Source organism: Flagellimonas sp. 2504JD1-5 (genome assembly GCF_053618295.1).
The window spans coordinates 1,323,923-1,554,608 of sequence record NZ_JBSIOU010000002.1 but is presented as its reverse complement, the minus strand read 5'-3'; the positions used below and the strand labels follow the sequence as shown (position 1 = coordinate 1,554,608).

Sequence of the window (230,686 nt, the reverse complement as noted above, 5' to 3'; positions counted from 1 at the left end):
GCCTCAATGAACTGTGCTATAGCTATATGGTGAGTTAGGTCAGAGTCCATGGCCAAAGGCTCCATGGTACGGATGTTGGCCAATATCCTATAGGCATTGGACCATTCATCCGACATGTCACTTCCCTGGTAGGTGCTCACATAGTTTCTACCACTCATGTTCACGATACGGGTAAGCTCCATCCCAAGCTCGTTGAAACCGTCACCGGTAGTGTTACCTCCGGATGCCCAGTTATCGTTGGGATCGTTGTCTGCATCCCCTTCAAATTGTCTTACGAAATCCTCCTGGATCGAGTTCAAAAGGAAGTCTGCACTAGCTAAATCGGGAGTCAGCGCATTGGGGTTCGCTGTAAGGTCCAACTCGGTTGTCTCACAAGAAACCAACACTAGCGCCATTCCGCAAAATGCTGTAAATATGTTTTTACTTATTCTTTTCATTATCTTTTAATTTTTTGTTCTTAGAATGTTGCCTTTACACTAAGACCGTATCTTCTAGCACTAGGTCCGTTGATGAAATCGAAACCGGCTCCGTTGGATACACCCAGACCAGCCGTATTGGGGTCGAAGTTTGCACCTTTCGGGGTGTTGATGGCCCTGAAGTACAGGTTGTTACCGGAAACGGTAAAGGTCAAGTTTCCAAATGGGGTCTTGTCCAAGAACTTCTTTGGAAGCGAATAGCTCAACGAGGCCTCCTGCAATCTTACAGTGGTGGCATCGTATACCTGTAGTTCGCTTGGTCCGAAAAGGATGTTGCTGAACCAGAAGGTGGAGTTGTTGATCTGTAGGTTGTTGGTGTTCCCGTTGGCATCGACACCTGGAAGTACATAAGTGTCCTCCCTGTCAATGGTCTCCGTGATCAGTCCCCTACCCATCAATGTAGATATAGTACTGGAGTAGACGTCCCCTCCCTGGGTATAGTTCCACTGGAAGCCCAAGGTGAAGTTCTTATAGGAAATGCTGTTCCTTACGTTCGCCACCCAGTCCGGGTTTGGATCACCGATGATGCCATCGTTCGGATCCTGTACGTAGTTACCGTCGGCACCCACAACAAAGTCACCATTGGCATCCCTTAGGATACGGCTACCGAAGAACACGCCCAAAGGCTCACCCTCAAGTGCTGCGTTACCAAGGTTTGAGAAACCGGAGTATACCACCTGATCGGTGTCAAGACCGAGATCAAGTACGGTTGTCTCGTATGCGGTGAAGTTAAGGTTTGTCCTCCAGCTGAAACCGCCCTCATCTTTGGCCCTGAACCAGTTGATGCCAAGGTCTGCTTCCACACCTTCAGATTCAATCTCACCAATGTTAACGGCAACTACCCTTGTTCCAAGGTCAGCAGCAGGATCCAAAGGTCTGTCCAAGATCAGGTCATTGGTGTTCCTCTTGTACACGGATGCATCCAAGGTGATGCGTCCGTCCCACCAGCGGGACTCGATTCCTATCTCGATTTCCTTCAAGGTCTCAGGCTTCAATGCCGGGTTACCCGTTCTCACACCTACTTCGTTGGTCACGATATTGGCTCCTGAACCATCCTGTACATCCTGTGTGTCAAGGATAAGTGTACTTGCTATCGGATAGGCAGACGACTCAAAGTTCGCCGATACCCCGATACCCCCACGGATCTTAAGGTAGTTCAATATGTTTTCCGATTTAAGGCCATCGATGGCGGCCGTCGGGATAAAGGATACACTCGCGGATGGGTAGAACTGGCTCCTGTTCTCCTGAGAGAAGTTGGATACCCAGTCGTTACGTCCAGCCAGGGTTACATATACCCAGCTGTCATAGTCAAAATCAACCTGTCCATAAAGACCTACAAGGTTTCTTTCAACAAATGTCTGGATCTCATTTTGGTTCAAGAAGTTGAAGTGTCTCAACACGTTGAACACCTGCTGGCCGTCACTGGCCACACCGTTCTGGTCAAAGATCTCACGTCTTGAGGTGGCACCCACGTTGAAAGTGGTCCCGATCTTGTCGGTGATGTCAAAGTCACCGTTCAAGAGCACGTTGTGATCCCAGATGGTATTGGTGTTGTTCCAGGTCTCATAGAAACCGCTCACCGTTCTGGCACCGCCACCGATACCTCCCTTGTTCTGGAAGTTGGTGTTGTTCTCGCTATAGATATCGATACCTGCCCTGTACACAAGGTTAAGGTTATCGTTGATGTCATATTGGATGGAGGCCTGACCGAAAATTCTGTTGGTCTCCTGTAGTGAGGCAGCGTTGTTCACTGTCCACAAAGGATGTTGGATAGAGTTGTTCTGTCTGTAATAGACGCTACTTCCATCAATGGGGTTCTGGAAAGGAAGTCCCTGCACATCGATACTCCTTGGTGTGAACCAAAGGTGGCCGAATACGGACGATCCTGTACCTGTGGATCCGTTACCCTGGCTGAGTGCAACTGGTGGCGATGTGAACTTGGTCCTTGCAAAGTTCAATGTTCCCGTTGCGGTGAACTTGTTGCTCAATTGTGCCCTACCACCTACTGAAAGGGTGTTACGCGTAACACTGTTGTTCGGTGTAAAGCCGTTGTCCTTAAGGTAACCGTAGTTCACGTTGTACCCTATCTTGCCATCGTCAGAGGCTCCACGTACGTTCACGGAGGTGTTTGCAACCGTACCTGTCTTGAAGAATCTTCCGACACTGTCATATGGTCTCCAATCATAACGAGCTCCCTGGAACTCAGGGAAGGCTGCTTGAATACCTGCTGTAGATGTTGAGTATGGATGAGCCAATGTACCATTGTCATCAATGGCTGCCTGACCTCCCCATCCTGCTGCTCCCTCTCTTCTGAAGCTTGGGCCCCAGTTGGAGAAGAACCATCCGAACGCTTGGTCAAATCCGTTACCGTACTCGTTCTGGTAATCCGGAAGTGACGCGATCTCGTTGAAGAAGATGGATGAATTGACGGTCACCTCGGTCTTCTTTGGACCGGCGGCTCCCGTTGACCCACCCTTGGTGGTGATCAGGATAACACCGTTACGACCCTGTGAACCATAAAGTGTGGCGGCCGCAAGGCCCCTAAGCACGTTCACGCTCTCGATACTGTTCGGGTCAAGGTCCAAAAATCTACTGGATCCGTTGTTACCGTTTACGAAATCCTGACGGTCACCCTGTCTACCCTGAGAGTTGGTGTCCGTGCTGAAAGGTACACCATCGACGATGAAAAGCGCCTGGTTGCTCGAGCTGAAGGTTGAAAGTCCACGGATAATGATATTTGTACCAGATCCCGAAAGTCCACTTTGGTTTGTTATCTGTACCCCGGCAGCTTTCCCCTGCAGTACCCTGGCAACATCGCCATCGGGTCTCTGTTCAAGGTCCTCGCTACCTACCTCGGTAACCGCATAACCCAATGCTTGTTTCTCTCTTTTGATACCAAGGGCCGTTACCACGACTTCCTCCAGGGCCTGGGTATCATCCTGCATCTGAACGTTGATAACGCTCTCCGCGCCAATTACCCTACTTGCGGCCCGCTGCCCTATATAGGTAAAGAGTAGTGTTTGACCTTGAGCGGCACTGATCGAATAGTTTCCGTCAAAATCTGTTTGGGTACCGTTGGTGGTGCCTTCGACGACAATGTTGACCCCAGGCAACGGAAGTCCGGAGGAATCCGTAACTGTACCTGAAATCGTCTTGTCTTGTGCAAACGAAATTTGCACAACAAACGCCAATAACAGCGTTAACAATCCATTAAGTTTTGTTCTCATTTTAAAATTATTTGAATTAGCTAGGCGCTAAAATCATAATTTCATGTTAATAATCCAAACTAATTTTACTAAAATTTTAAGATGATCTTTGCAATTAAACAGGTCTCAACATAGATTATCAAAATTTAGTGCCACTTCCACTGTGACTTTATTAAATGATTAGGGTTGTAAATTTTAACTAGTCAAAGTTGTTAAAAATCATCAAAACGGAGGTGTGGGTTGTGGGTTTTGTAACTATTTGTGGTTTTCACCCCGCTTCCCTAACTAATTCATATTAAGTACATTTTGTGGAACTAAGGAAAATTTTGTGGAGTAGTTTACGGGAGTGGCATTTTTTGGACTATCCAAAGGCACTTTATTGATTCCCGATGTAGAAGTACTTCCGAAAGTTTCAATAATAGTAGATTGGGAATAAATAAGGAGTAATGAAAACCAACTATTTTCTTTCTTTCGTTCTGTTGTTCAACGGATTTATTTTTCTTAACCAGAGCTTTTCACAAGTAGAAGGTTATTCCAGCACTTTAGCTTCCGTTGGTCCAATTTGGAACAATACTACGATGACTGCACATATGAATGAATTGACGAACAGGTTTCGGAATTGGAACGGAAAACCGATTGCGCTGTCCGATATTAGGGGGTCTATGTATTTTGAGGAAGAATTTAAAATGGGTAAAGTGTATTTGGGGAGCCAATACTACGGAAGCTACCTGATGAGATACAATGCCTATGCTGATGAGATAGAGGCCAAAAGAAGTGAAGCCCACGAGCCCGAGGCAATTTCTAAGAGTACCCGGTTGACTTTTGAGATTGGAAATGAAAAATATGTGTTAAAGCGTTTCTTGGATAATGAAAAGAATTTGGTAGAAGGATATCTGTCTGAATTAGTGGTGGGTGATAAATACAGTTTATATCATAAAAAAACTAAAAACTATAAAGAGGGTAAAAAGCCGGAAACTTCATTTCATGAGCCGGTGCCTCCCCAGTTTTTGGAATCCAATACCTATTATATAGTTGTTGCAAATAAGAATCCGCAGAGAATCAAGAATTCAAAAAAATCTTTGATAGAGCTCTTTGCCAAAGAGGTCCAGGGTGATGTTAAAAAGTATATCAAAGCTAATGACATTGGTCTTAGGGAAAAAGAAGATTTGGTGAAGTTGTTCAACTATGTCAATACGCGAGGTTGACTCCTAGGTAGGTCAACCATCATTTTTATACCTTAAATATATATAGCAGAAAATATTTGGGTCGAACAGGAGGTTTTTGGGTGCTTTTGTATCAGGATTTCTTATTGCAAAAAGAGGATTTTCTGTTCATTCTTCAAGACTTCATGAATTCTCAGGCGCTGTGGATAAATTAACCCATTTGAATATTCTTGTAAAAAAAGAGTAAGGCATTTGAATTTTTCCGAAATATCACTACATTTGCAGCCCTCAAAAAGAGGGTTATTTTTATTTAATAGAAATTTTAATGCCAACAATTTCACAATTAGTACGAAAAGGAAGAGTCACAATTACCAAGAAGAGTAAATCGGCTGCTTTGGATTCGTGTCCTCAACGAAGAGGGGTTTGTACGCGTGTATACACGACTACGCCTAAAAAACCAAACTCTGCAATGCGTAAAGTTGCAAGGGTTAGGCTAACAAATGGTAAGGAAGTCAACGCATACATCCCTGGAGAAGGACATAATCTCCAAGAACACTCGATAGTATTGGTAAGAGGTGGAAGAGTAAAGGATTTGCCAGGGGTTAGATACCACATTGTACGTGGTGCTTTGGATACTGCCGGAGTTGCCGGAAGAACACAGCGAAGATCTAAATACGGAGCAAAACGTCCTAAAAAGTAATTAACACTTTTAAGAAGAAGAAATGAGAAAAAGACAGGCAAAGAAAAGGCCGTTGTTGCCAGATCCAAGATTTAACGATCAGCTGGTAACGCGTTTCGTGAACATGATGATGTGGGATGGGAAAAAATCAGTTGCATTCAAAATCTTTTATGATGCAATTGATGTTGTTGATGAAAAAAATACGGACGAGGAAAAAACTGGGTTGGAGCTTTGGAAAGATGCACTTTCCAATGTAATGCCACACGTAGAGGTGAGAAGTAGAAGAGTCGGTGGGGCTACCTTCCAGATTCCTATGCAAATTCGACCAGATAGAAAGATTTCAACCGCAATGAAATGGTTGATCAGTTACGCAAGAAAGCGTAATGAAAAATCTATGGCGCAAAAATTGGCTGCCGAAATCTTGGCCGCTGCAAAAGAAGAAGGCGCTGCTGTTAAGAAAAGAGTAGATACTCACAAAATGGCCGAGGCCAATAAAGCATTCTCACACTTTAGATTCTAGTCAAAACAATGTCAAGAGATTTAAAATATACAAGGAATATAGGTATTGCGGCACATATTGATGCTGGAAAAACCACTACTACAGAACGTATTCTTTTTTATACTGGTGTAAGTCATAAAATTGGTGAGGTGCATGATGGTGCTGCCACTATGGACTGGATGGAGCAAGAGCAAGAGCGTGGTATTACCATTACCTCTGCGGCTACAACTTGTACATGGCAGTTTCCTACGGAAAACGGTCAGCCTACTGCTGATGCAAAAGGATATCACTTTAATATTATTGACACTCCCGGACACGTGGATTTTACCGTAGAGGTAAACCGCTCATTGCGTGTTTTGGATGGATTGGTCTTCTTGTTCAGTGCAGTTGATGGTGTTGAGCCACAATCTGAAACGAACTGGAGATTGGCCGATAACTATAAAGTGCCTAGAATTGGTTTCGTTAACAAAATGGACCGTCAAGGATCTAATTTCCTAATGGTTTGTAATCAGGTTAAAACGATGTTGGGCTCCAATGCAGTTCCTATTGTTTTGCCGATTGGTGATGAAGCAGATTTCAAAGGAATCGTGGATTTGGCAAAGAACAGAGCTATTGTATGGCATGATGAGAACTTCGGTTCTACATTTGATGTTATCGATATCCCTGAAGAAATGAAAGCTGAAGTTAAGGAGTATAGAGCTGCTTTAATCGAGGCAGTGGCCGAATATGATGAGGAGTTGATGGAAAAATTCTTCGAAGATGAAGATTCCATTACTGAAGAAGAAGTCCACGCAGCCCTAAGAGCAGCGGTTATGGATAGGGCTATCATTCCTATGATTTGTGGTTCATCGTTCAAAAATAAAGGAGTTCAATTCTTGTTGGATGCTGTTTGTCGCTACTTACCATCACCAATCGATAAGGATGATATTGTAGGTACTGATCCAAACACTGGAAACGAGATTACAAGAAAACCAGACCCAAAAGAGCCTTTTTCAGCTTTGGCATTTAAGATTGCTACTGACCCATTTGTTGGTCGCTTGGCATTCTTCAGAGCGTATTCCGGTCGTTTAGATGCTGGTTCATATATTTTGAACAACCGTTCAGGTAAAAAAGAACGTATTTCACGTATTTACCAGATGCACTCCAATAAGCAAAACGCTATTGATTATATCGAGGCGGGTGATATTGGTGCTGCAGTTGGATTTAAGGATATCAAAACAGGAGATACTATGTCTTCTGAAAAGCACCCGATTGTGCTTGAAAGTATGGATTTTCCTGATCCTGTAATTGGTATTGCAGTTGAGCCTAAAACCAAGGCAGATGTTGATAAATTGGGTATGTCTTTGGCAAAATTGGCTGAAGAAGACCCTACATTCCAGGTAAAAACTGACGAAGCTTCAGGTCAGACCATTATTTCAGGTATGGGTGAGCTTCATTTGGATATTATTGTTGACCGTTTACGTCGCGAGTTCAAGGTTGAAGTTAACCAAGGGCAACCGCAAGTGGAGTACAAAGAAGCCATTACACAATCTGCTGACCATAGAGAAGTCTATAAGAAGCAGTCTGGTGGTCGTGGTAAATTTGCAGACATTGTCTTTACAATGGAGCCAGCAGGCGATGAAGTTGTAGGATTGGAGTTTGTAAACTTGATCAAAGGAGGTAATATTCCTAAAGAATATATCCCATCTGTTGAAAAAGGATTCAAAGAGGCTATGAAAAATGGTCCTTTGGCTGGATTCGAGATGGACAGCATGAAGATTACCTTGAAGGATGGTTCTTTCCACCCTGTGGATTCAGATTCATTGTCCTTTGAGTTGGCTGCAAAAATGGGATACAAAGCTGCTGCTAAGTCTGCAAGGTCAGTATTGATGGAGCCTATCATGAAGATTGAGGTGTTGACACCTGAAGAAAATATGGGTGATATTGTTGGCGACCTTAACAGACGTAGAGGAACTATTAGCGATATGAGTGATAGAGCTGGTTCCAAAGTAGTAAAAGGAGAAGTGCCTTTATCGGAAATGTTCGGTTATGTTACTTCATTAAGAACATTGTCATCAGGTAGAGCTACTTCAACAATGGAATTTTCGCACTACGCGGAAACTCCAACCAATATTGCAGAAGAAGTTATTAAATCAGTTAAAGGAGTAACCGCTTAATTTTTCAGCAAGATGAGTCAAAAAATTAGAATAAAGCTTAAATCTTATGATCACAATTTAGTGGATAAATCTGCTGAGAAAATTGTGAAAACAGTTAAGACAACAGGTGCTGTGGTTACCGGACCAATTCCGTTGCCAACACACAAAAAAATATTTACAGTTTTGCGTTCACCGCACGTGAACAAAAAATCGAGAGAGCAATTCCAATTGAGTTCGTATAAGAGATTATTGGATATTTACAGCTCTTCTTCAAAAACTATCGATGCTTTAATGAAATTAGAGCTTCCAAGTGGTGTTGAAGTCGAAATAAAAGTGTAAATTTGCACGCCTTTTGAAGGAAAGGTGGACATGTCCTGAGCTGCGTGCGAGGGAAAAACGGGAAAAAGAAAACATATCTGGGTCACAGAATTTTTCTTTGACCCAATTTTTTTGCCAAGATATTGGCGTTTTAAAAAGTAAACAATTAATTAATATATATGTCTGGGTTAATAGGAAGAAAAATCGGCATGACCAGCATCTTCGACGAGAATGGAAAGAACATTCCATGTACCGTTATTGAGGCTGGACCATGTGTGGTTACCCAAGTCAGAACCGAAGAGGTGGACGGGTACAGTGCCCTTCAGCTCGGTTTCGATGACAAGGCAGAAAAGCGTGCAAACAAGGCTGAATTAGGCCACGTTAAAAAAGCAGGTGCTTCTCCAAAGAAGAAAGTCGTTGAATTCCGTGATTTTGAAGGTGAATACAAATTGGGAGACACCGTAGGTGCCGATCTTTTTGTAGAAGGAGAATTTGTTGATGTAATTGGTACATCAAAAGGAAAAGGCTTTCAGGGAGTTGTAAAACGACATGGTTTCGGTGGAGTTGGACAGGCAACGCACGGTCAGCATAACAGATTAAGAGCTCCTGGTTCCATTGGTGCGGCTTCATATCCTGCAAGAGTATTTAAGGGAATGAAGATGGCCGGTAGAATGGGCGGTGATCGAGTTACAGTTCAAAACTTGAGAGTATTGAAAGTGGTTCCAGAGAAAAACCTTATTGTAGTAAAAGGTGCTGTTCCTGGTCACAAAAATGCTTACGTAACAATCGAGAAGTAATGAAGGTAGCAGTTTTAGATATCAAAGGAAAAGATACAGGTAGAAAGGTTGACCTTTCTAAAGATGTATTCGGGATTGAGCCTAATGAGCACGCCATCTATTTGGATGTTAAGCAATACTTGGCCCACCAAAGACAAGGTACCCACAAAGCTAAAGAAAGAGCTGAGATTGCAGGTAGTACCCGTAAGATTAAGAAGCAAAAGGGAACTGGTACCGCTAGAGCAGGTAGCATCAAATCTCCTATTTTCAGGGGTGGTGGTAGAATCTTTGGTCCAAGACCAAAAAATTACTCCCAAAAATTGAACAAGAATGTTAAACGTTTGGCCCGTAAATCGGCCTTGACGTTGAAGTCAAATGAGAAGGCGATCACTGTTGTTGAGGACTTCAATTTTGAAGCGCCAAAAACAAAAGATTTCAAGGCATTTTTGAGCTCTTTGGGCATAGAAAACAAAAAGTCTCTTATAGTATTGGGTGGCTCGAATAATAATGTATATTTGTCGTCGCGCAATTTAGAGCGTTCTGAAGTTGTAACTAACTCAGAATTAAGTACTTATAAAATTGTTAATGCAAACAATATCGTATTGACAGAGAGTGCTTTGGAAGGAATAGAATCGAACCTTAAGAAATAAGAATATCATGAGTGTGTTGATTAAACCAATCATTACGGAAAAAATGACCGCGGATAGCGAGCTTTTCAATCGTTATGGTTTCTACGTTGACCCAACGGCCAATAAGCTTCAAATTAAAGAAGCGGTTGAGGCTACTTATGGTGTTTCTGTGGAAAAGGTGAGAACCATGAATTATGGTCCTAACCGTAAGAGTCGTTATACAAAAACAGGAATCCAACACGGAAAAACAAATGCTTTGAAAAAGGCAATTGTTGATGTGGCGGAAGGCGATATTATTGATTTTTACAGTAATCTATAAAGACAAGAAATGTCAGTTAGAAAATTAAAACCGATAACCCCTGGACAGCGTTTTAGAGTAGTAAACGGATTTGACGCGATTACTACTGATAAGCCGGAAAAAAGCTTGCTTGCTCCGTTAAAAAAGTCAGGTGGTAGGAACAGTCAAGGAAAAATGACCATTCGCCATAGAGGTGGGGGTCATAAAAGAAGATATCGAATCATCGATTTCAAAAGGGATAAACAAGGTATGGATGCCAAAGTGGTTTCTATCCAGTATGATCCCAACAGAACTGCATTTATTGCACTTGTTGAATACAAAGACGGTGAAAAAAGATATGTAGTTGCCCAAAATGGATTGCAGGTTGGTCAGAAGATTTCTTCTGGTGCCAAGTCTGCTCCAGAAATTGGAAATGCACTTCCATTAAGTGAAATTCCTTTGGGGACCATTATTTCTTGTATTGAACTGAGACCAGGACAAGGTGCTGTTATGGCCCGTAGTGCTGGTACATTTGCACAGTTGATGGCGAAAGATGGAAAGTTTGTTACCATTAAATTGCCATCAGGAGAAACACGTATGATATTGGCCAACTGTTTGGCCACTGTTGGAGCTGTTTCCAACTCTGACCACCAATTGTTGGTATCTGGTAAAGCAGGTAGAAGCAGATGGTTGGGTAGAAGACCAAGAACTAGACCAGTAGCTATGAACCCTGTCGATCATCCAATGGGTGGTGGTGAAGGAAGAGCTTCCGGAGGTCATCCAAGATCTAAGAACGGTATTCCTGCTAAAGGATTTAGAACACGTTCCAAGACCAAGGACACCAATAGATATATCATAGAACGTAGAAAGAAATAAAAGAAAAAGTAAATGGCACGTTCATTAAAAAAAGGACCTTACGTTCATCATAGTCTGGAGAAGAAAGTCCAGAATAATATAGATTCAGGTAAGAAAACGGTTATCAAAACATGGTCTAGAGCCTCAATGATAACTCCGGATTTCGTAGGACAGACCATCGCGGTGCATAACGGGAGACAATTTGTTCCTGTTTATGTTACTGAAAACATGGTTGGTCACAAACTTGGAGAATTTTCACCTACACGATCTTTTAGAGGTCATGCGGGAGCTAAAAACAAAGGTAAAAAGTAAGTAAGCTATGGGAGTTCGTAAAAGACAAATGGCCGAAAGGTTAAAAGAAGAGAAAAAGCAGCTTGCCATCGCAAAGTTGAACAACTGCCCAACCTCACCAAGAAAAATGCGTTTGGTCGCTGATTTGGTAAGAGGAAAGCAAATTGAAATGGCCTTGGCTATTTTAAGGTTCAACCCAAAAGAAGCTTCTAGAAAATTGGAAAAATTATTGCTTTCAGCAATTGCCAACTGGGAAGCTAAAAATGAAGATGCAAGCATTGAAGATGCTGACCTTTTTATCAAGGAAATCCGTGTGGATGGTGGAACAATGTTGAAAAGACTTCGTCCTGCGCCACAAGGTAGAGCACACAGAATTAGAAAACGTTCCAACCATGTTACCATGATCTTGGAATCTAACAACAACGTTCAAAGCTAGAGTATAATATGGGACAGAAGACCAATCCGATAGGAAATCGCTTAGGAATTATCAGAGGATGGGAATCCAACTGGTATGGAGGAAATGATTATGGCGATAAACTTGCTGAGGACGATAAAATCAGAAAATATGTCCATGCGCGTTTGGCAAAAGCCAGTGTGTCAAGGGTAATTATAGAAAGAACCTTAAAATTGATAACCATCACCATTACTACGGCCAGGCCTGGTATTATCATTGGTAAAGGTGGGCAAGAGGTGGATAAGCTTAAAGAAGAGCTTAAGAAAATCACCAACAAAGAGGTTCAGATCAATATTCATGAAATCAAAAGACCTGAGTTGGATGCCAATTTGGTTGCGGCTAGTGTTGCAAGACAGATTGAAAGCAGAATTTCATACCGTCGTGCCATTAAAATGGCCATTGCTGCTGCAATACGTATGAATGCAGAAGGTATCAAAATTCAGATTTCTGGGCGTTTGAACGGTGCTGAAATGGCGCGGTCAGAATCTTATAAAGAAGGAAGAATTCCTTTGTCAACTTTCCGTGCAGATGTCGATTATGCTTTGCATGAAGCACACACCACTTACGGAAGATTGGGAATCAAAGTTTGGATCATGAAGGGTGAGGTTTATGGAAAAAGAGAACTTTCCCCACTAGTAGGATTGTCCAAAGGTCAAGGTAAAGGCGACAAACGTGATGGTAAAAAACCACAACGTCGTAGAAAGTAATAAGATAAAGAAAAGGTAAGATGTTACAGCCAAAAAGAACAAAATTTCGTAAAGCCCAGAAGGGACGTATGAAAGGAAATTCGCAAAGAGGACACCAGCTTTCCAATGGAATGTTCGGTATCAAGTCTTTGGACTCCCACTTCATCACTTCCCGTCAGATAGAGGCTGCACGTATTGCTGCGACAAGGTATATGAAAAGGCAAGGTCAATTGTGGATTAAAATTTTCCCGGACAAGCCTATCACTAAGAAACCTCTTGAAGTACGTATGGGTAAAGGTAAGGGTGCACCAGAATATTGGGTGGCCGTTGTTAAGCCAGGAAGAATTATGTTCGAAGTAGCAGGGGTTCCTATGGATATTGCAAAGGAAGCTCTAAGGCTTGCGGCGCAAAAATTGCCGGTAAAAACCAAGTTTATTGTAGCTAGGGATTATTCCGCTTAATTTTTAATTGAAAAGAAGATGAAACAAGCAGAAATAAAAGAACTTTCAATTGAAGAGCTAAAGGAGAAGTTGGCCGATTTGAAAAAGCAACATGCAGATTTAAAAATGGCGCATTCAGTTACTCCTTTGGAAAATCCTTTACAGATCAAGAAAACGAGAAGGACGGTGGCAAGACTTGCAACAGAATTAACTAAAAGGGAATTACAATAGTTCTGCCTTATGGAAAAAAGAAACTTAAGAAAAGAAAGAATAGGCGTTGTTACCAGCAACAAAATGGAGAAATCAATTGTGGTTTCCGAGGTAAAAAGAGTGAAGCACCCAATGTATGGTAAGTTCGTTCTGAAGACCAAAAAGTATGTTGCCCACGACGAAAAGAACGATTGCAAGGAAGGTGATACCGTTAAAATAATGGAAACCCGACCATTGAGCAAGACGAAGTGCTGGAGATTGGTTGAAATCCTTGAAAGAGCTAAATAATTATGGTACAGCAAGAATCACGATTAAAAGTTGCGGACAACACTGGTGCAAAAGAAGTTTTGACCATCCGTGTACTTGGAGGAACAAAAAGAAGATATGCTTCTTTGGGAGATAAGATTGTAGTTACCGTTAAGGAAGCTGCCCCTAACGGAACGGTAAAAAAAGGTTCAGTTTCAACTGCGGTTGTAGTTAGAACCAAAAAAGAAGTAAGAAGACCTGATGGTTCTTACATCCGTTTCGATGACAATGCTTGTGTGTTGTTGAATCCTACAGGTGAAATGAGGGGAACCAGGGTTTTTGGACCTGTGGCCAGAGAACTTAGGGACAAACAGTTCATGAAGATTGTTTCACTAGCTCCAGAGGTACTTTAAAAGAAATATCAGCAAGATGAAGTTGAAAATAAAAACAGGAGATACAGTTAGAGTTATCACAGGAGACCACAAGGGATCTGAGGGTAAAGTGCTAAAGGTTGACGGCGATAAGAACAAAGCTATCGTTGAAGGTGTCAACACTGTATCCAAACATGAAAAGCCTAGCGCAAAGAATCCTCAGGGAGGAATTGTAAAAAAAGAGGCTCCCATACATATCTCCAATCTTTCGTTGATTGACCCAAAATCTGGTGATGCTACACGAGTTGGATACGAAGTAAGGGATGGAAAGAAAGTAAGGTTCGCCAAAAAATCCAATGAAGTAATTTAGTTATGAGTTACATTCCAAGATTAAAGCAAGAATACAAGGAGCGTGTTGTAAAAGCACTTTCCGAAGAATTTGGTTACAAAAATGTAATGCAAGTTCCAAAATTGGAAAAAATTGTGGTAAGCCGCGGTGTAGGTGCTGCTGTTTCCGACAAAAAACTCATCGACCATGCTGTTGACGAGTTGACCAACATTACAGGTCAAAAAGCAGTAGCCACAATTTCTAAAAAAGACGTTGCTTCCTTTAAATTGAGAAAGGGAATGCCAATTGGAGCTAAAGTAACGCTTAGAGGTGAACGCATGTATGAATTTTTGGATAGATTGATAACTTCTGCCCTTCCAAGGGTAAGGGATTTCCAAGGGGTGAAGGCCAATGGTTTTGACGGAAGAGGAAATTACAACCTTGGTGTGACCGAGCAGATCATTTTTCCAGAGATCAATATCGACAGGATCAACAGAATTAACGGAATGGATATCACATTTGTTACATCTGCAGAAACTGATAAAGAAGCAAAATCATTGTTAACCGAACTGGGAGTACCCTTTAAAAAGAACTAATATGGCTAAGGAATCAATGAAGGCCCGAGAAAGAAAAAGGGCTAAAATGGTTGCAAAATATGCTGAGAAAAGAAAGGCCCTAAAAGAGGCCGGAGATTACGAAGCGTTGCAAAAGCTTCCTAAAAATGCATCTCCTGTGCGTATGCGCAATCGTTGCAAATTGACTGGAAGACCAAGAGGATACATGAGAACATTTGGTATCTCAAGGGTTACTTTCAGGGAAATGGCCAATCAGGGCTTGATTCCAGGAGTTAAAAAAGCAAGTTGGTAAACCGATAAAGAAGAAAAATGCTAACAGATCCAATTTCAGATTATCTGACCAGAGTTAGAAATGCCAGTAGGGCAGGTCACAGGGTGGTTAACGTACCAGCTTCAAACCTTAAAAAGCAGATTACCAAAATATTGTTCGACCAAGGATATATTTTGAGCTACAAGTTTGAAGACGATACCGTTCAAGGAAACATAAAAATTGCCCTGAAGTATGACAAGTTTACCAAGGAGCCAGTCATTAAAAAATTGCAAAGGGTTAGTAAGCCCGGTTTGCGTAAATATGCTGGATCAGAGGAATTGCCAAGAGTTCTTAACGGCTTGGGTATTGCAATAGTTTCAACATCCCACGGGGTAATGACCAGCAAGCAGGCCAAACAAGAAAACGTAGGTGGCGAAGTATTGTGCTACGTTTATTAATATAGAAAGAGTAGAAAAATGTCTAGAATAGGTAACAATCCAATTACAATTCCCGAAGGAGTCACTGTTGAAGTGAACGAGAATGTAGTTACCGTAAAAGGTAAATTGGGCGAATTGACCCAAGAATTTTCAGGAGTTGCAGTAAAGGTTGAAGACGGTGGCGTTCATGTGGCAAGACCATCTGATTCCAAAGAACATAAGGCAAAACACGGACTATACCGTTCCCTTATCAACAATATGGTTGCAGGCGTATCCAAAGGATGGACCAAAGAGTTGGAATTGGTTGGAGTAGGATATAGAGCAAGTAACCAAGGACAGAAATTGGATTTGGCCTTAGGATTTTCACACAATATTGTGTTGAGCATTGCTCCAGAAGTGAAGATTGAGACCATTTCCGAAAAAGGAAAAAATCCAATCGTAAAACTAACATCTCACGACAAGCAATTGGTAGGTCAAGTAGCTGCCAAGATCAGAGCTTTCCGTAAGCCAGAACCTTACAAAGGAAAAGGAATCAAGTTTGTTGGTGAACAACTAAGAAGAAAAGCAGGTAAATCAGCATAATTAGTAGTACTATGGGATTATCTAAGACTGAAAGAAGATTACGAATCAGAAGAAGAATACGAAAAATTTCTTCTGGTACTGAAGCAAGACCAAGATTGTCTGTTTTCAGAAGTAACAAAGAGATATATGCTCAATTGATCGACGATGACAAGGGAGTTACTCTAGCAGCTGCATCCTCTAGAGATAAGGATGTGAATGCAAAAGGCACCAAAAGTGAGGTTGCTACGCAAGTTGGTAAAACAATTGCCGAAAAAGCACTGAAACTAGGTGTTGAAACAGTAGCTTTTGATAGAGGTGGAAACCTTTATCACGGAAGAGTTAAATCATTGGCCGAAGCAGCACGCGAAGCAGGACTAAAATTCTAAATAAACTATGTACCAGAAATACAAGAACGTAGAGATAGTTAAGCCAGGTGGACTGGAGTTGAAAGATCGTTTGGTAGGTGTCCAAAGGGTTACAAAAGTTACCAAAGGTGGTAGAGCATTCGGTTTTTCAGCAATTGTTGTTGTTGGTGACGAGAATGGTGTTGTGGGACATGGTTTAGGAAAATCCAAAGAGGTAGCAACTGCAATCGCAAAGGCAATAGAGGATGCCAAAAAGAACTTGGTTCGCATTCCTTTGAATAAAGGTACGCTTCCGCACGAGCAAAAAGGAAAGTACGGAGGAGCAAGAGTTTTCATTAAGCCTGCTTCACATGGTACAGGGGTTATTGCTGGTGGTGCTGTAAGAGCGGTATTGGAAGCAGTTGGTGTACACGACGTATTGTCAAAATCGCAAGGATCTTCAAATCCTCACAATGTTGTAAAAGCCACTTTTGATGCTTTATTGCAATTGAGGGATGCAAGCACGGTAGCGAAGCAAAGAGGAATTTCTTTGGAAAAAGTCTTTAAGGGATAAATAAAGGATATTATGTCAAAGATTAAAGTTAAACAAGTAAAGAGCGCCATCAAGAGGACTCAAAACCAAAAAAGGACTTTGGAAGCCCTTGGTTTGCGCAAGATTGGGCACGTTGTTGAACATGATGCAACTCCTAATATCCTTGGAATGATAAATAAGGTAAAACACTTGGTTTCCACTGAGGAAGCTTAAAATATAACGGTACATGGATTTACATAATCTTAAACCAGCAGAAGGCGCTGTAAACAGAGACGGAAAACGCTTAGGAAGAGGTCAAGCCTCTGGTAAGGGTGGAACCGCCGCAAGAGGACACAAAGGTGCCAAGTCCAGATCTGGATACTCTAAAAAGATTGGTTTCGAAGGAGGTCAAATGCCTTTGCAACGAAGAGTTCCAAAATTTGGATTCAAGAATATCAACAGAAAAGAATACCAAGGTATCAATTTGGGCAAATTGCAAGAATTGGTTGATAATGGTGTCGTGAAGAAGGAAGTTACACTGGATATTCTTGTTGAAAACAGGTTGGCTCATAAAAACGACTTGGTAAAGATTTTAGGAGATGGTGAATTAAAAGCTGCTCTAAAAATATCTGTACATAAATTTACTGCCTCTGCAAAAGCAGCAATCGAAGCAGCTGGAGGTGAAGCAATAAGCTTATAAGGAAAAATAGAGCATGAAGAAATTTATTGAGACCATATCAAATATTTGGAAGATTGAAGAACTAAGGCAACGAATCATCATTACTTTAGGTCTACTTGTGGTATACCGTTTTGGTGCACAAGTTGTTCTTCCTGGTATTGATACTTCCCAATTGGCACAGTTAAATAGTGCTGCTGGAGAAGGAATTCTTGGATTACTTAATGCTTTTACAGGAGGTGCGTTTGCTAACGCATCTGTTTTTGCTTTGGGTATTATGCCCTATATCTCTGCTTCTATTGTGGTGCAGTTGATGGGAATAGCGATTCCGTATTTGCAAAAACTACAAAAAGAAGGAGAGAGTGGTAGAAAGACCATTAACCAAATCACACGTTGGTTGACCATTGCAATCTGTATTGTTCAGGCACCAGCCTATTTATTTGGTTTGGGAGCGCTTGGGGTTCCAGATAGTGCCTTTATACTAGGTAAAGGTGTGGATTTCATTGTTCCTGCTGTGATTATCTTGGTTACCGGTTGTGTCTTTGCCATGTGGTTGGGTGAAAAAATTACGGACAAAGGTATCGGAAATGGTATTTCATTGTTGATTATGATCGGTATCATTGCAACCATGCCACAGTCATTTGTTCAAGAATTCATTTCTAGAACAACGAACAATACCGGTGGTATCATGTTCATTTTGATCGAGGTGATCATTTGGTTCTTGGTTATCCTGGCCAGTGTACTATTGGTAATGGCGGTACGTCAGATTCCAGTGCAATATGCTAGAAGAACGGCTTCTGGAGGATATGAAAAGAATGTTATGGGGTCGCGTCAGTATATCCCGTTAAAGTTGAATGCCTCTGGGGTAATGCCTATCATCTTTGCACAAGCTATTATGTTTGCGCCAAGTTTGTTGGGTAGGACTTTCAATAATACTGCTGTTGGACAATGGATGGAAGTTCAGTTTGCCGATATTTTCGGACTGGCCTACAATATATTGTTTGCAGTACTGATAATAATATTTACGTACTTCTATACGGCGATTACCGTTCCTACGAACAAAATGGCCGATGATTTGAAAAGAAGTGGTGGTTTCATTCCAGGAATAAGACCTGGTAAAGAAACCGGAGATTATTTAGATAAGATAATGTCGTTGATCACATTGCCAGGATCAGTTTTCTTGGCGCTATTGGCAGTTTTACCGGCAGTAGTGGTTAAGTTGATGGATGTACAGGCAGGTTGGGCATTGTTTTATGGAGGAACGTCACTATTGATTATGGTGGGCGTAGCTATTGATACCGTACAACAAGTAAATTCTTATTTGTTGAACAGACATTATGATGGTTTGATGAAGACGGGTAAAAACAGAAAAGTAGCATAATTTATGGCAAAGCAGCCAGCAATAGAACAAGACGGAACTATAATCGAAGCATTGTCTAACGCAATGTTTAGAGTTGAATTAGAGAACGGTCATGTTGTAACGGCACACATCTCTGGAAAAATGCGCATGCATTACATCAAATTGCTTCCGGGCGATAAGGTAAAATTGGAGATGAGTCCATATGATTTAACAAAAGCAAGAATTACTTACAGATACTAATACGATGAAAGTTAGAGCATCAGTTAAGAAAAGAAGTGCCGAATGCAAGATAGTACGCAGAAAAGGCAGATTATACGTAATCAACAAAAAGAATCCTAGATTTAAACAAAGACAAGGGTAATTATGGCAAGAATTGCAGGTGTAGATATACCTAAACAAAAGCGTGGAGTTATTTCACTTACCTACATTTTCGGAATCGGTAAAAGTAGGGCCCAAGAGATTTTGGAGAGAGCCCAAGTAAGTGAGGATACTAAAGTTTCAGATTGGAATGACGATGAAATAGGAAGAATCCGTGAAGCGGTTTCCTCTTACACCATTGAAGGTGAACTTCGTTCAGAAACGCAATTGAACATCAAGCGTTTGATGGATATCGGTTGTTACCGCGGAATTCGTCATAGATCAGGATTACCATTGAGAGGTCAACGTACCAAAAACAACTCTAGGACGAGAAAAGGAAAGAGAAAAACTGTTGCTAACAAGAAAAAAGCAACTAAATAATAATTAATAGTCATTAGTATTTAGACGTTAGAAGAATCTGTTTGAAATGTAAAAGTCTAGGATTCCAATAACTAAGAACTAACACCGCGTGCCGCTGAAGCTTTAGCGGAGGCGCACTAAAAACTAAAAAATATGGCAAAGGCAAGTACTAAAACAACAAAGAAGCGCAAGGTAGTTGTAGAATCAGTGGGTGAAGCCCACGTTACTGCATCGTTCAACAATATCATTATTTCCTTGACCAATAAAAAAGGAGATGTGATTTCTTGGTCTTCTGCAGGTAAACTAGGTTTCAGAGGTTCTAAAAAGAACACTCCTTACGCTGCCCAGGTTGCTGCCGAAGATTGTGCAAAAGTAGCACACGAAGCTGGCCTTAGAAAAGTAAAGGTTTACGTAAAGGGACCTGGAAATGGTAGAGAATCTGCAATTCGTTCCATCCATAATTCAGGTATAGAAGTTACTGAGATCATCGATGTAACCCCACTTCCGCACAACGGTTGTAGACCTCCAAAAAGAAGAAGAGTTTAATTAATAATCATAATGGGCCCACAAGGGTCTTCACGAAGGTGCAATATAGATTATCGAAGGATAAGCCTTAATTCATAATCGCACTTTCAAAACTAAAGAAGATGGCAAGATACACAGGACCAACATCAAAAATCGCTAGAAAGTTTGGAGAAGCGATATTCGGAGACGATAAAGCCTTCGAAAAGAAAAGTTACCCTCCAGGACAACACGGAAACAACAGACGCCGTGGTAAAAAGTCTGAATATGCAATCCAGTTGATGGAGAAGCAAAAGGCCAAGTATACCTACGGTATCCTGGAAAAACAATTTAGAAACCTTTTTGACAAGGCCAACCGTAGCAAAGGAGTTACAGGTGAGGTATTGCTTCAATTGTGTGAGTCACGTTTAGACAATGTGGTTTATAGAATGGGAGTTTCCCCTTCAAGAAGAGGTGCTCGTCAGTTGGTTTCCCACAGACATATTACCGTAAATGGTGAGATTGTAAATATTCCTTCTTACTCTTTAAAACCTGGAGATGTAGTTGCTATTAGGGAAAAATCAAAATCCGTTCAAGCCATTAATGATTCATTGGCCAACAACAGTAGCGTTTACGAATGGATTACCTGGAATTCCGAAAAGAAAGAAGGTACTTATGTAGCTATTCCTGAAAGAATGCAGATTCCAGAAAATATCAAGGAACAATTAATCGTCGAGTTATACTCTAAATAAAATCTAACATTAATCCAATATGGCATTACTTAATTTTCAGAAGCCCGATAAAGTTATAATGATAGATTCAACAGATTTCGAAGGGAAATTTGAATTTCGCCCTTTGGAACCTGGTTATGGATTAACAGTTGGAAATGCGTTGAGAAGAGTGCTTCTTTCCTCTTTGGAAGGTTTCGCGATCACTTCGGTACGTATCGATGGAGTTGAACATGAATTCTCTGTTATTCCTGGCGTTGTTGAAGACGTTACAGAAATGATATTGAACCTTAAGCAGGTTCGTTTCAAAAGACAGATTGATGATGTGGAAAGCGAGACAGTTTCTGTTTCCGTTAGCGGAAAAGAGCAATTGACTGCTGGAGACTTCCAAAAGTTCATTTCAGGATACCAAGTGTTGAATCCTGATTTGGTTATCTGTAACATGGACCCCAAAGTAAGTATTAACCTTGAGGTTATTATTGAAAAAGGTCGTGGATACGTTCCAGCAGAGGAAAACAAAAAATCCAATGCTCCTTTGGGAAGCATTGCGGTTGATTCCGTTTACACTCCGGTAAAGAATGTAAAATACAGCATCGAAAACTTTAGGGTAGAGCAAAAGACCGATTACGAAAAATTGGTTTTTGAAATCATCACAGATGGTTCAATCCACCCAAAAGATGCATTGACAGAAGCCGCTAAGGTTTTGATTCACCACTTTATGTTGTTCTCTGATGAGCGTATTACATTGGAAGCCGATGAAATTGCACAAACTGAGACCTATGATGAAGAATCATTGCACATGCGTCAGTTGTTGAAGACCAAATTGGTAGACATGGACTTGTCCGTAAGAGCGTTGAACTGTCTTAAAGCTGCTGAAGTTGACACTTTGGGAGATTTGGTTTCCTTCAACAAAAACGATTTGATGAAGTTCAGAAACTTTGGTAAAAAATCATTGACCGAATTAGAAGAGTTGGTAATCAACAAGGGACTTCAGTTTGGAATGGATTTATCAAAATATAAACTGGACAAAGATTAAGTAATCATATTTTGCTCCTCGTTTTTTTCGAGTTTGGTAGCAAGATGATAAAACAATAAAATGAGACACGGAAAGAAATTTAACCACTTAGGAAGAACAGCAGCCCACAGAAAGGCAATGTTGGCCAATATGGCCAGTTCCCTAATAGAACATAAAAGGATCAATACTACCGTTGCCAAGGCAAAAGCTTTAAAGCAATTTGTAGAGCCTTTGATCACCAAGGCTAAAACGGAGAACAATCAAACTACCGAAAAAGGTACGCATAATAGAAGGATTGTTTTCAGTAGCCTTAGAAGTAAGGATGCGGTTACCGAACTTTTCAGCACTGTAGCAGAAAAAGTAGGGGACAGGCCTGGAGGATATACCCGAATTATAAAATTAGGGAATCGTCTAGGAGATAACGCTGACATGGCAATGATCGAATTGGTCGATTTCAACGAATTGTACAACGCTGGTAAAAAGCCTGCCAAGAAAACTACTAGAAGAAGTAGAAGAGGGGGCGGTAAAAAAGTAGAAGCTGCTGCTCCAGTAGCTGAAACTAAAGTAGCAGACGATTCAGAAGAATAAAAGATGTTAATTACTATTTAATTACTGAAAAAAGGATAAGTGAAAACTTATCCTTTTTTTATGTTTTTTTGTCAAACCGAAATTAAAAAAGCGCAATGAAATATCAATCAAAGAAAAGGGCACTGGTTCTTTTGGCAGATGGCACTATTTTTTATGGAAAGGCAGTGGGTGATAAAGAAGGAACCGCTGTAGGCGAAGTATGTTTCAATACCGGTATGACCGGTTACCAGGAAATTTTCACCGACCCATCATATTTTGGACAAATCATGGTGGCCACAAATGCCCATATAGGCAACTACGGCACCAATGAAGATGAAGTTGAATCCGATTCGGTCAAAATTGCCGGACTTATTGTTAAAAACTTCAGCTATGAATACTCTCGACCAAGTGCCGATATGAGTTTACAGGAGTTCCTTGACAAAAACAATCTTTTTGCCATATCAGATGTGGATACAAGGGCTTTGGTAAGTTATATACGTGACAATGGGGCCATGAATGCTTTGATATCAACCCGAGTTGATGAAATTGACGCATTGAAGGAAGAACTCAAGAAAGTACCCAGTATGGAAGGTTTGGAATTGGCCTCCAAGGTTTCCACCAAAGAACCCTATTACTTTGGAGAGGAAAACGCTGAAATTAAAATTTCTGCCTTAGATATTGGTATAAAAAAGAACATCCTAAGAAACTTGGCCAAAAGAGGAGCCTATATCAAAGTGTTTCCATACAACAGCTCATTTGAAGAGATGCAAAAATGGAATCCAGATGGATACTTTGTTTCTAACGGCCCTGGTGATCCAGAACCTCTGACCGATGCAATTGCCACAACGAAGCAAATGATATCTTCAGATAAACCTCTGTTCGGCATTTGCCTGGGTCATCAAGTATTGGCTTTGGCCAACGGCGTTTCTACCTATAAAATGCACAACGGGCATAGGGGAATCAATCACCCCATCCTCAATTTGGTGACGGGAAAAGGTGAGATAACCTCTCAAAACCATGGTTTTGCTGTAAATAGAGAAGAAACTGAAGCGAACCCTGAACTGGAAATTACCCACACCCACTTGAACGATAATACCGTAGCTGGTATTAAAATGAAAGACAAGGAAGTATTTTCTGTGCAATACCATCCAGAGGCTAGCCCTGGACCACATGATGCAGAATATCTTTTTGACCAGTTTTTTGAGGCAATCAAAACTAGCAAGAACTAAATCGTTGTAGGTTATTTTTATGTTATTGATAATGTTTCATGACTATTTTCATGAAATTCGAAACCACTCCTTTCGTATCTTTGCCGAATTGATTTTCAACCATAAATAGAAGCAGATGAGCATCATTATCAACATTCATGCAAGACAAATTTTAGACTCAAGAGGTAATCCTACCGTGGAGGTAGATGTAATTACCGAAAATGGGGTTTTAGGTAGAGCCGCGGTTCCTTCTGGAGCTTCAACAGGAGAGCATGAAGCCGTTGAGTTAAGGGATGGCGGAGATTCTTTTATGGGTAAGGGAGTCAGTCAGGCAGTTAATAATGTCAATACCATAATTGCGGATGAATTGGTGGGAACATCGGTATTTGAGCAAAATCAAATCGATGAGACCATGATAGCCTTGGACGGCACACCAAATAAATCAAAATTGGGGGCCAATGCTATTCTGGGAGTTTCCCTTGCAGCGGCAAAGGCAGCAGCCAACGAATTGGGAATGCCATTGTACCGTTATGTGGGTGGAGTAAGTGCAAATACACTTCCAGTGCCCATGATGAACATCATCAACGGAGGTTCCCACTCTGATGCTCCGATTGCATTTCAAGAGTTTATGGTTATGCCAGTTAAGGCAAAGGATTTTAGCCACTCCATGCAAATGGGTACGGAAATCTTCCATAACCTTAAAAAAGTATTGCACGACAGAGGCTTGAGTACGGCTGTTGGCGATGAAGGTGGTTTTGCACCAACTTTGGAAGGTGGTACCGAAGATGCATTGGACACAATTGCTAAAGCGGTTGACAAAGCAGGATATACTTTGGGTGACGACGTAATGATCGCATTGGACTGTGCTTCGGCTGAGTTTTATGTAGATGGAAAATACGATTACACCAAGTTTGAAGGTGATAAAGGGAAAGTAAGAACTTCCGAAGAACAAGCTCAATATTTAGCTGACCTTTGTGCAAAGTATCCGATTATTTCCATCGAAGATGGCATGGATGAGAACGACTGGGACGGTTGGAAAATGCTTACCGATAAAGTTGGAGACAAAGTACAATTGGTAGGAGACGATTTGTTTGTGACCAATGTAGAAAGATTGTCCAGAGGAATTGAAAATGGAATCGCAAATTCAATTCTTATTAAAGTAAATCAGATAGGAACACTTACTGAAACCATTGCCGCTGTAAACATGGCCAAAAATGCCGGGTACACTTCTGTAATGTCGCACAGATCAGGTGAAACAGAAGATAATACTATAGCCGATTTGGCAGTGGCCTTGAACACTGGACAAATTAAAACAGGTTCAGCATCACGGAGTGATAGAATGGCAAAATACAATCAATTATTGCGAATTGAAGAAGAATTGGGAAGTACAGCCTACTATCCCCAAGAAAAAGCATTCAAAGTAAATTAATTGATAATGATTTGATAGCATACAAAAAGCCTTTCCAAATTGAGAAAGGCTTTTTTTTGCTTCAGCAATAAACTTTGGTTAAATTGATTGTCAAACCAAATAGAACCACATAAACCAACCTATGAACAATTTTCTTTTCGTTGCCGCAGAGAACGATGCATTGGCCAATTGCAAGGCTGGTGGAATGGGTGATGTAGTGCGGGATGTTCCCCGCCAAATTTCAGAACACGGTGATAAAGCCCATGTGGTTGTGCCCTCCTACGGTCGTCTGCATCAAGAAGGACTTTTTAAGACCAAACTTAATTTTATGCTTAGAGGTCTTAAATACACTGCTGAACTTTATGAGGTAAAACCCAAGAAAGAATTTCCAAATATTATCCACTATGTGCTGCACCATCCCGAAATAGAGGCCGGAGATATAGCGCATATTTATCACAATGATCCGGAAGAGCCCTTTTTTACCGATGCGGTAAAATATTTTATTTTTTGTGCGGCAGTGGCCGAGGCCATTAAAAAAGGTTCCTTTGGTAATATTGATATTATTCACCTGCACGACTGGCACTCAAGCTTATTGCTGTTTTTGAGGGAATATCATGAAGAATATAAAAACTTGAAGGATATTCGAGTTGTTTATAGCATCCATAATTTGGCCATTCAAGGCATTAGGCCATTTGATGACAATTATTCCTCTCTAAAAAACTGGTTCCCGGATGTGGTTTTCGACTACAAAGCCCTGATGGACTATCGTTATCAAGATTGCATTAACCTGATGGCTGTAGGAATCCGTTTTGCAGATGCTGTGCATACTGTTTCCCCTTCTTACAAAGAAGATGTGATGTTGCCCAGCTCTCCACCAGAATTTATTGGAGGAGAAGGGCTGGAAAAAGACCTTATAAAAGCCAATAAAGAAGGCAGACTAGTGGGTATATTAAACGGGTGCAATTATAAGAACATCAACGTTGAAGAGAAAGGCTTTATATATCGAAATACGGTGAAGGCCATCTTTAGATGGCTACAGGAAGAGTCCAAAAAATATAAGGCCGACTTTTTGGCGCACACGGGTGAAAAGATCATGGAGTTTGTGGACAATAGACCCAAATTCATTGTTTCTAGCGTGGCACGATTAACAGAGCAAAAATTTTACTTTTTCAAACGGTCCCCAGAAGCCTTCGTTGAAATATTGAAGAAGTTGGAAAAAGTAGATGGCATTTTTATGCTGTTGGGAACGGGCGCTCCCGAGTATGAAGAACTCTTTAGAAAACTGAGTTACGAACACAAAAACTTTGTGTTTACCAATGGACAATCGGAAAACCTAATCGATTCCATCTATCTGGAATCCGATTTATATTTCATGCCTAGTCTTTTTGAACCCTGCGGAATAAGCCAAATGCTGTCTATGCGTAACGGAAACCCATGTTTGGTGCACCATACGGGAGGGCTTAAAGATACGGTGGAACATATGAAAACAGGCTTCAGTTTTGATGGAGCAACATATGACGAAAAAATAAAGAGCATGCTCGATGCTTTCGACTTGGCACTGGATGTGTATAAAAATGATAAGCCCACTTGGAAGAAAATTCAATCCGCAGCTAAGAAAAAGCGGTTTACTTGGAAAAAATCAGTGGATAATTATTACAAATATTTATACAATTTGCAGTAAACTGCCCTGGAAATTTTCGACCTACCAAAAGTATAGTTAACAATACTATAAATGAAGCCTGGAAATTGTTAATGCCTATGCTTTTTCGTAAATTTCGGATTCTATTTTATTAATCTTTTAAACCATAAAATGTCTGACAAAGCAATACTTGAATATGACGGAGAGAAATACGAGTTCCCAGTAATAAAAGGTACTGAGGATGAATTGGCTATCGATATTAAAACCTTAAGGTCTGCCAGTGGTATGGTGACCATAGATCCGGGTTATAAAAATACGGGCTCGTGTGAAAGTGCTATTACTTTTTTGGACGGTGAAAAAGGAATTTTAAGATATAGGGGATATTCCATAGAAGATTTGGCCGAGAAGGCCGACTTTTTGGAGGTGGCATACCTTCTAATTTTTGGGGAGCTGCCAAATAAAGAACAGCTTGAGCAATTTCATAGTGACATTAAGGAGGAATCCCATGTAGATGAAGAAATGAAAAAGATTTTGGACGGATTTCCAAAATCGGCTCACCCAATGGGAGTACTTTCCTCTTTGACAAGTGCATTGGTGGCGTTCAACCCAACTTCAGTTGATGTTTCATCTGAGGCGGCCATGTACCATTCAATCGTGCGAATACTTGCCAAATTTCCAGTGTTAGTGGCTTGGGCGCAACGTAAGAAAAAGGGCCTTCCTTTGGATTATGGAGATGATACACTTGGTTATGTGGAGAACATCCATAAAATGATGTTCAAAAAACCGAACCAAGAATATAAAAAAGATGACATCGTAATTGATGCTTTGGATAAATTACTGATTCTACATGCCGATCACGAGCAAAACTGTTCCACTTCAACGGTGCGTATTGTAGGGTCATCACATGCAGGACTATTTGCATCTCTCTCAGCAGGAATCTCAGCATTATGGGGACCACTTCATGGAGGTGCCAATCAAGCAGTTTTGGAAATGTTGGAAGCCATTCAAGCTGATGGAGGTGACACCAAAAAATATATGGCCAAAGCGAAAGATAAAAATGACCCGTTTCGATTAATGGGCTTTGGACACCGCGTATATAAAAACTTTGATCCAAGAGCTAGGATCATTAAAAAGTCCGCTGATGAGGTATTGGGAAGTTTAGGAATAGATGATCCCATATTGGATATAGCCAAAGGATTGGAAAAAGAAGCCTTGGAGGACGAATACTTCGTAAAAAGAAAACTTTATCCTAATGTGGATTTCTATTCTGGCATAATCTATCGGGCATTAGGAATACCTACCGAGATGTTCACCGTAATGTTCGCTTTGGGAAGATTGCCAGGTTGGATTGCCCAGTGGCGCGAGATGAGACTCAGAGGGGAACCCATAGGAAGACCAAGACAGATATATGTGGGGGAAAACTATAGGCCCTTTGTCGGTGTAAATAAAAGATAGTTTAAAAGCTATAAATTAAAAAGGCGGTCATTTATGATCGCCTTTTTAATTTATCATCTCTTGACAACATTTTCCGTAGAAATGGAGTTTAGCCTCTTATCACGGTCATAACATATTTCCATAATGCCCTTATGATAAAATACTTTGATTGCCGACAGGGAATCCGAATCTATCTGATTTTTGCATCGTTCAAATTCATTGTGCAAAAACTCATGGGCATCAATCGTACTTAAATTTTTTATCGTCGAATCCAATGAGCGTTGATACTTTTTCAAACATTGATTGATTTCGTCATAAAGGCCATTTTGTTGAATCAATTGCATATCAGGACCTTCAGAATCAAACATGGAAATGGCTACCATATCAATACAATCAGAATACTTTATTTGGCGCTCTGGATTTTCACTTTTTTCAGCGTCGGTTGCCCCTGAAAAGTTGATTTTTGGAGAAAATTTATTCATGGACAAAAGGGCGATACTGATTAGAGCAATTAAACAGAATGGAAGGATAATTTTTTTCATCCCAAAAACCTTTTATCGTATTTAAATGTAAGAATTATAAGCTAATTTAGCATGATTTTTAGTAAGGTTTTTTCGAATTTATTGATTTTTAACTAGTTAAAAATCAATTACATACAAGCTTTAATCCAATATTGATAGTGTTTGCTGAAAAGCCCTAAAAGGAGTAAGTTTTTTTTTGTTTTGGCCAATGGAAAATCGATAACAAAACCCTAGTTTTGCCACAGTGTTTTTAGGGTTTTTCTGTTTTTGAGAACCTTAAATGGATAATAAAGGACGGTTATATGATGCAATTGCATGTAGAAAACGAAACAAGCCCGCTTAAAGCGGTAATATTGGGAACCGCAGAAAGTTGTGGCCCTACCCCAACACCTGAAGAAGCATATGATCCCAAATCTTTGGAGCATATTTTGGCGGGCACATATCCGAAAGAGGAAGACATGATCCTGGAAATGGATGCATTTGCCCAAGTATTTGCAAAGTATGGCGTTGAGGTGTACAGACCATCCATTCTAAAAGATTGCAATCAGATTTTTTCCAGGGATATCGCCTTCGTAATTGAGGACAAACTATTTCATTCCAATATTTTACCCGATCGCGAAAGAGAGTTTGAGGCCATTCAACATGTTTTGGATAAAATTGATCCCAACAAAATTATCCGTCCCCCTGAAGAAGTGCATATTGAAGGGGGTGATGTTATGCCTTGGAACGATTATGTTTTTATAGGAACTTATACCGGCGAAGACTACCCGGATTACATTACCGCAAGAACCAACAAAGAGGCCGTAGAATTCATTAAAGAGCAGTTTCCACATAAAAAGATAAAATCATTTGAACTACGGAAATCAAATACAAATGCCAAGGACAATGCTTTACATTTAGATTGTTGTTTTCAACCCGTAGGCAAGGACAAGGCCATTCTGCATAAAAATGGCTTTTTGGTAGAAGAGGAATACCAGTGGTTGGTGGATTATTTCGGAAAGGAAAACATTTTTGAAATCACCAAGGACGAAATGTATCAAATGTTCAGCAATGTCTTCTCCATTTCACCGGAAGTCGTGGTTTCAGAAAAAAACTTCACACGCTTGAACAATTGGCTCAGAGAACAAGGCTTTACCGTTGAAGAGATTCCCTATGCCGAAATTGCAAAGCAAGAAGGATTGTTGCGTTGTAGCACCATGCCTTTGATTCGCGGTTGATTTTCCTTTTTTGGACTGGTAGCCCCGACTACCTTACTTATCTGACCCTAAGACTACATGAAAAGAGAAATTCTGTAGTTTTGAAATATGACCACAGCTAAAAGGACAATCTGTTTTGTGATTTGTAGCCTGTTCTCGGCAATGACTTATGCCCAAGAAAATGTGGATATTGTGATTGTAGGAGGAGGTGCTGGTGGCACTTCCGCAGCAATTCAGGCAGCGCGAATGGGTGCAAGCGTTCAAATTATTGAAAAAACCACTTGGTTGGGCGGAATGCTCACTTCAGCTGGAGTGTCAGCGATTGATGGCAACCACAAAATGCCTTCAGGTATTTGGGGTGAGTTCCGTCAGAAATTATACGATCATTATGGCGGTTCAAAGGCAGTGGCAACCGGATGGGTGAGCCATACACTTTTTGAACCTTCCGTAGGCAAGTCAATTTTGACCGAAATGGTAAACTACCCCAATCTTAATATTATATATAAAGCTCATTATGGTAAAATAGAAAAGGAAGGTAATAAATGGGTCGTTCACTATAAAAAGAGAGATAAAACATATTCAACCAAAGCTTCTGTTCTTATTGATGCAACTGAAACTGGAGAGTTGCTGCCCTTGGTCGGGGCCGATTTTCGATTGGGAATGGACTCCAAACAAGATACTGGAGAGAAAGAAGCCCCTGGAAATTCGAATTCCATAGTTCAGGACTTGACCTATGTGGCTATCCTAACGGATGTAGGGGCAGCTAAAAACCGAAAAGGATTGGTGAAAAAACCAAAAAACTATGATCCCGAAGAATATGCCTGTGCCTGCAAAAGGGAGCAGGGGGGAATGTTCGGTTCGGTGGCCGATTGTGACCAAATGCTGAACTATGGAAAATTGCCAAATAAAAAATACATGATCAACTGGCCCAATTGCGGAAACGACTTTTTTGTGAACTGGCCGGAAATGACCAAAAAGGAGCAAGAAGAAACCTTAAAAAAGGCTAAAACCTTCACCCAAGGGTTTGTTTATTATATCCAAAACGAGTTGGGATATAAAAACTTGAGGTTGGCCGATGAATTTCCTACCCAGGATAATTTTCCTATGATTCCCTATCATCGGGAAGGGAGAAGAGTCAAAGGGAAAACTTTTTTGGTGGTAAACCACTTGGAAAGACCCTACGATTTCAATCTATACAAAACTGGAGTAGCCGTTGGGGATTATCCCATTGATCACCATCATGATAAAAATCCGGAAACACCCGAAATTGAATTTATCAATATCAAAGTGCCCAGTTATTCCATTCCAATAGGAAGTTTGGTTCCAGAAAAAGTAGATAATTTTTTGGTCTCGGATAAAAATATCAGCGTAAGCAATATCGTGAACGGTACTACGCGGCTGCAACCTGTGGTCTTAGGTATTGGTCAAGCATCAGGTGCCATAGCTGCTATGGCGGTAAAAGAACAAATAAACACGTCTGAAGTATCCATTAGAGAGGTGCAACAAACTCTTTTGGAAAGTAAGGCTTACATTATGCCGTATATTGACGTTGCTCCAGATGATGCAGCTTTTGGTGCTATCCAGCGTATCGGCGCTTCCGGGGTGCTTAAAGGATATGGCATTCCCTATAAGTGGGCTAATGAAACTTGGTTCTATCCTAAAAGGATAGTACCCGAATACGAATTGAAAAGCGGATTACTTCCATTGTATCCTGATTTGAAAGATGAACACGCTTCTGGTCAGGGTGTGACGCCAAAATTTTTGGCGGACTTGCTAAGCAAGATTAAGAAGGAAATCACCTTGGAAAGTATCGAAGAGGCATGGAATTCTACCAAAATTGAATCCCCATTTTCTGCGTCAACCCAACTCGATAGAAGAACAGTCAGTATTTTGGTGGACAAATTGCTCAACCCTTTTGGAGTTGAGTTGGATTTCGACGGAAGTTTCAAATAAAAAATCTGTTTTCTTGGTGCATTTTCTTGCATAAAATTGTTGCATTTGCACGTATATTTATCCTCTCAAATAAACAGTAAAAGATAAGCATGCGATGCAGGTAACCAATACCATCTTAATGGTTCGGCCAATCAGTTTTAGAATGAACGAACAAACGGCCGTAAACAACTATTTTCAAGAGGAAATAGCCGTGGAGCCTAATGAAATTAATGCCCAGGCACAACAAGAGTTTGATGAGTTTGTCGGTAAGTTAAGAAATCATGGAGTTAATGTGGTCGTGGTACAGGATACCAAGGACCCAGATACCCCGGATTCTATTTTTCCGAATAACTGGATATCGTTCCATGCTGATGGAACCGTTGCGGTCTATCCCATGTTTGCCGAAAATCGAAGAAATGAACGCCGAGAAGACGTCTTTGAAATTTTGGAAAAAGATGGTTTCCGAATCGACAACGTGGTGGACTACACTTCCGCAGAGGAAGAAGGTGTGTTTTTGGAAGGAACGGGCAGTCTGTTGTTGGATCGTGTAAACAAAAAAGCGTATTGCGCTTTGTCCGATCGGGCGGAAGAAGAACTCGTCATTGAATTCTGCGAGGATTTTGATTATCTACCTGTGATTTTCACTGCAAACCAAACGGTGGAAGGGCAACGATTGCCCATCTACCATACCAATGTGATGATGGCCCTGGCTGAGACCTTTGCCATTATCTGCTTGGCCACCATTGACGATAAAAAAGAACGCAAGAACGTGGTGGAGCATCTTAAGGCAGATGGAAAAGAGGTCATCAACATTACCGAAGAGCAGATGTACAATTTTGCAGGAAATATGCTTCAAGTGGTTGGAAAGGACGACCAACGCTATATGGTCATGAGTTCTGCCGCATACAACAGTTTGGACAAGTCCCGAAGGGAGGCCATCGAAAAACATTGCCCCATTATCCATAGCTCGTTGAGTACCATTGAAACCTGTGGAGGTGGAAGTGCCCGTTGTATGATGGCGGAGGTATTTTTGCCCAAAGCTTAAAGGCTGAAAATCAAGAAGTTTTTGGCAATATTTCTGTGCCAGATTGCGTTTTGTTAATCATGGCTCGGCTAAATCACATTGCCCATATAATTCTTTTGATTTTGATGGTTTTCTCTTGTTCAAAGGACAAGGAAAATGATCAGGAGGCAGAGGAACCCAATGCAAGGTCCTTTTTTATGGGATTTACCGCTTTTCCATACGATTATAGCCTCAATGCACTTAATGAAACATACCAAAACGTTATAGCTGATGGGGACATATTTTTGAGCCATTTAGATTTTGGAGTTCCATGGGATGAGACTATGAACGATCTACCATTTCCCATGGAAGTACAGAATACGATAAATGTTGCCAAAAACTCGAAATCCCCAAGCACTAAGATCGTCCTTACCACGACACCCACGGACCAAAGCAGGAACAATTTGGCCAAATATTGGAATGATGATGGCAGTCATCAGCCCTTACCATCCTTCTGGGATGGAAAAAGCTTTGATGATCCTATCGTGGTTTCCACTTTCATTAAATACTGTAAACGGTTGATAGATGAGGTGAATCCAGACTATTTCGGTTATGGAATTGAAACAAATGCAACCTTTAGAAAAGACGATGCCGAATTTGCACAATTTTTAAGTTTAACGGAAGCGGTGTATACGGCCCTCAAGACCGATTATCCAAATTTGCCTATATTTCTTAGCCTGCAGGACCAGGCCTTTGATACTCCTAAAACTGAATTGATGGAGATTTCAGAAATGCTTGTTGCCAACTCGGATTATGTGGCCATGAGCACCTATCCATTTTTGTACTACGAGAATTTAACGCGCGATGCAAATCCCGATCTGTTTGCCGATAATTGGTTGGAAGATTTCAGGAATTTGGATGTTTCCAAACCTTTTGCCGTTTCGGAGACAGGATTTTCTGCCGATGACTTGATCATAGAAAATTTGGGAGTCAATGCAAAAAGCACCGAAGACTGGCAACGTACTTATGTTGAAAAACTGATGAACCATTTAAATGATCTGAATGCGGAATTTGCCATATGGTTTGTGTATCGCGACTATGACCTTTTGTATCAAAACACCCCATCACCACCAGATATCTTAAAAGTGTGGCGAGATAACGGCCTGTTGGATGGTAATGGAGCCCAAAGGCCGGCTTATGAGCTCTGGAAGCAATGGCTTCAACTTCCCAAGAACTGAGGATTGAACCACTCTTTACAATTTGACGTTGAAATTTGTCAGATAATCATTACTTTTATAGTCCTCCGCTAGTTTATTTGCTGCGCATTTTGATTCCCCCTTTTTTATAAAACGTATTTCTCTATGGGAAACTCAAAATTTGGAAATTGGATACCACTTTGTTGTGTGGTATTAATTTGGTTTGGATGTGGGAAACAAAAAGATATTGTCAAGTTTGAGCCCGGAAACATTTCTACACCGGCGGTGGAATATTCCTGTACCTTTTCGGCGGATGGCAACGAACTCTACTTTGCCAAAAGCTACCAAGAATGGGGGAGTGTCGATATGAAAAGTGCCATTTACCACGCCGTTAAAAAAGATGGCGAATGGTCCTCTCCTAAAATGGTTCCGTTTTCTGGTATTTTTGATGATAGCGACCCACATTTGTCCCAAGATGGAAATACCTTGTACTTTATTTCCGACAGGCCAACATCAATTACCAAAACTTCCGCAGATATTTGGATGGTAACAAAGAATGATGACGGAGTATGGGAAGAACCTGTTGTTTTATCCTATCCTATAAATTCAGAAAACACGGAATATAGCCCACGTACCGATGGGGCAGGCAACCTATATTTTGCGTCCGACAGATTGGGAGGTTACGGACAGGGTGATCTTTATATGTCCAAATTTAAATACGGGGAGTTTGGAGTGCCGGTAAATATGGGAAATACTTTGAATTCCCCAAAAGGCGAATGGAATTTGGAGATAAACAACAAGGGTGATCTCATCATTTTTGAGGCTTCACAACGAGAAGCCAATGTATCACCTTATGGGGACCTTTATATCAGCTTTAAACAAGACGATAATTGGACCGTGCCCCAAAATATAAAAGAATTGAACACCTCGGGGAGTGACCTTTACCCTTATTTGACCAAAAATGGCAAGCATCTATATTATACCAGCAGTGATAGCCTAAAAGGGAAAAGCACTAATATCTATATTACCAAGTTTGGTGGACTAAGTCGTAAATACCAACAACAGGCCAAAACCCAGTTACAGCAATAAATTATGAACTCCTTCCCTTGGTCAAGGGAAGGTATCCGAATGATGGAAGGGATTGTTTTTAGGTTTACCCTTTCCGCTGTTACTCCGTAACACCACCTTTCCCTAAAAGGGAAAGGAGCCTTTACCTGTCATATCGATTTGTCATCCTGAGCAATGTCACACTGAGCTTGTCGAAGTACTGTCGAAGGATGGAAAAACTAAAAAAAGCTCCTCCCCTATGTAAGAGGGAGGTGTCCACCATTGGTGGACGGAGGGGGTAAATATCCCTTCCGCCTTGATGCAAAGTATCAAACCACCCTCCTTGTCATCTAGAGACTTGCGTCATGCCGAACTGGCTTCGGCATCTCAATGGAGTGGGACCCTGAAACAGGTTCAGGGTGACGGCGTGCCCAAACCCAATACTTTAGTATTCTCATCTTATAGCGTCAATAATCCCCCTTAAAGCAGCAACCACTCCCTGAATTTCTCTTTTAGTAAAAACATCATCCTCAATATAAAAGAGCATTTCAATACCTTGGTCTAAGATTTTGGCAAACTCTTCTGATGAGCCGTAACCTTCTTTAACCCACTCGCGAAATTGTTTTAGTTGTGATTTTTTCATGCCTTAACTTTTACAAAGGCAAGAAAAGGAGAATCTTTGGCTCGGTGAATGCCATTTATGGCAAGTTAGATAAGAGACTGGTTTGTAAGGTGTTGTTGATCTTAATTTTGATGAAATTATATTAGAATAAAAGGGTAAATTGATTGTTTTTAAGGTTTAACCATTAAATGATATGAATTATAATGAAACACGTCGTAGTTCTTGATACCAATATTCTTAGAGCTGATTTTCTTTTTAAGTCAAATCACTTTAGGATTCTTAAAGAATACTTGAAAATTACAAACTCAACTTTGATAATCCCAACAATTGTCATTCAAGAATTGGTACACTTATACAGATTAGAACTGCAAACTAAGTTTGAAGATTTAAATAGTTTAAAAGATAGGATTAATCGTAATTTATTATTAGATAGCGTTTTGGACTTTAATCCTGATGCAAATATCAACCTAGAGGAACAGGTTTTTAAGTATCAGGAGTACATCGAAAATCAATTGAAACCTTTTTTACGTCAAATTGATCATGAGGATGCCTTCTTGCCAGAATTGGTAAGAAGGTCGATAGAAAAAATAAAACCAATTTCTCGAAAAGGACAGGAATTTAGGGATGCACTACTATGGTTGACATTAATGAATTATATCAAAAAACAGAAATTCGAGCTTAAAGTTTCTTTTATTACAAATAACGTTAAAGATTTTGCTGATGAAACTAAAATGGCGTTGCATCCGGACTTAATGAAAGAAATAATGGAAACAGGAATATCCTTTTACTTTTATAGGTCTCTGACAGATTTTACTCAAAATACCGCTATTACAATTACTGATATTTCAAAAGAATGGTTAGTTGAAAGTTTGGATTGGGAAGGAATTCAGGTAACGGCTGAATCGACTGTTGAAAATATAGACCCATCTTACTTTTATGAATATTATTATGGGAATAAAATTGATAAATCGGATTTGGAGGGGTGGGATGTCGTGTACGCAAGTTATTATAGAGATATTGAAGGTTTCTATATCTATGAAACAACTGAAAAGAACAATTACACTGTGGAGGTCGATTTATATGGCAACGCGGTATTGGAGTTTGAAAGTAAAGAAGGCAAATTTTTCCAAAAAGATGTGGATTTTGGCACTAAAGCATATCTAATCATAAAACAAATGAAAATTATAGAAGTCAAATTGAATCCTTACGGAGAGGAAGCTGGATTGGACTTCGGGCCTAGCTATGAAGCTCCAAAGATATAGATTACCCCAAATTGTACTATGCTTTGTACAACATTGGAGCATTTATTCCCCCTCAACCACAAACTCGCGAATGGCCTGGTTGGGCTCCATAATGGTATGGCCTTTCCAAAACTCGGGGTCGTAGGCCGATAAATAGGTAGCCTCAACGGTTTCGTCCTCTTCCAAAGCTTCAAAATTGGTTTTGGAAACCACGTCCGAGTCGTAGACCACCAGTTCGTATTTTTCGGTGTTATAATTGACAATGTCCAAAGCTAGGGAGAGTTCGTTCTGTTTTCTTCGGCCCTTAACATGTTTGTTCTTTTCGATTACTTTTAAAGGTCGGTCAACACCCATTTTGCGCCCAAAAGTGAAGTTTATAAACTTCAATTGGTACTTGTCCCCATCAAACTTGGAAAAAATAGTGCTACCATAATATTTCAATTCTTGATAACTAAAGCCAAGTAACTTAATGCTTTTTATGGTTTTCACATTTTCATAGTCCATGCGCATTATGGCAAAATCCTCGATGTTCACAAAGAGCTTGCCCTGAAAATCGGCACCACGCTTGGGGGCAAAACCTACAACATACACACCTTGGTTATCCAACTCTGAATAGCCCAAAAGTTCATACTCGTAGCGGTGCAGCTTTTTGGCCACATCCAATTTGGACTTTCCAAAAAACTGGTCGGTAATCTCGCTCATTATGTATTTTCGGTTGCCCAAAAAGTAGTTTTTCTCAGGTTTTTCTAATTCGGCTTCCAGTTCATCCGTGTCTTCTTCATTCTCAAAAATGGAATCTAGCTGCACTTTTTCGCCAAAAATTCCTGATTTTATCTTTAGGTAAGAATCTGGTTTTACGTTGGCCCTAAAAATGGCCTCCATTTTGTCGGACAGGGCTTCCATAGAACCTTCATTGCTCTTGTCGTACAGTTCGGCCGCTTTTATGATCTCCAACTTGTTTTCCTCCCCGTTTTGGTAATAATCGCCCAAAGTTTCGGTGTAGTAGGCCGAATTTTTGGGAAGAATGGAAACGATACTGTCCATCAAGTGCTCGTCCAGCTCGACAATGGTGGATTTTTTAAATTCAATATCCATTTTCTGAAGCGTATTAAAACTGGATTGCCGCAGAAAGAAACGCTGTTTTAGTGGTGCCTTGTTATAGTTGGTAGGCATGCGTTCCTCTACCCGTTCCATGATTTCATCCACATCCAATTCCTTATCAAATAAATACACCCCTGTAAGTTCAATGGCCTTGGGAGTGATCGTGATGATACTATCCTGTAATTGCTCTAATGTAAACCCCGTTTTTTGATATCCCATTGAGGAAATATAAATGGAATCCTGTATTGAGGTTGCGTCCAGAATAAAGCTGAAACGACCTTCTTCGTTAGTAATCACGCCTTGGTGCTCACCGTATTGCACCGTTGCATAGGGAATTCCCTTTTGGGTCTTGGCATCGACCAATTTAGAGGTGATGGTCTGGGCAGATAGGCTGCTAAATGCCAGAAAAAAGCAAAGAAATAAGGCTGTATTGAATTTGGACATCGGTTCGTTTTTTTGATTGCTTATTTGATTCCCATTTTCATGGGAATGACAGTTTTATTGGTTGTCGCACAGCATGCTGTGCGGAGCTATTTTTCATTAAAGACGCACTAAATAACAAAAGGGTTGCATTCAGGCAGACGATTTTAACAGGAATTTGTAACAAGGATCGTTCCAAAAATGAGAAGGGAACAGTATTATTCGTGCACTGTGGCCATTTTATAGAAATAGATAAAGGGGAGTAGGGCCACAATGATCCAAGAGCCCACCAAAAGTTGCACATCAATGGTGTCAACGATTTCTTTGATATGAAATAGAAGTATTATAGTGGTCAATAAAAAGGCCACCACCGAAGCCAAGTTCATAACTGCGATCATCCGAATGCCCAATGCATAGAGTTCAGGTGCATTTTTTTCGGTAACCTTTACGGGAAAGTTCATGTGGTAAGGCTTCATTTTGGTGACAAAAAAACTCAATCCAAAGTACAGTGTGGCACTAAGGATGGGGATGATCCAAAGTGTTGACTTATGTCCATAGCCATCGGCTTCGCCCTTTAGATTGAAATGGGTTGGAATGGTTTCAGGTAGGTCAAAATAAAAAACAAGTACCAACAACACGTTCAAAGCCACTATGGCCCATCCCAATTTGACCAATTTTATATCTGTTCCGTTGGGTTTTACTTCTATTTTTGGCTTTTTACTGAATATGCTCATAAATCTTCAATTGAGGGTTGAGCGTTGTCGGCCTTATAATCCAACACCTTCTTAAAATACTTTTGAATGGCTTTGGTATCGGATCTTACTTTAATAAAATAATGATCTTTATAAATAGAATAAACTGCGAAATCTCCCTTGTATAGGTTGAGTTTATAATATGGGATGACCAAACCATAGGTTTCCAGCAAGGACCTGAACCGTATAATAATACCTTTTGGACGCATTTCTACATTACAAGTGTTCAAATTGTTGTCTAAAATCAACAGATTCTGAATTTCAATGTTGGTTTCGGTAATGTGTAGTTTTGGAGAACCGATTCCACCCATAGCAAACCGATCTTTTAAGGGAAAAGGCTTACCCACAGCCGCATCAATTTTTTTGGTGGTGGTTTTATCGGTGTAGGAGACGTTCAAAAGCATCTCTAAAATTAACCAAAATCAGCGGGTTTATTATGCGCAAAGCCCATTTATATTGATGGAAACGGGCAAAAAATATGTAGTTTTGCAGGCTGAAAAGGCCAGATACATGAGTTTGCAAAAAGTTATTTCACAAAGTGTGATCAAAGCGGTAGGGGAGTTGTACCAGGTAGAACTTCCAACCGTGGAATTTCAACCCACCCGAAAGGATTTTGAAGGGGATATTACTGTGGTTGTCTTTCCGATGCTTCGCTTTGTAAAAGGAAACCCTGTTGAAATAGGAACCAAAATTGGTGAATATTTGCAGGATAATGTAGCCGAGGTGTCCAAATTTAATGTGGTCAAAGGTTTTTTGAATGTAGTGGTAGAAGATGGTTTCTATCTTAATTTTTTCAACTCGATATATAGCGAAACGGATTTTGGATATGTAAAAACACCAACCAAAGACGCCGTGATGGTGGAATATTCTTCTCCGAATACTAATAAACCACTGCATTTGGGGCATATTCGAAACAATTTATTAGGGTATTCAGTTTCAGAAATTTTAAAAGCAGCTGGAAAAAAGGTATACAAAACCCAGATTATTAACGACCGGGGCATCCATATCTGCAAGAGCATGCTGGCCTGGCAAAAGTTTGGAAAGGACGAGACTCCGGAATCATCCGGATTGAAAGGGGACCACCTGGTAGGGAAGTATTATGTGGCTTTTGATAAAGCTTACAAAGAACAGATAGCTGATTTGGTTTCCAAAGGAACGGAAAAAGAAAAGGCTGAAAAAGAAGCTCCTATTCTACTTCAAGCCCAAGAAATGCTGCGAAAATGGGAAGGTGGTGATACTGAAACCGTTGCGCTGTGGAAAAAAATGAACGGATGGGTATATGAAGGTTTTGATGTCACTTACAAAAACTTGGGTGTCGATTTTGACGTGCTCTATTATGAAAGTGACACCTACCTTTTAGGTAGGGATGTGGTAAAAGATGGCCTGGAACGTGGTGTTTTCTTTAAAAAAGAGGATGGAAGCGTTTGGATTGACCTAACTGATGAAGGTTTGGACGAGAAAATCGTACTGCGTTCAGATGGAACTGCGGTTTATATGACCCAGGACATCGGGACTGCGATTCAGCGTGTAACTGATCATCCGGATATTAATGGAATGGTATACACCGTAGGAAACGAGCAGGATTACCATTTTAAGGTACTTTTTTTGATTCTTAAAAAACTCGGCTATGATTGGGCCAAACAATTGTACCATTTAAGCTATGGTATGGTGGACCTCCCTAGTGGAAAAATGAAAAGCCGGGAAGGTACGGTTGTGGATGCGGATGACCTGATTGAAAGTATGGAAAGTACTGCAGCATCCATTTCTGAAGAACTTGGGAAACTGGAGGGCTATTCTGAAGAAGAAAAGAAACAGCTCTACAGAACCATCGGCTTGGGGGCCTTAAAATATTATATTTTAAAGGTAGATCCTAAAAAACGGATTTTGTTCAACCCTGAAGAATCGGTGGATTTCCAAGGAAACACGGGACCGTTTATCCAATATACCTACGCAAGAATTCAATCGATTCTAAGAAAAGCAGAGGATGTCGGATCGAGCGCAGTCGAGACCGCATTGGATTTACATGAAAAAGAAAAGGAGTTGTTAAAGCAAATCCAGCTTTTTCCGGAGACGGTTCAACTAGCGGCAGAAAATTACAGTCCTGCACTGATTGCAAACTACACTTATGATCTGGTGAAGGAATTCAACTCGTTTTATCAGCAGGTATCTATTTTGGGGGAAGCGGATGAACAAAAAAAGCGGTTTCGCGTACAACTCTCCAAAAAAGTAGGAGAGATAATCGAGTCTGCCTTCAGACTTTTAGGCATCGATGTTCCTGAACGGATGTAGGTTTGGAGATCGACGGGATTGACATATTTGGGTTTGGATGCCTTATATTCATTTTTGCCTATTTCTCTTATATTGTATACTACGCGATAGGTCTATATGAATTGAATCCGTTTTTATGGCCAACTCCCTTGACTCAAAGAGAGAAACACCTTCTAAAAAAACGGATTGGTGTTATTCCACTTTTAACCAATTCTGAGAAAGAAAAATTTTATAAAAGGGTGGCTTGGTTCAGAGCAAAAAAGCCCTATTCATTCAAAGGCCCTGTGCAGAATCGAGAAGAAATAAAGCTTTTGGTTAGTGCCGCTGGTGTTTTGGTCACTTTGGGGATGAAGCATTATAAATTTATTCGGTCTGTGCACCGCATTGTGATTTATCCTTCGGACTATTATTCCATTTTAAATAAGCGCCATCATGTTGGAGAATATAATGTTGGCTTGAAAACCCTTGTTTTTGCAGCCGATACTTTGGAAGATGGTTTTGTGGACGAAAGTGATAACCTAAATCTGGCAGTGCATGAATTTGCCCATGCCTTGTATTTTGAAAAAAGTGGAAAAAATACATGGGAAGCCCTTAGGTTTCAGTGGGGTTTCAAAAAAATACGACAAATTCATTCAGATACCCCAAAAATGGAACGTATTGTAGCGCTTGATTATTTTAGGGAATATGGACAGGCAAATGTCCACGAATTTTTTTCCATTCTTTGCGAAACCTATATGGAAACTCCGGAGTTGTTCAAGGAGAAATCCTCGGAATTGTATGAACTGATTCGAAAAATGCTCAACTTTGGATTTGGTAATTAAAAATGTACCCTAAAACTCACATTTGGGGTAATGCCCAATGAAATACTTTCTACCGCCTCTATTTCATTGTCTTCGTTGACCCGATAATATTTATTTAAACTATTCTTTCTATTGGTAAGGTTAAGAATGGAAACGCCGGCGTTGGCCTTTACATTTCTACTAAGGTCAAATTTGTAAATGGCCGAGGCGTCCACCCTTAGATACTCAGGTAATCGGCTGCTGTTGGGTGATTTATAATTGATTTGTGCAGGAAAAACGGTAGTGTCCAAGCCCAAATTCCCATCCTGCGGCTCGGTGATGGGTCTGCCCGATCTAAAATTGGCCCCCAATCCCATCTGTAGGTTTTTGTATGAATACGTACCCGCAAAGGTCAATGTGTGCCGAATATCCAGATTATTGGGAAAACTATTGGGAATTATGGTCTCAAACGTATAGTCGTTTTTGTTATAAGTATAACTTAACCAAGAACTGTAGTTGTCGCCCTTTTTATTGATCAAGAATTCGAAACCTTTTACATCATAACTGCCAATTTCGCCATTAAATTGGTTCTGGTTTTGGAATCCCTGGGTGCTGGTACTGATACCGTCCACTTTTTTATAGAAACCTTCGAGACCTAGATAGAAATTGTTTTTTTCGTAATTGATGCCAATAGAGCCCTGTTTGCTTTGTGTTATGGGAAGTGTATCATCATCAGACAAGATCCACCTACGTTTTTCTATGCCCAAAAAGTTTTGCTCCAGATCTATGATTTGGTTGGTAGTCTGACTTTTAAATTCACCCAAAACCTCACCTCTTAGATAGTTGGCAAGCCTAAAGCTCATGTTTAATCTTGGTTCAACCAAAAATTTGGTGAAAGTGCCAAGATTTTCAATGTAATTGAAACGAACCCCTGCTTTACCAATAAATGTGTTGCCATCCGATGTATATCCAATTTCGGTATGTGGGGCATGAATCCGGATAACTCCTTTTATTTCACTTTCAAAAAAAGGCTGGGTAAGTATCGTTGTGTTTTCGATACCCGTTTCAATATATTGATATCCACTGTGCAAGTGAAGTTTATCGGATAACTCATAATCTGTATCCAATTTAACGGCATTCTCCAACACTTGATTGTTTTGAAATAGCAATTGTATTTGATTTCCAAACAAACTTTCCGCGTCCAGATTGTAGCGGGAATAGTAGATGTTTAGGTTGGAAGAAAACCTATCGGTCCATCTGCTTTGCAATTGCCCCCCAACGGACAGGTTATTTTGATCTAGTAGACTATTGGTCGTCTCAAGGTCGGTGAGATTGTTTTCGGTGTAATCCAGATTGTTGGTTATACTGATGAAATTTAATCTCAATTGATGTTGATCATTGATGTCATAAAGCAATTTTCCGGTAAAGTCATAAAAAAAGAAGTTTTCGCTTCGCAAGATTTCATCATCTACGGCAATATTGTTTTGATTGGTAACCTTGCTATCCTGAAAAGCCCGATCAAAGAATTTATTGTAGGTTGGTGTATTCAAAAAATCGGTTGTGGAGCGTCTAGCAGAAAACTGCAACCCAATTTGGTCTGAAATAGGAATTTGCCCATAAACATCGCCACTAATAAAGTTAAATCCGGCTCCACCCGTAAAATAATCGGAGAGCTTATTATCTGTTTCCATTTGGATAACGCTGCTCACCCCATCTCCAAAAGCTGCAGGGGTACCATTTTTGATTACTGTGATTTTATCCGTCAAATAGGGGTTGAAGGCGGAAATCAACCCAAAAAAGTGTCCAGATTGGTACATTTTGATCCCGTTCCATAAAATCAGGTTTTGATCGTTGGTACCACCACGCACGTTGATGTCCGATACCGTTTCGTCTATACTTTTAATCCCGGGGAGTGCTTGTACAGTTTGAAGGATGTCCGGTTCAATAAGACCCGGCAAGATTCCAAATTCACTGGTATTTAGGGTAATACTTGCATCGGATTCTTTAATTATTCCTGTGGTGAGAAATTTGTAAACGATGACCTCTTTTAATTGCTCGTAGTACTGCGCCATTAAAATTTGGGGGCAGCCACCTCTTTTAATTAAATTATCAACCCCGACGTATTGGGTATTGTATCCCAGATACCTGATTTTTAATGTCCCGTTTCTCGGAATATTTTCAACAGTGAAAGTTCCATCCGGATTTGTGGTCAACGCTATTTCAGTCCCAAACACCTCAACGGTCGCCCCTGGAATGGTATTTTCGGCAAAATTGTCAAGTACTTTAGCACATACGGTAACCAAGGTTCGTTTTGTAAGGGTGTAATATCGATCACTAAGTTTTTGGGCTTTTATCTGAAATTGATTCTGGATAAACTCCAGAATATCATCAAGGGCGACGAGGTTGCTTGGAACTGAAACACTGATATCTTCCAAGTCTTCATTGATAAATGAAAATTTGATATCAAACTTGCTCTCAATCGCTTTGATGTATGAAATGAGGGGAACATGAGTTTCCTGTTGCTCCTGGCCCTGTACGTTGACAGAAAGGAGAACCAAAAAACCTAAGAAGAGACCAAAAAGGTAACTACGGAGTTTTTTCAGCATAGAAAAGCACATTATCACCCTTAATTTTGTAATTCATTCGAGACGGGGTGCTTATACTTTTTAACGCCATTTTCAAGTCTGTGTTGCTAAAAGTTCCGGTAAATAATAGATTTTTATCAACATTCTCTGTATTTACCTCAATATTGTATTGTCTTTCAAGTTCATTAAGGACATATCCCAATGGAATACGCTCAAATGAACTTTCGTTATTGATCCAACTAGGCTGATCTGTTTCAGGTGCAGAAGCGTCCATTGTTTTACCATTTAAGGCTATAAATGAGGTGCCGGCAGGCAACTTGGTTTCGATGCCATTGAAAGTTACACTGACCAGTCCTTCAAAGCAGGTTACTTCAAAAAAACCGTTCCTGTTTTCAACATTAAATTGGGTTCCCAAGACCGTTACGGTACCTTGATCCGTTGATACGGTAAATTTCTTGCCTTTGGCAACCTTAAAGAAAGCTTCTCCTTTTAGGTTGACATTTCGTTCTTGATCCCAATTTTTTTCATCATAGGAGATTTGGGAGCCAGCATTTAAAATAATTTCGGAATTATCGGGAAGAACCACCTCTGAACGCTCTGCAAATTGCGTAGTGACAGATGTATCCAATGTACTAACATAGAAATAGGAACCAGCAAGCATTACGGCAACAACCGCAGCAACACGTAAGAATTTCTTGAACGGATTCAAGGCAATCACCTTTGGTGCAGTGCCGATGCGCTCTTCCTTAAGCTGTGTCAAGGCTTGATCAACGTCAAATTCAGGGGCTTTCAAATTGCTTGAAACCTCCTTTAGTTTCTGATAAGAAGCATATTCGGCAGACTTTTTAAATTCCGCCAGCTCCTGTTCAGAAAGCGCTCCGCTAAGCCATTTTGCCAAGTAATTTTCTTGCATGATTTCTATGCTTTACGTTTTAATAACAACCCAGTTTCAAAAAACCCTACTTTTTATCAATTTGCAATTTTACAATTATCAATGGCTTCTTAATCAGAAAAATAACCTATTGTTCATTGATAATTGAACATTGACCACTGTCAAATACCGTCAATTTGCTCTCTCAGGGCCTTTAGCGCCAAATGCATTCGTTTTTCAATAGCTTTTACGCTTACTCCTTCCATTTCCGCAATTTCCGCATATTTTTTTCCATCAATCCGATTCAATAAAAAAGTGGTCCGCTGATTTTCTGGAAGACTGTTCAATGCATTATCCAATTTTTCCTGGTATTCTTTTTCTTCCAACAAGAATTCGGGCGACTCGTTTGAAATTTCCAAAGTGGGCTTTGCATACTTTAACCGAACTTTTTCAGCCTTGATCACATTCAAATACAGATTGTTGGCCACCGTATATAAATAGGATTTTGCTTTTTCGGGCATAACCTTGGCACAGTTCTCCCATAACTTAACAAAAGCCTCTTGCACAGCATCATGCGCCTTTTCCTCATTCCCAAACTTATAATATATATAGTTGAAAACCGTTTTGGAATTAGCTTTGAATATGGAGCTAAAGACCTGCTCTTCGCAAACGTTGTTCATTTAGGAGGGTTTGTCTTGCCCTCAAAGATATTTGAAAAAAATTAAGATCAGGTAGGGTTTTTTTTATTCGAGTTGTTTAAAGGGCAAAGCATAACCCAAAAAATCCAAATCGTTATGAAAAAGTTGATAAATAACTTAATGTACGTCACGCTGTTTGCTGTGGCACTTAGTTTTACTTCTTGTCAAGAAGAATTTGAAGAAGTAAACGGGGGCAATAACCAAGAAACCATTGAGGCGAATTCATCTACCGCCTTGTTGATCGAGAAAACATCTTCCCATGATGGTTCTTATGATAATATAGTGGACAGTGCTAGCTGTTTTGCGTTAAAATTCCCGTATACCGTAAATGTAAATGGTATTGATGTGACCATCGATTCCAAAGAAGATCTTCAAACTATTGAAGATATTTTTGATGAGGTGGATGTAGATGATGATATTTTGGAAATTCTTTTCCCCATTACCATCACTTATGCCGATTTTTCTGAGCTTGTTATTGAAAATAAGGAGCAATTAAGGGAATTGGCCGCCGAATGTGTTGAAGGAGGAGGAGATGATGATATTGAGTGTATCGACTTTGTATACCCGATTACCTTATTTACGTTTAATGCTGACAGCCAGCAAACAGGTGAGGTTATGGTTGAAAGTGATGAGCAATTGAGAAAGTTCTTTGACGGACTGGAAGATGGCGATCTTGTGAGTATCCAATATCCTGTTACCTTGAAAAAGTTTGACGGAACGGAAATAGTTGTTGATAGCAATGCCGAATTGGCGCAAGCTTTGGAAATGGCCAAAGACGAATGTGACGAAGATGACGATGATGATTTTAACGATGATGACTTTGACGAAGAAAGATTTGATTTCTGTTTGACCCAATGTCCATGGCAAGTACGTGAAGTGATCAGAGATGAGGTTAATCATACAGATCAGTACTTGGAATACCTAATGATATTCACAGAAGATGGAGGAGTTACTGTTAAAGACAGAGAAGGAAACATACTTAACGGTACCTGGAGCTCTAGCTTTACTGATCGTGGACCGCTTTTAACCCTTGAGTTTGATACTTTGGTGGACTTTACCCTAGAGTGGTTGGTATATGAAATAGGAGATCATACCATTAAACTTTATGCCGAAGGTGGTAACAAAATCATCATGAAGCAACTTTGTGAAGATGACATTCCAAACCCAGATACCTTAAGAGATATCTTGAAAGAGTGTGAGTGGATCATCAAAAAAGTGAAGAACCAAGGTGAAGAGATTGATAGATTGCTAGGATTTGAATTCAAGTTCTTACCCGAAGGTGTAGTTACTTTGAGCAATGGTGAAACAACTTCCGAAGGTACTTGGGAAATAGGCCCGAACAGTGAAGGAATCCCATCATTGTTGATTACCATGGGTGACGAGCCTGGAGTAAGTTTCGATTGGCCGTTGAGAGATCTTGATGATACAAGACTAAGGTTTGAGGTCGATGATATAGGTTATGAACTTATCCTATTGCGTGTCTGTGATGATAACAATGCCGATGCCGATGTTGTGGAAATCAGAACAGCCTTGAGGGCTGGAGCCTGGAAGATTGCTCAATATCTTGAAGGCGATGTTGATATGACTGCTGAATTTGATGGTTTGGATTTTTATTTCAATGAAATGCACCATGTGCAAGTAGATGAAAACGATAACCCCATTATTGAAGGCTTATGGAGAGTTATCAGAAACCATGATAATAGGTTGAAATTCTATTTGAATTTCGCAAATGATGCCAAGTTTGGTGAAATTACCGACGATTGGGACTTTGTTTCAGTGACCGCTGAAAGAATCGAAGTCAAAAGCGAAAGCGGTGATGGAACTATAGAAACCTTGGTCTTCGAAAGAATTTAAACATTTTTCCCCTATCTTTTTTGAAAAGGACGGCTCTCCCCAAAGCCGTCCTTTTCTTTTTATTCTTAAATTTGTCCCTCTTTTAAAATGACACAAAAAGATGTTTGATAATTTAAGTGAAAAGCTCGATAAAGCAATGCACGTCCTTAAAGGACATGGGCAAATAACCGAGATCAATGTTGCGGAGACCCTGAAGGAAATTAGAAGGGCATTGTTGGATGCGGATGTCAATTTTAAAATAGCCAAGGAATTTACCAATAAGGTGAAGGAAAAAGCATTGGGGCAAAACGTTTTGACCTCTTTGCAACCTGGCCAATTAATGGTCAAGATCGTAAAAGATGAACTGACCCAACTTATGGGAGGAGATGCGGAAGGAATTGACCTTTCAGGTAATCCATCCGTAATTCTAATGTCCGGTCTACAAGGTTCCGGTAAGACCACTTTTTCCGGAAAATTGGCCAATTTTCTTAAAAACAAGAAAACCAAGAAACCATTATTGGTAGCCTGTGATGTGTATCGTCCGGCGGCCATTGATCAGCTGCATGTGGTGGGTGAGCAAATTGGGGTTGAAGTATATTCCGACAGGGATAACAACGACCCGGTCAAAATTGCAAAAGCAGGCGTGGCCCATGCAAAGACGAACGGATGCAATGTGGTGATTATAGATACTGCTGGTCGTTTAGCCGTAGATGAGCAAATGATGACCGAGATTGCCAACATTCATAAGGCGGTTACACCACAAGAAACCCTATTTGTGGTAGATTCCATGACTGGTCAAGATGCGGTGAATACGGCCAAGGCTTTTAACGATGTACTGAATTTTGATGGTGTTATCCTAACAAAATTGGATGGTGATACCCGTGGGGGTGCAGCTATTTCAATCAAATCTGTGGTTGATAAACCAATAAAGTTCATCGGTACCGGTGAAAAAATGGAAGCTATTGATGTCTTCTATCCTGCACGAATGGCCGACAGGATTTTGGGAATGGGAGATGTGGTTTCCCTTGTAGAGCGTGCCCAAGAGCAATTCGACGAAGAACAAGCACGAAAAATCCAGAAAAAAATTGCCAAAAACCGCTTTGGTTTTGACGATTTCTTGAGTCAGATTCAGCAAATAAAGAAAATGGGGAATATGAAAGACCTCATGGGCATGATTCCCGGTGCTGGAAAAGCTTTGAAAGGATTGGACATAGATGACGATGCCTTCAAGCATATTGAGGCGATAATCCATTCCATGACGCCCGATGAACGTTCTACCCCTTCCAAATTAAATGCAAGTCGAAAAAAGCGTATTGCAGCGGGCAGCGGTCGTACCATTCAAGAGGTCAATCAATTGCTGAAACAATTTGAGCAAATGAGCAAGATGATGAAGATGATGCAAGGCGGAGGCGGCAAAAAAATGATGCAGATGATGCAAAATATGAGATGATTGTGAACCGTAACCAATAAACTTTCACCCTTTACCAATCACCCAAAAACCGACCAAAAATGGAAATTCTCGACGGGAAGAAGATATCAAACCAAATTAAAGATGAAATTGCCGTTGAAGTGGCCCAAATGAAAGAAAGGGGAGAGAAAGTCCCCCACTTGGCTGCGGTATTGGTGGGTAATGACGGTGCCAGCCTCACCTATGTGGGCAGCAAGGTACGTTCTTGCAAAAAAATTGGTTTCGAATCAACCCTGATTCATTTACCCGAAGAGACTACAGAAGATGAATTATTGGAGCAGGTAGCTGCCCTGAATGCTAACCAGGATATTGATGGATATATAGTACAACTTCCATTACCTAAGCACATTGATGAACAAAAAGTGCTAATGGCCGTTAATCCCGATAAAGATGTGGATGGATTTCACCCGACCAATTTTGGTAAAATGGCATTGGATATGAAATCTTTTATTCCGGCCACGCCTTTCGGTATTATGGAACTGTTGCGGAGATATGATGTTGAGACGGAGGGAAAGCACACGGTGGTTATTGGAAGAAGTCATATTGTGGGTAGGCCTATTAGCATCTTAATGAGTCAAAAGGGAAAAGCAGCTAATTCTACCGTAACCCTTACCCATAGCAGAACAAAAAATTTGACCTCATATACCAAAAATGCAGACATTATTGTTTCTGCATTGGGTGTTCCAGATTTTTTAAAAGGCGATATGGTCAAAGAAGGAGTTGTGATAATTGATGTGGGAATCACTCGCGTACCAGATGAGACCAAAGAAAAAGGATATTACATCACCGGCGATGTTGACTTTGCAGAAGTAAGCCACAAAGCATCATTTATTACCCCAGTACCTGGTGGTGTGGGTCCGATGACCATAGCCATGTTGTTAAAAAATACCCTTTTGGCCCGGGAGAGGCATAAAAACCAAGAATAGTTAATCTTTCTTTTCGTTTTCACTTGCAACCAGAATGCTTTCCTCCTCCTCGTTTGGGGAGATAAAATCCAAGTCGTTTTCCCCTTCTTCGTTGGTACAACTATAGAAAACTAGGGAAGAAAAGATTACCGTTACCAATAAAAGAACAGTTTTCATCACTAAAAAGATTTGGGGCCGATATTGCCTGTTCAACTTATTTTATAACGATTTAGAATTTTGAATCTTGTTTTTTAAGCCAATTATTCGATAACTTGTTCGTGAACCAAAGGAGATTTTAACATGATCGGAAATAAAGTAGCGTGGATTGTTTTTGCAATTTTAGCAATAGGGATTGGGCTTTACCCCCTAATGTATTTGTTTGTGGGAACGGATTTTGGGTTGTTGCAGAGCAAAACACCGGAACTGTTGGCCAGTCAAACATGGAATATCGCTTTTTATGGCCATATCAGCTTTGGAGGCCTCGCTTTGTTAACTGGTTGGTCGCAATTCAGTAAAAAAATAAGAGCTAAAAACCTTGGGCTTCACAGAAATTTGGGTAAAATCTATGTTATAGCTGCATTGATTAGTGGTATTTGTTCAATATATATTGGTTTTTTTGCTACTGGTGGAATAGTGTCAGCTGCTGGATTCATCAGTTTAGGCATCATTTGGCTATATACAACCTTAAAGGCGTATGGAGCCATTCGCTCTAAAGATTTACAGTTGCATCAAGGTATGATGATCTATAGTTATGCTGCTTGCTTTGCAGCGGTGACGTTAAGAATTTGGTTGCCCTTGCTGACGATGGCTTTTGGAGAGTTTTTAATAGCCTACAAAATTGTTGCCTGGTTATGCTGGATGCCCAATATGGTTTTCGCTTATTTCTGGGTGAGAAAGAAAGGAATTTTACTCGCTTGAAATTTAATCCTTGAGGATTTTCAGTTCAACTCTTCTAAAATCTATGGGTTGACCTTCACTTTGTAATGCGATAAAGCCTTCTTTTAGTGGCTTTCCGTTAATTTTCATCCGTTCATCATATCGGTTGGCGACACCCCCACCTATTTGAGGTTTACTGTATTCCAAAACCTTTTTTCCATTGATGATATGGGTGATCAGTGAATCTCCACGTACAATAAGCTCGGCCGTAACCCATTCTTCTGGGGGATAGGTCTCACTTGTTGATGAAATACAATGTCTGGGGTCTATTTTTCCTTCAAAAACTACATCGGTTCCCGGTGAGCACATATTGCCGGTAGGTCTTGACTTCCCTTTTTCAACTTCCGCTAAAAATTGCATTTCCACAGATATGGGCCAATCTTGTTCTTTGGGCATCGTTTTTGGGTCCTGTGAATGAAACATAACCCCACTATTCATTACCGTATAACTGGGAGCAGAGTCATACCACGGACGAGCAAAACGGTACTCAACAACCAAATGGTAGTTGGAATAAGGGGTGTTATAATACAAATGGCCATAACGTTCATTGTAATCTCCCTTGTACCGGTCGTACCGCACCTTCAAAATCCCATCTTCAACCCTAAAAGTATCGCCAAAATTATCGCCTACTTCGTAATGATGTATTTTAACTGTCCAATCGTCGATATCCTTCCCGTTAAACAATTTTATCCATTCGCTTTTTGGGGTGCAACCTCCAAAGCATACACAAAAAAGAACTAGGAACAAAGTTAACCTTGATAGATTCCGTACCATAAAGTTTTATTTGGCAAATAACTGTTGCATATCCTTGAAGGCCTTAAATTCCAAAGCATTTCCTGCGGGGTCTAGAAAAAACATGGTGGCCTGTTCACCAACCTCACCCTCAAATCGAATATAAGGTTCAATGATGAATTCGATTCCCTTGGCCTTTAAATCTTTTGAAAACGATTGGAAAACGTCCCAGGGCAATACCACACCGTAATGCGGAACCGGAACGTTCTTGCCGTCGACCGGGTTGGTATGCAGTTCTTCTTCGGTTTTTGGTTTATAATGAATCACCAATTGATGCCCAAAAAGATTAAAATCGACCCAATGGTCACTGCTTCGACCTTCTTCACAATTCAAAATATCCCTATAAAAATTTCGACATTCAGCTAAATTATGGACGGGAATGGCAATATGAAAAGGAGTAATGTTCTGCATAATGAATAAAGGTAAATTGTGATTGCTAACCTTGCAAAGGTAGTTGGGAATTTTTGTGAAAACTACAGATTATTCCTTATAAAATAACATTCATGGTTTATGTTGTGTTGATGGTATAAAAAAATTCAGACAACAAACAAATGTGATTACCTTTAGTAACTATCAGTATAACCAATTGAATAGCAACTAAAATGAAGAAAATAGCGATTCTGATATCGTTGGTAATTATCGGTTCTTGCAAAAAAGCACAAAAGACCGAAAACGAGAAAGTAAGTGTAGAAGAAACAAAACCTACACCCGAAGAGTGGGTATATCTCTTTGATGGGACCAGTACCGAAGGTTGGAGGGCTTATGGTGGAGAAAGCTTACCTCCAGGATGGACCATAAAAGATAGCACACTGACCTTTGATACGGAGTTGGGATTGGAACAAGATTACAAAGGAGGAACAGATATAATCTATGGAGCTGAGGAGTTCGATAATTTTGAGCTTTATTTGGAATGGAAACTTCCCGAAGGCGGCAATAGCGGTATTTTTTACCATGTTAAGGAAGGATATAAGGGACCTCCTGTTGTCTCACCGGAATATCAACTTATTGATGATGAAAACTATGCCAAAATCCATGATTTAACGGAATATAACTCCCAGTTTGGGGCAGAACATCCCGAATTGTTGCAGGACTGGCAGAAAACGGGCGCTGATTATGCCATGCATGTTGCCGATGAATCCCAAAAAGTATTAAACCCAGTAGGGGAATGGAATTCTTCAAAGATTGTTTTCACCCCGGAAAAAGTAGAACATTGGCTCAATGGTAAAAAATTGTTGGAGTTTCAACCCTGGTCCGAGGATTGGAACAAAAAGAAAAATTCTGGAAAATGGGATGACGCCCCAGATTACGGAAAATTCAAAAAGGGATTCATTGCATTGCAAGACCATTCTAGCCCAATTTGGTTTAAAAACATAAAAATTAAAAAACTATAAACCGGATTGTGGGAAATATGAAGCTGTTTTTCATTTTTTTCTGCTTTGCAGTTTTTGCAACTCCTTGTCTGGGCCAAGATGACATTACTGGAGATGCCGATTTTGTGACGCTTTTCAATGGTGAAAATCTAGATGGATGGATTGGCAATAAGAAGTCATATCGTGCCGAAAATGGAAATATTATAGTTGACCCCAATGGAGGTGGAAGTGGTGGCAATCTATTTACAGAAGGTCAGTACAGTAATTTTGTTTTTAAGTTTGAATTTCAATTGACGCCAGGAGCCAACAACGGATTGGGTATTCATGCCCCATTGGAAGGTGATGTGGCTTACGTTGGTAAGGAATTGCAGATTTTGGACAATAGCGCCGAAAAATACGCTAAATTAAAACCATACCAATACCATGGCTCGGTTTATGGGGTCATTTCAGCTAAACGTGGTTTTCTGAAACCTGTTGGAGAATGGAATGAACAAGTAGTCACAGTGAATGGCTCCAAAATCCAAATTGTTCTTAATGATAACATCATTTTGGATGGGGATTTTCAAGAAGCGTCCAAAAATGGAACATTGGATAAAAATGAGCATCCTGGATTGCAAAGAACAAGAGGTCATATTGGTTTTTTAGGGCACGGAGATGTTGTTCGTTTTAGAAATGTTAAAATCAAAGAATTGCCATCAGAATAATAATTTATAACGTAGTAGTATGAGTAAAAAGAAATCAAATCAAGATAGGAGGAATTTTTTGAAGAAAAGTGGTGTGGGCGCCCTCGGGCTGTTGGCAGCACCTTCCGTGCTTAGTGCCAATGAAAAGTTAAGAGCAATAAAGCCGGAGGGCAGGATACGCACAGCGCATATTGGAGTGGCCAATATGGGGGCTGCTGACCTTAATGATATTTCATCACATCCTCAGGTTGATGTTGTGGCACTCTGCGATGTGGATGCCATCAACTTATCCACTGCCCGAAAAAAACATCGTAAGGCCCGCGTATTTTTTGATTACCGTGTGATGTTGGACGAAATGGCCGATGAAATTGATGCCGTAATCGTATCCACGCCAGACCATACCCACGCCCCAGCATCATTACTGGCAATGGAAATGAACAAGAATGTGTACTGCCAAAAACCTCTGACCCATTATGTGTCTGAATCAAGAGCCATGAAAAAAATGGCCCAAGAGAAAGGCTTGGTAACCCAAATGGGCATACAGGTACACTCATTCTACGATTATAAATTGGCTACGTTGCTTATACAGGACGGTATTATTGGAAAAGTCCACACCGTGCATGCTTGGAGCCCAAAATCTTGGGGATACAATGGTGCCGAACCGGAAGGGGAAGACCCTGTACCGGCACAGTTGGATTGGAATCTTTGGCTGGGCACTTCGGCTGAGCGACCTTATAAGGAAGGATATTACCATCCAGGGAACTGGCGAAAGCTTATGGATTATGGATGTGGCACTTTGGGCGATATGGGCGTTCATATTTTTGACACGCCTTACAATGCATTGAACCTTGATGTTCCAAGGACCATTAAAAATGAATGCCGCGAACCTAACGGTTTTGGATATCCGGAAAATAATACGGTTACCTACGAATTTCCAGGAACGGAATACACCGGTAAATCATTAAAATGGATTTGGTACGATGGCCCGGGTATGCCCCCAGCACATGAAGATTTGGTGCTGCCAGGTGCTAAAAGCACGTCAAAGACCAAAAAGACCACCAAAACCGATATTTCTTTGGATGCCGGCGTTGCCGGAGAGGGCCAACTACCGGATCAGGGAGCTATGTTCGTAGGGACAAAGGGGCGCTTGCTTTTACCTCATTTCATGCAGTTGCCCAGAAAAATTGTACGGGGCAAATACGTGGACATTTCCAAAGAAATTGCTAAACAGAATTTGGGAGAGCCCATAAGAAATTATGAAAGTGAAGGACCCAAGCACTATCACCAATTTATTGATGCCTGTTTGGGCAAGGACAAATGTACTGCACCTTTTGAATATGCGGCACGTTTGACAGAAACTATTCTGTTGGGCGTTATAGCAGGACGTTTTCCAAATCAAACCCTACATTGGGACAGTGAAAAGGCAAGATTTGCCGAAGAGGAAGCCAATCAATATTTGGAAGGGGAATATAGAAAGTTCTAGTTCATCCCTTTTAATGGAGAATTTAAAGGTCCCAAATACAGAAAAAAGTGTTTGGGATTTTTTATTGGACGGACGATGTCACAAGAAATTCAATGATTTCATTGTTTACTTCCTCTTGATGCATTGAGTGCCCCAAACCCTCAGTGCTGATCAGTTTGCTGTTTTTCCAATTTGAATGCACCTGTTCCGATGCATGATAGGGAGCTACGGCATCCAATCGATCATGAAACAATAAGCCCTTTTTGGTATTGGATTGCGCAAATTTTGAAGTGGAAAATTCCTCAATTTGAAACCCAAACCGATTCAGGATATAATCGTCAAGGATTCCCATAAACCGATCGCTGAACTTTAAAAGATCTTGATAGTGGCTCATAAGCTCATGAAATTCTGATGGAGCTCCAATAACCACAATTTTCTCCACATCTGCATTCGGATTTTTGTATTCGTTGTACATCAATGTCATTCCACCAACAGAATGGCCTATCAGATGCTTCGGATTATATTTTTTTACCATATGGTGCACAGCTTGCTCATACAATGGAACGTACAAAAGCTTGCCAGAAGAATGTCCATGTGATGGTGCATCAAAAGCAATAACATTGAAATCAGCCTCCTGTAGCTTTTGGATAAGATTTCTCCAACGAAATGTGTTACTCTCCCAGCCATGGACCAACAGAACCGTTTCTTTTTTTCCTGGCCAATGATACGACTGTAAGGTATGGTCTGCTACGGTTTCTAAACCATTTTTAGCTTTTTCCAGATAATCCTTCTGCTGTGGTTGCACCTTTCCGCGTCTTACCGTACAAAAAAGATTGAATGCTTTATGGGCTGCTTTTTTTGGAGCAAAAAGAGAATAAAAATTAAAATATTGCCCGTAGACAAGGGGAAGTATTTTGATGAGCAGTTTTTTCATATGGTTACTTTTTGTAACTTACTCTTTATTAGAAACTAAAATTACACATTCATTTTAGAAGAAAAAAGAAGTCACCTCGACAAAACCAAGTATGGAAATGGAAACTATTACTGAAAATCAACAAGTTAGAATGGCAAAAAAATTGCAAAAAATGTTTGGCCATATTGATTACAAGAACCCACCAGAACTTTGCCCAGTTCGTGATGTAATGTCAGTCGCTTCTGATCAATGGAGTACGCTAATTATTTTGTGGTTGGGCTACTTTCCGGTTTTACGGTTCAACAAGCTTAAAAAATTCGTCTACGGGATTTCGAGTAAGGTACTGAGTCAACGATTAAAAGTGTTGGAGGCTGATGGGTATATCTCAAGAAAGGTTTATGCCGAAGTGCCCATTCGTGTTGAGTACAGCCTCACCGATTTTGGGCAATCTTATGTGGAACGTCTTTTGGAATTAACGGAGTGGATGCAAATGAACAGTCCTAAAGTATTGGCCAATCGGGAAAAATACGGTTTGCTTTAGTCTTTTAATCGATTCCAGATATCAATATACATTTTCCAGGAACCAGCTACTTTTTTCCAAACCACTACGTATTTGCCTTTCCATTTTGAAATGGGCTCACTTGCTTTTTGACTAGTACCACTATAATAACCATAATCGTAGGCATAATCACCAATAATGTTGATTTCCGAGGCATCCATGCTATGTGAAAGTATTTTGGTCGCTTTTCCCATTTCCCATCGGGCTTTGATGGCTTCGCGTCCTTCCACAATAGGTATTCCTAAAGGAATAAGTTTCGCATCATGGGTGTAAATGTTGGCCATGGCACCGAAATCTTGTTCGATATAAGCTTTTGAAAAGCTTTTCGAAGCAGCCATTATTTTATACTTTTCCTCGGGATTTGATGAAGAAATTTTACCATTGGAACAATCAATTTTCCAAGTGGGAAACACGACTGATTCTGTCTTGTCCACCCATTCCCCAATCCATTTGAACCCTTTTTCATCAATATCATAAAAGGACAATCTGTAAAAGCCATCCGTGCCATTGGGCGCTTTTTGTTCGCGATAGAGCACAATTTTGCCTTCCTCAGTTTTGTTGCCCTCCCAAGTACTCAATCTTGTCGAGACTGTTCGCGAGGTATAATAATGCACATACCATCGTGTACTATCTTGACTGAATTGACGAATACTTCCTGAGTGTGTCCCATCCTCTTTTAACGTTTCATCTTGAACCCCCATTCCGTTCATAATGTACTTGAAACGCCAAATCATATCCACCGGTTTCGCCCATGTTTGGTCCGCATTGCGACTATATGATTTACAATTGCATTCTCCTATCAACGGAGCAAAATCCAATAGTTCCTTTGGGGCATTAGGGTTCGGAAGTCCAAATGGATGTTCCGAGGAGGTGTCGAAATCATATTGGGCCAAAATCAGAGCAGGCACCAAAAATAAAAATGGGAGAAAAGCGGTTTTCATGTGGATGGTTTTGCCCATCAAATTACCGAAATGAAGGCACGAAGAGACCTTCTTTAGCAATTAATTAACAGCTGCTATTCCCACGCTAGCATCAGGTATTTTATTTTGGCGGTAGGCGGTATTTGAACTGCTTCGATTTTGGACGAAGTATACCTAAGATTGGAGGGCAATTCTTCCTTGTCTATGGTAAAATACAGGTTGCTTTCCTTTGGAAAGATGACAATGCTATTGATTGTGGTCACAATTTTTTTGATTTGGTAATTGTCTTGGATATCCTTAAAAGTACTATGTAACCCAATGCCTTTGCCCGTTTTATAGCGGGTATCGAAAATACGAATGTTCTCTACTGTAGGGATACTATCCGAGCTCGAAGTAAGTGTTAATAGATGTTTACCGTTCTTTTGATAAATTTTAATCTTACCAGATTCAGGCTTTATGGTATCCTTTGCAATGGAATCCTTTATAAAAACCTGTTCCAAATTGACCACCGCGGTTTCACTTAAAAGTGGACCTACGGAATGCTCAGTAATTAAAAACGAGGTATCCTTTTCACCGCAACTTATAAAAAGCAACAAAACACAAATTCCAAATACCAAAACTATTTTTCTCATATAACTGACTACTGACTAACGAATAACCTTTTTTAATACACCGAGAACCCCACGAATAAAAGTTGCACTGGTAAGCACTTTTACTACTGGATTCATACGGGTGCTTCGTCTCGATGAAGAACTTCTTCTTGAAGAAGATTTTCGCTTGTCCTCCCTTTCCTTTTCTTTTTCAGCCTCTCTTTCGGCTTTTTCAATTTTTTCATTAAGGATTTCATAGGCGCTTTCGCGGTCTATTTCCTCGTTGTATTTTTTAATAAGCTTGGATTTGCCTAATGCTTCTTTGAGTTCTGCATCCGTTAATACATCCATTCTGCTCATTGGTGCACGCAAAAGTGTAGCGGCCAAAGGGGTTGGTCTACCTTTTTCATCCAAAGCGGAGATCAATGCCTCTCCGATTCCAAGGGAAGTGAGGACTTCTTTGGTATCATAAAATTCCGAATCAGGATAATTTTCAGCGGTCAATTTTATGGCTTTTCTATCTTTTGCGGTGAAGGCGCGAAGGGCATGTTGCACTTTTAAACCCAGTTGCGCCAAAACATCATCTGGTACATCGGTTGGGTTTTGGGTAACAAAATACAGCCCAATTCCTTTGGAACGAATCAATTTGACGATGCTTTCAATTTGGTCTAAAAGCGCTTTGGACGCTTCTTTGAAAATTAAATGGGCCTCATCAATGAAAAGAATCAATTCTGGCCTGTCACTATCGCCTTGTTCCGGAAAAGTGGCATATATTTCGGCTAAAAGACTCAACATAAAAGTGGAAAACAGTTTGGGTCTATCTTGAATATCGGTCAATCGGATAATGTTGATATAACCTCTTCCATTTTCATCAATTCGGACCAAGTCGTCAACGTCGAAGGACTTTTCTCCAAAAAAGAGATCAGCACCTTGTTGTTCCAACTCAATTATTTTTCTAAGAATGGTTCCGGTTGAACTGGTTGAAATACGGCCATAGGCATCTTGAAATTCCTTTTTTCCCTCGCCAGTGGCGTATTGAAGTACTTTTTTAAAGTCTTTTAAATCCAATAAAGGCAGTTTATTGTCATCACAATACTTAAAGACCACCGCGACAATACCTTCTTGAGTGACGGAGAGGTCTAAAATTCTTGATAACAAAACGGGACCAAATTCGGAAACTGTTGCCCGGAGGCGAACCCCGTCTTGTTCTGAAAGGGATAATATTTCAACAGGAAACCCCTTTGCTTCAAACGGGAGTCCAATTTTTTCATGACGTTCATCAATCTTGGGATGTCCAGGACTGGGCTGCGCAATACCGCTCAAATCTCCTTTTAGGTCCATGAGCAATACAGGAATGCCTTTTTCGGAAAGGTTTTCGGAAATAACTTGAAGTGTCTTTGTTTTTCCAGTTCCTGTTGCTCCGGCAATCAGCCCATGTCGGTTGAGTGTTTTAAGCGGAACTTTCACAAACGCGTTGGTTACGGCCTCTCCATTGAACATCCCGGCACCCATGGTAATGTAATCACCTTTGGTGGTATATCCCTTTTCAATATGTTCAAAGAATTTTTCGGTAGTGCTCATGGAATTCAATTTGAGATAAAAATAGGGTAATTTTAAGCAATTCTGAAACGGGAAATATAAACATTTCATTGGGGTTGTGAAGTAATCCAACCCTGCAACGTATCTTTGTGCCATGGTTTCAGAACAGCTTGATGATTTGGTGGAAAAGGGGCTAATGCTTCCCTTGATGGAGGAATTTTATACGATTCAGGGTGAAGGGTATCACAAAGGAACTGCCGCATATTTTGTACGAATAGGGGGATGCGATGTGGGTTGTCATTGGTGCGACGTAAAGGAAAGTTGGGATGCGAAAACCCATCCACCGACAGCAATCGAAGAAATTATAGGGAATGCTGCAAAATATTCAAATACGATCGTCATTACCGGGGGAGAGCCATTAACTTGGGATATGGGCCCACTTACTGCCGGTTTGAAAGCTAAAAATCTAAAAACCCATATTGAAACTTCTGGAGCTTACCCTTTAACCGGGACATGGGACTGGATTTGCCTTTCTCCAAAGAAAAATAAGCTTCCTCAAAATGAGATTTATGAGGTTGCTGATGAGTTAAAGGTAATCGTATACAACAAGCACGATTTTGCCTTTGCCGAAGAACAAGCAGCAAAAGTCAATGAAAATTGCATTTTATACCTGCAACCTGAATGGAGTGTTCGGGAAAAAATGATTCCCCTTATTGTGGAATATGTAATGCAGAATCCTACATGGATCGTATCTTTACAAACCCATAAATATTTGAATATACCCTAGAGTTGTTAGATGTTGGAAGCGGGTATTTTTATCATTACTAAATCCTAAACACTCTAAAAATTATCGACCTCCGTTACTTTGGAGATCTAAAATACATTCTGCATCCAATGCTGGAACGGCAGCAGCTCCTTTAGAGGCTCTGCTTTCCAACATTTTCATGGTGGGTCCGCCAAACTGAAGTTCTGCTCTCATCAAGCAGCCTTGTACATTACAGTGATTTTCTGCATCGGGGTCTTCGTGATCATTGACAGGAGGAGTGCCCAGATTTACAAGCCCGAACAAATGCCCAAACTCATGGTTAAGGGTGGCGCTTTCAACATCGGTTACACTGATCAAATTGCTCTGGCCTGCCAATTGTCTAACGGTAGCTTCATAAATGATCATTGAAGTATTCCTGTAAACCGCTCCCAATGTCACCAATCCCTCGCTTTCATCATCACCATCGGAAGGTGCATCGGCAAAATAGATATAGATGGCCAAGGTTGAACCGCTGTTATATTCGGTTCTATTGTCACCTTCCAAATCGGCAATTTCCTGTAAGGTCAAGGTTTCCTCATTGGGTGACGACAACGGAGTGAAGGTGAATTCTATATCTGTTTTGAATGTTCTCTCCCTAAGAAAAGTCTCAAAATTGTCCATGGTGGCATTTGTTGGACGAAATCCGTTCACATAAGCGATCTCAATCAATAACTTATCAAAATTGGTATTGGAAAGAATATCGTTTGCCGAAGCTCCAGTGGCCAACAGATTGGCAGATTTATCCACGGTTACCGGATCAGGGGTAACATCAGAATCTTTGGAACAGGCCAAAATAATACCCAGGCAAAAAAGGGAATAAACTAAAATTTTCTTTTTCATGGTAAATACTATTTAAATAGAACGCTCCAACAACGGGTTCTATTATTTTTTAATAGACAATTTGGCTAAATAGTCGAAATGCTCGCCAGATATTACAATTTCACAGTTTAAATTATTGCCTTCACAGGCATTCTTTAAGGTGTTGATATCGATATAAAGCCAGGGAAAAGGTAAGCTTTTTTGACCTTTATATTCCATTTGAAAGCTTACGTCACCATAATACTTGGTATTGTCAGGAATCCAATAGCCACCATCTTCATCCTGATCGAACATATAGATAATATCGCTAGAATCTAGGAGAATTTGACCTTTTGGATTTAATAAAGACTTCAAATGCTTTAAAAACTTGTCAATATCGCTCAATTTTCCGGCCAAACCAATGCCATTCATTAAAAGAAGTATGGTATCAAATTTTACTCCTTTAAAATCCAAAAAATCCGATTGTACCACTGATTTGACCCCTCTTTTTCTGCAAACTGCGATGGCGCCATTAGATTGGTCCAAAGCAGTTACTTCAAAACCTTTATTTTGCAAGTATAACGCATGGTTTCCTGCTCCGCAGCCGACATCCAAAACCTTTCCGTTTGCCATTTTCAATGCCTTTTGTTCCAAAAGGGGCATATCATCAAAATTTCGAAACAAATAGGGCAGGGGCAAGTGGTCCTCTTCATCCAAAGAAGAATACGTTTTAATATCCTCGGTATAGTTTCCGGAATGATAATCCAACAGCGCTTGTCCTAAAATATCGTCCATATATATTGAAATGGTGATGCAAAAATGGGACTTTAATCATAGATAAAGGTTTAAATGGATGCAGTTTTTTATGTTTGTGTATTATGAAGGAAGAATTGGAGGAACTGCCCAAAAAAGCAAAGGAAAAGCATACGGAAAACAAGAAGTTTTTTGCAAGATTGAAGAAAAAGCCACCAAAAAAACTGGATTATATCATGCAAGAGCTGCATGAAGAGGAGTTTGAGCGTACTGATTGCCTAAGCTGCGCCAACTGCTGCAAAACTACTGGGCCCTTATTCACAAACACAGATATTGAACGTATAGCGAAGCATTTTAGGTTGAAACCGTCGCAACTTATTCAACAATACCTCAGAATTGATGAGGAAAACGATTATGTATTGCAGCAAGTGCCCTGCGCTTTTTTGGGAAGTGATAATTATTGTTCCATTTACGATGTAAGGCCGAAGGCCTGCAGAGAGTTTCCGCATACGGACCGTAAAAAGTTCCATCAAATCAATAACCTTACGTTAAAGAATGTGGCTATTTGTCCGGCGGCTTTCAATATCGTTGAGGAAATGAAGAAGAAAATTAAACTTTGACGATTTCTTATATTTGGAAGTATGGAACAAATCATGACCTACTTTGAAAGCATCCCCGCATTGCACCGAAGCCTTATTTTGGTTGGGGGAATCACTTTTTTCTGGATTTTGGAAGGCATTGTGCCTCTCTTTAATATTCCATATAAGAAATGGCGGCATTCGGTTCCCAATTTCTTTTTTACGTTGACTACAATCCTTGTCAATTTTCCGCTGGCATTTTTGTTTGTAAAAACCTCTGATTGGGCGATTGCGAACGAATTTGGAATCATCAATTGGTTACCGGAGATGCCCCTTTGGCTTTATGTGGTGTTGGGAGTGATGCTGCTGGATTTGATCGGGGCATATACGGCCCATTGGGTTGAGCACAAGGTAAAACCACTTTGGATGGTGCACTTGGTACATCATTCAGATCATAATGTGGATACAACAACTGCTAATCGTCATCATCCGCTAGAAAGTCTGATACGATATGTGTTTACGCTAATTGGTATTTTCATCGTTGGCGCACCGGTGGGAATTATTATGCTGTACCAAAGTATGTCCGTAGTGCTATCGCAGTTCAATCACGCTAATGTTAAGCTGCCAAAAAGAGTCGATAATGCAATAAGTTGGGTAATTGTTAGCCCAAATATGCACAAAGTGCATCACCATTACAAGCTACCTTATACGGATTCCAATTATGGAAACATTTTTTCCATTTGGGATAGAATATTTGGCACTTTTATGACTTTGAGTCCAGATAAGATTGTCTATGGTGTGGATACTTTTCCAGATGAAAAAGAGAACTCTAGCATTGTTGGTTTATTAAAACAGCCTTTCCATAAATATCGCAGGCCAACAACAGAGACTGATGGATAGATTCAGTTAATTGGGGATAGTTTTTGCAATGTCAGGTCGAGCACAGTCGAGACCTATTTCAGTATTTGAAATCAATCATAAATCAAATACTTTCCCCGAATCTTTTTAAAGGCTTCCAATGGTGCTTGCCAAGTTTTTTTGATTTCTTCCTCGGTCATTCCAGCTTCAATTTGCTTTTGCAGTTCTTCGGTTCCAGCATGTTTGGTGAATCCAGAAGTATTGAAGAATCTTTCTTTTTTGTTAGAATTTTTATAGGCATCAATCAGCCATTGAAGAGATGCCGAGTTCATCCGCTGGTGATTGGACAAGTCTTTTCCAAAACATTTTTTATTTTCTTCTTTAGGGTATTTTGACCCGAAGTTGGGTTCGGGAACGTAGCTGAAATTATATTTTGTGCTATCCAAAAAAGAAGCTCCATAGCGTTGAAATTGAAATTCTGTTCCACGGCCGGCGTTGATGTTTGTGCCCTCAAAAAGCCCCAAGCTTGGGTAAAGCGTGATGGAGACATCATTGGGCAGGTTGGGCGAAGGCCTAATGGGCAAATGATATGTGGAGTTATGCGTGTAGTTTTGAAGGGGAATAACGGTCAAGTCAGCTTTTTTACCGCCTTCAAGCCATCCTTCCTCGTTGACCATATGGGCATATTCACCAATGGTCATCCCGTACACCAAAGGAATTTCGGTCATACCTAAAAATCCTGTATGCTCTTTTTTCATCGTCGGGCCGTCCACATAATGCCCATTGGGATTAGGCCTATCCAAAACCAAAATCGGAAGGTTGTTTTCTGCACAAGCCTCCATGACCAACTGTAGCGTGGCAATGTAAGTATAGAATCGTACCCCAACATCTTGGATGTCAAAAACAATGATATCCAATTCCTTGAGCTGTTCGGAAGAGGGCTTTCGGTTTTTTCCATAAAGAGAAATTATCGGCAATCCTGTTTTGGCATCCAATCCATCCTTAACATGTTCGCCCGCATCAGCTTTCCCACGAAAACCGTGCTCTGGCGCAAAAACTTTGTCCACGTTTACGTTTAGCGCCAGTAACGAATCCACCAGATGGGTATGTCTTTCATTTTTAAAAATGACACTGGTCTGATTGGCGACAATCCCAACTTTTTTTCCTTGGAGATGTGGAAGGTAAACCAAGGTTCTATTGGCACTGACTATAACTGGTACTGGGGTATTCGTTTTTATGTTTTCCACGATGGATTTATTTGATTTTTCCTGTCCTCTACAAGATGAAAACAGCAAAACCAACAATAAAACTGTACTTTTGAAAAGAGATAAAATGGGCATTCGTTGAATTTAGAATTGTTTATTGCCAAGCGCCTGATTACAGGGAAGGAGCATAAAATTAGTATTTCCGCACCTATAATAAAAATTGCCATTGCAGCCATTGCCATTGGCATTGTTATGATGCTTATTGCTATGGCTACAGGTGTTGGGCTCAAACATAAGATTCGAGAAAAAGTAGCTGCCTTCAACGGCCATATCCAAATCTCTAATTACGACAACAATACTTCTGAGGTTTCGGTTGCCCCGGTTGCCCTTGAACAAGATTTTTATCCTGATTTTAAAGATGTTGAGGGTATTTCACATGTTCAGGCGGTTACTACAAAAGGAGGAATAATCAGAACTACTGACACCTTTGAAGGAATGCTCGCCAAAGGAGTGGGGAAAGATTATAATTGGACTTACTTTGACGAATATCTGGTTGATGGAAGGCTGCCCGATTATTCTGAAAAACTAAATAGTGAAGTATTGATTTCAAGAATCAAAGCCAACCTATTGAACCTAAAAGTGGGCGATTCGTTTTTTGCCATCTTCCTTAAAGAAAATGACCCATCCAAACCGCCTAACAACCGAAAGTTTGAGGTTGTTGGCATTTATGATAGCGGATTTGAAGAATTTGACCGCGACATTGTTTTTGTGGACATTCGTCATATTCAGCGAATGAACAAGTGGAAAGCTGATGAAATTGGAAATTTTGAGGTCTTTGTCCAGGATTTTGACCAAATGGAGGCAAAAAGTAATGAGATTTACGGCAAAACACTTTCCAGTTTAGATACCCAAAACATCAAAAGTAAATATTTCAGAATATTTGAGTGGATTGGCCTGTTCGATTTTAACATTGGACTTATCATTGGAATTATGATCATTGTTGGTGGCATAAACATGATCACTGCCCTATTGGTGCTTATTTTGGAACGGACCCAAATGATAGGTGTTCTAAAAGCCCTGGGGTCGGATAATTGGAGCATTAGAAAAGTGTTTTTATATAATGCGACCTATCTTATTTCCATAGGATTGCTTTGGGGCAATGGCATCGGCCTAACGCTGTTATACCTTCAAAATAAATTTCGGTTCCTCAAGTTCCCAAATCCTGAGGAATATTATATCGAATACATTCCCGTGCATATGGATGTGTCCACCGTACTTCTACTCAACATAGGTGTTATGCTCTTATGCCTATTAATGTTATTGGTGCCTTCGTACATCATCACCAAAATCACACCCGTTAAGGCCATTAAGTTTGAATGATTAGGTATAATTGTTGAATGCAAAGTTTTGAAGGTTCATTCCTTAACCATTCGTTTTTTGCAACTTAACGGCCGTTCTTTCTTAGCTTTTTTAATGTTTTACCCTTTTAGTGAGAAGATATCCAAAAATGTAAGGGTCAAAAAATCAAACTGTCCAAAAGAGTACCTTTGCAACGATTATGAAGTACGCTAACAATATTCTTGAGACCATTGGGGATACACCTTTGGTGAAACTTAATAAGCTTACGGCCGAGTTGCCCTGTTTGGTACTGGCCAAATACGAAACTTTCAATCCAGGAAACTCGGTCAAGGACCGTATGGCCCTTCAAATGGTGGAAGATGCGGAGGCTGCCGGACTCTTAAAACCGGGAGGAACCATCATTGAGGGAACTTCTGGAAATACAGGAATGGGACTTGCCTTGGCCGCCGTTGTCAAAGGCTACAGGATGATCTGCGTTATCAGTGACAAGCAATCCAAAGAGAAGGTAGATATTTTGAAGGCCGTAGGAAGTGAAGTTCACGTGTGTCCAACCGATGTGGCTCCTGACGACCCAAGAAGTTATTATTCAACAGCGCGTAGACTGTCTAACGAAATTCCAAATTCCTGGTATGTAAACCAATATGATAATCCAAGCAATACCAAAGCCCATTATTTAAGTACGGGTCCTGAAATTTGGAAGCAGACCGATGGCAAGGTTACCCACTTTGTGGTGGGAGTCGGCACAGGAGGGACCATTTCGGGGGTGGGGACCTATCTTAAAGAACAAAATCCGGATATTAAAGTCTGGGGAATTGACACCTATGGCTCAGTGTTCAAAAAATACCATGAAACCGGTATTTTTGATGAAAATGAAATCTATCCGTATGTTACCGAAGGTATCGGTGAGGATATCCTTCCAAAAAATGTAAACTTTGATATTATTGACGGTTTTACCAAGGTAACCGATAAAGATGCGGCCGTTTACACCCAACGATTGGCTAAGGAAGAAGGAATGTTTCTGGGAAATTCTGCCGGAGCTGCCATTAAGGGACTTCTACAGTTAAAAGAACATTTCGCAAAGGACGATGTGGTCGTTGTCCTTTTTCACGATCATGGCAGTCGTTATGTGGGCAAAATGTTCAATGATGACTGGATGCGGGAAAAAGGGTATATAGATTAAAATATCCCTAAATTAGGACGGTAAAAACCGCTAGTATGCTATTCAGAACCTTCCAAGTAGGCTTTTGCCTTTTATTGTCCATTACCATGTCTGCCCAAAAGCTTTCCCGAGCAGAAAAGAAAATCGTGGCATCCATTGAAAAAAATAACTCCGAGGCCATATCCTTTTTGGAAAAAGTGGTGAATATCAACAGTGGGACATTAAATTCCGAAGGGGTACGAGAGGTGGGAATGGTTTTTAAGGATGCCTTTGAAAAAATCAATTTTGAAACAAAGTGGATTGAAATGCCCCAAGAAATGGACAGGGCGGGCCACTTTTTTGCAGAAACAACAGGGAGTAAAGGAAAAAAGCTACTGTTGATTGGTCACTTGGATACCGTTTTTGAAGAGGACAGCCCTTTTCAAAAATTTGAAATGGTCAACGATAGTATTGCCCATGCTCCAGGAGGAAACGACATGAAAGGTGGCGATGTCATTGTCCTTTACGCTCTAAAAGCTTTGCACGAGAATGGCTTTTTGAAAAATGCCCAAATAATTGTGGCATTTACCGGAGATGAGGAAAGTACGGGAAAACCGTTGGATATAAGTCGAAAAGACCTGATTGAAGCTGCTAAACGAAGTGATATTGCATTGGGTTTTGAAAATTCAACAGGGTTCAATTATGCCACAGTGGCTAGGAGGGGTGCTTCAGGTTGGGAGTTGGAGGTGGAAGGCAAAAGGGCCCATTCATCTGGAATTTTCAATGAGACCGTTGGGGCAGGTGCCATTTTTGAAATTTCTAGGATTCTACACGAGTTTTATACTGAGGTAAAAGGAGAGGAGTTATTGACATTCAATCCAGGGACATTGTTAGGTGGGACTTTTGTCAATTTTGATAAATCCACTAGCAAGGGAGATGTATTTGGAAAAGGAAACGTAGTTGCCCAAAAAGCCATCGCCCGAGGGGGTCTGCGTTTTATTTCCGAAGAACAAAAGGAAAGTGCTAGGGCAAAAATGAGAGAAATAACGAACAATAACCTTCCGCAAACCTCGGCTAGCATTAGCTTTACCGATAGTTATCCAGCCATGGGCCCTACACAAGGAAATACTGAATTGTTAAATATCCTGAACAAAGTAAGCTTGGATTTGAATCAAGGTGAAGTTTTGGCCTATGATCCTGGAAAAAGAGGAGCTGCCGACGTATCTTTTGTCGCCGAATATGTAGACTGCCTTGATGGCCTTGGTACTATGGGGACAGGTGCACATACCCCTAAAGAGACGGTGAACCTTAATACGATTGAGGCATTGACCAAACGAACCGCTGTCTTGATTTATAGATTAATTAATTCTAAAAAATGACAGAATTAAAGTGTGGAAGCTACACCACAAGAATTGACAAAGGAGAATTAGTTGGTTTTACTCAGGATGAACATGAGTTCATTCATCAAAAAGGAAGTCCAGGATGGCGAAGTGCAGATACCGAGATGTTTCCCATAATTGGACCGGTGGATAAAGCCGGTTTTCAAGTTCAGGTACCACGAAGCAATGCTATCCAAGACCAACATGGATTGCTGCGTGAACTCGAATATGATTTGATTTCCAAAACTGATACCTCCGCAATCTTCAAAAAGAAATACAAAGCCGGAACCCCGGTAAAAAACTCAAAATTTCCTGAAAAGTCAACAAGACAATGGCTGCTATGGCCTTATAGTTTTGAATTTGAAAAATCCTTTGAGTTAAAGGAAACTCAACTTGAAATTGCGTTCAAAGTGACTGGTGAGCGTGACATGCCATTTATGTTGGGCTATCACCCTGCTTTTAAACTTTATACCGAGAAACCCATAATTATCGCCAATGGACAAGAAATAAGTTTGGATGAGATTCTAGAGGTGGGCAGCAGGGCGTACCAAGTGGAGAATTGTGAATCCATTACATTAAGGGATAAACGTAACATCACTATTCAAACCGAAGGTTTTGGTCATTTTATGTGCTGGACCGAGGTTAGAAACATGGTGTGCATTGAGCCTATTTCGTTTTACCCATACTCCGTGCAACAAATTGAATTACATGAAGGTTTTCAATTTTTGGGTGATTCGCCGGCCATTTTTAAGGTTAATTTGATTTTGGATTAATCTATAGGACAAACGATTCCGATTTTGGCAATAGCGCTTCAACAATGCGTTGGGTCTCCAAAGTATTTTTTTGGGGTATGATATGTGCCTCAATATCTTCAAAAGAAGTAATGCTCTGTTGATGATCTATAAATCCATAGCCTTTATACATACCTTCATCAATAAGCACAAAAGCATTTTCATTAAGGTCGCGTCCTTTTTCCTTAATGATTCTTATCCCTGATTTTTCCGTTTTAATGTCGAGAACAGCGGCCTTCACTTTTTGGTTATAATCTTCAACGGATTCGGTAGAGGTGCAAATACCTTCACAAGAGCTTATTTCATGATGTGAACAAGAAGTATTCACCTGTTGCAGATGACAATACTTGGGACAAAGTGCAAAGTTCTTGCAGATTTCTTCCAAAAAAGCCCTGCAATCGGTTTGATTATAGAACACTTTTATGGGATTGGGAGCGCCTTTCAATGCATTGTAGGCCAAATGGATAATTCCCTTTCTATCCTCATATTCAAAAATGGCATATTGTTTTACAATCCTTTTTTGTGCACTATTATAAGGAGGAAACAGTCTCTTTATCTCGGCTGATTCCATGAGCAGAGCCACCAATTCACTGCCTGAAAGTTTGTAATCTATGGATGCCGTTTCGCTGCACATACGTAGTTCTTTGGTGCTTTTATCATAAAAATGGCCCAAAACCCTTTTTTTAAGGTTGATAGCCTTTCCAACATAGATAATTTTTCCCTGTTGATTTTTAAAATAATAAATACCCGGTTTTTGCGGAATTTCATCAAACACGGATTTTGGCAGATGGGGAGGGAGCGTAGCTTCTTGACTCCTTGCGTTTAAGAATTTTTTGATGGTAGTTTCCGAATCTGGCGTGTTCAGCAACTTTTGAAACAATAATACAGTGGCATGTGCGTCACCTCGGGCACGATGGCGGTCTGTTAATGGTATTTGGACTGCTGTACAGAGTTTGCCCAAACTGTATGATTGCAGCCCGGGAATCAGCCTTCTTGACAATCGCACCGTACAAAGTTTTTTTCGAACAAAATCAATTCCGATCTGTCTAAATTCCTCTTTAATAACACCATAGTCAAAATTCACTGAATGGGCCACAAAAATGCTGTTTTGTGTCATTTCAAGAACGGTAGGAGCGATTTGGTCAAAAGTTGGGGCGTTTTGCACCATTTGGGCATCAATTCCTGTGAGACCTGTAATATAAAATGGGATGGGACACTGCGGATTGACCAAGGAAGTGTACTCATCCACAATTTGATGCCCATCATACTTGAAAATGGCAATTTCGGTGATTTTATTGCCTCTAATTCCGTTGCCGGAGGTCTCTATGTCGATGATGGTATACAAATCGGGAAAATTGAACCTTGAAATTAGGCATATTGTGAAAAGTTGGCAAATGGAATTCCCTTTTTAAATCTATGGATTATTGATTGACAATCAATCTTAGCGAATCATTGTTTGATGCAACTAAAACACCTTTCTTTTTATTTGTTAAAGTGATAGACCGCATTTTCTTGACATCAGCATTCAAAAAAACACCACTTTTTGAATAAGGTAGTGGCTCAAAAGAAGAACTGCCATTTCCTTTTAGCAGTAACCCGAGACTGGCATCATTTCTTGGGGTTTCCACTTCAGATTGATAGAGGTTGCCGGCCACAAGAATATCTTGGAATCCGTCATTGTCAAAATCATCTATTTGAATATCATTTATTGAAGAAAACTGAGCTTCATTTGGTAATGGATGTGTTTTGAAGTTTCCCTGACCTAAATTTTCAAGATAAACCGAAGCGAACGTTTTAGATTGTAGATGCAATGATTGCTCCAATTTTTCCTTTCCATAGACTTCAACGAGCTTTGCGGAGCCAAAACTGTGATATGAAGGAAATTTTTCTTTGATAAATGGCATTTGCTGTGAGGAACATTCTCTTCCACGCAGTGGAAAAAGACTTCCTTGGTTATAATAACCCAATACAATATCATTGGTGCCATTGTCATCAAAATCTGTGGAATAAACTTCAAAAGGAGCTTCAGAAGAGGCAGTATACTTGTAATTGAGCCCGAGATTGCCTACCACATAATCGATATCACCATCATCATCGAAATCTGCACCCGCTAGGCTGTTCCACCAACCTTCGGTATTTGGAAGAATGGATTCGTTTTGTTCCAGAATACCATTGTTGTTTTGATACAAAGCAATTTTTGTCCATTCGCCTACCAGGATCAAATCCGTTTGTCCATCCAAATCAAAATCGGTCCATAAAGCATCAGTGACCATTCCGGCATTGATTAAACCTGGCGCTTTTTCCTTAGTCACATCTTTGAATACACCATCATTATTTTCCAACAGGAGACTAGTTTCAGAATAGGGATACTTTTGGGGTTGCTGCCTGGTTCCGATAAATAAATCTAGATCTCCGTCTTTATCAAAATCAAAAGGTTTTGCACAACTTCCACTGTATGGATTATTTGGTAATCTATTGGACTCTTTTTTGAATTTTCCAGAGTCGTTTATATATAAACGATCTTGATATTGCTTGTTTCCTGATTTCCATTCATTGCTTCCACTTACAACATACAAATCGTTGTCACCATCATTATCTGCATCAAAAAATACAGCATCCACATCTTCATATTCTTTATCCAAAAGCCATGTCTGACTATCATTTGTAAAAAAGGTTCCATCTGGATTTTGGATGTAAAGTGAACCAGGTGACCCACTAGCACCACCGACAAAAAAATCATCCAAACCGTCTCCATTTACATCTGCAACGGCCAATGCAGGGCCAAATTGTGACATTTTATGGGGTAACAGACTTTCCTTGGCAAAGTCATCATGTTGGTTTTCATGATGTTTATAATCTATGCTGGTCACTTTGGTAATATCACTGAAAATTTGGTTTGGAAAAGTGTTTAAATCCTTTGAAGGATTTGCATGCTGATAGTCAACCGTTAAACGTTGATTTGTTGGAATGTTGGATATTATTTGGGTATGACCATCGGGCCATGCAATTACAATTTCCTCAATTTTTTCCGAATCCAGTAACCCAAAATGAACCATGGGCTCAACAGCGGATTGATAACCACGGGTTGGATAGTTCTCAACAACTTGCTTTCCTTTTGCCGTTTCAATTACAACCTTAGCACCAACCCCATTTGGATTTTTTGTGCTGCCTTTGAACTTAATCTGGATGAAATTGTGATGACTGTTGTTTTGCAAAATTGTGGCCTTTTCATCGATATTGTTGATAACTAGGTCCAAATCACCATCATTGTCCAAATCGGCATAAGCTGCACCGTTGGAAAATGAATTTTTGCTTAATCCCCAAGCTGCCGATGTTTTGGAGTAGGTTAAATCTCCATTGTTCTTGAAAAAAAAATTCTGCGTTTTTCGTTGCGGGGTTTTTTGAACCAATTCTTCAATGACTCGGGGCATTTCTTCACCATTTTCCTGGGCTTGTTTTAACCGTTCGAGCTTATACTTTTTAAAATCGTTGTTTCTAAAATCACGTTTAAGCCCATTGGTGACAAATAAATCTTTTAGGCCATCATTGTCAAAATCGGCAAGTAACGGAGCCCAACTCCAATCTGTGCTGGAAATATTGGCCATTTGCCCTATCTCACTAAAGTGACCGTTACCAGTATTGAGTTGCAGAGCATTGTACATGTATTGGTAATGAAATCCATGATCTACCGCATGATTAAATGCCTTAGGGTTCATGCCGCTCATACTAGTTTTTATGCCATAATTATCTTCGGCAACCATATCCAATGACATAATATCTGGAAATCCATCGTTGTTGATGTCCGCAATATCGGTTCCCATGGAAAAATTTGAGATATGTCCAGTTGTGGATTTCAGTTTTTCCGTAAAAGTTCCATCACCGTTGTTGAAATAGAGATAATCCTGTTCGATATAATCATTGCCTACATAAATATCAGGCCATCCATTTTGGTCCAAATCGCCTATGGAAACACCTAACCCAAAACCAAGTGAATTCTGAATGATACCGGCCTCATCCGATACATTGACGAACTTACCATTGTCATTTCTGAACAAACAATCCCCGACCAACTCACTCTTTTCGGTTTTAAAATTTTCTGGGTTGTTGGTGTTGACTGGATTTACATTATGATTGAGGAGAAACATGTCCAAGTCCCCATCTTTATCGTAATCAAAAAAGGAGCCTTGGGTACTATAACCTGAAAAATCGAGTCCGTATTCAGCGCCCTTTTCTATAAAGGTGCCATTTTGATTATTAATATAGAGCAGGTTTTTTCTGTTTGCGGTTTTACCCTTTCCTGATTTACAGACATAAATATCCAACCAACCATCGGCATTGACATCGGCCATGGTAACCCCTGTTGTCCAGCCGAATGTGCTTCCCACATTTGCTTTTGTGGTAATATCCTGGAATTTAAAGTTTCCAAGGTTTTTATAGAGCTTGTTTCCTTTAAGATTGGCGGTTAGGTAGATGTCCGGTAAACCATCATTATCAATATCACCGATTGCCACCCCTCCGCCGTTATAGAAATATTCATACACCATACTGTTCATGGCACTGTTTTCCGGTATTTCATTGATAAAATGAATCCTGGTTTCGGATGGTGGGAGTTCTGTAAAAAGATATGTTGCCTCCACTTTGGGTCGTTTGATGGATTTGGTGCAAGAGAAAAGAATCAATAACAAGGTTATTGGGAGGTAAAAGAACGGCTTGAGTAGTTTTTTTTGCTTCAAAACACCTTGAATTTCTTATTGAAATCTAATTTCTATTTTTTTATCCAAGGCCGCTACCAGTGTCACTTCTTTAAACTGACCATCATTTGCGAGCTTGGTCTTATCAATTGTGGAAGGAGTTTCAAAATTTATAACGTTTCCTTCTGAAATTGCCGATTGATAGCTGTTTTCCGTATCAAGAACCCTAATTTTCCATGTTCTTGAGGTTAATTTATTTTTAAAGTTACCTGCTGACTTACCAATTTCGATGGTAAGCACCCCTGTATTTTGATCAATTTCCCAATGAATTTCGGTTTTTGCAAATTCACCTTGCTGATATGCTATTGATTGTCCGTCGTCTTCGTAAATGATGGTTTCCCCTTTTTGGCCCGGATATATTTCGAGCCAAAGCGTTTCATCCTGTTCTCCAGGAACAATCCAATTTCGTTCTTTTCCGTAACAAAGGGTTGCACCTTCAGGAACAAGTAATGGAAGTTTGTCTGGATCGCTCGAGTCATATTCGATGGCCTGTCCGCCTTCATACTTCTTCTTGGACCAGTAATCGTACCATGACTTCCCTTCGGGAAGATAAATAGTGTGGTGTGCTTCAGGGTGGTAAACGGGTGCTACCAACAAAGATGTACCAAACATGTATTGATACGGCCATTGATTGGCATTGCATTTATCATCCTCTGGATATTGCAGAACCATTGGTCTGCACATGGGCATTGCATCCAAGTAATTTTGATATGCCAAAGAATAGATATAGGGCAAAAGCCTGTACCGCAGTTTTCTGTGCCTACGGATGCTTTTTTCGGCCGTGTATTCATCAGCTCTTGCCACTCGTTCGGCATTTTCTTGGTTGGATGATTTAACCAAAGATCGTTCTATGACAATACGTTCTTTCCATTGATTGATGTCAGCGCTAACCGACCAGGGTTTTAGATTATGCGATCGCGAGACTCCTAAAAAATCAACAAATTGATTCATTCTGGCCTGTATTAAGGGAGTTTTACCATAAACATCCCATGTAAGATGAGACATCCCTTTCATTGATCCATGGGTATTGGTAATGGAGTTTATCTGCCATTTCATCTCCGACCAGGTAAAATCTGAATCGCCAACCCATCTAAAAGGATACCGTCTTTGACCAATCATGGCATTTACGGGTAACTGGGTCGGACCATCGTCCCAAGGATTGGTTTCTTGCATTCTTCTGCACCCTAAGAACAACACTCTTTTGTGCTCGCCAATATATTCTTGGGTACCATTCCAAATTTCGGCATCTGTAATATTGTTTCGTCGGGTATCTTGCCATGTTCCGGCTATTCCCATATCCAGTTTTTCCTTATAGCGTTTCCACCAAATGTCTTCATCAAACAAAGTTTCTGTCCACCCATGGTTTATTCTATTGGGATGTGCAGGTGCGTTGTGATGGATTAGCATTAGATCGAGATCCATATGTTTTAACGAATCTATCATTTGCATTGCGGAAAGGGGATTGACATAATTATCCGACCAGTCCAAACTACTGCCCCATATAATTTCTTTATCACCGATACAGGCATCTCCCCAACCAAAATCCAGGATCAAATTGTCGCAGGGAATGTCTTTTTCGCGAAATAAATGGGCCACCTGCATAAAATCTTCTTGATTTCCGGAACAACTCAGATGTTGGGTTTGAAAAAAGCCATATCCCTTCCTGGGAAGCAAGGGTTCAGGGCCGACCAAGTCATTGAATTGTTTGAAAATACTTTGGTAATCCGGACCATAGATAAAGTAGTCATCCTTGATCAGGCTATCTTTTATAAAAGTATCGGTATAACTTTTTGTGTTCTTATTGTAGAACCAGTGGGAGTATCTGCTGTTTAAATTGAATTCGTTGAATGCACTGGCATTGTCAAATTTTGAGTAGCCATCCTTGAACATTCCAAAAATGGGTCCGTCTGAGGGATGAATCTTTTTTCCTTTAATGTTGTTAATTTGCCATTCCAAGGTTTTTTTATCTACAATCAGTTGAATTGCCGATGTCAATATTTCGTAATTGTCATGTGTTTCTTTTAGACTACACTCAACCTTGTTCCATGGGTCAAAATGTCCGTTTAAAAAAGGGATTTCATATTGGGAGGGAAACTTTTCATTTTCCAATCCAGAAATTCGAAAACGGAACATTTTAGGGGAGTAAAACGATATTTCGACCGAATCGGACAAATAGACTTTGGTGGCATAACCATCATAATGAACGTTGGTGTTCATATTTGGTGAGCAGCCCATTAGCGCAGCAAAAAGGGCAAATAAGAAGACAAAGATTATCCTCATGTAAAATATGATTGATTTTGTGTTTGTTGTGGATTGATAAAAAAACACCCAAGGACCGCCGCGGCCCTTGGGTGGTGAAAGCTACTTAATTACTAAACTAACTGAACTCTCTCAACTAAACTTAATCGTATTACCACCCGGGATTTTGGTTAAGATTTTCATTGATATTTATTTCCTGTAGCGGAATTGGGAAAAGAATATCTCTTTCTTGAAAATTCTCCGAGAATGGCTTGTTGTGATTTTCCAAAGTAGTTTTAACCGATTCCGTGGCAGTACTTCCACGTTGCCATCGGTATAGATCAAACCAACGAATTCCGAATTCCATGGAAAGCTCAACGGGACGTTCGTGGTGACGAATCTGTTGTCTCAACTCACTTTGATTCATACTTCCCAAAGCAATTGGAACCGCTCCGCCTCTTTCTCTAACCTTGTTGATTTCGGTAATGGCTTCGTCTGTTTTACCATTTTCATTTAACGCTTCGGCATACATTAATAACACATCCGCAAACCGGATTAGGGCAATATTGGTGCCGTTATAAAAATTGGTATCTACGTTGAATGCATACTTTTTGAAATATCTAGGATGGTTCAAATCCCCTGCTACGTCTGTATAGGCAATATCTGTATCACTGCTTCTACTGTACATTTCCGAACCTGGGTCATCAAAGAAAATACTCGCATAAACCCTGTCGCTGGGCTCTCCACCAGCGTTAAGGTCAGTTTTCATTTCCTCGACCAACCATTCTGAAGGATAGAAAAGCTCCCAACCACCAAAGGCGTACGGAGATACTTCAAAATTGAAAACCTGTCTTTCATCATTTCCGTTGGATCTGTCGCCTGTAAATTGGATTTCAAAAACACTTTCACTTCCATTTTCAGCATTTCCATTGAAATTATCCTCATAATTTGGCAATAGCGCATAGTTCATACCAACTACTTGGGCCAATTTAGATTCGGCATCGGCCCATTTTTCTTGGAACAGATATGCTTTTCCCAATAATGCTCTTGCTGCACCTTTGGTCGCACGTCCTCTCCATTCGGATGAATGCTCATCCAATAGGGCTGGTTCGGCCTCATTGAGGTCATTTTCTATCTGCGCCCATATTTCGGCAGGTGTGGCTTGACTTGGAAAAAGATTGTCCGGGTCGGTTTCGTATGAAGTTACCAAAGGTACATTCTCAAAACCTGTCACCAACCAGAAATAGAAGTATGCCCGTAGAAACTTCGCCTCCGCAATCACTACATCTTTGGATTGCTGAGAAAGCGCCTCCATTTCGGGTACACGCAATAAAATCTGGTTTGCTCTTCCAATACCGGCATAAGCCGTTCTCCAAATATTGAAAGGTCCGCTCTCTTCTGTGGTATTGGTAAAACTAGCCAAAGCCCTGCTGTAGGTTTCCGCCGTATTGTTGGTCATGTCGTCACCTTTGTACGCCATGGCCGTATAAATTTCTTCAAAGAAGGCCCACTTACTTCCGCTAGAGCTGTGCAGGGCAGCATAAGTTGCCGTGAGTGCTTGCAAAGCATGTGCTTCGGTCTGCCAAAAACTGGAATCGGTCAGCACTTCTTTGTTTTCAACGTCTATAAAATCATCGCTGCACGAGTGAAGCCCAATTACGGCTAAAATCGCGATTATGATATACTTGTTCCTTTTCATGATCTTACGAATTATGTTGTTCAATTTTTTTAATTAAAGTGAAATGTTCAAACCAAGGATAAAAGATTTGGACAATGGGTAAAAACCTCTATCCACACCTCTTGTAAAAGTTCCTCCATTACCCAATGCTGGATCAAAACCAGAATAATCGGTAATAGTAAATAAATTGGTTGCCGTCAAATACAAACGTAAGTTATCAATTGGAAGGTTGTCCATGACTTTGTCGGTAAAAGTGTAGCCCACTTGAAGGTTTCTCAATCTGAAATAAGACCCATCTTCAAGAAAATAGCTCGAAGGACGAATGTTGTTATTGGGGTCGCCAAAAACATTCCTTGGAATACTACTTCCTGTATTTTGTGGAGACCATGCATTGACCAAATCTGCGGACATGTTCTGTCTATCGGTCCGATAAAGCCACATTCTAACACCATTATAAATGTTATTACCATGGGTTCCTTGGAAGAATAGGCTTAGGTCAAAATTCTTATACGAAGCATTAAAGTTGATCCCGTATTCTAAATCGGGAAGTCCACTGCCCATAAACTGCTTGTCGTCATCGTCAAGGGTTCCATCTCCATTAGTATCCACAAAACGCAAATCACCAGGGGCCGCATTGGGTTGAACACCATGCGAATCGATTTCGGCTTGTGTTTGGAAAATACCGTCAGCTTTAAACAAATAGAATCGTCCTATTTCCCCTCCTACCTCAGTACGTGTGGTTGGGAAATTGTTAAACTCGATAAATCCATCAGTAAATGCCTCTCCGGCAACACCCAATTTGGTGACTTCATTTGTAGAGCCACTAATGTTTGCACTTACGCTATATGTAAAGTCATTTCCAATGCCATTGTTGTACGATGCGGAAAACTCCCAACCCTTATTTTCCAAATTACCGCCGTTTGTCAATGGAAATGCTGTAATACCAGAAGTAGCTGGAATAGGCACGTTCACCAACATGTCGGTAGTTTTGGAGGTAAAGTAGTCGAATGAGAATTTAAGTTGATTTTGCAACAGACCTAAATCGACACCTATATTGGTTGTTGATGTCTCTTCCCACTGGATATCTGGAGTAGGTAAGGAGGTACTAATGGCACCCACCACAACTGATTGACTTTGTCCTTCTCCAAAAGGATAGTTCAACTGCTGTCCGCCAGAACCGATTCTTGCCAAGAACAGGTGATCACCGATTAATTGGTTCCCCAATGTTCCATAACTAAACCTTGGCTTAAGTTGCGAAATAACATCGGAATTGAAAAAATCCTCGTTATGAACTGCCCAACCAAGAGAAAGTGAATAAAAATTTCCGTACTTGTTGGTATCGGCAAAACGGGAAGAACCATCTCGTCTAATACTTCCTTGTACGTAGTACTTATCATCGTAGTCGTAGCTCAATCTACCAAAGTAGGATTGTAAGGTGCTTGTTGAATTGAAGCCAAATGACGATTCGTCACCAATACCAGAACTAAGTCCCCTTAATTGGTCAGAAGCCAATTCGTTGTTTGAGCCTCCAACAGATCTAAACTCGCTTTTTTCTCGAGAGATACCTAATAGCACCTCAACATCATGTTGTCCGAAGGACTTGCGATAGTTTAGCGTATTGTTCAAGGTCCACTCATTGGTTCGTGTCCTATTCTCTGTTAAAAATGGATTTTCATTGATGGCTTGCGGGCCAAAATTATAGGTTGGAAGAAAGTTTGAAAAATGAGTGTTCTCAATGTTTGCACCATATTGGAATTGATAATTCAACCCATCGAACAGCTTGAGCGTAGCGGATACGTTAAATTGCAGATAATCATCCTGATCCGCCCTATCATCAAGTTCAGACTCACCAACCGGATTTCCTGATCCAAGTTCTGATGGTGGAACAGCAAAACCATTAAGGGTGCTCGAGTCAAAAATCTCCTTATGTGGTAATTGCTGATAAATCTGTAGGAATGGAGAGAAACTGGCATTTCCTCCACCAATGGGCTCAAAAATCCCTCCGGTATTTTCTCTTGTATAACTTATACCAGGAGCAACTTTTAGACGCCCTTCCAATAGATTGAAATCTACATTAAGACGTGTGCTCAATCGGTTAAAATCCGTATTTACAACAGTTCCTGTATTCTCAAAATAACCAGCAGAAAAGTTGTACTTCATGTTTTCCGTTCCACCAGAAATACCGATATCATGTTTTTGCTCAAAAGCATTGTCAATATAAGCTCCAACCCAATCAGAATCGGCATACTGGGTGCCATTTGTCAAATAAGGTGCGGGCGTATCGCCGGCATTATTGAAGGCATCCAATTTAATTTGATTGTGCTGATCTCTATTGGCCACATCTACATTATTGCTAAACCATTGGGTGCTTACATATGAACCTATGGTAACTTTTGGTTCCCCGGTTCTACCTCTTTTGGTAGTCACAATTACAACACCATTTGATGCTCTAGACCCATAGATGGTTGCCGCAGATGCATCACGTAGAATACTTATATCTTCAATATCCGATGGATTGATGTAAGATAGGTCACCTGGAATACCGTCAATAACCACCAAGGGATTGTTGTTTCCAATAGTACCCAACCCACGAATTCTTATTATTGGCTCGCTGCCAGGAGCACCGGTTGCGATTGCCACGTTCAAACCTGCAACTTGACCTTGTAATGATGTTGCAACATCGGCTGTAGGTATTTTTTGGATTTCTTCGATATCAACAGAAGAAATAGCAGCGGTTACCTCTGCTTTTCTTTGTGTACCGAAACCAACAAGGATAACTTCTTCCAAACCTTGCGCGTCTTCATCAAGAGTTACATTGACCGTGGTTTGACCACCGATTGCAACTTCTTTGGTAATAAAACCTAAATAGCGAAAAACAAGGGTTGCATCCCCTGAATCGACTTCGAGAGAATAATTTCCATCAAAATCGGTCTGTGTTCCCACCGTTGGGTTTTCCTTGACATTGACCGTGGCTCCGGGTAGTGGAGCACCGTCTTTGTCTGTGACCGTTCCCGTTATGGTTTGCTGAACCTCAACTGCTTTGGGAACCACTGGTTCTGGTAATTTGGTTAAAAGAATTGACCCGTCTTGCGATAGTTGATAATCAAAATCAGCAAAAGACAAGGTTTTCTGAAGTAGGTTGTTTATTCTGGTTTTGCCTTTTTTTACCTTGACTTTGGGTGCGTCGGTAAATAAATCGGATCTGTAGATAAACGAATAATCCGTTTGTTCCCGGATGAGGTCAAAAACCTCTTCCACAGTAAGCTCTTCAGTAGCTTTGATTACAATTTTTTTGTCTTGTGAGAATCCTATTTTGGTCGTAAAACCAAAGGTTGTCATGCAAAATAAAAAAATGAATGTCCTCATAATGACAAGTAATAGCCTATTCCTATTTAAAATAGGTAGCCTAACAAATTTTGTTTTCATAAATTTGATTGCGTTAGTTAGTTAATATTTAATTAATTGATCGACTCGGGGATGGAAGTTTAAATTGTCCAGGTCTAAGCTCCATCCTCTTTTTTTTATTCTACCATAATCGTTTTTCCTTTTGTTGTTAATTTCGCCTCGTTCGTATTTTGTATGATGGAAAGTATATTTTCCAAATCTTGATTTCGATTAAAAACCCCATTGAAGGTAACCGTTGAAACTTCCTCATTCACAATATCTACTTCAACGTCATACCATCTTGATAAAACGGTCATGATGTCCTTAAGGGACATATTCTTAAAGCTAAATAGCCCATCTTTCCATGAAATGGTGTTGTACACATCAGCTTTAGCGATATTCATTTCATTGGTTCCTTTATCTAAAATGGATTGATATCCTGGAGTTAGATTGTTGATGTTGTCCCCTGTTTTAATTGCTACTTTACCGTTGACCAAGGTGGTTTCTATAAAGGAATCTTCCTTGAAGGCTTTAATATTGAATTCTGTCCCCAGTACATCAACTTCCTGGTTTTGGGTAGCAACCAAAAAGTGGGTGCCATTATTTTGCGTACTAGGTGATACTTCAAAATAGGCTTCGCCATAGAGTAACTCCACCTTTCGTGGAGAACTCTCAGCAAATGTTACAGGATACCTTAACTCGGAATCTGAATTCAACCAAACCTTGGTCCCATCAGAAAGCACCAAATAAAATTGGCCACCTCTTGGAATGGTCAGCGTATTGTATTTAATAGCTTTTGCATGGTCGGCTTTGGTCTTATACACCAATTCCTTGCCATTACTGGTCAGTGTTTGGGTGTTGAATGCCTTTCCTTTTTCCAATGGTACCTTAGTGCCGTCTTCAAGAGTAAGGGTCGCTTTGTCTGATCCAATTTCGATAACATTGTCCACTATAGTGATCGGTTGTTCAGTGATATCTTTCTCCGACATTAAGAAAGGTAGGCTTACCAAAGCTAAAATAACCGCGGCAGCGGCATACTTCCAATACCTACGCACCCCCTTTGGGGTATCCATGTTTTCATTGATACGTTCCCATCCTTTTTGGATATCGACAAAGTTTTGAGATTTTTGAAGGTAACTTTCTTGTACTTTTTTAAAGTATGATTTGTGGACCTCCGACTCTGAAATCCACTCATCGAAAATCTGCTCTTCCTCTACGGTAAGTTTGTTGTTTAGTTTCTTGAGAATTAACTTAAACTCCATTGTAATTTTCGCTTGCTTTATATGAAGACAATTAAAATCACAAAAAGGGTGACAAAAAAATAACAAAAATTTAAAAATAGGGTAAAGAATAAGAGAATGCCCTAATAAATCAGGGTTTAATGTGAAACCAGCAAAGCAATAATCAAGGCCATTTGTTGGGCTATTTTTAGTTTGGCTCTCTTTAATTGTGTTTTTACCGTGTTAACAGAGACCCCAAGTTCTTCAGCTATGTCAACATACTTGTAATTTTCGATAAAGCGCATTTTTACGATCTGCTGCATTTTGGAAGGAAGACCTTCCACCACTTTCAATAATTGATGATGGATGATTTTTAGATCTTCATTGGAGAAGAACTCCAAATTATAGTCTGAACTGATCATGGATTGCATATCCAGTACCTTTGCGTCATCCGTAATTTTTATGGTCTTTAAAAAGTTGAGGCATCGATTTCGAACCATAGCATATAAATACCCTTTTAGCGAAGTTTTAATTTGAAGGGTATCGGCCTTTTCCCAGATATGGATAAATACTTCCTGAACAATATCCTCACTCCAATTTTGATCAAAAAGATAACTGTTGGCATAATGGACCAGTTCTTCATAGGTGTCCTCAAAAAACTTTTTGTAGACAAACTGATTTTGATTTTTTATCTCTTGTAAAATTGAATTTGAATCCAAACTGGTTTAGGCTAAAAGGCTGATTTTTTAATGAATATTGGTTCCTGCAATCGTACTCTAAAATCTGTCCGGCTTTTTATGGTTTTTGAATAATAACAAGATTAAAAGTATGAATTAACAATGATTTTACTTACTAGCTCTTGTTAAAATGGTTTTTTTTGTACTTTGGCCATGTCCAAATAGAGCAACGCTGTTCTTTTCGTTGTGTTTTATCATATCGTTCGTATAGTAATTGAAGGAATTTTCATCTTATACAGATGGAGTCATTTATATGATAAATAGCCATGGATAAACAAATATTCTCTTATATCTTTTTGATTATTTTCCTCTATAGTTGTGGACAAAGAGGGACTGAACAACAACATCATCCGCGTCACACCGCAATCGCCGAAAACCTACTGAATTACGTTGGAACTCCTACGGAACCCGGCGACAGGGAGATGTTAATGTTCTCCGATCAAGGTGCTTGGTTTGCCTACAGCATGCCAAAGACTATAGATAAAGCCGGTTTTTCAGGCCCCTTTTTAATGACACAGGAAAATGGGGTATGGGCTGGCCCCAACCTTTTGCAATTCCAATTGACCACTAATAATGGGGTAGAACCAATGGATTGGAAAAATACACTGGTTACCCAAAAGAGTTATCCAAGCCATTTAGAACAAGTTTTTGCAGATTCGGCTTTGGGTGTCTGGCAACAATTGGTGTTTTGTTCTGGACATTCAGCTGTTCAACGCACTGTTGTAACCAATAAATCTGAAGACGCCATAACCCTGAAAGCACTTTATCATGGGGAGCTTTTCGACATAGGGATAACAGTTTCAAAAGAAGGCAACCTTCTTAAATTGGTTTCGGATAAGAGTGATGCACTGGGATATATTCAGTTTTTGGATGAGGATGCAAATATTTCCATCGAGAATGGAAATTCCTATAGGTCCAATACAGCGTATTTTGTTTTAGAACCAGGTGATTCCAAATCCTTTTTGGTTTCCCAAACTTTCATTTTTCCGGAGTATTCTTGGGAAAAAGAAAAAGAGGCGATTTTAAAGATTGATTTTGATGCGCTGTTAAAAGCGCGTCAAACGGAAAAAGAAAAAGAGCTTACTAGTCTGTGTTCAATTCGAAGAGATAATTTTAAGGACAGTATCTCTCATCGATTGTTGGCCAAAGCGCATCTCACTTTGCAGAATAACTGGAGGATTCCAGCCGGAGAGCTTAAACACCAAGGACTTTTTCCGAGTTATCATTATGAATGGTTCCATGGATTTTGGTCCTGGGATTCTTGGAAACATGCAGTTGGATTATCCCTTTACAAACCAGAATTGGCCAAAGATCAAATGAGGGCCATGTACGATTTTCAAAGTGAAAATGGTTTTATTGTGGATTGCGTTTACCGTGATACCACTATTGAGGCTCATAACTATCGAGATACCAAACCACCACTGTCGGCATGGGCGGTTGTTAAAATAATGCATCAAGATTCGGATACCAGTTTTGTCAAAGAAATGTATCCAAAGTTAAAAAACTACCACAATTGGTGGTACAAAGATCGTGACCATGACCAAGATGGGCTATGTGAATATGGCTCTACCGACGGAACTATAATCGCCGCCAAATGGGAAAGTGGAATGGACAATGCAATTCGTTTTGATGATTCCAAAATCTTGAAGAATTCTGAAAATGCGTACTCTCTTGACCAAGAGAGTGTAGATCTTAATGCCTATCTCTATGCGGAAAAGCTTTATATGGCTACTCTGGCCAATTTCTTGGGTAAAAGTGAAGAGGCTCAAAAGTGGAAAAGTTATGCCGTTGTTTTAAAAGAACGCATCCAAAAACAGTTCTTTGATGAGGAAGATGGATGGTTTTATGATACCAATTTAAAAGGTGATATTTTTATAAAAGGAGCCGGAAGCGAAGGTTGGATTCCTCTTTGGGCCCAAGCAGCAACAAAAATTCAAGCCGAAGCAGTGAAGGCGAAAATGATGGACCCTAAGAAATTTCTTGTGAAGGTGCCTTTTCAAACCATGTCGGCCGATCATCCCAAGTTCAACCCATTAAAAGGATATTGGAGAGGTCCGAATTGGTTGGACCAGGCTTACTTTGGAATCAAAGGGTTACGAAACTATGGATTCGATAAGGAGGCCGATGAGGTCACTATCAAATTGCTGAATGGTGCAGAAGGGTTATTGGACAAAGGTTCACCGATTTATGAAAATTATCATCCCCTAACAGGTGAGGGGCTCAATGCACCAAATTTTAGCTGGAGTGCTGCCCATATACTCATGTTATTGACAAGCGAAGAATAACCAATGGAATATTTGACACTAAAAATTACCCCGAGACAAGCGGAAAATATATTGCTACAACAATTTAATATTGAAGGCAAAGCATCTTCGTTACCGGGTGAGGTAGATTTCAATTTTAGAATACAGACAACAAAAGGTGATGGCTATATTCTTAAAATTTCCCGTTCCGATGAAGATGTGGCTTACTTGGATTATCAGCAACAGTTGCTGCAATATGTTGAAGAAAAAGGAGATGAACTGATTTCCCCGATAGTTGTTAAAGACAAAAATGGAAAAACCATATCAGAATATAAAGATGACCAAGGGAATATCAGAAAAGTTCGTCTACTCAGTTGGATTCCCGGACGTATTTGGAGTGAGGTCAATCCTCAGCTGGAAGAACTTTGTTTTACTTTGGGTGAACAGTGCGGATTATTAACAAAAGCGTTACATGGATTTCACCATCCCCAAGCACACAGGGATTTTGAATGGGATGTCGCCCAAGCTTTATGGATTAAAGAGCACCTTCACCTATTCAAAAAAGACGAAAAGGAAATACTTTCCCATTTTATAGGGCTATTTGAGGATTGTCAAGATTCTTATGGCAAACTCAGAAAATCGGTGGTGCATAATGATGCAAATGACAACAATATTATTGTTACGGATGATCTAATCCAACCCAAGGTCAATGCATTTATCGATTATGGTGATGCGATCCATACCCAAATCATAAATGATGTGGCCATTGCCTGCGCCTATGCCATCATGAACCATAATGATGTTTTGGATGCTGCCTTGCCCATTGTAAAAGGATACCATTCCACTTTTCCCCTACTGGAGGAGGAATTGGAACATTTATATGTAGCCATCGCCATGCGATTGGCAATTTCTGTAACCAAATCGGCATTGAATAAAATCAAAGAGCCGGACAATTCGTATTTGTTGGTTAGTGAAAAACCAGCTTGGGATGTACTTAAAAAATGGTTTGGGGTCAACGCTGATTTTGCTCATTACAGTTTCCGAAAAGCTTGCGGGTTTGATGCACATCCAAAAAAAGGAGAATTCAACCAATGGGTCGGAAAAAATAAATTTACACTGCAATCCATATTTCCAACCACGTCGGGAAATGATGTGTTTCAGGTTGATTTAAGTGTTTCCAGTCTGTGGGTTGGTCATCAAGAGGAGTTCAATGATTTGGATTTGTTCCAGTTCAAATTTGACAGACTTCAAAAAGAACACCCTAATAAAGTCATTGCCGGTGGGTATTTGGAACCCAGGGCACTTTATACCTCATCGTCCTATAATAAGAGGGGAAATAGTGGGATGGAGAGTAGAACAATACATCTTGGGGTCGATTTTTGGCTACAAAGCTCCACTCCAGTTCATGCCCTGTTTGATGGAGAGGTGATTACCGTAACGAATGATGCTGGAGATAAAGAATATGGAGGCCTGATCATTTTAAAACATAGCTTTGATACGTTTGAGTTTTATACGCTTTATGGTCATCTATCTCCAGAAAGTGCATTAAAAAACCAAGTAGGGGATCAGATCAAGAGGGGAACTTGTATCGGTGTTTTAGGTGATTTTCCAGAGAATGGAAATTGGGTGCCCCATTTACACTTTCAAATTATGTTGTCGCTTTTGGGATATAAAGATGATTTTCCTGGTGTGGCTTATCCCAATCAATTGGCCGTTTGGAAGGATTTATGCCCTGACCCCAATAAACTTTTTAAGTTAGAAAACCTTAAACCGCCTGTATGGACTGATAACAAGTCTGTAATAGATTATAGAAAAAAACACCTAGGAAAAAGCCTTAGTCTTCAATATAAAGTACCTATAAAAATAGTGCGAGGCTCTGGCCAATACTTGCTTGACGAACAGGGACGAAAATACTTGGATACCGTGAACAATGTAGCCCATGTTGGACATGAAAACTATAGGGTGGTGAAGGCTGGGCAAGAACAGATGGCTCTGCTCAATACCAATTCGCGCTATTTACATGAAAACATTAACGCTTTGGCAGAAGAGTTGTTGGAAACCCTTCCGAAGGAACTTTCGGTACTCCATTTTGTAAACTCAGGAAGCGAGGCCAACGAATTGGCCATTCGTATGGTCAAGGCTGCAACGGGCGAAAAAGATATTATCGCTTCAGAAGTGGGTTATCACGGTAATTCGAACATATGTATTAATATCAGTTCCTATAAGTTTGATGGAAAAGGAGGCTCCGGCGCTCCAGAACACACCCATATTTTTCCTTTGCCAGATGCGTTCCGTGGAAAGTATCGCGGAAAAGACGCTGGAAAGTTATATGCCCAAGAGGTTCAGCATCAAATTGAAGCCGTTCATGCCAAAGGTCGAAGGGTCGGTGCATTTATCATCGAACCTATAATCAGTTGCGGTGGTCAGATTGAGCTTCCTGAGGCATTTTTATCCTTGGCTTACGATTATGTTAGAAAAGCTGGCGGACTTTGTATTTCTGATGAGGTTCAAGTAGGCTGTGGCCGTATGGGCAAAACGTTTTGGGGCTTCCAGTTGTACAACGTTGTACCCGATATTGTTACCATAGGTAAACCGTTGGGTAATGGACACCCTTTGGCTGCGGTTGCATGCACTCAAGAAGTGGCGGAAAAGTTTGCCAATGGAATGGAGTACTTCAATACATTTGGAGGGAATCCGGTCTCTTGTGCCATTGGAGCGGAAGTGCTCCGAACCGTAAAACGGGAAAAATTACAGGGAAATGCGCTTACCGTGGGTGAATTTCTAAAGAGTGAATTGAAAAAACTAAGTACAGAATTTTCAATTATTGGTGATGTAAGGGGTCAAGGACTCTTTTTAGGATTTGAACTGGTGGACACCAATTTGAATCCACAAGGTGAAAAGGCCAATTACTTGGCCAACCGAATGAAAGACCATGGCATTTTAATGAGTACCGACGGTCCAGACCACAATGTCCTGAAAATTAAACCTCCCATTATCTTTACCATTGAAAATGCCAAAGAGTTGATTTTCTACCTAAGAAAAATCTTTGCAGAAGATTTTATGCAGACATCAATATAAAACCAATCCAATGAGATATATTTTTTTAGGCCTTTTTCTAAGTTTCTTGTTTAGTTGTAAAAAAGGGCAATTAATTGAGGTAGCCGAACAAACCTATCATTATAACCATCAAGTTTTCGAGGAGAACAAACTTCCTCCACGAGCCAGTTTTTTTGGTTTGGAATCTCGGGAAAAAGGGCGTAAGGAAGATTCACAACGATTTATTAGCCTGAACGGGGATTGGAAGTTTCACTTTGTGAAAGACCCTAAAAAAAGACCAAGAACTTTTCAAAATGTTGAATATGACGAAAGCGATTGGAATACAATACCTGTGCCCGCCAATTGGGAGGTAGAAGGCTATGATCACCCTATTTATTTGGATGAACGTTATCCGTTTGATTCAAAATGGCCCAATATCCCTCAAGATTACAATCCAGTAGGAACCTATCGAAAAATAATAGAGATTTCGGAGCAATTTTTAAAAGAGGATACGATTCTTCATTTCGCAGGAGCAAAATCGGCCATGTACGTTTATGTCAATGGAAACTATGTTGGCTATTCCCAAGGCAGTAAAACTCCAGCTGAATTTAATATTTCCGAATACCTGAAGCCTGGTAAAAATCTATTTGCTTTGCAAATGTTCCGCTGGAGCGATGCCAGTTATTTGGAAAGTCAAGATATGTTGCGGATGAGCGGCATTGAGCGTGATGTGTATTTGTATACGCGTCCGAAAGTTTTTGTTTCAGATTATTATGCCTATACCAATCTGGATGACAACTATGTTGATGGCATTTTTAAAGGGAGTGTTTATGTTGATAACCAATCTGAACAAATCGCTAAACGAAACATTGCTTTGGAGCTTTTCGACGGAAATGAATCTGTTTACAAACAAACTTCCCCGGTCGAAGTGGAAGCTAAAGATTCTAAAGAAATCAAATTTGAACACCTTTTTGAAAGTGTAAAACAATGGTCCGCGGAAGTTCCAAACCTCTATCAGTTACATATAGTATTGGAAGATTCCATTCAACCAGAAAATAACATCCACATCAAAAACCATATTGGCTTTAAACGGGTTGAAATCAAAAACGCACAGGTGTTGATCAACGGACAGCCGATTTACATTAGGGGAGTGGATCGCCATGAAACAGACCCTTACACGGGTCATGTGGTGTCTAAAGAGTCCATGGAGAAGGATATAGCATTGATGAAGCAAAACAACATCAATGCGGTTCGCAGTTCACACTATCCAAATGATCCTTATTGGTTGGATCTATGTGATAAATATGGCCTTTATGTGGTTGATGAGGCCAATATTGAAAGTCATCCTCTGGCAATAGACGAAAAAACACAGATTGGAAATGAGATGAGCTGGTTACCCGCACATATGATGCGTACGAAAAGAATGTATTATCGCGATAGAAATCACCCTTCAATCTATTCCTGGTCTTTGGGAAATGAAGCAGGCGAAGGGGAAATTTTCAGGACCACCTATAAATGGCTTAAGGAACAAGATAATAACCGCATTGTGCAGTATGAACCTGCCGGAAAGGAAGATTACACGGATTTGTACTGTCCCATGTACCCAAAACCCGAATATTTGGTGAATCACGGTGAGTCTGATTCTGACAAACCTTCCATAATGATTGAATATGCCCACGCCATGGGTAACTCAGTTGGAAATTTACAAGACTACTGGGATATCATTGAAAATTATCCTAATCTGCAAGGTGGGTTTATTTGGGATTGGGTGGATCAAAGTTTGGAATATAAAGATGAAAATGGCAAACCTTATCTGGCTTATGGCCATGACTATCATGCCGACTTACCTACAGACGGCAATTTTTTAAACAATGGGCTTGTGGATCCTTACCGAAATCCTCATCCACACCTATCTGAGGTAAAAAAAGTATATGAACCTGTACAGTTTTATTTTACCCCCGCTAATGGTTATGGACTGCTTCAAATTGAGAATAAGAACTTTTTTGATGACTTATCGCATACAAAGGTGGAATGGATTGTCTTGAAAGACGGAAAAGAAGTGGAAAAGGGGGAGCTTGGACACCATTTGAAGATACCTCCACAGGCAACTTTTGATTTTTCCCTAAAAGGACTACCTAGAGATTTGGATGTTAAGGGTGAATATATTCTACAGGTCGGTTTGGTTCAGAAAAAGGAAACAGCCATGATTCCTGCAGGGTATGAAATCGCATGGGACCAATTTGTTCTCAATGAACCAAATAAAATTGATGATGTTAGACTTCTGCAAAATGATCTAGAAGTCATTCATGGAGAGGTCATCGAAATAAAAAATGGCACCGTTTCCCTAAAAATTGATTCTAAATCAGGAGAGATTATCTCATGGCACTATAAAGGGAAGGAAATTACAAGCAATCCTATGAAACCCAATTTCTGGCGTCCACCCACTGATAATGATTTAGGCAATGGTATGCCAAAATGGGCAAAAATATGGCAGAATGCCACTTATGGTTATGTTTCTAACCTTGTAGAAAAGCCTCAAAAAACAGCTACAGGATACAGTTACAAAGTTGGCTATACGTTACCCAATGATGAAGCAAATGTTGCAGTTCAATTTATCTTAAACGCCGATGGAATCCTAAAGGTCAATTACGCTTTTGGGCCTAATAGCGAAGATTTGCCAAAAATCCCTCGATTGGGCATGTACCTTACACTTCCCAAAAAGTTTGATAAGGTTTCATGGTATGGTAATGGTCCGGAAGAAAGTTATTGGGACAGAAAGACAGGGGTAAAAACAGGATTATATTCAGGAAAGGTGGAGGATCAATTCCGCCGATATTCCCGCCCGCAGGAAACTGGGAATAAATCTGACGTAAGATGGATGGAAGTTACTTCGCCAGAGTTGTCCATTAAGGTTATTGGAGATGCCCTGCTGAATTCAAGTGTATGGCCCTTTGCCATGTCTGAGTTGGACTTTAATTCGGAAAAAGATGGTGCCGCATCGGCCTCCGGACTGGTGCCAGTTACTAAAAAACATGGTGCTGACATTACGCTAGGTGAAACCGTTCAATGGAATATCGATTTGCAACAAATGGGAGTTGGTGGCGATACGTCATGGGGTAGACTGGTTCATGATGAATATACCATCAAACCTGATACGTATTCCTATTCCTTTGTTTTAGAACCAATGATAAGGGATTAAAAATTATAGCTCTTTTCTTATTGGTATCAGTTGCATTGATAAGGACCATGTTCATCCTTAATGCCCATGGTGGTTTCATCCAAGATGTAGATCATAAAAGTTTTTCCATTAGGAGCAACTCGCACTACAATATGACCTTTCAGACTTTTGTAATTATCCCTGAACCATGGCCCATAGGTCACCAATGTTTCTGGATGCATATTGGTAGAGAAAATATCCCTTTCCACAGTTTCACCATCTTTATGAATAAGGCGTTGATATACTTCTTGCCCAGGATGGTCCGAACACCATAATTGTTGTATGGCTACTTTGGGATTAAGCGTTTTTACAAAAAAATCATTGGTCGCATCCCGGTTTCCATGATGATTCAATGTGGTTACCTCCACTTGGCCAACAACTTTTGCAATCGGCGTTTCCACATCGAACCATTCAGGTAGGCCATAACCCTGAAGACCTGTGTTGTCACCACCGGTGAAATAGTCGAAATCCCCATAGGAGAATTTTAAGGCCAAACTCAGTGGGTTTTCGTTATAACCACCATTGTAAAAGGAGGTCATTTCCTCTGCAGTAAAATATTCAAAGGTATTGGTATTGACCCCCGTCCAAATGGTTCCGTTGGATTTGATATTGCGAATGGAAAAATGCGGGTACTTGTTTTGATTTTTCAACAACTTCAATTGCGTTGCACTTCCAACGTCCAACGCTTCGACAGGTATCTTCTTTTTGGCTATAAACGAAAGAAAATCCTGAAAAATCTTATCTTCTTTTAAAAACGTTTTAAGATTCAATGGAAAGTCCAAATCCGGGGAGTTCCTGTCGATGATTTTACCCAAAGGAAATTCTTTTCCAAGGCCCATCAGACTCCCATAATGGTCAGAATGGAAATGAGAAATGAGCGCATAATCGATTCTATGTCCATGCGCCTTCGGGGTTACATTTTTGATATATGCTGCCAACCATTCCACGGTTGATTTGCTATTATCGGGAACAGGAGCGGTAGCCTTTAAGGGGGCATATTTTTTTTCAAACCCTTCTTTGTCTATACTTCCGGCATCAAAAAGCATGGTGGTGCCATCAGGAAGAATGAAGTAAGTTGCGTCGCCACTGCCAGTGTTAATGTGGTGGATGTCCAAATACCCTTCTTGCCAATCGCTTAATTTATTTTGGAATTCCGGTGCTGCGGCTTTTGTCTTGTCAATGTTGGCATTTTCAATTTTGGAGTTGCAACCCATTTGAAATACAAGGATTACAGCTAATAGAATATGGAGGTTTATGTTATGCATGGCTGGTTATTTTTTTTAGAACATAAGCTATTAGCGCCTTCATTTGTACCTGATAATTTTCGTTGGCCGTTTTATGAAGTCTGTTGGCTATGATCAAACATATCGTGATTGCTTCGTGCCCCAACATTTTAGCCAAACCATACATAGCAGAGCTCTCCATTTCATAGTTTGTGATTTTATGGCCATGGTACTCAAAATCGGATAATTTTTGATTGACATCTTTCATTTTCTTTGAAAGACGTAGCTCCCTGCCCTGCGGAACATAAAAACCTGGAGATGTAATGGTGATACCAGTAAAGGTCTCTTCGCCGTTCAACTGGTCCAATAGTTTTTCCGATGCATCTACCACATACGGATTTAAGAATATGGAATGTTCTCCTATCAAAATTCGGAGTAGTCTGCGGAATTCTTCGTTGACCACTGTTCCTTCATCTTTGTAAAAATAAAGTAGATTGTCAAATCCAGCTGACTTTTCGGAAATCACATAGGAATTGACGGGAATATTTTTTTGAAGACTTCCAGAAGTGCCAATTCGTATGAACTTCAACTTTCTTTTCTCCTTTTTTACTTCCCTTGTTTTAAAATCGATATTGACCAAAGCATCCAGCTCGTTCATTACGATATCGATATTGCCAATACCAACGCCGGTTGACGCCACGGTGATTCTTTTTCCATTGAATTTTCCTGTAATGGTAACATATTCCCTATTGGCCATTTTATATTCAATATCGGTAAGAAAAGAGCCGATTACATCTACCCGTCCAGGATCACCTACCAGAATCACAATGTCCGCGACTTGACCAGGTTTTAGATGAAGATGGAAAATACTGCCATCTGGGTTTAGGATTAATTCAGAATCTGAAATCATATTTCAACTTAATTATGGTATCCATTATGTCTTAAAAACTCCAATAAAAGTTCAGGACGGTCTGTTTGAATAATATCAATATTATTATCTAAATACCATTGGTAGGTATTAATGTCCATTGCAGCTTTTTCATCGTCATGCCCACCGCTTAGCCTGGGCCATAAGGAATTGACCCATACTCCAGCTCCTTTTTTTCTAATTTCATTAAAATAGGTATTTAATCCGGTAGTGTCGTTTGGTACAATAAATTCAAATGCAACAGGTTTTCGGTTTTTTAAGTAATCATCCACGACAGAGTTGCTTTCAGGGCCAATACGAACTATGGGCATAAAGTAAACTTTGTCCAAATAAGTACCAAACTCCTCTTCAACCTGTTCCCTTGTCTTTGTCCCTTTAATAATGACTTGATCTAAGGTTTCTGTTAGTTTTACAATTTGAAAACATTTGTCAAAAATGTTATAGCTTTTATCCAGATTCACCAGAATCTTGTCCTTGGTGGTCATAAGTGCTTCTTGGAGTGTTGGTATTTTGTGTGGGGTTGGTACGCCCAATCCATCTTTTAACTGCAATGTACGCAGAGAATCCAAAGTCCAGTCTTTTACAAAACCTTTTCCGTTGGTGGTTCTGTCAATGGTTTCGTCGTGCATAAGTACCAAATATCCATCTTTGGTTTCCCTAACATCAATTTCAACCATATCAACTCCCATATCAATACAGTTTTGAATGGCCTGGATTGAGTTTTCAGGGGCATTTCGCCAATCCCCACGGTGGGCTACAACAATTATTTCTTTGTTGGTTGAATTTTTGAGGTTGGCAATTTTATCCTGTATGGATGCTATCGCTATTGCTGATCCAGCAGGTACTTTTTCAGTTGAGGGTTTGTTTTTGCAACTTCCATAGATTAGAAGTAAGGCAAAAAAGAAAATTCGTTTCATACTATGATTTTTGTGGTTAGCTCTATTATCAAAATAATCAAAAAGGGGGGATTGCGTCCCCCCAATTGAATTAAAATAAACCAACTCAAACTAACTATCGCTATTTAATGAATAAGAACTGATGCTTATTCGACACTTAGTTTATTTTTAATATCCTGGATTCTGCGTTATGGATGCATCAGTATCCAATTGACTTTGGGGTATAGGTAGTACCAGTTTATTGGCATCTATGGTGACGTTGGACCCGGTGCTACTGAAGAATGCATTCATTACGGCAACCGCGGTACCGTAACGTTTTAGGTCGAACCATCGGTGACCTTCACCAATAAACTCAAAACGACGTTCTTGTCTAATGGCATCCCTTACTTCAGCTTGTGTGGTAGCAGTGGTTGCCGCCAAACCTGCTCTGGAGCGTATGGTATTCAATTGTATAATGGCATCAGCAGTTTGACTATTTTCATTTAGAGCTTCTGCATATTTAAGCACTATATCGGCATATCGAATAATCAAATGGTCACTTCCGCCGTCATCGGCTCCCGTGGGCGAAATCTCGTACTTGGTGGAAAAGTAGAAGGGATTTGCTCCTGGGTCTACCGCGACATAATCGTTAAGTCTGGTATCTCCGGCCTCAAAAGAGTCTATAAAAGCTTGTGTGGGCAAGTTGTGCCCTTTTGCACTTGCGGTTGTCCCGGAGGGACGAAATTGTGAGCCTGCCCGGCTACCTTCGTTGTTTCCATCAACCAAAAAACCACTGGTAAATTGTACCTCAAACAAGATCTCGGAATTGCCTTCATTCGCCACTCCAAAGATTTCTGAAGTTGTGGATGCCAAAGAATATTCATTTGAATTGACCACGGCTTCAAAATTTGTTTGTGCTCCGCTGAAATTACCTTGGGTGAGCAATACATCGCCCAAAAGTGCCTGAGCCGCTCCTCTTGCTGGTTTGCCGGAGGTTTTGGCGACAGGAAGGTCTTGAATGGCCTCATTCAGGTCGGTTTCAATTTGTGTGTAGACCTCCGCAGATGGTGTACGACCTTGTCCAAAGAAATCGAATGGACTTTCGGTTTCTATGGTAACCAAGGGTACATCGCCATACAATCGTACCAAATTGAAATACAACAAGGCTCGAATAAATTTCATTTCACCTATTCGATTTGTTTTTTCCGATGGGCTTGTATACTCAATATCCGTTATTCTGTTCAAAACGGTGTTTGCACGTTGAATGCCTTTATAGGATTCGCGCCAAATATCACCGACCAAGTCATTTCCGGCATTGGTGGAGAAGTCGTCCAATTGTCCAAAGCGGCCTCCGTCGTTTGCTGCAATTTCCTCGAAGGAATCTTCCCCTGAAATTTCACCTACGCCAATCAAATCCAGTTCGTAAAGGCCACCATTTTGCAATTGGGCATAAACTCCGGCGATGGCACTTTCCAACTCCTGCTCGTTGGAATAAAAGTTGTTGGATGCTTTTTCGGTTATAGGTACTATATCCAACTCGTCCTCGCATGAAAACAGTCCAAGGAAGACAGCGATTATTAAAAATATATATTTATTAAAGTTCATTTTGTTCAGTTTTTGGTTTAAAATTTAACGTTTAATCCAAGCGCAACAAAGCGGGTCAATGGGCTTGCTGACTGAATCCAACCTCTTGTCAACGTCTGTTGATTATTGGAATCCCTTGTATCTAAAGCATCAGGATTGAACCCTCTAAATTTGGTACTATTGAAGATGTTGTTTCCTGTTAGATAAAGCCTAAGGAAATCGATTCCCAAATAGTCGGTAATACTTTCATCGAAGTTATACCCTAATTGGAGACTTCTTAAACGGAAGTAATCCGCGTCATAAACTGAAAGACTCGATGATCTTGTAAGTCTTCCTGCGGAGGAAAAACTTGAAAAATCAGGTCTTCTGAAAACCCCATTTGGGTTACGATCAGAGTAATAATTATCGAAATAATGTTGGGTGGGCACAAAGAATCCTTCTCCACTTTCGGCAAAGTAGACCATTCGGTCTGAGACCTTTCTACCTTCAATTCCGGTAAATTGGGCGCTAAAATCGAAACCTTTATAGTTTAGGTTAAAACCGAAACCATAGGTGAAATCTGGATTGTAATCGCCTAGAGTCACTCTATCGTCAGGAGTTATCTGACCATCGCCATTGGCATCTCGTACGATATAATCTCCGACTTCGGTACCTGCCAACGGGGTAACGGTTGCAGCATCTATATCTGCTTGTGTTCTAAAAACCCCTTGAATATCATAGGCATAGAACTCGGCAATGCTTCCACCAACTTTGGTAAGGAAACCCATACCGCCGTTACTCTGAATTATCTGTTCTTGACCTTCGCCCAAGGCCAAAACCTCGTTTTTGCTGCTTGTGATATTGGCATTAAAGCCCAATCGTACATCGCCAATTTCAAAATTGTTTCCACGGACTTCAAGTTCGAATCCTTTGTTTTCAAGTTCTCCAATATTCTGAAGTGACTCTGAGAATCCGGATTGCTGAGGTACGGGAACTTCCAATAACAGGTCGGTAGTCTTGGATTTGTAGTACTCGGCGGTAAACAAAAGCTTGTTGTCCAAAAATCCTAAATCCAATCCCACATTCAGGGCAGAGTTGGTTTCCCATGACAAATCCGGATTGGGTGAGGTATTGGTATATGCCCCAGGAATTAATTGTCCGTCGATAACATAATTGTCCGATTCGATCAAGGCAATGGAACCGAAATCTCCGATTTGATTGTTTCCGGTTTGTCCCCAGCTACCTCTTAGTTTGGCAAAACTTACCAACCCATCTTCTGGAAAGAAAGTTTCGTTGCTCAATGTCCAACCTGCGGATACGGAGGCGAAGTTTCCATACTTGGTATTGGCTCCAAAACGAGATGAACCATCCCTTCTAAAGGAACCTGATAGTGAATACCTTCCGTCAAAATCGTATTGCAAACGCGTAAAATAGGACTCAAGTGCCCATTTGCTTCTTCCTGCTATTGCTGAAGGATTAGTAGCTCCGGCAATGCTTCGCAGGTTGTCATCTGCAAAATTGTTGCTTTCCAATCTGGTGTTGAAACGACTTTCTTCTTGATAACTGAAACCTAACAGCACATCAAAGGTATGATTGTCCAAGGTCTTGGTATAGGTCAAGAGATTCTCCGTGATAAAGTTTTCCCTTCTAGCATTGTTTTCTAAAGCTTGTGTGCGATTATTAGCTACTGGAGTTCTGTAGTTTCCAATGTTTGAAGGGGCAAAGAACTCGGTAAAAATGGTATTGTAATCCCCTCCTAAAGAGGTTTTAAACTTTAATCCATCCCAAGGTTCAATCTCGATATAAGCGTTTCCAAAAACTCGTAAACGACGCTCAAAAAAGTCGGTGAGTTCAGTTTGTGCTACCGTGTTTTCAGAGATGGGTCCATCCCAATTGTCGTTATTGTCATCTATTTGATTGGCAATGGCAAAACTTCCATCCGAGTTGCGGATTGGATAGTAGGGTTGCATCAAAATAATGGAAAAACTGGGGTCGGGTTGAGCTTTTACACCCAAACCGTAATTGGACCACCCTGCTTCTCCTGTTGGATTGGAGTTCACCAAGGAAACATTGGAGGTAATCCCAAAACGGATACGATCACTTACCTTAGAATTTAATTGCATATTGGCGGTATAGCGCTTATAATCCGAATCCATGATGATGTTTTCCTGGTCCAAATACCCAAAGGAAATGGAGTAATCCGTCTTTTCGCTTCCCCCGCTAAGGTTTAGATAGTGGTTTTGTTGAGAAGCAGTTCTAAACACTGCATCCGTCCAATTGGTGTTGGTCAAACCTGCCTGTCCATCCAGATATCCTTGCAAATAACCAGGAACCCTGCTACGTTTACCTCCACCGTTAGCATCACGGGTGGCATTGTCATCGGAGATGCTTCTTCCAGGTCCACCAGATACATAACCGAAATTTCTGGAATCAGAATCAAATAGTGCAGCATCATATGCATCAACCAATTCAAAATTGTCAATTCGGTCTTGAAAACCATAATAGGTATCATAGGTGACTTTTAAACTTCCATGTCTCCCTTTTTTTGTGGTAATGAGAATGACCCCGTTGGAAGCTCTTGATCCATAAATTGCCGCAGAGGCTGCATCTTTTAAAATATTGACAGATTCTATGTCTTGTGTGTTGATGGAACTAAAAGAAGAACCTTCTGATAGTGGGTTGCCATCGATGACGATCAAAGGATTGGTACCTGCGGTCAATGTATTGAGCCCGCGAATCTGAATCACCGAATTTTCACCTGGATTTTTACCATTACCAAGCACCTGAATTCCCGAAACATTTCCGGAAAGGGCTTGTTCAAAGTTGGCAGAGGAGTAATTGTTCAGTTCTTCACTGTCTACCTTGGAAACAGCACCGTTGAACTTTTCCTTGGTGGTGGAACCGTATCCGATGATGACCACTTCTTCCAATTTTCCGGCATCTGGAAGTAGTTGGACGTTTACGACCGTTTGTCCACTAACGCCAATTTCTTGAGTGGAATATCCCAAATAGGAAACCTCTAGTATAGCATTGCCAGACGAAACCTCAATGGTGTAGTTTCCATCAAAATCTGAACTCACCCCATTGGTGGTCCCTTGCTCAATGATGCTGGCACCTGGAAGTGGCTGTCCATCTTCATCGGTAACCGTTCCATTTACAGAAAACTGGACTTTGGTCCCCAAGTTGGATTCCTCTGGTTGGGAAGTACTTTCAGGCTCTGTCCGTTTCACCAAATAAATTCGGCGATCATTGAGGTTGAATGTGGTCTCGGTGTTTTGAAAAACTCGGTTTAGTATATTGGCTATCCGTTCTCGGTTCACTTTTATGGAAACGATCCGGTTGAGGTCAACATCCTTGATTTTGTAAACAAATTCAAATTCCGTTTTGCTTTCAATTTCATCGATCAACTGTCCTACGGTGACATTGTTGAGTTCCAAAGTGACCTTTGCCCGCTGTCCGTAGGCATCATTGGCCTTCATGGAAAAGAGGGCGGCCAGGATGAACAACGTACTGAGTTTCATTTTTAGGTCATATTTAAATATTGGAAATGGGCTTCTTGTATGCTTAAGAAGTTTTTTCATACTTTTATAGTGTTAAATGTGGTTAATCTTTTTAGTTTGATCACTTCGACCAATCGGAGGATGTTCGTAGCATTTTCCGATTTTTTTATGGCCTTTTTTGACCCATATAAGAAGTAATCATTTTAGCGTTTGGTTACATCTTGTTGGATTTATTTCATAGGCGATACTGTTTTAAAGTTTAGTTGTTAGGTAGTTATTCAATAATTATTTGATTATTTAAAATAGTATATTCAATTCCATAGTTGGCCTTTAATTCCATTAGCACGTCTTCTATAGGTTCATTACCAAAATTGGCGTTGAACACTTCATGGGTCAAGTCAGTATTATTGTTAATGATGGTTACATCGTAATGTCGTTCCAATTTCTTCATGATGTTTTTGAAAGTCATGTTTCTGAAAACAAGCTTACCATCGATCCAAGAGGTGTACAAACTAGTAATTACCTCGGCAGTGTCAATATTGCTATTGGATTTGTCAAAACTTCCCTTAAATCCAGGTTTTAGGTATACGTTTTTGTCCGAACCATATTCCTCTTCTGTGGTATACAAACTGACCGACCCTTCAACCAAAACAACTTCTGTGGTTTCATCCTCGGGATAGGCCGAAACATTGAATTGGGTTCCCAGCACGCGGACATTCAATCCATTGGTGTTTACAATAAATGGATGTGCAGGGTCCTTGGCAACATCCAAATAGGCTTCACCGGTGACCGATATCTTTCTATTTGAACCTTCAATAAATTGAATCGGATATTTAATGGAAGACCCGGCGTTCAAATGAGCAATTGTTCCATCCGATAATTGAAGTTGAAAAGTTTTTCCATGCGGTACGCTCAAAATGTTATAGGCAAGCTCTTTTTTGGCATTGTTATCCAAATATTTTAAGCTTTTCCCATTTTGTTTTCCGACTATTTTTCCATCACTGTCCATTACCTCTACCTGACCATCTTCATTGATGACTTTAATGTCGCCATTTTCAAGTTGTAGGGTAATTGCATTTTCAGGGACTGCAAAATTGGTGTTGGTCGAGGAGTTCTGTAAATAGAAATATCCAGTGGTCAAAAGACCCAAAAAGACTGCCGCCGCAGCTGAAGTTTTCCAAATTTTGGACCTTTTCTTCTTGTAATCCCAGGTTTGTGTACTGATGGACGCCCACAAAGACTCTTTAACAACAGTTTTATGTGCTTTGTTCTTAAAATGGGGTTCCGTATTGGCTTTGTTGAGTTCTTCCTTGAACTTTTCCAATAGTTCCAACTCTTGGTCTGAGATGGATCCGTTCAAGTACTTGTCCAACAATTTTTTGAATTCTTGCTCTTGCATATTTCGGCGCTATATAGGTATGAACCGAAAAGAAGGGGTAACGCACACAAGTTTTAAGACATTAACATTTCTTTAACAATTTTAACAACGAACGGAAGGCCTAACATTTCGTTTTTGCTAGCTTAATTAAAGAAGAATGAGAAAGATGATAAAGGAGGTCAGTGAAGATTGGGCAAGTCTTAAATTTTGCCGAATTGACTTTAGGGCGATGGACATCTGGTTTTCCACAGAACGCTTAGAAATGCCCAAACGCTTCGCAATTTCTTCGTTACTGGCAGCCTCCATTCTGCTGAGTCTAAAAATCTGCTGACATCTTGGAGGTAATTCAGTTAAAGATTTTTCGATGATAAACTGGGTCTGATCCAGATTATGTTGATTTTCAACACCAGATTCTGTAGGAAGTTCCAGGCCGTTCAAGGCTTGCAGATGTGTTGTTTTAAGTTTGTTGTCCCGCAAATGTTTAAAACAACCATAGCTCACCGATCTAAAAATGTACCCTTCGAAATTTTTAATGGTATTATATTCTCTTTTTTGCCATAAATTCAACCAAATATCCTGCACAATATCCTTGGCAATATCCTCGTCAAGCACTATGGATTTGGCATTGGTGAACATGGGTTCCCAAAAAAGTTCAAATAGCTTTTTAAAAGCTTTTTTATTGCCCTTTTTGAATTCCGTTAAGAGTAGTTTGTTAGTTTTTGGTTTTGTGACTGACATTTCAATCCAATGCTTGATCAAATGAAATTTGAATATGATAAATGTATAAAAAATGTCATTATCATCGAAAAATGGCAAAAAACCTAACTGATTAATAAGGATAAATTAATGTTGGGATACGAACGCGTTTAGGTTTAGAAAACCTAGTGCAAGTATTATGAAATGGGTAGACAGCAATTACAAAAGAACCTCCCTATTGATGACTCCCATAATAAAGAAAATGGAAACAGAAAGAATTAAGCAGATGATGGCTGCTGTCAAATTTGCAGGTATTGAAAACTCTTTTTTGATATTAAGTATAATTGTTTTCATGGGGAATTATTTTGACACAAAGTTTTGAAAACGGGGAGCTTTGGCATAAATCAATCGATTAATGTAAAAAAGGAGGGATGAATCGCAGGAGACGTTGTTTTTATCGAGAAATGGGGTGTTTTAACCAATATTTTTATCGGTAATAGGTGTCTTTTAATACCAATTTTTCCAATTTCTTAACAAGGGTGCATACAATCAATTCCTATCTTTCTATTCATCTAAGGTCTTTAATACGGCAAAGAATGATTCGATTCCTAGGCATTTTGATTTTCTTTCACATGTTGACCAGTTGTGGGCAAGAAAAGACCAAATCATCTAATGATTTAAACGGAATATTGGAGATGGCACAAAACTCACCCAACATCCATAGTTTTTTGGCCAGCCATAAGGGCGAACTTTTGGTGGAGGAATATTATATCACCTACCCACAAGATTCGTTGGATGATATAAGGTCGGGAACTAAGAGCATTATGACCACGCTTATTGGAATAGCGGTAGACAAAGGATACATTGAAAACATCCATGACCCCATTCCCAAGTATTTGGAAGTTCCCGAAGATAAATCCAAAATTACTATTGCGCATTTAATGTCCATGCAAAGCGGTATTCAATGGAATGAGAATTCAAGCCCAGATGACCGGACTTTGATGATTCGCTCCGGAAATCCCAAGGAATATATCCTATCTAAACCGGTAACTTCAAAACCAGGTACTTTTTGGACCTATAATTCTGGGGACATCCATTTACTTTCGGTCGTGCTCACTGAAGCCGCTGGCATGAGTACCCTGGATTTTGCTCGTAAACATTTGTTTGGTCCTTTAGGAATTGAAAAAGTGGGGTGGAAAAAATTTGGTGATGGATATCATCCTGGTGACTCCAGATTGGAACTAAGCCCTCGAGATTTGTTGAAATTTGGGGAAATGATTGCTAACCAAGGCGAGTATAATGGAAGTCAAATAGTTTCCAAACACTTTTTGGACGAAGCATCTAAGTTCCACTACGAACATAAAAATGCAAGCGAAAAATCAGGATATGGTTATGGTTGGTGGGTTGTAGATGATAACAATAAAAGGGTAATGATGGCCTCTGGCTATGGGGGTCAAATGATTGGGATAGTTCCCGATGAGGACTTAGTCGTTGTTGTCACACACTTTTGGAACGTTAATGGAAACAATGCAACCAAACAACAAAAAAATGCACAGCAATTGGCTGTTGCGCTTTGGAATTGGATTAGAAATGCCAAATAATCGGATAAGACGTTGTGATTTCGGAGGGACCAAAACCTATCTCTCAAAATCCGGATAAATAAGGATTTTCCAAACTTTTCGAAAATTATGCTCCTGGAATAGGTGATTTCTCAAATTCGTTTCAAAATTGCGGAAAAACCCCAGTTTTTTTAAGGAAAATCTGCAATGGTATTAGAGTTTGATTTGTTAATTTCAAGTGCTTCAGATTTACTTCCAATAACTACTTCACCTGTTTGGTAGAAATCAATGTGTTTGTTGGGATGTATACAATAGTATTCTTTGTGTAATCCCTTGCAAACTGGAAAGGCTTACGCCCAATGTTTAAATCAAAGTTGTTGCTGACTATATAAGTGACAAGGGTTTAATGCAAAAAATAAAAATTTATTGATTAAAAAATTAACAAGATTTTGAAAAAAAAATACTGCGTCTATACATTCCTGTTGGTCTCTGTTTTTGTTTTTGCTCAGGAGGGAATTCAGACAATCGAAATTGATATGGAAGAAAAAACAATAGACCCTTCCGTATTACCTTTTGATAGACCATTTCTTCTGGAAATCAAGAGTAAAAGTTACAAGCTTGAGGACAAAATGGACATTTATGAGGTCAAAATCAGAAGAGGAAGAAAATATTTGGGTAAATCCTACAAAAGGAATTCTGAAAATATAATAATTGAACCTTTCCACCAAGAAAACATTAATGTGATTAAGGTTAAGGATGGGGAATATAGAGCTACAATACCTTATTTGTTGCCCAATAAATCGTATGACTTGGTTTTTTCGAAAAAATTATCCCTTAAAGAATTGAACTTATTTTTTAAGTATTACGATAATGAAAAGAAAGGAACTCCAGATAAAGATTTGGAAGATTTCTATTATAACCAGATACAAGGATTGGAAGCTATAGGAGAAGATAGTCCATATGAACGATTTTATTTTGATGACAAACCAATAGCATTTGGAAATATTGAAACAACCTTCGATGAGTTTAAATCGCAGCAATATCCGCAGTTAAAAAAGATTCTTGATGGACTACTAAAAAATTTACATGATTATGATAAATCGACACCATCGATTGACGATATTCAAATGTTGGGCAAGTATGTCCGCGAATATAAAGCAGATGTTGCCACACATGCACTGCTATTCGATTTAATCGATGGCAAAAAAGTTAAAGACTATGTCCTAGGATTTAAGGCTATAGGCGAGAAAAATATAAAGGCTATAGATGAAAATGACTTTATAAAGCGTAAAACCAACATTGACAAAAATCAAAGAATCTTAGATTCCATAGATAAACAAGTAATCAAATTAATTACTCTCGAAGAGACCACTAATATTGCTGAAAAATTTAGGGAAAGCTATTTAGATGAATTGAAGAAAACGATGAATTGGAACAAAAAACAATTTGACGACTCCTTTGAAAAAATCGAAAAATTATTGAATCCTGATTTCTCTTTTGTCGAGTTGGTGAGCGCCTCTTCTATTAATTCAGAAATGAAAACCAACAACGGCCAAATCATTGTTCCTGATTTTGGTCTTATCAATATTCTGGGTTTCCAGAACGACGGAACAACCCAGTACATTCCCAGACCTTCGGCTGGAATCAATTTTCATTTTGGAGGAGGTATCGATAGAAACAAAAGAATACGAAATATTCCGGTAGAAAGTCGAAAGCGATTTTGGCTCAAATCTTCTGTGGCTTTGGGCGTTACATTGGGTAAAATAGATGAGGGAGGGTTTACAGATTTTTATAACGGATTTTCTCCTTATGTAGGATACAATTTCAGGCTCGAAGATCAAATACGGATTGGAGCAGGGATGATTTTATTAAGAGAAGCCGATACTAATCCTGTTGTAAATAAAAATAGGGTGGAACCGGCAATTTATATGAATTTGACATTTGATTTCAATTTGTTTTCAACTTTAGGAAACGCTGCATCAAAAATTATTGGTTTATGAAAAGAATTTTCTATGTATTTCTATTCATGGTTTCATGTGAAGCAGACCCTGTCAATTTTGAGGGTGATATCATTTCTTCCATAGATATAGACAAATCCAGTTTGGTCGCTGATGGCACCGATAATACCAATATCAAGGTAAATTTTAACAAAGAAGTTGATGTGTCAAGAATTAAATTGCAAGTAAAGGTTAATAATGGTGTGTTTTCGGAATCTGATTCTCAAACCATAGAATTAACCCCAATAGCGGATTTGGAAAAAGCTATATCTGCTGAGTTCACTCTTAAAAGCACTACATCAAATGTCGATCATGAACTTGAATTTAAAATAGACCCCTATATAACCAACAGAAAGATTACTTCTGTAAAATCTGAACCACATTCGATTAAGCTTGTGGCAGATTCATTTAAAGTGGGAACCAATTTTTCATCTGAAATTAAATTGGAGGCCACAATTCTCAATGAGAGTAGAAAAAATGTTTCCAGTGGTGCAAAAGTTAAGATTACAGATTTATTTGAAAACGGGAACCCAGCTAATGGGTTGTTTCGAGAGGAAAATTTGAGCACAAAAAGTGATAGCAAGATCAGTGCTATATACTCTCCGGGATTTATTTCTGCAAATCAAAAAATAATATTGACGGTTGATGTCATTGACGAGAACGAGAATGAATTGGGTATAAGTGATACCATTGAGGTTACAGTAATTGATGAAAATTAAAAACAAGCACTATGAATGAGCAGGAAGAGAAAAAGTTAAGCAGTTTAATGGAAAAAATTGACAAGCTTCTTGAAGAAGGAGGTTTTGGAGATTTAAGGGTTCAAAACCTTAGGGCAAAGAATACTCCTTCAAGAACATGTATTCAATATAAGTGGGTTCGAAGGAGTGATGGTACGGTTTACAAGAAATGCGTGAGATATAGTGATTAAAAATAGAATTTATTTGTATTCAGACCTCTAAAAAACCAAGATTAATATTTCCACATAAGTTGAGACTTTTTGCTGGAATTTGGATAATGCCCCCAAATCATACAAACCAATACCAATATTCTCTATAAAGGAAATTTGATATCTGGTTCAATGCTACGGAAGATTTGACATTATTCACGTTTCAACTGGGTTTTTACCCAAGTAAACAAGATGCTTTTAGCATTGCATATGAGTACAAGAACGGATATGAACCTGATAGTAAATTCAATTTGGCAAAGACCTCGTCTATAAAAATTAACCTTAAAATTTAAGTAGAGCACTAATTAAAAAATAGTCTAATGGCAAGAGTAAAAGTACGATGTAAGGAATCTGATAAAGGTGGTGTGCAAGAACATTATTTCTATTACGAAAAAGAAACGGTACCTGGTACAGATGCTTTTATAGAAGCATTTAGGACTGCAATAGATTCAAGTGACCTAAAAATTAATTTGAAAAAATACTTAAAAGGTCATAGCTCTGATTATGAGTATCTTACTTGTGATCAAGACCATACCCATAAGTACTACATGGATGAAATTTTAGAAAAGACGTTAAACGATTAGGTTATGGAAATAAAAATAAATGATCAGTATTGGCTGGATATGGGTTTTGATTTCATAGATGGTTCCATAAAAAGGCTAAAAGATGAAATCGCCAAACTGAAAACATATGTTGAAACGATAAAAATTCCATATACAATTGCGGCAATTGCGGAATCTCTTTTTCTAAATTTCAAGGACAATTGGATTGCTCATTTGATACTTTTGTCGATACCGATTCTTATTCTTGAAGGAAGCAAATGGTATCTGAACATTGCAACCATGGGAGAATCATTGGATATTAATTACCGTAATCCTCCTCAAATAAAAAGACAATACAAATCATTGTTTGCCAAAACCTTCAAAAAGCTTCAAAATGCGAAAAAAATCAGTTTGATCGCTACCATAGCCATGTTTCTATCTTTAGTGGGTAATGCGATTTATTCTACGGTTGCAAAAGACAAAGAAGAGCAACGCAAAGTGTTGGCAGAAGAAAGCAAAATCTATTTTGATGCTGATTTATCAGAAGATAAAAAAAAGGTTTTGTTCAATGGTAGGTTTCCTGAAACCGAAACCATGGTTTTGGTCTCAAATATGGTGTTTGAAGGAGATTCCGTAAGTCGATTGGACAAGGAGTTTAAAATTGGTGAACAAGGCTTGTTTTTTTATGAAATAGAAGTGCCTAAAGGCTTAAAAGAAGTAGAATTTCTTGCAAAATATAAGATTAGTGAGAAAAAAGTTGCAATTATTGAAACTTTGGAATTCAACTAGCTCATGGTATCGGATATTTGTTAAACTATTCTTGAGAATGGACAGATTCTTGTCAATTCAGGGTAGAATACCTTCTTTTCTTCTAAGTGTTTTCCCCACACAACCCCCGCTCCCAAACCCCATCCAAAAATTCGGCCTCTTCATGTGGAATCAGTTGCGCGGCCATCTCCAAAACGGATAAAATGTTCACATCCGGTTCCACAATGTCCCTATGATTGCCAGAATTTTCATTATCCAGGGCCAAAATACAGACGTTGAGCAACGACTCCAACTTAAAAAGCAGGTCATTATAGTCTTTAAACTTTAGGTGAGTGGCACTAAAATCCCTTTTCTGGGGCGTTAACGAACCAAAATAAGCTTGCAAGGGGAGTTCTAGGTTTTTTATCAATTCTTTGCGGAGATTTTGCTTTTCATCACACATTATCAACTTTTTATACGACAAATATATTTAAAAGAAATAGTTTGTCAAACTTTTGTATGACAAAAATGTCACACTATAAGTTGACATTTGTTTTGTGACTAAAGAAGAGCTTAAAGAAAAGGTAGGTGAGCGTATTGTTGAAATACGCACCCGTAAGGGTTGGAGTCAATCGGATTTGGCTAGGGCATGTGGAAAAGACCGTCAAGCTATGGAAAAACTTGAAAATGGTAAGGTAAACCCAACCTTGTTCACACTGCTTGAAGTTGCCAAAGCCTTGGAAGTATCTTTGTCGAAGCTTATAAATTTTTAGAAACTTCTATGCTTACCTGGTGCGAGATTCAACTTAACATGCACTTTGGTTAATCGTCATAACTAATTCGCTCCCGAATACCTCCACTAGCTCTATGAATTATAACGTCTGCCTTATACTTTTTGGCCAGACTTTTGGCTTTGCGAATCGCCGTACTCTGCTTGCGATGTTTGCTGGTGACCCGTTTGTTGCCTTCACGGCGTACGGCCCAACCTTCTTCAAAAGGAACCACGTGTTGGTGCCAAGTTCGGCCTCGTTTGTTGCTCTCCTTGCTGTTAATAAAAGTCTCAATGAGCTCGATAAGAATTCGTAACCAAGATTTTCCTGCGGACATGGGAATAATTGATAATCTCGAAGATAATGGTAATCCACGAAAGAGCAGTGTTGAATTTTAAATCAAACGTTTGTTTCTAAATGCAATGCCAGAACCCGATTTTAGATAGCGCTCATAATCATACGCTTTTTGTTTATGGATAAAGTAGGAAACATGTACCAGTTCAATGGGCAGTTTATCCATAGTAAAGTGAACTTGACCTTTGGAATGGGCACTGATGCGTTGACTCAGATTTCCAGAAAAACCGGTATAATATTGTCCGTTGGAACATTTTAAAATGTAGACTGCGTAGGGAAGTTTCATAAGATTTGGGTATAAAGTGGATAGCGTCCACCGGAGCTTCCCGGATAGGGACACAAAATTTATAAACCAGAAAGATATAAGATTTAATGAAAAAGCTCCCCTTCGCACAAGGCTTCGGGGAGCGTAGGTGGAGCCGGAGGGATTCGAACCCTCGTCCAAACAAGCAATCGCATCGCTTTCTACATGCTTAGTCCCTGTTCAATTTTCGATGCACAACCGACCAAAGACCGCCTATTGTACACTTAGCTTCTTAAGATTTTGGTGATGCCATCAAAGCCATGGCACCCTTATGTTGACTTTTTTGGTGCTCCTAAACAGATCGCCGTCAACAAGGGCTATCCAGGAACATCTCGCTTCCCTACCTAGTAGGGACGAGGCTAATCTTACTATAATTCAGATTAAGCGGCAAGAGCGTAATTATTATCGCCAATTAAAAGTGTGGAAAATGATATTAACGAGCTATATCCCAGCGCTCGGCATGCTTACAATCCAATTGGTCTCGCTGTCAAAACCAGTCGGCCCCATAATGAGTTAGGTAAGCTTTGCTTACCGTAAACGAATTATGCCCTGAGCGTAGCCGAAGGGCCTATAATCCAAACCTCATTTTTTTATCAAAGAACAATGTTATTTTTGTGGGCGTTTGCTCCTTCACCAGTCTTTTTCACCAAATGGTTTCAAAGACCCTGGGTTTCGGAGCACCGGGCTATCGGCTATACAAGGTATTTGCCTCTATCCCTAACGCAAATTTTAGTTTGCAAACCGCATTTGTCACATCGAGCTGTCATCCTGAGCTTGCCTGCACTGAGCAGAGTCGAAGTGTCGAAGGAGCAGTCGAGATGCCTAACGCAGCTTGCAAAGGTATTCCAAAAACTATTCCAAAAAAAAGTTTTGAAGACCAAACCTTAAAAGTTATGTTTGTAACAATAACTAACCAAAAAGTTATATAATTAATGAAATTCGGAATTATAAGAGAACGAAAGAACCCACCAGATCGCAGAGTTGTACTGTCCCCAACAGAGTGTCAAAATGTCCTTTCCAACTTTCCAGAGGCACAAATAGCCGTAGAATCATCACCTATTAGGGTATTCGCAGACCAAGAATATGGGGATATGGAAATTTCCGTGGCACAAAATATAGAAGACTGTGATGTTATGTTGGGCGTAAAAGAAGTACCTATCAATGCTTTGATTCCGAACAAAAAGTATTTCTTCTTTTCCCATACCATAAAAAAACAGCCTTATAACCGTAAACTGCTTAAGGCTATTTTGGACAAAAACATTGAGTTGTACGATCATGAGGTCATTACCAATACCAAGGGGCAACGTTTGGTGGCCTTCGGGCGTTATGCCGGAATTGTTGGGGCTTATAATGGTGTTCGAGCATACGGATTAAAATTTGATCTTTTCAATCTTCCCAAGGCTGAAACGCTTCGCGACCAACAAGAGCTGATTTCTGAATTACGAAAAATCAAATTGCCCAATATCAAAATCTTGCTTACCGGTAGGGGTAGGGTAGGTAATGGTGCCCGCGAAATGTTGGATGCCATGGAGCTCAAAAGAGTTAATGTGGCCGAATTTCTAAATGAATCGTTCGATGAGCCAGTATATTGTCAAATTGATGCTTCCGAATACAACAAACGCAAAGACGGAGTACGTGGCAACAAAGCAGACTTCTTTGCCAATCCGGAGGAATACAGATCCAATTTCTTTCGTTTTGCCATGGTGACCGATTTTTATATCGCAGGTCACTTTTATGGAGACGGCGCTCCCTATTTGTACACCCGTGAAGATGCCAAACATCCTGATTTTAAAATCAAGGTGGTGGCAGATGTCAGCTGCGATATCGATGGTCCGGTGGCCACTACCATAAAACCCAGTACCATTGCCGACCCCATTTATGGCTACGACCCCCAATCTGAAAAGGAGGTGGACTTTAAGAATCCAAACGCGGTTGCAGTAATGGCCGTGGATAATTTACCATGCGAACTGCCCAGGGATGCCAGTAATGGTTTTGGTGGAGCATTTTCAAAATATGTGATTCCTGCATTTTTCAATAATGACGAAGATGGTATTTTGGAACGCGCCCGAATGACGCACAATGGAAAACTCACAGAACGGTACAGCTATCTTCAAAATTACGTTGATGGGCTAGAATAAAAGCTCTTTGTCGAGGGGTAAAGGCCAATTTTGTTACTGGAGCACTATTTTTTCCTATATTGGATGTCCTTACAGCTAATATTTTGACATTCAATTGGATAATATCTGGCGATGACAATCCTTCACAAAAGAAGGAACGTATCGATTTAGAATATCGGCTTAGGCCAAGAATCACCAAATTCCTGTTGTCACAACTCGATGGCGACCACCCTATTGATTTTTCAAATTTTTACTTTGATGTAGACCTAAAGAATCAGTGGATTTGGATATCTGAACGCACTCCAAGGGATGTCATTGAAAAAATAAAAGTCAGTTTTGACCAAGAAATTAATGGCTCCCATCTTTTCTCCGTAGCCTAGTTTTCTACAGTAATTTTTCTACTTAGTACAGCATGCGTTTTTGGCGCAATATAGGTTCTAATGGCTGTTAACTTTAGTTCAATTCCTTCCAATTGTTCCAAAGTTTTTATTTGAAGGGTTTTGGTGCCTTTCGCCGGTACCGTAAAAACCGCCGGATTTGAGTAAAACGTATAGGGCATGGAATTTTCGAACAACAGATCGGTGCTCGACACATTTTCAAGGGTTACCCTTAAAACGGAGGTTTTACCAATATACTTTACTTCTTTCACCTGAATGCAGGCATTGAGCAAGGGCAATAGATTTTCTTTCTTTCCTACGATTAGATCATCAAAAACAGCGACCGTTCTCCCTACGAACAGGGCATCTTTTAAACTTTCTTTAGTCCGTTCCTTGGCAAAAACCAGGGTGATCGGCCGCGCATGTCCTTTTTCCTTAAAATGCCAATCAATAAGTCCGTGAATGTCACTGGTTCCCATAATGGTCAAGTTCTGCTCCAAGGCCAGGGCCAGGGATTCTTCAGCATAGTCCCCATCGTTGATGACCTCGATGCCGTGCAACTCCCCATTTTTTATCCGCGCCTTTTGAAAATCACTTAAATTGGGATTTCCTGTCGGATTTTGCGGATGCCATGCCGGATGGTTCCAAAACACAAAGGCACCTTGTTTTTTGGCTGCGGCAAAGGCATCTTCCGCCTTATCTTCAATTAGTTCATTGGCATCGGTAATAAAAATGGCGTTGCTATGCCCAACGGGAGCGCCTCTTGTAATTTCGGAACCGGCAATGACCAACAGATCATGGTTTTTCGCTTCGTGCATAGCAATTTCATAGGCACGGTTACGGTCCGGATGTGGAATATCCTTGGAATGCGGTTGATATTCCAAATGTTCTGTAAGGGAAACGGCATCCAAATTATCACGGAGTGCTTCCATAATTCGAATATTGGGCCAAACACTACCATCTGAAAAAACGGTGTGTTGGTGAAAATCGGTTTTCAAGGTTTTATAACCTGGCACATCTGGAAACGAAAGCGCTTTTGTGCTGTGATGAGAATGTTCTTGGGCGCTAATGGAAATGCAAAAAAGAAGGGCAAAAAGGATGGTTGGAGTTTTCATGATTGTGGTTTTATCAAAAATAGGAAACAAACCGCTTGATTGTTAACGAAAACATTTTTTTAATGTTTAAAAACCGAATCGTTAAAAACCAACAAACCACCCTCAATATGAGGGTGATTGTACTAAATGTGATTTTATTCTTGCCCACCGGACCAATCTATTTTTCGAGAAGTAAACATGATGATGGCCAGGATTATAAATAGTCCTATACTACCTACTAATAAAGCATAGTCTTCGAGCTGGATGATGACAAAAATAAATGCATACAAACTGAACATGGAACCCAGAATCAAAAAAGTGAATTTTGAATTCTTCAATATGGAACGTGAGTAAACGGTAATCAATCCAACAACCGATACGCCCGAAATCAAATAGGCAATCAAGTAGTTCTGGTGCTCTGAAATGGAAATCAACAGTGTATAGAACATGACCAAGGCCAACCCGATCATCAAATACTGAAAAGAATGGATTGCAATCTTACTACTGATTTGAATCAATAGAAAAACTAAAAGTGTTAGTCCAATGATCATTAACCCATATTTGCTGGTACGTTCGGTTTTTTGGTAATCGTCAATAGGTACCAAAAATTCCGTTCCAAAAGAAAAATCTGATAAATCTGGGAGGCTGTCAAAAAAGTATTGCCCAAACCTGCGGTTAGTTTCCAAGACCTTCCATTGTGCTTCAAAACCGGAATCTGTGATCTTTTTTCCCTCTGTGTCAGGCAAGAAATTACCATTAAAACTTGGGGAGTGCCAGTTCGATTTCATGGAGACCCTTGTTTCCTTGCCAATGGGGATAAATTGCAAAGTATTACTCCCATTTATGGAAATATTGGATTGAAAAGCAAGGGGAGTTTTTAAAATTTCCTCTAGACCCGAGAGGTAACCAGATTCCAAGGTATTCATGTATGCATTGTCGAACTTGGGTTTAAGGTCATATTCCTTTTCTCCAAAGGTCACTTTTACAGTATTTCGAATCCCTTTAAGATTGCTGGTTTTGAAAAGGAGTGTGGCTTTATCCCAAAGAATGTCCTCTTCCTTTATCTCTCTTATCGAGAAATTGAGTTTGGTGAACTTTCCTGTTAAATGATTTTCTGAAGAAAAAACTACCGATTCATAAATACCTCGTTCCAAAGGTTTTGTCTGCACTTGGGATTTTATGTTAAGTTCCCAAGGGAAAAAATACGCGTGATGCCTTTCTGGTTTTTGAGAGGTTAAAAAAGTCTTTGTTTTTTCATCGAATACCTTTTCCTCGATATAAACGGTATAGGGAACTTTTAAGATGGGCCCATTAAGAATTACCTGGTTTCCCCATTTTGTGTTGATTTCCTCAATGACCTCAGTCTGCCTGAACCCTCTTTCCCTGATCAGGTCTTTTACAAAACCAAGAGGGATAAGCAGTATAAGTATCAAGAATCCAACGGTTAGCATTTTGGCCGAGATTGAATTTTTAAACCAGTTTCCGATTTTTGTCTTTTTTGATGTCATTACTTAATATTTAAAGTACTTTGAATTTCAAAGTGAATTAATAAAAAAATTTATGTTTGATTTTTAATAATCTGTTCTAAAGCTTCAATATGTTTTTTGAAGGATAGTTTGCCCAGTTTGGTGGCCGAATAACGGGTATTGGGTTTTTTGCCTATAAATGACTTTTCAATGTTTATATATTCCGCCTTTTCCAAGGTTTTGGTGTGGCTTGCCAGATTCCCATCAGTAACGTCGAGCAATTCCTTCAATCTATTAAAATCTACCTCTTCATTGACCATAAGAATGGACATGATGCCCAAGCGAATACGGTGATCAAAAAGTTTGTTGATATTATCTATGAGCCCCATGTTACCCTTTTTGCTCCTTAAAATAGATTAGGCTACCATAAATGATATGTAAAAACCCAAAACCTATGATCCAAAACCAAAAGCCATATCCTGGAAAAGCAGCACAGACCAATCCAATGATAATTTCTGCATACCCCAAGTATTTAATATTTCCTATGGTGTATTTTGATGCATTTACCAAGGCCAATCCATAAAAAATAAGCATCAATGAACCTGTCAACCCATAATGTTGACTGTTTAGTTTAATAAGGATATAAATACCACCCGTGACCAAGGGAATCAAGAAATTGATAAGCAATCTTTTGGTGGTTTCGTCCCACACCTTTTCATTATTTATTTTGGCTTTTCTTGTGGTCAATAAATAGGCGGTCACAAAGCTTAAAACGGCCACGGCAATTAAAATACCCACGATTAGTTTAAAATTCCAGCTATGAAGGGTAACGTATTGGTCGTCTTTGGGCAGCAGGTACAGATAAGCTATCAATGCCCCCGTAATGGCATAGATTCCTGCTAGAATGCCAGAAAGTCCACTTAAGGATATAAACCTTGAAGATCGGTTCATCAAATCCTTGATTTGGGTGATATCGTCCAGATATTTTTTTGATTCCATTTTAAAGTACTTTGAAATTCAAAGTTAATATTTTTTTGATATCAACCATGGTTTTTACAAAAGATTGTGAGTTGACCACTTATTTTTGAGTTATGAATCCTGCTGAAGAATATATTTTAAGTCAAAAGGAACCCTTCAAAAGTATTTTATTTCAGTTACAGGTACTTATCGAAACCACTATCCCCAATCTGGAGTTGAAATACAAATACAAGATTCCATTCTACTATTTAGATGGTAAACCTTTTTGCTATTTAAACGTTCCCAGAAAAAAGGACTACGTGGATTTAGGTTTCTGGAGTTCCGCCCATTTAACCGTCCATTTAGACAAGATGGTGACCGAAGGTCGGAAAGTGATGAAATCACTTCGATACACTTCATTGGAAGAAATTGATGCAGCGGTGCTAACGGCAATTTTGAAGGATGCCCAAAGTATTAATCACAAAGGCTTTTGGAAAAGCTAAATTCACTGTTTTTCCAGCTTGATTATCGAATTTTGCTCAATATCCACAGCGATTTCGAAAAACTTTTTTAAATAAGGATACAATTCGGAATCGAAATGGGTACGATTGATGTTTAACAAATATCTGGAAGTCAAAAAATTACCTTGAGCAGCGCAAGAAAACCGTATTGAGCCTGTTTTGTTGGGCAAAGCAATGATTTTTTCTTCTGGAAGTGCCTCGACTTTATAACCATCTGGTAAGGCATAGGTCATGTTGTACTCATACTGTCTTGGGTAGCCAAAATCCACGGGAAAATGGCGAACGTCTTTCAAAAAAGGGTTTCGCTTAAAAAATCTAATGAGAACAGGGTTAAAATAAATGTTGTCATTATTATTGGTTCCCTCCGCAGTAAATTCGAAAATTTCAGTGGTCAACTTTTCATTGCTTTTATCTTTTTGAAAAATGTAGTCTTCAATGTAGAAATCAGGCGAAGAATTTTCTTCCATTCCATCTAAATAATCTTCCCTGGAATTGGAGTTGATCTTGTCATATTTCAAAATAGCATTGTATCCCTGATTGGTTTCCCTGAACTTTCCTTTCATTGTTCCCTCTTCAAGATCAAAAGTAGCCGTACCCATAACCCGAACCCTATTGGTCTTTTCAGGTTCAATATTTAACCAATAACTTTCCTTGTCAAAATCCATTACTCTTCCAAAAATATTTAAGCACCGAAAGGGCAACATCCCGAAGGGATTGTTTTTGGGAGTTGCATCTAAAAGGTAGTCTTTGCCATTTATGTTGGCTTTGGCGATGATGTAGTTGAAATCGGAAATAATTGGATAGACCTTTTTTGGAAGGCCATTATCCCTTGTGGAAAGTAGCATAAGGTTGGTTTTTATACCACCTGCATTTAAAAGATTTATTAACGAAATATTGATTTCTGCAATATTTCCTGACCTATTTTGAAAAGCTTCTTTCATCTTGACATTCCCATAAATCCCATATTTTTCATTCCAAGTGAAGTGGTTTTTCACAAAATCATAGATGGTTTTCGCTCTTTTAAGTGGATCCTGTTCTTCAAAAATCCCAGGTGGGACATTCTTTTCAAAGAAATCTTTTTTCCGAAGTTGTCTGCCCACAGTCTTATTTGACTTGAATTCTCGATCAACATCTTTCCAGGTTTTGGTAAATTTCTTTCGTGTCCCATCCAAACGGTACATTTCGGAGAGTTCAAACTCAAGTCGGGAAATATAGTTTGATTCCGCAAGCATGTATTGCTCATCTTTTTCTATAGCCGGAATGTCTTTCATGGCGTAGGTAACAACTTCACAAGAGGCCGCTTCGGCGTATCCCTGCACATGAAAACAGTTCTTTTCCACCTTGGCCTCTTGTTCATCCAACTTTAAAGAACCGTAGAGGGAACGGTTGTAGATATAATTACCAGGGATTTTGGCCTTGAATTCACTGGAAAGTTTGGGTATGTCAGATTGAAATGTCCATCCATCAAGATTGTAGAGGAAGGGCGAGACCAAACGGTATTTGTACTCAATAATGGACTGCTCTTTTACATTGGAAAAAGTGAACCTTTTTTCAATACGTCTTTCGTTGAGGTCCACAGTGAAGAACTTTTCCTTTTGTAAAACTGTTTGTTTCAATCCATTATGGGTAATTGCTTCAATTTTATCAATAACTTCCGATACTTGGTCGTTGCGATATAACGGAATTGTAATATTGGCTTCATCAAAACCTTTTGAGTTGAAGATTTTAATACGAACATGATGTTCCTTTACGAGCTGAATCCTTTCACGAATAACTTCAAAATAATAATTCCCTTTTTCAAAAAGTACAACCGCATTGGCCGTTGAATCTTTTTCATAAGTTTCGAGGTCAAAATCGGCTTGACTGATTCTTCCAAATTCAGTTTGGGCTTTTAGAAAAAACGATAGTAAAATGAATGTAAGCGTAAAAAGGTATCTCATTATTGTGCGGAAAGGAATTTGATATTTAAAGGTTAATGATTACCTTTCTGATTGCAGTTAAATCCGTTAGCAACTTTTCCAACAAACTTAGATCAAGCATATTTGCCCCATCACTTTTTGCATTTGAGGGATCAAAATGGGTCTCCATGAAAAGGCCGTCCACTCCAGCGGCTATCCCTGCCCTGGCCATGGTTCCAATAAGTGCGGGTCTGCCTCCGGTTACCCCAGAAGATTGATTGGGCTGTTGCAGTGAGTGGGTTACGTCTAGCACCACAGGGGCATATTGCTTCATGGTTGGAACTCCTCTGAAATCCACAACCATATCCTGATAGCCAAACATGGTTCCACGATCAGTGATCCATGCTTGTTCATTCCCAGAATCTGTAACTTTTTTTACGGCATGCTGCATGCTTTCAGGGCTCATAAACTGCCCTTTTTTTAGATTTACCACCTTTCCCGTCTTGGCCGCTGCCACAACCAAATCGGTTTGGCGCACTAAAAAAGCCGGTATTTGCAGTACATCCACATATTCGGCGGCTTTTTCTGCATCAGAGACTTCATGGATATCGGTCACCGTAGGTACATCAAAAGTTTCCGAGACTTTTCTTAGGATTTTCAACGCTTTTTCGTCCCCAATTCCGGTAAAGGAATCTATTCTGCTTCGGTTGGCCTTTTTAAAACTCCCTTTAAAGACATAGGGAATCCGCAATTTATCCGTAATTGCAACTGCTTTTTCAGCAATTCTCAGCGCCATTTCCTCACCTTCGATGGCACAGGGACCTGCCAGTAAAAAGAAATTATCACTATTGGCGTGTCTTAGTTGGGGAATCAAGCTCAAATCCATGGTCAAACTATTAGAGGTGCAAAGATAATGCTTTTCATTACTGGGAAAAGCTTGGTGAAGCGTCTCAAAATCAGTTAGATAAAAATAACAGGGCATTGTGTCGACAACCAAAAAATAGCAGTATCTTTGCGGGCTTAAAAATCAGGATATGTCCAAAATCAAGAATATTGCCATCATAGCACACGTTGACCACGGGAAAACTACCTTGGTGGATAAAATCATGTACCATTGTCGCTTGTTCCGTGATAATGAGAATAAAGGAGATCTTATTTTGGACAATAACGATTTGGAGCGGGAACGTGGGATAACGATTGTTTCCAAGAACGTTTCCGTGGTATACAAAGACACAAAAATTAATATAATCGATACTCCTGGTCACGCTGATTTCGGTGGAGAGGTGGAACGGGTCCTAAATATGGCCGACGGAGTGTTGTTGTTGGTCGATGCTTTTGAAGGCCCCATGCCCCAAACCCGATTCGTATTGCAAAAAGCAATCGATTTGGGATTAAAGCCGTGCGTGGTCATCAACAAGGTTGACAAAGAAAATTGTACACCCGAAGAAGTGCACGAAAAAGTGTTCGATTTAATGTTCGAACTGGGCGCCGAGGAATGGCAGCTGGATTTCCCAACTGTTTATGGCTCCGCCAAGCACAATTGGATGAGCGAAGATTGGCAAAAACCAACAGACAATATTGAACCTTTGTTGGATATGGTCATTGATCATGTTCCTGAATTTAAACCGGAACAGGGTACAACCCAAATGCTTATCACTTCTTTGGATTTTTCTTCGTTCACTGGCCGTATAGCTATAGGTAGATTGCAAAGGGGAACGTTAAAAGAAGGACAACAAATTTCCTTGGTGAAAAGGGATGGTAGCATTGTAAAATCGAAAGTGAAAGAACTTTTTACGTTTGACGGATTGGGACGCAAAAAGGTCAGTGAGGTTGTTGCCGGAGATATTTGTGCCATTATTGGTGTAGAAGGTTTTGAAATAGGGGATACTGTTGCGGATTTTGAAAACCCCGAAAAACTAAAAACCATTGCCATTGACGAACCCACGATGAGCATGCTCTTTACCATTAACGATAGTCCGTTTTTCGGTAAAGATGGAAAGTTTGTGACCTCCAGGCACATCAAAGAACGTTTGGAGAAGGAATTGGAGAAAAACTTGGCCCTTCGTGTTGAGGAAACTGATAGTGCCGACAAGTTTATGGTATTTGGCCGTGGAGTTCTACATCTTTCCGTATTAATTGAAACCATGCGAAGGGAAGGATATGAACTTCAAATTGGACAGCCGCAGGTAATTATTAAAGAAGTAGATGGGGTTAAATGTGAGCCCGTTGAGCATTTGACCATTGATTTGCCGGAGGAAGTTTCTGGAAAAGCTGTGGAAATGGTATCTATTCGTAAAGGGGAGATGACCAGTATGGAAGCCAAAGGTTCCCGTATGCTATGTGAGTTTTTGATTCCTTCCCGGGGAATTATCGGTTTGCGAAATCAGTTGTTGACCGCCACTGCAGGTGAGGCCATTATGGCACACAGATTCTTGGAGTATCAGCCTTTAAAGGGTGATATTGCACAACGTATTAATGGATCATTGGTTTCGATGGAAAACGGCACCGCAATTCCATATTCTATCGATAAGCTTCAAGAACGCGGGAAATTCTTTATTGACCCGGGAGAAGATATTTATGAAGGTCAGGTTATTGGTGAAAACTCACGTGGTGATGATATGACTGTGAATGTGACCAAGACCAAAAAATTGTCAAATGTACGTTCTGCAGGTGCTGATGATAAGGCCAAAATTGTTCCTGCAATCAAGTTTTCTTTGGAAGAAGCGTTGGAATACATCCAAAAGGATGAGTATGTTGAAGTAACTCCAAATCATTTGAGACTTCGTAAAATCTTCCTAAAGGAAGTGGATAGAAAACGAAATAAAATAGATTAACTTTTCTTGGTCAAATGGCCATGATGTTGTTCACGTAGGCAGGCAACGGCAGGACCTATAATTCCTGCGTTGTTCATGAGCTCTGCCTTTACAACTCTGGTGTCAATGGTAATCAAATGGCTAAATTCCTTCCATTTTTTGGAAGTACCACCTCCCACTATGATTAAATCTGGTGAGATGATCAATTCTACATATTTTAAGAACTTGTTGAAGCGTTTACCCCATTTTTCATAGGACAGATTCTCTCTTTCCTTTGCGGAGGCAGCCGCCCATTGTTCTATTTTACTGTATTTTTTGTAGGGAATTTGACCCAATTCAAAATTGGGTAAAAGTATTCCATTGTAGAATGCACCGCTACCAAGTCCAGTTCCAATAGTGATCATGATCACCAATCCTTGTTTTCCTTTTCCAACTCCATAATTCATGGATGCATAGCCGGCAGCATCTGCATCGTTCAAAACAGTGAACTCACGACCTGTTACTTCGGTAAAAAATTCATCGATATTGACACCGACCCAGCTGGGATGAAGGTTTCCTGCGGATTGACAAACACCATTTTTAACGATTGTGGGGAATCCACAGCCCACAGGCCCATCATATTTAAAATGATCAACAATCTGCCCTACCACTTCAGCCATGTCCTCTGGCTTTCTTGAGTTCGGGGTGGGTATCCGATGCCGTTCTGTCAACATCTCTCCGGTTTCGGCGTTTACCAAGGCACCCTTAATGCCCGATCCACCGATATCTATACCGAGAATTTCCATAAAAGGGACAATTTAATTTTGGCAAAGAAACAAAAAACTTTTGGCGGTCGAAAAATGGACAAGCTAGGGATATCCAATAGTTTTCAACTACTTTCCTGAGTGGGCTGAATAAAATAATCTATGGAATTGAGTGTATGATTGGGGTCAATGGCGTCCAGAATTTTATCAATCAATTTGCCAAAAGGGGTAAGTGTGTCCAATTGTTTGTTCTTGCCCAAGGCGCTAGATATGGTCTCATCCCTGTTTCCGAAGAGGTAACCTCCCTTCTTTACCCAAAGCAAGTTAAAGAGATGTTGCATGATCACATTTCCCAATTGGTCTATTGAAACCGCCATTTTCAATGCAAATTCGCCCACACCCCTAAAACCTTTGGTAAAAAGTTGATGAAGAATTCCAAAGACAAGACCCAAAGGTCCGGTAACTGCCATTAAAAAAATGGAAATAATAAATAAGAATATCCCAATAATGGGATTGGATTTCTTTTCCTTACCGCAATCTTGTCTTTTTAGAATCATGCTATATTGCTTTTTGAATCACTTCGAACACTTTGCTTCCGTCACATTTTAAAGTTTTGTGTGGATATTTCAAGATAAGGGCGTAATCATGGGTGGCCATAATGATGGTACGTCCACTTTGATTGATGTCCTGTAACACCTTCATTACTTCCACACTGGTTTGTGGATCAAGGTTTCCTGTAGGTTCGTCGGCAAGAATCAACTCGGGGTCGTTCAATAGGGCACGAGCAATGGCAATACGTTGTTGTTCTCCTCCCGAAAGCTCATGTGGGAATTTAAAACCTTTGGTTTTCATCCCAACTTTGTCCAGAACTTCCTCAATTTTGGTATTCATTTTACCGGTGTCAGTCCAACCAGTGGCCTTTAGCACAAACTGAAGATTATTGTTTATGTTTCGATCGGGGAGCAATTTAAAATCTTGAAAAACAATACCCAATTTTCTGCGGAGAAACGGAATATCTTTTTCTTGTAATTTTTTCAAATCAAAATCAACGATGCTCCCGGTACCCTGTCTCATTGGGATATCGGCATAGAGTGTTTTCATGAAACTACTCTTTCCACTTCCGGTCTTGCCAATCACATATACAAATTCCCCTTTTTTGACTTCAAGGGAAATATCTTTTAAAATGAGATTCTCTTTTTGAAAAACGGCAACATCTTGTAATTTTAATATCGTTTCAGACATATTTTTGTAATGAAAAAAATAAAGGTACTAAGTTCTAAAATATAAACTTTGGTGCCGTCTGAAAATCCACAAAATATACTTTGGCTTGAATTTTGACGTTATGGTAACAGTCAATCGAGAACAGCGTAGAACACTATGAGTCGAAAAAACCTCCTTCTTTTCCCAATTGTATTGGGAGCTTTTTACATCTGTACAGCCCAGGAAACTAGGATTTATTCCCACCAAAACAAAGAATTTCAAGATGCTTTGGCGTTGTATAACAATCAACAATATCAAGCGGCCCAGGCCATTTTTGAAAAAGTAAAGGCATCCACTAAAGATTATGAGACCGAAGCCAATAGTGCATATTATTCGGCCAACGCAGCAATCCGGTTGAATCAACGCGGAGCAGATAAAATGATGGAAGAATTCGTGGAGCGCTATCCAACCTCTACCAAACGAAATTCTGCTTTTTTAGACGTTGCCGACTACTATTTTGAAACTGGAAAGTATCCATATTCCCTAAAATGGTATAAAAAAGTGGATCAATCCGCAATGTCCAACAGTGACAAAGAACGTTTTGATTTTAACAATGGATATGCTTTTTATGCCTCTAAAAGACCAAAAGAGGCCGAACGCTACTTAAGTAGAGTAAGTAATTCGCAAAAATATGGCTCCCAAGCCAAATACTATTTGGGATATATCGCCTACGAACAAGATGATTATGACGAGGCAAGCGCAAGGTTCGACCAAATTACGGACCCTGAATTGTTAAATGAGAAATTATCGTATTATCAAGCAGACCTCAATTTTAAATTGGGCAATTTTGAAGAAGCCATTGCTATGGCCAAAAAACAACTTCCCAAATCGGACCGAAAGGAAGTATCCGAACTGAATAAGATCATTGGGGAGAGTTATTTCAACCTAGAGCAGTACGATGAAGCCATCCCATATTTGAAAAAATATAGGGGCAAAAGGGGGAAACTCAGCAACACCGATTACTACCTTACCGGATATAGTCATTACAAACAAGGAGATTACGAAGGCGCAATCCAATATTTCAATAAAATTATCGGAGGAACAAACAGCGTTTCCCAAAATGCGTATTACCACCTGGCCGAATGCTATTTGAAACAGGATAAAAAGCCGGAGGCATTGAATGCATTTCGAAATGCATCCCAAATGGATTTCAGTGATGAAATTCAAAAAGATGCCCTGTTGAACTACGCCCGTTTGAGTTATGAAATAGGAAATGCCTACGAACCTGTTCCGCAGGTGATGACCACCTATTTGGAAAAATATCCGAAGGATGAACATCAGCAAGAAATTCAGGAATTGTTGGTGGATTCTTATATCACTTCCAGGAATTTTGAGGGAGCTATGGAACTTTTGGAGAAAAACAAGGGCTATGCCAGTAAGGAAACCTATCAAAAAGTGGCTTTTTACAGAGGTGTGGAACTTTTTATTGAAGGGGAATATGAACCTGCACTGGAACGTTTTTCCAAATCCCTGAAAAGTGCTGAAAATCCATCTTTTGAAGCAAGGGCTTTGTACTGGAGGGCCGAATCGGCCTATCGATTGAATCGGTTTGAGGAAGCCTTGGAAGATTTTGAAAAATTTCAACGCAATCCATCAGCAAAAAATCTTCCAGTATATCAAAATCTCAATTATAATATAGGTTACTGTTATTTCAAACAGAAAGATTATTCCAATGCAACCGCCCACTTTAAAAAGGTAATTGATGCAGGTACTGATGACCAAGAACGATTGAACGATAGTTATGTTCGCATGGGAGATGGGTATTTTGTGACCAGCAAATATAATCAAGCTAAAAAGGCGTATCATGAATCTTCTAAAATGAATGGCCCGGAAAGAGATTATGCGGCATTTCAAAAAACACTTTGTGATGGATTTTTGGGGAAACGATCTGCCAAAATTGATGGATTAAACCAATTTCTGACACGATACCCAAAATCTTCACTTCGTGACGATGCGCTTTTCGAATTGGGCAATTCGTATATCAAAGGAGATAATGAAAGTTTGGGCTTGCAGACCTATGATCGACTTATAGAGCAATTCAGCAGAAGCAAATATGCTCCACGTGCGATGTTAAGGCAAGGGTTGGTACACTACAATGCCAATCGAAATGGGCAAGCTCTGTCCAGATTAAAAGAGGTTGTAAATAAATACCCAAACACCCAAGAGGCCAAACAAGCTGTGGCCACGGCCAAATTGGTATATGTTGACGAAGGTAGAGTAAGTGAATATGCTGCCTGGGCACGTAATCTTGATTTTGTTGAGGTCACCGATTCCGAGTTGGAAAACGCCAGTTTTGAGGCAGCGGACAGAAAATATATTGAAGGAAAAACAGATGCTGCAATTCGTGGATATGAAGATTATCTGAAAGAATTTCCCAATGGCGTGCATGCCCTCAACGTCAATTTCAACTTGGCGCAAATCTATTTTGGTCAAAACCAAAAAGATAAAGCGCTTGCCAAATACCAAGTTGTAGCAGATAGCGGCGGAGAGTTTGGGGAACAGGCTTTGACCCGCGTTTGTGAAATTTATGTAGGTCGACAAGATTATCAAAGTGCCATTCCGTATTTGGAAAGATTAGAGAATATTGCTGAGATTTCCCAAAACCGAACCTTTGCACAATCCAATCTGATGAAGGGCTACTATGGGCAAGACAATTATCGAAAGACCATCATTTATGCCGAAAAAGTGTTGAAGGCCCCAAAAATTGATAATCGAATCAAGAGCGATGCCCAAATTATGATTGCCCGTTCGGCCATTGCAACAAATGATGAAGCTTTGGCAAAAACTGCATATTCGGAGGTGAAGAAAATAGCAAGCGGAGAATTAGCGGCCGAAGCTTGGTATTACGATGCATATTTTAAAAATCAAGGTCAAGATTTTGAAGCTTCGAACGTGGCGGTTCAGAAATTAGCGAAGGACTATTCCGGTTACAAGGAATGGGGGGGTAAAGGATTGATTATTATGGCCAAGAATTTCTATGCCTTGGGAGATGCCTTTCAGGCTACCTATATTTTGGAAAGTGTGATTTCCAATTTTGCGGAGTTCGATGAAATTGTGGCGGAAGCCCAAGGCGAACTTTCCATTATCAAATCTAGGGAAGCACAGAGCAATTCATCAGTAGACCCTAATGGCAATTAAAACGAGACACAGCATGCACAATATCAAATATATATTTTCAATACTTTTTTTGAGCCTTTGGGGAGTTGGTTTTGCTCAGGAAACCGACGATATCGGCACTGAAACGGTTACTGTGGTAAAACCGTATTCCCCCACCGTTTCAGATGCCTTTAAGATAAAGTCGACTCCCACGCTTAACGACTCTATTGTACTTCAAAAGAAAAAAGTAGACTATAGTATTTTTTCAGTACCCGTGGCATCCACTTTTACCCCTGCAAAAGGAAAAGCTTCCCGGGTAAAGAAAACTCCCCCTCCAACATTATATAACTCCTCTGCTTCCATTGGATTGGGGAATTATAACAACGCCTTGGTGGATTTATATACAAGCAGAGAGTTTCGAAGAGGCGAAAGTCTGCTTGATTTCGGTTTAAGTCATCATTCATCGCGCGGCGCCATTGAGACCACCCCATTGGACGCTGATTTTTATAATACCAAATTGGATGCTTCCTATGCCAAAAAGGACCGATACATGAATTGGGGTGCCAGTGTTGGATTACAGCATCAGTTGTACAATTGGTATGGAATAGAAATTGGAGCATTTGACGATGCCACTATCGCTGGTATAGATGGGCAACAGAATTATTTTAATGCAGAAGCCAAAGCACATTTGAATTTGGAAGACTCATTCTTTAAGAGCGGAAATATATTATTGCGAAGATTTTGGGACGCCACAGATTCCGGTGAAAACCGAGTTGTAATTACTCCTACTATTGAGCTGCCAATTACGGAGGAGTTGGTTACCATTAATACAAAATTGGATTATGTAAGTGGCAATTTTGCAAATGCTTCACTCAACAATACCACAAATACAGGTGAAATCAATTACAGCCAATTTCAGGTTGGAATCAACCCCAGCCTTTTAATATTGAGAGATGACCTTACCCTGAATTTGGGTGCCAATTTTGTTTATGGATTGGATACGGAGAGAAGCGACAGCAATTTTTATATCTATCCAGCTGTGACCGCATCGTATAGATTGTTGGATGAAAATGTAATTGCCTATGGTGGAATTGAAGGGGAGCTCAAACAAAACTCCTATCATAACTTTGTTGATGAGAATCCCTATGTTTCCCCAACTTTGGATATTCAACCTACAGATCAGCAATATGAGGGCTATTTAGGGTTGAAGGGCCAGTTATTTTCCAATGTAGGATACAATATCAAGGGTTCATACACCGCTGAGAATAGAAAACCTTTATTTTTCCTAAACCCTCAAAACCTTTTCCGAACAGATGAAAAAGGTTATAATTATGGCAATTCGTTCCAAGTTTTTTATGATGATGTAAAGACCCTGGGGATTTTTGGAGAATTGAACATTGATGTAAACCGAAACTTCACCTTGGGCATCAATGCAGAGTTCTACGATTATGATACGGAAACCGATAACCCCGCTTGGAACTTACCTTCAATAAAAGGGTCCTTGTTCATGGATTATCAAATTGACAAACAATGGTATTTAGGCGCAAATTTATTCTACGTAGGAGAACGTGACGATTTAGTTGCCCAAGCTGTCCAAAATGCTTTGCCTTCGGAATTTCCGGCAACCATTATTACCTTGGATGGTTTTTTTGATGCAAACGCACATGTGGGATATCGCTTCAATGACCAGCTCTCAATTTTTGTGAAAGCTTCCAACATTGCTAATAACGATTATCAGCGTTGGGCCAATTTTAGGGTGCAGGGCTTTCAGGCACTCGCCGGGGTGGCGTACAAGTTTGATTTTTAAAGCGGGCATAACTTAAAGTTTTCCTAAATCCCTATCTAGGCAATGGGATAATCTATATCTTTTCCAAGGTGAAATCAAGCTTGCAATGAAACCCGAAATAATTGTGCAAGAAGGGAATATCAATAAATTCCTTGGAAAAAAGATTGATGGCAAAGTCTACTGCTCCGACCTTCACAAATTTAAATCCCTTAGTGTTACCCAAGAGTATTCTTTTAAAATTGTAACCCAGGGAACCGAACAATATGTTATTGATGGCGTTAAAAAAACTGTGGAACAAGGACAGTTTTTGTTAATTCCACCGGGAAAGGAACTGAAAACCCTTGTTAATGCGGAAGCTATCGCCAAGGGAGTATGCGTTTATTTTTCAAAAGACACCTTTGAAGAAAGATTCGCCTCAGAACAGATGGAATTGTCACTTGTACCCAGTTTTCCGATGTCGTTTCGGGACCTATTTTCAACCAACTCCATAAGTTGTCCAAAAGGTAAAATGCTGTCCAATTCTCCCGATTCATATTTGAAGGCCGTGCTCGATGCTGCAACACCTTTCTTCGTTGAGAATTCAAAAAGATTGAATGGCATCAAAGTAAAAAAGATGGGCACCAAACTTCAGTTATGGGAAAAAGTTGAAAAAGGAAGGTCCTATATTGAGAATAATTTGGACCAAAAACTAAACCTGACCCATATTGCAGCTCAATCTTGCCTGTCCCCATTTCATTTTCAGAAAAAATTCAAGACTTTCTACGGGAAATCCCCAAATCAATATGTAATTGAGCTTCGTGTTCAAAAAGCAAAAAAAATGGTCAGCGCTGGGTACACCTTTTCGGAAATTGCCGGTCATTGTGGATTTGAAGATGTTCGGTATCTCAAAAAATGTTTAAAAAAGTAGGATAAAAAGGAAATTCGCAAGATTTTCTCATAGCCAAAATGATTCTAGGACTATTTTGGCGGTATGTTTTCTTCAAGTAAAAGTTGTAATGCAATTATGAGACGGTATTTCAGGTTAAGCATGGGAATTTCCATTCTAACTATGCTTAGTGTATCCATTGGTTATGCAGGTTTTCAGGAGCAGCAGAAGGTTTTGACCAAGGAGTATTTTGATATACCATACTATTTTGACAACGACGCTGATGCTGTAAAACATAAACTTAATTTATTCATTCCTGAAGGAATAGAGAATCCACCAATGCTATTATGGATTCATGGTGGGGCTTGGGCTTTTGGAGGAAGAAAATTTGAAACCGATTTAGCTCGAAAATTTGCAAGTGAAGGTGTTGCCGTGGCCGCAATTAGTTACCGTTTAAGCCCGGGTACCTGGAGAGACCCTGATTTTAAAGATGGAATTCAACATCCTGAGCATATAAAGGATGTGGCCAGGGCCTTTGCTTGGCTCTATGATCATGCAGAGGAATATTGTTACGATCAAAATTCCATTTTTGTAAGTGGATACTCGGCAGGAGGTCATTTAGCTGCACTTCTGTCCATGGACCCTTCCTATCTCTCCGAGGTTGGCAGGTCGGTAAGGGAGGTTAGAGGTGCCATTCCAATTGCCGGAGCATATGATATTGCCGCCTATCATGAAAGTCATTTGAGATACAATGGAAAAGAAATGGCCGAAAAGCACGTGCAAGCCGTTTTTGGAAAAACTGAAGCCCATTTTAAAAAAGCTTCCCCAACGACGTATATTGAAAATCAGTGGGTGCCTATGTTGGTCATTTCTGAAAGTGATACCTATGGATACACTAGATTATTGGAAGAGGCTGCGCTAAAATCAAAATATGATCGGATGAAATTTCATCATGTTCGCAATATGGACCACGCCGAACTATTGGATGATCTCTCAAAATCCCAAAAAAGTGATCATCGGAAAATGATCGTAGATTATATCAACAAAAATAAAGTTGACCATGCCTTTCTAAAGAAACAGGATGTGACACTGGCCTACCAACTTTTTGGAGAAGGAGAGCCATTGTTTATATTGAATGGCGGCCCAGGATTTTCCAGCCACAATTTTAAAAGTTTGGCCGAACGATTTTCCAAGAACCATCAAACGGTGCTATTTGACCAACGCGGCACCGGATTTTCCAAAATGCCGGAAATCAATAGCGAAACCATGACTTTGGATTTGATGGTGGAAGACATGGAAGATTTACGAAAACATTTGGGATGCGGCCAAATAAGCCTGTTTGGACAATCGTTTGGAGGAATGTACGCTATGGCTTATGCCGCCAAATACCCCGAAAATGTAAAATGCATGATTTTATCCCATTCCGGAGGAATGACTTTGGAATTTTTGGAAGATGTAAACCAAAGACTCAATGCTGGATTAAGCGATGCTGATCAAGATTTGTTGTCGGATGCATCCAATATCAAAAATGTGGATTTACGGACCAAACAACGTCACAAAGCATTGGCCCCGGGTTATCTTTTTAATAAAGAAAACAGGAATACAGTCTTTAAAGGTCTTGCTTTTAGATCACGGTTTTATTCCAATGTCAATGGTTTGCTATGGACCGATTTAAGGAAAATGTCCTATGATTTAAGGGATAAAATGAAACTTTTCACAAAACCTGTATTGATACTTCATGGGGACAATGACATTGTCCATCCCAAATACGCCGAATATGCAAATTCAGTTTTTTCCAATTCTACCTTAAAGATTTTAAAGGATTGCGTGCATTATGGCTGGCTGGATGCTGAAGAGGATTATTTTGCCGCCATTGACACCTTTCTTTCCGTAAAACCGTAAATACATTTTCTTTTATGACCACAATACAAAAACGGATTCCCTTATTTCTTCTGGTAATAACATTTCATATTGTATATGGTCAAGAATTGCCTCGAAAAGCCTCTTTGGGAATCGGGGTGATTACCTTAAACGATTCCATTGCAAAAAGCAATAAGCTGTCAGTAAATGAAGGGGTGTTGATTTCACGTGTAATTCCTAATTCAACCTGTCATGGTCTAAAATTGGTGGAAGGGGATGTAATCACAACGATTAACGAAACAAAAATATCCGATAGGTCACAGGTATTCTCAATTGCAAGGGAATTGAGGGAAGGAACTCCCATAAAAATCAATTTTGTAAGAAATGGAAGGTCAAAAAAAGTAAATGGAAAGGCGTTGGGTAAACCCAAAGAGTTGGCGTCTAACGGAGTCGAGGTGCTGTACCAAAGCGTGGAAACCGATTTTGGTTTGTTAAGGACAATCATTCACAAGCCCAAAAATGCGGAAAAATCCCCGGCCATATTTTTTCTCCAAGGAATCTATTGTGGCTCACAAGATTTTTGGGCCGTACCGAAAGAACCATTAAAACTGCTTATTGATGATCTAGCAAAGGCCGGCTATACCGTTTACAGGGTTGAAAGACCCGGTTTAGGAGATAGCGAGGGAGAAAAACACTGTAGGGATTTAAATTACGAGGAAGAGCTTGCCATACATAGAGTGGCCTACGAAGATTTTATCTCATTACCATTTGTGGATAAATCGGAACTTTTTCTATTTGGTCATTCCATGGGAAGCGTAACAGCTCCGCTTTTGGCCAATGACCACAGACCGAAAGGGGTCATTGTTTATGCTCCCGTCTATAAGACTTGGTTTGAATATTTCTTGGATAATTTTAGGGAAGTGCCAGTTCATTTTGGTGTGGAAACCAAGGAGCAGATTGATGCCATGGTGCGCAATTCGGTACCATTGCTGTACCAATGGCTTATTCAAGAAAGGTCACCAGAAGAAATACGGAATGATCCTGCCAACAAGATCCTTTTAGATCAGGAGTTAAACGCCTTCAATTATAATGATGGAAACTATTTTTTTGGAAGGCACTACAGTTTTTTTAGTGGCATAAATAAGATTAATAATGCCAAATCATGGGCTAATGTTCAAACGAATGTTTTAGCCATGTATGGGTCATCTGATCATCAAGGAATAAGTGCCGAACCAGCTATGGATATTGCAAAAACGGTAAACCAGACAAAAGAAGGGACGGGAACATTTATAGAGATATCCGAAGCGGACCATGTTTTTGCAAGGGTTGAATCAAAACGGGAGGGGGCGCGTTTAAGACTCGATAATGAATATACAAGATATATAAGGGAGAACTACCATCCTGAAATTGCAAAAGCTACCATTGAGTGGCTGCAAAGATTGAAGGGTTAAAAGCCGAACCACAATAAAAATTCGCAAGATTTTCCCAGACATTCATATGATTACCTTTTTACTTTGAGGTAAAAAATTGTCATAGGAGGATTGAAAATCTATTTGTGTACGAAAAAGAAATACTATGTCTTAATTACTATGCTACACATCAATTTGTAAGACTTCTCATGGTTACTAAACTGTAAAGTATGGTACAAATCTTCAATATTGCACTCTTGTGCATGAGTTTTCAAGGTATTTTTCTGGGTTTTCTGCTTTTTTTTAAAAATAGGGACCGAAAAAGTAGATCTAGGGCGCTTTTGATTGTGTCCATGACAACCATTATTTGTTGCTGGAATATCTTCTACTGGGAGAATTACCTGCCGGATACCGTTAAATTTTTGCATTTGCAAAGACCAATATTGTTGGTTGTGGGCGTTTTTTTATTATTCTCCATGACAGATAGAATACGAAAAGTGCCCCATATTCTAATTCCCGGAATGGCGATAATTCTTTTTATAGCTATTTATGTTGAGCGTTACGTTGGGTCGGAAACCTGGAATGGATGGTTACACTTTTTCAAAACCTTCAAGCTGGTTGATGGTATCTCATATCAATTGTTGATACCTTATTATTTAGTGCTGTCTATAAAATTTATGAAAACCAAAATGGATAAATTTCTGTTTTGGGCACTGTTGATTCTATTCATTACGGATTTGGTATATAGGTTTCCTAATGTATTGGATCAAATACCTTTCGATATTGACTATGTACCTGTTGGTTTTTTGATTATTACATTTTATATCGTTGGTCTTAACTATTTTGGATATCGATTTTCCAAGTACAAGAATTCAACATTTACAAAAAATGATGTTTCCGTTTACAAAAGGAAATTGTTGAACAAATTGGAGAATGAGCAGGTATATTTGGATCCGGAACTCCGGCTGGATACTTTGGCCAGTGAAATGGGCCTACATGGTAAAAAGCTCTCGGAAATTATAAGTAGAGGATTCAATAAAACTTTTTTTGAGCTCATCAACCATTATCGTATCGAACATGCCAAAAAAATGCTTCAAGAGGTTGAACAGGCCAATTTGACTGTGTTGGAAGTGATGTATTCCAGCGGATTTAATTCTAAATCGGCATTCTACGAACTGTTTAAAAAAGAAACCGGCCTTACTCCTAAAAAGTATATTAGCAGTTTGAGTCCTTTGACCACTTATTAAACATCTCATTGGGTAGAGAAATGGTTTTCACTTAGTTTTTATCTCCTGTTTGAAACGGTTACCTAACCAAAGAATCCAACGTTAGATTTGGAGCACTTATGCATGAACAAAGCGCAAAAGGTGCATGTTATGGAATGTTTTTGGAAATGCAATATCAGTTGTGATCCTACTAATTAAATTTTCCAAAAAAAAGGGGTTATCCTAAGGTAAATATTGAAGTTAGTACCCTGTCAATAATTATAAAATATCCTTTTACACAGATTAAAAGTCATTCCAAATCTTCCATTGTTACGACTTTTGGCTTTTCATTCGCAAAAAAATAGTCCGGACTCGGAAATCAGGACATTTCAACAAGCATTAATCGGTTTTTTTACCCTGCAATTGTAAAGGCAGGACGGTGAGAGGTCTTGCCAAAAAAGAGAATACCGTTAAGTTTTGTTCTCGTTTTGGATTATTTGAATTAGCCTTCGATTCTTTCCCGTCCTCCTTTCTCAGTTGCACTAACTCATTATTTACTAACAAAACTTTTTATCTATGAAAGTAAAAAAAATGTTTGGTGCATTGGTGCTGGTGCTGTTTTGTTTTGCATCTGTCCGGTCCCAAGAAAAAACAATTACTGGTACTGTTACAGATCAAACCGGTCTTCCTTTGCCTGGGGTCAATATTGTGGTCGATGGGACTTCAACAGGGACCCAAACCGATTTTGAAGGTAACTATGCCATAAACGCCGGCATTGGGGAGGTATTGGTATTTAGCTATATCGGGCAAAAAGAGGCACGAAGAACTGTGGGTGCCGAAGATGTTATCAACCTTCAAATGGAAGAGGATACCCAAGCCCTTGAGGAGGTGGTAGTAACAGCACTAGGAATAAAGCGAGAAAAACAAGCTCTTGGGTACGCCATTACCGAAGTGGGTAGTGAAGACATTGAACAAAGACCCGAGGGAGATGTCGCAAGGGTTTTACAGGGCAAAGCCTCAGGGGTTCAAATCACTAACCAAAGCGGTTTGTCTGGTTCGGGCACCAATGTGATTATTCGTGGACAGACCACGTTTAGCTCTAGTAATCAGGCCTTATTTATTGTTGATGGTGTTCCTTTCAGTACCGATACCAATTCACAAGGAAGGGGCGGGGACAGACAGGATTTTGTAAATGGAAACAATGGATCTAGCAGGTTTTTAGATCTGGACCCCAACAACATTGAGAGTGTTAACGTTTTGAAAGGACTTGCCGCTGCCACTTTGTATGGTTCTCAGGGCAGGAACGGTGTTGTTCTGATTACCACAAAAGCTGGGGCATCCGGAAGTACGGGGCCAAAGAAAATGGAGATAACCATCAATTCTTCCATTTTCTTCAATGAGATAGCATCTTTGCCTGACTATCAGAACGAATACGGAAATGGATTTGACCAATCCTTCGGATGGTTCTTTAGTAACTGGGGACCCAGTTTTGCAAGAGAAGGAGCTGCCGGATGGGGCAACCAAGCGGCGATTGATGATCAAGGAACCTTGGCACATCCATACTCAACTGCTAACCCGGCAACTGGAATTCCACAGGCTTTTCCCGAATTTCAAGGGGCACGCTACGATTGGAGACCGTATGATAGCGTAAAAAATTTCTTCAGAACGGGAACTGTCAGCAATACCTCAGTGAACATTAGGGGGGCATCTGAAGATGGTAAGATTACCTATAATGCCAACTATGGACATTTAAAAGACAGTGGATTTACGCCCAACAATAGTGTTACTCGTAACACACTGTCTGTTGGTGGACGTGCGCAATTGAGCAACAGGTTCACTGCCAGCGCAACATTGAATTTTGCACGAACCAAATTTGTGTCCCCACCAGTGGCCTTAAGTCAAGGTAATGGCGCCACTGGAACAGGCTCATCCGTCTTTGGGGATTTATGGTTCACGCCACGAAGTATCAATATTCAAGGATTGCCTTTTGAAAACCCGATTACCGGAGGTAGTGTTTATTACAGACAGGATAACACCATTCAACATCCACTTTGGACAGTTAACAATGCAGAATCTCAACAAGAGACCAATCGTGTATTTGGACAGGCATCTTTGCAATACGATATCAACAATAACCTGAACCTGATTTATAGGGCAGGACTGGACATATATAGCGAAAATAATGTCAACTTCCAGAATAAAGGAGGAATAAACAGTAATAGTGGTGACATTAGATTGGCCAGCGGTGTTTACGAAACATGGAACAATACAAATACCATCTGGGACCATAACATTGTACTGAATGGAGACTATGATATTACAGAAAAAATAGGCTCGACCTTTAACATTGGTGCAACTTCGCGAAGAGAAATTTTTGATCAAAATGGAGTTGCAAGTGATGGGCAGCAAGTATTTGGTATTTTGAGGCATTTCAATTTCTTGAACCAAAACGAGATTCAGCTGTTTGCCGAGAGGAATTTGGTTGGATTTTACGCCCAGGCCGATTTTGATTATAACAACATTATATATGTCACTTTGGCTGGACGAAACGATTGGGTCTCGAACTTTGCCAAAGACAATCGTTCACAATTCTATCCCAGCGCAAGTGTTTCCTTTATTCCAACTGCTGCGTTTGATGGCTTAAAATCAGAGAATGTTCTTAATTATTTGAAATTAAGGGGTGGTATAGGAGTATCTGCGAATTTCGAATCTTCAGCATTCCCGATTGCAAGCACCTTGTTTTTAGATACACAAGATGCCCAGGATGCAACGGGCACCAATCTTGTGACCAACACTACAGGTGTGCGATTGGGAAACCCTAATTTAAAACCCGAGACATTGGAGGAAATTGAACTTGGAATAGAATCCAGGTGGTGGAACAGTCGAATTACACTGGACGCATCCATATATAAGAGAAATACCAACGACCTCATATTGGATAGACCATTGGATCCAACAAGCGGATTTACCATTACTGCCACCAATATTGGAGAGATAGAGTCTGAGGGAATTGAAGCCGATCTAGGAGTGCAGTGGTTTAGGGCAAAAGAAGAAGGTGGGTTTAGTTGGAATACCAATTTAAATTTCACAGCCTATGAGACCACGGTGACCGATCTAGGCTTGGATACGGATCAGGTGGTTTATTCGGGTTTCTCAAATCTTGGTAATGCTGCGATTCAAGACCAACCGTTAGGGGTATTTTTTGGGACAAGAATCTTACGCGACGATAACGACAATTTCGTTGTTGGTGCGGACGGACTTCATGTGACCGATCCTAACAACGGTATTATTGGTGATCCAAATCCAGACTGGGTAGCCAACCTTAGAAATAGTGTCTCTTACAAAAATTTCACCCTTGGTTTCCAGTGGAACTATACCCAAGGTGGGGATATTTATTCATCCACGATTTCCACCCTGGTGGGAAGGGGGTTGATTCCGGAAACCAATAATAGGGAAGACACTTATATTCTCCCTGGTGTTGACAACAACGGAAACCCTAACAATTTGCAGATAAACAATTCAACTTTTTGGTTTAGCAATCAATTGGGAGGGCCTAGTGAATTACAGGTGTATGATGCAACCACTATTAGGCTTCAAGAAGCATCCTTGTCTTATGCAGTACCAAAAAAGGTTTTGGACAAAACTCCATTCGGCGCTTTAAGCTTTACCGTATCAGGTCAGAACCTTTGGTTTAGGGCGGTTAACACACCTAAAGGAGCCAATTTCGACCCGAACACTTCCGGAACCGGGGTTGGAAACGGTTTTGGTTTTGATTTTATCAATGGACCAAGCTCTAGAAGATATGGATTCAGTTTAAAAGCATCTTTCTAAGCAAATAACTATGAAAAAAATGAAAACAATAAATAGATATTTTATCGGTGTTATTATGGCAATGGCCCTGTTCGCCCTTCACTCATGTGAAACAACAGAACTGGATATTACCGCTAACCCAAACTTTTTGACTCCTGACCAGGCTAGTGTAGATTTTTTCTTGAGCTCTATTCAGGAAGATTTTGTAAGACAATATGAAGGATCCGCTGATTTTGATGTGAACGACAATTTCGCCGGAGGCGGAAATACCACAGGTGATGGTTTCAATGAATTAGGGATGGAACTTACCCGTATAGTGAATATGGCTGGCAGAAATTATGCAAGTGTGTACCAGGATAGTGACATGACCGATGAATGGGACAATGCCTACCGAGGTATTATGGCTGATATTAGAACCACGACTCCAATCGCCCAAGAAGCAGGTCAAACCCATCATATTGCCATTGCACAGTTCATAGAAGCTTATTTGATGGTTAGTATGGTGGATTTTTTTGGTGATGTTCCCTATTCCGAAATATTTCAAGGAGCCGAAGGCAATTTCAATGCAAAATTGGACGCAGGAGCCGAAATATACGATGCTATGCTTTTATTATTGGACAGTGCAATCACCAACTTCAACTCCGATGCAACAAGTGAGCCTGTAGATTTCTTTTACAATAATGATTATGACAAATGGGTCAGGGCATGCAATACGCTAAAGATGAAAATTTATTTACAACGAAGATTGGTTGATTCCGGGGCAATTGCAAGTTTTAATGCAATTGTATCTGGAGGTAACTATATTCAGGATACCGTAGATGATTTTCAGTACAATTGGCCAGGGGTTAGTGCTTCGCAGCCTGATACCCGTCATCCCAGATATGGATTGAATTACACCGCAGGTGGAGGAGGGGAATACATGTCCAATTGGTTGATGAACCTTATGGACACAACAGGAGATCCTCGGATAAGATATTACTTCTATAGACAAACGGAGTTTGTCCCCGGAGCTGAAATTGATCCTGATGAGGAGTTATTGAACTGTTCATTGGAAGCACCGCCCCAGCATTATGTTGACGGTGGCTTTACGTTCTGCTATTTGAACAATGGATATTGGGGGAGGGACCATGGCGATGCCGATGGTATTCCGCCAGATGGACTACTTCGAACTATTTATGGAACATATCCGGTAGGAGGTAAGTTTGATGATGATGCCTTCTCCGGTATAAACGCCACAGCTGGATCTGGAGGAAATGGAATCACCAATTTATTGTCCGCCTTTGGGGTGGATTTCATGAGGGCAGAAGTGGCAATGCTTGAAGGAAATGCAACTTTGGCAAGGGATTTCATTTTAGCAGGATTGGACAAATCCGTTTCAAAAGTGCAGAATTTCTTAGTTGGTAGGGAAGCCGGCTCAGATACCTCATTTGCTCCAACACCTGTTGAGGTTAGCGCTTATAGGGCTACCATTTCCAATAATTTTGATGCTGCGGACGCAGATGGACAATGGAATGTTCTCGCTGAGCAATATTGGGTTGCACATTTTGGCAACGGAGTTGAACCTTATAACTTTTATAGAAGAACAGGTTACCCTACTACCTTAAAACCAAATTTGGAACCAAACCCGGGAACTTTCGTAAGATCCATGTACTACCCATCCAATGCGGTAAACAACAATTCCAATATTTCGCAGAAACCCGATCAAACACAGCCTGTTTTTTGGGATAATAATGGAAGTGCTCCAATGGCGAATTAACAAACATCAAAAAAGTAAAATTGAAGTTTATGAAAAATATTAATAAATATATGATGTTCCTGTTTGGTGCGTTTTTGATCAGCTCGTGCAGTGAGGATGATAAGATTTCCGACCAAGTTGTAGCGGAGACCACCCGAGGAGCAGTACTAAGAACTGTTTCCAGCGCAGGAACCGCTTGGGATGTTTTAAACGAATCAGAATCCTTGACTATTGAAATTGAAGAGCAAGACATTGAGGATGGTGACCTTCTTCAAGAAGTGCGTGTTTTTGTCAATTTGATTGACAATACCGAAGACGCTATGACAAACACAACGGAGACGCTTTTGACCACCATTCCCGCTTCCTCCTTTTCAAGTGGGCCCAACGGCCTTCCTCGAACCACGTTCCAAACATCGCAAAACGAAGTAGCTTCGGCATTGGGGGTTACATTAGGTGATTATAACTGCGGTGATCAATGGAACATTCGAATGGAACTGGCCTTAACAGATGGAAGAACTTTTACCGCTGTTGATGCAACCGGTAATGTTTCGGGGGGATCATTCTTCTCGTCTCCATATGTATATAGGATTTCGTTAATTGCGCCGCTTTCAGAGGATGATCTTTTTACCGGTCAATATCAGTTGACGACCGTTACACCTGGAATATTTGGAGTTTCAGATTATGAAGATGGTGTATATATGATCGAATCTGTGAATAATACGACCAAGGTAATAAGAAATGTAAGCACGTTTCCAGCATTTGGTCCTTTTGGCCCTGTAGATGTTGAGTTTCAATTGGTCTGCGGGCAAATAATAATGAATCCGGAGCAAAGTGTTGGAGCGGGATGCAATGCACTCATTCTTAGCGGCCCGGCAAGAGTGAATACGACGTATGATTTGGTCAATCCCGACGATAGTGAATTTATTATCAATTTCACATCGGATGAAGCTTCAGATTGCACTGATGCGGTACAGGCTGCTATTAGACTAACAAAGGTTTAATGGTTGTTAAGTTGAATACTGAGATTTTAATTGTTGAATCGTTACGAGGCAGTTAAGACAATTTGCGAACCCCTTTTTTGAATAATGAAAAGAGTCACCATTGTGGTGGCTCTTTTTTTTGACCTGATGCAATTTAAATAAGGTAGGAACAAGACAGAAATCCCTAAGCATTCGTTATTGTAAGTAAATACGCAATAAAACAGCAAAAAAATCGTTAAATATTGCATGTCACTCCGGTATTTTATGTTGGAATGACTGTCCCAATTGGATTGGAAATCATGCGATTGCCATTCATTTACATATCAACCTCACTTTTTATTGCGCTCGCTCTGCATCCTGCGAATGCACAAAATCTTATTCAAAATGGTGGCTTTGAAGATTATGCGGATTGCCCTGTTAAAATGAGCAATTTGAATAGGGATGTAGAATACTGGAATGCACCAACTTTGGGTACCACAGACTACTTTAATCGTTGCAGCAAAACAAAACTGGGCATTCCTCTTAATTTTAAGGGAAAGCAAGAAGCATATGAAGGGCAAGCTTACGCCGGACTATATCTTTTTGCACCCAAAGATTATCGCGAATATATTCAAGCACAGCTTTCAGAAACTTTGCAAAAGGGCCATAGGTATCGTCTAAGCTTGGTATTGAGCCTATCTGAAAAGTCCGATGGTGCAGTTATGGATTTCGGTGCTGTTTTTTCTGAAAAGCATTTGTCCGTTCATACCAAAAGACAACTCTCAAGTGCCATTTTAGCATCCCAAACCATGAAAGTTTCACATGCTAAACAGTTTTCAGCTCCCGGATTTTACGATGATAAAAAAGAATGGATGCAGCTTAGTTTGGATTTTGTGGCCCGAGGATTTGAAAAAAACTTGATTCTAGGGAATTTCAAGAGCAATGGAGGTACCGAATACCTGAATTTTGGAAAGGGTAAATCCAAAGAGCAAGGGTACTCCTACTACTATATAGATGATATTTTTGTCATGTATTTGGGGCCGGAATATAAGCCTAATCAAAGTTATGTGCTTAATCATGTCAATTTTGATTTTGACCGTTTCGAGCTGCAGCCAAAAGCAAAACAGAGTCTTAAGGATGTATACAAGTACTTGAGAAAAAATCCGCACTTAAAAGTTGATATTAGCGGGCATACCGATGATTTGGGTTCAGAAGAATATAATGATGTTCTTTCCAAACAACGGGCCAAGACCGTTGCTAATTATCTTATTGGATTAGGACTTAAAAGGGATAGAATAACATCCAATGGGTATGGAAACAAGATTCCTTTGGATAGCACTTTAACAGACAAGGCTAGAAGAAAAAATCGTCGAGTGGAATTTGTAATGACCGAATTTGTAGATGATGAATAGCTGTATCTTTTCAAAAAGACTACTGTCCTTCCAATAGTTTTCTCATTTCGGCATTGTATTCCAGCACAATCTCACCAGTACTGCCTCCGCTTAAAACAAAAAAAGATTCAGTTTTATATCCTTTGGATTTAATATCTATTTTCCAATGAAAGCCTTTTTTGCTCTCTAGGGTGAAGGAACCATCAAAATCTGTAAAAGTGATATCCTCTGTATCGTGTATTTCAACAACAGCCATATAAACTGGAAGGCCAAGTTCATCGACAATTTTTCCCGTAATGGCATTTTGGCCGAAACCAAAATAGGGAACAAAGGATAATATGAGCATAATGGTTACTATGCGCATTAGAGCAAGATTTGGACTATTGTAACGGTTTTTATCCAAATTTAGTATGGAAAAATGGTAATCCACAAGCTCGGTCTATAGAACTGCCAAACATAGAATCTTGCAATATAAATTAAAAACATGCGTTAATATCCATGTACGGGAACCTACAAACAAAGTTAGAAATGGGTTTCCGTATTTTATTTTTATTCAGCTTCAGTTTATTGGTGTGTACAGCACTACCTGCTCAAAACTTGATTGTGAACGCAGGGTTTGAAAACTACAATTCCTGTCCTTCCAATATCGTTGGGTTGGATGTTTTACTCGAAAATGTGTCGTTGCCCACATCAAGCTCTGGTGATTACTACAATCAATGTGGTTCAGAAGATTTTGGTGTCCCAACTAATTTTAAGGGAGAGCAAAAAGCTACAGAAGGTTCTGGTTATACCGGCCTATATTTTTATGCTTTGAACAATTATCGGGAATATGTTCAATTAAATACAACAAAGACACTTAGAGAAAAGCATCCCTATAAGATTTCACTTCAGGTAAGTCTTGCGGAGACTTCTAAATTGGCGTTGAAAAACATGTCCATTATTCTTGCCAATAAAAAGGTCAAGGTTCCCAATAGTTCTGTGCTGACCAGTGCCAGATTGGATTTACAAGAGAATTTCAAGTTCCATGAAGTCGAGCTGAAAGCAAACAATTCCATGGCCGAAACAGAAGATTGGGTCACGCTAACCGCAGAATTTGATGCCAAAGGATTTGAAAGTCATATTATCTTGGGGAACTTTAAATCTAACGGTGATACGCAATTGCTGAAAAGTGGGGAACCGGCTTTGTCCAGTGATTTCTCATACTATTATGTTGATAATTTTATGCTGGAAGAGCTACCAAGGATAAACTACGACAAGGATAAAATCTATGTACTGGAACGCAATCCATTTGAACCAAAAGGTTACGAGTTGGACGCGAAAGCAATGGCCAGCGTCAATAAAATATTCAAATTCCTTAAGGAAAATGCAGAAGTGCAGATGAAAATTACCGGACATGCCGATGCTGAAAGTCCAGAATACAGCAAGTTCATATCATCGCTACGAGCTAGGGCCGTTGCCCTCCATTTAAAGAAACTTGGTATTTCGGACGACCGTATTGTTTGGGAGGGTGTTGGAGATACCAAACCACTTCGTAATGGGAAAAAGACAGCTGGTAATTTTGAAGATGGAAGAATTGAATTTGTAATGACAGGAAACAACCAATAAACAACCTAAATATCTAAAGGCTTTTTCTATTTTTGAGGAAACTCAGAAAAATGAAAAAGCTTTTTTTGTATCTCTCACTTACAAGCATCATATTGGCTTGTCAATCCAAAGAACAAGCCGATATAATCGTATATAATGCCAACGTTTATACTGTTGATGCTAATTTTTCAAAAGCGGATGCCTTTGCCATCAAAGATGGAAAATTTGTTGCGGTCGGTGAAAAAGAGGCGATAACCAAAAGCTTCACTTCAGAAAATGAAATTGATGCTGAAGGAAAGACCATTGTTCCAGGATTGATCGATGCCCATTGTCATTTCTATGGATTGGGATTGAATCAACAAGTAGTGGATTTGGTGGGTACCAAAAGTTATGACGAAGTGCTGGAGCGTGTGGCTGCCTTTCAAAAAGAAAACCCTTCAAATTTTATCCAAGGTAGGGGCTGGGACCAAAACGATTGGGAAGTCAAAGAATTTCCAACAAAGGAAAAATTGGATGCACTTTTCCCTGATACTCCGGTTGCTTTAAGACGAATTGATGGTCATGCCCTTTTGGTCAACCAAAAAGCGTTGGATTTAGCTGGAATTACCACTGTAACTCAAGTTACGGGTGGAGAAATCATTACAAATGATGGACAAATCTCCGGAGTTTTAATTGATAATGCAATGGGAATGGTAGTTAATATCATGCCCGAACCAGATAAAAATACTGTGATAAGAGCGCTTAAAGAAGCCGAAAACTTATGCTTTCAATATGGATTGACCACGGTAAATGATGCCGGATTGAATAGAACTACCATTGAACTGATAGATAGTCTTCAACAAAGTGGGGATTTATCAATTCGAGTTTACGCCATGATAAGCAACAATGAAGCAAATCTGGATTATTTCTTGGAAAAAGGCATCATAAAAACACGGAAGCTCAATGTCCGTTCGGTTAAAGTTTATGGTGATGGGGCGCTTGGGTCAAGAGGAGCGGCCTTAAAAGCACCATATTCGGATAAGGAAAATCATTTTGGAGCTATGGTAACCCCTGTTGATAAGATTGAGCAGCTGGCAGAGCGCATAGCAGCATCGGAGTATCAAATGAATACACATGCAATAGGAGATTCGGCAAATATTGTGGTGCTAAGGGCATATCAAAAAGCATTGAAGGACAAAAAAGATAGAAGATGGAAGGTTGAACATGCCCAAGTGGTATCTGAACAGGATTTTGATTATTTTAAAAATGGTATTATCCCCTCCATACAACCTACCCATGCCACCAGTGACATGTATTGGGCAGGAGATAGATTGGGTTCCGAGCGTGTGAAAGGCGCCTATGCCTACAAAATACTATTGGACAGGGCCGGGTTAGTAGCTTTGGGAACCGATTTTCCAGTGGAGCAGGTAAGTCCCTTTTTAACGTTTTACGCGGCGGTGGCCAGACAAGATTTGGAAAAATTCCCAGAGGGTGGTTTTCAAATGCAAGATGCCCTTTCCCGTGAAGAAACCTTAAAGGGTATGACAATTTGGGCGGCCTATTCCAACTTTGAAGAAAATGAAAAAGGAAGCATAGAAGTTGGAAAACTAGCTGACTTCACCATTTTAAGCGACGATATTATGACCATTCCAGTTGATGGGATTCCCAATGTGCAAGCAGAACAGGTATATGTTGATGGGAAACAAGTAAAATAAAAAAGGGCCTTAAAGGCCCTTTCAAAATTTTTAAAACTTCTCTTCACTAAAAAGCGATAGGTAAAGAAACTCTTGCCGTTCCCCAGCCCATAACCAAGTCTCCATTATCGGAGAAAGTAATCGAAAAAGCTTCCAAAGACTCACCATCGGTACTGGCTTTGGCAGAAACCCTCGCTACGTCGGCAGCACTATCATAAGAATAGGCACCCCATTGGTTCAAGTTGCTGTTCAATATTACCGTCCATTCACTATCACCAGGAATTGTGAAAAGCGCATAAGTACCAGCTTTGATAGATTTTCCACCCACTGTGGCATCTTTGTAAAATGTGATTTCTGCAGCTTCATTGGCACCAGTTCTCCACACCTTGCCGGCTGGAGCTAGCTCTGAAAGACTACGGCCTTTTAATTGCGGCCTGCTGTAGATCACACGGGCCGACTTGTCTGAAACCCTATAGCTTGCAGGATATGTGGCAATATCAGCAGGACTTTTGTCCAAACCACTAAATTTTTGTGCGGTGACCTCAGTTGAAAATACCAATCCCAAAGTTAAAAAAGTAAGTAAGAATATTTTTTTCATGATGATGATTTTAGTTGATCCCAAAACTAGGATGTATTTAAATGATCTATTAATAAAGAGACGTTAAAATTTAACAAAACTTTCAAAGTGTTCGATTATTTGGTGAAAAGCTTTTATTTAATTACAATAATTTTATATTATTCATTATAAAATTTCATATTGTTATTATTAGTGAGTAATATATTTATAAATTGAAATTATAAATTAATATTTGCATAGAAATTGTTATAAAACTAAAGATATGTGCGGAATTGTATGTGCATTTGATATAAAGGAAAGTGCAGAGAAGCTGAGACCCCAGCTTTTGGAAATGTCCAAAAAAGTTAGACATCGTGGACCAGATTGGAGTGGGATATTTTCTGATGATAAGGCCATAATGGCCCATGAACGTTTAGCGATTGTTGATCCGGCTTCAGGAAAACAACCCTTGCTCAGTGAAGATGGAAAAATTGTGCTGGCAGCAAACGGCGAAATTTATAACCACAGAAAGTTGCGAGAGCAATTTGACGGGAAATATACTTTTAAGACTCAATCTGACTGTGAAGTTATATTGGCTTTATACCAGGAAAAGGGTGTCAACTTTGTTGATGACCTCAATGGAATATTCGGTTTTGCGATTTACGATAGCGAAAAAGATGAATATTTCATCGCCAGGGACCATATGGGAATTATTCCTCTTTATATAGGGTGGGACAAGAACGGAACCTTTTACGTGGCTTCAGAACTTAAAGCTTTGGAAGGAACATGTTCCAAAATAGAATTGTTCCCTCCAGGACATTATTTGCACAGTTCGGACGGTGAATTCAAAAAGTGGTACAAAAGAGATTGGATGGAGTACGAAGCGGTAAAGGAAAACGCAACCAGTATCCAAGAAATTAAAGATGCTTTAGAAGCTGCGGTGCATCGTCAGTTAATGTCCGATGTGCCATACGGGGTATTGTTGTCTGGTGGTTTGGATTCGTCGGTCACCTCTGCAATAGCCAAAAAATATTCCCAAATGCGAATTGAATCGGGAGACACCAAAGAAGCTTGGTGGCCACAATTACATTCCTTTTCCGTTGGCTTGGATGGATCTCCGGATTTGATTGCGGCTCAAAAAGTTGCTGATCACATTGGAACCATTCATCATGAGATAAAATTTACCATCCAAGAAGGTTTGGATGCCATCAAAGATGTTATCTACAACTTGGAAACCTATGATATCACAACGATCAGAGCTTCCACGCCCATGTATTTAATGGCAAGGGTGATTAAATCTATGGGCATTAAAATGGTATTGTCTGGTGAAGGTGCTGATGAATTATTTGGAGGATACCTGTATTTCCACAAGGCCCCAAGCCCAAAGGATTTTCATGAAGAAACCGTGAGAAAACTGGATAAATTGCATATGTATGATTGCCTTCGTGCCAACAAATCCTTGGCAGCGTGGGGCATTGAAGGACGTGTGCCATTTTTGGATAAAGAATTTATGGATGTTGCAATGCGCATCAACCCAAAAGATAAAATGATCAATGGGGAACGTATGGAAAAGTGGGTGGTACGCAAAGCGTTTGAAGACTATTTGCCAGAAAGTGTTGCATGGAGACAAAAAGAACAGTTTTCAGACGGTGTTGGCTACAGTTGGATAGATACCTTAAAGGCTTTGGTGGAAAGTGAAGTAAGCGATAAGCAATTGGCCAACGCACATTTTAAATTTCCAATTCAAACACCAAATACCAAAGAAGAATATTATTACCGTTCCATTTTCGAAGGACATTTTCCTTCAGATGCAGCCGCTTTGAGTGTGCCACAAGAGCCTTCGGTGGCCTGTAGCACTAAAATTGCATTGGAGTGGGACGAAGCATTCAAAAACATGAATGACCCTTCAGGACGGGCTGTGGCCAACGTCCATGAAGACGCATATGTGAAATAACCAACCGTTATATACCGCATGCAGTAGTGATACTTGCAGTTTTGTTTTATTTGAGTTAGTCGGAAAAGCCTCTTACCATAGAGGCTTTTTCTATTCAAAAACATGGTTTTTATAGGCCAATAAACCGAAGGTATTTTTCCACATGTATTTGTTGATAACTTAAGGTCTTCAAATGGCCTCAAGTACCTAATTTCATAGGGTATTCCTTATATTTGTAAGATTTGAAAATTTCAAGGCAAATAAAGAGAATATATGAGCGAAGAGGCTAAAAAAAATCAGTATTCAGCAGATAGTATCCAGGCCCTCGAGGGAATGGAGCACGTGCGTATGCGACCATCGATGTATATCGGTGATGTTGGCACCCGTGGACTCCATCATTTGGTGTATGAAGTGGTGGATAATTCCATTGATGAAGCAATGGGAGGTCACTGTGATACTATTGAAGTTATCATTAATGAGGATAATTCCGTAACCACAAGAGATAATGGTCGGGGAATACCTGTTGGCCTACATAAAAAAGAAGGAGTTTCCGCCTTGGAAGTGGTAATGACCAAGATTGGGGCTGGTGGTAAGTTCGATAAGGATTCCTATAAAGTTTCAGGTGGTCTGCACGGTGTTGGGGTTTCTTGTGTAAATGCACTATCAAGCCATTTAAAGGCTACGGTATATAGAGAAGGTAAGATTTGGGAACAGGAGTACGAACGTGGTAAAACCCTTTATCCCGTAAAAAGTACCGGAGAGAGTAAGGAAACAGGTACAGAGGTCACTTTTATGCCCGACGATACCATTTTTACCCAATCCATAGAATATAGCTATGACACTTTGGCCAATAGGATGCGAGAATTGTCCTATTTGAACAAAGGAGTGACTATTTCACTTACTGACCGTAGGAATAAGGATGAAAAAGGAGAATTTATTTCAGAAACCTTCTTTTCCGAAGAAGGGCTGAAGGAATTTATCAAGTTTTTAGACGAAACACGTGTGCCGTTGATTCAACATGTTATCTCCATGGAAGGTGAGAAAAACGGAATTCCTGTTGAAGTGGCCATGATTTATAACACCGGTTTTTCAGAAAATCTGCATTCTTATGTGAATAACATCAACACTCACGAAGGAGGAACACATTTATCAGGTTTTAGAAGAGGATTAACATCTACTCTAAAAAAATATGCTGATAGTTCAGGTTTGTTGGACAAGTTAAAATTCGAAATCGCTGGGGATGATTTCCGAGAAGGGTTGACCGCAATTGTTTCGGTAAAAGTAGCAGAGCCGCAATTTGAAGGACAGACCAAAACAAAATTGGGTAACCGAGAAGTGACCAGCGCCGTTAGTCAGGCCGTTTCCGAAATGTTGACCAATTATTTGGAGGAGAATCCAGATGATGCCAAACAAATCGTTGAAAAGGTGAAATTGGCGGCCCAGGCAAGACATGCCGCAGCCAAGGCCCGTGAAATGGTCCAACGTAAAAACCCGATGAGTGTTGGGGGATTACCTGGGAAACTATCCGATTGTTCAGAACAGGATCCTACCAAATGTGAAGTGTTCTTGGTTGAGGGTGATTCGGCAGGTGGAACGGCCAAACAAGGACGTGATAGAAACTTTCAGGCCATTTTACCACTTCGTGGTAAGATATTGAATGTGGAAAAAGCCATGCAGCACAAGGTTTTTGAAAATGAGGAAATCAAGAACATATACACCGCTCTTGGAGTTACTATCGGAACAGAAGAAGATAGTAAGGCCTTGAACCTTGAAAAATTGCGATACCATAAGGTAGTGATCATGTGTGATGCCGATGTCGATGGTAGCCACATTGAAACCTTGATTCTTACCTTTTTCTTTAGATATATGCGCGAACTTATTGAAGGAGGACACGTGTATATCGCTACGCCACCATTGTATTTGGTGAAGAAAGGGTCCAAGAAGAGGTATGCTTGGAATGATGAAGAACGAGATGAAATTGTAGAATCCATGAAAGGCGGCGCTGGAATCCAGCGTTACAAAGGTCTTGGTGAAATGAACGCGGAGCAGTTATGGGATACCACCATGAACCCTGAATTTAGGACTTTGAGACAGGTCACCATAGATAATGCAACAGAATCCGATCGTATTTTCTCTATGCTTATGGGCGATGAAGTGCCCCCGAGAAGAGAATTTATTGAAAAGAATGCCGTTTATGCCAATATTGATGCATAAGTTGTAAATATTTAGAATGAAAAATCCCGGACTTGTCCGGGATTTTTTGTGTTTTATGATTTTGACGTCATCGTGAACTTGTCAAAAGGTGGTTTTTTGTCAGGTCTAGCGCAGTCGGGACCTATTTGGGTTTACCATTTCTATACTTCTCGACTACGCTCGAAGTAACAGTTTTTGTCCTCACCCACACAATTCATATGGTACGATTTTAAAATCAAACTACTATACCAAAATCACTTCCATTGGAAATCCCCCTTTTCGAAGGACCAATCGTTGCCGAAGAATCCGGCGCATTTAACTGCATCCGTTCCATATTCCATAATGTCATCGCTAAAAAGCAGCAAATCTGGATAGGAAGTACCGTTCAGCAGATAATGATTACTGTAGATGGCTTTCATGCCTTGAAGCCCCGTAGCGGTTATCACTCCAATGCTGGCCTTATCACTATCCTCCCGTGGAGCAATAAAATATAATCCCCATTGGCTGCCTCTTATTTCTTTGCCATCGACCATGGCTCGGTTGTCTTCCACTTGCACTGGAAAATTCTTTAATAGTTTTTTCCAGGCAGCATTGTTGGTTTTATTTCCGTAGATAACCACATTTCTATCCTTGTAGTTTTTGAGATTGAACTCCACATCCGGAATGAGTTCAACCGATCCGTTGGCCCGATAGTAAAATGTTTCTGCATCCAAGCGGGCTTTATTGTAATACCAATCGTTTTCAATATTGTTTCCCTGTGTAGCATACACAAAGACCATTTGGTTGCGGAACGCATCCTTAAACCCACCATTTCGGTGTGGTCCTTTCTCTTTTAATGATGGTTTAGCTGTTCGTTGCCATTCATTTCCGGTTTTTTTATAATATGCAACTCCTTTGGATGGCACTTGAAAACGGATTCCGTCTATATGTAAAGTGTCAGATTTTAGACTCATGGCTTCCAAATCCAATCCAATTACCGCTACATTGTCCGTGGTTAATACCGCTCCATTTTCTTTGGAAAAATCAACAGAGCTGATTTCAAATGGCTTTTCTTGTTGATGTATTGTGATAAAATGCGATTTGGCCGATACCCCAGGAGATGCGGTATAGAATTCCATGTTGTTGATTACTGAATCTTTTGGGATGGTTCTGTTTTTGAAAAGCTCAAAAATTGGGGGCCAATCCATGCTATGGTCACCATACCAATGCGTACCACCTGGATATTCATAATACGTAAAATCCGGATGAAATTTGCCCAAAACCTCACGCATTTCCCGGGCAATAAACGTAGGCACGACATTATCTTTTTCGCCATGGAGGACATAAATGCCATGTTGCAGATAATTTCGTTTTAATTTTAAGGTACGACTGGGATTTCCAGCACGTAGGATCATATGATCCATATCCGTAAGCTGAGGTTTTTTCTGCATTTCCTTCAATCGCTCAGGAGTAATTCCCCAGCGTTTAAGCTCTGCTTCGCTTGCTTGGAGCGCCCGTTTAACAAAACTATCGCGATACCCCAAAAGATCAGGATAACCGGCACAGGGTGCGATTGCTGCAAATTTGTCGGGATATGTGGCTCCAAGATACCAAGTGCCATGTCCGCCCATTGAGTGTCCTGTAAGGTATATTTTTTGAGCATCGGGTTGGTATATTCGTTTTCCCTCGGAAAGAACCTCCAAAGCATCCAATCGACCCCAATCTTCCCACGCAAAACCGAAAGGTCTTCGATTGGTAGGTGCAACAATATGGCCCCAATCCTTTTGCTTATACGCATTGGCTTGATTTACGGCTTCTACCGATGCGCCATGAACGGATAAAAACAGCGCTCCGTTTTCCAAATCATGGGTAGACGAAGGAGCAACACTGAAATACTGGACACTGTTATCAATCTGACTAATAAAGGTGCGTTTGTGCTTATTGTATTTGGATTTTATCTGGATGGCAACGTCCTGGGTATCAAGAGCAGTATTTGACGCGTTTTGCAAGGTCAAACTCAGTTTTGAATCTGAAATTTCAGAATTTGACGGGATTGCAGGAATATTAAAACCTACTTTTCTAACACTCATCGGAGGAATGGAAGGAACAATTGTGCTCGATTCTTTTCCTTTATGTGTTAATTGGATTTTATGATCTTTTACCCAATTATTGGAACTATTTACTATCCGAATAGCGCCATTGTAAGTGATGTTTTCCCCAACCAATAAGTCGGGCAGTGTCATATCCCTTGTGGTAAAGATAACCGGAGATTTAGATTGAATTAGACGTGCTCGCACTCTAGAGAATCTTCCAGCCTTAAGCACAAAAACATTGTTTCCTTTTTTCAGTTTTACCGGGATTAGGCTGTATCCAAAATCATAATAATCACCTTCATGTGGATATCCATTGATAATGGCTTGGGTGTGGCCCGAGGCTTCAAAAAGTACAGTTTTAGCATTAGGCGACCTATAACTAAGGTAAACATAAGAACCTCTTAGTACTGGGTTGTTGAAAGTACTTGTTCCATCAACTTCAATTTTGGTCCAACGATGTGCCTCACCCGAATCGTCAATACTTCCTATTTCTCCTTCGACAACAGTTTTATCGTTCATTAGAAAGTCTTTAAAAACCTTATCTGTTGGAAATGAGATGGAGTTCAATGCGCTTCTTTTGGAAGTGAGATAAAGCGCATCTTTGAATACATGGATTGTTTTTCCTTCACTTACCTTCTCTACCTTTTCCTTGCCAAAGTATTCAACAATGTTTCCCTGGCGTTTTTGTGCCCATGTATTAAAAAAACCAATAAATAAGATGACTATGAATAGGGATTGATGAATATGGGGTTTTTGCATGGTTCTATGATTTCTGATGAAAGTAAATATTCCCACTTTTAACCGCAAAAAGAATAGCTTACCCCAAACGCTTGTTCGACGGATAACAAAACTATGCAAATGAAGCGTACCAAATAATACATTAAATAGGGGAAATGAGAGGCCAATTGTCCACAAAGAGTAGCTGTTAAATATATAGATAACAGCGTTTCACAACAAAAACTGGTTGCAGCATGGGGAGTTTGTTAGTTTTAGGAAAAATTTTACAAAATGAAGAGAATAAGCCTTTTACTAGCAATATGCAGTTTTTCATTTGGAATGGCACAATCCAATTTAAATGAACTTTTGGCTGCTGGTCTAAATGATGCGGAACAGTTCACCACTTCTTGGTTGGCACCGGTTACCGAAGCGGGTGTTTACAGTATTTCAAATGGATGGTATAATTCTGCCGACGCCAAACCCTTGGCTGGATTTGAAATATCAATTGTCGGAAATATTACTGGTTTTAAAAACAAATCGGATAAGAAGTCCTTTACCTTGAACACGGCAGACTACGAAAATTTGACTTTTGTGGATGGGAGTAGCTCTAGAGAGGTAGCAACAGCACTAGGGGATATTGAAGGTGTGGATGTTGCAATTAATGCCACCATTGAAGGTCAGCAGGTGAGTACCTCGTTTGAACTTCCTTCCGGCTTATCTTCTGAAGATTTGAACTTTATCCCTTCGGGATATATCCAAGCCAGTGTTGGCTTGATCAAGGGCACAGAGTTGAAAGCTAGATTTTTGCCAAAAATTAATACTGATGATGTTTCCATAGGACTTTATGGGGTAGGAATACAGCATGACTTTACAAAGCATCTTCCAGCAGACAAATTACTTCCGGTGGCGATATCTGCGGTAATCGGATACACCAATCTTAGCGGAGAATATGATTTTACTAATACTGGGGTTATTTCAGGAGAAAACCAGCGCATAGACGCTAAGTTCAGTTCTTGGAATTTTGCCGCCGTGGTATCGACTCGATTGCCGGTGATTAATTTTTATGGTGGTTTAAATTATATTACAGGAAAGGCTGACACCAACATTCTGGGCACTTATGACGTTGCAGCAGTTGGCGGAAATACCATAACCTATGTCGACCCATTTTTGATCAGTAATAAGGTAAGTGGAGCTTCCGCAAACATTGGAACGAAACTGAAGCTTGGTTTCTTCCGTATTAATGCAGACTACAACATAGCAGAATTCAGCACCTTAACCTTTGGTATAAATTTCGGATTTAGATAAAATTGTCAGGTCGAGCTGTCATCCTGAGCTTGTCGAAGGAGCAGTCGAGACCTAGAAAAATAAAGTAGGCCTCAACAATCGTTGGGGCCTACTATTTTCATAAGTGTGTCTTCCACTATTATTCCCTGGTGGCGAAGACAGAACCATTATCCAGGGCTAGGATCTCAGGGTCATTGCTTTCTTGTAAACTTACAATTACATCCGAAACTTGTTCGTCTCCGAAAGTAATGGAATATTTTCCATTTTCTTCAGACCATCTAAAATCGGTGTAATATGTAAGATCGGAATTGGTGTAGGATTGATATCTTCCTAAATATACGTCGTTGAATATCCATTCTTCTCGAGTGGTTGAGCTTTTGTTGGAGCTCGCATCAGAACTAGAAGAATTTTTGACCCAAGTGCCTAAAATGGGGTCATTGTTTTCAGGAATGCTGCTACAGTTGCTTACCGCAATGATGCAAATAATGGACAGCAATGAAAAAAGCTTTTTCATGTCTAAGTAGGTTAATCATAAATTTGGGACTAATAGAACGCCAATGGATGAAGATGTATTGTGGCTAATTCGACGTATGACACATTCTCAGTTGATTTCTTCGTTGAACTGCATGCTTTGTTAACATAACAACTATTTTACCGATAGTTGTGTCAGAAAAAGCCTATAGGCTAAAATGGACAAAAGTCAGGTTTTTTCTAACCTAAATGCCTTATTTTTGACGGATTAAAATAAAAACAGATAAAAATGAAAGTTACCGTAGTTGGAGCAGGTGCAGTAGGGGCAAGCTGTGCCGAGTATATTGCAATGAAAAATTTTGCGTCCGAAGTTGTTTTGTTGGATATTAAAGAAGGATATGCCGAAGGAAAGGCAATGGATTTGATGCAAACCGCTTCCTTGAATGGTTTTGATACCAAAATCACCGGAAGCACAAGCGATTACTCCAAAACTGCCGGTAGCGACATTGCTGTGATCACATCTGGTATTCCACGTAAACCGGGTATGACCCGTGAGGAACTTATTGGAATCAACGCTGGAATTGTAAAAACTGTTTCTGCAAGTCTTTTGGAACACTCCCCCAATGCAATTTTAATTGTGGTGAGCAACCCCATGGACACCATGACCTATTTAGTGCACAAGACCACAGGTTTGCCAAAACACAGAATTATTGGGATGGGTGGAGCTTTGGATAGTGCCCGTTTTAAATACCGATTGGCGGAAGCCCTTGAAGCTCCAATTTCCGATGTTGATGGAATGGTAATCGGTGGACATAGTGACAAAGGGATGGTGCCATTGATTGGCCATGCTACAAGAAATAGCGTTAAAGTCTCTGAATTTCTTTCCGAAAATAAAATGGACTGGGTGGTTCAAGAGACCAAAGTTGGTGGTGCTACCTTGACCAAATTGTTGGGCACAAGTGCTTGGTACGCTCCTGGAGCTGCGGTGTCTGGATTGGTTCAGGCCATCGCATGTGACCAGAAGAAAATGTTCCCATGTTCTACCTTGTTGGAAGGAGAATATGGACTAGATGACATCTGCATCGGAGTTCCTGTTCTTTTGGGAAGAAATGGTATTGAAAAGATTGTTGAAATCGATTTGAGCGATGCCGAAAAAGCCAAAATGCAAGAAAGCGCCGAAGGCGTTAAAAAGACCAATGGATTACTTCAATTGTAAGGTCTAAAAAATAGATAATCAAATGTCATTTCGAATCCGTAGGATGAGAAATCTCTTCTGTGGATTTCTCGCTGTGCTCGAAATGACATTTTTGTTTAAATCGAGGCGGAGCTACATTCCATTTGCAATTCCATCAATTTCTATTGGCAAATCTTGTCGGAAATGATATATTTGCACGCTGTTTATAAAAACTTCTAAAAATTTAATAATCAATGCAAAATAAAGGACTTATAAAGCTTTTTGCGCTTCTTTTTGGTCTGGTGAGCATCTATCAACTTTCCTACACTTTCATTGCAAGCAAGTTGGAAACAGACGCTGAAACCTATGCAGTTAACCAAATTTCGGAAGCTGAAGAGGATTATGTAGCAAAGCGTGAGGCTTTAGAAGCATCATATTTGGACTCCATCGGCGCCAATCCAGTTTTGGGATATACCAGCTATGATGACGCAAAGAAAAAAGAACTGAACAAGGGATTGGACCTTAAAGGAGGTATCAATGTTACTCTTCAGATTTCTGTAAAAGATATCTTGAAAGGTCTCGCAAACAATACCAAGAACCCGATTTTCAATAAAGCTTTAGCGGATGCGGACAATGCCTCCAAAAATAGCGACAATACCTATTTAGAGTTGTTCCTTGAGGCGTTTGACAATATTAAGGGAGATGCCAAATTGGCTTCACCCGATATATTCGCCAACAAAGGTTTGAGCGATGTGGTCAACTTTCAAATGACCGATGATGAGGTAAAACCTGTTATCCGAAGAAAGATTGACGAGTCTATTGTCTCAGCATTTGAGGTACTTCGAGAACGTATCGATGGTTTTGGGGTCACGCAGCCCAACATCCAAAGAGAAGGAAATTCAGGACGTATTTTGGTAGAGTTACCAGGAGCAAGGGATATTGCAAGAGCTCAAGAGCTGTTGTCAAGTACTGCCCAGTTGGAGTTTTGGGAAACATATTCCCAAAATAACCAAAGCTTGGGAGCTTTCTTTGTAAGCGCCAATGAAAGATTAAAAGATATATTGGAACCTGTAGAGGAAGAAGAGGAAGTATCAAAGCCAGAATCTGAAATTGACTCCTTGCTTTCCGATGTTGCCCAAGATTCATTGGATTTGACCCCTCAAGTAAATCCATTATTAAGCAAATTGATTCCTGCCAATCCTGGCAGCCATGCTATTGCTAGAGTATTGGTTTCCGATACTGCTGAAATAGGTGGCTATTTAAGGATGAGGGAGATCAAAAGATTGTTGCCTAACGATATTCAGTTTACCAAATTCTTATGGGAGAGACCAGCTAAAGATTCTGAGATTGCTGAACTTTTTGCATTAAAATCAAATCGGGACAATACCCCTAGAATCAGTGGAGATGTTGTTTCCGACGCCCAAGATACCTTTGACCAATACAACAAGCCAGCGGTAAGCATGACAATGAATACCCGAGGGGCAAAGGAATGGGAAAAGTTGACAGGTGATGCCTTCAACAACCAAACCGGTATCGCCATTGTGTTGGATAACAAAGTGTATACTGCACCTGGAGTTTCTTCTGGACCTATTTCGGGTGGACGTTCCGAAATCACGGGAACATTTACTGTAAATGAAACAAAGGATATTGCCAACGTATTAAGAGCTGGTAAACTTCCTGCTTCAGCGGAGATTATTCAATCTGAGGTTGTAGGTCCCTCTTTAGGGCAAGAAGCTATTGATAGTGGTTTTATGTCCTTCTTGATCGCCATGGCCTTTGTTTTGGTTTGGATGGTTTTCTACTATGGAAAGGCGGGAATCTTTGCCGATATCGCTTTGGTATTGAATATCCTTTTGATTTTTGGAGTGCTTACAAGCTTAGGGGCAGTATTGACACTGCCTGGTATCGCAGGTATTGTATTAACAATTGGTATGTCAGTAGATGCCAATGTGTTGATATTTGAACGTATTAAAGAAGAGCTTGCCCGTGGTAAAGGAAAGGCGCAAGCTGTGGCCGACGGTTTCAGCAATGCACTATCTTCCATTTTAGATGCGAATATTACCACTGGACTTACCGCGATTATCCTTTTTATTTTTGGTTCAGGTCCGATCAAAGGATTTGCGACAACTCTTTTAATTGGTATTGTTACTTCTTTGTTCACTGCAATCTTTATCACCCGTTTGTTGGTGGATTGGTATGTGGCCAAGAAAGGAAGAAGTTTGGATTTCTCAACAGGACTCACGAAGAATTTGTTCACCAATATGAGCATCAACTTCTTGGGCAAACGTAAAATAGCTTACATAGTTTCCCTTATTTTAGTTGGAGTTGGTATTTTCTCATTGGCTACTACTGGTTTGCAACAAGGTGTCGACTTTGTTGGGGGTAGATCATATCAAATCCGTTTTGAGAAAGCGGTAAATCCATCAGAAATAGCTTCTGAATTGAATACTGTATTTGGCAGTGGAACCAATGTGAAAACATTTGGTGAGGCCAATCAAATAAAAGTAACTACTCCATACAAAGTGGATGTTGAAGGTATTGAAGTAGATAACGAAATTCAGGATAAACTATATACTTCACTTCAGAAATACTTGCCAGATGGCACTTCTTTTGAAGATTTTACCGTTGGTGCTTCCGAAAAATCAATCGGAATATTACAATCGGTAAAAGTCGGACCAACGATAGCAGATGATATTAAGAACAATGCGTTTTTAGCCATTATTGGGTCGTTGGCGGTTGTTTTCCTATACATTTTATTACGATTTAGAAGATGGCAATTCTCCTTGGGTGCAGTAATAGCTGTATTCCATGATGTGATGATTGTATTGGGAATCTTCTCATTGACAGGAAGTATTATGCCATTTAATATGGAAATTGACCAAGCATTTATTGCTGCGATATTGACCGTAATTGGTTACTCTTTGAACGATACTGTGGTAGTTTTTGACCGAATTCGTGAAATTGTAAACCTAAAAGGGTGGAAAAATGGGGAGAACATTAACCAGGCGTTGAATAGTACTTTAAGTCGTACCTTAAATACTTCATTAACTACCTTGATTGTACTTTTGGCCATCTTTGTTTTTGGTGGTGAAAGTTTACGTGGATTTATGTTTGCTATGATAGTGGGGGTAATGGTAGGTACCTATTCCTCCGTGTTTATTGCAACACCTATAATGTTTGATGCTTTGAGAAAGAAGATTTCTTCTTCCAAAGAATAGTATCAACAAGATTTGGATATTAAAAAGCCACTCGAGAGAGTGGCTTTTTTTATTTTGGAGGCAGTGACATTACATATTCAAATCCTTTTTGCAGATAAACCCCTAGTGTTTCAGAATCGGTCAGTAAAGATTCAGGAATCAAAACGTATTCCCGCACGGTGGCCCCATGTGATCTAAAAGGTTTTGCCCCGATAACTTTGTCAAACTCTAAAGTAGCTTCCTTTGAAAGTCGAATGCCCAACTCATTATCCTTGTTGATCAAGGAAAACATATATCCATTTGCCGAAGTATAGGGCATGGTTTTTCCCTTGCGTTCAAAGTTTGGGTTTTGTGCGACTAATTCGTCGTAGATATTTAAAATTAAATCCCTATCCATTAGTGTTTCATTTCGTATGATTTTGTTTCAACTTTCTTTGCAACATCACGAATTACATCCAATAAATAATCAATGGTTTTGGTTGTCTTTCTATGATTGATCAAGCAAGCCCTGATGGCGTAATCTCCTTTAAGTTTCGTACCCATGATAAATACTCTTCCATCTTTTTCCAATTCGGGCATTAATTTCTGGTTGAACTCCAAAATTTCCTCCTTTGATTTCATATTTCCAATATATCGAAAACAAGAAACGGCCAGTTTTGAATCTGCCACCAATTCAAAATCCTCTGAAGCAAGGACTTGCCCATTAAGATATTGGGTAAGATCAATGTCTTTTTGAATCATGGCCCTAAATCGTTTCATACCATACGCTTTTATACTCATCCAAACTTTGAATGCCTTGGCATTTCGTGATAACTGAAAATAATGTTCATTAAACTCCAATCGGTTGCCGTCATCAGCAAGTTCTGTATCCAAATAGGCAGCTTTTTTGTAATATGTTCTTCTAAGGTTATCCCAATTTCTTACCAGGGTACAACCAGCTTCAAAGGGCTGGTATAGCCATTTATGAAAATCAAGGGCGATGGAATCTGCCCGTTCCATTCCCTTGTACTCTGGTTTCAAAGTATCCAGTACTGCCGCCAGGGCACCGTAGGCCCCGTCCACATGATACCATAACCCATACTTTTCTGCGAGGTTGGCCAGAGCATCAAGATCATCAATGGCGCCGGTATTTACTGTACCTGCATTTCCAATAATGCAAAATGGTTTTAGCCCATTGGCGATATCTTGTTTTATTTCCTTTTCCAAAGAACCCAAAGCAATCTGAAATGTGTCATTGGTCTTTATTTTTCTTAAATGATTGCTCCCAATACCTAACAATTCTACACTTTTGTCAACACAGTTATGTACTTCTTCGGAAGCATAAACTACGAAGGGCGCCTGACCAAAAAGCCCTTTTTCACGAATGCCTTCTTTCTCAAAGAAAATATTTCTGCCTACGGTGAGTCCAGTGAGATTGGCCGCAGACCCTCCACTAACCAGAACACCGCCAGCATCAGGTGTGAATCCCAACATTTTTGCTGTCCACTTTAGGACGCGTTTCTCAATTTCGTTCATGGCTGGCCCCAAATGCCATTTGGTTTGATTTTGATTTATGGTAGTGGCCAATTTTTCCGCAATAATAGAAATCTGGTTGCCTCCTGACATAACATAAGCGTACATGTTAGGGCCAAGATTACCGGTTGCCGTGTTCAATACCTTCTTTTCAACTTCGTCCAATAATTTGAAGGTGTCCATTCCATCCTCGGGCAGTTCTTCATTAAACCAATGTTCCACTTCGGCCTGTGGATGATCGTGATACCCTTTTTGTTGATTGATGTTTTCAAATTGTCTTAAGACAAGCTCACTGCTCCTGTTCAATAGGGCTTCGTAGTCTTTTTGCGAAAAATCCAAGGTGGTTTTGGCCATAGTTTTGTCTTTGATTTTCCTTTTAGGGAAGGAATTATAAAGATAAGCGTATTTGAAGTTTTATGCTACAGTAGGGATTTGGTCATGGCTTGAAACTTAAAATGTTCATTGCCTATTTGGAAATCGTGATCTCCCACCTTTTTAAATCCGTTTTTCTCATAAAATCGAACCGCGCGTTCATTTTCCTTGAGAACAGAGAGCCAAATTTTTGAAGCTTCCCTTTTAGCTTCTTCCAGAAGCGCATCTTGAAGCGCTAACCCAACTCTCTTGGACAGAAAATCTTTAAGTACATAGATCTTTTGGAGTTGGCAGACATCTGGCCCTATTACAAATGGCGAAGGGGAATTCAGTTTCAGTTTGGCATAACCTACGGGTAGACCGTCAATTTTTGCCAACCAATATGCATTGTTGGGCTTGGCAAGGCTGCTTTGTAATTTATGCACGTTAAAGGTTTTGTTCAGATAATTTTCCAAATCAAGTTTGTCTCGGAAATAATGTCCAAAAGTTTCCGTGAAAGTTATTCTTGCCAAAAGGGCAATAATGGTTGTATCTGAAGGAGTTGCCCTAAGTATCTCCATGTAATGTTGCTTTGCCAATAGATCCTGTGGGTTTCATCTCCAAAATGTAATCAAATTGAGGGTCCAATCCAATTTCTTTTCTGTGCGAAACAAATACAATGGTGGTGTCACTTTCCTGTGCAATTTTATTGACCAAGGAAACAAATAGGGCCGCGTTTTCATCATCTAGCCCAGCAGTGGGCTCATCCAAAATGAGTAATGGTGGATGCTTGATCATGGCTCTTGCAGTCATGACCAACCTTTTTTCACCAGGAGTGAGGTTTAAAAATTGCTTGTTTTTTTTACCCACCAAATGCAAAAGCTTGACCCATAAAGTGGCCAAATGCCTAGCTTGATCCGAAGCTTTCTTGTAAAGTCCAATGGAATCATAAATACCTGAGATCACCATATTTTCCAAGGTGTGGTATCCGTTGAACTTGTCGGTCATGGCAGGGGTGAAATAACCAATTTTTTCCTTTAAGTCCCAAACACTTTCACCACTGCCTTTTTTTTGCCCAAACAGTGTCAGGTTCTGTCCATAACCTTTATGGCTGTCACCTGTAATCATGGAGAGCATGGTGGTTTTGCCACTGCCATTGGGTCCGATGAGTTGCCAAAACTCACCTTTTTTAATGGTCCAGTTGATATTGTCCAACACCTGTCGTCCATCAAAACTTACGGATACGTTTTTAAAATTAACAAGCTCAGTGCCTTTGACAATTATAGGTTCAAGAGGAGGGGGAATAGTTTCTGTAAACCGACTTATTTTTCGTTTGTTTTCTTCCCAAAATGCTTTTTGATTGGAATAGGAGAGAAGCTTATCCTTTGCCAGTCGAAAAAAATCTGTGGTAATGGGTAGAATATCTTCCAATCTGCTTACCACTTGAATCAAAGGAATTTTTTTTGAAGTGGAGACCAATTTTTCCTTGAGGTAGGCCTGGGTGGCAATATCCAAATTGTCGTATGGGTTGACCAAAACCAAAAAATCGGGACTTTGTTCCAATAGATAATTGAGCAATGCCTTTTTCTGTTCCCCACTGCTCATCGATTTTAGGGATTGTGAAGATTCCCTGGTGATTATTTTCATGTCATGCCGTTCCTCATCATCCATGAACCGTTCAATTTCTGAACGAGAGAAAAGCAAGCCCGAAGTGCTTTCAAGACTTTCAAATCCTGGCACCGGAATTCCTTTAAGGATATCGGAGACCAAATTTCGGGTCTGGGATTTATTGTTGATCAGTATTGCGTAATGTTTGGCTGGTTTCATTGGGCAACAACTACTGTTGATTTCAAAAATAAGATTATCCTTGATCTACCCTAAAAATATGCACAGGATTGTCTTTATAAGTGGTAGTCTTGTCCAAATACATCCCATTTTTTAAAGCTACTTTTTGTGAAGGGATATTGTCCACATGAATTATGGAAATTAAGGAAGGGGCAAAGTTGTTCTCAAAAGCAAAAGTTTTGCATTTTTGAGCTGCCTCGAAGGCAAAACCTTGTTGCCAGAATTCTGGTAGAACGGAATACCCAATTTCCAATTCTTCAATACCATCTACTGTTTGAACCAAAAGACCGCAAATACCAACCAATTGTCCGGTTTTTTTTAAGATAAGCGCGTTCATGCCACCGGAACCTTCCTCATACCGTTCAAAAATACGATCAAATTGAATTTTACACGCTTCAACGGGGTCAGAAGGTAATCCTTCCCAGAACTCAGTCGATTTTGGATCATGATAAAAAGGAAGCCAAGCATCGAAGTCCGAAGGTCGGATTTTTCGGAAAAGTAAGCGTTCCGTGGATTGGTTTTCTAATAAATAATCGGGCATTATAGTTTATTGTAGGAAATACTATCACCAACTGATAGACCCAGTTTATCGGAAAGACCGGCATTGATTTCCAAAACATACTGCACGGGTACACCCGAAGACAAACCTGTCTCATCAAAAGGCTTGGCATTTTTTTGAAAACTGACAATCTTAAGGTTTTCATCGATATAAATGATGTCCAAAGGAATTTCAGTGTTTTTCATGTAGAACGAGTGCATGGCGATATCATCAAAAACAAAAAGCATTCCCTGGTCTTCCTCCATACTGTCACGATACATTAACCCGGTCTGGGTCTCATATTCGGTTTCGGCAATTTCTATCTGAAAATTGGCTAAGGTTGAATCTTTTTCAACCGATGAAATGGTCAAATCTCCTTCTTTGGTGAATTTGATACTTTCCGTTTTGATTTCTTTTTTTGATTCAGTCTTACAGCTTAAGATCATTATAGAAATAAAACCAAAAAAAGCACCTAGCTTGATATATTTGAACATTGTCAATTGGTAATTGCCCATTGTAATTGTTTATTGTTTTTGGGGAGAAGGTCTGAACATAAAATAAAGACCAACTAGAATCATCGGGATACTGAGCCATTGGCCTGTTGAGAGTAATCCGAGTGATTCTTCAAATCCGCCCTGGCTCTTTTTAAAATATTCTACAAAGAAGCGCACGGTCCATAGGCCCACCATGAAAAGGCCAAAGAAATAACCTGTTTTATCTTTTTTGTTGGTTTTCCAGTAGAGCTGGTATAGTATTGCAAAAAGTATGAGATAGCATATTGCTTCGTACAATTGCGCTGGATGTCTATACGGAATGGACTCTAACAGTGGTGCAAATTCTGGATTGTTCTCAATGGCTTTGTAAGCCGCACTAGCTGTTTTTTCTTGGGTTTCACGTATGGCTTTGTACGCGGGCATATCATCCGAATCCCGTATAAAACGAACAGCGAGGGCAAAAGATTTGTCCACGATCTTCCCATTGATTTCGGAATTAAAAAAATTCCCCAATCGAACAAAACTGGCTCCAATTGCCGAAGGTATTACCATGCGATCTAGCAACCAAAGCATATTGATATCCTTCCATTTTCTGCAATACAGCCAAACCCCGATGATGGCGGCTATTGTAGCTCCGTGGCTTGCCAATCCGGTAAATCCGGTAAATTCATATCCATTTATAAACCCAAAAAGCGACCCGTTGGCACTTTCGCGTATGGGCAAAAGAATTTCTATCAAATGATCCTTGTAATAGTCCCAGTCGTAAAAAATAACATGTCCTAAACGAGCTCCCAACATAATGGAAACTATTCCATGAATGAATAGGGAATCCACCTGTTGCATGGTCTTTTTTTCGTTCAAAAAGATACGCTTGATAATGTACCAGCCTACCACAAATGCAGCAATCCAAAGTAGGTTATAATATTTGATTTGAATGAATCCCAATTTAAACAAGGTGCCGTCGGGATTCCAATTAAAGCCTAAGAAATACATCAGGTAAAATTTTGGTCTAATATAATTAATAGATACTAGAGCGCTTCGTTTTTAGATGTTAGATTTCAGAATAAATTTTTAACACTGTTCCTAAAAATAAAACTCAACTGAACTTCAATTTAAATTTTGGATTTGAACTTATTAAGGAACTGGATCGTACCCTTTGCCGCCCCATGGGTGACAGCTGAAGATTCGTTTTAAAGACAACCACCCCCCTTTAAAAAGACCATGTTTTTTTAAAGCTTCCATTGTGTAAGCGGAACAGGTGGGCGAATAACGGCATGTAGCTGGAGTTAAGGGTGAAATTAAAAGCTGATAGAGTTTGACCAATAGTACGAAAGGAGCGATAAGGATTTTTTTAAATGTAATTCCTTCCGATTCCATATGGTTTTTGTGCAATTAATTAATACTGAAGGTCGTTCCTTCTTTACCATCTTTGAGTTGGATCCCCAAAGCGGTGAGTTGATCTCTGATCTTATCCGAAGTGGCAAAGTCTTTATTGGCTCGGGCCTCATTGCGCAACTCAATCAACAATTCCATAACGCCGCTTAGTGCACTGATATCATTTTTGGTCGCCTTTTGATTTTCAATACCCAAAATATCGTACACAAAAGTGTTTAAGGTGGATTGAAGTAGTGACTTATCTTCTTTGGAGATGGTTTCTTTGCCCTCCTTTATCAGATTGATGCGTTTTACGCCATCAAAAAGATGTGCAATTAGAATAGGGGTGTTGAAATCATCGTTCATGGCATCGTAACACTTTTGTTGCCATGTTTTATAGTCGAAATCAGACGTTGCTCCTGTTTTTAAAGATTCCATGCATTCCATGGCATCGATAAGTCGATTATACCCCTTTTCTGAGGCTTGCAGCGCATCATCACTCAAATCCAAAATACTTGTGTAATGGGCCTGCATCATAAAAAATCGGACTACGGCAGGGGAGTATGCCTTGCTCATGATGTCATTTTCGCCACTGAACATTTCTGACGGATAAATATTGTTTCCTGTGGATTTTGACATCTTCTTGCCGTTCAAGGTCAACATATTGGCGTGCATCCAATATTTTACGGGGGATTTTCCAGTACTTGCTTCAGACTGGGCTATTTCACATTCGTGGTGTGGAAATTTCAAATCCATTCCACCTCCATGTATGTCAAAAGTCTCTCCCAAATATTTTGTGCTCATGGCGGTACACTCCAAATGCCATCCTGGAAAACCATCTCCCCATGGAGAAGGCCATCGCATAATGTGTTGTGCCTCGGCTTTTTTCCAAAGTGCAAAATCTTGAGGGCTTCTTTTTTCATCTTGGGCGGTGAGCTCCCGGGTGTTGGCGATCATATCTTCCAACTTTCTTCCACTGAGCTTGCCATACTCATGGCTTTCATTGAATTTTGGAACATCAAAATATATGGAGCCATTGACTTCATAGGCAAAACCTTTATCAATGATTTCCTTTATGATTTCAATTTGCTCAATGATATGGCCCGTAGCAGTTGGTTCAATGCTTGGTGGTAAAAAGTTGAATTTTTGCAGGGTTTCATGAAAGTCAACCGTATAGCGCTGAACCACTTCCATGGGTTCAATCTGCTCCAACTTTGCTTTCTTGGCGATTTTGTCTTCCCCTTCATCAGCATCGTTTTCCAAATGGCCCGCATCGGTAATGTTGCGAACATAGCGAACTTTGTACCCCAAATGCTTGAAATAACGGAAGATCATATCAAAGGACATGAATGTTCGGCAATTTCCAAGGTGAACATTACTATACACCGTAGGTCCGCAGACATACATGCCGATATGGCCTTCGTTTATGGGTTTAAAAACCTCTTTTTTACCAGTAAGTGAATTGTGTACTCGTAGGGTTTGGTTTTTGTAAAGTTGCATTGAAAAACTTCAGATTAAAACTCAGTATCTAGGTTGATGTAGTCCAAAAACTCTCTTCTTACGGCTTCGTCCTTGAATTTGCCGCCATACTCAGCGGTCACCGTACTGCTTTCCACATCACGGATTCCCCTGGAATTCACACAAAGGTGTTTTGCGTCAATTACGCAAGCCACGTCCTCGGTGCCCAATGCTTTTTGAAGTTCCTTGACAATTTGAATGTTCAATCGCTCTTGAACCTGCGGGCGTTTGGCATAATAGTCAACAATCCGGTTCATTTTGGAAAGACCAATTACGGTTCCTCCTGAAATGTAGGCAATATGCGCTTTTCCAACAATGGGCAATAGGTGATGTTCGCAGGTTGAATACACCGTAATGTTCTTTTCAACCAGCATCTCGCCATATTTGTATTTATTCTTAAATGTTGAGGGTTTTGGTTTGCGTTTGGGATGCAAGCCACCAAAAATCTCATTTACGAACATTTTGGCCACTCTTTTAGGGGTGCCGTTCAAACTGTCATCATCTAGGTCAAGACCCAGTGTCAACATAATTTCCCGAACACTGCTTTGTATTCTTTCTATCTTATCATCATCACTCAATACAAAAGCATCATCTCGCATCGGGGTTTCCGTAGAAGAGCCAACGTGGTCGTCACCTCTTTCCTCATACTGTTCTTCCAAAGCTTGCTCTAGTTTCATTGCTGTTTCTTCAAGGATGCAAAGATATACATTAATGCACTATTTAACATCTGGTATGGATACTTTGACAACATAAATTATTGTTAAGGAAAAGGCTGGATTACTTTTATAATGCCCAAACCTACAATAGTTTATGGTGAGATTAGTCGCAGCAACCCTAATATTGACTCTTTGTAGTCAAGTGACCTTTTCACAGGTATCTCCCGATTGCGGGAATGCCATACCTATTTGTGCAAATACGCCTGTTAATGGTGGTTCCAATGGTTTTGGTATTGATGACTTTAACGGTGCTACCTCTAGCGGATGCTTGGAACAGACGACCTCTGGTTCCATCGAATCCAATTCGGTCTGGTACAGATTTCGAACTTCTGCAGCTGGGGAGCTTGGTTTTAATATAGGACATGATAGCAGTGAAGATTGGGATTTTGCGTTGTACCGAGCCAGTGACTGTAACAATCTGGGTGATCCCGTACGATGTAATTTCTTTGACAACAGCGACAATAAATCGTTTATCGGGGTGGGGGAAGACCCAACAGGTGATTTAGATTCCGTGCATTATGAGGATTGGCTTCAGGTAAATGCAGGAGAGGATTACTATTTGTTCATCAATAATTTTAGCAACGTAAATTCAGGTTTTTCCGTTCAATTTACCGGAAATATCTTTGTAACCAATCCTACTGACGCTTTGGATTGTTCTATTGTGAACAATCTTTTGGGCGCTCCCATTGCTGCCTGTGATGGAGATATCATCAGTTTGGATGCTACAACTACGGGGGCCATGGCTTACGAGTGGTACCAAGATACTGGAAGCGGTTTTCAACTGATGGCTGGTGAAACAAATCCAACATTAGATGTGACCGCCACTGCGCAATACAGAGTGGTTGTGGTAACGCCTACAGGGAACATCATCAGTGATGTTCAAGTTGTTTTCAACGCTATACCTACTAGCAATGTTGTGTCCGATGCGTTGTTTTGCCATACCGTTTCCGCAACGTTTGATTTAGGAACAAAAGATAGCGAAGCATTGGGTGCGCAAGACCCAGATGCATTCATGGTCAGTTATCACCATACCCAGGCTGATGCCATTTCAGGAAATAATCCGATTCCCAAACAGTTTTCAAAAAACCCAGGACCAGAAGATATTTTTGTACGCATTTATTCACTGACAAATCCAGATTGTTATGATGCCTCTCAAAATTTCAGTATCAATGCAATTGTAACTCCGGAGCTCACTTTTTCTGAAGAGGTAACCATCTGTGAAAATTCAACCGGTGTTAGTATTGGTGAGACCATGCCCAATCCAGCGTATACCTATTCATGGAGTACGGGAGAGCTTACGCCAAGCATCAATATTACCCAAGCAGGAGCATATACCGTAACGGTAACAAATTCGATGGGTGGAATTGATTGCGAAACTGAAAGGACTGTTCAGGTTAATCTATCACAATTGCCGATGATTTCGGATGTTGAGATTGAGGATTTTCAGGCGAATAATTGGGTTACAGTTTTATCAGATTTGGAGGGAGACTTTGAATACCGCTTGAATGATGGTGCATACCAAGCAAGCAATGTATTTGATGATGTACCCGGAGGAATGCATACCGTGTCCATGAGGGACGCTTTTGGTTGCGGCGAGGTTACAGAGAATATTGTGGTAGTGGGATTCTCACCTATTTTTTCACCCAATGGCGATGTGTTGAATGAATCTTGGCAAATAGACGGACTTTCTGCATTGAATTCCCCAATAGTTACCATTTATGATCGCTATGGAAAGCTAATTGCGCAGTTAAACGAATTTAGTCCGGGATGGGATGGAAACTTTCAAGGAAGACCGCTGCCATCAACAGATTACTGGTTCAAATTATCGTATTTGGACAACGATGGTAATCGGGTTTATGCCAGGTATATACAGAATCATTTTTCTTTGAGAAGATAGTCAAAGTGTATTTTATCGATTAACTGTATAATTTTTCGGTTAAAAAATACTAAAAGAGCCCTTTTGGGAGTTATAAAAGTTATCACAGAATAACCTTTAGCCCCAAATTCTATGAGAGCTCTATTTTGCGCTATATGTTGTTTATTTCTGATACCTTTTGCAACAAGCGCCCAAAACTCCCCTGACTGTAGGACGGCAATACCTGTTTGTGCAGATGCACCCATTATGTCGCTCACCGATGGAAGTGGTGATATTGATGATTTCGACCCCATGGTTATTACCCAAACAGGATGTTTGGAAAAAGGAAGCGTGGCCTCTGCAAATATTGAAAACAACACTTCTTGGTATGTCTTTAGAGCAGGTACCGATGGGCAAATAGGCTTTGATATTGAGGCACTTCCCGTAAGTGGTGGAATTGTCACCTCAGAGTTGGATTTTGCACTTTACGGTCCTTTTGACCAAACTTCGGGGCAAAATTTCTGTACCCTTGTCGGTAATGGATCGGCACAACCAATTCGTTGCAACTATGAAGTAAACGTAACCAATTTTACAGGTATAGGAGTAAATCCAGTTGATGGTAGAGTAGGTGCACCTTTCGTTGTGGGCAGTCAAAATACATATGATGAATGGTTAGATGTAACTGCTGGTGAGATTTACTATTTATTCATCAATAATTACAATACCAACTTTAATGGCGACCCCGAACCGTTTACCTTAACTTTTACGGGCACATCGGTTGATGCGGATCAGAACACTGCGTTGGATTGTACGCTTCGAGATGAGTTTTTGGGATTGGATATCATTGCATGCGAAGGTGACCCGGATATTGTATTGAGTGCGTTGAACTCGCCAGCCGGATCGGATATTGCCAGTGTCACATGGACTGTGGATTATGAAGATGACGGTATTATTGATGCCACTTTACCCGGAACTGGACTTTTTGGAGCAGAATTGGTGGTCGCAAGCCCAAATTCGGGGCGTTATTTTGTTGAAATTACCACGGCTTCAGGCACTCCTCCAACGGTAATAGACAATGGCGGAATTCTTATTACCTTTTATGGTATTCCGCAGTTGGATCAGGTAATGGTCATAGACGATTTGGTCAATAGTGATCAAACCGATCCTTATAATATTGAGATTCAAGTATTAGGTGATGGGGATTATGAATATGCCATAAATGGTGGAGAATTTCAGGATGACCCACAATTTTTTGATGTACCACCCGGAATCAACACGGTTGTCATCAATGATAAAAATGGATGCGGAACCACAGAGCCCATTGAATTTTTGGTGGTAGGTTATCCCAAGTTTTTTACGCCCAATGGTGATGGTATCCACGATAATTGGAATGTGCTGGGGGTGGAAACACTTTCAAATCCGGTCATTTTTATTTTTGACCGTTTCGGGAAACTTCTGAAGCAGTTGGACGGTACTACTCTTGGCTGGGATGGCACTTTTAATGGGAGGGATTTACCCTCATCTGATTATTGGTTCCGATTGGATTATGAAAGGGATAATGGTGGAGTATTGGTGGCAAGGTCGGTTAGAAGACACTTTTCATTGGTGCGATAAAAAAAGGCCGGATTACACATCCGACCCTCTTCAGGCTAATTTAAAAAACTATACTAACTAAACTAAAATTTTAAGGTATATCCCAAGGTGATATTGGTATTGATATGATTTACCATCGCTGTGCTGTTTATACCGGCATCAAATAAGAAAGTATTCACATCTTGTTCCGCTCGGCTAAAGGCCAAATCCAATCTGCTTCCACCAAAATTGTACCCGATGCCACCAGAATATCCATTGAGATCCCCGATAACAGTTCCATTTTCATAGGGGCTTTGCTCGTATCTATATCCTCCTCTTAAACTTACCTCCTCAATGCGGAGTTCGCCACCTAACCTATATGTGTTTACTACTCCCAATTCACTGGCAATAAAATCGTTTTCAGAGGTAAAATTTGGGTCCGTTGTTGGGCGTAATTCTGCCTGGGACATATCTTGATGACCGTAGTCAAAGCTCAACAAGCCATCTTTACCAAAAACAACCGCTACACTACCAGTAAGCTTGGCCGGAACTTTTATGCGATACTCCTCAAATAGATTTATAATTCCAAAATCGATAAAATTGATATCGGATACGGCCAATGTTGAATTGATACGTTGCGATACATCATCGGTCAGTTCGTACCAGGTAGGGGATTGGTAGCTACCGCCAACCCTAACATTATCATTCAATTTGGCTATGGCACCCAAACTGAAAGAGAAGCCATACCCTTCTGTATGTAAAAAGTTGTCAAATGTTGTGGACTGCACAGGTGAACTTACATCATAACCGTCTTCATCCAACAAAGTCAGTCTATCGTACAAAATTGAATGGAAATTAAGGGAGGCTCCCAGATATAAATTTTCCTGATATTGTCCGGCTACGTTTACCGTGAACTTGCTGTTGTATCCTGTTGTGCTTTGAATGTATCTTTGGTTGACGCTGGTATATTCTGCATTCGAAAAATATGAAGTATTTGTATCCTCGTCAACGGTGGGCTCAATGATTCCAGCCTGGAACCCCAAAAAAGCCTGTTGGGCTCCAAAACCAAGGTCGGCACCAATATTCAAATAGGCATCCTCAATGTTTTCCCCTTGTTGTACCCTTAGATTGTTGAGGGTTTCTCCTTGCGCAAAATTTAAAAAGTAGTTGTCGATACCTTGTGTGGTGTTCCCGGCAACTGCAAATTCATTGTCAAAGTTCCTGGCGAGGTCGTAATTGAAAGATAGCGCCAACTTTTTCCACGGGTTGTCGGTTGATTTAAATACAAAAACACCACCTACCTGGTTCAGCTCTGTGGTATTGGTATCGCTATTTCTAAAGGTGTTTCCAAACAGAGCATCGTTGTTTCTGTTGTAGTTGGACCCTGAAATGGTAAATTGGCTAAAATTGAAAACTGCAGAGCCGGCTGGGTTTACATTTAATGACGATAAATCACCGCCGAGAGCCCCGAAGGCACCACCCATGGCTTGAAATCGTGCAGTTCCTATAATGTTCTCCTGACTGTATCGTAAAACGTCATTTATGTTTTGGGCACTTGCGAAAGTGCATACCAATATCATGATGAAAGTTGAAATCCTTTTCATTTTGAGAGATTTAGTTTTTTGAATAAAACAGTATGAATGTTGTTAGCGCCTTCTGCCGCTACTTCTTGATGATGACCTTGCTGCGCCCGAGCTTCTACTGCCGCTTGAGCTTCTGCTGTAACTTCCACGGCTACTGCTTCCGCCAGAGCTTCTGCTATAGCTTCTACCACTACTTCGGCTGCTGCCTGAACTTCTGTAGCTTCTTGAGCTTCCACCAGAGCTTCTATAGTTTCGTCCACTTGACCCACTTCTGTAGGTTCCGGAACTTCTTGGACTTGTAGATCTTCTGTAATTACTGCTTCTTGGCGCTGTTCTGCCAGAGGATTGATAATTTCTAGAACTTCTTCCCGGCGTGCGATATATTGTTGAACTTCTTCCAGAAGTTGCACCTCTTCTATAAGTTCCACTACTTCTTGTGGATGGAGAAGTGCCATAAGAACGGCCCGTTCTTGTTCCTCTATAATTTGGTGTGGTGCGGGTACTTCTACTAGATCTGTAATTTCTGTTTCGTGCCAAAGCATCTGCGCTTACTGATCTTCTGGCCGTTGTTCCACTGCGATAGGATCTTGTGCTTCTGGCTGCAGAACTCCTACTTGCGTTGGAACGTCCACTTGACCTGTATCTTGACGAATATCCTCTTGATCTTGATGTTAAATTAGATCTTCCTCTTAGCGAAGTTCCCTGAATGGAACTTGCATATCCTCTTCTGCCTCGGTTATAGGAATACCCTCTACCGTAGTATCCTCTTCCATAATATCCTCTATATGGACGGTTCCAACCATATCCGTAATAACCGCCCCAGCCAAAACCTGCTCCGGCGTAACCCCAGTAGGGATCCCAGCCCCATCCGTAGTTGCCCCAGCCCCAACGGTTCCATCTCCAGGGGTTGTTCCAACCCCATCCGTAGTATCCACCCCATCCGTAGCCGTAGCCCCAAAAAGGGGATCCCCAACCGTAGCCGCCCCAGCCCCAGTTGTTGTCATAAACATTGATGGAAACACTTGTAGGGTTATCTCCCCATCCTGGATTTCCGCTATACGTGTTGTTGTTTGCAAAATAATTGGTCTGCTCTCCCAACGGAATGCTATCATTTTCTACACCACTGTTATAACTATCAATATCAGTAAAGATTTCGTCTTCCAAAATTTCGTTATACTCATCGGCTTTTTGACCGAAATAATCTCCATACAGATTACTTTCTTGCTGTTGGATACGCACACCTTCAGCTGACCTTTTCTCAACATTCACAACACGATTTCCGTTGGAATAAATCCCATCGTCATCGTAATATGAAGCTTGTTGATACGAACCGCATGAGGCCAATAGAAGCGTTGCCATAACAAACATGGCAATGATTTGAGTTTTTGGGCGGGGTAAAGACTTTGTCATGATGCAATTTTTATTGTTGAACATACTAAAAATAGTTAGTTTTGCCCAACTATTTTTGATGATAAAGTCACAAGTTTTGTGCCAAACTACTGTAGATGGGTAAAAAATTAACAAGTCGAAGCGAGGATTATTCCAAATGGTATAATGAACTTGTAGTAAAAGCTGATTTAGCTGAGAGCTCTGGTGTTAGGGGCTGTATGGTTATAAAACCATATGGATTTGCAATTTGGGAAAAAATGCAGGCCCAGTTGGATAAAATGTTCAAGGAAACTGGACATGAAAACGCCTATTTCCCACTATTTATACCAAAATCATACCTGAGCAAGGAGGCGAGCCATGTTGAAGGATTTGCAAAGGAATGTGCCGTGGTAACCCATTATCGACTTAAAAATGCTGAGGATGGAAGTGGTATTATCGTTGATGAAGATGCTAAGTTGGAGGAAGAATTAATTGTCAGACCAACTTCTGAGACCATTATTTGGGATACCTACAGAAAATGGATACAGTCCTATCGTGATTTACCTTTGTTGATTAATCAATGGGCAAATGTGGTACGTTGGGAAATGCGTACGCGACTTTTTTTACGTACGGCCGAGTTTTTATGGCAAGAAGGACATACTGCCCACGCAACAAAAGAAGAAGCACTTGAAGAAGCGGAGCAAATGATGCATGTGTATGCCGAATTTGCGGAAAACTATATGGGTGTTCCCGTGATTAAAGGGACCAAAACGGAAAGTGAACGTTTTGCTGGAGCCGAAGAGACTTATTGCATTGAGGCCCTAATGCAGGATGGAAAGGCCCTACAGGCTGGCACATCACATTTTCTTGGACAGAACTTTGCCAAGGCGTTCGATGTGAAATTTGCCACCAAAGAAGGAAAGCAAGAATATGTTTGGGCTACATCTTGGGGGGTTTCTACGCGATTGATGGGAGCACTTGTAATGACCCATAGTGATGATAACGGATTGGTGCTTCCGCCGAAATTAGCCCCAATTCAAGTAGTGATTGTTCCTATTTACAAAGGATTGGAGCAGTTGGATGCTATTTCTGAAAAGGTAGAACCTTTAGTAAAGGAGCTTAGTTCCAAAGGGATTTCGGTAAAATACGACAAACGAGATACCCATAAGCCAGGTTTTAAGTTTAACGAATATGAGCTAAAAGGGGTACCGGTACGTTTGGCAATAGGGCAACGTGATTTGGAAAATGGCACCTACGAAGTAGCTCGACGGGATACTTTGCAGAAAGAATCCGTGAAAGTTGAGGATGTTGTTGACAAGATTGCTTCCCTGTTGGAGGAGATTCAGGAGAATGTATATAAAAAGGCATTGGATTATAGAGAGGCTCACATTACTGAAGTAGATTCGTATGATGAGTTTAAAAAAGTAATTGAGGAAAAAGGCGGATTTGTTTCAGCTCATTGGGATGGAACTTCTGAAACTGAAGATAGGGTTAAAGAAGAAACCAAGTCTACCATTCGATGTATTCCTTTTTATGGAGAGAAAGAAGATGGGAGTTGTATGGTCACAGGTAAACCTTCCTCTCAAAGGGTATTGTTTGCCAAGGCCTATTAAAGGGGTTAAAAAATAATAGTAACTGTTGCAAGACTTAAAAATAGTTGTATTTTTGCATCCGCAATTATGCAACCTTATGGCCCGTTCGTCTAGGGGTTAGGACGCCAGGTTTTCATCCTGGTAACAGGGGTTCGATTCCCCTACGGGCTACGAAGTACTAGGTTAAAAGCGCAAAATTGAAAGTGTATTTGATTTTTGTGAGTTTAACTTTAAGCTTGAAATGGCCCGTTCGTCTAGGGGTTAGGACGCCAGGTTTTCATCCTGGTAACAGGGGTTCGATTCCCCTACGGGCTACTAAAGAATATTGTAAATTTTAAATGAAAGGTGAAAAACGGGCATGCCAATTTTCAGTTTTTCATTATCCATTTTAAATTAAAATAATGGCAAACCATAAGTCAGCATTAAAGAGAATCAGAAGAAACGAAGCAGTACGTTTGCGTAACAGATACCAGCACAAAACTGTTCGTAATGCAATCAAAAAATTGCGTAACGAGGAAGATAAGAAAGCTGCGGAAGCATTGTTACCGACTGTTGTTGGAATGATCGATAAGCTTGCCAAGCGAAACATCATCCATAACAATAAAGCTGCAAACTTGAAAAGCAAGTTAATGAGTAGTGTTGCTGCAATGTAAGTACATGCCACTTGAATAAAATAGAAAACGCCCCAAGCAGGGGCGTTTTTTTTGTTTATACAACTGAGTTCAATCTAATCTATGAGTTTAGTTTCATCCCGGTAACCTGTGGAATCTTTATACCAATCTTCGTATACGGCTCCTCCTGATGTTGCCCATTGGTTAAAAAAGTTATAAGCCTGGTTGATCGGAGTACTTTCTTTGGGAGGTTTAAAATTATGGACGATATTAATGGCCCATGGTAAGCCAGAATCCGTTTGATAATTTCCATCTATATCTTGATTTACACCTTCCACAGATGTATCGTTCACCCCTAAGGTTGTTCTGAACCTATTTGGCAGATGTATTTCCCTGCTTCTGTCCTTGGCAACTATTAAGAATGGGTTAAAAGGTGCAATGCCCAATTGGGCGGTTGTGATAGGTTGTGTGAATTTCACGGAAACCGTTGTGGGTACATGCAACATAGTTTCATTATTGTCAAACAAAATAACCACAGCCCTGTCTTGTCCTTGTTCCAGGCCATTGGCCGCAACATTTATATATCCCTCGGTCAATACTGTACCAGTAACGGATTCTACGAGACTAGGGGGAATACTTTCCATTTCAATCCCAAAGGCATTGATCAGTGCTGCGCCATCTGAGGTCACCTCAAAATGGATATCGAGCTGTACAGCCATATTATCTGCGTTTAAAATGGCAACAAATCGGTAATTGACAGCAGTGTCATTAAAATCGTAATCCCCTAAAAATGGCCAAAGATCTTCAAAAGCTACCGTACCCCATCCATATTTACTAGGGGTAAATTGTTCAAAGGCCTTATCTGCTTCCTCAGGAAAAGCATCATTGCTATCTGTAATTCCGTCTCCGTCAGTATCGGGGTCCACAGTTACTTCATCATAAATACGGAAGGTGGTCAAATCATTGATGGTTCGATTAAAGGATATTCCAGAGGTTGAATTTGGACCATAGCGATACTCCCAGCCACCAGTTTGGGTATCCATTACAATCAAGTTACTATTGCCACCATTGTTGGCCAACCATAGTTCTTGGTTGGAATCGAATGTCATTGATGTAGGCTCAAATGGTAAGTCTTCTCCACTTATTCTGGTAGCATCATAATCGCCATTGGCATTTAAGTCTAGACGGTATAATCCTGAGAAAGAACATAGAAAAATAGTTCCGTCGTCAGCAAAGGCTAAATCACCACCGTTCTTTTTATGAAGTCCAATAATATCCCAATTGGATAAAATATTGGCATTCTGTGGATCAATGGTATAAAGTCGGGTCCCAGTTGAAAAGTATAAGAGTCCATCATTTTCGTTATAATCCAATCGTGGGCCACCAATATTCAAATCACCAATGGTGGTCCAAGTATCGTTGACCATATCATATTTCATTAATGGATTGGGCGCAGATCTTCCTATGGAATATAAAACTTTGTTTTGTTGATCAATTGCCGCTGTCCAACTGCCCATTGGCATATCACTGATAAACGTATAAGCTCCATTAAGTGGGTCAATTTGGAACATTTCACCGGAACCATTCACACAATAGAGATAATCCTCTACCATGGGTTTAGCTGTAGAAGCACCTTTTCCACTTTGTGAAGTATATGTATAGTTGACCACAGTGCCCGAGATGTTTACCACTGCTGAAGAATAGGTAAAGCCTTCTTTTCGTCTTATATACAGTTTTTCATAATAACCGGGAACCACAAAGGTGTGTTCAATCTTACCTCCTGAGGGGACACCGCTAAAAATTAGATGATTCAAATTATCCACGGAGATTTCAACCCCGGTTTCTTCTTCGTTCTCTTCATTCAAATACGATATTTGTTCTCCGGTAAGCACTTGGTCATTGTATGCATAAACATCATACTTCACACCAGGAGTATTATCATTTATGATAAGTTGTACCTCTTTATCTGTTTTGAACTCGAATCCGCTTGGAATTTTCAGTTCTGTGATTTCCAGTTCATCAATAGGAACTTCCGGGTCGGGCGTTCCGCCATCGGTATCTGGATTTGGAATGGGGCCATCAAGACTGTCCTTGACACACGAAGTGTGAAATACAAACATAAGAATGCAAAGGGCAGATAAAAGGATTTGGGACTTTTTCATCGCTTAAAAATTTATTGGAACAGTATCCAATTTTGATTTAAAGTTATTCGTAACTAATAATTTTACTGTTTCTATTTAGATGGATTTCTTACATATATCGGTGAACGGTTACTATTCTTCGACGAAACCCATTTAATCTTTTTTTGCAATAAATGAACGAAAAACCCTACAAAATAATATATTTCATCGTTGAAATGATCAATGAAGTTGTAAAAGGGAGAAAAGGTGTGGTGAAAACTGGCCAATTATCTGAAGGACCTTCTTTTGCCCACAAGGAAACCTGCTATAAAGATTAGATACATCACCACAATTAATATTTTCAAGAAATCATGCAAACGATACTCATAGTAGAAAATGGGGAAGTCATAGGCCGCAATGAAAATGAATGGGAAAAATATATGGAAAATAAAAAGTCCTAGACTCACCCAAAATAGCAGATTATGTCGTAACAAATAATGGCTTTCTTCTTTTCTTTTTTCAATGAAATACAGCCCAATGGCATATAATAGTACAATTGATGCGACCAAATCAGCATAATAGAGGCCTATATGAAACGGATTTTGGAAAAACAAGCTGATCACATAGCCTAGAAGAGCCAATATGGCGGCATACTTTACCCGAACCTTGTGCTTTTTGTTTTTTAGGATATTGATATAGATGTAATAGAAAAAACAAAAAGTTACAACCGAATAAATATTATAGATAATTATGTTATGCCAATTGTAACGATTATCTGAGAAAAATTGAAAGTTGTCATTGTATTTAATAAAATACCCCAAGAGTTCTGTAAAAAACGTGTAGATGATAAATACTGGAAAATACTTCAGTATGGTATCATAATACCTCCTATATCTGAAAATGGCAATAATCCAAGCAATCAGATATAAGGGTATGCAGTAATGCTCTTCTAAGAAATTAACTAACTCTTGAGGCATGATATTTTAATAATCTGAACTAGGAGGGGGACCGGAGGTACTTCGGTTCATGGTTAAACTTTGGCCTCCATTAAGCGCAGGAGCTTCGGGCAGGCTTGGAACAAAACTTGCATAGGCCTTTTGCTCCTTTTGCTGTGTGTTTCCAATCCCGTTGGCACCAACAGCATCCTTAATTAGTTTTGCTTTGCCATCCTCTCCAATATAAAAACCATAATTTTGACCATCTACAGTTATTGTGGGAACAATAAAAACAGAATTCTGCCTGGGATGAACCACTTTTTTACCATCAGGAAATTTCTCTTTATTGGGGTAATTTCCGAAATAAAACCGTAAAGAGGCAATGTCCACTTTAGCATCTTTGGCCTCTTGCTCAATAAATGCCATATATTGTTTTATGGTGGTATAATCCCATGAGGAGAATCTGGCAGGACGGAAACCTTCATCTTGGTTTTGCTCCATTTCAAACTGTTGTATCAATTCAACCCGGTTTTTGGAATAATTGTCATACAAGGATTTGGATTCTTCCAATGATATAATTTGTTCAGGCGGTGTCACACGTTCTTTGGGTTCTTCGTTTGGTTCTTCGGTTTTTTGAACTTGCTTACATGCTCCAAGAATCAAGATAAATGAACCAAGCAGCATAGCAAATGCGGTTTTGAGGTTTTTCATATTAAAGTGTTTTAGTTTATGGGTTGAGGAAACCGTATTAAAGATATGTTTTTTCTGTAAAACCCTTTAAGAAAAAAACCCTTTGAGTCAGCTCAAAGGGTTTCAAATATGTGTTATTCAAAACAATAAAGGATTCCGTTACTCATTCATAGTGAGTAAAAATTCTTCGTTGTTTTTGGTTTGTTTAATACGCTGTTCCATAAACTCCATCGCCTCAACGGGATTCATATCTGCCAAATACTTTCTCATGATCCACATGCGTTGTATGGTGGTTTCATCCAAGAGAAGATCGTCTCTACGGGTAGAAGAGGATATTAAATCGATCGCAGGGAAAATTCTACGGTTGGAAATTCGTCTGTCCAACTGAAGCTCCATATTACCCGTTCCTTTAAATTCTTCAAAGATAACTTCGTCCATTTTGGAACCAGTTTCGGTCAAAGCTGTCGCGATTATGGAAAGTGAGCCTCCATTTTCAATGTTCCTGGCCGCTCCAAAGAATCTTTTAGGCTTGTGAAGCGCATTGGCATCAACACCTCCACTCAATACTTTACCAGAAGCGGGCTGAACGGTATTGTACGCACGGGCCAATCGGGTAATGGAATCCAGTAGAATTACTACATCATGACCGCATTCTACCAATCTTTTGGCTTTTTCTATTACAATGTTTGCTACGCGAACATGCTCTGTTGCCTCTTTATCAAAGGTTGAAGCAACTACTTCGCCACGAACGTTACGCTGCATATCGGTAACTTCTTCTGGACGCTCATCAATCAAAAGAATAATCTGGTATACTTCGGGATGGTTAGCTGCAATTGCATTGGCAATATCTTTCAACAGCATGGTCTTACCCGTTTTTGGTTGCGATACGATCATACCACGCTGCCCTTTACCAATAGGTGAGAACAAGTCCATTATACGTGTTGACAAAGTGCTTTGTCGTTCCGCTAATTTGAATTTTTCCTTCGGAAACAAAGGAGTAAGATGTTCAAAAGAAACTCTGTCACGAACCACCTGTGGGTCCAATCCATTTATTTTGGTAACCTTGATCAGAGGAAAATACTTTTCTCCTTCCTTTGGAGGTCTTACGTTTCCAAGAACGGTGTCTCCAGTCTTTAATCCAAATAACCTGATTTGTGATTGGGAAACATAAATATCATCCGGTGAAGAAAGGTAGTTATAGTCTGAAGAGCGCAAGAAACCATATCCATCCTGCATGATATCAAGAACACCTTCACTTTCGATAATGCTGTCGAATTCAAATTCAGGTTCTTTATATCGATTTTTTAAATCTTTATCAAAGTTGCTGCTTTTCTTTTCATGGCCACGACTATGGTGTTGGCTGCCTTTTTTGTTATGCTGGCTTTTTTGGTGACCATTTTGTTTGTGGTGCTCTTTTCTGGCTGGTTGCTCTTTCGGAGCTTCTCTTTTGTCTTCTGTAGCTTCCTTTTTGTCTTCTGGGGCTTTCTCGGGAGTGTTCTCTTTTTCGGAAGAAACACTATCCTTTAGTTCTTTTTTTGGACGGGGGGTTCTGGCTCGTTTCGGCTTTGGCACTCCGTTTTCTTGTTGGGGGGCTGTATTTTCTTGTACAACCTTTGGGTTGGATGCCTGAACATCCAAGATTTGGTACACCAAATCAAGTTTTTTTAGGGCCTTGAATTTGGGAACATTTAGGTTCTTTGCAATTTCCTGCAATTCAGGTAGCTTTTTAGCTTTTAGATCTGAAATCTCAAACATTAAATGGTGAATAAATTAAACTTATCGAATGTAATTTGAAGTAAAAGTTATTTGGGGTACTACGATAGGAAAGATTTCCTTGGGCGAGTGCTTGCTAATAACGACACAATTATACGAATTATTTTTCAACAAATAGATGGCAAATACCAAAAAGACGACTATTTTTGCCCTCAGAAGTCGATTTAGACAATGATTCAACGAATTCAAACGTTTTTTTTATTGATTGTAGCGCTAGGCTCTGGGGTATTACCATTGGTTTTAAGTTTATGGGCGGACGCTGAAGGAGTTGCTTTTTTTGCCAAAAATGAGCTTTGGATAAGTATCGTCTTTTATGGTATCGCCTCCTTGGCTTTGATTTCGATTTTTAAGTATAAGAATAGGCAAAATCAATTTGTATTGAACAGATTGAATATGATATTAAATCTTTTTTTACTAGGATTTTTCGTTTACCGATCGCTAAACTTATCCGGAGAAAACACCATTTCTGAGAAGGGTATTGGGATGCTGATTCCTGTATTTTCTATCGTTTTTCTGGTTCTGGCCAACAGAGCTATCAAAAAGGATGAAGATCTTGTAAAATCTGTTGATCGCTTACGTTAAACCTAACATCTTAGTAGTATTAGTGCGAAAAACCCCGGCATTGCCGGGGTTTTTATTTTTAATCAACAGTTATCTTTATCTATTGTCGTATAGTTTCTGCGGTAAAACCATTTTCAAATTTAATATCGGTCAATGTCTGTACCAGATTGGGTTCCTCCGAGTACCCTTCTTCACTGGGCATAAAGTAAGATCGTTTTGTTGAAATTAACTGTCCATCAATATTTTCATATTCATAATTGGCAGCTATAACAGTATCGTCAATCCCAAAAAACGGTAACGAGAAGAAAAATCGGTCAATCAGTTTCGTTTCGGGATTTACAAAAACCAAATAGGCATCGTTTTGTTCTTTCCCCGTAATTTGGGCATCGTAGCTCACAAGAATTTTGTCATATGTTATGCCATTAAAGGTTTCTTGACCTACATATTCAGCAGTGGTACCTTTATCGTTAAGTTTGTAATGCATGGTAAACCAATAATAATTGGTTCTTCTTAGGAAGTCGCTCACCGCCAACAATTCTTGATTTTGGTTTTCTTCTCCATTTACCAAAACTGTGGTTTCGTCACCATTAAAATATTGTATCACTTTATCGTCATTATCTTGCATAAAGTTGATTTGATGTTGACTATAATTGCCATACGAAACCTCAGAGCCAAATATGTAGCGCTCCACTGAAACGTCAGCTTTTCCATTCGCAGATGATTGGTAATTATAGGTATACTCCACATCGCCCTTTTTCCAAAGATTATTCCAGCCTCCATGGGCGTATTCAACTGCGGCCAGAACGGTTTCCGGACGATTGGTGTCATAAACAGGAGCTTTTTCAACTGCTTCTACAACAGTTTCTGGAGCCATTTCAGCTTTTTTGTTTTTCTGCGCGCATGACGCCAACAATAAAATTCCAGCAATTCCGAGTAATTTTAAGCGTAGTGTTTTCATTTGTTTTTGGATTGTTTGATTTCTTAGACGTGTCGACCCGGTATTGCTTACGGATCCATAGGTGCACTAAAGGCCAAAGTTTTGCAAAAACTTGGCTGCATTAAAGCCTTGAATCTCCACCAATCTGGATTCTGTGCTTTTTGGATTCAATAATGGGTTGGTGTGATTGAAATGAATAAAATGAATTTTTGCCTTTTCCGTATCGGAAAGGTCATCAAAAAGCTTCATGCTTTCAATCACGAAAGGATGGGGTATTTCTGAAATATCTCGATTGTCAATTTCCTTTTCGTTAAAAAAAGAAGCATCTAAAAATGCAAAATCGACCTTCTTAATTTCATCAATAATGTTCCTTTCCCACTTATGCCATTTATCAATGTCAGGTATAAAAAGAACGGACTTGTTCGGGCCGATAATTTTATATCCCACTGTCTCTGAATACTCATCCCTGTGGGGAACAAGTATGGGAACAACTGCGATATTTGAAGTAAGTTGTACCGAAGTTTCGTCCTGAATCTCTTTTAGGGTAATATTATTTAACGAGACCAATTGGTCCCATGGGCCATTGGTTTCCAAAAAAGATTTCATTTTGGGCATTGCATATACCGGTACTTGATTGGCTCCTTTAGCTTCTCGCCCCAAAAACATTAATCCTGTGTAATGACCTATATGGGCGTGGGTCAAAAAGATACCATCGGGAATGTCATTGTGCTTTCCAGAAAAATTACTGAGCAATCGCAATTGAGAAGGTATGTCAGGGGTGGCTTCGAAAAGAAACGATTTTCCATTTTCGCGGTCTACCACACCCAAAGCAACCACCTTGCGGTCGGGGTCAGGGTTTTGGAACAGCAACGAGCAACATTCTTTTTGACAGTCAATATGAGGACTTCCCGCATCTTGGATTGTCCCTAAAATGTAGAGTATTACCTCACTTTGTGGTTCGGTAACTGCAGATGTTTGTTTATGCTTGTCCTGATTTTTGCAGGCAAACAGCAGCAAAAGGATGCTGAAAAATAGGTGTTTCATTTAGTTTTTTCCCAATTCAATGACTTCCAAATCTGAAATGTTTTCTCCGTTGATCACAAAACGGAGCATAGTTCTTACCCTGTGAAAACCATGCTTTCCACAAGCCCCGGGATTCATATGTAGCAGATTCAATTTTTTGTCGTTCATCACCTTTAATATGTGGGAATGCCCACAAATAAACAATTTTGGGGGATTCTTTTTGATTTCGTCTCGAACTCTCACATTGTATCTGTCAGGATAACCCCCAATATGGGTAATCCAGACATCCACTCCTTCGCATAAAAAACGATTATGTTCTGGAAACTCCTTTTGTATAATATGGCCATCAATATTACCAAAAACGGCCTTGACCGGTTTCAACGCTTCCAATTTATCCATTACCTCGAGATTTCCAATGTCCCCGGCATGCCAAATTTCATCAGCTTGGGCAGCATATTTCAAAATGGAATCATCCATATGTCCGTGCGTATCGGAAAGCAACAAAATTTTAGTCATAACGCTAAAAATATGCTAAAAAATTATAGTAAGATTTCTATTGGATGGGATTAAAGTATCTTTAACAACTTAAAAGTAAGGGATCCAATTGAGATATTTTATCCAATTTTCTTATTTCGGAAAAGCCTATCACGGCTGGCAGAACCAACCCAATGCAATAACTGTTCAAGAGGTGCTGGAAAAAGCATTGTCCACTTTGTTACGGGATAAAATTGAGGTGGTCGGTGCGGGAAGAACTGACTCCGGAGTACACGCCAAGGAAATGTTCGCTCATTTTGATGTCGACACCATTAAGGATACAGAAGAACTTCTGTATCGATTGAACGCATTCCTGCCAGAAGATATCGCAGTGCAAAATATTAGAAAGGTCAATGCTGAGGCCCATGCTCGATTTGATGCTACGGAACGCGCATACGAATATTGGATTGTTCAAGAGAAGAATCCTTTTTATTCTGATTTTGCCCATTTCGTAAAACTCCCCTTGGATGTGGATGCCATGAACCAATCGGCCAAGTATTTATTGGATCATAAAGATTTTGAATGCTTCTCCAAATCCAACACTGATGTAAAAACATTCCTCTGCGATGTTAAAAGCGTTTTTTGGGAGATAAAACCGGACAAATTGATTTTCACCATTTCCGCAGACCGCTTTTTGCGTAATATGGTTCGGGCGATTGTAGGTACTTTGCTCGATGTGGGCCTTGGCAAAATGAAACCTGAAGAAATCAAAGCCATTTTACAAAGTAAGGATAGGGGAAAAGCAGGGGTTTCGGTGCCTGCAAAAGGATTATATTTGACAAAGGTCTCATACCCAAAAAGGATATTTGATGAGCAACAATGATGAAATAGGAAAAGCGTTTGACTTTGGTTTGTTCAAACGAATATTTGCGCACACCAAACCTTATAGGGTTACTTTTTGGGTCGTTGCGGTGGTTGCCATTTTGTCGGCGGGTTTTGCGGTCTTGACGCCTATTTTGGTGAAGTTCATTGTAGATGAACCCTTAGCCAACAAAGATAGCGGCCAGTTATTGTTTGTAGTATTGGTTATGTTGGGTGCTTTGTTGGGACAGGTGATTTGTCAACTTTCGTTCAATTATTATGCAAACTTGTTGGGCGAATCTGTTATTAAGGATATTCGCATACGCCTGTTCCAAAAGATGATGGGTTTTAAAATGACCTATTTTGATAATTCTTCGATAGGCGTATTGGTCACAAGGGCCGTGGCCGATATGCAACGCATTGGTGAAATATTCAGTCAAGGTTTTTTTGTGATTGTTGCGGATTTGCTCAAAATGATTTCCGGCGCGGCGGTAATGGTTTATATCAATTGGAAATTGGCCTTGATCGTATTTGCAATTTTACCCATTATTTTGATAGCTACGCGACTTTTTCAACAAGCAATGAAGGTGGCCTTTATTGAAGTTCGTGCCCAGGTCTCCAATCTCAACTCGTTTGTGCAAGAGCGCATTGCGGGAATGAAGATTGTACAACTCTTTAACCGGGAGGAAATTGAAAAGGAGAAGTTTCGAAAGATCAATGAGAAACATCAGAATGCATGGTTAAAAACGGTGTGGTACAATTCCATCTTTTTTCCAATTGCCGAAATCTCAAATTCCATCGGTATAGGTTTGGTGGTTTACTTTGGAATCATTCAAAACCTGGATAATGTTGCCCTGGAGACCAAAGGTTCCATTTTCGCTTTTTTCTTTTTGATGGATTTATTGTTCCGCCCACTTCGTCAGATTGCAGATAAATTCAACACTTTGCAAATGGGGATGGTTGCAGCCAACAGAGTGTTCAAAATATTGGATACGGATAGCCAAATTGTGGACAATGGCACCTTGGAAAAGAAAGATGTACAAGGAAATATTCAATTTAAGGATGTTCGGTTTGGTTATGTGGAGAATGAAGAAGTTTTGCATGGAATTTCCTTCGATGTAAAAGCTGGCGAGACCGTGGCCATTGTTGGAGCTACGGGAGCTGGAAAATCGACCATCATTAATTTATTGAACCGTTTTTATGAAATCAATTCCGGTCAAATCCTAATAGATGGGCATAACATTCAAGAGTACTCTTTGAGTACACTACGTTCCCAAATTGCAGTCGTGCTGCAAGATGTTTTCCTTTTTGCGGATTCTATTGCCAACAATATATCACTACGTGATGAATCGGTAACGATTTCTGACCTTGAAGCTGCGGCCAAACAAATTGGAGTTCACGAATTTATAGCAAGTCTGCCTGGAGGTTATCAATATAATGTAAAGGAGAGAGGAAGCATGCTTTCCAGTGGCCAACGCCAATTGATCGCCTTTTTACGCGCTTATGTGAGCAATCCCAGTATTTTGATACTCGATGAAGCAACATCTTCGGTTGATACCTATTCTGAGCAACTGATTCAACAAGCCACGGACAAGATTACGGAGGGAAGAACATCAATTATCATTGCCCATCGTTTGGCGACAATTAAAAAAGCGGACAAAATTATTGTAATGGATGCCGGGCAGATAGTTGAAATGGGTACGCACCGCGAATTGCTTAAAAAAGGCGGGTATTACAATGATTTGTATGAGGCACAGTTTTTGGCCGAAGAGGTTGCTTAATGCAAACTTGAGTCATTAAACTGCCAAAGCACGTTCACAATTTGCCATTTTCCGTTTAGTTTGATGACGTGCATATAGTCGACCCATTCATCAGCAATCAATTTTACCGAAGCGGTTTTGTCATAAATATCCAAAATGAGCACTTCCTTTTTGGGGTTCTCGGGAAATTTATCCCCCTTCGTATTATAGGTTTCAGCCAATAAGATCATAGCGTCGGTAAACGTTTCCCTTAAATACTCTTTTTGTGTGCTCTTATCGGTCCAGAAGGTTCTTTTTACCATACGCGGGTGCGCAGCCCGTGCAAATTGCTCCGGATTTACATTGTGTTGGGATTCAATATAGTCCAACGCCGTTTGCTTAATTTCGATGGAATCTTTTTGGGTCTGCGCATGCCCAAAGAATCCCAAAAACAATACGGAACAAATGGAGAGGGTGGTAATTTTTGTCATTTCTAGTTGATTTTGAAACCAAATGTATGAATAGGCAAAAGCAAAAAAATGTTAATTATGATTTCCTTTAGGAGAATAAAGACATTAAGAATTCTGGTGCCGAGAGAACTATAAAAATTACTTTGGCCTAAAATCTTCAATGGTCATATGTCCTAATAAAAGAGATACAAGAACAATCAAGATTCCCATAATCAACATTACGATAACAAGTAAAATCAAGTAGGCCAAACCTCGAAGAAAGGTACTTGGAAATTTAGTTTTGTGAATTTTTCCCAAGACATAAAATTGGTATACAACAATTAGCAATAGAAATGCCCAATTGAAAATATCGTACCTGATATCAAATATGCCAAAAAGAAGTAAGCACACTGCAACTTGAACAAATGAGGTTTGCCCTGTTATGTATGCATTGGCGACAAGGTGTTCCGTGTAATTAAGTTTTTTCTTATCTATAAAAAGCAGCCAGGTCATTAAAGCGTATACGGGCATGATTAGATAGGACAACAGACCCTGGTAATCGAAGACAAACTCCATGTTGGTTGGCTGGTTATCCGAAAAACTATTGTTGGTTAGGTTGACATGATAGACATTTCTTAGCACAAAAAACATTATCCCCGATAAGGTTATGGCAATGGCAAAATAGCTGATGGGGTTCATGTATCTTTTTCGAGTTCCCTGTATATAACTATTGATGACTATTTCGGGCCTGGAAAAAAGATGTCGAAAAGTTTTTAAAAAGGTATTGTCCAAATTAAAAACCTGAAAGCTTAAATCTTGGAAGACATTTTTAAGGGTTAACCGATTTTGGATAATTTTTGCCCCACAAGAAGGGCAATAACCAAAATCGGACCTTAGGCTTGCATTGCAGTTTTTACAGTTCATCTTATTCCAAATCCTTTTTTAAGAAGTTGGTCAACTCATCTAGACCTTTGTATGGAACAAATTCGCCATTTTTTATATAGGAAACGGATCCTGTTTCTTCACTGACCACCAAACAAATGGCATCCGTTTTTTCGCTAATGCCCACAGCAGCTCGGTGGCGCAATCCGAAACGCAAAGGAATGTTTCTATCATTGGATACGGGCAAGATAACTCGTGTTGCAGTGATGTAATTATCTTGAATTATTGCAGCTCCGTCGTGCAAGGGACTGTTCTTAAAAAAGATACTTTCCAAAATGGGCTGTGTGATTTCAATATTCATTTTATCCCCGGTTATCTTCACAAAATCCAAGGAATTGGTTCGTTCCATCACAATAAGCGCCCCTGTTTTTGTTGACCCCATTTTTTCGCAGGCTGCCACCACCGCCTCTACATTGGTATCACCCGGCATGGCTTCCTGTTTTAAAAACTTGAAATGTTTGATAAAACCTCTTTTGGTGGCAAAATTGGTTGAGCCGATCATTAAGAGGAATTTTCGGATTTCTTGTTGAAATACAATGATCAATGCAATTAACCCAATATTCATAAAACCACCCACCATGCTACTGATCATTTTCATTTGGAGTAGTTCGGTCAATTTCCACAAGGCCCATACAATGACAATTCCAATAAAAATATTTATTGCCACGGTACCTTTGACCAATTTATAAATATAGTAGAGTAGGGCGGCCACGAGGACTATGTCGATGACATCTGTGATTTTAAATTCAAGAAAATTTAGAAAATCCAACCGTGGTGTTTTTGTAAAATTAGCAAAAATAGCAGAACCAAATATTAGAGCGCATTGGCTTTCAAAGTTTCAACAAGTTCTACACACTCCCTTGCTTCTTTAACGTCGTGAACCCGTAAAATATTGGCACCCTTTAACAAAGCAACTGTATGCAGCGCAGTTGAACCATTCAAAGCTTCGGCAGGAGATGATTTTAGTACTTTGTAGATCATGGATTTTCGACTTAAACCTATTAAAATGGGCACTTCAAAAGTTTTAAAAAGATCCAGGTGGTTCAACAAGGTATAGTTTTGTTCAGTGGTCTTGGCAAAGCCAAAGCCAGGGTCTATGATCACATCATTGATTTTATGTTTGGTGGTCTCGCTAATTTTGTCTGAAAAATAAAAACGAAGATCTTTGATCAAGTCATCATAAACCGCTTTTTTCTGCATGGACTGCGGAGTGCCTTTTAAATGCATCATGATATAAGGAACCTGATAGTCGGCGATGGTGGTAAACATGTCCGAATCCAAATTACCGGCAGAAATATCGTTGATCATGGCTGCACCCCGTAGCAAGCTTTTCGAAGCCACTTTACTTCTGAATGTATCTATGGAAATTAAAGTTTCAGGAAAATTTAAAAGAATCAATTCCACAATGGGAAGCAATCGTTTCAGTTCATCATCTTCGGCAACATGTTCGGCTCCTGGTCTTGAGCTATAGGCACCCATATCTATAAAAGTAGCACCTTCCTTGAGCATTCTTTCGACCTGTTTTAATATAGGGGCATCGTCCTTGAACTTGCCTCCATCATAAAAAGAATCAGGGGTAAGGTTCAAAATCCCCATAATTTTGGGTATGCCTAAGTCAATAAGATTGCCTTTACAGTTTATGGTCATACAGCATATGCGCTTTGAAGGGTTTGATTATCTTTGGCACGGTGTTTTTAGCACCGTAGTTGTGACGAAATTTACGCAAATTAGCCAGAATACATGCAGCACACCTCAGAACAATATGATACCGTCATCAATTCATGCCGTGAACTGTTTTTGAAAAAGGCCAAGGATTATGGTACCGCTTGGCGAATACTGAGACTTCCATCGTTGACCGACCAAATTTTTATCAAGGCGCAACGTATCCGGAGTTTACAACAAAATGAGGTCCGTAAAGTTGATGAGGGAGAACGTTCAGAATTTATAGGAATCATCAACTATTCTATAATGGCCTTGATTCAATTGAAAAAAGGAGTAGTGGAGCAGCCAGATCTTTCAGCGGAAGAAGCTATCGAACTATATGATAAAGAAGTGGCCATCACCAAAGAATTAATGGAAAATAAAAACCATGATTATGGTGAAGCTTGGCGTGATATGCGAGTGAGTTCTTTGACCGATTTGATACTTCAAAAGCTATTAAGGGTAAAACAGATTGAGGATAACCAAGGTGCTACTTTGGTGAGTGAAGGGATTGATGCCAATTATCAAGATATGGTTAATTATGCGGTTTTTGCCTTGATTCATTTAAACGAAGAATGATGAAATATTTGGTTTGGTTATCTAGAATTTTTGTTGGAGTCTTGTTCATCATAAGTGGACTCATTAAACTGAATGACCCTGTGGGTTTCTCCTTCAAATTGGAAGAATACTTTAGTCAGGGGGTGCTCGATTTACCTTTTTTGATGCCTTTGGCATTGGCAATTTCCATTTTTGTTGTCATTGTTGAGGTAATTTTAGGAGTACTTCTGCTAATTGGGTTTAAACCAAAGTTTACCATTTGGAGTTTGTTGGCCATGATTATCTTTTTCACATTTCTAACTTTTTATTCGGCCTATTTCAACAAAGTCACTGATTGCGGTTGTTTTGGCGATGCGGTGAAATTGACCCCATGGGAATCCTTTACCAAAGATGTGATTTTGCTGGGTCTTATACTGATTTTATTCTATGGCCAAAAATATATTACCCCTTTGTTCAATGTAAAAACCAATTGGATCATCGCAGGAATATCCTTGGTCGCATGTATGCTGTTTGCCAACCAAGTACTTAACCATCTGCCTTCGGTAGATTTTAGGCCTTATAAGATTGGGGCAAACATTCAGGAGGGAATGAGCACACCCGAAGATGCACCAAAACCACTTCACGAATATGCATGGCAGTTTAAGGTGAATGGAGAAGACAAAATTGTGGTCACTAATGGCGAATATCCAAAAGTTGATGGTGAGTTTATTGGAGTAGAGACCACTGAAATTCAAAAAGGATATGAACCTCCAATCCATGATTTTACCATTGAAAAAGATGGAGAAGATAGGGCATCCTTTATTTTGGAGAAGGATAAATTGGTAATGGTGATAGCCTATGATTTGGCAAAGAGCAATTATGATGTGTTCGAAGATGTTGCTAAAGTGACGTCAAAGGCCAAAGAAAAAGGATATACCGTTATTGGAATGTCCGCCTCGAGTAACGAAAGGGCCAATCAAATTAAGAAGCAGTATGCATTGGACTTCGATTTTTACTTTACAGATGAAACTACACTGAAAACAATAGTACGGTCAAATCCGGCGGTTTTGGTCCTGGAAAAGGGCACAATTCTGCAAAAAGTACATTACAATGACCTTGACGAATTAAAGTTTTAATGTTTGTTGTTTTAAGTTTGTTGTCTCAAAGGTTTTGAATGGCAAGAATCGATAGTTTCGAAGAACTGGAAGTCTGGAAAATTTCTAGGAGGATTTGTCAATTTGTTGAAGAGTTATTTCAACATACGGACTTAGGAACGAATTACGCTCTGCGCAATCAAATGGAGAGAAGTTCGGGTTCTATAATGGACAATATAGCTGAAGGTTTCGGTAGAGGAGGAAACAAGGAATTTCACAATTTTTTGAGTTTTTCAAAAGGCTCGGCAAGTGAACTTAAGTCTCAATTATATAGAGCGCATGATAAAGAGCTTATTTCTAAAGAGAAATATGTGCAAGGGTTAGAACTCACCGAACTAGAGATCAATAAAATTGGAGCTTTTATGTACTACCTTCGCAATTCTGAAATTAAAGGAGAAAAATTCAAGAAAAGTTAAAAATAATAAACACCAAACAGAAAAACTTAATAACAAGAACCATGAGAACCCAAATAGTTGCAGGAAACTGGAAGATGAATAAAAACCTTGAAGAAACCGAGGCATTGCTGACCGAGCTTTCGGCCAAACTTCCAGATACACATGCAGAAGTCATTGTGGCCCCCACCTTTATTAACTTGGCACAGGCACAAAGAAGTTTACAGTCATCCACCATAAAAGTTGCGGCCCAAAACATGCATTTTGCAGAAAATGGAGCATATACCGGAGAGATTTCTGCTGATATGCTATTGAATATCCACGTGGACACCGTAATTCTTGGACATTCGGAAAGACGTTCACTTTTTGGAGAGACTGATGATCTTTTAGCCAAAAAAGTAAGAACTGCTTTGGACAAGGAAATGACGGTTATTTTCTGCTTTGGGGAAGAATTGGAGGAACGTAAATCGGGAAATCACTTCGCAGTTGTAGAAAGCCAATTAAAAAACGCTCTTTTTGATTTGGATGCTACAGCTTGGAAAAGCATTGTGCTGGCTTATGAACCTGTTTGGGCCATTGGAACAGGTGAAACTGCGAGCCCGGAGCAAGCTCAGGAAATGCACGCCTTTATTAGGAAAACAATTGCCGAGGCTTATAATGAATCTGTTGCTGAAGGTGTGTCCATTTTGTACGGCGGAAGCGTAAAGCCGGCAAATGCATCCGATATTTTCTCAAAACCAGATGTAGATGGAGGCCTTATCGGAGGTGCTTCGTTAAAGGCCGATGACTTTATTGCCATCATCAAGGCTATCTAATTTTTGATTCAGTTTGACCTATATTGAATACAATTTTGACATTTCCCCACCGCAACCTACAACGGATATTTTAATTGCCGAACTTGGTGAGCTTGGTTTTGAAAGCTTTGTGGAAACTGATTCAGGTTTGCTGGCCTATGTCATTAAAACCGAATGGAATGAGGCCATATTAGGCGACCTTTATATCTTTCAGAACCCAAATATCCAAATATCTTGGACACAGAAAGAAATTGAGCAACAAAATTGGAATGCAGAATGGGAAAAAAACTTTCATCCCATAACTGTTGATGATAAATGTATGGTCAGGGCTCCTTTCCATGACAAAAAAGAGGTGGAATATGACATTGTCATAGAACCTAAAATGAGTTTTGGCACAGGGCATCATGAAACCACCCATATGATGTTGCAACATATTTTGGATACTGATTTTAAGAACAAATCTGTGTTGGATATGGGATGTGGCACCGGGGTTTTGGCAATTTTGGCCGAGATGAGGGGAGCTGTAAAATTAGATGCGATTGATATAGATGAATGGTGTTATTTGAACTCAAAAGAGAACGTGGAGCGAAACCACTGTAATAAAATAGAGGTTTATCAAGGCGACAGTAGTTTGTTGATAAACAAGAACTATGACATCATTTTGGCCAATATCAATAGGAATATCTTGTTGGAGGATATCCCGGTCTATACCAAATGTTTGAATCAAGGGGGAATACTCTTTTTAAGTGGGTTCTACACCCAAGATTTGGAGGTAATCTCTTCAAAATGTGGGGAATATGGGTTAAAATTTGCAAAAAAGTTGGAAAAGAACAATTGGGTTTCAGCAAAATATGTAAATTAGAATTGATTAATTCAACAATCATGGGCACTCAGGAGAAAGTATCGGAAGAGTTACTTTTAGAAGAAGAGGTTGTAAAACAGAATGAAATTGTTCTTTTCAACGACGATGTAAATACATTTGATCATGTAATCAATACCTTGATCAAGGTTTGTGACCATACCCCGGAGCAGGCCGAACAATGCTCATTGATAGTGCACTATAATGGTAAATGTACCGTGAAGACAGGTGAGTACTCCGACCTAAAACCCAGATGCTCCAAATTACTGGAGGCTGGACTCAGTGCCGAGATTATCTAATGGAATGTAGTATATAATGAAGGCTTAACTTGTCATTTTTATTTTTTAGACTTCCTTTTCCAATAGGCACAGCTATAACAAACAAGAAACTTTTTTTAAAAAGAAAATGGGCGATTTTTTTAAGGCAGAATTAAAGGACCGTTTTCTAAAATACGCGTTGGAGCGAAAGGACTATTTTGAAACCAAAACATTGTACGAGGAGTTCCTTAGCCCAAATTACAGCTCGGATTTTGTTCTAAAATTGGTAAGGGAAATTCAAGAATACGATACGGGCCTTCTGGATATTATGGGTGGCAATGGTGTGGAAATCTTTATGATGGCATCAACCCCAAAAACCCAACAGTTTTTGGATGCAGGCGGATTCAAGGATTTACATGTGAAGGAGGAAGAAAAATGGGATGTCTTTTTGAATCAATTGAACCCAAATTCCCATTTGTCAAAGGAAACACAATCACTAAAAAAAACTTCATCTGGGCACAAAAAAGAAAAGACTTTGTTGATTCTTCTTGTTTCTGCTGTTGCCGTTAGTTTTGCGTTTACGCTTTTTAGTATACTGTATAACACGATTTTTAAACCTGAGTACGTTCCTGCAGATGAGTTTGAGCGAGAATTGGAACAAGTTCGTTCCCGGTACATTCAGGAAAATGAACGCCTTACCCAAGAGTTGGAACAAACACAAACAATCATAGATTCCCTAAGAAGAAGCGCTGCAATTGAATTTGAGTAGGGTTTTGTTTTAAAACATTTTTATAACCTCCAACTTGTTGGTCAGTTGAACGGATTTCCCTTTTTCGATATTAAGATCTTTCACGATAGTGCCATACCGAACTTTTAGTTTGTTGCCCAATTTGGACTGAATGAGGGCATTTTTCATTTTACCATCATGCCATTCAATATCCACTTCAAAACCACCTCTTGCCATAAGTCCTGTAACCTTTCCGGTGTGCAAGGTTTTCGGCAGGGCGGGAAGCAAATTAACCTCACCAGCGTGCGATTGCACCAAAATTTCGGCCAGGGCGGCAGTCGCCCCAAAATTTCCATCTATTTGGAATGGCGGGTGGTCATCAAACAAATTGGGGTATGTTTTGTGGGCCCAAAGATCAACCAGATTTTCCCAGACCTTGTCTCCATTCAACAGGCGGGCATAAAAATTCATGATCCAGCCTTTGCTCCAACCAGTGTGCCCACCACCTTCTTTTAAGCGGGCCTGAATCACTTTTTTGGCAGCTTCCATATATTCTGGACTGCCATTCCAGTTAAATTCGTTGGAAGGATGAAGCCCATATAAATGGGAAATATGCCTGTGACCCGGCCAAACTTCCTTTAGACTTTCATCGGACCACTCCAAAATCCTTCCATCTTTTCCAATTTTCGAAGGTGTCAGATTTGATAGCTGCTGCTCAAGTTTTTTACGGAATTTCTTATCAATTCCCAACACTTTGGAAGCAGCTATGGTGCCGTTGAAAAGATGTCTTACAATTTGAAGATCCATTGCCGGCCCCATGACCAAGGCTGCATCACTACCATCCGGTGTTATAAATTTGTTTTCGGGTGACATGGAAGGGCCCGTGACCAGCATACCTGTTTTGGGATCGTTCACCAAAAAATCGGATAAGAATTCGGCAGCTTCTTTCATTACCGGATATCCTAAATTCTTTAGAAACTCTTTGTCCTCCGTAAACAAGTAATGTTCCCAAAAATGCGTTGAACTCCATGCGGCACCCATGGGCCAGGCACCATATTCGGTTTTTCCAATGGGAGAGGTGAACTTCCAGGCATCGGTAGTGTGATGTGCCACAAACCCATTCATTCCATAGACATTTTTGGCAGTTTTTCGACCATTTTCCCTTAATCCGGCAATAAACTCCAAGAATGGAAGATGAAATTCGGAAAGATTGGTGATTTCCGAGGGCCAATAATTCATTTGAATATTGATATTGATGTGATAATCCGAATTCCATGGAGGGGTAAGCCCGTCTGCCCATAAACCCTGTAGATTGGCAGGTAAACTTCCTGGTCTGGAACTACTAATGAGCAAATATCTACCGAACTGAAAGTAAAGTGTGGCTAAAGAAGGGTCGTTCACACCTCGTTTTTGTGCATCAATCCGTTCGTCCGTAGCAAAACCTGCCGCGGCGGAGGGAGGGATTTCCAAGCTAACTCGATTAAAAAAGGTTTGATATTCGGCTATATGATTCGCCAATAACTCGTCGTAATCAAGATTTTCCAATTTTTTTTGATAGCCATCGCATAGTTCAGCAGGATCAAGTTGTCTAAAGTTGGTTCCGACTACCAATCGTAATTCTACTGCATCTGCATTCTTAACTGCTACATGATTGTTGATGACGTTTGTTGTACCTGACTCGGCAATTATTTGAAGTCGCGCTTCATACTTAATCCCTTTTCCATTACTTAGATGTTGGGTCATGATCAACATATTACCTTCAATACGAACTGTTTCTCCATCGCCAGGTCTACTTAATCCGATGTTGCAGTTAATTTTTCCAGGCTTGTCGGAGGAAGCTTTGAAAACCAGGACATTATCCGCAGCAGAGGAAAACACGGTTCGGGTGTGGGTTACATCTTTAACCTTGAATCTGGTAGTGATTGTGGCATTGTTAAGATCAAGATCCCTATAATAGTCAGTTGCATTTTCAATCCCTTCAAAGTTTAGCATGATATCTCCAAGCGTTTGATAGGTATTGGTATTGGAGGGTAATCTTGGGGAAAGTACCTGTTCGGAGTATAGTTTTTCCGCCTCCGAATATTTTCCGTCAAAGAGCAGTTTTCTTATTTCGTCAAGATATTTGTGGGCATTGGGCTGGTCCTTATATTCGCCATCTTTGGTCCAAATGGTCTCTTCATTGAGCTGGATCCGTTCTTTCTGTATTCCGCCAAAAACCATTGCTCCGAGACTACCATTGCCAACGGGTAATGCCTCATTCCAAGAAGCAGCCGGGCGTTTGTACCACAGCTTAAGGTTATCAGAGGCTTGCGCGGTCATATGAAGAGCGCCAAGTACAATAATGGTAGTACAAAAAGCAAGCTTTAAATGTGTTGGAAACTTGATTGCAGTACTTGAGCAAAGAGAATGCTTCATGAATTTTATTGATTTAGGACGTGCATAATTTTGTGAAACACATTATAGTTTTCATAAATTCCCTTAAATCTATCGCTTCCTGGTCCATATGCGAATATGGGAATCATGGTTACGGTATGTCCTCCCGTTGAAAATGTGCCTTTGACATCATTGTAATTATTATTGTTGGAAGAAAGCGCAAACCCGCCTGTTTCGTGATCAGCCGTTACCAAGACCAAGGTGTTGCCGTCTTTTTCTGCATAATCGAGAATTGTACCTAAGGTTTTATCAAAATCCAACATCTCGGTGACGATATAATTGGCATCATTTTCGTGTCCACCCCAATCAATTTGTGAACCTTCGACCATTAAAAAGAAGTTTTTTCCATCTTTTGACAGGAATTCGAGTGCCATTTTGGTGGCATCGCCTAAAAAATCTCCGCGATTCTCGGTCATTTTGGGTAGCCCTTCATCAGCCAAAAGAAATCCCAATCTTTTGGTGGTCTTGGTCATAAGTTTGTCCAAACTATAGGATATGTCAAAACCATTCAGTCTAAGGCTGTCAGTATAGTTTAAACCATCCGGTCGCTGTTCAAAAAAGCGTTTTCCGCCACCGGCAAAGAAATCAATGTTAGAATGGTGCATTTGGCTGGCAATAGCATCTTGTTCGCCGCGTAATTTTACATGCGCGAAAAAAGATGCGGGCGTGGCGTGCGTTATGGAACTAGTTGCCACAAGGCCAGTGTTCCAGTTTTGGTCGGGTACTATTTCTACTATGTTTTTGATTGCCAATGAATCACTGTCCATTCCAATTGCGCCATTATAAGTTTTTACCCCACAGGCATATGCTGTTGCTCCGGCTGCAGAATCCGTTATTCTATGACTAGAAGCATTGTTTCGTAATAGGCCAATATGCTCTAAACGTTCAAAGTTTGAGTGTTCTAACTTTCCAAGTTCATATAATGAAGAGATTTGGGTCAATCCCATACCGTCTCCAATGACCAAAATGATTTTGGTTGGGCTTTTCTCTGTCTGGGCCTTTACATTTTGAATTCCAATCAACAGTAATATCAGGAATAGCGAATATGGAGATCTCAAAAGGATTTTGGACATGAAATATAAATTTTTGCTGAAGTATCTCATTTATTGATTTTGGTTAATTGAGCAAAGCTACTTAACATTTGAAATTTTAAAACTCCAAGCATGTTGACAAGGCAGTTCATCATAAGTCAAGTTTGGAACCTGTACTGTAAGATTTCCATTTTTGAATTCATAAGTTAGCTCAGCTTTGAATCCCAAAAGCTCAATTTTGGTATTTTTTGATGGTTTTACACCTTTTATAACCAATTGGTTTTTCGGAAATTTTGGGGTAATGGCATAAAGGTCATTTCCTTTGCTGGTGAAAAATATCTCCTTAACAGCCTTTCCAGGTGATGGGTCAACCGTTTGTTTTAAGATGTAGTCGCCGCCCAAATAATGGGTGCTTTTGTCCAATTTTCTGTCACCCGCAGACCATTGTATGGGTTGCTTCCATTTGCGAGTGCCGTAAATGGCATCTCCATTTACTTTGAGCCAGACTCCCATTTCCATCAAGCGCTGTTGCATGATCGGTGGGATGCTTCCCCTGGCATCTGGTCCAATATCCAACAATAGATTTCCCCCATTACTAACAATATCAATAAACATCAACAATAATGTTCGTGTACTGTTGTAATCGGATGCATCTTCATTTTGATTGTATCCAAAAGAAAATCCCATCCCTCGACATTCTTCCCAAGGTTTGTCAAAAGTTTTACCAGCTTCATATTCTGTGGTATAATACCCTCCATGCTTTTGACGGATGCCTTTGCCCCAACGATCATTGATGACAACTTTGTCCTTGACACTAGACTCATTGAACAACCAGGCCATAAGTTCGGGGGTTTTCCATTTTTCATACTCCATATCCCATTCACCGTCACCCCAAAGCAAATCAGGTTGGTATTTTTCGACAAGGTCTTTGAATTGTGGATGAAAATGTTCATCGACAAAACGCTCCTTGTCATTTTGCCACCATGGATGATACCACTCGTATAGCGAATAATAGAAGCCCATTTTCACACTGGTTTTTTTAACAGCATCTGAAAGTTCTCCCGCTAAATCGCGTTTAGCTCCAGTTTCCATACTGTTCCATGCAAACCCGCGGTCGTTGGCCTGTTTGTTGGGCCAAAGGGTAAAACCATCGTGGTGTTTGGATGTCAACACAACATATTTGGCTCCTGAATTTTCAAAAAGTTGCGCCCATTCGGTGGGGTCATATAAGTCTGCGGTAAATTTATCAGCAAACTCGTAATAATCGAAGTGGTCACCATAGGTTTTTTTATGGAACTGGTATACTTCATCTCCGTTAAACTTTCCGTTGCCAAATAGAGCCTTGCTCTGCATCCAATATTGATACCACTCTGAATAGGTTCCCTTTGGAGACCATGCCGGAACGGAATAAGGACCCCAATGGATGAAAATTCCAAGTTTGGCATCTTCAAACCAGTCTGCAACAGGGCGTTTGTCCAAAGATTCCCAATTGGCTTCGTATTGAGCGTTGGAAAAACTTCCCAAAAGTAATAAGGTAATTAGGAGAATTGATCTTTTTATATTCGACATAGTTTTCATAACGATTAATTTTTATAGGCCACTTTATTTATTAGAGTACCAATATGATCTATTGTAATTTTGATTTCATCGCGGGGCTGAAGTGTGAAATCATCGGGCGGCACAAGTCCGGTACCTGTCATTAAATAGCATCCGGAGGGAAAATCACATTCTCGGAACAGAAAATCGACCAATTCTTGATGCTTTCGTTTCATATTGCTAATAGACACCTTCCCGTGAAAGACCTGCTGATTATTCCTTCGGATTTCCAACTCAATGCTTGTGTTTGGATCAATACCATGTTCAGGAACAAACACACAGGGACCTAATCCGGCGCAACGTTCAAACATTTTGGCTTGGGGTAGATATAATGGATTTTCCCCTTCAATACTGCGAGAGCTCATATCGTTGCCTATAGTATATCCTTCGATTGTTCCTTCATAACTGATCCACAAAGTGAGCTCTGGTTCGGGAACATCCCATTTTGAATCTTTTCTAATGTTTACAAAATCATTGGTTCCAACGGTTCGGTTGGCCATCGCCTTAAAGAACAGCTCTGGTCTTTCGGCGTCATAGACCTTGTCGTAAAAGGTATCTCCTCCTGCTTTTTTGGATTCTTCCATTCTAGCTTCCCGACTTCGCATATAAGTAACTCCTGAAGCCCATATTTCTTGATTTGCAATGGGGGCAATTATCGTTGATGCATCCAAATTTGAAATGGGCTCAGCACTTTCAATTTCCTTGGATAAAGCGTTATATAAATTTGGACGGTTCATTAAAGCGGTCCAATCCTGGATTCTTGGCCTAAAATAATGGCCTTGCCTTTCGATGGCGATACCATTTTTAGTTTTGTATACTTTCATGGGCATAGTCAAAATAGTTGCTATGGCTGCAGAGCCAATTATTGAAAATGTAGGTCAAGGCGATTTGAGTACCGCTTTAAGTGTTCAACGCTGGTCTTTTTGATCTTTTTAAAGTGTTATAGCCATAAAGTAAAGTGACAACAAAACAAGACATGGGCAGTACAAACGAGAAGTTAACTTCTGGAGTTCCCAAAATCCTTACATCGCTATAACCAGATCCGCCAATATCCAATATCATACCTTGAAGTATTGGCATAAAAGCACCACCTACAATAGCCATTATCAAAAATGCCGAACCTGTTTTGGCATCGTCGCCAAGACCATTTAAAGCGATTCCATAAATGGTGGGAAACATTAGCGACATGCAAAAAGAGACCATAACCAGGCTATATAACCCGGGCATTCCCTGTAAGAAAATTGTACCCAAACAAAATAGGATGGCCATAGTGGACAAAATCAGCATCAGTTTTCCTGAATTGATGAACTTTAACAAGTAAGTGAAAATAAACCGTGCCAAAAGGAAAATACCCAGGGCAGTGTAGGCATAGTTTACTGCATCTTGATTGTTTATACCAATGTTTTCAGCATATTGATAAATATATGTCCAGCACATAATTTGTGCCCCCACGTAGAACGTTTGGGCGATTACTCCACCTGTAAAATTTCTCTTTTTGAAAATCCTTTTAATAGAGGCCCACATGTCCACAGAGTTATTCGATGCTTTCTTTTCGGGCATTTTTACCAAGGCGATAATAACTCCCATCACCAACACAAAAAGCCCTAAGCCAACATATGGGTCACGAATAACTGCCAAGTCCGAAGTTTTAACCACGGCCTTAGCTGATTCTGATAGTGTTTCATAAACGCTATTTCCATTAGCATCCACATCATCCGATTGCAACGCCCCTAGAATAAATGTTTGGGCAACAAACAATCCCGATAAAGCGCCAATAGGGTTAAATGCCTGGGCCAGATTCAGTCTTCGTGTTGCTGTTTCCTCGGAGCCCATAGACATAATGAAAGGGTTGGCAGTGGTTTCTAAAAACGCTAATCCAAAGGTTAAAATGTACAATGCCATCAGAAAGAAAAAGTAGTTTTCCTTGGCCGCCGCTGGATAAAAAAGCAATGCCCCAGCAGCATACAATGCCAACCCTACCAAAATGCCTGTCTTATATGAAAACCTTTTAACAACATACGCAGCAGGTAATGCCATGGTAAAATAACCTCCATAGAAAGCTGCCTGCACCCAAGAAGCTTGTGTATTGTTCAGTTCAAGGATTTTCTTAAAGGCCGAGACCATTGGATTGGTGATATCATTGGCAAATCCCCATAAAGCAAAAAGTGATGTTATCAGAATAAAAGGTAACAGTATCTTTTTTTGTACAACTATAGCTTTGTTGTTCTCCATATTGGTCTTTTAATTTAGTTCATGTTGTTGTCCAATGCACATGATATGATGGATAATGGACATCAAACAAATCTATTGGATATTGTAGGATATAACCATTACTAAAATGACATCAATCAATACTTTTTTTGCTGAAAAATGAATGATTTAAAGAAAATGGAAAATCAGAAACAAGTTTCCATGCTTTAAAGCAAAAATTCATTTCAAGAAAAAACCTAGTCCCGGCGCCTAATTTTGATTGATGGTTGTTTTTATAAATGCTGCTTCCTTATCGGAAAAAGGAGTTCCGTCTTTTCTAAAGATATCATGAAACCAAACCTCTGGTTCATCGGTAAAAGGATTGTCCCAACTGCTCCACGGATAAATGGTATTGCTCTTTCCATTCACAAGCCCCCAGTTATAGGCCCCTACCTTGTGGTTTTGAAAAATTGGAAGAATTGTTTCGAAGGTAGAACCAGCGGTTCGCGCCATATATTCGGTACAGATTAAGGGGCGACCTGATGCAGACAACAATTCCACCATCTTTTCTGTAATCTTTGGCCCATAATAGGAATGGAAATTGATTACATCCGAATTCTCATAACAAAATTTATCTATGGCATCCAGTTTACTGAGGTCCAAATGTCCGGCACGCCAAACATCAGAACAAATGGGTTGACTGGGATTGACCTCACGAGCCCATTCAAAAGCTTTTTGGAGAAGAACCAATGAATTATCCATCTTATTTTTAAGCTCAATTTCGCCATAACTCGCTTCATTTGGGTTTGCGGGCTCGTTGTATAGGTCCCAAATCAATACGCGTGTATCCTCGGCATAACGCTCCATGGTTTCCTGTACGTAAGATTTTAAATCCGCTTCGTTCGGTACCAGATTTTTTAGAATGGCTATGCCAGGACATTGCACCCATCCAGAATTGTGAACGCCTTGTTTGGGCTTGGGCTGTAGTCCTGATTCTGGATTGGGATGCCACACATCATCAAAGAAAATGAGCATGACTCGCATGTTATGTTTTGCACATATCTCCAAGAATTTATCAACCCTTTCATAAAAGCCTTCTTTGTCCTCTTTCCAGGGTAAATAATGCAGAAATACACGAATTGTATTAAAACCCAAGTCTTCGGCCCACCCCAGCTCTTTGTCTATAAGTTCGGGTGAGAAGGTGTCCTTTTGCCACATTTCCAACTGATTTATGGCGTTGGAAGGCACAAAATTGCAACCCACAAGCCAATCGAGCCCATTGTACCATTCATTGGCCCGTTCCACGGTCCATTTGCCTGAAGGTCTTGATTCAGTTACCGCTGAAATCGCGGTTTTGGACGTATCTTTTTTTCTTTTTTGACCACAGGAGAAAACCAGGGTTGCCAGGACAAAAATTGAAATGCCAATTCGGATGTGTTTTGATAGGATGTTCATTGTGTTGACTATTTTACTGATAAACTTTGACCCAATCAATAATCATACGAACCGGGAGCTGTTCAAGATTTACATCTCCAACCCAGGAACCGCCTAACTGTTGATCAATCAGAATATAAAAAGGCTGATCAAAAGGCCACTGCGTAGCATCGACACCATCAACTTTGGGATAGGTAAATGTAGGTGTCCCATTTAAGGTATAAACCAATTTGTCAGGATACCATTCCAGTCCAAAAGTATTGAACTCGTTCTTATTGAAAGAGGTCGTTGCATAATATGGCGGATTGTCTTTTTGTTTTAGTTCCAGGGTATAGTAGGAATGTGTGGTTTGATAAAATATGTCATCAAAGTTTAGATGTTCCATGATATCGATTTCACCATTTCTGGGATATGCTCCATATTTATTTTGTTCCGAAAGCATCCACATGGCAGGCCAAGCGCCCTGGGCTGATTCCAGTTTGGCCCGTATTTCAATTTTCCCATACTGAAATGCAAACTTTCCTTTGGTATAAATCCCTCCTGTAAGATAAGTTCGGGAGTCCGTCAGACTATCTGTGTTTTTAATTCCATTTAAATGCAACTTTCCATCTTTCCAATCAAAACATCGGGCATCTTTGTCGGTCATTTGATCGTTCCAATCTGCCTTTCCCTGTGGAATTTTGGTCCACTTGTTCTCATCCAATATGGGAGTTATAAAATGGTCTTCCCAAACCACTTTCCAATCCCTGTCAGTCCGATAAGGTTTTTGCACATAAATTTCTGCATTTGCGTTGTTAAGGTGATAAGGTCTGCAACCAAAACATAGCAATAATAAACAACAGAAGGTAAAGGAAAGGACTTTTCTCATTTGGTTATCGGTTAGTCTTTGATGTTAACATGGGTAACTTTTTCAATTATGTTTGTTTCCAGTTTTTGCAAGAACAGAAGCTCCGCATAAAATTGCCAGTCAAAAGATAGCGATTGATTTGCTAAATGCACGTGGTGGTCTTGGTCTAGAATATAATTTTCCGGTTTGGTTAAAATTCTGGTTTTACCATATGTTGATTCGAATTCCTTTCGAAGCTCAATGAATTGCTGTTTCAATTTTGACAGTTCTGCCAGTGCGTCTTTCCGCTTGTTATCGTCGGCAGCATTATCGTAGTTGTGTAGCGTTAGTAGAGCTCGATTGCTGTATTGAACCAGCTTGTTCACTTGTTCATAGATCTCTAGATTGTATGTATTTCGTTTGGCCAAGTTTTTCATCTCCTCAATTTTAGAGGTTATGGTATCATTAATTGCTAGTGTTTCTTTGGCCGTTTTAATTTTATTGGCATATTTTTCTGACCATTCACCAGGTTTTTGGGGATCGGGCATTGTGATGACCAACTTGTCCAATGCTTCTGGCTTACTCATCAAGTAATTTCGACTGTTTCCTTCCAATAGTAGATTCTTCCAATGTGCAACCGGATCTTCTAAAAGGTCGATAAATCCAAATTCTTCACTCGAAAGTGAATTTGCAAACTCCCTATGTCGATAAACCGATTTTAATTCATCTTTAGTTCTTTTATCGCCCGACCAAGTGTACTCCGAAAAAGCCAATATACCCCTCATATAAAGTTCAAAATGAGGTGAGTCATCGTCCCAAAGGGTTAGTAGAAGTCCATTTAAACCTCTTTCTATTGAGGAGAGTGCAAAGGATTTAATGTTGTCAATATTGCTTTCCCTTTGAGGCATAAGTACCCATCTGGTTTGTCCTGCGGTTGCACCCATTACTTGAAAACCGTTGTTACTGAACCAATCCATGGCCTTGCTGTTGCCATAGGTTTCGGGTGCGTGGTAGTTCCAACGCATATAGATACAATTTTTTGGGAACTGATCTAAAAACTCAACTAATTTGTGTTCGTTTTCTTCCCAAATTTTGTCCACTTCTTCATTGCTGATTTCGGTATCGAACATGGGGGCATAGACCTCAGCATGCTTTAAGGGCATATCATCCCAAAAAATGGGAATTCGGTTGTGCTCTTCAGCAAACTTGCACACTTTGTCCAACCATTGTAATTGTAATTCGAGAGCCGACTTTCCACTTCCACGACCTGTTGTATGTACTTCGTCGCCACCGATGTGCAAATACTTGCCATTTGGAGTGGCTTCAATGGCTTCCTCATACAAGTCGAATTGTACTTTATAGGTCTCTGAATCCAACGGATTGTATGCCCAATCACTGGTTGGGTCATCTCGAAGGTGTTTGTATTCATCATGTTTAAGTACAAACGAGGAGTGCCCCAAACCTTGCATTAGCGGGCTAATCTCTATATTTCGGTCATTGGCAAAGTCCGAAAGCTTTTGCCACTCCGTTTTGCTCAAGGCATCTGCAGAGGCAATTTTGGGATGCCGTTCAAATTTGATTTTATCCTCAACTTCAGCAATAATTGCATTGACTTTGTAACCAGCCAGTTTATCAATCAATTGATAGTAATATTCGGTTTTTTCCAAATGATGTTTTATATCCAAATGAACAGATCTATAGGCAAGGAGTGGGAAATCTTTGATACTGCATAGGGGTAGATGGACGTCTTGATCTTTGGCATCAATTACCAATTGCTCTAAGGTTTTAAAGGCATAGAACAATCCGGCTTTGTCCTTTCCGGTCAGGACAATCTCATTTTCTTGAATTTTTAAAAAATATCCCTCGGCAGGTAGGTCCAGTTTTTCATCAATCCAATAAATTAATTGTGCATCGGATTTTTTGTCCACAAGACTTAGATGTTGCAAAATGCCACTTAAGACAGGAAGGTCATTGTTGTTTTCGGAAAAAACCGACTTAAGTTGATCAACCTTTAAATTGCTGATTCCTGTAATTTCAAACTCTTGTGGAGAGGGAAGTACTTTGAAATTTCCAGATTTCTTTTCGGTTTGGAATCCGCATGCATTTAAAACGGCAATTAAAAGAATGTAAACAACTGTTCTTTGGGTTTTCATAGGGTTTGGTTTTGAAATCACAAATCATTTTGAACAAGATATGAAAAAGCAATGTAATAATGTGTACGATAACACAATTTGTTTAATTGTACACATATTTCTGCCTATATGTTAACATTGGCTTCCAAGTTTCAGCATTATCTATTTCATTATCGCCCAGGTATAACTATTGGGCTGTACTACAATTTTCAATGCTAAAGAATAGTCTCTTTCCAAGGAATAATTATAAGTTGTGCCATCTTCTATTTGCACTTGGACTTTATCTGAAAGTCCTGTGTAATACAAAGGAACTTTTATGGTTTTCGTAATTTCCTTGTTGGTTGGATTATAGACCATCAGCATTCCCTTTTCTTCTCCTTGTGGGTTTACATTCAACCAATAATCAATATCCCTTCCATCTGCTCGGCGCAAATGGATAATATCACCTTCAAGTACTTCCCTATGCTTTTTAAACCATGTTACAACTCGTGTTACCATAGATTTTGTTTCATCAGAATCATATAGTCTTGGTCCGCGATAACAGGCCTGTACTCCGCCACCAAGATTGCCTACCATCATCATTTCATAATGTGACAGGTGTTCTTTAAGTGGTTCAATGGTAGCTGCTGCGCCACCTCCGTGATATTCGGTCAAAGGAACAAACATCCAGCCCATTGAGGGTGTTTTTTGCCATGCTCCGTCATAAATATTCTGGCGTGTGTGAATAAGCTGCTGGTTTCGTGGTAGACTCCAATTAACTTCTCTATAACCCATACCGCATTTGTTTCCCCCGGTCATATAATAGTAATCGGGGATATTGAGATATACTCCATTTGCACGGCACCATTGATAGAATTGTGAGATTGTCTCGTACTGCTCCCATCGGGAATCCTCTAAACCCTTATGGCCTGGATGATGGTGGGAAGTGCAAACATCTCCGGGGTACGACCCATCGTGTTCAAGTAAGGAGAAGCCCGTTTTATGATAAAAATTATATAGTTTTTTAAAATATTCCTGCCCCCATTGACTTTCAATACACGGAGAATTACCAAAGGTAGGTCGTTGGCCGGGTGGCATCACCACATCATGTCCGTTTCCAATTTTTCTGGAGGCTAGGAGGGAATATCCACCGATTTCAATTCCTTTACTTTTAGCGTAGTCGGCATATTTCTTCATTTTATCCAAATATTCTTGACTGTCATCTTCTATGTTGAATCCGCTCCCAAAAGTTAAGATCACCATTTCAAAGCCAGCTTCGGAGGCTTGGTCTATAGCAGTTTTTACACGTTCCCAATCTGCGAAGCGAGCATGCATCATTAGTGGATTTTCGGTTGTCCAAGGGGCAAGGGTGCGATACATTCTTCGAAGGGCTAGGCCTTTTCTTTCACGATCATAGCTGTCATTCGGCATTATAAATGTCCTGAAAGTCTTGAAAGTTTCTCCAGGTTTAATGGTTTTAGCAGGACCAATTTCTGGACCAACGTTAAGTAGGCATGGCGTAATTCTCAGATAATTGACTTGGGTGTGATAGTCAGGATCTGGCAACCAACGCACGGCATGATGATTTGCATCTTCAACATTAAAACTGGAAAAGGCATAATCGGTCTCCACGTGGATGTTTGGTGTGGGAACATTGAATTCGCGGGTTTCCACGGCAGCGCCATATTCCACTGCCGCGATAATTTCACTAACAAATCTATCTATGGTTATGTCTGTATTGCCATTGTTTTTAAGAGTGAGCCATTTGGCCATCACAGGAATTCCATCATACAGTTCATAATGTACGGATAGTGTAATATCATCTTTATTGAATCCACGGTCTGAGCTTTGAGAAAGACTCCCGTACGCTGCATAATCAACAACTTGCATTCTAACAAGTTCTCCCATCTTGGTTTCATTATCAATTCCCTTGCCTTTGGCATTGGTTTTACCAATCCTCACATGAGTTGGCATGGTATTGAAAGGCTTCAGTTTTTCTATGGTTCTCCAATCTCCACCTTCAGGCTTTGCTTCGCAAAAAACCATCTGCTTCGTTATTCGATAGCGAAGTTTCCAAGGTTTGGTGAGGTCCAATGCTTGGCGCCCTCCGGCAGCCTTGTTTTCTTTTTGACCATTCCATAAACCAAACATGGCCACACCATCATCATAGCTGTTTCCGCCTGGGCGCAAATAAAACTTTACGGTCTTGTCAGGCCAGACCAGTGTGATTCCAGGACCATGCTCCTTGCTTTTATCTGTACCTACGTTAAAGGTGGCTTCAATGATTTTTGTGTTGTTATTCAATTTCTTCTCTACATATACTGCAGTGTTTGCAGGGGTGTATATTTCTCCCACTTTACCCTCGTTCTGGAAAGATGAACGCTCATGAGTTTTGGAAGATGTGGTTTTCCAGATATCATCAAGACTATTAAAGTCTGTTTGATATAAGGTATTCCTTCCATAAGAACTTGGTAGTAAAGCATCTCCATTTAAAAGATTTTGAGGTTCGGGCATCTTATAATCCATGCGAAGATGTACTCCTTTTGGCGGCCATTCGGAACCTTTAGCATGATTTCTAACACGTTTCCATTCGAAAGGAGCCTGTGGTTCGCTGATTTCGTATCCGATATATTGCATGGAAGATGGATCGGCATTCAAGTCTTCCAACCATTCCTGCTTAAGAAAAGCGTAGTTGGGCTGTCCTTTTAAGCCCCCTACCTCATAATTGATACCATTAATTTTGACTATAGCTTCAGGTTTAATGCCTCGCAGGAGTGATTCACCAGTGACCAAATTGTCCAATCTAACAGTTGCAGCATTAGGTGTTATTCGGAAAACTCGCCTAACAAGACCATTTGATAATTCAATTTCCTTGTCAGAGCTTTTGACTTCAGTTTTATAGGATGAGCCATCCAATAACCAATCAGTTTGGGCCAAAGCTTTGTTGATGTTGAATTGAAAAGCTAGGATTGCGAGTATTATGTAGCTATGTTTTGTGATTTTCATGGACGTGACTACTTATTTTGATGACGGATTCTTTGAATAAATTAATCTATATCGAAAACGGCTTTTTAGAATTGTCAAAAAATTTAGAAAGATGGAAGCCATTTGTTTTATGGGGTAACCTCCTTTAAAATGGATTCAAGGTCATTTCATCCATCTATAATGACTGAAATGACCTTTTAATTTCGAACCCACCTTCTTGATTGGTAGTTTGGTTATTATTGGTTTAACCCTGGTATTAAAAAAGGGTTGGTTATTTAGGTGAAACTAATTTAAGTCAGTTAGGACCAGGTATCTACAAAAACTTAAACAGACCTCGATACTTTTTTTGCCCAAATCCATATGAAAACATAATTTGTGGTTTAATTCTGATATTTTCCCACGAAAAACCAATATGAGGGAAGATTAGTGATTTTGGAATTAATGCGACAGATACCAAAATCAGGATAGAAAGTTTTAAATATGAAATTCGGAAGTATGTTTTATCTCTTTTAACACAAACGAGCTGTTCAGTTCTCCAATATTTTCCAATTTGGAAAGCTTGTATTTTACAAAGTCATGATAAGCTTCTAAACTTTCGGTGTTTATTTTTAGGATAAAATCTACTTTGCCTGCCATATGAAAGCATTCCTGTACTTCTTCCAAGCTACGGATCTGTTCCTCAAATTTCTCAATAAAAGAAGATTCATGAAAACGCATTGCTACTTGGCAAAAAGCTGTTACTGGTAGTCCCACACGTTTTTTATCCAAAATGGCGACATATTTTCTAATATATCCGAGTTTTTCAAGTCTTTTAATGCGTTCGTACACCGGGGATACCGTAAGATTTAAATTTGCAGCAATCTCCTTTGCGGTCTTCTTAGAGTTTTTTTGTAAAATTCTTAGTATGGTAATATCCGTATTATCTAATTTGTCCATAAGTCTTCAATAATCTTTCCTGTGTATAAATGTCCAAGTAACCTTTATTAAGTAAAAAAATCGGATTTTTTTGATTTTACCGTAAAATAATGTTTATTTAACATAATTTTCAATTTTATAATCGGTTTAACATAAATTTGAAAGGAACAAACGCTTAAGAGCTATATGAACCCAACTATTTTGATAACTGGAGCAAGTGGACAACTGGGCACTGTATTAACGGATGCGCTCCAACTCAAATATGGAAAGGATAATGTGATTGCTTCCGACATAAGGTCTCCCGAATATTTTGATGGGACTTTTGAAATATTGGATGTGACCGATGCCTCTAGACTGGAGGAAATAATTCAAAAATATGGAATTGGGCAAATATTTCATTTGGCAGCAATACTGTCGGCCAATGGGGAGCAAAATCCTTTGAATACCTGGGAAATAAACATGAAAGCCTTGTTGAATGTTCTTGAAGCGTCAAGAAGACATAAGGTGGCCAAAGTTTTTCACCCTAGCTCTATTGCTGTTTTTGGTGAAAGTGCACCTCCGGTAAATACTCCAAACGACTCCTTATTAGATCCATTAACCTCTTATGGCTTGAGCAAGGCGGCAGGGGAGAACTGGGGGAAATACTATTTTCATAAATATGGTTTGGATGTAAGATCATTGAGATATCCGGGTATTATTGGATATCAATCAAAACCTGGTGGAGGAACAACGGATTATGCTGTGGAAATATTCCATAAAGCCGTTGCAGGTGAACCCTTTACTTGTTTTTTGGATAAAGGAACAACCTTACCGATGATATTTATGGATGACGCGGTTAGGGCTACTTTGGAATTAATGGAGGCGCCAAGAGAAAACATAAATGTAAGAACATCCTACAATATTGCGGGTATTAGTTTTTCTCCAGAAGAGGTTACCGCCTCAATTAGGGAAAAATATCCTGATTTTGAGGTGGACTATGCTCCAGATCATAGACAAGAGATTGCGGACAAGTGGCCAAAAAGCATACAAGATAAAGAAGCAACACGGGATTGGAGCTGGAAACCCAGATACAATTTATCCCGAATTACAACGGAAATGATAGATAATTTGCAAGGTAATTATGTGGATTTTGTGTAATCTAAATACCGGAATTAACAAAAAGAACTAAAAGTGTGTAGGTACACATATTAAATTTGGATGATGTAGATTAAATTTTATACCATGGAACGTAAGCTGCAAGAACACGGGGAATATCAATTTCAGCAATTTAAAAATGGTAGTGAAATCGCTTTTAAAGCATTTTTTGACCGCTACCATGATCAAATTGTAGGTTTTTGTATGCAGTTTATTGGAGACTTGGATGAATCTAAAAATGTGGCACAAGAAGCGTTCATAAATCTCTGGTTAAGTAGGGAAAAAGTAAAGGAGCCCAAGGGAATCCGCTCATTTCTATATACTTCAGCAAAGAGTAATTGTCTTAATCTACTTCGTCATAAAAAGGTGGTGCACAAATACAACAGCCAATACATAAAACAGAAAGAGAGACAAATTAATTTGGAGGTTCTTCGGGCAATGGAGTTTGATACCGCCACACTTTCCGAACTCGAAATTTTAATTCAGAACTCCATCAAAAAACTTCCGGAAAAGTGCAAACATGTATTTAATATGCGTCGTTTGGACAACAAAAAGAACAAAGAAATTGCCGAGGAGCTCAGTATTTCAGTCAAAGCGGTTGAGGCCAATATGACAAGGGCGATGAGAAGTCTTAAGCACAGTCTTTCCAGCTATATTTCTCTTTTACTTTTAATAATTTTTCAGTAAAACATAAAAAAATACAAACCCGATATAGGGTTATCTGGTTTGTAAGTGTACTAATAAGCAAACATCAGGTTTAGCGTACTCTGAAGGTTTTTTTAAGTTAGTTTGAGTTAGTTAAAAGTTTCAGAGGGGCGAGCCCCGCCCTTCTGACTTTTGACTTATGAATGCCAAACCAGATGGGAACGGATAGAACTTGAAAAGAATTTCCAAATTCTGAAAATACAGATGGAGAACAAACTGATTAACAAATATCTCTCTGGAAAAGCCACTGAGGATGAAATCAAAATCATTTTTGATTGGATTGAAGCATCGCCAAAAAACAAGCTCGAATTTATAGAACTCAAAAAAATATGGAGCTTGTCCGTTGAGGTTGATGGCGACAAGGAAGAGGCCTGGAGACGGGTGCAAAAGCGATTTATGGAACTTAAAAGAAGAAAAAACATAAAATCTTCTTTAAAATATGCGGCCATTCTGGTTGTTGGTCTTGGCTTGGCTGCAAGTCTGTTATATGACAAAGTAGTGGTTCAGTTACCGGAGGACCAGATTGTTTTGGAGCTTAGTGATGGTACAAAAAAAATAATCAAAAGCGATGGTAGCCAAAAAATTATTGGTGCTCACGGTAATCTATTGGGCAGGCAAAAGGAAGATGGAATTTCGTATAGCAATACTGAAATTGATTCCCAAAAAGGAGAAATCGCTTACAATACCCTTTATATTCCTTATTCAAAAAGGTTCAATCTTGTGTTATCAGATGGAACCAAAATCCATTTGAATTCCGGCGCTACGTTAAAATATCCTGTAAAATTTTTGAAAGGAGCTTCCAGGGAGGTCTTCTTGGATGGTGAAGCCTATTTTGAAGTCACCGAGGATAAATCAAGGGAATTTGTGGTTAGGGCCAATGGTTTGACCACGAGGGTTTATGGCACTAAGTTCAACGTGAATTGTTACAAAGATGACGATGTTCACGAAGTGGTCCTGGTAAGCGGGTCAATAGGTGTTCAAAGAGATAGCACAAATACCGAGGAACTTTTGTTGAAACCAAACGAGAAAGCGGCATTGGGCAAAGATGGTCGACTTTATCATGAGTCTGTTGACGTATCTGGTTATATAGCTTGGATAGATGGTGTGTTGGTTTTTGAGAATGAACGACTGGAAAATATCCTTCGAAAATTGGAAAGACATTATGACGTTTCCATAAAAAACAATTACACCGCAATAAATGATAATAGGTATACAGGATACTTCGACATAGAAAGTGTCGACGACATACTAAGAACTTTTAGCAAACACAAACCATTTGTCTACGAGGTAAATGGACACGATATAACAATTAACCCATAATTCAAAAAACGCCTATGCAAAAACAACTTAAATGACCAAAAAAAAATCAGGAAATGCTGCAACATTCCCTGATTAGAAAAACAATTTAAATAATCAAACAAAATATCTAAATCAACTCAAAATTATGAATAATTATTTGTGTTTTTTAGGGAAGGCCAGATTCTTTCCTAGAATTGACTTAAAGATGAGATTGACATTTATTTTTCTTTTAGTTGCCCTCTTTAAAATCAACGCCAGCAGCTATTCTCAAGTAACCAAGGTTTCCCTTGATTTGGAGAATGTGAGTGTGGCGGAGGTCTTCAATGAAATAAAGTCAAAAACGGAGTTCAAAATATTGTACATGAACGCTGAGATAGATCTAAATCGCAAAGTATCTATACGAGTAAATAAAAGCCGTATCGAGAAAATTTTGCATATCCTTTTTCAGAACACTGAAATAACATATGAAATTGTTGGAAAGCAAATAGTCCTGCGTTTAGAGCCCCAAAAGTCAATTGTTAAACCCAAAATTTCTATTGAACCGGATGCATCTGTTGATGAAATCCAGTTGGATATTCAAGGAAATGTTACGGATGCAGGCGGAGAGCCTTTGCCAGGTGTAAACATTGTGGTTAGAGGAACCACCATTGGCACCCAGACCGATTTTGACGGGAATTATGCCATAAAGGCCGCCCAGGGTGAAGTTTTGGTATTTACATATTTGGGAATGCTTACACAGGCAATTGCTGTAACTAGCAATACCACTATTAATGTGGTTATGCAGGAAGATGCTGCTAGCCTTGATGAGGTTGTGGTAGTAGGTTATGGTACGCAAAAGAAAGCTACGTTGACAGGTTCTGTATCCACTACTACAGGTGATGCACTTGAGAAATCATCGGCTCCTAACTTAACACAAGCACTGTCAGGTAAAGTGGCTGGAGTATTTGTAGATACCGGTAGTGCCATTCCTGGTAACGATAATTCAGCAATTCGGATTAGAGGAACAAATACGTTCAATAATTCCTCTGCACTTATTGTAATCGATGGTATTCCAAATAGGGCAGGTGGAATCGGAAGAATCAATCCTGCAGATATTGAGAGTATCTCAGTGCTGAAGGATGCTTCTGCAGCCATTTATGGAGCAAGGGCGGCCAACGGAGTTATACTTATTACCACCAAACGTGGTAAAAAAGGTCCTGCAGCCGTGAAATTTAGCTCTACCTATGGTCTTCAGAGCTTTACCACTCTGCCAGAAATGTTGACGGGTGCTGAATATATGGATTTGGTAAACGTACTTAATGTTTACAAGTTGCCAGTTTCTGAATGGGATGCAGCCCATGCAGGAAGAGGAGCGCCTTATGTTCGATCTGATAACGGAGAAACTGTAAATCCAACCTTTACTACTGAAAGAATTCAAAACACTGAGGCTGGAAATGACCCATGGGCATTTCCCGATACGGATTGGTTTGAGGAATTAGCGCGCAAAAGTGCCCCTGTAGCCCGACAGAACATGCAGATTTCAGGAGGTAGCGAATACGTTACGTATTTGGCTTCATTGGGCCATATGACCCAAGATGTTAACTTTAAGAATGCTCCTGATGCTTTTGAGCAATGGGATTTACGGGTAAATTTGGATGCGAAGATAAGTGAGACACTAAGTATGGATGTTGGTTTGTATGGCAGGCAAGAGGAAAGCCGCCATGCCACACGAAACATCATCCCTGACCTTATCAGACAATATCCTTGGTTCCCAGCTTTTTGGCCTACTGGAGAATTTGGTCCAGATATTGAAAATGGAAACAATCCCGCAATTAGAGCTACAGATCAACCAGGTTATATAGACAGGGATCGTTCCTATATCCAAAGTAACCTCGGGTTGACCTTTAAGGTGCCAGGTGTTGACGGATTGGAGTTAAGAGGAAATGTTTCATACGACAAGTTCAATTATGACTTTAAACAATGGAACAGACCTTGGCAATTGTATACTTGGGATGGGGTTAATAGAGATTCTTCTGGATTAACCTTGGCAGATCGTGGTCCAAGTGACCCAAGTCTTACTCAAGATCATACAACACGAACCGATTTCACCGCAACTTTTAATGCTTCCTACGAAAAGGATTTTGGGGATCATTATTTTAAAATCCTTGGAGGGGTGACTCGAGAAGAAACCGAGCAAACTTATACCAGAGCTTTTAAAAGATTCTTTTTGTCCAGCGAATTGGACCAATTGGATTTTGGGGGAACTGAAGGTCAGTTTAGCGAAGGAAATGCTTTTGAGAACGCTCGATTAAACTACTATGGACGTTTAAATTACACATTCAAAGACAAGTATTTGTTGGAGCTATTGTTTAGATATGACGGTTCGTATCTATTTCCAGCGGAAAATCGTTTTGGATTTTTCCCCGGAGCTTCTGCAGGATGGATTGTTTCTGAAGAACCCTTCTTTCAAAAAGCCTTACCATTCTTTGACTATTTTAAGCTAAGAGGATCTTACGGTCAATTGGGTAATGACAATGTTCTTCCATACCAGTTTAATTCCTCTTATGAACTATCCTTTACCGGTTTAGGAGAAATTGTTACCACGGCTTTTGAAAATAAAGTGGCCAACCCTGATATTACCTGGGAGACAGCTACTTCTAAAAACATTGGTTTTGATTTTAGAGTACTAGATAATAGATTGTCAATAGGGCTAGATTATTTTATCAATACCAGAGAGGACATCTTGACCACCCCGCAAAAAACTTTGCCTGAGTATAGTGGTATTGCAGCTCCAGCTGTAAATATAGGAGAGTTTGAAAACAAAGGTTTTGAATTATCTGTTGGGTTCAGTGGTGGAACCGATTCTGGTGTAGGCTATGACATTACATTTAACATAAGTGATTCGAACAATAGATTGATATTCTTTGATGAACCCGATTTAGCCGATAGACCTTGGCAAAGAGAAACTGGAGGAGAAATTGGACGACCATTGCTGTACAAATTTGATGGTGTGTTCCGTACCCAAGCAGAAATAGATTCCGAAACCTTGGATTACAGTGGAGTTACTCCGGCACTTAAGCCAGGTGATGCCAGAGTGGTGGATATCAGTGGAGACGGTACTATTGGTCCTGAAGATAAGATCAGGACAGGCGGAAGCGCCTTTGCAGATACGCAATTTGGATTGAACACTGCGCTTACGTACAAGAATCTTGATTTTAATATGTATTGGGCAGGAGCTGCAGGTGGTTATAGCAACTACGAATGGTCCTTTATGTCAGGAACTTTGGCAAATGTGCAACGTGATGTTCGAGATCGCGCTTGGTCTCTGGATAACACCAATGCACCCCTGCCACGTTTGGCCGATAGGGGAGACCAATGGTATTCTGGTCAAACCGATGCTTACCTGATTACTAGAGATTACATTCGTTTAAAATCTTTGGAAATAGGGTATAATTTTGATGATAGTATCGTAAAGCTTATTGGAGCCAAAAGCATGCGTCTTTCCTTCTCAGGAACCAATTTACTCACCTTTACAGATTTTCCTTTTGATCCCGAAACCTTGCAAATTGGTAATGGAGATCTTTCAGACAATGGAACTAGAGAAAATTTTGACGATGGTGCGCAGGGTGTAAGTGGTGGTAATGTCAACAATGGCGGTGCATATCCTTTGCTTAAGACGTATAATGTAGGATTTCAAGTAACATTTTAAAAATTTATCATGAGAAAGAACATTTTAAAAATCACGACACTGGCTGCATTGGCACTCTTTGTCGTTGGATGTGAGGATGACTTTTTAGAGACCACCCCGCTCAGCGAGATAGCTGATACGAGTGTTTGGTCTGATAGAAAACTAGCCGAAGCTGCAGTTTTGGATTTGTACCAAGGCACATGGGCTGGAACCCTTACTCGAGAGGAAACCACTGATGCTTTTACGGATCAAGCGGTTTTTACCCACCCAGGACGGGGTGTGGACGGTTATACTGAGGGTAAAATGAACCCTGCAGGAAACTTTATGGATATGCAATGGTTCAGTTGGCCACAAATATACCCTTATATACGTAGTGCAAATATTGCTATTCAACAATTAGAAGCCAATGAAGCGGAGTTTGATCAAGCTTTTGTAGATCAAATGTTGGGCGAAGCCTATTTTATGAGAGGATATTACTACACCCAATTGATGCGACAATTTGGCGGCGTAGTACTTTTGACCGAACCATTGACATTGGATAGCGAAGCCAACAATCCACGCGGGACTTTTGAAGAAACTATCAATCTGATTGTTTCCGATTTAGACCGTGCAATTGTTTTGTTGGCAGATGCTCCCGCAAGCAAGGCACGTGCCCATCTACTCACTGCTTTGGCTATGAAGTCAAGAGCATTGACACATGCAGCTAGTGATTTATACGAGCCATCAAAAGCATCATCAGTACCAACGATTGCTGGTTACAGCAATAGAGAACTTATTGGTTACACTAGTGGTACACAAGCGCAACGATGGGAAGCAGCTAGAACTGCTTCAAAAGCTCTGTTGGATGCTACCACAGGCTACAAATTGGACTATACAGCTCCAGCTTCACAAGCGGAAGCTATTCAAAACTATGAGGACATTTGGCTTCAAGGTGATGAAAACCAGGATTTTATTTGGGGTAGACTCATCGAAGAATTCGGTTTTGGATCAAGAACTTATCCTGGAGGTGATGGATGGTCACAAGGCCCTGGTATGGTAGCGCTTTATCATGGTCCCAATGGATATCATGAATGGGCAGGAACTACGCCTACCGAAGCTCTGGCATCCAAATACACATTTAATGATGGTACGGAATTCGATTGGGACAATCCTGCACATGCTGCAGATCCTTATACCGATCGCGAAGCTCGTTTTTATGCTACCTTCCTGTTTGATGGTGCATCTTGGAAGCAAAGAACAGATGATGTTGTGATTCATGATAATTTCAACGAAATTCAGACTGGTTTCTATACCTTTTCAGATGGAACCATTAAGAATGGGGTTGATACTAGACAAGGTCCGATTGAAGATTGGAACGGATCTAGAACTGGATATTATTTCAGAAAATTTGCAGACCCTAGACAACCAGCTTCATGGCCAAGTAATCTTCAAAAAGTGGATGCGCCATATATTCGCTACAGCGAAGTGCTGCTAAACTATGTTGAAGCCAACATCAATTTAGGAGATGAGGGTGAAGCCATTGCATGGTTGAATAGACTACGGTTTAGAAATGGTCTTCCAGCGGTTACAGCAACAGGATCGGATTTATTGGAATTGTATAAAAGAGAACGTGACAAGGAACTGGTGAATGAAGATGCGAGACTCTTTGATATGAAACGCTGGTTGGAAGGTCCTTATTCATTGGATAAACCTGCACAACAAGTTGTAATCCAAGGAACTCAGATACCGGGAACCACTGTAGACAATTATAGAAAAGACCCTGCGTCTTGGAATTATACCTACAGACCAGTTGACCTTGTTTTTGAGAACAGAATATGGCAAGACCATGTCTATTTTATGCCCATAAAGCAAGAAGAGATTGATAAAGATCCTTCTTTAATTCAAAATCCAGGATACTAGAATTCCTGTGTTAAACAATAAGAATAGCCCTGGTTTTTCAGGGTTATTCTTATTTTAAAGACATACCTTATATGTGATTTAGAATACAACCTGCCAACTACATTATACATGAATCTCCAGATGAAAAAATATGTTTCCCTCCTTGTCTTAATGACCTTGCTGTTTTCGTGCCAGCAAGAATCCAAAAAGATGTTCTCCAAATTGAATCCTTCTCAAACTGGAATCCATTTCAAAAACAAGCTATCCGAAACCCATACCTACAACTATTTCATTTACCCATACATGTACCTAGGTGGGGGAGTGTCTATCGGAGACATCAACAATGATGGCCTTGAAGATATTTTCTTTACCGGGAATATGGTTCCCAACAAACTGTATTTGAACAGAGGGAACATGGAATTTGAGGACATTTCTGAAAACGCAGGTATCCAAGGAGATTCCCGCTGGTATTCCGGAACCACTTTTGTGGACATTAACCAAGATGGATATTTGGATATTTATTGCTCGGTCAGTGGAAAAGATGCCCCGCATAACAACCAACTGTACATAAACAACCAAGACAACACATTTACCGAAAGGGCCGCTGAATATGGCATAGATTGTACAGGCGTAAGCATGCAGTCCACCTTTTTCGATTACGACAAAGACGGTGATCTAGATCTATACGTAGCCAATTATCCGCCAACCAGTTTTACAGCCCCAGTAGCCTATTATCATTACATGCTTGAAAATCATTTAGATGAAGATTCGGATAGACTCTACCGAAACGATAATGGACAATTCACCGATGTCACCAAAGAATCTGGTTTAAGTTCATTCGGTCTCAGCTTGGGAGTAGTTGCGGCAGATGTTAATGATGATGGGTATACAGATATTTTTATATCCAATGATTTCAATGCTCCAGACTTCCTCTTTATAAATAATCAAGACGGCACTTTTACCAATCAAATCAATACAAGTTTACAACAAACCTCCTTTTTTGGAATGGGCGCTGATATAGCCGATTTCAATAACGATGGTTTTATGGACATTTTTCAGTTGGATATGTCCGCTGAAGATAATTTCCGTTCCAAAGCAAATATGTCCTCAATGGACCCAGATGCCTTTTACGAGTCCGTTGATGTTGGACTGCATCATCAGTACATGCAAAATTCCCTCCAACTAAATAATGGCAATACGAGTGGAGAACTTCCACTTTTTAGTAACGTCTCACAACTGGCCGGAGTAGCTTCCACCGATTGGAGCTGGGGAGGCCTATTGGCTGACTTTGACAATGACGGTTGGAAAGATCTTTTTGTGACAAATGGCATCCGTAGAGATGTAAATAACAAAGACTTTTACGCAAAGTATCGCGAGTTTTTCGATAAAATGGAGAACGACCCCAACTATAAAAACAAAGAGGAAGAAGTTGGGTTGCTGAATTATTTAGAAGAACTTCCTTCCGAGAAATTGAGCAATTATATGTTCAAGAATAACAAGGATCTCAGTTTTACCAGAAAGATGGAAGAATGGGGTTTTGAAGAGAAAACATTTTCCAATGGGGTGGCGTATTCCGATTTGGACAATGATGGAGATTTAGATCTCATTATAAATAATTTAGAGGATACGTCCAGTATTTATCAAAACAATTCCTCTGACAACAATCAGCTTACAATCAATTTAAATGGAGCAAAAAAGGTGTTGCCCAATGGAAGCAAAGTTTCCATATATACCTCCGATGGAATGCAAGTTCAAGAATACAATACTGTGCGAGGTTATTTGTCTTCCGTATCTCCTTTGCTTCATTTTGGATTGGGGCAAGCCGAAAATGTAGATAGTGTTTTGGTACAATGGCCGAACAATCGAACATCAAAACTTGCAGATGTAGAAAGTAACCAAAGGTTGACCATTACCTACGATGAGGCAACAACAGTAACCAAGCAACCCGTAGGGAAATCCAAAAAAGGATATAAAAACAATTTTCAGACGGTAGACATGGTTGACCCTTTTGTGCATGAAGAAAATCCGTTTAACGATTTTGAAAAAGAAATTTTGCTACCTCATAAAAATTCAACATTGGGCCCCACTCTGGCGACTGGCGATTTAAATGGTGATGGACTTGATGATTATATTGTTGGTGCCCCAATAGGGCAGATTTCTGCAGTTTATTTTCAAAATAAGGATGGAGGTTTTGAACTTCAGGAGATACCTGATTTAAAGAAAGACCAGTATCACGAGGATCTTGGAATTATAATATTTGATGCAGATGACGATGGTGACAATGACTTCTATGTGGCTTCCGGAGGCAATGAATTTCCCTCGGGGTCTGAAGGTTACCAAGACCGATTTTATGAAAACTTGGGTGATGGAAAATTCCAAAGAAATTTGGAAGCAATACCAGACCTTAGAATTAGTGGATTAAATATTTCCACTTCGGATTACGATCATGATGGAGATTTAGATCTGTTTGTAGGTGGTCGATTGGTTCCTAAAAAATATCCACATCCTTCTGATTCCTATTTGTTAGAAAACATTAGTTCAGAATCAGGACCTAAATTTGTCGATGTAACTAAAAAAGTACTTCCTGAACTCGGCGCTTTAGGTCTGGCCACTGCATCAAGCTGGGTAGATTTTGATAATGATGGATGGGAGGATCTAGTAGTTGTCGGTGAATGGATGTCTATCAAATTTTACAAAAATCAGAACGGCACGTTTACCGATGTATCTGAGCAACTTTTGGCCGGAAACACTTCGGGCTGGTGGTTCGATATTCAAAAGGGAGATTTTGACAATGATGGAGATCAAGACCTTATCGTTGGAAACTTGGGCAAGAATTATAAATATCATGCAAGTGACGACGAACCCTTTAAAGTATACCTAAACGATTTTGACCAAAACCGAAGTTCAGACATTGTATTGAGCTATAAGAAAGATGGTACCGAGTTTCCGGTAAGAGGGCGGCAATGTTCCTCACAACAAATGCCAGCCATAAAGCATAAGTTCAAGGATTATAACTCCTTCGCGAGTGCCAACCTAAATCAAATATATACTTCACAGATGTTAGAGGAATCGTTGAGTTACGAAATCATCTCCTTTGCAAGCGTCTATCTTGAAAATAAAAATGGGAAGTACATTGCGCGCCCTTTGCCTCAATTGGCGCAGGTATCAAGTATCAATAAATTTGTTGTGAGCGATTTTGACAAAGATGGCAACCTGGATGCTGTTTTGGCTGGAAACCTGTACAACGCTGAGGTGGAAACACCACGAAACGATGCTAGTTTTGGACTTTTCCTTCAAGGAGATGGTGCAGGAAACTTTGAGCCAAAAACCATGATGGAATCCGGGTTGAAAATCGTTGGGGATGTACGTGATATGGAACTGCTTTCCAAAAATGGAGAGAAACACATACTCGTGGCCAAAAACAACGCCCCGGTACAATTGATAAAAGTGAATTAATTCTGAATTACGCATTTATTCCACACAGCATAAATGCGAAGGAATTTGCAAATAAAAGGTTGGGATGAACAAGGAACACTTATCCAGAAGCTTAATCATTTTGTTGATTGTGCTCTTTGCAGGTCCAGCCTACTATTGTAAAAATTCTAACATTGAATCCGATTATTATAGTCCCGAAACCATTGCAACCCATTTTAACGGCGAGCAATTTGTAGGGTCCCAAACCTGTTTGGAATGTCACGGTGATATTTATGCCACTCATATAGAAACGGCCCATTTCAAAACCTCTGTGCCGGCAAATTCAGAAAATATAAAAGGTAGTTTCGAAAGTGGTTCAAACATTTTGGATTTAAGGGATGTGGAATTCGTTATGAAACAAGAAAAAGATTCTTTCTTTCAGCATTCAAACATTAAAAATAGGGCTATCGAATATCCGCCCTCAAAGTTTGATGTGGTCATAGGTTCTGGGGTTAGAGGACAAACCTATTTAACTTGGGAAGATGATGGATTGTTTCAACTACAGCCTTCCTACCATACTCCATCGGACAGTTGGATCAACAGTCCCGGTTATCCAACCTATAACCTAAAAAGACCCATAGATGATGCTTGCTTAAAATGCCATCTCACCTTTGCTACCAATCTGAATATTGAAAAAAGAAACAAGTACAATAAGGAACAAATGGTTTATGGAGTTGATTGTGAGAGATGTCATCGTCCAGCTGCTAAACATGTGGCCTATCATCGAAAAAATCCTGAGGTGACCGAACCTAACCATATGTTGAAATTGAGTGCGTTGCCCAAACAACAGCGTTTGGATATATGTGCCCAATGTCATTCAGGTCTTCGAGAAGTAACCTTAAAAGGCAGTCCATTTTCTTTTTTAGCTGGGGATAACCTGAATGAATATTCAAAGAATGTAGAAGTTAATAGCTCAAACAGCAATTTGGATGTACATGGTAACCAATATGGTCTTCTCACCAGTAGTGAATGTTTTAAACAAGCCGGGACCATGGATTGTAGCACATGCCATAATCCGCATAAAAACCAACGTGGAGACTCAAGCCATTTTAACCAAAAATGTATGGAATGTCATAATACAACTCAGGTAACATGCACTGCTGAACCCAACAAAATAGGGCAAAAGGAAAATAATTGTATTGCCTGCCATATGCCGAGTTTTCCCTCAAGAATAATGAAGGCTCAGGTGGTTCAGGATAGCGTAGAAACTTCTTTTTCTATAAGAACCCATTTAATTGCGATTTATCAAGAAAAGCAATGGAATAAATAGAAAAGAACCCACAACAATAAATAAAAGAAGATATAGGACAGATGAAAATAGCGTTTAACTTAAAACAAAGTGTCACAGGATTTCTTATTGCACTTGTTGGCATCAGTGTAACTGCCCAAAAAACCTCCAAAGAATTTAAACTGACCGATCAACAGGTTGAATTAGTTGGTGATTTTTCAGGATTTGATACCAAAATAGAAGTTGAGAAAGTTTCTGAAGGGTTGGAAATTGCAACCATTTCACTTTCGCATGAGCAGGGTGCCGTTCCACCGAAATTTACTTTAAAATGGAACTTGCCGTCAAGTGACATTGCAGGTCATTGGGGGACTGGAAGTTTTAATGACAAAACTATCGGCCCTAGCTGGGGACCTTCCAAAACCTATTCCATGTTGGCCAAACAAGCTCCAGTAATTGCATTATTTGGTCATGACGATAACAACCGTCTTAATTTTTCCGTATCCGAAGCGCTGAACACAGTTACCCTAAGTACGGGAATTAAGGAAGAAGACGGAATGGTCTACAATGAAATCACTTTCTTCACTGAAAAGCATCGTGCTATCAAAAACTATGAGGTCAAAGTTCGATTTGACAAAAGGCTACAATTATACTCCAAGGCACTGAATGAAGTTGCCGACTGGTGGGCTTCCTTTGATTTATATAAACCTGCACCGGTTCCAGAAGTGGCCAGAATGCCGGTTTATTCCAGTTGGTACAGTTATCATCAAAATGTATCGATGGAGGATTTACTTGCGGAATGCAAGCTTGCCAAGAAAATGGGATTTGAATCCATTATTGTTGACGATGGATGGCAAACCTTGGACAGCAACCGAGGCTATGCCTATACCGGAGATTGGGAGCCAGAACGGATTCCCGAAATGAAAGAATTTGTAAAGGCAGTGCACGATTTGGGAATGAAATTTATCCTTTGGTATGCTGTTCCATTTGCCGGTGAAAAATCCAAAGCTCACGAAAAAATGAAAGGCAAGTTTTTGAGATACTGGAACGGACAGGGAACTTATGTATTGGACCCAAGATATCCGGAAGTGAGGGAGTTCATAATCAAAACTTATGTTGATGCCACCCGTGAATGGGATTTAGATGGTTTCAAGTTGGATTTTATAGGGCGCTTTGTATCTGACAACAATACTGAACTTACCACAGAAAATGGACGTGACTATGCCTCGGTAAATGAAGCTACGGATGTTTTAATGACAGATTTGATGAAATCCCTGCAAAAAATCAAACCTGATATCATGATTGAGTTTAGACAACCCTATATAGGCCCTGCAATGCGAAAATATGGCAATATGTTTAGGGCGACCGACTGTCCCAACCTCTCTTCGGTAAATAGAATACGGACTTCGGATTTAAGAATGCTGAGTGGAAATACAGCCGTTCACTCCGACATGCTTATGTGGCATTATGACGAACCCGTTGAAGTGGCGGCATTGCAAATGCTCAATGTTATGTACTCCGTACCCCAGATTTCGGTAAGGTTGGAGGATATTCCCCAAGACCATTTTAAAATGATCAGATTCTACACCGATTATTGGCTTAAAAATCGTGATGTTCTGCTTGATGGGGATTTTCATCCAACCAGTCCTTTGACCAATTATCCCATTTTGGAAGGAAGTAAGGATGACCAAAAAATTATCGCAGTTTACAATGATCTCAATATCAAAATTCAAACAGGAGAATTTAAACGAATCGACGTTTTAAATGCCAAGCGTACCAATCAACTTGTGATTCTTTCCGAAGGAGAAACCAAAAAATACGGCTATCTAATCCAAAACTGTTTGGGTGAACAGGTTGATAAAGGAACCATGGAACTCACCCCTGGAGCCCATCTTGTCAGTGTACCTCCTTCGGGATTGATTTCATTTACCGCGATAAATTAAAATTTAATCAGATGATTTTTTTAAGAACACTTTACAACCATTGGAAGACAAAAAATATAAAACAAGTTGCATACCTATGGTTACCATTGTTATGTCTTGTAAATGTATCCTGCAAGGGTAAAAAAGAGCTGGAAACACCCAAAAAACCAAATATCTTATGGATTTATCTTGAGGATACAGCACCTTTAATGGGAAGCTACGGTACAGAAATCGTATCAACCCCAAATATCGATAGTTTAGCCATTATGGGCACCTTGTACAGCGACGTTTACATGCCTGCTCCGGTTTGCTCCGCGAGTCGCTCTAGCATAATTACCGGGGTTATGGCCACCACTTTTGGAACCCATAATCACCATAGTTCCCGAACAAAAGAATCGGCCATTGAGCTTCCCGATGGCCTAAAAACCATCCCCGAACTTTTCAGGGAAGCTGGATATTTTACCTTCAACAATGGGAAGGACGACTATAATTTTATGTACGACAGAACGGATTTTTACAGTCAAGATTACAGATTACATCCCTTATATGGAAAGAGTGGTGTACGGTTAGATCTTGCCACTTTGTCTGATAAACAACCCTTCTTTGGACAAGTACAACTGTATGGGGGAAAAGAAATTTTCAATTCTAAGTTTAAGGACAACGTAAAAAATCCGGTGGATAGGTCCAAAGTGGAATTACCACCTTATCTTCCAAACCATCCGGCCATTATTGAAGAATACGCCAACCACCTAGATGCAATTCAAATAGCAGATGAAAAAGTAGGAGATATTATCGGCAAACTCAGGGAGAGTGGAATATTGGAAAATACCATTGTTTTCTTTTTCTCAGATCACGGAATGCGCATTACCCGGAACAAACAGTTTTTATACGATGGCGGGCTTCATGTACCCTTGATCATTGCTGATTTCACCAAAAGTGAAGAAAGCATCCCTTCGGGAAACATAAATGATAAATTGGTGAGCGGACTTGATTTGGGGACAAGCGCATTGGCCTTAGCAGATATTTCCATCCCCGAGTATATGGAAGGTAAAAACATGTTTGACGATACCAAAGAAGAACGGGAATATGTGATTTCAACACGGGATCGTTGCGATTTTACCATAGATCGAATTAGATCTGTTCGATCAAAGAATTTTAAATACATCAGAAACTTCATGACCGATAGACCTTATACCCAGCCGACCTATATGGATGTGGATAGTGTGGAATTTGTTCAGGTAATGCGAAGGTTGCATGCCGACAAAAAGCTGGATTCCATTCAAGAACGGTTTATGTCGAATGAAAGGTCTGCTGAAGAACTTTACGATCTTAGGAATGATCCTTTTGAGTTGAACAACCTTGCCAATGATCCTGATTATTCAACAACCCTTAAAGAATATGCGAATGTTCTGGATGAATGGATAAAAGAAACCGATGACAAAGGACAATACCCAGAAAATGAGGAAGGCCTTAAGTTAATGTTGGGCATATGGGGAGAACACTGCGTAAATCCGGAATACGAGCCTTTAAGGGAAAAATACCCAGATTTGGAAGGTTCATTATGGCATCTTAAAAGTGCTTCATCCGAGTTGGTAGAAACAAATTTGAAATAAACCATATAAGCTTGAATAAATTGCATTAGTGTGTAAGATAAGCTAGCTTAGTTTTTTTGATTAAATAACCAACATGAACAAAAACATCCTATTAATTGCCTTAGCAGTCTTATTTTCCTGTAAGACCGAAAAAAAAGAAGCAGAATCATCTGAACAGCAGACTTCATCCAAACCTAACATTATTGTTATTTATGCCGATGACTTGGGTTATGGCGAACTTGGGGCCTACGGTGCAACCGAACTTAAAACACCAAATCTTGACAGGTTAGCCAATGGTGGAATACGATTTACCAACGGATATGCTTCATCCGCTACCTGCACGCCAAGTCGATACGCTCTATTGACCGGGGTTTACCCTTGGCGAAATAAAAGTGCCAAAATTTTACCCGGCACGGCTCCATTGATTATTGATACTGCTCAAATGACCCTTCCTAAAATGTTGAAACAAAAAGGTTACAAAACCGGTATTGTTGGAAAATGGCATCTGGGCCTTGGCAGTGGAGATGTGAACTGGAATCAAACAGTAAGCCCGGGACCAAATGAGGTTGGCTTTGACCATAGCTATATTATGGCTGCAACCCAAGATAGGGTTCCAACGGTATATATAGAAAATGGGGGAGTGGTGAACTTGGATCCGGAGGATCCCATTGAAATCAATTATCAAAAGAACTTTCCCGGGGAACCTACAGGAATGGATAACCCAGAAATGCTAAAAATGAAGTGGCACCATGGGCATTATAACAGCATTGTTAATGGTATTTCACGAATCGGATTTATGAAAGGTGGCGAGGCCGCCAAATGGGTGGATGAAGACATGGCGGATACCTTTTTGGTTGAAGCCCAGCGTTACGTTAAAGAAAATAAGGAAAAGCCATTTTTCCTCTATTATGCCTTGCAACAGCCCCATGTACCAAGAACTCCACATCCACGATTTGTGGGTGCCAGTGGAATGGGACCACGAGGAGATGTTATCGTTGAAGCCGATTGGTGCGTAGGGGAATTTATTAAAACTTTGGAAGAAGAAGGTGTATTGGAAAATACCCTGATCGTTTTCTCCAGTGATAATGGTCCTGTGGTCAATGATGGATATTATGACGATTCGGTTGAAAAATTGGGTAAACACAAGCCTGCAGGCCCGTTGCGTGGAGGCAAATACAGTCTTTTTGAAGCCGGTACGCGCGTTCCTTTCGTAACCTATTGGCAAGGAAAGATCAACCCCGGAACTTCCGATGCCATGATCAGCCAAGTGGATTTATTGGCTTCGCTTTCTAAATTGGTGGATAGTGATGTTTCAACCCAAGACAGCAAGGAATTGTTGGATGTGTTGTTGGGGAAAAGTCAAGATGGAAGGAAAGAGTTGATTCTGGAAGCCTCTACACGAACGGCACTCCGCAAAGGAGATTGGGCCATGATTCCCCCGTATGAAGGTCCCGCAGTGAACAAATTTGTCAATATTGAGTTGGGAAACAACGAAGCGTATCAACTATATAATTTACGGGACGATTTAGGCCAACAGCATAATTTAGCGGACAGCAATCCTGAAAAGCTTGCCGAAATGATAGCCACTTTTGAAGAAATCCGTGGGTCAAAATCAGATAAGGTTGAGCAGCTGGAATTGAAGTGATTTTCAGAAATGTTGAAAAGATGAAAAAATATGCAATATCAATTTTTATGATGGTGATGGGAGCAGCCATCGGGTTTGGACAAGGGAATATCATACCACTATGGCCTGATCGAATTCCTAACCAAAAGAACACGGAGGAGAAAGAGACCCAAACCACAAATGACATTCTTTGGATTGAAAATGTTCAAGTTCCGACTTTGGAGATTTTCTTGCCTGCAAAGAGAAATGCGACGGGTAAGGCTGTTGTAATATGTCCAGGAGGAGGATATCAAGGTCTGGCCTATGACTGGGAGGGGCAGGATGTGGCCAAATGGTTGAATTCGCTTGGAATAGCAGCGTTTGTTCTAAAATATAGATTGCCGGGCTCAAAATCCTTGATCGAGAAAACCAAAGCTCCTCTGCAAGATGCTCAAAGAGCAATAAAACTCGTGCGCCACCATGCCAAAAAATGGAATATTATTGAAAAGGAGGTCGGAATCATGGGATTTTCTGCAGGAGGGCATTTGGCCTCAACCTTGGGCACCCATTATAATGAAGAGGTCACGAAGGAATCAGATGTCATGCGGCAGATAAGCGCAAGGCCCAATTTTATGATATTGATATATCCTGTTATTTCCATGACTTCAGAACATACTCATATGGGATCAAGAATCAATCTGATTGGCGAAAATCCCGAGCAGGAGCTTATAGATGAATACTCGAACGAATTACATATCAATAAAGACACACCTCCAACTTTTCTCGTACATTCCACTGATGATGAAGCGGTGCCGGTAGAAAATAGCCTATTGTTTTACCGAGCCTTGAAAGCGCACAAGGTATATGCCGAAATGCACATTTATCCGGAAGGCGGGCATGGATATGGATTGGCTATTGGTGAAGGATATTTACAAACCTGGACGGATAGGCTAAAAGATTGGTTGCAGAATTTAGAATAACACGCGATTTCCCCAGTCAGTCAAATTTTATTCATATATCCGAACCCAAAAATGTTTATGATGTTGCTGTTCACTTATCTTTCTTGTAGAAATTGTGTTCAGCTTGATTTTTTACAATAACTTTTTGTGGCAAAAGTTGCTTTGGGTTATTGTCGAAATAAAAATCTGGGTTCAATAACAGGGCGACGAATTTTTCCAATTGTGTAATAAACTTATTCATAATGTGGGGCTTTATTGGTTTTAGTTTTTAATGTGGACCGATCTAGCTTGCTTTTGGTAATTGCTCAATACAAACATACTCGCTCAAAACAGGCTTTTCAATTCCTTTTAGGATATGATTTTTCAATACTCTTTCTACAGATTTGACAAAACGGGATTGTTTTAAAGGTTTGGTTAAAAAATCTTTCACCTTGTCGTATCGAAAAGCTTGGAATGCAAACTGTGAGCGGGTTGAGTTTAAGATTACCTGACAATCGTATTCCAACATACCCAATACATCGAAACCTCCAAGTCCTGGCATTTCAACATCAAGAAACAAGATGTCGGGGCGTAGTCTGTTTACAGCCTCAATTCCTTTTATGGGATCGTTGAAAAAATCTAATAATTGTAGACTTTGGTTGTTTTCAATCATTTTGCAGGTAAACCTTTGTTGTACTGGAGAGTCGTCGATTACTATGGTTGTTAAAATCATTTCTAGTTAGTTTGGTTCGCAATGTTAAAACAAGGAAATAACAATGTTTCCTGACCAAATAGGATGAATGGCTTCTTTTTTCGATGAAAAGATCATAGGATAGGAATAATTGTTGATTTTGGTACACCCACTTAAAAATTCATGTAAAAATAATGTGATGATGGCAATCAAATTTGGGTGTGGAATTGTGCAGAGACTTATATAAGCATGAGAATTGAATTGTACGGGAAGAAATACGAATCAAAAAAAGCCCTTTGTACCGTCGATCCTTTAGGAACCAATCTTTTGTACAAAGGGCCTGCAATCTGTCAACACAGGAATGCTAACAGTTAGAAGGGGGTGCTTTATGGCTTTAATAGCACAAGGGTTCGTGTTTTATCTGGTTCTTGGGGGTCGGTAAAATTAAATTTCACAGTGTTATCAGTTACTGAAAAGGCTTTCCATACATTGTTCAATGTATCAAATGGGGAGGAGCTGCCAAAATTCATTTCCAGTATGCTCAATGTATTTTGATCGGTCCATGTTCCATTTATGGGCGTGCCATTGTCCGCAATTACATTTCCATCCATATTAAAGGTTAATGAATAACCATTAAAATCAGCAGTTTTGTCTGTATCCCCTTCCATATAAGAATTTATGGTCCAACTTCCGTTGGTAAGCTGTTCTACCACACCAAGTGGAATATTTCCCGTTTTGGTATTGCTCAAACAGGCATTGTCAAGACGTAAACGATCATTGCCCAATCTAAGATTTACCTTTCCTTGGCTATTGGTCTGTGCAATTTCGTTGATATCCCATGAACCATTAAAATCGTCCAAGCCCAAGACAGAAATAACCAATTGGGTCGAATTTCCGCTACCACTGGCAGACCATGTTCCAAATAGGGTTTCGGTGGTTGAGGATACGGTCAAGGCACCATCGGATAGAAAATTGAAAGCGAATGAAGAATATTGGTCTTGAATATTTGAATTGTTCTTTATAAAGGAGTCTACCAGCCATTCGTCGCAGGTGGCAAATATTTCTCCAAGCTTATTTGTAGAACAATCTGTACAATCGTCATCATCAAAATCGTTGTTGTCATCTTCATCACAGTCGTCCTTATAACTATCAATATGTCCCTCCAGCTCATCCAAATCCATGGCCTCGAGTTCTGTTCCATCCGACAACAACACTGAAACTGGA

202 protein-coding genes, 2 tRNA genes and 1 other RNA gene (2 of these 205 cut by a window edge) are annotated in these 230,686 nt (G+C 40.0%); 118 read left to right on the top strand and 87 right to left on the bottom strand.

Going from position 1 to position 230,686, the window contains the following annotated elements:
* Together ACULLG_RS16515 and ACULLG_RS16510 are read right to left on the bottom strand one after the other, a co-directional pair.
* Positions 1-437, bottom strand: the 5' portion of a protein-coding gene (locus tag ACULLG_RS16515) for a SusD/RagB family nutrient-binding outer membrane lipoprotein (RefSeq protein WP_452127888.1). It extends 1,273 nt beyond the left edge of the window; 437 of the gene's 1,710 nt are visible here — the first part of the coding sequence; the start codon lies at positions 435-437; its stop codon lies off the left edge, out of view.
* A 20-nt stretch (positions 438-457) separates the two neighbouring features.
* Positions 458-3,703, bottom strand: a complete 3,246-nt coding sequence (locus ACULLG_RS16510) for a SusC/RagA family TonB-linked outer membrane protein (RefSeq protein WP_452127887.1) — start codon at positions 3,701-3,703, stop codon at positions 458-460.
* A 425-nt stretch (positions 3,704-4,128) separates the two neighbouring features.
* Here ACULLG_RS16510 and ACULLG_RS16505 point away from each other — a divergent pair, with 425 nt between their 5' ends.
* From ACULLG_RS16505 to ACULLG_RS16325, 37 genes are all read left to right on the top strand, one after another.
* Positions 4,129-4,887, top strand: coding sequence for a hypothetical protein (locus tag ACULLG_RS16505; RefSeq protein WP_452127886.1), 759 nt, complete (start codon positions 4,129-4,131; stop codon positions 4,885-4,887).
* A 283-nt stretch (positions 4,888-5,170) separates the two neighbouring features.
* Positions 5,171-5,545 carry a 30S ribosomal protein S12 gene (gene rpsL / locus ACULLG_RS16500; protein WP_031445118.1) on the top strand — a complete coding sequence of 125 codons (375 nt, stop codon included), beginning with the start codon at positions 5,171-5,173 and terminating at the stop codon, positions 5,543-5,545.
* 22 nt (positions 5,546-5,567) lie between these two features.
* Positions 5,568-6,044: a 30S ribosomal protein S7 gene (gene rpsG, locus ACULLG_RS16495; RefSeq protein ID WP_452127885.1), complete on the top strand. Its 477-nt coding sequence runs from the start codon at positions 5,568-5,570 to the stop codon at positions 6,042-6,044.
* Between the two features lie 8 nt (positions 6,045-6,052).
* On the top strand, positions 6,053-8,179 hold the full coding sequence (gene fusA / locus ACULLG_RS16490) for an elongation factor G (RefSeq protein ID WP_452127884.1): 2,127 nt from the start codon (positions 6,053-6,055) through the stop codon (positions 8,177-8,179).
* Positions 8,180-8,191: 12 nt separating this feature from the next.
* Positions 8,192-8,497, top strand: a complete 306-nt coding sequence (rpsJ, locus tag ACULLG_RS16485) for a 30S ribosomal protein S10 (protein ID WP_007094989.1) — start codon at positions 8,192-8,194, stop codon at positions 8,495-8,497.
* Between the two features lie 158 nt (positions 8,498-8,655).
* A complete protein-coding gene (gene rplC / locus ACULLG_RS16480; RefSeq protein WP_452127883.1) occupies positions 8,656-9,273 on the top strand; it encodes a 50S ribosomal protein L3 in 618 nt (205 codons plus the stop codon).
* Positions 9,273-9,902 carry a 50S ribosomal protein L4 gene (rplD, locus tag ACULLG_RS16475; RefSeq protein WP_452127882.1) on the top strand — a complete coding sequence of 210 codons (630 nt, stop codon included), beginning with the start codon at positions 9,273-9,275 and terminating at the stop codon, positions 9,900-9,902. Before rplC ends, rplD begins: the two co-directional genes overlap by 1 nt.
* A gap of 7 nt (positions 9,903-9,909) precedes the next feature.
* The gene (gene rplW, locus ACULLG_RS16470) at positions 9,910-10,200 is read left to right on the top strand and encodes a 50S ribosomal protein L23 (RefSeq protein WP_420320194.1); all 291 of its coding nucleotides are present in this window, start codon (positions 9,910-9,912) and stop codon (positions 10,198-10,200) included.
* A gap of 9 nt (positions 10,201-10,209) precedes the next feature.
* Positions 10,210-11,034 (top strand): 50S ribosomal protein L2, encoded by an 825-nt coding sequence (gene rplB / locus ACULLG_RS16465; RefSeq protein WP_452127881.1) that lies wholly within the window; start codon positions 10,210-10,212, stop codon positions 11,032-11,034.
* A 12-nt stretch (positions 11,035-11,046) separates the two neighbouring features.
* A complete protein-coding gene (gene rpsS, locus ACULLG_RS16460; protein ID WP_097047030.1) occupies positions 11,047-11,325 on the top strand; it encodes a 30S ribosomal protein S19 in 279 nt (92 codons plus the stop codon).
* A gap of 7 nt (positions 11,326-11,332) precedes the next feature.
* Positions 11,333-11,740 (top strand): 50S ribosomal protein L22, encoded by a 408-nt coding sequence (gene rplV / locus ACULLG_RS16455; protein ID WP_298791449.1) that lies wholly within the window; start codon positions 11,333-11,335, stop codon positions 11,738-11,740.
* An 8-nt stretch (positions 11,741-11,748) separates the two neighbouring features.
* A complete protein-coding gene (gene rpsC / locus ACULLG_RS16450) occupies positions 11,749-12,465 on the top strand; it encodes a 30S ribosomal protein S3 (RefSeq protein WP_298791445.1) in 717 nt (238 codons plus the stop codon).
* A 20-nt stretch (positions 12,466-12,485) separates the two neighbouring features.
* A complete protein-coding gene (gene rplP / locus ACULLG_RS16445) occupies positions 12,486-12,905 on the top strand; it encodes a 50S ribosomal protein L16 (RefSeq protein ID WP_055397052.1) in 420 nt (139 codons plus the stop codon).
* Between the two features lie 18 nt (positions 12,906-12,923).
* Positions 12,924-13,115: a 50S ribosomal protein L29 gene (gene rpmC / locus ACULLG_RS16440; protein WP_452127880.1), complete on the top strand. Its 192-nt coding sequence runs from the start codon at positions 12,924-12,926 to the stop codon at positions 13,113-13,115.
* A 9-nt stretch (positions 13,116-13,124) separates the two neighbouring features.
* Complete coding sequence (gene rpsQ / locus ACULLG_RS16435; RefSeq protein ID WP_109661651.1) at positions 13,125-13,382, top strand: 30S ribosomal protein S17; 258 nt, start codon at positions 13,125-13,127, stop codon at positions 13,380-13,382.
* Between the two features lie 2 nt (positions 13,383-13,384).
* Positions 13,385-13,753, top strand: a complete 369-nt coding sequence (gene rplN, locus ACULLG_RS16430; RefSeq protein ID WP_298791435.1) for a 50S ribosomal protein L14 — start codon at positions 13,385-13,387, stop codon at positions 13,751-13,753.
* Between the two features lie 16 nt (positions 13,754-13,769).
* Positions 13,770-14,081: a 50S ribosomal protein L24 gene (rplX, locus tag ACULLG_RS16425; RefSeq protein ID WP_452127879.1), complete on the top strand. Its 312-nt coding sequence runs from the start codon at positions 13,770-13,772 to the stop codon at positions 14,079-14,081.
* Between the two features lie 2 nt (positions 14,082-14,083).
* Entirely contained in the window at positions 14,084-14,635 is a 552-nt protein-coding gene (gene rplE, locus ACULLG_RS16420) for a 50S ribosomal protein L5 (RefSeq protein WP_452127878.1), read from the top strand.
* A 1-nt stretch (position 14,636) separates the two neighbouring features.
* Positions 14,637-14,906 carry a 30S ribosomal protein S14 gene (gene rpsN, locus ACULLG_RS16415; protein WP_116218582.1) on the top strand — a complete coding sequence of 90 codons (270 nt, stop codon included), beginning with the start codon at positions 14,637-14,639 and terminating at the stop codon, positions 14,904-14,906.
* Positions 14,907-14,923: 17 nt separating this feature from the next.
* Positions 14,924-15,322: a 30S ribosomal protein S8 gene (gene rpsH, locus ACULLG_RS16410; RefSeq protein WP_420320189.1), complete on the top strand. Its 399-nt coding sequence runs from the start codon at positions 14,924-14,926 to the stop codon at positions 15,320-15,322.
* Positions 15,323-15,340: 18 nt separating this feature from the next.
* A complete protein-coding gene (gene rplF, locus ACULLG_RS16405) occupies positions 15,341-15,883 on the top strand; it encodes a 50S ribosomal protein L6 (protein WP_452127877.1) in 543 nt (180 codons plus the stop codon).
* An 11-nt stretch (positions 15,884-15,894) separates the two neighbouring features.
* Entirely contained in the window at positions 15,895-16,248 is a 354-nt protein-coding gene (gene rplR / locus ACULLG_RS16400) for a 50S ribosomal protein L18 (protein ID WP_452127876.1), read from the top strand.
* A 7-nt stretch (positions 16,249-16,255) separates the two neighbouring features.
* Positions 16,256-16,780, top strand: a complete 525-nt coding sequence (gene rpsE, locus ACULLG_RS16395) for a 30S ribosomal protein S5 (protein WP_136465035.1) — start codon at positions 16,256-16,258, stop codon at positions 16,778-16,780.
* A gap of 12 nt (positions 16,781-16,792) precedes the next feature.
* Positions 16,793-16,972: a 50S ribosomal protein L30 gene (gene rpmD / locus ACULLG_RS16390; RefSeq protein ID WP_055397075.1), complete on the top strand. Its 180-nt coding sequence runs from the start codon at positions 16,793-16,795 to the stop codon at positions 16,970-16,972.
* Positions 16,973-16,985: 13 nt separating this feature from the next.
* The gene (rplO, locus tag ACULLG_RS16385) at positions 16,986-17,438 is read left to right on the top strand and encodes a 50S ribosomal protein L15 (RefSeq protein WP_452127875.1); all 453 of its coding nucleotides are present in this window, start codon (positions 16,986-16,988) and stop codon (positions 17,436-17,438) included.
* Positions 17,439-17,451: 13 nt separating this feature from the next.
* Positions 17,452-18,795, top strand: coding sequence for a preprotein translocase subunit SecY (gene secY, locus ACULLG_RS16380; protein WP_452127874.1), 1,344 nt, complete (start codon positions 17,452-17,454; stop codon positions 18,793-18,795).
* A gap of 3 nt (positions 18,796-18,798) precedes the next feature.
* Positions 18,799-19,014, top strand: coding sequence for a translation initiation factor IF-1 (infA, locus tag ACULLG_RS16375; protein ID WP_014031991.1), 216 nt, complete (start codon positions 18,799-18,801; stop codon positions 19,012-19,014).
* 4 nt (positions 19,015-19,018) lie between these two features.
* Entirely contained in the window at positions 19,019-19,135 is a 117-nt protein-coding gene (gene ykgO / locus ACULLG_RS16370; protein ID WP_073370549.1) for a type B 50S ribosomal protein L36, read from the top strand.
* A 2-nt stretch (positions 19,136-19,137) separates the two neighbouring features.
* Positions 19,138-19,512: a 30S ribosomal protein S13 gene (rpsM, locus tag ACULLG_RS16365; protein WP_452127873.1), complete on the top strand. Its 375-nt coding sequence runs from the start codon at positions 19,138-19,140 to the stop codon at positions 19,510-19,512.
* 132 nt (positions 19,513-19,644) lie between these two features.
* Entirely contained in the window at positions 19,645-20,037 is a 393-nt protein-coding gene (rpsK, locus tag ACULLG_RS16360; RefSeq protein WP_298791405.1) for a 30S ribosomal protein S11, read from the top strand.
* 101 nt (positions 20,038-20,138) lie between these two features.
* The gene (gene rpsD / locus ACULLG_RS16355) at positions 20,139-20,744 is read left to right on the top strand and encodes a 30S ribosomal protein S4 (RefSeq protein WP_452127872.1); all 606 of its coding nucleotides are present in this window, start codon (positions 20,139-20,141) and stop codon (positions 20,742-20,744) included.
* Positions 20,745-20,763: 19 nt separating this feature from the next.
* The gene (locus ACULLG_RS16350) at positions 20,764-21,756 is read left to right on the top strand and encodes a DNA-directed RNA polymerase subunit alpha (RefSeq protein ID WP_097047045.1); all 993 of its coding nucleotides are present in this window, start codon (positions 20,764-20,766) and stop codon (positions 21,754-21,756) included.
* A 60-nt stretch (positions 21,757-21,816) separates the two neighbouring features.
* On the top strand, positions 21,817-22,323 hold the full coding sequence (gene rplQ / locus ACULLG_RS16345) for a 50S ribosomal protein L17 (protein ID WP_452127871.1): 507 nt from the start codon (positions 21,817-21,819) through the stop codon (positions 22,321-22,323).
* A 95-nt stretch (positions 22,324-22,418) separates the two neighbouring features.
* A complete protein-coding gene (carA, locus tag ACULLG_RS16340; RefSeq protein WP_452127870.1) occupies positions 22,419-23,531 on the top strand; it encodes a glutamine-hydrolyzing carbamoyl-phosphate synthase small subunit in 1,113 nt (370 codons plus the stop codon).
* A gap of 115 nt (positions 23,532-23,646) precedes the next feature.
* On the top strand, positions 23,647-24,939 hold the full coding sequence (gene eno / locus ACULLG_RS16335) for a phosphopyruvate hydratase (protein WP_452127869.1): 1,293 nt from the start codon (positions 23,647-23,649) through the stop codon (positions 24,937-24,939).
* A 121-nt stretch (positions 24,940-25,060) separates the two neighbouring features.
* Complete coding sequence (locus ACULLG_RS16330; RefSeq protein WP_452127868.1) at positions 25,061-26,599, top strand: glycogen synthase; 1,539 nt, start codon at positions 25,061-25,063, stop codon at positions 26,597-26,599.
* A gap of 129 nt (positions 26,600-26,728) precedes the next feature.
* Positions 26,729-28,012, top strand: a complete 1,284-nt coding sequence (locus ACULLG_RS16325) for a citrate synthase (RefSeq protein WP_452127867.1) — start codon at positions 26,729-26,731, stop codon at positions 28,010-28,012.
* A 53-nt stretch (positions 28,013-28,065) separates the two neighbouring features.
* On the opposite strand, the gene ACULLG_RS16320 is transcribed toward ACULLG_RS16325, so the two are convergent.
* On the bottom strand, positions 28,066-28,533 hold the full coding sequence (locus tag ACULLG_RS16320; RefSeq protein WP_452127866.1) for a hypothetical protein: 468 nt from the start codon (positions 28,531-28,533) through the stop codon (positions 28,066-28,068).
* Between the two features lie 281 nt (positions 28,534-28,814).
* On the opposite strand from ACULLG_RS16320, the gene ACULLG_RS16315 reads away from it, so the two are divergent.
* The 5 genes from ACULLG_RS16315 to ACULLG_RS16295 all read left to right on the top strand — a co-directional run bounded on the left by ACULLG_RS16315 (position 28,815) and on the right by ACULLG_RS16295 (position 34,928).
* Positions 28,815-29,729: a dimethylarginine dimethylaminohydrolase family protein gene (locus tag ACULLG_RS16315; RefSeq protein WP_452127865.1), complete on the top strand. Its 915-nt coding sequence runs from the start codon at positions 28,815-28,817 to the stop codon at positions 29,727-29,729.
* 87 nt (positions 29,730-29,816) lie between these two features.
* Complete coding sequence (locus ACULLG_RS16310) at positions 29,817-31,661, top strand: FAD-dependent oxidoreductase (protein WP_452127864.1); 1,845 nt, start codon at positions 29,817-29,819, stop codon at positions 31,659-31,661.
* A 94-nt stretch (positions 31,662-31,755) separates the two neighbouring features.
* Entirely contained in the window at positions 31,756-32,685 is a 930-nt protein-coding gene (gene ctlX, locus ACULLG_RS16305; protein WP_452127863.1) for a citrulline utilization hydrolase CtlX, read from the top strand.
* Positions 32,686-32,744: 59 nt separating this feature from the next.
* Positions 32,745-33,881, top strand: coding sequence for a hypothetical protein (locus ACULLG_RS16300; protein WP_452127862.1), 1,137 nt, complete (start codon positions 32,745-32,747; stop codon positions 33,879-33,881).
* A gap of 123 nt (positions 33,882-34,004) precedes the next feature.
* Entirely contained in the window at positions 34,005-34,928 is a 924-nt protein-coding gene (locus ACULLG_RS16295) for a hypothetical protein (RefSeq protein ID WP_452127861.1), read from the top strand.
* A gap of 412 nt (positions 34,929-35,340) precedes the next feature.
* Here ACULLG_RS16295 and ACULLG_RS16290 read toward each other — a convergent pair whose 3' ends face one another.
* Positions 35,341-35,529, bottom strand: coding sequence for a hypothetical protein (locus ACULLG_RS16290; protein ID WP_452127860.1), 189 nt, complete (start codon positions 35,527-35,529; stop codon positions 35,341-35,343).
* Positions 35,530-35,711: 182 nt separating this feature from the next.
* Between ACULLG_RS16290 and ACULLG_RS16285 the strand changes: the two genes are divergently transcribed.
* Positions 35,712-36,770 (top strand): PIN domain-containing protein, encoded by a 1,059-nt coding sequence (locus ACULLG_RS16285; RefSeq protein WP_452127859.1) that lies wholly within the window; start codon positions 35,712-35,714, stop codon positions 36,768-36,770.
* Between the two features lie 42 nt (positions 36,771-36,812).
* On the opposite strand, the gene ACULLG_RS16280 is transcribed toward ACULLG_RS16285, so the two are convergent.
* The 3 genes from ACULLG_RS16280 to ACULLG_RS16270 form a co-directional block, all read right to left on the bottom strand.
* Complete coding sequence (locus ACULLG_RS16280; protein ID WP_452127858.1) at positions 36,813-38,294, bottom strand: carboxypeptidase-like regulatory domain-containing protein; 1,482 nt, start codon at positions 38,292-38,294, stop codon at positions 36,813-36,815.
* Between the two features lie 194 nt (positions 38,295-38,488).
* Positions 38,489-39,004, bottom strand: a complete 516-nt coding sequence (locus ACULLG_RS16275; protein ID WP_452127857.1) for a DUF1648 domain-containing protein — start codon at positions 39,002-39,004, stop codon at positions 38,489-38,491.
* Positions 39,001-39,426 carry a hypothetical protein gene (locus ACULLG_RS16270; protein WP_452127856.1) on the bottom strand — a complete coding sequence of 142 codons (426 nt, stop codon included), beginning with the start codon at positions 39,424-39,426 and terminating at the stop codon, positions 39,001-39,003. Before ACULLG_RS16270 ends, ACULLG_RS16275 begins: the two co-directional genes overlap by 4 nt.
* Before the next feature lie 106 nt (positions 39,427-39,532).
* Between ACULLG_RS16270 and argS the strand changes: the two genes are divergently transcribed.
* The gene (argS, locus tag ACULLG_RS16265; RefSeq protein ID WP_452127985.1) at positions 39,533-41,311 is read left to right on the top strand and encodes an arginine--tRNA ligase; all 1,779 of its coding nucleotides are present in this window, start codon (positions 39,533-39,535) and stop codon (positions 41,309-41,311) included.
* A 128-nt stretch (positions 41,312-41,439) separates the two neighbouring features.
* A complete protein-coding gene (locus tag ACULLG_RS16260) occupies positions 41,440-42,111 on the top strand; it encodes a zinc-dependent peptidase (protein ID WP_452127855.1) in 672 nt (223 codons plus the stop codon).
* On the opposite strand, the gene ACULLG_RS16255 is transcribed toward ACULLG_RS16260, so the two are convergent.
* From ACULLG_RS16255 to ACULLG_RS16245, 3 genes are all read right to left on the bottom strand, one after another.
* Complete coding sequence (locus ACULLG_RS16255) at positions 42,108-44,675, bottom strand: TonB-dependent receptor (protein WP_452127854.1); 2,568 nt, start codon at positions 44,673-44,675, stop codon at positions 42,108-42,110. The genes ACULLG_RS16260 and ACULLG_RS16255 overlap by 4 nt on opposite strands.
* Positions 44,656-45,567 carry a FecR family protein gene (locus ACULLG_RS16250; RefSeq protein ID WP_452127853.1) on the bottom strand — a complete coding sequence of 304 codons (912 nt, stop codon included), beginning with the start codon at positions 45,565-45,567 and terminating at the stop codon, positions 44,656-44,658. The genes ACULLG_RS16255 and ACULLG_RS16250 overlap by 20 nt, the downstream gene beginning before the upstream one ends.
* Before the next feature lie 140 nt (positions 45,568-45,707).
* Positions 45,708-46,205 carry an RNA polymerase sigma factor gene (locus ACULLG_RS16245; protein WP_452127852.1) on the bottom strand — a complete coding sequence of 166 codons (498 nt, stop codon included), beginning with the start codon at positions 46,203-46,205 and terminating at the stop codon, positions 45,708-45,710.
* Between the two features lie 114 nt (positions 46,206-46,319).
* Between ACULLG_RS16245 and ACULLG_RS16240 the strand changes: the two genes are divergently transcribed.
* The 3 genes from ACULLG_RS16240 to folD all read left to right on the top strand — a co-directional run bounded on the left by ACULLG_RS16240 (position 46,320) and on the right by folD (position 50,450).
* A complete protein-coding gene (locus ACULLG_RS16240; protein WP_452127851.1) occupies positions 46,320-48,077 on the top strand; it encodes a hypothetical protein in 1,758 nt (585 codons plus the stop codon).
* A 100-nt stretch (positions 48,078-48,177) separates the two neighbouring features.
* Positions 48,178-49,506, top strand: coding sequence for a signal recognition particle protein (ffh, locus tag ACULLG_RS16235; RefSeq protein ID WP_452127850.1), 1,329 nt, complete (start codon positions 48,178-48,180; stop codon positions 49,504-49,506).
* A 59-nt stretch (positions 49,507-49,565) separates the two neighbouring features.
* Positions 49,566-50,450 carry a bifunctional methylenetetrahydrofolate dehydrogenase/methenyltetrahydrofolate cyclohydrolase FolD gene (gene folD, locus ACULLG_RS16230; protein ID WP_452127849.1) on the top strand — a complete coding sequence of 295 codons (885 nt, stop codon included), beginning with the start codon at positions 49,566-49,568 and terminating at the stop codon, positions 50,448-50,450.
* Here the strand turns inward: folD and ACULLG_RS16225 are convergent, their stop codons facing one another.
* Positions 50,451-50,606, bottom strand: a complete 156-nt coding sequence (locus tag ACULLG_RS16225) for a hypothetical protein (RefSeq protein WP_452127848.1) — start codon at positions 50,604-50,606, stop codon at positions 50,451-50,453.
* Between the two features lie 123 nt (positions 50,607-50,729).
* Here ACULLG_RS16225 and ACULLG_RS16220 point away from each other — a divergent pair, with 123 nt between their 5' ends.
* Positions 50,730-51,347 (top strand): DUF2306 domain-containing protein, encoded by a 618-nt coding sequence (locus ACULLG_RS16220; protein ID WP_452127847.1) that lies wholly within the window; start codon positions 50,730-50,732, stop codon positions 51,345-51,347.
* 3 nt (positions 51,348-51,350) lie between these two features.
* Here ACULLG_RS16220 and ACULLG_RS16215 read toward each other — a convergent pair whose 3' ends face one another.
* Both ACULLG_RS16215 and ACULLG_RS16210 read right to left on the bottom strand, forming a co-directional pair.
* Complete coding sequence (locus ACULLG_RS16215; protein WP_452127846.1) at positions 51,351-52,139, bottom strand: 3-keto-disaccharide hydrolase; 789 nt, start codon at positions 52,137-52,139, stop codon at positions 51,351-51,353.
* 6 nt (positions 52,140-52,145) lie between these two features.
* Positions 52,146-52,568, bottom strand: a complete 423-nt coding sequence (locus ACULLG_RS16210; RefSeq protein WP_452127845.1) for a VOC family protein — start codon at positions 52,566-52,568, stop codon at positions 52,146-52,148.
* Positions 52,569-52,759: 191 nt separating this feature from the next.
* On the opposite strand from ACULLG_RS16210, the gene ACULLG_RS16205 reads away from it, so the two are divergent.
* Genes ACULLG_RS16205 through ACULLG_RS16195 form a run of 3 tightly spaced genes read left to right on the top strand, consistent with a single transcriptional unit; the run spans position 52,760 to position 55,693 of the window.
* Entirely contained in the window at positions 52,760-53,548 is a 789-nt protein-coding gene (locus tag ACULLG_RS16205; protein ID WP_452127844.1) for a 3-keto-disaccharide hydrolase, read from the top strand.
* Positions 53,549-53,565: 17 nt separating this feature from the next.
* Positions 53,566-54,231, top strand: coding sequence for a 3-keto-disaccharide hydrolase (locus ACULLG_RS16200; RefSeq protein ID WP_452127843.1), 666 nt, complete (start codon positions 53,566-53,568; stop codon positions 54,229-54,231).
* A 19-nt stretch (positions 54,232-54,250) separates the two neighbouring features.
* Positions 54,251-55,693, top strand: coding sequence for a Gfo/Idh/MocA family protein (locus tag ACULLG_RS16195; RefSeq protein ID WP_452127842.1), 1,443 nt, complete (start codon positions 54,251-54,253; stop codon positions 55,691-55,693).
* 61 nt (positions 55,694-55,754) lie between these two features.
* Here the strand turns inward: ACULLG_RS16195 and ACULLG_RS16190 are convergent, their stop codons facing one another.
* Entirely contained in the window at positions 55,755-56,606 is an 852-nt protein-coding gene (locus tag ACULLG_RS16190; RefSeq protein ID WP_452127841.1) for an alpha/beta hydrolase, read from the bottom strand.
* Between the two features lie 97 nt (positions 56,607-56,703).
* Here ACULLG_RS16190 and ACULLG_RS16185 point away from each other — a divergent pair, with 97 nt between their 5' ends.
* Complete coding sequence (locus ACULLG_RS16185) at positions 56,704-57,126, top strand: winged helix-turn-helix transcriptional regulator (RefSeq protein WP_452127840.1); 423 nt, start codon at positions 56,704-56,706, stop codon at positions 57,124-57,126.
* Here the strand turns inward: ACULLG_RS16185 and ACULLG_RS16180 are convergent.
* From ACULLG_RS16180 to ACULLG_RS16170, 3 genes are all read right to left on the bottom strand, one after another.
* Positions 57,123-58,085: a YybH family protein gene (locus ACULLG_RS16180; protein ID WP_452127839.1), complete on the bottom strand. Its 963-nt coding sequence runs from the start codon at positions 58,083-58,085 to the stop codon at positions 57,123-57,125. The genes ACULLG_RS16185 and ACULLG_RS16180 overlap by 4 nt on opposite strands.
* A gap of 74 nt (positions 58,086-58,159) precedes the next feature.
* The gene (locus tag ACULLG_RS16175; RefSeq protein WP_452127838.1) at positions 58,160-58,696 is read right to left on the bottom strand and encodes a hypothetical protein; all 537 of its coding nucleotides are present in this window, start codon (positions 58,694-58,696) and stop codon (positions 58,160-58,162) included.
* A gap of 15 nt (positions 58,697-58,711) precedes the next feature.
* On the bottom strand, positions 58,712-60,235 hold the full coding sequence (locus ACULLG_RS16170) for a helicase HerA-like domain-containing protein (protein ID WP_452127837.1): 1,524 nt from the start codon (positions 60,233-60,235) through the stop codon (positions 58,712-58,714).
* A gap of 112 nt (positions 60,236-60,347) precedes the next feature.
* Between ACULLG_RS16170 and ACULLG_RS16165 the strand changes: the two genes are divergently transcribed.
* On the top strand, positions 60,348-60,980 hold the full coding sequence (locus ACULLG_RS16165; protein WP_452127836.1) for a 7-carboxy-7-deazaguanine synthase QueE: 633 nt from the start codon (positions 60,348-60,350) through the stop codon (positions 60,978-60,980).
* 60 nt (positions 60,981-61,040) lie between these two features.
* On the opposite strand, the gene ACULLG_RS16160 is transcribed toward ACULLG_RS16165, so the two are convergent.
* Both ACULLG_RS16160 and ACULLG_RS16155 read right to left on the bottom strand, forming a co-directional pair.
* Positions 61,041-61,838 (bottom strand): hypothetical protein, encoded by a 798-nt coding sequence (locus tag ACULLG_RS16160; RefSeq protein ID WP_452127835.1) that lies wholly within the window; start codon positions 61,836-61,838, stop codon positions 61,041-61,043.
* A 42-nt stretch (positions 61,839-61,880) separates the two neighbouring features.
* Entirely contained in the window at positions 61,881-62,591 is a 711-nt protein-coding gene (locus ACULLG_RS16155; RefSeq protein WP_452127834.1) for a class I SAM-dependent methyltransferase, read from the bottom strand.
* Between the two features lie 83 nt (positions 62,592-62,674).
* Between ACULLG_RS16155 and ACULLG_RS16150 the strand changes: the two genes are divergently transcribed.
* Both ACULLG_RS16150 and ACULLG_RS16145 read left to right on the top strand, forming a co-directional pair.
* The gene (locus ACULLG_RS16150) at positions 62,675-63,169 is read left to right on the top strand and encodes a YkgJ family cysteine cluster protein (protein ID WP_452127833.1); all 495 of its coding nucleotides are present in this window, start codon (positions 62,675-62,677) and stop codon (positions 63,167-63,169) included.
* Positions 63,170-63,190: 21 nt separating this feature from the next.
* Complete coding sequence (locus ACULLG_RS16145) at positions 63,191-64,027, top strand: sterol desaturase family protein (protein WP_452127832.1); 837 nt, start codon at positions 63,191-63,193, stop codon at positions 64,025-64,027.
* A gap of 71 nt (positions 64,028-64,098) precedes the next feature.
* On the opposite strand, the gene ACULLG_RS16140 is transcribed toward ACULLG_RS16145, so the two are convergent.
* Entirely contained in the window at positions 64,099-65,325 is a 1,227-nt protein-coding gene (locus ACULLG_RS16140; protein WP_452127831.1) for an exo-beta-N-acetylmuramidase NamZ family protein, read from the bottom strand.
* A 3-nt stretch (positions 65,326-65,328) separates the two neighbouring features.
* On the opposite strand from ACULLG_RS16140, the gene ACULLG_RS16135 reads away from it, so the two are divergent.
* The 4 genes from ACULLG_RS16135 (at position 65,329) to ACULLG_RS16120 (ending at position 69,839) form a co-directional block, all read left to right on the top strand.
* The gene (locus tag ACULLG_RS16135) at positions 65,329-66,570 is read left to right on the top strand and encodes an ABC transporter permease (protein WP_452127830.1); all 1,242 of its coding nucleotides are present in this window, start codon (positions 65,329-65,331) and stop codon (positions 66,568-66,570) included.
* A 178-nt stretch (positions 66,571-66,748) separates the two neighbouring features.
* Complete coding sequence (locus tag ACULLG_RS16130; RefSeq protein ID WP_452127829.1) at positions 66,749-67,729, top strand: PLP-dependent cysteine synthase family protein; 981 nt, start codon at positions 66,749-66,751, stop codon at positions 67,727-67,729.
* Between the two features lie 35 nt (positions 67,730-67,764).
* Positions 67,765-69,066 carry a M20/M25/M40 family metallo-hydrolase gene (locus tag ACULLG_RS16125; protein WP_452127828.1) on the top strand — a complete coding sequence of 434 codons (1,302 nt, stop codon included), beginning with the start codon at positions 67,765-67,767 and terminating at the stop codon, positions 69,064-69,066.
* Positions 69,063-69,839, top strand: coding sequence for an aldose 1-epimerase (locus ACULLG_RS16120; RefSeq protein ID WP_452127827.1), 777 nt, complete (start codon positions 69,063-69,065; stop codon positions 69,837-69,839). Before ACULLG_RS16125 ends, ACULLG_RS16120 begins: the two co-directional genes overlap by 4 nt.
* A gap of 1 nt (position 69,840) precedes the next feature.
* Here the strand turns inward: ACULLG_RS16120 and ACULLG_RS16115 are convergent, their stop codons facing one another.
* The 7 genes from ACULLG_RS16115 to ACULLG_RS16085 all read right to left on the bottom strand — a co-directional run bounded on the left by ACULLG_RS16115 (position 69,841) and on the right by ACULLG_RS16085 (position 83,847).
* A complete protein-coding gene (locus ACULLG_RS16115) occupies positions 69,841-71,202 on the bottom strand; it encodes an exonuclease domain-containing protein (RefSeq protein ID WP_452127826.1) in 1,362 nt (453 codons plus the stop codon).
* Positions 71,203-71,278: 76 nt separating this feature from the next.
* Positions 71,279-74,590 (bottom strand): VCBS repeat-containing protein, encoded by a 3,312-nt coding sequence (locus tag ACULLG_RS16110; protein WP_452127825.1) that lies wholly within the window; start codon positions 74,588-74,590, stop codon positions 71,279-71,281.
* 15 nt (positions 74,591-74,605) lie between these two features.
* A complete protein-coding gene (locus tag ACULLG_RS16105; protein ID WP_452127824.1) occupies positions 74,606-76,888 on the bottom strand; it encodes a TIM-barrel domain-containing protein in 2,283 nt (760 codons plus the stop codon).
* Between the two features lie 130 nt (positions 76,889-77,018).
* Positions 77,019-78,545: a RagB/SusD family nutrient uptake outer membrane protein gene (locus ACULLG_RS16100; protein WP_452127823.1), complete on the bottom strand. Its 1,527-nt coding sequence runs from the start codon at positions 78,543-78,545 to the stop codon at positions 77,019-77,021.
* 33 nt (positions 78,546-78,578) lie between these two features.
* Positions 78,579-81,863, bottom strand: coding sequence for a SusC/RagA family TonB-linked outer membrane protein (locus ACULLG_RS16095; protein ID WP_452127822.1), 3,285 nt, complete (start codon positions 81,861-81,863; stop codon positions 78,579-78,581).
* Positions 81,864-82,045: 182 nt separating this feature from the next.
* Positions 82,046-83,170: a FecR family protein gene (locus tag ACULLG_RS16090; protein ID WP_452127821.1), complete on the bottom strand. Its 1,125-nt coding sequence runs from the start codon at positions 83,168-83,170 to the stop codon at positions 82,046-82,048.
* A 116-nt stretch (positions 83,171-83,286) separates the two neighbouring features.
* Positions 83,287-83,847 carry an RNA polymerase sigma factor gene (locus ACULLG_RS16085; RefSeq protein ID WP_452127820.1) on the bottom strand — a complete coding sequence of 187 codons (561 nt, stop codon included), beginning with the start codon at positions 83,845-83,847 and terminating at the stop codon, positions 83,287-83,289.
* A gap of 284 nt (positions 83,848-84,131) precedes the next feature.
* Here ACULLG_RS16085 and ACULLG_RS16080 point away from each other — a divergent pair, with 284 nt between their 5' ends.
* From ACULLG_RS16080 to ACULLG_RS16070, 3 genes are read left to right on the top strand one after another with little or no spacing between them, the layout of a single operon-like run.
* Complete coding sequence (locus ACULLG_RS16080; RefSeq protein WP_452127819.1) at positions 84,132-86,150, top strand: MGH1-like glycoside hydrolase domain-containing protein; 2,019 nt, start codon at positions 84,132-84,134, stop codon at positions 86,148-86,150.
* Positions 86,151-86,153: 3 nt separating this feature from the next.
* Complete coding sequence (locus ACULLG_RS16075; RefSeq protein WP_452127818.1) at positions 86,154-89,186, top strand: aminotransferase class III-fold pyridoxal phosphate-dependent enzyme; 3,033 nt, start codon at positions 86,154-86,156, stop codon at positions 89,184-89,186.
* Between the two features lie 10 nt (positions 89,187-89,196).
* Positions 89,197-92,343, top strand: coding sequence for a glycoside hydrolase family 2 TIM barrel-domain containing protein (locus ACULLG_RS16070; RefSeq protein ID WP_452127817.1), 3,147 nt, complete (start codon positions 89,197-89,199; stop codon positions 92,341-92,343).
* A gap of 26 nt (positions 92,344-92,369) precedes the next feature.
* On the opposite strand, the gene ACULLG_RS16065 is transcribed toward ACULLG_RS16070, so the two are convergent.
* The 8 genes from ACULLG_RS16065 to ACULLG_RS16030 form a co-directional block, all read right to left on the bottom strand.
* Positions 92,370-93,626 (bottom strand): ComEC/Rec2 family competence protein, encoded by a 1,257-nt coding sequence (locus ACULLG_RS16065; RefSeq protein WP_452127816.1) that lies wholly within the window; start codon positions 93,624-93,626, stop codon positions 92,370-92,372.
* Positions 93,619-94,494 (bottom strand): nucleoside phosphorylase, encoded by an 876-nt coding sequence (locus tag ACULLG_RS16060; protein WP_452127815.1) that lies wholly within the window; start codon positions 94,492-94,494, stop codon positions 93,619-93,621. The genes ACULLG_RS16065 and ACULLG_RS16060 overlap by 8 nt, the downstream gene beginning before the upstream one ends.
* An 8-nt stretch (positions 94,495-94,502) precedes the next feature.
* Positions 94,503-95,429: a glycerophosphodiester phosphodiesterase family protein gene (locus ACULLG_RS16055; RefSeq protein WP_452127814.1), complete on the bottom strand. Its 927-nt coding sequence runs from the start codon at positions 95,427-95,429 to the stop codon at positions 94,503-94,505.
* Positions 95,430-95,576: 147 nt separating this feature from the next.
* A complete protein-coding gene (locus tag ACULLG_RS16050) occupies positions 95,577-96,992 on the bottom strand; it encodes a RagB/SusD family nutrient uptake outer membrane protein (protein ID WP_452127813.1) in 1,416 nt (471 codons plus the stop codon).
* Positions 96,993-97,009: 17 nt separating this feature from the next.
* Positions 97,010-100,531, bottom strand: coding sequence for a TonB-dependent receptor (locus ACULLG_RS16045; RefSeq protein ID WP_452127812.1), 3,522 nt, complete (start codon positions 100,529-100,531; stop codon positions 97,010-97,012).
* Positions 100,532-100,724: 193 nt separating this feature from the next.
* Positions 100,725-101,849 carry a FecR domain-containing protein gene (locus ACULLG_RS16040; RefSeq protein ID WP_452127811.1) on the bottom strand — a complete coding sequence of 375 codons (1,125 nt, stop codon included), beginning with the start codon at positions 101,847-101,849 and terminating at the stop codon, positions 100,725-100,727.
* A gap of 126 nt (positions 101,850-101,975) precedes the next feature.
* Positions 101,976-102,566 (bottom strand): RNA polymerase sigma-70 factor, encoded by a 591-nt coding sequence (locus ACULLG_RS16035; RefSeq protein WP_452127810.1) that lies wholly within the window; start codon positions 102,564-102,566, stop codon positions 101,976-101,978.
* A 177-nt stretch (positions 102,567-102,743) separates the two neighbouring features.
* A complete protein-coding gene (locus ACULLG_RS16030) occupies positions 102,744-102,878 on the bottom strand; it encodes a hypothetical protein (RefSeq protein WP_452127809.1) in 135 nt (44 codons plus the stop codon).
* A 242-nt stretch (positions 102,879-103,120) separates the two neighbouring features.
* Between ACULLG_RS16030 and ACULLG_RS16025 the strand changes: the two genes are divergently transcribed.
* The 6 genes from ACULLG_RS16025 to ACULLG_RS16000 all read left to right on the top strand — a co-directional run bounded on the left by ACULLG_RS16025 (position 103,121) and on the right by ACULLG_RS16000 (position 108,357).
* Entirely contained in the window at positions 103,121-104,125 is a 1,005-nt protein-coding gene (locus ACULLG_RS16025; RefSeq protein WP_452127808.1) for a serine hydrolase domain-containing protein, read from the top strand.
* A gap of 494 nt (positions 104,126-104,619) precedes the next feature.
* On the top strand, positions 104,620-106,083 hold the full coding sequence (locus ACULLG_RS16020; protein WP_452127807.1) for a hypothetical protein: 1,464 nt from the start codon (positions 104,620-104,622) through the stop codon (positions 106,081-106,083).
* Positions 106,080-106,799, top strand: coding sequence for a hypothetical protein (locus tag ACULLG_RS16015; protein ID WP_452127806.1), 720 nt, complete (start codon positions 106,080-106,082; stop codon positions 106,797-106,799). The genes ACULLG_RS16020 and ACULLG_RS16015 overlap by 4 nt, the downstream gene beginning before the upstream one ends.
* Positions 106,800-106,810: 11 nt before the next feature.
* Positions 106,811-107,008 (top strand): hypothetical protein, encoded by a 198-nt coding sequence (locus ACULLG_RS16010; RefSeq protein WP_452127805.1) that lies wholly within the window; start codon positions 106,811-106,813, stop codon positions 107,006-107,008.
* A 338-nt stretch (positions 107,009-107,346) separates the two neighbouring features.
* Positions 107,347-107,610 (top strand): hypothetical protein, encoded by a 264-nt coding sequence (locus tag ACULLG_RS16005; protein WP_452127804.1) that lies wholly within the window; start codon positions 107,347-107,349, stop codon positions 107,608-107,610.
* 3 nt (positions 107,611-107,613) lie between these two features.
* Complete coding sequence (locus tag ACULLG_RS16000; protein WP_452127803.1) at positions 107,614-108,357, top strand: hypothetical protein; 744 nt, start codon at positions 107,614-107,616, stop codon at positions 108,355-108,357.
* Between the two features lie 82 nt (positions 108,358-108,439).
* Here the strand turns inward: ACULLG_RS16000 and ACULLG_RS15995 are convergent, their stop codons facing one another.
* A complete protein-coding gene (locus ACULLG_RS15995; protein WP_452127802.1) occupies positions 108,440-108,778 on the bottom strand; it encodes a hypothetical protein in 339 nt (112 codons plus the stop codon).
* 94 nt (positions 108,779-108,872) lie between these two features.
* Here ACULLG_RS15995 and ACULLG_RS15990 point away from each other — a divergent pair, with 94 nt between their 5' ends.
* Positions 108,873-109,088: a helix-turn-helix domain-containing protein gene (locus ACULLG_RS15990; RefSeq protein ID WP_452127801.1), complete on the top strand. Its 216-nt coding sequence runs from the start codon at positions 108,873-108,875 to the stop codon at positions 109,086-109,088.
* Positions 109,089-109,137: 49 nt separating this feature from the next.
* Here ACULLG_RS15990 and ACULLG_RS15985 read toward each other — a convergent pair whose 3' ends face one another.
* The 3 genes from ACULLG_RS15985 to ssrA form a co-directional block, all read right to left on the bottom strand.
* Complete coding sequence (locus ACULLG_RS15985; protein WP_452127800.1) at positions 109,138-109,422, bottom strand: DUF2188 domain-containing protein; 285 nt, start codon at positions 109,420-109,422, stop codon at positions 109,138-109,140.
* A 57-nt stretch (positions 109,423-109,479) separates the two neighbouring features.
* Complete coding sequence (locus ACULLG_RS15980; RefSeq protein ID WP_452127799.1) at positions 109,480-109,725, bottom strand: GIY-YIG nuclease family protein; 246 nt, start codon at positions 109,723-109,725, stop codon at positions 109,480-109,482.
* A gap of 125 nt (positions 109,726-109,850) precedes the next feature.
* Positions 109,851-110,248, bottom strand: a transfer-messenger RNA (tmRNA) gene (ssrA, locus tag ACULLG_RS15975).
* A 427-nt stretch (positions 110,249-110,675) separates the two neighbouring features.
* Between ssrA and ACULLG_RS15970 the strand changes: the two genes are divergently transcribed.
* Positions 110,676-111,881, top strand: a complete 1,206-nt coding sequence (locus ACULLG_RS15970; RefSeq protein ID WP_452127798.1) for an NAD(P)-dependent oxidoreductase — start codon at positions 110,676-110,678, stop codon at positions 111,879-111,881.
* Between the two features lie 59 nt (positions 111,882-111,940).
* Complete coding sequence (locus ACULLG_RS15965; RefSeq protein ID WP_452127797.1) at positions 111,941-112,240, top strand: hypothetical protein; 300 nt, start codon at positions 111,941-111,943, stop codon at positions 112,238-112,240.
* Here ACULLG_RS15965 and ACULLG_RS15960 read toward each other — a convergent pair.
* The 4 genes from ACULLG_RS15960 to ACULLG_RS15945 all read right to left on the bottom strand — a co-directional run bounded on the left by ACULLG_RS15960 (position 112,237) and on the right by ACULLG_RS15945 (position 115,796).
* Positions 112,237-113,352 carry an Sb-PDE family phosphodiesterase gene (locus ACULLG_RS15960; RefSeq protein WP_452127796.1) on the bottom strand — a complete coding sequence of 372 codons (1,116 nt, stop codon included), beginning with the start codon at positions 113,350-113,352 and terminating at the stop codon, positions 112,237-112,239. The two genes, ACULLG_RS15965 and ACULLG_RS15960, sit on opposite strands and share 4 nt — an antisense overlap.
* Before the next feature lie 134 nt (positions 113,353-113,486).
* Entirely contained in the window at positions 113,487-114,839 is a 1,353-nt protein-coding gene (creD, locus tag ACULLG_RS15955) for a cell envelope integrity protein CreD (RefSeq protein WP_452127795.1), read from the bottom strand.
* A gap of 50 nt (positions 114,840-114,889) precedes the next feature.
* Positions 114,890-115,186, bottom strand: coding sequence for a winged helix-turn-helix domain-containing protein (locus ACULLG_RS15950; RefSeq protein ID WP_452127794.1), 297 nt, complete (start codon positions 115,184-115,186; stop codon positions 114,890-114,892).
* A gap of 1 nt (position 115,187) precedes the next feature.
* The gene (locus tag ACULLG_RS15945; RefSeq protein WP_452127793.1) at positions 115,188-115,796 is read right to left on the bottom strand and encodes a hypothetical protein; all 609 of its coding nucleotides are present in this window, start codon (positions 115,794-115,796) and stop codon (positions 115,188-115,190) included.
* 92 nt (positions 115,797-115,888) lie between these two features.
* On the opposite strand from ACULLG_RS15945, the gene ACULLG_RS15940 reads away from it, so the two are divergent.
* Entirely contained in the window at positions 115,889-116,257 is a 369-nt protein-coding gene (locus tag ACULLG_RS15940; RefSeq protein ID WP_452127792.1) for a DUF1801 domain-containing protein, read from the top strand.
* 2 nt (positions 116,258-116,259) lie between these two features.
* On the opposite strand, the gene ACULLG_RS15935 is transcribed toward ACULLG_RS15940, so the two are convergent.
* Both ACULLG_RS15935 and kdsA read right to left on the bottom strand, forming a co-directional pair.
* Complete coding sequence (locus ACULLG_RS15935) at positions 116,260-118,215, bottom strand: hypothetical protein (RefSeq protein ID WP_452127791.1); 1,956 nt, start codon at positions 118,213-118,215, stop codon at positions 116,260-116,262.
* Between the two features lie 25 nt (positions 118,216-118,240).
* Positions 118,241-119,059: a 3-deoxy-8-phosphooctulonate synthase gene (gene kdsA, locus ACULLG_RS15930; RefSeq protein ID WP_452127790.1), complete on the bottom strand. Its 819-nt coding sequence runs from the start codon at positions 119,057-119,059 to the stop codon at positions 118,241-118,243.
* Between the two features lie 148 nt (positions 119,060-119,207).
* On the opposite strand from kdsA, the gene typA reads away from it, so the two are divergent.
* The gene (gene typA, locus ACULLG_RS15925; protein ID WP_452127789.1) at positions 119,208-121,007 is read left to right on the top strand and encodes a translational GTPase TypA; all 1,800 of its coding nucleotides are present in this window, start codon (positions 119,208-119,210) and stop codon (positions 121,005-121,007) included.
* On the opposite strand, the gene ppgK is transcribed toward typA, so the two are convergent.
* From ppgK to ACULLG_RS15910, 3 genes are all read right to left on the bottom strand, one after another.
* Positions 121,004-121,771, bottom strand: coding sequence for a polyphosphate--glucose phosphotransferase (gene ppgK, locus ACULLG_RS15920; RefSeq protein WP_452127788.1), 768 nt, complete (start codon positions 121,769-121,771; stop codon positions 121,004-121,006). The two genes, typA and ppgK, sit on opposite strands and share 4 nt — an antisense overlap.
* Before the next feature lie 83 nt (positions 121,772-121,854).
* Positions 121,855-122,286 carry a hypothetical protein gene (locus tag ACULLG_RS15915; protein WP_452127787.1) on the bottom strand — a complete coding sequence of 144 codons (432 nt, stop codon included), beginning with the start codon at positions 122,284-122,286 and terminating at the stop codon, positions 121,855-121,857.
* Position 122,287: 1 nt separating this feature from the next.
* Positions 122,288-122,971 carry a cell division ATP-binding protein FtsE gene (locus ACULLG_RS15910; protein ID WP_452127786.1) on the bottom strand — a complete coding sequence of 228 codons (684 nt, stop codon included), beginning with the start codon at positions 122,969-122,971 and terminating at the stop codon, positions 122,288-122,290.
* 135 nt (positions 122,972-123,106) lie between these two features.
* Between ACULLG_RS15910 and ACULLG_RS15905 the strand changes: the two genes are divergently transcribed.
* The 10 genes from ACULLG_RS15905 to ACULLG_RS15860 all read left to right on the top strand — a co-directional run bounded on the left by ACULLG_RS15905 (position 123,107) and on the right by ACULLG_RS15860 (position 141,126).
* Complete coding sequence (locus ACULLG_RS15905) at positions 123,107-126,127, top strand: tetratricopeptide repeat protein (RefSeq protein WP_452127785.1); 3,021 nt, start codon at positions 123,107-123,109, stop codon at positions 126,125-126,127.
* A gap of 13 nt (positions 126,128-126,140) precedes the next feature.
* On the top strand, positions 126,141-127,892 hold the full coding sequence (locus ACULLG_RS15900) for a TonB-dependent receptor (RefSeq protein WP_452127784.1): 1,752 nt from the start codon (positions 126,141-126,143) through the stop codon (positions 127,890-127,892).
* Between the two features lie 85 nt (positions 127,893-127,977).
* On the top strand, positions 127,978-128,778 hold the full coding sequence (locus ACULLG_RS15895) for a helix-turn-helix domain-containing protein (protein WP_452127783.1): 801 nt from the start codon (positions 127,978-127,980) through the stop codon (positions 128,776-128,778).
* A 96-nt stretch (positions 128,779-128,874) separates the two neighbouring features.
* Entirely contained in the window at positions 128,875-130,638 is a 1,764-nt protein-coding gene (locus ACULLG_RS15890) for an alpha/beta hydrolase (RefSeq protein WP_452127782.1), read from the top strand.
* A gap of 14 nt (positions 130,639-130,652) precedes the next feature.
* Entirely contained in the window at positions 130,653-132,047 is a 1,395-nt protein-coding gene (locus ACULLG_RS15885) for an alpha/beta fold hydrolase (protein WP_452127781.1), read from the top strand.
* A gap of 434 nt (positions 132,048-132,481) precedes the next feature.
* The gene (locus tag ACULLG_RS15880; protein WP_452127780.1) at positions 132,482-133,252 is read left to right on the top strand and encodes a helix-turn-helix domain-containing protein; all 771 of its coding nucleotides are present in this window, start codon (positions 132,482-132,484) and stop codon (positions 133,250-133,252) included.
* 534 nt (positions 133,253-133,786) lie between these two features.
* Positions 133,787-137,041 (top strand): SusC/RagA family TonB-linked outer membrane protein, encoded by a 3,255-nt coding sequence (locus tag ACULLG_RS15875; RefSeq protein ID WP_452127779.1) that lies wholly within the window; start codon positions 133,787-133,789, stop codon positions 137,039-137,041.
* A gap of 10 nt (positions 137,042-137,051) precedes the next feature.
* Positions 137,052-138,776 (top strand): SusD/RagB family nutrient-binding outer membrane lipoprotein, encoded by a 1,725-nt coding sequence (locus ACULLG_RS15870; RefSeq protein ID WP_452127778.1) that lies wholly within the window; start codon positions 137,052-137,054, stop codon positions 138,774-138,776.
* Positions 138,777-138,805: 29 nt separating this feature from the next.
* Positions 138,806-139,756 carry a hypothetical protein gene (locus tag ACULLG_RS15865; protein ID WP_452127777.1) on the top strand — a complete coding sequence of 317 codons (951 nt, stop codon included), beginning with the start codon at positions 138,806-138,808 and terminating at the stop codon, positions 139,754-139,756.
* Positions 139,757-140,007: 251 nt separating this feature from the next.
* Entirely contained in the window at positions 140,008-141,126 is a 1,119-nt protein-coding gene (locus tag ACULLG_RS15860; protein WP_452127776.1) for an OmpA family protein, read from the top strand.
* A 19-nt stretch (positions 141,127-141,145) separates the two neighbouring features.
* Here ACULLG_RS15860 and ACULLG_RS15855 read toward each other — a convergent pair whose 3' ends face one another.
* Positions 141,146-141,469, bottom strand: a complete 324-nt coding sequence (locus tag ACULLG_RS15855; protein ID WP_452127775.1) for a carboxypeptidase-like regulatory domain-containing protein — start codon at positions 141,467-141,469, stop codon at positions 141,146-141,148.
* A gap of 164 nt (positions 141,470-141,633) precedes the next feature.
* Here ACULLG_RS15855 and ACULLG_RS15850 point away from each other — a divergent pair, with 164 nt between their 5' ends.
* Together ACULLG_RS15850 and ACULLG_RS15845 are read left to right on the top strand one after the other, a co-directional pair.
* A complete protein-coding gene (locus ACULLG_RS15850) occupies positions 141,634-142,710 on the top strand; it encodes an OmpA family protein (RefSeq protein WP_452127774.1) in 1,077 nt (358 codons plus the stop codon).
* A gap of 50 nt (positions 142,711-142,760) precedes the next feature.
* Positions 142,761-144,383, top strand: coding sequence for an amidohydrolase (locus ACULLG_RS15845; protein WP_452127773.1), 1,623 nt, complete (start codon positions 142,761-142,763; stop codon positions 144,381-144,383).
* Between the two features lie 46 nt (positions 144,384-144,429).
* On the opposite strand, the gene ACULLG_RS15840 is transcribed toward ACULLG_RS15845, so the two are convergent.
* Entirely contained in the window at positions 144,430-144,960 is a 531-nt protein-coding gene (locus ACULLG_RS15840) for a DUF2911 domain-containing protein (RefSeq protein ID WP_452127772.1), read from the bottom strand.
* Between the two features lie 241 nt (positions 144,961-145,201).
* Between ACULLG_RS15840 and asnB the strand changes: the two genes are divergently transcribed.
* Positions 145,202-146,872 carry an asparagine synthase B gene (gene asnB, locus ACULLG_RS15835; protein ID WP_452127771.1) on the top strand — a complete coding sequence of 557 codons (1,671 nt, stop codon included), beginning with the start codon at positions 145,202-145,204 and terminating at the stop codon, positions 146,870-146,872.
* A gap of 252 nt (positions 146,873-147,124) precedes the next feature.
* Positions 147,125-149,065, top strand: coding sequence for a DNA topoisomerase (ATP-hydrolyzing) subunit B (gyrB, locus tag ACULLG_RS15830; RefSeq protein ID WP_452127770.1), 1,941 nt, complete (start codon positions 147,125-147,127; stop codon positions 149,063-149,065).
* A 233-nt stretch (positions 149,066-149,298) separates the two neighbouring features.
* On the opposite strand, the gene ACULLG_RS15825 is transcribed toward gyrB, so the two are convergent.
* Positions 149,299-151,875, bottom strand: coding sequence for a carboxylesterase family protein (locus ACULLG_RS15825; protein WP_452127769.1), 2,577 nt, complete (start codon positions 151,873-151,875; stop codon positions 149,299-149,301).
* Between the two features lie 249 nt (positions 151,876-152,124).
* On the opposite strand from ACULLG_RS15825, the gene ACULLG_RS15820 reads away from it, so the two are divergent.
* Complete coding sequence (locus ACULLG_RS15820; RefSeq protein WP_452127768.1) at positions 152,125-153,138, top strand: DUF6588 family protein; 1,014 nt, start codon at positions 152,125-152,127, stop codon at positions 153,136-153,138.
* Between the two features lie 118 nt (positions 153,139-153,256).
* Here ACULLG_RS15820 and ACULLG_RS15815 read toward each other — a convergent pair whose 3' ends face one another.
* Positions 153,257-153,631: a hypothetical protein gene (locus tag ACULLG_RS15815; protein ID WP_452127767.1), complete on the bottom strand. Its 375-nt coding sequence runs from the start codon at positions 153,629-153,631 to the stop codon at positions 153,257-153,259.
* Positions 153,632-153,877: 246 nt separating this feature from the next.
* On the opposite strand from ACULLG_RS15815, the gene mdh reads away from it, so the two are divergent.
* Together mdh and secDF are read left to right on the top strand one after the other, a co-directional pair.
* Complete coding sequence (gene mdh / locus ACULLG_RS15810) at positions 153,878-154,804, top strand: malate dehydrogenase (protein WP_452127766.1); 927 nt, start codon at positions 153,878-153,880, stop codon at positions 154,802-154,804.
* A gap of 212 nt (positions 154,805-155,016) precedes the next feature.
* The gene (gene secDF / locus ACULLG_RS15805) at positions 155,017-157,980 is read left to right on the top strand and encodes a protein translocase subunit SecDF (protein WP_452127765.1); all 2,964 of its coding nucleotides are present in this window, start codon (positions 155,017-155,019) and stop codon (positions 157,978-157,980) included.
* Between the two features lie 49 nt (positions 157,981-158,029).
* On the opposite strand, the gene ACULLG_RS15800 is transcribed toward secDF, so the two are convergent.
* The 10 genes from ACULLG_RS15800 to folE form a co-directional block, all read right to left on the bottom strand.
* Positions 158,030-158,356, bottom strand: a complete 327-nt coding sequence (locus ACULLG_RS15800) for a hypothetical protein (protein ID WP_452127764.1) — start codon at positions 158,354-158,356, stop codon at positions 158,030-158,032.
* Positions 158,356-159,825, bottom strand: a complete 1,470-nt coding sequence (locus ACULLG_RS15795; protein WP_452127763.1) for a pyridoxal phosphate-dependent decarboxylase family protein — start codon at positions 159,823-159,825, stop codon at positions 158,356-158,358. Before ACULLG_RS15795 ends, ACULLG_RS15800 begins: the two co-directional genes overlap by 1 nt.
* A 65-nt stretch (positions 159,826-159,890) precedes the next feature.
* Positions 159,891-160,403, bottom strand: a complete 513-nt coding sequence (locus ACULLG_RS15790) for an N-acetyltransferase family protein (RefSeq protein WP_452127762.1) — start codon at positions 160,401-160,403, stop codon at positions 159,891-159,893.
* Positions 160,390-161,649 (bottom strand): ABC transporter ATP-binding protein, encoded by a 1,260-nt coding sequence (locus tag ACULLG_RS15785; protein WP_452127761.1) that lies wholly within the window; start codon positions 161,647-161,649, stop codon positions 160,390-160,392. Before ACULLG_RS15785 ends, ACULLG_RS15790 begins: the two co-directional genes overlap by 14 nt.
* A gap of 34 nt (positions 161,650-161,683) precedes the next feature.
* The gene (locus tag ACULLG_RS15780) at positions 161,684-162,208 is read right to left on the bottom strand and encodes a GNAT family N-acetyltransferase (protein WP_452127760.1); all 525 of its coding nucleotides are present in this window, start codon (positions 162,206-162,208) and stop codon (positions 161,684-161,686) included.
* A complete protein-coding gene (locus ACULLG_RS15775) occupies positions 162,208-162,720 on the bottom strand; it encodes a DUF192 domain-containing protein (RefSeq protein ID WP_452127759.1) in 513 nt (170 codons plus the stop codon). The genes ACULLG_RS15780 and ACULLG_RS15775 overlap by 1 nt, the downstream gene beginning before the upstream one ends.
* Before the next feature lie 9 nt (positions 162,721-162,729).
* Positions 162,730-163,692 carry a prolipoprotein diacylglyceryl transferase gene (gene lgt / locus ACULLG_RS15770; protein ID WP_452127758.1) on the bottom strand — a complete coding sequence of 321 codons (963 nt, stop codon included), beginning with the start codon at positions 163,690-163,692 and terminating at the stop codon, positions 162,730-162,732.
* Positions 163,693-163,833: 141 nt separating this feature from the next.
* The gene (gene yidD / locus ACULLG_RS15765) at positions 163,834-164,076 is read right to left on the bottom strand and encodes a membrane protein insertion efficiency factor YidD (RefSeq protein WP_452127757.1); all 243 of its coding nucleotides are present in this window, start codon (positions 164,074-164,076) and stop codon (positions 163,834-163,836) included.
* Between the two features lie 15 nt (positions 164,077-164,091).
* Entirely contained in the window at positions 164,092-165,573 is a 1,482-nt protein-coding gene (cysS, locus tag ACULLG_RS15760; RefSeq protein WP_452127756.1) for a cysteine--tRNA ligase, read from the bottom strand.
* A 14-nt stretch (positions 165,574-165,587) separates the two neighbouring features.
* Positions 165,588-166,268 carry a GTP cyclohydrolase I FolE gene (gene folE / locus ACULLG_RS15755; RefSeq protein ID WP_452127755.1) on the bottom strand — a complete coding sequence of 227 codons (681 nt, stop codon included), beginning with the start codon at positions 166,266-166,268 and terminating at the stop codon, positions 165,588-165,590.
* Positions 166,269-166,401: 133 nt separating this feature from the next.
* Here folE and ACULLG_RS15750 point away from each other — a divergent pair, with 133 nt between their 5' ends.
* The gene (locus tag ACULLG_RS15750; RefSeq protein WP_452127754.1) at positions 166,402-168,204 is read left to right on the top strand and encodes a T9SS type B sorting domain-containing protein; all 1,803 of its coding nucleotides are present in this window, start codon (positions 166,402-166,404) and stop codon (positions 168,202-168,204) included.
* Between the two features lie 225 nt (positions 168,205-168,429).
* Positions 168,430-169,776, top strand: coding sequence for a T9SS type B sorting domain-containing protein (locus ACULLG_RS15745; RefSeq protein WP_452127753.1), 1,347 nt, complete (start codon positions 168,430-168,432; stop codon positions 169,774-169,776).
* A gap of 62 nt (positions 169,777-169,838) precedes the next feature.
* Here the strand turns inward: ACULLG_RS15745 and ACULLG_RS15740 are convergent, their stop codons facing one another.
* Together ACULLG_RS15740 and ACULLG_RS15735 are read right to left on the bottom strand one after the other, a co-directional pair.
* Entirely contained in the window at positions 169,839-171,338 is a 1,500-nt protein-coding gene (locus ACULLG_RS15740; RefSeq protein ID WP_452127752.1) for an OmpP1/FadL family transporter, read from the bottom strand.
* A 42-nt stretch (positions 171,339-171,380) separates the two neighbouring features.
* Positions 171,381-172,727, bottom strand: coding sequence for a hypothetical protein (locus ACULLG_RS15735; RefSeq protein WP_452127751.1), 1,347 nt, complete (start codon positions 172,725-172,727; stop codon positions 171,381-171,383).
* A 95-nt stretch (positions 172,728-172,822) separates the two neighbouring features.
* On the opposite strand from ACULLG_RS15735, the gene proS reads away from it, so the two are divergent.
* From proS to rpsT, 4 genes are all read left to right on the top strand, one after another.
* Complete coding sequence (proS, locus tag ACULLG_RS15730; RefSeq protein ID WP_452127750.1) at positions 172,823-174,298, top strand: proline--tRNA ligase; 1,476 nt, start codon at positions 172,823-172,825, stop codon at positions 174,296-174,298.
* Between the two features lie 78 nt (positions 174,299-174,376).
* Positions 174,377-174,448 (top strand) — tRNA-Glu (locus ACULLG_RS15725).
* A 72-nt stretch (positions 174,449-174,520) separates the two neighbouring features.
* A tRNA-Glu gene (locus tag ACULLG_RS15720) sits at positions 174,521-174,592 on the top strand.
* A gap of 86 nt (positions 174,593-174,678) precedes the next feature.
* On the top strand, positions 174,679-174,930 hold the full coding sequence (gene rpsT, locus ACULLG_RS15715; RefSeq protein WP_420320054.1) for a 30S ribosomal protein S20: 252 nt from the start codon (positions 174,679-174,681) through the stop codon (positions 174,928-174,930).
* A gap of 74 nt (positions 174,931-175,004) precedes the next feature.
* Here the strand turns inward: rpsT and ACULLG_RS15710 are convergent, their stop codons facing one another.
* The 4 genes from ACULLG_RS15710 to rho all read right to left on the bottom strand — a co-directional run bounded on the left by ACULLG_RS15710 (position 175,005) and on the right by rho (position 180,388).
* The gene (locus ACULLG_RS15710) at positions 175,005-177,050 is read right to left on the bottom strand and encodes an LruC domain-containing protein (protein ID WP_452127749.1); all 2,046 of its coding nucleotides are present in this window, start codon (positions 177,048-177,050) and stop codon (positions 175,005-175,007) included.
* A 245-nt stretch (positions 177,051-177,295) separates the two neighbouring features.
* Positions 177,296-177,985, bottom strand: a complete 690-nt coding sequence (locus tag ACULLG_RS15705; RefSeq protein ID WP_452127748.1) for a hypothetical protein — start codon at positions 177,983-177,985, stop codon at positions 177,296-177,298.
* A gap of 6 nt (positions 177,986-177,991) precedes the next feature.
* The gene (locus ACULLG_RS15700) at positions 177,992-178,654 is read right to left on the bottom strand and encodes a hypothetical protein (RefSeq protein ID WP_452127747.1); all 663 of its coding nucleotides are present in this window, start codon (positions 178,652-178,654) and stop codon (positions 177,992-177,994) included.
* A gap of 138 nt (positions 178,655-178,792) precedes the next feature.
* Complete coding sequence (rho, locus tag ACULLG_RS15695) at positions 178,793-180,388, bottom strand: transcription termination factor Rho (protein WP_452127746.1); 1,596 nt, start codon at positions 180,386-180,388, stop codon at positions 178,793-178,795.
* A gap of 189 nt (positions 180,389-180,577) precedes the next feature.
* Here rho and ACULLG_RS15690 point away from each other — a divergent pair, with 189 nt between their 5' ends.
* Positions 180,578-180,988, top strand: a complete 411-nt coding sequence (locus tag ACULLG_RS15690) for a DUF4293 domain-containing protein (protein WP_452127745.1) — start codon at positions 180,578-180,580, stop codon at positions 180,986-180,988.
* A 79-nt stretch (positions 180,989-181,067) separates the two neighbouring features.
* On the opposite strand, the gene ACULLG_RS15685 is transcribed toward ACULLG_RS15690, so the two are convergent.
* The 3 genes from ACULLG_RS15685 to ACULLG_RS15675 form a co-directional block, all read right to left on the bottom strand.
* A complete protein-coding gene (locus ACULLG_RS15685; protein WP_452127744.1) occupies positions 181,068-181,925 on the bottom strand; it encodes a DUF6503 family protein in 858 nt (285 codons plus the stop codon).
* 66 nt (positions 181,926-181,991) lie between these two features.
* The gene (locus ACULLG_RS15680; RefSeq protein WP_452127743.1) at positions 181,992-182,948 is read right to left on the bottom strand and encodes an MBL fold metallo-hydrolase; all 957 of its coding nucleotides are present in this window, start codon (positions 182,946-182,948) and stop codon (positions 181,992-181,994) included.
* Complete coding sequence (locus ACULLG_RS15675) at positions 182,949-183,443, bottom strand: metallophosphoesterase family protein (protein WP_452127742.1); 495 nt, start codon at positions 183,441-183,443, stop codon at positions 182,949-182,951.
* 88 nt (positions 183,444-183,531) lie between these two features.
* On the opposite strand from ACULLG_RS15675, the gene truA reads away from it, so the two are divergent.
* Together truA and ACULLG_RS15665 are read left to right on the top strand one after the other, a co-directional pair.
* Positions 183,532-184,284, top strand: coding sequence for a tRNA pseudouridine(38-40) synthase TruA (truA, locus tag ACULLG_RS15670; protein WP_452127741.1), 753 nt, complete (start codon positions 183,532-183,534; stop codon positions 184,282-184,284).
* Positions 184,271-186,043 carry an ABC transporter ATP-binding protein gene (locus ACULLG_RS15665; RefSeq protein WP_452127740.1) on the top strand — a complete coding sequence of 591 codons (1,773 nt, stop codon included), beginning with the start codon at positions 184,271-184,273 and terminating at the stop codon, positions 186,041-186,043. The genes truA and ACULLG_RS15665 overlap by 14 nt, the downstream gene beginning before the upstream one ends.
* Here ACULLG_RS15665 and ACULLG_RS15660 read toward each other — a convergent pair.
* The 4 genes from ACULLG_RS15660 to folP all read right to left on the bottom strand — a co-directional run bounded on the left by ACULLG_RS15660 (position 186,040) and on the right by folP (position 189,039).
* Positions 186,040-186,492 carry a nuclear transport factor 2 family protein gene (locus ACULLG_RS15660; protein WP_452127739.1) on the bottom strand — a complete coding sequence of 151 codons (453 nt, stop codon included), beginning with the start codon at positions 186,490-186,492 and terminating at the stop codon, positions 186,040-186,042. The two genes, ACULLG_RS15665 and ACULLG_RS15660, sit on opposite strands and share 4 nt — an antisense overlap.
* A 117-nt stretch (positions 186,493-186,609) precedes the next feature.
* On the bottom strand, positions 186,610-187,374 hold the full coding sequence (locus ACULLG_RS15655) for a DUF3667 domain-containing protein (protein WP_452127738.1): 765 nt from the start codon (positions 187,372-187,374) through the stop codon (positions 186,610-186,612).
* 1 nt (position 187,375) lies between these two features.
* Positions 187,376-188,161 (bottom strand): diadenylate cyclase CdaA, encoded by a 786-nt coding sequence (gene cdaA / locus ACULLG_RS15650; RefSeq protein ID WP_452127737.1) that lies wholly within the window; start codon positions 188,159-188,161, stop codon positions 187,376-187,378.
* Between the two features lie 44 nt (positions 188,162-188,205).
* A complete protein-coding gene (folP, locus tag ACULLG_RS15645; RefSeq protein WP_452127736.1) occupies positions 188,206-189,039 on the bottom strand; it encodes a dihydropteroate synthase in 834 nt (277 codons plus the stop codon).
* A gap of 93 nt (positions 189,040-189,132) precedes the next feature.
* Between folP and ACULLG_RS15640 the strand changes: the two genes are divergently transcribed.
* From ACULLG_RS15640 to ACULLG_RS15610, 7 genes are all read left to right on the top strand, one after another.
* Positions 189,133-189,672, top strand: a complete 540-nt coding sequence (locus tag ACULLG_RS15640; protein WP_452127735.1) for a DUF1599 domain-containing protein — start codon at positions 189,133-189,135, stop codon at positions 189,670-189,672.
* Positions 189,672-190,766: a BT_3928 family protein gene (locus tag ACULLG_RS15635; RefSeq protein ID WP_452127734.1), complete on the top strand. Its 1,095-nt coding sequence runs from the start codon at positions 189,672-189,674 to the stop codon at positions 190,764-190,766. Before ACULLG_RS15640 ends, ACULLG_RS15635 begins: the two co-directional genes overlap by 1 nt.
* A 38-nt stretch (positions 190,767-190,804) precedes the next feature.
* Positions 190,805-191,200, top strand: coding sequence for a four helix bundle protein (locus ACULLG_RS15630; protein ID WP_452127733.1), 396 nt, complete (start codon positions 190,805-190,807; stop codon positions 191,198-191,200).
* 41 nt (positions 191,201-191,241) lie between these two features.
* On the top strand, positions 191,242-191,991 hold the full coding sequence (gene tpiA, locus ACULLG_RS15625; protein ID WP_452127732.1) for a triose-phosphate isomerase: 750 nt from the start codon (positions 191,242-191,244) through the stop codon (positions 191,989-191,991).
* Between the two features lie 13 nt (positions 191,992-192,004).
* Positions 192,005-192,832, top strand: coding sequence for a 50S ribosomal protein L11 methyltransferase (prmA, locus tag ACULLG_RS15620; RefSeq protein ID WP_452127731.1), 828 nt, complete (start codon positions 192,005-192,007; stop codon positions 192,830-192,832).
* A gap of 20 nt (positions 192,833-192,852) precedes the next feature.
* Entirely contained in the window at positions 192,853-193,128 is a 276-nt protein-coding gene (locus ACULLG_RS15615; protein ID WP_452127730.1) for an ATP-dependent Clp protease adaptor ClpS, read from the top strand.
* A 106-nt stretch (positions 193,129-193,234) separates the two neighbouring features.
* Positions 193,235-193,855: a hypothetical protein gene (locus ACULLG_RS15610; RefSeq protein ID WP_452127729.1), complete on the top strand. Its 621-nt coding sequence runs from the start codon at positions 193,235-193,237 to the stop codon at positions 193,853-193,855.
* Between the two features lie 9 nt (positions 193,856-193,864).
* Here ACULLG_RS15610 and ACULLG_RS15605 read toward each other — a convergent pair whose 3' ends face one another.
* The 10 genes from ACULLG_RS15605 to ACULLG_RS15560 form a co-directional block, all read right to left on the bottom strand.
* A complete protein-coding gene (locus ACULLG_RS15605; RefSeq protein ID WP_452127728.1) occupies positions 193,865-196,228 on the bottom strand; it encodes a glycoside hydrolase family 95 protein in 2,364 nt (787 codons plus the stop codon).
* A 5-nt stretch (positions 196,229-196,233) separates the two neighbouring features.
* Positions 196,234-197,319, bottom strand: coding sequence for an alkaline phosphatase (locus ACULLG_RS15600; protein ID WP_452127727.1), 1,086 nt, complete (start codon positions 197,317-197,319; stop codon positions 196,234-196,236).
* A 57-nt stretch (positions 197,320-197,376) separates the two neighbouring features.
* Positions 197,377-198,855, bottom strand: coding sequence for an alpha-L-fucosidase (locus ACULLG_RS15595; protein WP_452127726.1), 1,479 nt, complete (start codon positions 198,853-198,855; stop codon positions 197,377-197,379).
* 5 nt (positions 198,856-198,860) lie between these two features.
* Entirely contained in the window at positions 198,861-199,703 is an 843-nt protein-coding gene (locus tag ACULLG_RS15590; protein WP_452127725.1) for a fumarylacetoacetate hydrolase family protein, read from the bottom strand.
* Between the two features lie 70 nt (positions 199,704-199,773).
* Positions 199,774-201,105, bottom strand: a complete 1,332-nt coding sequence (gene fucP / locus ACULLG_RS15585) for an L-fucose:H+ symporter permease (protein WP_452127724.1) — start codon at positions 201,103-201,105, stop codon at positions 199,774-199,776.
* A gap of 228 nt (positions 201,106-201,333) precedes the next feature.
* Positions 201,334-202,518 (bottom strand): cellulase family glycosylhydrolase, encoded by a 1,185-nt coding sequence (locus ACULLG_RS15580; protein WP_452127723.1) that lies wholly within the window; start codon positions 202,516-202,518, stop codon positions 201,334-201,336.
* Positions 202,519-202,531: 13 nt separating this feature from the next.
* The gene (locus ACULLG_RS15575) at positions 202,532-203,365 is read right to left on the bottom strand and encodes a glycoside hydrolase family 16 protein (RefSeq protein ID WP_452127722.1); all 834 of its coding nucleotides are present in this window, start codon (positions 203,363-203,365) and stop codon (positions 202,532-202,534) included.
* An 11-nt stretch (positions 203,366-203,376) separates the two neighbouring features.
* Positions 203,377-205,476 (bottom strand): glycoside hydrolase family 20 zincin-like fold domain-containing protein, encoded by a 2,100-nt coding sequence (locus ACULLG_RS15570; protein ID WP_452127721.1) that lies wholly within the window; start codon positions 205,474-205,476, stop codon positions 203,377-203,379.
* A gap of 141 nt (positions 205,477-205,617) precedes the next feature.
* Positions 205,618-208,440, bottom strand: coding sequence for a hypothetical protein (locus ACULLG_RS15565; RefSeq protein WP_452127720.1), 2,823 nt, complete (start codon positions 208,438-208,440; stop codon positions 205,618-205,620).
* A gap of 453 nt (positions 208,441-208,893) precedes the next feature.
* The gene (locus ACULLG_RS15560; RefSeq protein WP_452127719.1) at positions 208,894-209,355 is read right to left on the bottom strand and encodes an Lrp/AsnC family transcriptional regulator; all 462 of its coding nucleotides are present in this window, start codon (positions 209,353-209,355) and stop codon (positions 208,894-208,896) included.
* Between the two features lie 165 nt (positions 209,356-209,520).
* Here ACULLG_RS15560 and ACULLG_RS15555 point away from each other — a divergent pair, with 165 nt between their 5' ends.
* From ACULLG_RS15555 to ACULLG_RS15505, 11 genes are all read left to right on the top strand, one after another.
* Positions 209,521-210,471 (top strand): NAD-dependent epimerase/dehydratase family protein, encoded by a 951-nt coding sequence (locus ACULLG_RS15555; RefSeq protein WP_452127718.1) that lies wholly within the window; start codon positions 209,521-209,523, stop codon positions 210,469-210,471.
* Between the two features lie 84 nt (positions 210,472-210,555).
* On the top strand, positions 210,556-211,155 hold the full coding sequence (locus ACULLG_RS15550) for an RNA polymerase sigma-70 factor (RefSeq protein ID WP_452127717.1): 600 nt from the start codon (positions 210,556-210,558) through the stop codon (positions 211,153-211,155).
* A gap of 222 nt (positions 211,156-211,377) precedes the next feature.
* A complete protein-coding gene (locus tag ACULLG_RS15545) occupies positions 211,378-212,493 on the top strand; it encodes a FecR family protein (RefSeq protein WP_452127716.1) in 1,116 nt (371 codons plus the stop codon).
* A gap of 184 nt (positions 212,494-212,677) precedes the next feature.
* Entirely contained in the window at positions 212,678-216,160 is a 3,483-nt protein-coding gene (locus ACULLG_RS15540; RefSeq protein WP_452127715.1) for a TonB-dependent receptor, read from the top strand.
* Between the two features lie 9 nt (positions 216,161-216,169).
* Positions 216,170-218,038, top strand: a complete 1,869-nt coding sequence (locus tag ACULLG_RS15535; RefSeq protein ID WP_452127714.1) for a RagB/SusD family nutrient uptake outer membrane protein — start codon at positions 216,170-216,172, stop codon at positions 218,036-218,038.
* Between the two features lie 108 nt (positions 218,039-218,146).
* On the top strand, positions 218,147-221,473 hold the full coding sequence (locus tag ACULLG_RS15530; RefSeq protein WP_452127713.1) for an FG-GAP-like repeat-containing protein: 3,327 nt from the start codon (positions 218,147-218,149) through the stop codon (positions 221,471-221,473).
* Positions 221,474-221,537: 64 nt separating this feature from the next.
* Positions 221,538-222,761, top strand: a complete 1,224-nt coding sequence (locus ACULLG_RS15525; protein WP_452127712.1) for a cytochrome c3 family protein — start codon at positions 221,538-221,540, stop codon at positions 222,759-222,761.
* A 41-nt stretch (positions 222,762-222,802) separates the two neighbouring features.
* Entirely contained in the window at positions 222,803-224,659 is a 1,857-nt protein-coding gene (locus tag ACULLG_RS15520; RefSeq protein ID WP_452127711.1) for a glycoside hydrolase family 36 protein, read from the top strand.
* 11 nt (positions 224,660-224,670) lie between these two features.
* Entirely contained in the window at positions 224,671-226,251 is a 1,581-nt protein-coding gene (locus tag ACULLG_RS15515; RefSeq protein WP_452127710.1) for a sulfatase family protein, read from the top strand.
* A 73-nt stretch (positions 226,252-226,324) separates the two neighbouring features.
* The gene (locus ACULLG_RS15510) at positions 226,325-227,875 is read left to right on the top strand and encodes a sulfatase family protein (protein ID WP_452127709.1); all 1,551 of its coding nucleotides are present in this window, start codon (positions 226,325-226,327) and stop codon (positions 227,873-227,875) included.
* A 20-nt stretch (positions 227,876-227,895) separates the two neighbouring features.
* The gene (locus tag ACULLG_RS15505; protein ID WP_452127708.1) at positions 227,896-228,813 is read left to right on the top strand and encodes an alpha/beta hydrolase; all 918 of its coding nucleotides are present in this window, start codon (positions 227,896-227,898) and stop codon (positions 228,811-228,813) included.
* A 262-nt stretch (positions 228,814-229,075) separates the two neighbouring features.
* On the opposite strand, the gene ACULLG_RS15500 is transcribed toward ACULLG_RS15505, so the two are convergent.
* Together ACULLG_RS15500 and ACULLG_RS15495 are read right to left on the bottom strand one after the other, a co-directional pair.
* Entirely contained in the window at positions 229,076-229,504 is a 429-nt protein-coding gene (locus ACULLG_RS15500; protein ID WP_452127707.1) for a LytR/AlgR family response regulator transcription factor, read from the bottom strand.
* A 344-nt stretch (positions 229,505-229,848) separates the two neighbouring features.
* On the bottom strand, positions 229,849-230,686 hold the 3' portion of the coding sequence (locus ACULLG_RS15495; RefSeq protein WP_452127706.1) for a hypothetical protein. Its footprint extends 593 nt past the window's final position; the window shows 838 of its 1,431 coding nt (coding positions 594-1,431); the start codon falls outside the window, past its right edge — the gene reads right to left on this strand; its stop codon occupies positions 229,849-229,851.

What these genes read in the sequence shown, in the direction of transcription:
- ACULLG_RS16510 (WP_452127887.1), bottom strand. Translation starts at nt 3,703, where the DNA reads ATGAGAACAAAACTTAATGGATTGTTAACGCTGTTATTGGCGTTTGTT.
- ACULLG_RS16505 (WP_452127886.1), top strand. Translation starts at nt 4,129, where the DNA reads ATGAAAACCAACTATTTTCTTTCTTTCGTTCTGTTGTTCAACGGATTT.
- rpsL (WP_031445118.1), top strand. Translation starts at nt 5,171, where the DNA reads ATGCCAACAATTTCACAATTAGTACGAAAAGGAAGAGTCACAATTACC.
- rpsG (WP_452127885.1), top strand. Translation starts at nt 5,568, where the DNA reads ATGAGAAAAAGACAGGCAAAGAAAAGGCCGTTGTTGCCAGATCCAAGA.
- fusA (WP_452127884.1), top strand. Translation starts at nt 6,053, where the DNA reads ATGTCAAGAGATTTAAAATATACAAGGAATATAGGTATTGCGGCACAT.
- rpsJ (WP_007094989.1), top strand. Translation starts at nt 8,192, where the DNA reads ATGAGTCAAAAAATTAGAATAAAGCTTAAATCTTATGATCACAATTTA.
- rplC (WP_452127883.1), top strand. Translation starts at nt 8,656, where the DNA reads ATGTCTGGGTTAATAGGAAGAAAAATCGGCATGACCAGCATCTTCGAC.
- rplD (WP_452127882.1), top strand. Translation starts at nt 9,273, where the DNA reads ATGAAGGTAGCAGTTTTAGATATCAAAGGAAAAGATACAGGTAGAAAG.
- rplW (WP_420320194.1), top strand. Translation starts at nt 9,910, where the DNA reads ATGAGTGTGTTGATTAAACCAATCATTACGGAAAAAATGACCGCGGAT.
- rplB (WP_452127881.1), top strand. Translation starts at nt 10,210, where the DNA reads ATGTCAGTTAGAAAATTAAAACCGATAACCCCTGGACAGCGTTTTAGA.
- rpsS (WP_097047030.1), top strand. Translation starts at nt 11,047, where the DNA reads ATGGCACGTTCATTAAAAAAAGGACCTTACGTTCATCATAGTCTGGAG.
- rplV (WP_298791449.1), top strand. Translation starts at nt 11,333, where the DNA reads ATGGGAGTTCGTAAAAGACAAATGGCCGAAAGGTTAAAAGAAGAGAAA.
- rpsC (WP_298791445.1), top strand. Translation starts at nt 11,749, where the DNA reads ATGGGACAGAAGACCAATCCGATAGGAAATCGCTTAGGAATTATCAGA.
- rplP (WP_055397052.1), top strand. Translation starts at nt 12,486, where the DNA reads ATGTTACAGCCAAAAAGAACAAAATTTCGTAAAGCCCAGAAGGGACGT.
- rpmC (WP_452127880.1), top strand. Translation starts at nt 12,924, where the DNA reads ATGAAACAAGCAGAAATAAAAGAACTTTCAATTGAAGAGCTAAAGGAG.
- rpsQ (WP_109661651.1), top strand. Translation starts at nt 13,125, where the DNA reads ATGGAAAAAAGAAACTTAAGAAAAGAAAGAATAGGCGTTGTTACCAGC.
- rplN (WP_298791435.1), top strand. Translation starts at nt 13,385, where the DNA reads ATGGTACAGCAAGAATCACGATTAAAAGTTGCGGACAACACTGGTGCA.
- rplX (WP_452127879.1), top strand. Translation starts at nt 13,770, where the DNA reads ATGAAGTTGAAAATAAAAACAGGAGATACAGTTAGAGTTATCACAGGA.
- rplE (WP_452127878.1), top strand. Translation starts at nt 14,084, where the DNA reads ATGAGTTACATTCCAAGATTAAAGCAAGAATACAAGGAGCGTGTTGTA.
- rpsN (WP_116218582.1), top strand. Translation starts at nt 14,637, where the DNA reads ATGGCTAAGGAATCAATGAAGGCCCGAGAAAGAAAAAGGGCTAAAATG.
- rpsH (WP_420320189.1), top strand. Translation starts at nt 14,924, where the DNA reads ATGCTAACAGATCCAATTTCAGATTATCTGACCAGAGTTAGAAATGCC.
- rplF (WP_452127877.1), top strand. Translation starts at nt 15,341, where the DNA reads ATGTCTAGAATAGGTAACAATCCAATTACAATTCCCGAAGGAGTCACT.
- rplR (WP_452127876.1), top strand. Translation starts at nt 15,895, where the DNA reads ATGGGATTATCTAAGACTGAAAGAAGATTACGAATCAGAAGAAGAATA.
- rpsE (WP_136465035.1), top strand. Translation starts at nt 16,256, where the DNA reads ATGTACCAGAAATACAAGAACGTAGAGATAGTTAAGCCAGGTGGACTG.
- rpmD (WP_055397075.1), top strand. Translation starts at nt 16,793, where the DNA reads ATGTCAAAGATTAAAGTTAAACAAGTAAAGAGCGCCATCAAGAGGACT.
- rplO (WP_452127875.1), top strand. Translation starts at nt 16,986, where the DNA reads ATGGATTTACATAATCTTAAACCAGCAGAAGGCGCTGTAAACAGAGAC.
- secY (WP_452127874.1), top strand. Translation starts at nt 17,452, where the DNA reads ATGAAGAAATTTATTGAGACCATATCAAATATTTGGAAGATTGAAGAA.
- infA (WP_014031991.1), top strand. Translation starts at nt 18,799, where the DNA reads ATGGCAAAGCAGCCAGCAATAGAACAAGACGGAACTATAATCGAAGCA.
- ykgO (WP_073370549.1), top strand. Translation starts at nt 19,019, where the DNA reads ATGAAAGTTAGAGCATCAGTTAAGAAAAGAAGTGCCGAATGCAAGATA.
- rpsM (WP_452127873.1), top strand. Translation starts at nt 19,138, where the DNA reads ATGGCAAGAATTGCAGGTGTAGATATACCTAAACAAAAGCGTGGAGTT.
- rpsK (WP_298791405.1), top strand. Translation starts at nt 19,645, where the DNA reads ATGGCAAAGGCAAGTACTAAAACAACAAAGAAGCGCAAGGTAGTTGTA.
- rpsD (WP_452127872.1), top strand. Translation starts at nt 20,139, where the DNA reads ATGGCAAGATACACAGGACCAACATCAAAAATCGCTAGAAAGTTTGGA.
- ACULLG_RS16350 (WP_097047045.1), top strand. Translation starts at nt 20,764, where the DNA reads ATGGCATTACTTAATTTTCAGAAGCCCGATAAAGTTATAATGATAGAT.
- rplQ (WP_452127871.1), top strand. Translation starts at nt 21,817, where the DNA reads ATGAGACACGGAAAGAAATTTAACCACTTAGGAAGAACAGCAGCCCAC.
- carA (WP_452127870.1), top strand. Translation starts at nt 22,419, where the DNA reads ATGAAATATCAATCAAAGAAAAGGGCACTGGTTCTTTTGGCAGATGGC.
- eno (WP_452127869.1), top strand. Translation starts at nt 23,647, where the DNA reads ATGAGCATCATTATCAACATTCATGCAAGACAAATTTTAGACTCAAGA.
- ACULLG_RS16330 (WP_452127868.1), top strand. Translation starts at nt 25,061, where the DNA reads ATGAACAATTTTCTTTTCGTTGCCGCAGAGAACGATGCATTGGCCAAT.
- ACULLG_RS16325 (WP_452127867.1), top strand. Translation starts at nt 26,729, where the DNA reads ATGTCTGACAAAGCAATACTTGAATATGACGGAGAGAAATACGAGTTC.
- ACULLG_RS16320 (WP_452127866.1), bottom strand. Translation starts at nt 28,533, where the DNA reads ATGAAAAAAATTATCCTTCCATTCTGTTTAATTGCTCTAATCAGTATC.
- ACULLG_RS16315 (WP_452127865.1), top strand. Translation starts at nt 28,815, where the DNA reads ATGATGCAATTGCATGTAGAAAACGAAACAAGCCCGCTTAAAGCGGTA.
- ACULLG_RS16310 (WP_452127864.1), top strand. Translation starts at nt 29,817, where the DNA reads ATGACCACAGCTAAAAGGACAATCTGTTTTGTGATTTGTAGCCTGTTC.
- ctlX (WP_452127863.1), top strand. Translation starts at nt 31,756, where the DNA reads ATGCAGGTAACCAATACCATCTTAATGGTTCGGCCAATCAGTTTTAGA.
- ACULLG_RS16300 (WP_452127862.1), top strand. Translation starts at nt 32,745, where the DNA reads ATGGCTCGGCTAAATCACATTGCCCATATAATTCTTTTGATTTTGATG.
- ACULLG_RS16295 (WP_452127861.1), top strand. Translation starts at nt 34,005, where the DNA reads ATGGGAAACTCAAAATTTGGAAATTGGATACCACTTTGTTGTGTGGTA.
- ACULLG_RS16290 (WP_452127860.1), bottom strand. Translation starts at nt 35,529, where the DNA reads ATGAAAAAATCACAACTAAAACAATTTCGCGAGTGGGTTAAAGAAGGT.
- ACULLG_RS16285 (WP_452127859.1), top strand. Translation starts at nt 35,712, where the DNA reads ATGAAACACGTCGTAGTTCTTGATACCAATATTCTTAGAGCTGATTTT.
- ACULLG_RS16280 (WP_452127858.1), bottom strand. Translation starts at nt 38,294, where the DNA reads ATGTCCAAATTCAATACAGCCTTATTTCTTTGCTTTTTTCTGGCATTT.
- ACULLG_RS16275 (WP_452127857.1), bottom strand. Translation starts at nt 39,004, where the DNA reads ATGAGCATATTCAGTAAAAAGCCAAAAATAGAAGTAAAACCCAACGGA.
- ACULLG_RS16270 (WP_452127856.1), bottom strand. Translation starts at nt 39,426, where the DNA reads ATGCTTTTGAACGTCTCCTACACCGATAAAACCACCACCAAAAAAATT.
- argS (WP_452127985.1), top strand. Translation starts at nt 39,533, where the DNA reads ATGAGTTTGCAAAAAGTTATTTCACAAAGTGTGATCAAAGCGGTAGGG.
- ACULLG_RS16255 (WP_452127854.1), bottom strand. Translation starts at nt 44,675, where the DNA reads ATGCTGAAAAAACTCCGTAGTTACCTTTTTGGTCTCTTCTTAGGTTTT.
- ACULLG_RS16250 (WP_452127853.1), bottom strand. Translation starts at nt 45,567, where the DNA reads ATGCAAGAAAATTACTTGGCAAAATGGCTTAGCGGAGCGCTTTCTGAA.
- ACULLG_RS16245 (WP_452127852.1), bottom strand. Translation starts at nt 46,205, where the DNA reads ATGAACAACGTTTGCGAAGAGCAGGTCTTTAGCTCCATATTCAAAGCT.
- ACULLG_RS16240 (WP_452127851.1), top strand. Translation starts at nt 46,320, where the DNA reads ATGAAAAAGTTGATAAATAACTTAATGTACGTCACGCTGTTTGCTGTG.
- ffh (WP_452127850.1), top strand. Translation starts at nt 48,178, where the DNA reads ATGTTTGATAATTTAAGTGAAAAGCTCGATAAAGCAATGCACGTCCTT.
- folD (WP_452127849.1), top strand. Translation starts at nt 49,566, where the DNA reads ATGGAAATTCTCGACGGGAAGAAGATATCAAACCAAATTAAAGATGAA.
- ACULLG_RS16225 (WP_452127848.1), bottom strand. Translation starts at nt 50,606, where the DNA reads ATGAAAACTGTTCTTTTATTGGTAACGGTAATCTTTTCTTCCCTAGTT.
- ACULLG_RS16220 (WP_452127847.1), top strand. Translation starts at nt 50,730, where the DNA reads ATGATCGGAAATAAAGTAGCGTGGATTGTTTTTGCAATTTTAGCAATA.
- ACULLG_RS16215 (WP_452127846.1), bottom strand. Translation starts at nt 52,139, where the DNA reads ATGGTACGGAATCTATCAAGGTTAACTTTGTTCCTAGTTCTTTTTTGT.
- ACULLG_RS16210 (WP_452127845.1), bottom strand. Translation starts at nt 52,568, where the DNA reads ATGCAGAACATTACTCCTTTTCATATTGCCATTCCCGTCCATAATTTA.
- ACULLG_RS16205 (WP_452127844.1), top strand. Translation starts at nt 52,760, where the DNA reads ATGAAGAAAATAGCGATTCTGATATCGTTGGTAATTATCGGTTCTTGC.
- ACULLG_RS16200 (WP_452127843.1), top strand. Translation starts at nt 53,566, where the DNA reads ATGAAGCTGTTTTTCATTTTTTTCTGCTTTGCAGTTTTTGCAACTCCT.
- ACULLG_RS16195 (WP_452127842.1), top strand. Translation starts at nt 54,251, where the DNA reads ATGAGTAAAAAGAAATCAAATCAAGATAGGAGGAATTTTTTGAAGAAA.
- ACULLG_RS16190 (WP_452127841.1), bottom strand. Translation starts at nt 56,606, where the DNA reads ATGAAAAAACTGCTCATCAAAATACTTCCCCTTGTCTACGGGCAATAT.
- ACULLG_RS16185 (WP_452127840.1), top strand. Translation starts at nt 56,704, where the DNA reads ATGGAAACTATTACTGAAAATCAACAAGTTAGAATGGCAAAAAAATTG.
- ACULLG_RS16180 (WP_452127839.1), bottom strand. Translation starts at nt 58,085, where the DNA reads ATGAAAACCGCTTTTCTCCCATTTTTATTTTTGGTGCCTGCTCTGATT.
- ACULLG_RS16175 (WP_452127838.1), bottom strand. Translation starts at nt 58,696, where the DNA reads ATGAGAAAAATAGTTTTGGTATTTGGAATTTGTGTTTTGTTGCTTTTT.
- ACULLG_RS16170 (WP_452127837.1), bottom strand. Translation starts at nt 60,235, where the DNA reads ATGAGCACTACCGAAAAATTCTTTGAACATATTGAAAAGGGATATACC.
- ACULLG_RS16165 (WP_452127836.1), top strand. Translation starts at nt 60,348, where the DNA reads ATGGTTTCAGAACAGCTTGATGATTTGGTGGAAAAGGGGCTAATGCTT.
- ACULLG_RS16160 (WP_452127835.1), bottom strand. Translation starts at nt 61,838, where the DNA reads ATGAAAAAGAAAATTTTAGTTTATTCCCTTTTTTGCCTGGGTATTATT.
- ACULLG_RS16155 (WP_452127834.1), bottom strand. Translation starts at nt 62,591, where the DNA reads ATGGACGATATTTTAGGACAAGCGCTGTTGGATTATCATTCCGGAAAC.
- ACULLG_RS16150 (WP_452127833.1), top strand. Translation starts at nt 62,675, where the DNA reads ATGAAGGAAGAATTGGAGGAACTGCCCAAAAAAGCAAAGGAAAAGCAT.
- ACULLG_RS16145 (WP_452127832.1), top strand. Translation starts at nt 63,191, where the DNA reads ATGGAACAAATCATGACCTACTTTGAAAGCATCCCCGCATTGCACCGA.
- ACULLG_RS16140 (WP_452127831.1), bottom strand. Translation starts at nt 65,325, where the DNA reads ATGCCCATTTTATCTCTTTTCAAAAGTACAGTTTTATTGTTGGTTTTG.
- ACULLG_RS16130 (WP_452127829.1), top strand. Translation starts at nt 66,749, where the DNA reads ATGAAGTACGCTAACAATATTCTTGAGACCATTGGGGATACACCTTTG.
- ACULLG_RS16125 (WP_452127828.1), top strand. Translation starts at nt 67,765, where the DNA reads ATGCTATTCAGAACCTTCCAAGTAGGCTTTTGCCTTTTATTGTCCATT.
- ACULLG_RS16120 (WP_452127827.1), top strand. Translation starts at nt 69,063, where the DNA reads ATGACAGAATTAAAGTGTGGAAGCTACACCACAAGAATTGACAAAGGA.
- ACULLG_RS16105 (WP_452127824.1), bottom strand. Translation starts at nt 76,888, where the DNA reads ATGAGGATAATCTTTGTCTTCTTATTTGCCCTTTTTGCTGCGCTAATG.
- ACULLG_RS16100 (WP_452127823.1), bottom strand. Translation starts at nt 78,545, where the DNA reads ATGAAAAGGAACAAGTATATCATAATCGCGATTTTAGCCGTAATTGGG.
- ACULLG_RS16095 (WP_452127822.1), bottom strand. Translation starts at nt 81,863, where the DNA reads ATGACAACCTTTGGTTTTACGACCAAAATAGGATTCTCACAAGACAAA.
- ACULLG_RS16090 (WP_452127821.1), bottom strand. Translation starts at nt 83,170, where the DNA reads ATGGAGTTTAAGTTAATTCTCAAGAAACTAAACAACAAACTTACCGTA.
- ACULLG_RS16080 (WP_452127819.1), top strand. Translation starts at nt 84,132, where the DNA reads ATGGATAAACAAATATTCTCTTATATCTTTTTGATTATTTTCCTCTAT.
- ACULLG_RS16075 (WP_452127818.1), top strand. Translation starts at nt 86,154, where the DNA reads ATGGAATATTTGACACTAAAAATTACCCCGAGACAAGCGGAAAATATA.
- ACULLG_RS16070 (WP_452127817.1), top strand. Translation starts at nt 89,197, where the DNA reads ATGAGATATATTTTTTTAGGCCTTTTTCTAAGTTTCTTGTTTAGTTGT.
- ACULLG_RS16065 (WP_452127816.1), bottom strand. Translation starts at nt 93,626, where the DNA reads ATGCATAACATAAACCTCCATATTCTATTAGCTGTAATCCTTGTATTT.
- ACULLG_RS16060 (WP_452127815.1), bottom strand. Translation starts at nt 94,494, where the DNA reads ATGATTTCAGATTCTGAATTAATCCTAAACCCAGATGGCAGTATTTTC.
- ACULLG_RS16055 (WP_452127814.1), bottom strand. Translation starts at nt 95,429, where the DNA reads ATGAAACGAATTTTCTTTTTTGCCTTACTTCTAATCTATGGAAGTTGC.
- ACULLG_RS16050 (WP_452127813.1), bottom strand. Translation starts at nt 96,992, where the DNA reads ATGAACTTTAATAAATATATATTTTTAATAATCGCTGTCTTCCTTGGA.
- ACULLG_RS16045 (WP_452127812.1), bottom strand. Translation starts at nt 100,531, where the DNA reads ATGAAAAAACTTCTTAAGCATACAAGAAGCCCATTTCCAATATTTAAA.
- ACULLG_RS16040 (WP_452127811.1), bottom strand. Translation starts at nt 101,849, where the DNA reads ATGCAAGAGCAAGAATTCAAAAAATTGTTGGACAAGTACTTGAACGGA.
- ACULLG_RS16035 (WP_452127810.1), bottom strand. Translation starts at nt 102,566, where the DNA reads ATGTCAGTCACAAAACCAAAAACTAACAAACTACTCTTAACGGAATTC.
- ACULLG_RS16030 (WP_452127809.1), bottom strand. Translation starts at nt 102,878, where the DNA reads ATGAAAACAATTATACTTAATATCAAAAAAGAGTTTTCAATACCTGCA.
- ACULLG_RS16025 (WP_452127808.1), top strand. Translation starts at nt 103,121, where the DNA reads ATGATTCGATTCCTAGGCATTTTGATTTTCTTTCACATGTTGACCAGT.
- ACULLG_RS16020 (WP_452127807.1), top strand. Translation starts at nt 104,620, where the DNA reads ATGGAAGAAAAAACAATAGACCCTTCCGTATTACCTTTTGATAGACCA.
- ACULLG_RS16015 (WP_452127806.1), top strand. Translation starts at nt 106,080, where the DNA reads ATGAAAAGAATTTTCTATGTATTTCTATTCATGGTTTCATGTGAAGCA.
- ACULLG_RS16010 (WP_452127805.1), top strand. Translation starts at nt 106,811, where the DNA reads ATGAATGAGCAGGAAGAGAAAAAGTTAAGCAGTTTAATGGAAAAAATT.
- ACULLG_RS16005 (WP_452127804.1), top strand. Translation starts at nt 107,347, where the DNA reads ATGGCAAGAGTAAAAGTACGATGTAAGGAATCTGATAAAGGTGGTGTG.
- ACULLG_RS16000 (WP_452127803.1), top strand. Translation starts at nt 107,614, where the DNA reads ATGGAAATAAAAATAAATGATCAGTATTGGCTGGATATGGGTTTTGAT.
- ACULLG_RS15995 (WP_452127802.1), bottom strand. Translation starts at nt 108,778, where the DNA reads ATGTGTGATGAAAAGCAAAATCTCCGCAAAGAATTGATAAAAAACCTA.
- ACULLG_RS15985 (WP_452127800.1), bottom strand. Translation starts at nt 109,422, where the DNA reads ATGTCCGCAGGAAAATCTTGGTTACGAATTCTTATCGAGCTCATTGAG.
- ACULLG_RS15980 (WP_452127799.1), bottom strand. Translation starts at nt 109,725, where the DNA reads ATGAAACTTCCCTACGCAGTCTACATTTTAAAATGTTCCAACGGACAA.
- ACULLG_RS15970 (WP_452127798.1), top strand. Translation starts at nt 110,676, where the DNA reads ATGAAATTCGGAATTATAAGAGAACGAAAGAACCCACCAGATCGCAGA.
- ACULLG_RS15960 (WP_452127796.1), bottom strand. Translation starts at nt 113,352, where the DNA reads ATGAAAACTCCAACCATCCTTTTTGCCCTTCTTTTTTGCATTTCCATT.
- creD (WP_452127795.1), bottom strand. Translation starts at nt 114,839, where the DNA reads ATGACATCAAAAAAGACAAAAATCGGAAACTGGTTTAAAAATTCAATC.
- ACULLG_RS15950 (WP_452127794.1), bottom strand. Translation starts at nt 115,186, where the DNA reads ATGGGGCTCATAGATAATATCAACAAACTTTTTGATCACCGTATTCGC.
- ACULLG_RS15945 (WP_452127793.1), bottom strand. Translation starts at nt 115,796, where the DNA reads ATGGAATCAAAAAAATATCTGGACGATATCACCCAAATCAAGGATTTG.
- ACULLG_RS15940 (WP_452127792.1), top strand. Translation starts at nt 115,889, where the DNA reads ATGAATCCTGCTGAAGAATATATTTTAAGTCAAAAGGAACCCTTCAAA.
- ACULLG_RS15935 (WP_452127791.1), bottom strand. Translation starts at nt 118,215, where the DNA reads ATGAGATACCTTTTTACGCTTACATTCATTTTACTATCGTTTTTTCTA.
- kdsA (WP_452127790.1), bottom strand. Translation starts at nt 119,059, where the DNA reads ATGGATTTGAGCTTGATTCCCCAACTAAGACACGCCAATAGTGATAAT.
- typA (WP_452127789.1), top strand. Translation starts at nt 119,208, where the DNA reads ATGTCCAAAATCAAGAATATTGCCATCATAGCACACGTTGACCACGGG.
- ppgK (WP_452127788.1), bottom strand. Translation starts at nt 121,771, where the DNA reads ATGGAAATTCTCGGTATAGATATCGGTGGATCGGGCATTAAGGGTGCC.
- ACULLG_RS15915 (WP_452127787.1), bottom strand. Translation starts at nt 122,286, where the DNA reads ATGATTCTAAAAAGACAAGATTGCGGTAAGGAAAAGAAATCCAATCCC.
- ACULLG_RS15910 (WP_452127786.1), bottom strand. Translation starts at nt 122,971, where the DNA reads ATGTCTGAAACGATATTAAAATTACAAGATGTTGCCGTTTTTCAAAAA.
- ACULLG_RS15905 (WP_452127785.1), top strand. Translation starts at nt 123,107, where the DNA reads ATGAGTCGAAAAAACCTCCTTCTTTTCCCAATTGTATTGGGAGCTTTT.
- ACULLG_RS15900 (WP_452127784.1), top strand. Translation starts at nt 126,141, where the DNA reads ATGCACAATATCAAATATATATTTTCAATACTTTTTTTGAGCCTTTGG.
- ACULLG_RS15895 (WP_452127783.1), top strand. Translation starts at nt 127,978, where the DNA reads ATGAAACCCGAAATAATTGTGCAAGAAGGGAATATCAATAAATTCCTT.
- ACULLG_RS15890 (WP_452127782.1), top strand. Translation starts at nt 128,875, where the DNA reads ATGAGACGGTATTTCAGGTTAAGCATGGGAATTTCCATTCTAACTATG.
- ACULLG_RS15885 (WP_452127781.1), top strand. Translation starts at nt 130,653, where the DNA reads ATGACCACAATACAAAAACGGATTCCCTTATTTCTTCTGGTAATAACA.
- ACULLG_RS15880 (WP_452127780.1), top strand. Translation starts at nt 132,482, where the DNA reads ATGACAGATAGAATACGAAAAGTGCCCCATATTCTAATTCCCGGAATG.
- ACULLG_RS15875 (WP_452127779.1), top strand. Translation starts at nt 133,787, where the DNA reads ATGAAAGTAAAAAAAATGTTTGGTGCATTGGTGCTGGTGCTGTTTTGT.
- ACULLG_RS15870 (WP_452127778.1), top strand. Translation starts at nt 137,052, where the DNA reads ATGAAAAAAATGAAAACAATAAATAGATATTTTATCGGTGTTATTATG.
- ACULLG_RS15865 (WP_452127777.1), top strand. Translation starts at nt 138,806, where the DNA reads ATGAAAAATATTAATAAATATATGATGTTCCTGTTTGGTGCGTTTTTG.
- ACULLG_RS15860 (WP_452127776.1), top strand. Translation starts at nt 140,008, where the DNA reads ATGACTGTCCCAATTGGATTGGAAATCATGCGATTGCCATTCATTTAC.
- ACULLG_RS15855 (WP_452127775.1), bottom strand. Translation starts at nt 141,469, where the DNA reads ATGCGCATAGTAACCATTATGCTCATATTATCCTTTGTTCCCTATTTT.
- ACULLG_RS15850 (WP_452127774.1), top strand. Translation starts at nt 141,634, where the DNA reads ATGGGTTTCCGTATTTTATTTTTATTCAGCTTCAGTTTATTGGTGTGT.
- ACULLG_RS15845 (WP_452127773.1), top strand. Translation starts at nt 142,761, where the DNA reads ATGAAAAAGCTTTTTTTGTATCTCTCACTTACAAGCATCATATTGGCT.
- ACULLG_RS15840 (WP_452127772.1), bottom strand. Translation starts at nt 144,960, where the DNA reads ATGAAAAAAATATTCTTACTTACTTTTTTAACTTTGGGATTGGTATTT.
- asnB (WP_452127771.1), top strand. Translation starts at nt 145,202, where the DNA reads ATGTGCGGAATTGTATGTGCATTTGATATAAAGGAAAGTGCAGAGAAG.
- gyrB (WP_452127770.1), top strand. Translation starts at nt 147,125, where the DNA reads ATGAGCGAAGAGGCTAAAAAAAATCAGTATTCAGCAGATAGTATCCAG.
- ACULLG_RS15825 (WP_452127769.1), bottom strand. Translation starts at nt 151,875, where the DNA reads ATGCAAAAACCCCATATTCATCAATCCCTATTCATAGTCATCTTATTT.
- ACULLG_RS15820 (WP_452127768.1), top strand. Translation starts at nt 152,125, where the DNA reads ATGAAGAGAATAAGCCTTTTACTAGCAATATGCAGTTTTTCATTTGGA.
- ACULLG_RS15815 (WP_452127767.1), bottom strand. Translation starts at nt 153,631, where the DNA reads ATGAAAAAGCTTTTTTCATTGCTGTCCATTATTTGCATCATTGCGGTA.
- mdh (WP_452127766.1), top strand. Translation starts at nt 153,878, where the DNA reads ATGAAAGTTACCGTAGTTGGAGCAGGTGCAGTAGGGGCAAGCTGTGCC.
- secDF (WP_452127765.1), top strand. Translation starts at nt 155,017, where the DNA reads ATGCAAAATAAAGGACTTATAAAGCTTTTTGCGCTTCTTTTTGGTCTG.
- ACULLG_RS15800 (WP_452127764.1), bottom strand. Translation starts at nt 158,356, where the DNA reads ATGGATAGGGATTTAATTTTAAATATCTACGACGAATTAGTCGCACAA.
- ACULLG_RS15795 (WP_452127763.1), bottom strand. Translation starts at nt 159,825, where the DNA reads ATGGCCAAAACCACCTTGGATTTTTCGCAAAAAGACTACGAAGCCCTA.
- ACULLG_RS15790 (WP_452127762.1), bottom strand. Translation starts at nt 160,403, where the DNA reads ATGGAGATACTTAGGGCAACTCCTTCAGATACAACCATTATTGCCCTT.
- ACULLG_RS15785 (WP_452127761.1), bottom strand. Translation starts at nt 161,649, where the DNA reads ATGAAACCAGCCAAACATTACGCAATACTGATCAACAATAAATCCCAG.
- ACULLG_RS15780 (WP_452127760.1), bottom strand. Translation starts at nt 162,208, where the DNA reads ATGCCCGATTATTTATTAGAAAACCAATCCACGGAACGCTTACTTTTC.
- ACULLG_RS15775 (WP_452127759.1), bottom strand. Translation starts at nt 162,720, where the DNA reads ATGGGCAATTACCAATTGACAATGTTCAAATATATCAAGCTAGGTGCT.
- lgt (WP_452127758.1), bottom strand. Translation starts at nt 163,692, where the DNA reads ATGTATTTCTTAGGCTTTAATTGGAATCCCGACGGCACCTTGTTTAAA.
- yidD (WP_452127757.1), bottom strand. Translation starts at nt 164,076, where the DNA reads ATGGAATCGGAAGGAATTACATTTAAAAAAATCCTTATCGCTCCTTTC.
- cysS (WP_452127756.1), bottom strand. Translation starts at nt 165,573, where the DNA reads ATGCAACTTTACAAAAACCAAACCCTACGAGTACACAATTCACTTACT.
- folE (WP_452127755.1), bottom strand. Translation starts at nt 166,268, where the DNA reads ATGAAACTAGAGCAAGCTTTGGAAGAACAGTATGAGGAAAGAGGTGAC.
- ACULLG_RS15750 (WP_452127754.1), top strand. Translation starts at nt 166,402, where the DNA reads ATGGTGAGATTAGTCGCAGCAACCCTAATATTGACTCTTTGTAGTCAA.
- ACULLG_RS15745 (WP_452127753.1), top strand. Translation starts at nt 168,430, where the DNA reads ATGTCGCTCACCGATGGAAGTGGTGATATTGATGATTTCGACCCCATG.
- ACULLG_RS15740 (WP_452127752.1), bottom strand. Translation starts at nt 171,338, where the DNA reads ATGAAAAGGATTTCAACTTTCATCATGATATTGGTATGCACTTTCGCA.
- ACULLG_RS15735 (WP_452127751.1), bottom strand. Translation starts at nt 172,727, where the DNA reads ATGACAAAGTCTTTACCCCGCCCAAAAACTCAAATCATTGCCATGTTT.
- proS (WP_452127750.1), top strand. Translation starts at nt 172,823, where the DNA reads ATGGGTAAAAAATTAACAAGTCGAAGCGAGGATTATTCCAAATGGTAT.
- rpsT (WP_420320054.1), top strand. Translation starts at nt 174,679, where the DNA reads ATGGCAAACCATAAGTCAGCATTAAAGAGAATCAGAAGAAACGAAGCA.
- ACULLG_RS15710 (WP_452127749.1), bottom strand. Translation starts at nt 177,050, where the DNA reads ATGAAAAAGTCCCAAATCCTTTTATCTGCCCTTTGCATTCTTATGTTT.
- ACULLG_RS15705 (WP_452127748.1), bottom strand. Translation starts at nt 177,985, where the DNA reads ATGCCTCAAGAGTTAGTTAATTTCTTAGAAGAGCATTACTGCATACCC.
- ACULLG_RS15700 (WP_452127747.1), bottom strand. Translation starts at nt 178,654, where the DNA reads ATGAAAAACCTCAAAACCGCATTTGCTATGCTGCTTGGTTCATTTATC.
- rho (WP_452127746.1), bottom strand. Translation starts at nt 180,388, where the DNA reads ATGTTTGAGATTTCAGATCTAAAAGCTAAAAAGCTACCTGAATTGCAG.
- ACULLG_RS15690 (WP_452127745.1), top strand. Translation starts at nt 180,578, where the DNA reads ATGATTCAACGAATTCAAACGTTTTTTTTATTGATTGTAGCGCTAGGC.
- ACULLG_RS15685 (WP_452127744.1), bottom strand. Translation starts at nt 181,925, where the DNA reads ATGAAAACACTACGCTTAAAATTACTCGGAATTGCTGGAATTTTATTG.
- ACULLG_RS15680 (WP_452127743.1), bottom strand. Translation starts at nt 182,948, where the DNA reads ATGAAACACCTATTTTTCAGCATCCTTTTGCTGCTGTTTGCCTGCAAA.
- ACULLG_RS15675 (WP_452127742.1), bottom strand. Translation starts at nt 183,443, where the DNA reads ATGACTAAAATTTTGTTGCTTTCCGATACGCACGGACATATGGATGAT.
- ACULLG_RS15665 (WP_452127740.1), top strand. Translation starts at nt 184,271, where the DNA reads ATGAGCAACAATGATGAAATAGGAAAAGCGTTTGACTTTGGTTTGTTC.
- ACULLG_RS15660 (WP_452127739.1), bottom strand. Translation starts at nt 186,492, where the DNA reads ATGACAAAAATTACCACCCTCTCCATTTGTTCCGTATTGTTTTTGGGA.
- ACULLG_RS15655 (WP_452127738.1), bottom strand. Translation starts at nt 187,374, where the DNA reads ATGAACTGTAAAAACTGCAATGCAAGCCTAAGGTCCGATTTTGGTTAT.
- folP (WP_452127736.1), bottom strand. Translation starts at nt 189,039, where the DNA reads ATGACCATAAACTGTAAAGGCAATCTTATTGACTTAGGCATACCCAAA.
- ACULLG_RS15640 (WP_452127735.1), top strand. Translation starts at nt 189,133, where the DNA reads ATGCAGCACACCTCAGAACAATATGATACCGTCATCAATTCATGCCGT.
- ACULLG_RS15635 (WP_452127734.1), top strand. Translation starts at nt 189,672, where the DNA reads ATGAAATATTTGGTTTGGTTATCTAGAATTTTTGTTGGAGTCTTGTTC.
- ACULLG_RS15630 (WP_452127733.1), top strand. Translation starts at nt 190,805, where the DNA reads ATGGCAAGAATCGATAGTTTCGAAGAACTGGAAGTCTGGAAAATTTCT.
- tpiA (WP_452127732.1), top strand. Translation starts at nt 191,242, where the DNA reads ATGAGAACCCAAATAGTTGCAGGAAACTGGAAGATGAATAAAAACCTT.
- ACULLG_RS15615 (WP_452127730.1), top strand. Translation starts at nt 192,853, where the DNA reads ATGGGCACTCAGGAGAAAGTATCGGAAGAGTTACTTTTAGAAGAAGAG.
- ACULLG_RS15610 (WP_452127729.1), top strand. Translation starts at nt 193,235, where the DNA reads ATGGGCGATTTTTTTAAGGCAGAATTAAAGGACCGTTTTCTAAAATAC.
- ACULLG_RS15605 (WP_452127728.1), bottom strand. Translation starts at nt 196,228, where the DNA reads ATGAAGCATTCTCTTTGCTCAAGTACTGCAATCAAGTTTCCAACACAT.
- ACULLG_RS15600 (WP_452127727.1), bottom strand. Translation starts at nt 197,319, where the DNA reads ATGTCCAAAATCCTTTTGAGATCTCCATATTCGCTATTCCTGATATTA.
- ACULLG_RS15595 (WP_452127726.1), bottom strand. Translation starts at nt 198,855, where the DNA reads ATGAAAACTATGTCGAATATAAAAAGATCAATTCTCCTAATTACCTTA.
- ACULLG_RS15590 (WP_452127725.1), bottom strand. Translation starts at nt 199,703, where the DNA reads ATGCCCATGAAAGTATACAAAACTAAAAATGGTATCGCCATCGAAAGG.
- fucP (WP_452127724.1), bottom strand. Translation starts at nt 201,105, where the DNA reads ATGGAGAACAACAAAGCTATAGTTGTACAAAAAAAGATACTGTTACCT.
- ACULLG_RS15580 (WP_452127723.1), bottom strand. Translation starts at nt 202,518, where the DNA reads ATGAACATCCTATCAAAACACATCCGAATTGGCATTTCAATTTTTGTC.
- ACULLG_RS15575 (WP_452127722.1), bottom strand. Translation starts at nt 203,365, where the DNA reads ATGAGAAAAGTCCTTTCCTTTACCTTCTGTTGTTTATTATTGCTATGT.
- ACULLG_RS15570 (WP_452127721.1), bottom strand. Translation starts at nt 205,476, where the DNA reads ATGAAAACCCAAAGAACAGTTGTTTACATTCTTTTAATTGCCGTTTTA.
- ACULLG_RS15565 (WP_452127720.1), bottom strand. Translation starts at nt 208,440, where the DNA reads ATGAAAATCACAAAACATAGCTACATAATACTCGCAATCCTAGCTTTT.
- ACULLG_RS15560 (WP_452127719.1), bottom strand. Translation starts at nt 209,355, where the DNA reads ATGGACAAATTAGATAATACGGATATTACCATACTAAGAATTTTACAA.
- ACULLG_RS15555 (WP_452127718.1), top strand. Translation starts at nt 209,521, where the DNA reads ATGAACCCAACTATTTTGATAACTGGAGCAAGTGGACAACTGGGCACT.
- ACULLG_RS15550 (WP_452127717.1), top strand. Translation starts at nt 210,556, where the DNA reads ATGGAACGTAAGCTGCAAGAACACGGGGAATATCAATTTCAGCAATTT.
- ACULLG_RS15545 (WP_452127716.1), top strand. Translation starts at nt 211,378, where the DNA reads ATGGAGAACAAACTGATTAACAAATATCTCTCTGGAAAAGCCACTGAG.
- ACULLG_RS15540 (WP_452127715.1), top strand. Translation starts at nt 212,678, where the DNA reads ATGAGATTGACATTTATTTTTCTTTTAGTTGCCCTCTTTAAAATCAAC.
- ACULLG_RS15535 (WP_452127714.1), top strand. Translation starts at nt 216,170, where the DNA reads ATGAGAAAGAACATTTTAAAAATCACGACACTGGCTGCATTGGCACTC.
- ACULLG_RS15530 (WP_452127713.1), top strand. Translation starts at nt 218,147, where the DNA reads ATGAATCTCCAGATGAAAAAATATGTTTCCCTCCTTGTCTTAATGACC.
- ACULLG_RS15525 (WP_452127712.1), top strand. Translation starts at nt 221,538, where the DNA reads ATGAACAAGGAACACTTATCCAGAAGCTTAATCATTTTGTTGATTGTG.
- ACULLG_RS15520 (WP_452127711.1), top strand. Translation starts at nt 222,803, where the DNA reads ATGAAAATAGCGTTTAACTTAAAACAAAGTGTCACAGGATTTCTTATT.
- ACULLG_RS15515 (WP_452127710.1), top strand. Translation starts at nt 224,671, where the DNA reads ATGATTTTTTTAAGAACACTTTACAACCATTGGAAGACAAAAAATATA.
- ACULLG_RS15510 (WP_452127709.1), top strand. Translation starts at nt 226,325, where the DNA reads ATGAACAAAAACATCCTATTAATTGCCTTAGCAGTCTTATTTTCCTGT.
- ACULLG_RS15505 (WP_452127708.1), top strand. Translation starts at nt 227,896, where the DNA reads ATGAAAAAATATGCAATATCAATTTTTATGATGGTGATGGGAGCAGCC.
- ACULLG_RS15500 (WP_452127707.1), bottom strand. Translation starts at nt 229,504, where the DNA reads ATGATTTTAACAACCATAGTAATCGACGACTCTCCAGTACAACAAAGG.